This window comes from Microbacterium sp. Bi98, from assembly GCF_918698045.1.
GTDB lineage: Bacteria > Actinomycetota > Actinomycetes > Actinomycetales > Microbacteriaceae > Microbacterium.
The window spans coordinates 1-225661 of sequence record NZ_CAKKLK010000005.1 but is presented as its reverse complement, the minus strand read 5'-3'; the positions used below and the strand labels follow the sequence as shown (position 1 = coordinate 225661).

208 protein-coding genes and 2 pseudogenes (1 of these 210 cut by a window edge) are annotated in these 225661 nt (G+C 69.1%); 86 read left to right on the top strand and 124 right to left on the bottom strand.

Translation table 11 applies throughout. The annotated features are described in order from the left end of the window. The 4 genes from LQZ85_RS10560 to LQZ85_RS10545 form a co-directional block, all read right to left on the bottom strand. Positions 1 to 2017, bottom strand: partial view of an Ig-like domain-containing protein gene (locus LQZ85_RS10560; RefSeq protein ID WP_056276619.1) — the beginning only. It extends 3974 nt beyond the left edge of the window; only the first 2017 of its 5991 coding nucleotides appear in the window; its start codon is at positions 2015 to 2017; the stop codon falls past the left edge of the window. Beyond that, complete coding sequence (locus LQZ85_RS10555) at positions 2017 to 3147, bottom strand: serine/threonine-protein kinase (RefSeq protein WP_230100873.1); 1131 nt, start codon at positions 3145 to 3147, stop codon at positions 2017 to 2019. The genes LQZ85_RS10560 and LQZ85_RS10555 overlap by 1 nt, the downstream gene beginning before the upstream one ends. Before the next feature lie 169 nt (positions 3148 to 3316). Further along, positions 3317 to 3883 (bottom strand): DNA-3-methyladenine glycosylase I, encoded by a 567-nt coding sequence (locus LQZ85_RS10550; protein WP_056276617.1) that lies wholly within the window; start codon positions 3881 to 3883, stop codon positions 3317 to 3319. 58 nt (positions 3884 to 3941) lie between these two features. After that, the gene (locus LQZ85_RS10545) at positions 3942 to 4625 is read right to left on the bottom strand and encodes a GntR family transcriptional regulator (RefSeq protein ID WP_082297970.1); all 684 of its coding nucleotides are present in this window, start codon (positions 4623 to 4625) and stop codon (positions 3942 to 3944) included. 174 nt (positions 4626 to 4799) lie between these two features. On the opposite strand from LQZ85_RS10545, the gene LQZ85_RS10540 reads away from it, so the two are divergent. After that, positions 4800 to 5519, top strand: a complete 720-nt coding sequence (locus LQZ85_RS10540; protein WP_230100872.1) for a GntR family transcriptional regulator — start codon at positions 4800 to 4802, stop codon at positions 5517 to 5519. Next, the gene (locus LQZ85_RS10535) at positions 5519 to 6193 is read left to right on the top strand and encodes a GntR family transcriptional regulator (RefSeq protein WP_056276614.1); all 675 of its coding nucleotides are present in this window, start codon (positions 5519 to 5521) and stop codon (positions 6191 to 6193) included. The genes LQZ85_RS10540 and LQZ85_RS10535 overlap by 1 nt, the downstream gene beginning before the upstream one ends. 149 nt (positions 6194 to 6342) lie before the next feature. On the opposite strand, the gene LQZ85_RS10530 is transcribed toward LQZ85_RS10535, so the two are convergent. From LQZ85_RS10530 to LQZ85_RS10500, 7 genes are all read right to left on the bottom strand, one after another. Continuing rightward, complete coding sequence (locus LQZ85_RS10530; protein ID WP_053098655.1) at positions 6343 to 7389, bottom strand: NAD(P)-dependent alcohol dehydrogenase; 1047 nt, start codon at positions 7387 to 7389, stop codon at positions 6343 to 6345. 132 nt (positions 7390 to 7521) lie between these two features. Then, positions 7522 to 9591, bottom strand: a complete 2070-nt coding sequence (locus LQZ85_RS10525) for an acyl-CoA dehydrogenase (protein WP_056276610.1) — start codon at positions 9589 to 9591, stop codon at positions 7522 to 7524. 150 nt (positions 9592 to 9741) lie between these two features. Beyond that, positions 9742 to 10974, bottom strand: coding sequence for an HTTM domain-containing protein (locus tag LQZ85_RS10520; protein ID WP_056276608.1), 1233 nt, complete (start codon positions 10972 to 10974; stop codon positions 9742 to 9744). Further along, positions 10971 to 11777 (bottom strand): DUF5819 family protein, encoded by an 807-nt coding sequence (locus tag LQZ85_RS10515; RefSeq protein ID WP_230100871.1) that lies wholly within the window; start codon positions 11775 to 11777, stop codon positions 10971 to 10973. The genes LQZ85_RS10520 and LQZ85_RS10515 overlap by 4 nt, the downstream gene beginning before the upstream one ends. A gap of 83 nt (positions 11778 to 11860) precedes the next feature. Next, positions 11861 to 17560, bottom strand: coding sequence for a choice-of-anchor G family protein (locus LQZ85_RS10510; RefSeq protein ID WP_230100870.1), 5700 nt, complete (start codon positions 17558 to 17560; stop codon positions 11861 to 11863). A gap of 331 nt (positions 17561 to 17891) precedes the next feature. Beyond that, positions 17892 to 19652, bottom strand: coding sequence for a glycoside hydrolase family 3 N-terminal domain-containing protein (locus LQZ85_RS10505; RefSeq protein ID WP_056276601.1), 1761 nt, complete (start codon positions 19650 to 19652; stop codon positions 17892 to 17894). A 2-nt stretch (positions 19653 to 19654) separates the two neighbouring features. Beyond that, positions 19655 to 20953, bottom strand: a complete 1299-nt coding sequence (locus tag LQZ85_RS10500) for an MFS transporter (protein ID WP_056276597.1) — start codon at positions 20951 to 20953, stop codon at positions 19655 to 19657. Between the two features lie 137 nt (positions 20954 to 21090). Here LQZ85_RS10500 and LQZ85_RS10495 point away from each other — a divergent pair, with 137 nt between their 5' ends. Beyond that, a complete protein-coding gene (locus tag LQZ85_RS10495; RefSeq protein WP_056276593.1) occupies positions 21091 to 22362 on the top strand; it encodes a TetR/AcrR family transcriptional regulator in 1272 nt (423 codons plus the stop codon). 13 nt (positions 22363 to 22375) lie between these two features. Here the strand turns inward: LQZ85_RS10495 and recQ are convergent, their stop codons facing one another. Beyond that, positions 22376 to 24436 (bottom strand): DNA helicase RecQ, encoded by a 2061-nt coding sequence (recQ, locus tag LQZ85_RS10490; protein WP_056276590.1) that lies wholly within the window; start codon positions 24434 to 24436, stop codon positions 22376 to 22378. Between the two features lie 90 nt (positions 24437 to 24526). Here recQ and LQZ85_RS10485 point away from each other — a divergent pair, with 90 nt between their 5' ends. Beyond that, complete coding sequence (locus LQZ85_RS10485; RefSeq protein ID WP_056276588.1) at positions 24527 to 24844, top strand: GNAT family N-acetyltransferase; 318 nt, start codon at positions 24527 to 24529, stop codon at positions 24842 to 24844. Continuing rightward, positions 24844 to 25761, top strand: coding sequence for a pirin family protein (locus LQZ85_RS10480; RefSeq protein WP_056276585.1), 918 nt, complete (start codon positions 24844 to 24846; stop codon positions 25759 to 25761). The genes LQZ85_RS10485 and LQZ85_RS10480 overlap by 1 nt, the downstream gene beginning before the upstream one ends. A gap of 126 nt (positions 25762 to 25887) precedes the next feature. Here the strand turns inward: LQZ85_RS10480 and LQZ85_RS10475 are convergent, their stop codons facing one another. Further along, complete coding sequence (locus LQZ85_RS10475; RefSeq protein WP_230100869.1) at positions 25888 to 28944, bottom strand: S8 family peptidase; 3057 nt, start codon at positions 28942 to 28944, stop codon at positions 25888 to 25890. 145 nt (positions 28945 to 29089) lie between these two features. Here LQZ85_RS10475 and LQZ85_RS10470 point away from each other — a divergent pair, with 145 nt between their 5' ends. The 5 genes from LQZ85_RS10470 to LQZ85_RS10450 all read left to right on the top strand — a co-directional run bounded on the left by LQZ85_RS10470 (position 29090) and on the right by LQZ85_RS10450 (position 33820). Further along, positions 29090 to 29632 carry an ECF transporter S component gene (locus LQZ85_RS10470; RefSeq protein WP_056276581.1) on the top strand — a complete coding sequence of 181 codons (543 nt, stop codon included), beginning with the start codon at positions 29090 to 29092 and terminating at the stop codon, positions 29630 to 29632. Positions 29633 to 29731: 99 nt separating this feature from the next. After that, the gene (locus LQZ85_RS10465; RefSeq protein ID WP_056276576.1) at positions 29732 to 31483 is read left to right on the top strand and encodes an ABC transporter ATP-binding protein; all 1752 of its coding nucleotides are present in this window, start codon (positions 29732 to 29734) and stop codon (positions 31481 to 31483) included. After that, positions 31480 to 32298, top strand: a complete 819-nt coding sequence (locus tag LQZ85_RS10460) for an energy-coupling factor transporter transmembrane component T (protein ID WP_056276573.1) — start codon at positions 31480 to 31482, stop codon at positions 32296 to 32298. Before LQZ85_RS10465 ends, LQZ85_RS10460 begins: the two co-directional genes overlap by 4 nt. Before the next feature lie 11 nt (positions 32299 to 32309). Then, positions 32310 to 33185: a siderophore-interacting protein gene (locus tag LQZ85_RS10455; protein WP_230100868.1), complete on the top strand. Its 876-nt coding sequence runs from the start codon at positions 32310 to 32312 to the stop codon at positions 33183 to 33185. Then, on the top strand, positions 33182 to 33820 hold the full coding sequence (locus LQZ85_RS10450) for an ECF transporter S component (RefSeq protein ID WP_082586489.1): 639 nt from the start codon (positions 33182 to 33184) through the stop codon (positions 33818 to 33820). Before LQZ85_RS10455 ends, LQZ85_RS10450 begins: the two co-directional genes overlap by 4 nt. Before the next feature lie 118 nt (positions 33821 to 33938). Here LQZ85_RS10450 and LQZ85_RS10445 read toward each other — a convergent pair whose 3' ends face one another. Continuing rightward, a complete protein-coding gene (locus LQZ85_RS10445; protein ID WP_053098639.1) occupies positions 33939 to 35102 on the bottom strand; it encodes an acyl-CoA dehydrogenase family protein in 1164 nt (387 codons plus the stop codon). Between the two features lie 163 nt (positions 35103 to 35265). Next, on the bottom strand, positions 35266 to 36198 hold the full coding sequence (locus tag LQZ85_RS10440; RefSeq protein ID WP_056277687.1) for a M15 family metallopeptidase: 933 nt from the start codon (positions 36196 to 36198) through the stop codon (positions 35266 to 35268). Between the two features lie 83 nt (positions 36199 to 36281). On the opposite strand from LQZ85_RS10440, the gene LQZ85_RS10435 reads away from it, so the two are divergent. Together LQZ85_RS10435 and LQZ85_RS10430 are read left to right on the top strand one after the other, a co-directional pair. Beyond that, entirely contained in the window at positions 36282 to 37343 is a 1062-nt protein-coding gene (locus LQZ85_RS10435) for an Rv2578c family radical SAM protein (protein WP_056277685.1), read from the top strand. Between the two features lie 64 nt (positions 37344 to 37407). Then, a complete protein-coding gene (locus LQZ85_RS10430) occupies positions 37408 to 37947 on the top strand; it encodes a YaeQ family protein (RefSeq protein ID WP_053098637.1) in 540 nt (179 codons plus the stop codon). Between the two features lie 190 nt (positions 37948 to 38137). On the opposite strand, the gene LQZ85_RS10425 is transcribed toward LQZ85_RS10430, so the two are convergent. Continuing rightward, positions 38138 to 40429, bottom strand: a complete 2292-nt coding sequence (locus tag LQZ85_RS10425) for a DEAD/DEAH box helicase (protein ID WP_056276568.1) — start codon at positions 40427 to 40429, stop codon at positions 38138 to 38140. Between the two features lie 292 nt (positions 40430 to 40721). Here LQZ85_RS10425 and LQZ85_RS10420 point away from each other — a divergent pair, with 292 nt between their 5' ends. Further along, positions 40722 to 41618 carry an aldose 1-epimerase family protein gene (locus LQZ85_RS10420; protein WP_056276567.1) on the top strand — a complete coding sequence of 299 codons (897 nt, stop codon included), beginning with the start codon at positions 40722 to 40724 and terminating at the stop codon, positions 41616 to 41618. Between the two features lie 112 nt (positions 41619 to 41730). On the opposite strand, the gene LQZ85_RS10415 is transcribed toward LQZ85_RS10420, so the two are convergent. The 4 genes from LQZ85_RS10415 to LQZ85_RS10400 all read right to left on the bottom strand — a co-directional run bounded on the left by LQZ85_RS10415 (position 41731) and on the right by LQZ85_RS10400 (position 46418). Further along, a complete protein-coding gene (locus LQZ85_RS10415) occupies positions 41731 to 44961 on the bottom strand; it encodes an efflux RND transporter permease subunit (protein ID WP_056276564.1) in 3231 nt (1076 codons plus the stop codon). A gap of 21 nt (positions 44962 to 44982) precedes the next feature. Next, a complete protein-coding gene (locus tag LQZ85_RS10410) occupies positions 44983 to 45573 on the bottom strand; it encodes a TetR family transcriptional regulator (RefSeq protein WP_056276561.1) in 591 nt (196 codons plus the stop codon). 99 nt (positions 45574 to 45672) lie between these two features. Beyond that, positions 45673 to 46032 (bottom strand): CrcB family protein, encoded by a 360-nt coding sequence (locus tag LQZ85_RS10405; RefSeq protein ID WP_056276557.1) that lies wholly within the window; start codon positions 46030 to 46032, stop codon positions 45673 to 45675. Then, on the bottom strand, positions 46029 to 46418 hold the full coding sequence (locus LQZ85_RS10400) for a CrcB family protein (RefSeq protein WP_056276554.1): 390 nt from the start codon (positions 46416 to 46418) through the stop codon (positions 46029 to 46031). Before LQZ85_RS10400 ends, LQZ85_RS10405 begins: the two co-directional genes overlap by 4 nt. A gap of 86 nt (positions 46419 to 46504) precedes the next feature. On the opposite strand from LQZ85_RS10400, the gene LQZ85_RS10395 reads away from it, so the two are divergent. Beyond that, positions 46505 to 48034, top strand: coding sequence for an FAD-dependent oxidoreductase (locus LQZ85_RS10395; protein WP_056276551.1), 1530 nt, complete (start codon positions 46505 to 46507; stop codon positions 48032 to 48034). A 3-nt stretch (positions 48035 to 48037) separates the two neighbouring features. Here the strand turns inward: LQZ85_RS10395 and LQZ85_RS10390 are convergent, their stop codons facing one another. From LQZ85_RS10390 to LQZ85_RS10380, 3 genes are all read right to left on the bottom strand, one after another. Next, on the bottom strand, positions 48038 to 48862 hold the full coding sequence (locus LQZ85_RS10390; protein WP_053098629.1) for a nitroreductase family protein: 825 nt from the start codon (positions 48860 to 48862) through the stop codon (positions 48038 to 48040). Between the two features lie 4 nt (positions 48863 to 48866). After that, positions 48867 to 49241 (bottom strand): hypothetical protein, encoded by a 375-nt coding sequence (locus LQZ85_RS10385; RefSeq protein ID WP_056276548.1) that lies wholly within the window; start codon positions 49239 to 49241, stop codon positions 48867 to 48869. Between the two features lie 162 nt (positions 49242 to 49403). Continuing rightward, positions 49404 to 50192, bottom strand: coding sequence for a MerR family transcriptional regulator (locus LQZ85_RS10380; RefSeq protein ID WP_056276545.1), 789 nt, complete (start codon positions 50190 to 50192; stop codon positions 49404 to 49406). Positions 50193 to 50388: 196 nt separating this feature from the next. Here LQZ85_RS10380 and LQZ85_RS10375 point away from each other — a divergent pair, with 196 nt between their 5' ends. From LQZ85_RS10375 to LQZ85_RS10340, 8 genes are all read left to right on the top strand, one after another. Continuing rightward, positions 50389 to 50598, top strand: a complete 210-nt coding sequence (locus LQZ85_RS10375; protein ID WP_201778466.1) for a hypothetical protein — start codon at positions 50389 to 50391, stop codon at positions 50596 to 50598. Between the two features lie 29 nt (positions 50599 to 50627). Then, the gene (locus tag LQZ85_RS10370) at positions 50628 to 51383 is read left to right on the top strand and encodes an ABC transporter ATP-binding protein (protein WP_230100867.1); all 756 of its coding nucleotides are present in this window, start codon (positions 50628 to 50630) and stop codon (positions 51381 to 51383) included. After that, positions 51380 to 52801, top strand: coding sequence for a hypothetical protein (locus LQZ85_RS10365; protein WP_230100866.1), 1422 nt, complete (start codon positions 51380 to 51382; stop codon positions 52799 to 52801). Before LQZ85_RS10370 ends, LQZ85_RS10365 begins: the two co-directional genes overlap by 4 nt. Next, complete coding sequence (locus LQZ85_RS10360; RefSeq protein ID WP_056276528.1) at positions 52785 to 53099, top strand: hypothetical protein; 315 nt, start codon at positions 52785 to 52787, stop codon at positions 53097 to 53099. The genes LQZ85_RS10365 and LQZ85_RS10360 overlap by 17 nt, the downstream gene beginning before the upstream one ends. A gap of 1 nt (position 53100) precedes the next feature. Next, positions 53101 to 53622, top strand: coding sequence for a hypothetical protein (locus LQZ85_RS10355; RefSeq protein ID WP_056276525.1), 522 nt, complete (start codon positions 53101 to 53103; stop codon positions 53620 to 53622). A gap of 85 nt (positions 53623 to 53707) precedes the next feature. Beyond that, entirely contained in the window at positions 53708 to 56173 is a 2466-nt protein-coding gene (locus LQZ85_RS10350) for a glycogen/starch/alpha-glucan phosphorylase (protein ID WP_056276522.1), read from the top strand. A gap of 272 nt (positions 56174 to 56445) precedes the next feature. Beyond that, positions 56446 to 57285: a DUF4097 family beta strand repeat-containing protein gene (locus LQZ85_RS10345; protein ID WP_053098620.1), complete on the top strand. Its 840-nt coding sequence runs from the start codon at positions 56446 to 56448 to the stop codon at positions 57283 to 57285. Then, positions 57282 to 57908 carry a PadR family transcriptional regulator gene (locus LQZ85_RS10340; protein WP_053098619.1) on the top strand — a complete coding sequence of 209 codons (627 nt, stop codon included), beginning with the start codon at positions 57282 to 57284 and terminating at the stop codon, positions 57906 to 57908. The genes LQZ85_RS10345 and LQZ85_RS10340 overlap by 4 nt, the downstream gene beginning before the upstream one ends. Before the next feature lie 106 nt (positions 57909 to 58014). Here LQZ85_RS10340 and LQZ85_RS10335 read toward each other — a convergent pair whose 3' ends face one another. Next, positions 58015 to 58557: a universal stress protein gene (locus tag LQZ85_RS10335; RefSeq protein ID WP_053098618.1), complete on the bottom strand. Its 543-nt coding sequence runs from the start codon at positions 58555 to 58557 to the stop codon at positions 58015 to 58017. A gap of 149 nt (positions 58558 to 58706) precedes the next feature. Between LQZ85_RS10335 and LQZ85_RS10330 the strand changes: the two genes are divergently transcribed. Together LQZ85_RS10330 and LQZ85_RS10325 are read left to right on the top strand one after the other, a co-directional pair. Then, positions 58707 to 58895, top strand: a complete 189-nt coding sequence (locus LQZ85_RS10330) for a DUF3073 domain-containing protein (protein ID WP_042537993.1) — start codon at positions 58707 to 58709, stop codon at positions 58893 to 58895. Between the two features lie 132 nt (positions 58896 to 59027). Beyond that, a complete protein-coding gene (locus LQZ85_RS10325) occupies positions 59028 to 59849 on the top strand; it encodes an MOSC N-terminal beta barrel domain-containing protein (RefSeq protein ID WP_056276519.1) in 822 nt (273 codons plus the stop codon). 49 nt (positions 59850 to 59898) lie between these two features. Here LQZ85_RS10325 and LQZ85_RS10320 read toward each other — a convergent pair whose 3' ends face one another. Genes LQZ85_RS10320 through purM form a run of 3 tightly spaced genes read right to left on the bottom strand, consistent with a single transcriptional unit; the run spans position 59899 to position 63812 of the window. After that, on the bottom strand, positions 59899 to 61206 hold the full coding sequence (locus tag LQZ85_RS10320) for an MFS transporter (RefSeq protein ID WP_056276518.1): 1308 nt from the start codon (positions 61204 to 61206) through the stop codon (positions 59899 to 59901). Next, on the bottom strand, positions 61203 to 62675 hold the full coding sequence (purF, locus tag LQZ85_RS10315) for an amidophosphoribosyltransferase (RefSeq protein WP_053098615.1): 1473 nt from the start codon (positions 62673 to 62675) through the stop codon (positions 61203 to 61205). The genes LQZ85_RS10320 and purF overlap by 4 nt, the downstream gene beginning before the upstream one ends. 6 nt (positions 62676 to 62681) lie before the next feature. Then, positions 62682 to 63812: a phosphoribosylformylglycinamidine cyclo-ligase gene (gene purM, locus LQZ85_RS10310; protein WP_056276516.1), complete on the bottom strand. Its 1131-nt coding sequence runs from the start codon at positions 63810 to 63812 to the stop codon at positions 62682 to 62684. 62 nt (positions 63813 to 63874) lie between these two features. On the opposite strand from purM, the gene LQZ85_RS10305 reads away from it, so the two are divergent. Then, positions 63875 to 64507, top strand: coding sequence for a hypothetical protein (locus LQZ85_RS10305; RefSeq protein WP_053098613.1), 633 nt, complete (start codon positions 63875 to 63877; stop codon positions 64505 to 64507). Between the two features lie 15 nt (positions 64508 to 64522). Here LQZ85_RS10305 and LQZ85_RS10300 read toward each other — a convergent pair whose 3' ends face one another. Together LQZ85_RS10300 and LQZ85_RS10295 are read right to left on the bottom strand one after the other, a co-directional pair. Beyond that, positions 64523 to 64837 carry a hypothetical protein gene (locus LQZ85_RS10300; RefSeq protein WP_053098612.1) on the bottom strand — a complete coding sequence of 105 codons (315 nt, stop codon included), beginning with the start codon at positions 64835 to 64837 and terminating at the stop codon, positions 64523 to 64525. Positions 64838 to 64902: 65 nt separating this feature from the next. Beyond that, a complete protein-coding gene (locus LQZ85_RS10295; RefSeq protein ID WP_056276513.1) occupies positions 64903 to 65274 on the bottom strand; it encodes a sterol carrier family protein in 372 nt (123 codons plus the stop codon). Positions 65275 to 65471: 197 nt separating this feature from the next. Here LQZ85_RS10295 and LQZ85_RS10290 point away from each other — a divergent pair, with 197 nt between their 5' ends. The 4 genes from LQZ85_RS10290 (at position 65472) to LQZ85_RS10275 (ending at position 69356) form a co-directional block, all read left to right on the top strand. Further along, positions 65472 to 66152: a CoA pyrophosphatase gene (locus LQZ85_RS10290; RefSeq protein WP_056276510.1), complete on the top strand. Its 681-nt coding sequence runs from the start codon at positions 65472 to 65474 to the stop codon at positions 66150 to 66152. Positions 66153 to 66199: 47 nt separating this feature from the next. Then, complete coding sequence (gene purD, locus LQZ85_RS10285) at positions 66200 to 67477, top strand: phosphoribosylamine--glycine ligase (RefSeq protein WP_230100865.1); 1278 nt, start codon at positions 66200 to 66202, stop codon at positions 67475 to 67477. 98 nt (positions 67478 to 67575) lie between these two features. Continuing rightward, on the top strand, positions 67576 to 68040 hold the full coding sequence (locus tag LQZ85_RS10280; RefSeq protein WP_056276503.1) for a helix-turn-helix domain-containing protein: 465 nt from the start codon (positions 67576 to 67578) through the stop codon (positions 68038 to 68040). After that, positions 68037 to 69356 carry an MFS transporter gene (locus LQZ85_RS10275; protein WP_056276500.1) on the top strand — a complete coding sequence of 440 codons (1320 nt, stop codon included), beginning with the start codon at positions 68037 to 68039 and terminating at the stop codon, positions 69354 to 69356. Before LQZ85_RS10280 ends, LQZ85_RS10275 begins: the two co-directional genes overlap by 4 nt. Positions 69357 to 69417: 61 nt before the next feature. Here the strand turns inward: LQZ85_RS10275 and LQZ85_RS10270 are convergent, their stop codons facing one another. From LQZ85_RS10270 to LQZ85_RS10245, 6 genes are all read right to left on the bottom strand, one after another. After that, entirely contained in the window at positions 69418 to 70146 is a 729-nt protein-coding gene (locus LQZ85_RS10270; protein WP_230100864.1) for an amino acid ABC transporter ATP-binding protein, read from the bottom strand. Beyond that, positions 70143 to 71621, bottom strand: a complete 1479-nt coding sequence (locus tag LQZ85_RS10265; RefSeq protein ID WP_072590633.1) for an amino acid ABC transporter substrate-binding protein/permease — start codon at positions 71619 to 71621, stop codon at positions 70143 to 70145. Before LQZ85_RS10265 ends, LQZ85_RS10270 begins: the two co-directional genes overlap by 4 nt. A gap of 119 nt (positions 71622 to 71740) precedes the next feature. Continuing rightward, positions 71741 to 72271, bottom strand: a complete 531-nt coding sequence (locus tag LQZ85_RS10260; protein ID WP_056276495.1) for a GNAT family N-acetyltransferase — start codon at positions 72269 to 72271, stop codon at positions 71741 to 71743. A 96-nt stretch (positions 72272 to 72367) separates the two neighbouring features. Continuing rightward, positions 72368 to 73945 (bottom strand): DHA2 family efflux MFS transporter permease subunit, encoded by a 1578-nt coding sequence (locus LQZ85_RS10255; protein WP_056276494.1) that lies wholly within the window; start codon positions 73943 to 73945, stop codon positions 72368 to 72370. After that, positions 73942 to 74553 (bottom strand): PadR family transcriptional regulator, encoded by a 612-nt coding sequence (locus tag LQZ85_RS10250; RefSeq protein ID WP_053098603.1) that lies wholly within the window; start codon positions 74551 to 74553, stop codon positions 73942 to 73944. The genes LQZ85_RS10255 and LQZ85_RS10250 overlap by 4 nt, the downstream gene beginning before the upstream one ends. 88 nt (positions 74554 to 74641) lie before the next feature. Further along, positions 74642 to 74857 (bottom strand): DUF2945 domain-containing protein, encoded by a 216-nt coding sequence (locus LQZ85_RS10245; protein WP_056276493.1) that lies wholly within the window; start codon positions 74855 to 74857, stop codon positions 74642 to 74644. Positions 74858 to 74956: 99 nt separating this feature from the next. On the opposite strand from LQZ85_RS10245, the gene LQZ85_RS10240 reads away from it, so the two are divergent. Together LQZ85_RS10240 and LQZ85_RS10235 are read left to right on the top strand one after the other, a co-directional pair. After that, complete coding sequence (locus tag LQZ85_RS10240) at positions 74957 to 75835, top strand: phosphoribosylaminoimidazolesuccinocarboxamide synthase (RefSeq protein ID WP_056276492.1); 879 nt, start codon at positions 74957 to 74959, stop codon at positions 75833 to 75835. 222 nt (positions 75836 to 76057) lie between these two features. Next, a complete protein-coding gene (locus LQZ85_RS10235; protein WP_056276489.1) occupies positions 76058 to 77413 on the top strand; it encodes a solute carrier family 23 protein in 1356 nt (451 codons plus the stop codon). A gap of 81 nt (positions 77414 to 77494) precedes the next feature. Here the strand turns inward: LQZ85_RS10235 and LQZ85_RS10230 are convergent, their stop codons facing one another. Genes LQZ85_RS10230 through LQZ85_RS10210 form a run of 5 tightly spaced genes read right to left on the bottom strand, consistent with a single transcriptional unit; the run spans position 77495 to position 83641 of the window. After that, the gene (locus tag LQZ85_RS10230; RefSeq protein ID WP_056276486.1) at positions 77495 to 79207 is read right to left on the bottom strand and encodes a biotin carboxylase N-terminal domain-containing protein; all 1713 of its coding nucleotides are present in this window, start codon (positions 79205 to 79207) and stop codon (positions 77495 to 77497) included. Further along, positions 79204 to 80793, bottom strand: a complete 1590-nt coding sequence (locus LQZ85_RS10225; protein WP_056276483.1) for an urea amidolyase family protein — start codon at positions 80791 to 80793, stop codon at positions 79204 to 79206. Before LQZ85_RS10225 ends, LQZ85_RS10230 begins: the two co-directional genes overlap by 4 nt. Beyond that, positions 80793 to 81593 (bottom strand): putative hydro-lyase, encoded by an 801-nt coding sequence (locus tag LQZ85_RS10220; RefSeq protein WP_056276480.1) that lies wholly within the window; start codon positions 81591 to 81593, stop codon positions 80793 to 80795. The genes LQZ85_RS10225 and LQZ85_RS10220 overlap by 1 nt, the downstream gene beginning before the upstream one ends. A 1-nt stretch (position 81594) precedes the next feature. Then, entirely contained in the window at positions 81595 to 82359 is a 765-nt protein-coding gene (locus LQZ85_RS10215) for a 5-oxoprolinase subunit PxpA (RefSeq protein WP_053098596.1), read from the bottom strand. Positions 82360 to 82363: 4 nt separating this feature from the next. Beyond that, complete coding sequence (locus LQZ85_RS10210; RefSeq protein ID WP_056276475.1) at positions 82364 to 83641, bottom strand: NRAMP family divalent metal transporter; 1278 nt, start codon at positions 83639 to 83641, stop codon at positions 82364 to 82366. Between the two features lie 174 nt (positions 83642 to 83815). Between LQZ85_RS10210 and LQZ85_RS10205 the strand changes: the two genes are divergently transcribed. After that, a complete protein-coding gene (locus LQZ85_RS10205; RefSeq protein ID WP_053098594.1) occupies positions 83816 to 84472 on the top strand; it encodes a GntR family transcriptional regulator in 657 nt (218 codons plus the stop codon). Between the two features lie 34 nt (positions 84473 to 84506). Here the strand turns inward: LQZ85_RS10205 and LQZ85_RS10200 are convergent, their stop codons facing one another. Continuing rightward, positions 84507 to 85172, bottom strand: a complete 666-nt coding sequence (locus LQZ85_RS10200) for a TetR/AcrR family transcriptional regulator (protein ID WP_082297963.1) — start codon at positions 85170 to 85172, stop codon at positions 84507 to 84509. 116 nt (positions 85173 to 85288) lie between these two features. Between LQZ85_RS10200 and LQZ85_RS10195 the strand changes: the two genes are divergently transcribed. Next, positions 85289 to 86092, top strand: a complete 804-nt coding sequence (locus LQZ85_RS10195) for a DUF1266 domain-containing protein (RefSeq protein WP_056276472.1) — start codon at positions 85289 to 85291, stop codon at positions 86090 to 86092. A gap of 97 nt (positions 86093 to 86189) precedes the next feature. Here LQZ85_RS10195 and LQZ85_RS10190 read toward each other — a convergent pair whose 3' ends face one another. From LQZ85_RS10190 to LQZ85_RS10170, 5 genes are all read right to left on the bottom strand, one after another. Beyond that, complete coding sequence (locus tag LQZ85_RS10190) at positions 86190 to 87185, bottom strand: LacI family DNA-binding transcriptional regulator (protein ID WP_056276469.1); 996 nt, start codon at positions 87183 to 87185, stop codon at positions 86190 to 86192. A 56-nt stretch (positions 87186 to 87241) separates the two neighbouring features. After that, on the bottom strand, positions 87242 to 88678 hold the full coding sequence (locus LQZ85_RS10185) for a GH1 family beta-glucosidase (RefSeq protein WP_200955150.1): 1437 nt from the start codon (positions 88676 to 88678) through the stop codon (positions 87242 to 87244). Positions 88679 to 88683: 5 nt separating this feature from the next. After that, the gene (locus tag LQZ85_RS10180; RefSeq protein ID WP_056276462.1) at positions 88684 to 89574 is read right to left on the bottom strand and encodes a carbohydrate ABC transporter permease; all 891 of its coding nucleotides are present in this window, start codon (positions 89572 to 89574) and stop codon (positions 88684 to 88686) included. Then, positions 89571 to 90686 carry a sugar ABC transporter permease gene (locus LQZ85_RS10175; protein ID WP_056276459.1) on the bottom strand — a complete coding sequence of 372 codons (1116 nt, stop codon included), beginning with the start codon at positions 90684 to 90686 and terminating at the stop codon, positions 89571 to 89573. Before LQZ85_RS10175 ends, LQZ85_RS10180 begins: the two co-directional genes overlap by 4 nt. Before the next feature lie 112 nt (positions 90687 to 90798). Beyond that, the gene (locus tag LQZ85_RS10170; protein WP_053098588.1) at positions 90799 to 92106 is read right to left on the bottom strand and encodes an ABC transporter substrate-binding protein; all 1308 of its coding nucleotides are present in this window, start codon (positions 92104 to 92106) and stop codon (positions 90799 to 90801) included. A 181-nt stretch (positions 92107 to 92287) separates the two neighbouring features. On the opposite strand from LQZ85_RS10170, the gene LQZ85_RS10165 reads away from it, so the two are divergent. The 3 genes from LQZ85_RS10165 to purQ all read left to right on the top strand — a co-directional run bounded on the left by LQZ85_RS10165 (position 92288) and on the right by purQ (position 93851). After that, positions 92288 to 92818: an adenine phosphoribosyltransferase gene (locus LQZ85_RS10165; RefSeq protein ID WP_056276456.1), complete on the top strand. Its 531-nt coding sequence runs from the start codon at positions 92288 to 92290 to the stop codon at positions 92816 to 92818. 80 nt (positions 92819 to 92898) lie between these two features. Further along, the gene (gene purS / locus LQZ85_RS10160) at positions 92899 to 93147 is read left to right on the top strand and encodes a phosphoribosylformylglycinamidine synthase subunit PurS (protein ID WP_053098586.1); all 249 of its coding nucleotides are present in this window, start codon (positions 92899 to 92901) and stop codon (positions 93145 to 93147) included. Next, a complete protein-coding gene (purQ, locus tag LQZ85_RS10155; RefSeq protein WP_053098585.1) occupies positions 93144 to 93851 on the top strand; it encodes a phosphoribosylformylglycinamidine synthase subunit PurQ in 708 nt (235 codons plus the stop codon). Before purS ends, purQ begins: the two co-directional genes overlap by 4 nt. Positions 93852 to 94375: 524 nt before the next feature. On the opposite strand, the gene LQZ85_RS10150 is transcribed toward purQ, so the two are convergent. After that, a complete protein-coding gene (locus LQZ85_RS10150) occupies positions 94376 to 95632 on the bottom strand; it encodes a hypothetical protein (RefSeq protein WP_056276453.1) in 1257 nt (418 codons plus the stop codon). A gap of 155 nt (positions 95633 to 95787) precedes the next feature. Here LQZ85_RS10150 and LQZ85_RS10145 point away from each other — a divergent pair, with 155 nt between their 5' ends. Continuing rightward, positions 95788 to 96237 (top strand): VOC family protein, encoded by a 450-nt coding sequence (locus tag LQZ85_RS10145; protein WP_056277679.1) that lies wholly within the window; start codon positions 95788 to 95790, stop codon positions 96235 to 96237. Here the strand turns inward: LQZ85_RS10145 and LQZ85_RS10140 are convergent. Beyond that, positions 96234 to 96662 carry a DUF1761 domain-containing protein gene (locus LQZ85_RS10140; protein WP_053098583.1) on the bottom strand — a complete coding sequence of 143 codons (429 nt, stop codon included), beginning with the start codon at positions 96660 to 96662 and terminating at the stop codon, positions 96234 to 96236. The genes LQZ85_RS10145 and LQZ85_RS10140 overlap by 4 nt on opposite strands. Before the next feature lie 139 nt (positions 96663 to 96801). On the opposite strand from LQZ85_RS10140, the gene LQZ85_RS10135 reads away from it, so the two are divergent. The 3 genes and pseudogenes from LQZ85_RS10135 to LQZ85_RS10125 all read left to right on the top strand — a co-directional run. Further along, complete coding sequence (locus tag LQZ85_RS10135) at positions 96802 to 98463, top strand: glycoside hydrolase family 13 protein (protein ID WP_056276450.1); 1662 nt, start codon at positions 96802 to 96804, stop codon at positions 98461 to 98463. Between the two features lie 90 nt (positions 98464 to 98553). Then, positions 98554 to 99564 carry a LacI family DNA-binding transcriptional regulator gene (locus LQZ85_RS10130; protein WP_056276449.1) on the top strand — a complete coding sequence of 337 codons (1011 nt, stop codon included), beginning with the start codon at positions 98554 to 98556 and terminating at the stop codon, positions 99562 to 99564. A 75-nt stretch (positions 99565 to 99639) separates the two neighbouring features. Then, positions 99640 to 99918, top strand: a pseudogene (locus LQZ85_RS10125) (SUMF1/EgtB/PvdO family nonheme iron enzyme); the annotation flags it as partial. A gap of 246 nt (positions 99919 to 100164) precedes the next feature. Here the strand turns inward: LQZ85_RS10125 and nhaA are convergent. The 3 genes from nhaA to LQZ85_RS10110 form a co-directional block, all read right to left on the bottom strand. Beyond that, a complete protein-coding gene (gene nhaA / locus LQZ85_RS10120) occupies positions 100165 to 101445 on the bottom strand; it encodes a Na+/H+ antiporter NhaA (protein ID WP_056276443.1) in 1281 nt (426 codons plus the stop codon). Positions 101446 to 101509: 64 nt separating this feature from the next. Then, positions 101510 to 101683, bottom strand: coding sequence for a hypothetical protein (locus LQZ85_RS10115; protein WP_200955149.1), 174 nt, complete (start codon positions 101681 to 101683; stop codon positions 101510 to 101512). Between the two features lie 51 nt (positions 101684 to 101734). After that, complete coding sequence (locus tag LQZ85_RS10110; RefSeq protein WP_053098578.1) at positions 101735 to 102076, bottom strand: metalloregulator ArsR/SmtB family transcription factor; 342 nt, start codon at positions 102074 to 102076, stop codon at positions 101735 to 101737. Positions 102077 to 102159: 83 nt separating this feature from the next. Between LQZ85_RS10110 and LQZ85_RS10105 the strand changes: the two genes are divergently transcribed. Continuing rightward, on the top strand, positions 102160 to 103494 hold the full coding sequence (locus LQZ85_RS10105) for an NAD(P)-binding domain-containing protein (protein WP_056276440.1): 1335 nt from the start codon (positions 102160 to 102162) through the stop codon (positions 103492 to 103494). Then, the gene (locus LQZ85_RS10100; protein WP_053098576.1) at positions 103491 to 103895 is read left to right on the top strand and encodes an arsenate reductase ArsC; all 405 of its coding nucleotides are present in this window, start codon (positions 103491 to 103493) and stop codon (positions 103893 to 103895) included. The genes LQZ85_RS10105 and LQZ85_RS10100 overlap by 4 nt, the downstream gene beginning before the upstream one ends. A 173-nt stretch (positions 103896 to 104068) precedes the next feature. Here the strand turns inward: LQZ85_RS10100 and LQZ85_RS10095 are convergent, their stop codons facing one another. The 3 genes from LQZ85_RS10095 to fdxA are packed head-to-tail and all read right to left on the bottom strand — an operon-like array spanning position 104069 to position 105556. Next, entirely contained in the window at positions 104069 to 104698 is a 630-nt protein-coding gene (locus LQZ85_RS10095) for a superoxide dismutase (RefSeq protein ID WP_056276437.1), read from the bottom strand. A 10-nt stretch (positions 104699 to 104708) separates the two neighbouring features. After that, positions 104709 to 105233 carry a flavin reductase family protein gene (locus tag LQZ85_RS10090; RefSeq protein ID WP_053098574.1) on the bottom strand — a complete coding sequence of 175 codons (525 nt, stop codon included), beginning with the start codon at positions 105231 to 105233 and terminating at the stop codon, positions 104709 to 104711. Continuing rightward, complete coding sequence (gene fdxA / locus LQZ85_RS10085) at positions 105230 to 105556, bottom strand: ferredoxin (protein WP_053098573.1); 327 nt, start codon at positions 105554 to 105556, stop codon at positions 105230 to 105232. Before fdxA ends, LQZ85_RS10090 begins: the two co-directional genes overlap by 4 nt. A 79-nt stretch (positions 105557 to 105635) precedes the next feature. Between fdxA and soxR the strand changes: the two genes are divergently transcribed. After that, complete coding sequence (gene soxR, locus LQZ85_RS10080; RefSeq protein ID WP_053098572.1) at positions 105636 to 106112, top strand: redox-sensitive transcriptional activator SoxR; 477 nt, start codon at positions 105636 to 105638, stop codon at positions 106110 to 106112. A gap of 17 nt (positions 106113 to 106129) precedes the next feature. On the opposite strand, the gene LQZ85_RS10075 is transcribed toward soxR, so the two are convergent. From LQZ85_RS10075 to LQZ85_RS10050, 6 genes are all read right to left on the bottom strand, one after another. Next, positions 106130 to 108376, bottom strand: a complete 2247-nt coding sequence (locus LQZ85_RS10075) for a glycoside hydrolase family 3 N-terminal domain-containing protein (protein ID WP_056276434.1) — start codon at positions 108374 to 108376, stop codon at positions 106130 to 106132. Further along, positions 108376 to 109500 (bottom strand): ABC transporter permease, encoded by a 1125-nt coding sequence (locus LQZ85_RS10070; RefSeq protein ID WP_230100863.1) that lies wholly within the window; start codon positions 109498 to 109500, stop codon positions 108376 to 108378. Before LQZ85_RS10070 ends, LQZ85_RS10075 begins: the two co-directional genes overlap by 1 nt. Before the next feature lies 1 nt (position 109501). Then, on the bottom strand, positions 109502 to 110590 hold the full coding sequence (locus LQZ85_RS10065; RefSeq protein WP_053098570.1) for an ABC transporter permease: 1089 nt from the start codon (positions 110588 to 110590) through the stop codon (positions 109502 to 109504). Continuing rightward, complete coding sequence (locus LQZ85_RS10060; RefSeq protein ID WP_056276431.1) at positions 110587 to 111393, bottom strand: ATP-binding cassette domain-containing protein; 807 nt, start codon at positions 111391 to 111393, stop codon at positions 110587 to 110589. Before LQZ85_RS10060 ends, LQZ85_RS10065 begins: the two co-directional genes overlap by 4 nt. Then, positions 111390 to 112214, bottom strand: coding sequence for an ABC transporter ATP-binding protein (locus LQZ85_RS10055; protein WP_053098568.1), 825 nt, complete (start codon positions 112212 to 112214; stop codon positions 111390 to 111392). The genes LQZ85_RS10060 and LQZ85_RS10055 overlap by 4 nt, the downstream gene beginning before the upstream one ends. A gap of 71 nt (positions 112215 to 112285) precedes the next feature. Next, positions 112286 to 113953, bottom strand: a complete 1668-nt coding sequence (locus tag LQZ85_RS10050) for an ABC transporter substrate-binding protein (RefSeq protein ID WP_056276428.1) — start codon at positions 113951 to 113953, stop codon at positions 112286 to 112288. A 166-nt stretch (positions 113954 to 114119) separates the two neighbouring features. Here LQZ85_RS10050 and LQZ85_RS10045 point away from each other — a divergent pair, with 166 nt between their 5' ends. Both LQZ85_RS10045 and LQZ85_RS10040 read left to right on the top strand, forming a co-directional pair. Further along, positions 114120 to 114767, top strand: coding sequence for a TetR/AcrR family transcriptional regulator (locus tag LQZ85_RS10045; RefSeq protein WP_056276425.1), 648 nt, complete (start codon positions 114120 to 114122; stop codon positions 114765 to 114767). Between the two features lie 9 nt (positions 114768 to 114776). Further along, complete coding sequence (locus LQZ85_RS10040; RefSeq protein WP_053098565.1) at positions 114777 to 115991, top strand: amidohydrolase; 1215 nt, start codon at positions 114777 to 114779, stop codon at positions 115989 to 115991. A 117-nt stretch (positions 115992 to 116108) separates the two neighbouring features. Here LQZ85_RS10040 and moaA read toward each other — a convergent pair whose 3' ends face one another. From moaA to LQZ85_RS10015, 5 genes are all read right to left on the bottom strand, one after another. Beyond that, positions 116109 to 117194: a GTP 3',8-cyclase MoaA gene (gene moaA / locus LQZ85_RS10035; protein WP_056276422.1), complete on the bottom strand. Its 1086-nt coding sequence runs from the start codon at positions 117192 to 117194 to the stop codon at positions 116109 to 116111. Between the two features lie 186 nt (positions 117195 to 117380). Beyond that, positions 117381 to 118442: an ABC transporter ATP-binding protein gene (locus LQZ85_RS10030; RefSeq protein ID WP_056276419.1), complete on the bottom strand. Its 1062-nt coding sequence runs from the start codon at positions 118440 to 118442 to the stop codon at positions 117381 to 117383. After that, positions 118439 to 119227, bottom strand: coding sequence for a molybdate ABC transporter permease subunit (gene modB, locus LQZ85_RS10025; RefSeq protein WP_056276416.1), 789 nt, complete (start codon positions 119225 to 119227; stop codon positions 118439 to 118441). The genes LQZ85_RS10030 and modB overlap by 4 nt, the downstream gene beginning before the upstream one ends. Beyond that, positions 119224 to 120003: a molybdate ABC transporter substrate-binding protein gene (gene modA, locus LQZ85_RS10020; protein ID WP_056276413.1), complete on the bottom strand. Its 780-nt coding sequence runs from the start codon at positions 120001 to 120003 to the stop codon at positions 119224 to 119226. Before modA ends, modB begins: the two co-directional genes overlap by 4 nt. Position 120004: 1 nt before the next feature. Further along, entirely contained in the window at positions 120005 to 120397 is a 393-nt protein-coding gene (locus LQZ85_RS10015) for a TOBE domain-containing protein (RefSeq protein ID WP_056276411.1), read from the bottom strand. Positions 120398 to 120547: 150 nt separating this feature from the next. Here LQZ85_RS10015 and LQZ85_RS10010 point away from each other — a divergent pair, with 150 nt between their 5' ends. Genes LQZ85_RS10010 through LQZ85_RS09995 form a run of 4 tightly spaced genes read left to right on the top strand, consistent with a single transcriptional unit; the run spans position 120548 to position 123271 of the window. Beyond that, on the top strand, positions 120548 to 121318 hold the full coding sequence (locus LQZ85_RS10010) for a HesA/MoeB/ThiF family protein (RefSeq protein ID WP_230100862.1): 771 nt from the start codon (positions 120548 to 120550) through the stop codon (positions 121316 to 121318). Beyond that, entirely contained in the window at positions 121315 to 122562 is a 1248-nt protein-coding gene (gene glp / locus LQZ85_RS10005) for a gephyrin-like molybdotransferase Glp (protein ID WP_056276404.1), read from the top strand. The genes LQZ85_RS10010 and glp overlap by 4 nt, the downstream gene beginning before the upstream one ends. Then, complete coding sequence (moaC, locus tag LQZ85_RS10000; protein WP_056276402.1) at positions 122559 to 123038, top strand: cyclic pyranopterin monophosphate synthase MoaC; 480 nt, start codon at positions 122559 to 122561, stop codon at positions 123036 to 123038. Before glp ends, moaC begins: the two co-directional genes overlap by 4 nt. Further along, positions 123035 to 123271 (top strand): MoaD/ThiS family protein, encoded by a 237-nt coding sequence (locus LQZ85_RS09995; RefSeq protein ID WP_056276399.1) that lies wholly within the window; start codon positions 123035 to 123037, stop codon positions 123269 to 123271. The genes moaC and LQZ85_RS09995 overlap by 4 nt, the downstream gene beginning before the upstream one ends. A 125-nt stretch (positions 123272 to 123396) precedes the next feature. Here the strand turns inward: LQZ85_RS09995 and LQZ85_RS09990 are convergent, their stop codons facing one another. The 5 genes from LQZ85_RS09990 to LQZ85_RS09970 all read right to left on the bottom strand — a co-directional run bounded on the left by LQZ85_RS09990 (position 123397) and on the right by LQZ85_RS09970 (position 127140). Further along, positions 123397 to 123837, bottom strand: coding sequence for a molybdenum cofactor biosynthesis protein MoaE (locus LQZ85_RS09990; protein WP_056276396.1), 441 nt, complete (start codon positions 123835 to 123837; stop codon positions 123397 to 123399). Further along, positions 123834 to 124322, bottom strand: a complete 489-nt coding sequence (locus LQZ85_RS09985) for a MogA/MoaB family molybdenum cofactor biosynthesis protein (RefSeq protein ID WP_056276392.1) — start codon at positions 124320 to 124322, stop codon at positions 123834 to 123836. Before LQZ85_RS09985 ends, LQZ85_RS09990 begins: the two co-directional genes overlap by 4 nt. Positions 124323 to 124363: 41 nt before the next feature. Next, entirely contained in the window at positions 124364 to 126004 is a 1641-nt protein-coding gene (locus LQZ85_RS09980; protein WP_056276389.1) for a molybdopterin-dependent oxidoreductase, read from the bottom strand. Positions 126005 to 126088: 84 nt separating this feature from the next. Continuing rightward, positions 126089 to 126358: a hypothetical protein gene (locus tag LQZ85_RS09975; RefSeq protein WP_053098553.1), complete on the bottom strand. Its 270-nt coding sequence runs from the start codon at positions 126356 to 126358 to the stop codon at positions 126089 to 126091. An 83-nt stretch (positions 126359 to 126441) separates the two neighbouring features. Then, complete coding sequence (locus tag LQZ85_RS09970; protein ID WP_053098552.1) at positions 126442 to 127140, bottom strand: GTP pyrophosphokinase family protein; 699 nt, start codon at positions 127138 to 127140, stop codon at positions 126442 to 126444. Between the two features lie 108 nt (positions 127141 to 127248). Between LQZ85_RS09970 and LQZ85_RS09965 the strand changes: the two genes are divergently transcribed. Both LQZ85_RS09965 and LQZ85_RS09960 read left to right on the top strand, forming a co-directional pair. After that, positions 127249 to 127608 carry a nuclear transport factor 2 family protein gene (locus tag LQZ85_RS09965; RefSeq protein WP_056276387.1) on the top strand — a complete coding sequence of 120 codons (360 nt, stop codon included), beginning with the start codon at positions 127249 to 127251 and terminating at the stop codon, positions 127606 to 127608. Between the two features lie 91 nt (positions 127609 to 127699). Beyond that, positions 127700 to 129787, top strand: a complete 2088-nt coding sequence (locus LQZ85_RS09960) for an APC family permease (RefSeq protein ID WP_053098550.1) — start codon at positions 127700 to 127702, stop codon at positions 129785 to 129787. A 6-nt stretch (positions 129788 to 129793) separates the two neighbouring features. On the opposite strand, the gene LQZ85_RS09955 is transcribed toward LQZ85_RS09960, so the two are convergent. Next, a complete protein-coding gene (locus LQZ85_RS09955; protein ID WP_230100861.1) occupies positions 129794 to 131200 on the bottom strand; it encodes a PLP-dependent aminotransferase family protein in 1407 nt (468 codons plus the stop codon). Here LQZ85_RS09955 and LQZ85_RS09950 point away from each other — a divergent pair. Genes LQZ85_RS09950 through LQZ85_RS09940 form a run of 3 tightly spaced genes read left to right on the top strand, consistent with a single transcriptional unit; the run spans position 131199 to position 133390 of the window. Beyond that, entirely contained in the window at positions 131199 to 132146 is a 948-nt protein-coding gene (locus LQZ85_RS09950; protein ID WP_230100860.1) for a DMT family transporter, read from the top strand. The genes LQZ85_RS09955 and LQZ85_RS09950 overlap by 2 nt on opposite strands. Beyond that, positions 132146 to 132757, top strand: a complete 612-nt coding sequence (locus LQZ85_RS09945) for an FMN-binding negative transcriptional regulator (protein ID WP_230100859.1) — start codon at positions 132146 to 132148, stop codon at positions 132755 to 132757. The genes LQZ85_RS09950 and LQZ85_RS09945 overlap by 1 nt, the downstream gene beginning before the upstream one ends. A 9-nt stretch (positions 132758 to 132766) precedes the next feature. Then, positions 132767 to 133390 carry a GNAT family protein gene (locus LQZ85_RS09940; protein ID WP_230100858.1) on the top strand — a complete coding sequence of 208 codons (624 nt, stop codon included), beginning with the start codon at positions 132767 to 132769 and terminating at the stop codon, positions 133388 to 133390. On the opposite strand, the gene LQZ85_RS09935 is transcribed toward LQZ85_RS09940, so the two are convergent. From LQZ85_RS09935 to LQZ85_RS09910, 6 genes and pseudogenes are all read right to left on the bottom strand, one after another. Beyond that, the gene (locus LQZ85_RS09935) at positions 133354 to 134055 is read right to left on the bottom strand and encodes a GntR family transcriptional regulator (RefSeq protein WP_230100857.1); all 702 of its coding nucleotides are present in this window, start codon (positions 134053 to 134055) and stop codon (positions 133354 to 133356) included. The genes LQZ85_RS09940 and LQZ85_RS09935 overlap by 37 nt on opposite strands. Before the next feature lies 1 nt (position 134056). Beyond that, complete coding sequence (locus LQZ85_RS09930) at positions 134057 to 134797, bottom strand: GntR family transcriptional regulator (RefSeq protein ID WP_072590588.1); 741 nt, start codon at positions 134795 to 134797, stop codon at positions 134057 to 134059. Between the two features lie 213 nt (positions 134798 to 135010). Further along, complete coding sequence (locus tag LQZ85_RS09925) at positions 135011 to 136189, bottom strand: SLC13 family permease (protein ID WP_230100856.1); 1179 nt, start codon at positions 136187 to 136189, stop codon at positions 135011 to 135013. Positions 136190 to 136222: 33 nt separating this feature from the next. Further along, positions 136223 to 136756 carry a YciI family protein gene (locus tag LQZ85_RS09920; RefSeq protein WP_230100878.1) on the bottom strand — a complete coding sequence of 178 codons (534 nt, stop codon included), beginning with the start codon at positions 136754 to 136756 and terminating at the stop codon, positions 136223 to 136225. Then, positions 136678 to 136998, bottom strand: a pseudogene (locus tag LQZ85_RS17875) (sigma factor); the annotation flags it as partial. The gene LQZ85_RS09920 and the pseudogene LQZ85_RS17875, both read right to left, overlap by 79 nt. Continuing rightward, complete coding sequence (locus LQZ85_RS09910; RefSeq protein WP_150115145.1) at positions 136995 to 137186, bottom strand: hypothetical protein; 192 nt, start codon at positions 137184 to 137186, stop codon at positions 136995 to 136997. The gene LQZ85_RS09910 and the pseudogene LQZ85_RS17875, both read right to left, overlap by 4 nt. A gap of 283 nt (positions 137187 to 137469) precedes the next feature. Between LQZ85_RS09910 and LQZ85_RS09905 the strand changes: the two genes are divergently transcribed. From LQZ85_RS09905 to LQZ85_RS09880, 6 genes are read left to right on the top strand one after another with little or no spacing between them, the layout of a single operon-like run. Then, positions 137470 to 137559, top strand: a complete 90-nt coding sequence (locus LQZ85_RS09905) for a potassium-transporting ATPase subunit F (RefSeq protein WP_056276367.1) — start codon at positions 137470 to 137472, stop codon at positions 137557 to 137559. Then, complete coding sequence (kdpA, locus tag LQZ85_RS09900; RefSeq protein ID WP_230100855.1) at positions 137559 to 139244, top strand: potassium-transporting ATPase subunit KdpA; 1686 nt, start codon at positions 137559 to 137561, stop codon at positions 139242 to 139244. Before LQZ85_RS09905 ends, kdpA begins: the two co-directional genes overlap by 1 nt. A 1-nt stretch (position 139245) precedes the next feature. After that, complete coding sequence (gene kdpB, locus LQZ85_RS09895) at positions 139246 to 141384, top strand: potassium-transporting ATPase subunit KdpB (protein ID WP_056276359.1); 2139 nt, start codon at positions 139246 to 139248, stop codon at positions 141382 to 141384. A 41-nt stretch (positions 141385 to 141425) separates the two neighbouring features. Continuing rightward, positions 141426 to 142025 (top strand): potassium-transporting ATPase subunit KdpC, encoded by a 600-nt coding sequence (gene kdpC / locus LQZ85_RS09890; RefSeq protein WP_230100854.1) that lies wholly within the window; start codon positions 141426 to 141428, stop codon positions 142023 to 142025. 14 nt (positions 142026 to 142039) lie between these two features. Then, positions 142040 to 144562 carry an ATP-binding protein gene (locus LQZ85_RS09885; protein WP_230100877.1) on the top strand — a complete coding sequence of 841 codons (2523 nt, stop codon included), beginning with the start codon at positions 142040 to 142042 and terminating at the stop codon, positions 144560 to 144562. Further along, positions 144559 to 145230 carry a response regulator gene (locus tag LQZ85_RS09880; protein ID WP_053098537.1) on the top strand — a complete coding sequence of 224 codons (672 nt, stop codon included), beginning with the start codon at positions 144559 to 144561 and terminating at the stop codon, positions 145228 to 145230. Before LQZ85_RS09885 ends, LQZ85_RS09880 begins: the two co-directional genes overlap by 4 nt. A 131-nt stretch (positions 145231 to 145361) precedes the next feature. On the opposite strand, the gene LQZ85_RS09875 is transcribed toward LQZ85_RS09880, so the two are convergent. Together LQZ85_RS09875 and LQZ85_RS09870 are read right to left on the bottom strand one after the other, a co-directional pair. Further along, positions 145362 to 146156, bottom strand: a complete 795-nt coding sequence (locus LQZ85_RS09875) for a TspO/MBR family protein (RefSeq protein WP_230100853.1) — start codon at positions 146154 to 146156, stop codon at positions 145362 to 145364. 97 nt (positions 146157 to 146253) lie between these two features. Then, the gene (locus LQZ85_RS09870; RefSeq protein WP_230100852.1) at positions 146254 to 146817 is read right to left on the bottom strand and encodes a TetR/AcrR family transcriptional regulator; all 564 of its coding nucleotides are present in this window, start codon (positions 146815 to 146817) and stop codon (positions 146254 to 146256) included. Positions 146818 to 146911: 94 nt separating this feature from the next. On the opposite strand from LQZ85_RS09870, the gene LQZ85_RS09865 reads away from it, so the two are divergent. Then, positions 146912 to 147754: an alpha/beta hydrolase gene (locus LQZ85_RS09865; protein ID WP_056276350.1), complete on the top strand. Its 843-nt coding sequence runs from the start codon at positions 146912 to 146914 to the stop codon at positions 147752 to 147754. A gap of 63 nt (positions 147755 to 147817) precedes the next feature. On the opposite strand, the gene LQZ85_RS09860 is transcribed toward LQZ85_RS09865, so the two are convergent. The 5 genes from LQZ85_RS09860 to LQZ85_RS09840 all read right to left on the bottom strand — a co-directional run bounded on the left by LQZ85_RS09860 (position 147818) and on the right by LQZ85_RS09840 (position 156574). Next, positions 147818 to 150592: a glycosyl hydrolase 53 family protein gene (locus LQZ85_RS09860; protein ID WP_230100851.1), complete on the bottom strand. Its 2775-nt coding sequence runs from the start codon at positions 150590 to 150592 to the stop codon at positions 147818 to 147820. A 29-nt stretch (positions 150593 to 150621) separates the two neighbouring features. After that, the gene (locus LQZ85_RS09855) at positions 150622 to 151530 is read right to left on the bottom strand and encodes an ABC transporter permease subunit (RefSeq protein ID WP_056276346.1); all 909 of its coding nucleotides are present in this window, start codon (positions 151528 to 151530) and stop codon (positions 150622 to 150624) included. Beyond that, positions 151530 to 153152, bottom strand: coding sequence for an ABC transporter permease subunit (locus LQZ85_RS09850; protein ID WP_072590577.1), 1623 nt, complete (start codon positions 153150 to 153152; stop codon positions 151530 to 151532). Before LQZ85_RS09850 ends, LQZ85_RS09855 begins: the two co-directional genes overlap by 1 nt. Positions 153153 to 153216: 64 nt before the next feature. Then, positions 153217 to 154443 carry an extracellular solute-binding protein gene (locus tag LQZ85_RS09845; protein ID WP_056276340.1) on the bottom strand — a complete coding sequence of 409 codons (1227 nt, stop codon included), beginning with the start codon at positions 154441 to 154443 and terminating at the stop codon, positions 153217 to 153219. A 124-nt stretch (positions 154444 to 154567) separates the two neighbouring features. After that, positions 154568 to 156574 carry a beta-galactosidase gene (locus tag LQZ85_RS09840; RefSeq protein ID WP_230100850.1) on the bottom strand — a complete coding sequence of 669 codons (2007 nt, stop codon included), beginning with the start codon at positions 156572 to 156574 and terminating at the stop codon, positions 154568 to 154570. Between the two features lie 215 nt (positions 156575 to 156789). Here LQZ85_RS09840 and LQZ85_RS09835 point away from each other — a divergent pair, with 215 nt between their 5' ends. Continuing rightward, entirely contained in the window at positions 156790 to 157797 is a 1008-nt protein-coding gene (locus tag LQZ85_RS09835; protein ID WP_053099357.1) for a LacI family DNA-binding transcriptional regulator, read from the top strand. Between the two features lie 222 nt (positions 157798 to 158019). Here LQZ85_RS09835 and LQZ85_RS09830 read toward each other — a convergent pair whose 3' ends face one another. The 10 genes from LQZ85_RS09830 to LQZ85_RS09785 form a co-directional block, all read right to left on the bottom strand. Further along, on the bottom strand, positions 158020 to 158886 hold the full coding sequence (locus tag LQZ85_RS09830; RefSeq protein ID WP_230100849.1) for an alpha/beta hydrolase: 867 nt from the start codon (positions 158884 to 158886) through the stop codon (positions 158020 to 158022). A gap of 300 nt (positions 158887 to 159186) precedes the next feature. Continuing rightward, entirely contained in the window at positions 159187 to 160143 is a 957-nt protein-coding gene (locus LQZ85_RS09825) for a siderophore-interacting protein (protein WP_230100848.1), read from the bottom strand. Then, complete coding sequence (locus LQZ85_RS09820; protein WP_230100847.1) at positions 160133 to 160933, bottom strand: ABC transporter ATP-binding protein; 801 nt, start codon at positions 160931 to 160933, stop codon at positions 160133 to 160135. The genes LQZ85_RS09825 and LQZ85_RS09820 overlap by 11 nt, the downstream gene beginning before the upstream one ends. Then, positions 160930 to 162003 (bottom strand): iron ABC transporter permease, encoded by a 1074-nt coding sequence (locus LQZ85_RS09815; protein WP_230100876.1) that lies wholly within the window; start codon positions 162001 to 162003, stop codon positions 160930 to 160932. The genes LQZ85_RS09820 and LQZ85_RS09815 overlap by 4 nt, the downstream gene beginning before the upstream one ends. Positions 162004 to 162008: 5 nt before the next feature. Then, on the bottom strand, positions 162009 to 163052 hold the full coding sequence (locus tag LQZ85_RS09810; protein ID WP_072590572.1) for an iron ABC transporter permease: 1044 nt from the start codon (positions 163050 to 163052) through the stop codon (positions 162009 to 162011). Between the two features lie 32 nt (positions 163053 to 163084). Next, positions 163085 to 164119 (bottom strand): iron-siderophore ABC transporter substrate-binding protein, encoded by a 1035-nt coding sequence (locus LQZ85_RS09805; protein WP_053098526.1) that lies wholly within the window; start codon positions 164117 to 164119, stop codon positions 163085 to 163087. Between the two features lie 302 nt (positions 164120 to 164421). Continuing rightward, positions 164422 to 164625 (bottom strand): cold-shock protein, encoded by a 204-nt coding sequence (locus LQZ85_RS09800; protein ID WP_042538190.1) that lies wholly within the window; start codon positions 164623 to 164625, stop codon positions 164422 to 164424. A 77-nt stretch (positions 164626 to 164702) separates the two neighbouring features. Beyond that, positions 164703 to 167615: a LuxR family transcriptional regulator gene (locus LQZ85_RS09795; protein WP_230100846.1), complete on the bottom strand. Its 2913-nt coding sequence runs from the start codon at positions 167613 to 167615 to the stop codon at positions 164703 to 164705. Between the two features lie 68 nt (positions 167616 to 167683). Continuing rightward, positions 167684 to 167935: a hypothetical protein gene (locus tag LQZ85_RS09790; RefSeq protein WP_053098524.1), complete on the bottom strand. Its 252-nt coding sequence runs from the start codon at positions 167933 to 167935 to the stop codon at positions 167684 to 167686. A 184-nt stretch (positions 167936 to 168119) separates the two neighbouring features. After that, positions 168120 to 168575 carry an SRPBCC family protein gene (locus LQZ85_RS09785; RefSeq protein WP_053098523.1) on the bottom strand — a complete coding sequence of 152 codons (456 nt, stop codon included), beginning with the start codon at positions 168573 to 168575 and terminating at the stop codon, positions 168120 to 168122. 117 nt (positions 168576 to 168692) lie between these two features. Here LQZ85_RS09785 and LQZ85_RS09780 point away from each other — a divergent pair, with 117 nt between their 5' ends. Beyond that, complete coding sequence (locus LQZ85_RS09780) at positions 168693 to 169727, top strand: FUSC family protein (protein ID WP_230100845.1); 1035 nt, start codon at positions 168693 to 168695, stop codon at positions 169725 to 169727. A gap of 22 nt (positions 169728 to 169749) precedes the next feature. Here the strand turns inward: LQZ85_RS09780 and LQZ85_RS09775 are convergent, their stop codons facing one another. Then, positions 169750 to 169947 carry a hypothetical protein gene (locus tag LQZ85_RS09775; RefSeq protein ID WP_053098521.1) on the bottom strand — a complete coding sequence of 66 codons (198 nt, stop codon included), beginning with the start codon at positions 169945 to 169947 and terminating at the stop codon, positions 169750 to 169752. 101 nt (positions 169948 to 170048) lie between these two features. Here LQZ85_RS09775 and LQZ85_RS09770 point away from each other — a divergent pair, with 101 nt between their 5' ends. Continuing rightward, a complete protein-coding gene (locus LQZ85_RS09770) occupies positions 170049 to 170717 on the top strand; it encodes a DNA alkylation repair protein (protein WP_230100844.1) in 669 nt (222 codons plus the stop codon). A 71-nt stretch (positions 170718 to 170788) separates the two neighbouring features. On the opposite strand, the gene putP is transcribed toward LQZ85_RS09770, so the two are convergent. Beyond that, the gene (gene putP / locus LQZ85_RS09765; protein ID WP_187248979.1) at positions 170789 to 172300 is read right to left on the bottom strand and encodes a sodium/proline symporter PutP; all 1512 of its coding nucleotides are present in this window, start codon (positions 172298 to 172300) and stop codon (positions 170789 to 170791) included. A gap of 106 nt (positions 172301 to 172406) precedes the next feature. On the opposite strand from putP, the gene deoD reads away from it, so the two are divergent. Continuing rightward, on the top strand, positions 172407 to 173120 hold the full coding sequence (deoD, locus tag LQZ85_RS09760; RefSeq protein ID WP_053098518.1) for a purine-nucleoside phosphorylase: 714 nt from the start codon (positions 172407 to 172409) through the stop codon (positions 173118 to 173120). 206 nt (positions 173121 to 173326) lie between these two features. Beyond that, a complete protein-coding gene (locus tag LQZ85_RS09755; protein ID WP_230100843.1) occupies positions 173327 to 175840 on the top strand; it encodes a DEAD/DEAH box helicase in 2514 nt (837 codons plus the stop codon). Here the strand turns inward: LQZ85_RS09755 and LQZ85_RS09750 are convergent. From LQZ85_RS09750 to LQZ85_RS09740, 3 genes are read right to left on the bottom strand one after another with little or no spacing between them, the layout of a single operon-like run. Next, positions 175837 to 176832, bottom strand: a complete 996-nt coding sequence (locus tag LQZ85_RS09750; protein ID WP_230100842.1) for a D-alanine--D-alanine ligase — start codon at positions 176830 to 176832, stop codon at positions 175837 to 175839. The two genes, LQZ85_RS09755 and LQZ85_RS09750, sit on opposite strands and share 4 nt — an antisense overlap. Next, positions 176829 to 177977, bottom strand: a complete 1149-nt coding sequence (gene alr, locus LQZ85_RS09745; RefSeq protein ID WP_230100841.1) for an alanine racemase — start codon at positions 177975 to 177977, stop codon at positions 176829 to 176831. Before alr (LQZ85_RS09745) ends, LQZ85_RS09750 begins: the two co-directional genes overlap by 4 nt. Continuing rightward, on the bottom strand, positions 177974 to 178582 hold the full coding sequence (locus LQZ85_RS09740) for a M15 family metallopeptidase (protein ID WP_056276300.1): 609 nt from the start codon (positions 178580 to 178582) through the stop codon (positions 177974 to 177976). The genes alr (LQZ85_RS09745) and LQZ85_RS09740 overlap by 4 nt, the downstream gene beginning before the upstream one ends. Positions 178583 to 178684: 102 nt before the next feature. Between LQZ85_RS09740 and LQZ85_RS09735 the strand changes: the two genes are divergently transcribed. Next, positions 178685 to 179356, top strand: a complete 672-nt coding sequence (locus tag LQZ85_RS09735) for a response regulator transcription factor (RefSeq protein ID WP_053098514.1) — start codon at positions 178685 to 178687, stop codon at positions 179354 to 179356. Between the two features lie 28 nt (positions 179357 to 179384). Further along, on the top strand, positions 179385 to 180461 hold the full coding sequence (locus tag LQZ85_RS09730) for a HAMP domain-containing sensor histidine kinase (RefSeq protein ID WP_053098513.1): 1077 nt from the start codon (positions 179385 to 179387) through the stop codon (positions 180459 to 180461). A 199-nt stretch (positions 180462 to 180660) separates the two neighbouring features. Here LQZ85_RS09730 and LQZ85_RS09725 read toward each other — a convergent pair whose 3' ends face one another. Beyond that, positions 180661 to 181317 carry an NAD(P)H-dependent oxidoreductase gene (locus tag LQZ85_RS09725; protein ID WP_072590561.1) on the bottom strand — a complete coding sequence of 219 codons (657 nt, stop codon included), beginning with the start codon at positions 181315 to 181317 and terminating at the stop codon, positions 180661 to 180663. Positions 181318 to 181396: 79 nt separating this feature from the next. Between LQZ85_RS09725 and LQZ85_RS09720 the strand changes: the two genes are divergently transcribed. Further along, positions 181397 to 181735 carry a helix-turn-helix domain-containing protein gene (locus LQZ85_RS09720; RefSeq protein WP_230100840.1) on the top strand — a complete coding sequence of 113 codons (339 nt, stop codon included), beginning with the start codon at positions 181397 to 181399 and terminating at the stop codon, positions 181733 to 181735. A 164-nt stretch (positions 181736 to 181899) separates the two neighbouring features. Here LQZ85_RS09720 and LQZ85_RS09715 read toward each other — a convergent pair whose 3' ends face one another. From LQZ85_RS09715 to LQZ85_RS09705, 3 genes are all read right to left on the bottom strand, one after another. After that, complete coding sequence (locus LQZ85_RS09715) at positions 181900 to 183417, bottom strand: SDR family NAD(P)-dependent oxidoreductase (RefSeq protein WP_053098510.1); 1518 nt, start codon at positions 183415 to 183417, stop codon at positions 181900 to 181902. A 181-nt stretch (positions 183418 to 183598) separates the two neighbouring features. Continuing rightward, entirely contained in the window at positions 183599 to 184804 is a 1206-nt protein-coding gene (locus tag LQZ85_RS09710; RefSeq protein WP_056276295.1) for a hypothetical protein, read from the bottom strand. Between the two features lie 68 nt (positions 184805 to 184872). Next, the gene (locus tag LQZ85_RS09705; RefSeq protein ID WP_056276293.1) at positions 184873 to 186090 is read right to left on the bottom strand and encodes a hypothetical protein; all 1218 of its coding nucleotides are present in this window, start codon (positions 186088 to 186090) and stop codon (positions 184873 to 184875) included. Positions 186091 to 186328: 238 nt separating this feature from the next. Between LQZ85_RS09705 and LQZ85_RS09700 the strand changes: the two genes are divergently transcribed. From LQZ85_RS09700 to LQZ85_RS09685, 4 genes are read left to right on the top strand one after another with little or no spacing between them, the layout of a single operon-like run. Then, entirely contained in the window at positions 186329 to 187393 is a 1065-nt protein-coding gene (locus LQZ85_RS09700) for a M4 family metallopeptidase (RefSeq protein WP_230100839.1), read from the top strand. Further along, on the top strand, positions 187368 to 187673 hold the full coding sequence (locus LQZ85_RS09695; RefSeq protein ID WP_056276288.1) for a protealysin inhibitor emfourin: 306 nt from the start codon (positions 187368 to 187370) through the stop codon (positions 187671 to 187673). Before LQZ85_RS09700 ends, LQZ85_RS09695 begins: the two co-directional genes overlap by 26 nt. 35 nt (positions 187674 to 187708) lie before the next feature. Then, the gene (locus tag LQZ85_RS09690) at positions 187709 to 188047 is read left to right on the top strand and encodes a hypothetical protein (RefSeq protein WP_056276285.1); all 339 of its coding nucleotides are present in this window, start codon (positions 187709 to 187711) and stop codon (positions 188045 to 188047) included. Positions 188048 to 188107: 60 nt separating this feature from the next. Further along, on the top strand, positions 188108 to 188350 hold the full coding sequence (locus LQZ85_RS09685) for a hypothetical protein (RefSeq protein WP_056276283.1): 243 nt from the start codon (positions 188108 to 188110) through the stop codon (positions 188348 to 188350). A gap of 9 nt (positions 188351 to 188359) precedes the next feature. Here the strand turns inward: LQZ85_RS09685 and LQZ85_RS09680 are convergent, their stop codons facing one another. Beyond that, entirely contained in the window at positions 188360 to 189415 is a 1056-nt protein-coding gene (locus tag LQZ85_RS09680; protein ID WP_056276280.1) for a mechanosensitive ion channel family protein, read from the bottom strand. An 85-nt stretch (positions 189416 to 189500) separates the two neighbouring features. Here LQZ85_RS09680 and LQZ85_RS09675 point away from each other — a divergent pair, with 85 nt between their 5' ends. After that, positions 189501 to 190238, top strand: coding sequence for a ribonuclease H (locus LQZ85_RS09675; RefSeq protein ID WP_053098502.1), 738 nt, complete (start codon positions 189501 to 189503; stop codon positions 190236 to 190238). A 38-nt stretch (positions 190239 to 190276) separates the two neighbouring features. After that, on the top strand, positions 190277 to 190699 hold the full coding sequence (locus LQZ85_RS09670) for a DoxX family membrane protein (RefSeq protein ID WP_053098501.1): 423 nt from the start codon (positions 190277 to 190279) through the stop codon (positions 190697 to 190699). Positions 190700 to 190777: 78 nt separating this feature from the next. On the opposite strand, the gene LQZ85_RS09665 is transcribed toward LQZ85_RS09670, so the two are convergent. Continuing rightward, positions 190778 to 191755, bottom strand: a complete 978-nt coding sequence (locus LQZ85_RS09665) for an SRPBCC family protein (protein ID WP_056276277.1) — start codon at positions 191753 to 191755, stop codon at positions 190778 to 190780. A 1-nt stretch (position 191756) separates the two neighbouring features. Next, positions 191757 to 192152 (bottom strand): helix-turn-helix domain-containing protein, encoded by a 396-nt coding sequence (locus LQZ85_RS09660; protein WP_053098499.1) that lies wholly within the window; start codon positions 192150 to 192152, stop codon positions 191757 to 191759. 156 nt (positions 192153 to 192308) lie between these two features. Between LQZ85_RS09660 and LQZ85_RS09655 the strand changes: the two genes are divergently transcribed. Further along, positions 192309 to 193355, top strand: coding sequence for an NAD(P)-dependent alcohol dehydrogenase (locus LQZ85_RS09655; protein ID WP_056276273.1), 1047 nt, complete (start codon positions 192309 to 192311; stop codon positions 193353 to 193355). Between the two features lie 138 nt (positions 193356 to 193493). On the opposite strand, the gene LQZ85_RS09650 is transcribed toward LQZ85_RS09655, so the two are convergent. The 9 genes from LQZ85_RS09650 to LQZ85_RS09610 all read right to left on the bottom strand — a co-directional run bounded on the left by LQZ85_RS09650 (position 193494) and on the right by LQZ85_RS09610 (position 204993). Next, positions 193494 to 195620: a heavy metal translocating P-type ATPase gene (locus tag LQZ85_RS09650; protein WP_056276270.1), complete on the bottom strand. Its 2127-nt coding sequence runs from the start codon at positions 195618 to 195620 to the stop codon at positions 193494 to 193496. A gap of 66 nt (positions 195621 to 195686) precedes the next feature. Then, positions 195687 to 197948 carry a heavy metal translocating P-type ATPase gene (locus tag LQZ85_RS09645; protein WP_230100838.1) on the bottom strand — a complete coding sequence of 754 codons (2262 nt, stop codon included), beginning with the start codon at positions 197946 to 197948 and terminating at the stop codon, positions 195687 to 195689. 258 nt (positions 197949 to 198206) lie between these two features. Next, entirely contained in the window at positions 198207 to 198980 is a 774-nt protein-coding gene (locus LQZ85_RS09640) for a heavy-metal-associated domain-containing protein (protein WP_230100837.1), read from the bottom strand. After that, complete coding sequence (locus tag LQZ85_RS09635) at positions 198977 to 199189, bottom strand: heavy-metal-associated domain-containing protein (RefSeq protein WP_056277661.1); 213 nt, start codon at positions 199187 to 199189, stop codon at positions 198977 to 198979. The genes LQZ85_RS09640 and LQZ85_RS09635 overlap by 4 nt, the downstream gene beginning before the upstream one ends. A gap of 164 nt (positions 199190 to 199353) precedes the next feature. Then, positions 199354 to 200292: a carbohydrate kinase gene (locus LQZ85_RS09630; protein WP_056276263.1), complete on the bottom strand. Its 939-nt coding sequence runs from the start codon at positions 200290 to 200292 to the stop codon at positions 199354 to 199356. Beyond that, positions 200286 to 201794, bottom strand: a complete 1509-nt coding sequence (locus LQZ85_RS09625; protein WP_230100836.1) for a glycoside hydrolase family 32 protein — start codon at positions 201792 to 201794, stop codon at positions 200286 to 200288. Before LQZ85_RS09625 ends, LQZ85_RS09630 begins: the two co-directional genes overlap by 7 nt. A 36-nt stretch (positions 201795 to 201830) precedes the next feature. Beyond that, positions 201831 to 202664, bottom strand: coding sequence for a carbohydrate ABC transporter permease (locus LQZ85_RS09620; protein WP_056276257.1), 834 nt, complete (start codon positions 202662 to 202664; stop codon positions 201831 to 201833). Between the two features lie 8 nt (positions 202665 to 202672). After that, on the bottom strand, positions 202673 to 203611 hold the full coding sequence (locus LQZ85_RS09615) for a sugar ABC transporter permease (RefSeq protein ID WP_200955147.1): 939 nt from the start codon (positions 203609 to 203611) through the stop codon (positions 202673 to 202675). Further along, complete coding sequence (locus tag LQZ85_RS09610) at positions 203611 to 204993, bottom strand: extracellular solute-binding protein (RefSeq protein ID WP_056276254.1); 1383 nt, start codon at positions 204991 to 204993, stop codon at positions 203611 to 203613. Before LQZ85_RS09610 ends, LQZ85_RS09615 begins: the two co-directional genes overlap by 1 nt. Before the next feature lie 195 nt (positions 204994 to 205188). Here LQZ85_RS09610 and LQZ85_RS09605 point away from each other — a divergent pair, with 195 nt between their 5' ends. Together LQZ85_RS09605 and LQZ85_RS09600 are read left to right on the top strand one after the other, a co-directional pair. Further along, on the top strand, positions 205189 to 206214 hold the full coding sequence (locus LQZ85_RS09605) for a LacI family DNA-binding transcriptional regulator (RefSeq protein WP_053098481.1): 1026 nt from the start codon (positions 205189 to 205191) through the stop codon (positions 206212 to 206214). A gap of 22 nt (positions 206215 to 206236) precedes the next feature. Then, positions 206237 to 207028, top strand: coding sequence for an IclR family transcriptional regulator (locus LQZ85_RS09600; RefSeq protein WP_056276251.1), 792 nt, complete (start codon positions 206237 to 206239; stop codon positions 207026 to 207028). Here LQZ85_RS09600 and LQZ85_RS09595 read toward each other — a convergent pair. From LQZ85_RS09595 to LQZ85_RS09585, 3 genes are read right to left on the bottom strand one after another with little or no spacing between them, the layout of a single operon-like run. Further along, positions 207011 to 207781 (bottom strand): IclR family transcriptional regulator C-terminal domain-containing protein, encoded by a 771-nt coding sequence (locus tag LQZ85_RS09595; RefSeq protein ID WP_162253843.1) that lies wholly within the window; start codon positions 207779 to 207781, stop codon positions 207011 to 207013. The two genes, LQZ85_RS09600 and LQZ85_RS09595, sit on opposite strands and share 18 nt — an antisense overlap. 40 nt (positions 207782 to 207821) lie before the next feature. Further along, positions 207822 to 208952, bottom strand: a complete 1131-nt coding sequence (gene alr, locus LQZ85_RS09590; protein WP_056276248.1) for an alanine racemase — start codon at positions 208950 to 208952, stop codon at positions 207822 to 207824. Then, a complete protein-coding gene (locus LQZ85_RS09585) occupies positions 208949 to 210427 on the bottom strand; it encodes an amino acid permease (protein WP_230100835.1) in 1479 nt (492 codons plus the stop codon). The genes alr (LQZ85_RS09590) and LQZ85_RS09585 overlap by 4 nt, the downstream gene beginning before the upstream one ends. A gap of 289 nt (positions 210428 to 210716) precedes the next feature. Between LQZ85_RS09585 and LQZ85_RS09580 the strand changes: the two genes are divergently transcribed. Beyond that, the gene (locus LQZ85_RS09580; RefSeq protein WP_053098477.1) at positions 210717 to 211769 is read left to right on the top strand and encodes a homoserine dehydrogenase; all 1053 of its coding nucleotides are present in this window, start codon (positions 210717 to 210719) and stop codon (positions 211767 to 211769) included. Further along, entirely contained in the window at positions 211769 to 213178 is a 1410-nt protein-coding gene (locus LQZ85_RS09575) for an aldehyde dehydrogenase family protein (protein WP_230100834.1), read from the top strand. Before LQZ85_RS09580 ends, LQZ85_RS09575 begins: the two co-directional genes overlap by 1 nt. 55 nt (positions 213179 to 213233) lie before the next feature. Here the strand turns inward: LQZ85_RS09575 and LQZ85_RS09570 are convergent, their stop codons facing one another. Further along, the gene (locus LQZ85_RS09570) at positions 213234 to 213677 is read right to left on the bottom strand and encodes an Lrp/AsnC family transcriptional regulator (RefSeq protein ID WP_056276242.1); all 444 of its coding nucleotides are present in this window, start codon (positions 213675 to 213677) and stop codon (positions 213234 to 213236) included. 114 nt (positions 213678 to 213791) lie between these two features. On the opposite strand from LQZ85_RS09570, the gene LQZ85_RS09565 reads away from it, so the two are divergent. Then, the gene (locus LQZ85_RS09565) at positions 213792 to 215006 is read left to right on the top strand and encodes an aminotransferase class V-fold PLP-dependent enzyme (RefSeq protein ID WP_053099350.1); all 1215 of its coding nucleotides are present in this window, start codon (positions 213792 to 213794) and stop codon (positions 215004 to 215006) included. Between the two features lie 130 nt (positions 215007 to 215136). Then, the gene (locus tag LQZ85_RS09560) at positions 215137 to 215889 is read left to right on the top strand and encodes an SDR family NAD(P)-dependent oxidoreductase (RefSeq protein ID WP_053098474.1); all 753 of its coding nucleotides are present in this window, start codon (positions 215137 to 215139) and stop codon (positions 215887 to 215889) included. 161 nt (positions 215890 to 216050) lie between these two features. Here LQZ85_RS09560 and hisD (LQZ85_RS09555) read toward each other — a convergent pair whose 3' ends face one another. Continuing rightward, on the bottom strand, positions 216051 to 217367 hold the full coding sequence (hisD, locus tag LQZ85_RS09555; RefSeq protein WP_056276239.1) for a histidinol dehydrogenase: 1317 nt from the start codon (positions 217365 to 217367) through the stop codon (positions 216051 to 216053). 77 nt (positions 217368 to 217444) lie between these two features. On the opposite strand from hisD (LQZ85_RS09555), the gene LQZ85_RS09550 reads away from it, so the two are divergent. Continuing rightward, positions 217445 to 218371: a LysR family transcriptional regulator gene (locus tag LQZ85_RS09550; protein ID WP_056276235.1), complete on the top strand. Its 927-nt coding sequence runs from the start codon at positions 217445 to 217447 to the stop codon at positions 218369 to 218371. 154 nt (positions 218372 to 218525) lie between these two features. Here LQZ85_RS09550 and LQZ85_RS09545 read toward each other — a convergent pair whose 3' ends face one another. The 4 genes from LQZ85_RS09545 to LQZ85_RS09530 all read right to left on the bottom strand — a co-directional run bounded on the left by LQZ85_RS09545 (position 218526) and on the right by LQZ85_RS09530 (position 222704). Beyond that, the gene (locus LQZ85_RS09545; protein WP_082586478.1) at positions 218526 to 219395 is read right to left on the bottom strand and encodes a nitrilase-related carbon-nitrogen hydrolase; all 870 of its coding nucleotides are present in this window, start codon (positions 219393 to 219395) and stop codon (positions 218526 to 218528) included. Beyond that, positions 219388 to 220557 carry a cupin domain-containing protein gene (locus tag LQZ85_RS09540; RefSeq protein ID WP_053098471.1) on the bottom strand — a complete coding sequence of 390 codons (1170 nt, stop codon included), beginning with the start codon at positions 220555 to 220557 and terminating at the stop codon, positions 219388 to 219390. The genes LQZ85_RS09545 and LQZ85_RS09540 overlap by 8 nt, the downstream gene beginning before the upstream one ends. 30 nt (positions 220558 to 220587) lie before the next feature. Continuing rightward, a complete protein-coding gene (locus LQZ85_RS09535; protein ID WP_056276229.1) occupies positions 220588 to 221568 on the bottom strand; it encodes an ester cyclase in 981 nt (326 codons plus the stop codon). A gap of 134 nt (positions 221569 to 221702) precedes the next feature. Next, a complete protein-coding gene (locus tag LQZ85_RS09530; RefSeq protein WP_056276226.1) occupies positions 221703 to 222704 on the bottom strand; it encodes a LacI family DNA-binding transcriptional regulator in 1002 nt (333 codons plus the stop codon). Between the two features lie 99 nt (positions 222705 to 222803). Between LQZ85_RS09530 and hisD (LQZ85_RS09525) the strand changes: the two genes are divergently transcribed. The 3 genes from hisD (LQZ85_RS09525) to LQZ85_RS09515 are packed head-to-tail and all read left to right on the top strand — an operon-like array spanning position 222804 to position 225630. Beyond that, positions 222804 to 224135 carry a histidinol dehydrogenase gene (hisD, locus tag LQZ85_RS09525; RefSeq protein ID WP_053098468.1) on the top strand — a complete coding sequence of 444 codons (1332 nt, stop codon included), beginning with the start codon at positions 222804 to 222806 and terminating at the stop codon, positions 224133 to 224135. Further along, the gene (locus LQZ85_RS09520) at positions 224132 to 224890 is read left to right on the top strand and encodes an SDR family oxidoreductase (protein WP_056276223.1); all 759 of its coding nucleotides are present in this window, start codon (positions 224132 to 224134) and stop codon (positions 224888 to 224890) included. The genes hisD (LQZ85_RS09525) and LQZ85_RS09520 overlap by 4 nt, the downstream gene beginning before the upstream one ends. Then, a complete protein-coding gene (locus tag LQZ85_RS09515; protein ID WP_230100833.1) occupies positions 224887 to 225630 on the top strand; it encodes an aldolase/citrate lyase family protein in 744 nt (247 codons plus the stop codon). The genes LQZ85_RS09520 and LQZ85_RS09515 overlap by 4 nt, the downstream gene beginning before the upstream one ends. Positions 225631 to 225661 lie beyond the last annotated feature (31 nt).

Genomic DNA, 225661 nt, shown 5'->3' with positions numbered 1-225661 from the left:
TGCCGGATGCCGCGTTCGGGTTGACCTCGAGTCCCTGCGCGGTCGCCGCAGTCTGCACGGCGTCGACGAGACGATACGAACCGGAGCCGCCGGACAGATGATCTGAGATGCGCACCGATTGGAGCTCCCCGACACGCGCCGTCAGCGCGACCGGCGAGGCGACGAGAGCCGGGCTCCCTGTGACCTGCACATCGAGGGTCTTCTCGGCGGTCGCGCCGTGCACGTCCTCGACCACCACGGTGACCGAGATCACGGCATCTGCGGCGTTCGGGTCGGTGTGGCGGATGGCCACCCGCCCGTCGGCCATCGGCACGACCATGACGGGCGACGAGGAATCGGTCTCGTAGGCATCGCTGAGCACGAACGGATCGCCCTCGGGATCGACCCAGCCCGACAACGCCGAGACGACCGTGCTGCCGCCCGGAAGGAGCTGGGGCGTCGGCCACTCCTGCTGGCAGGCGTCGACTCCGCACCACACGGGCGCGGAGTTCGCTCCCGGATCGACGACGGTCAGGGTCACGGTCGCCGGAGCCGACACCGCGGCGCCGTCGGTGACCGCATATGTGAAGCTCGCCTGCCCCGAGCCCGCCTTGACGTCGACCACCAGCGACTGCCCGTTCGCGACGAGAGTCAGGTCACCGAACGCCGGGTCGCCGAGCCCGCCCGAGACCGATTCGGGATCGATCGACAGCACGTCCTTCTTGTTCGGATCGTGGTCGTTGAGGAGCACCGGCAGGATCACCTGCTCGCCCGCACGGACACCGAATGCGTCGTCGACGGCGACGGGCGGCATCTGCTCGGCCACGTCCTCGACGATGATCGTGCCCTCCTGCTGCTCGGTGTCGTCTTCGATCGCCCACTGCTCGAGCGGGATGAGCACGCCGTCGGGGGCCGTCCAGATGAGTCCGGTGCCGATCTCGCTCAGCACCGCTCGATCGCCGTTCTCCTGGAAGACCGGTTCGATCGTCGAAGAGTCGAGGGCCTCGTCCGGAACACGCAGCGGAACGGTCTCGCCACCTGCCCACAGAGTGCCCGCACCCGTGTCGAGCCAGGCGGCATAGACCTCGCCGTCGACGACGACCGGCGTCGCCGGCACGCCCGACGCGTCAGCGACCCGCTCCGACTCTCCGGAATCCAGATCGACCGACACGAGTCCGTCGGAGTCGGCGATCGACACGTTCTCGCCCGACTCAGCGCCCTCCTGGAGACGCGCGTCCTCAGCGACGTCCAGCTCCACGGGTTCGTCGCGCCCCTGCAGCCACAGCTCGCCGGTGCCCGCCTGGAGCATCGCCCAGCGGTCGCCCACGACCGTGACGAGGAGGCCCTCTGCGGCATCCGGAGCCTGCGAGACGGACTCGGGATCGCCGAGGAAGCGGTGCTCGTCGATGTCGAACCGGCGGATCGCGCCCTCGTCTGCGGAGAAGAGCACCAGCAGGCCCGCGGGCGACAGCCCGATCGCATCCGCCGTGTACGTCGGAGGGTCCTCGCCCTCCTCGACCTCGACGCCCGCGAACGGGTCGACGAGAGCAGTGGCGGCACCCGCCTCGAGAGTGGTGACCGATACCTGGCCGGTGTCGGTGCGATACGCCACATAGGCACCGGCCGACAGGATCTCCCGCGTGCCCGCCGGCGTCGGCTCGGAAGCGATCGGCGTGCCTTCATCCGACGCGTCGGAGAGCAGGTCGGCGGGATTCGCGGGGTCGAGATCCCACCGCTGCCTGTTGCCCTGGGCGTAGATGACGGCCGCCGAGCCGCTCTGCCAGACGGCCTCGGGATCGTCGACGTTGCGCACGGTGTCGATCTCGGCGAGCTCGGTGTTCACGCGGGCGTACTGGCCGCTGTCGCGCATGACCCAGACGGACGACTCGAGGCGGGGCACCTCCTGCGACTGGTATCCCTGGGCCGTGATGGCGAGCGTGAGCACCACCGCCAGGGCGGCGACACCCGAGATGGCCGCGATCAGGCGTCCGCGCGATCGGGGGTTCGCCTCCGCGCGAGCGCGGTCGCCGATGGCCATCACAGGACCCCGGTCAGGTAGAGCACGCCGACGCCGACGCCACCGAGGACCGCTGCTCCGATCAACGCGCCGATCACGCCGGCGACGAGGGGCGAGCGGGTCTTCGCACGCGCGGCGGGCAGTTCGTCGCGGTCGCGCGGCATCGCCTGCTGCTTCGCGGCGCGCACTGCACGTCGCGAGTCGGGGGCGACGGTGGTGATCACCGGGCCGCGGGCGCTGGAGTCGGAGAAGCTGACGGGCGCTGCTGCGGCCCATTCAGCGGACGCCGCCTCGAAGGCCGTCGGGTGCAGACCCAGCTCGAACTGCGCCCAGCGCAGGCGTTCCGCGAAGTCGGCCATGCTTGCGAACCGTCTGGCCGGATCACGGTGCATCGCGGTCGCGAAGATCTCGTCGATGATCGGCGGGATGCCGGGTATCGGCACCGCGGTATAGCGCGCCTTGATGATGCGCTCGGTGAGCTGGTCGCGGGAGTTGGAGCCTCGGTCGGCGCGTTCGAACGGGCTTCTTCCCGCGAGGAGCGTGTACAGGGTGGCTCCGAGGCTCCAGATCTCGCTCGGGACGGATCCGGAGACGCGCTCCTGCAGCACCTCCGGCGAGCTCCACGGCACCGACATCGCGATGGTCTCTCCGTCGCCCTCGTCGATCACGGCGGCCGCGATGCCGAAGTCGGCCAGCACGGGGGCGCCGAGGGAGTTGATGAGCACGTTGGACGGCTTGATGTCGCGATGCAGGAGTCCGGCCCTGTGCACGGTCTCGAGGGCGCCTGCCATGCGCACGCCCGTGTCGAGCACCTCGGCGAGCGCCAGCGGCGCCTTCTTGTACCGGGCGCTCATGGTGTCGGGGCAGTACTCCATCGCGAAGTACGGCCGACCGTCTGCAGAGATGGACGCCTGATAGATGGTGACGATCGAGGGGTGGGCGCTGAGCCGCGCGGAGATGTCGGCCTCGACGTTGAAGGTGCGGAGAACCTCGCGGTTCACGGCATCCGCCAGCAGCACCTTCACAGCGGCGACGCGTCGCGGCATGTCCTGTTCGTAGAGGAAGACATCTGCGAACCCGCCGGATCCGAGCGGACGCACATAGCTGTACCCCGCCAGCGTCGGCGGTGTCGATGCCATGCGCGTGGCCACCCATGCTCCTCACGGTCGGTCGGGAGACCGCGCTCTGCATGATCCCTGCGCGCCGCGCTGGGCGATCCCCCCGACCACGAGTATATCGAGGGTGTGGACGATCCCGAAGGCGGGCGATCGCCCCGGCACTCGCCCCGACACGGCGGGCGCGCCCAGCACGCCTCGGTGGTCAGGCGCGCCAGCACCCGACGACATGATCGTCGACCATGCCCGCGGACTGCATGAGCGCGTACATCGTCGTCGGACCCACGAATCGGAAGCCGCGACGACGCAGTTCCTTGCTCATCGCCGTCGACTCCGGCGTCACCGCCGGAACATCCGCGAACGATGCGGGCCGCGGTCCCGATGCCGGCGCGAACGACCACATCAGCTCATCCAGCTCGCCGTCTGCCATCGAGCGCACGATTCGGGCGTTGCCGATGGTGGCCTCGATCTTCGCCCGGTTGCGGATGATCCCCGCGTCCGCCATGAGCCGCTCGACGTCGGATCGGTCGAACTCGGCGACCCGCTCGGGCTCGAAGCCGACGAAGACCTCGCGGAACCGGGGGCGCTTGCGCAGGATGGTGATCCACGAGAGCCCCGCCTGAAACCCCTCGAGGGCCATCTTCTCGAACAGCGCCCGGTCGCCGTGGAGCGGGGTGCCCCATTCCTCGTCGTGATACCGGCGGTATTCGGCGTCGTCGCCCACCCACCCGCATCGGTCGCGGAGGTCGGGGCCGGCGATCAGAGACGTCATGAGCCCACGCTAGCCGCCGCCACCGACACGGCGGGTGATCCCGGCTCTCCTGCCGGGACTACGCAGCGGCCTCTGCGGGGCCGGATCCGAGCGCGTCGATGAACGACGTCGAGAACCCGTCGAGAGCTTCGCGCGCCGCGGCAGCATCCTGTCGTTCGATGGCGGCGAGGGCGGCGGAGAGGAGACGGCGGCGGGAGGCCCGATCCGTGTCGAGATCGATGCCGTGGTGGCGGGCCGTCTGCGGATCCACGAACAGCCGCAGCGGGTCGATGTGGTCGCGGGCGAGGCGGGGGCCCAGACGGCCGAGCTCCCGCGAGATGAGGATCTCGGAGAGCTCGAGGTAGCCGAGCAGCTCGCAGGTCTCGTCCGCCAGTCGCGTCGACTGCTGGTGCGTGCGCACGGGCGGGCCGATGCAGCTCTTCTCGACGATCAGGCGACCGACGACGTGGGCGCGCTCGATCATGTCAGCGCGCGACCACTCCGCCACACGAGTTCCGGCGCTCGGAGACACCTGGACGAACCGCATCTCGACAAGCCGTTGCAGCGCCTCGCGCACCGGCGTCCGGGAGACGGCCCACGCGTGGGCGAGCAGATCGAGCCGCAGTCGCTGGCCGGGCGGGATGCGGCCGCTCACGATCTCGGCGAGCAGGCGCTCGTATGCGAGACCGCTGAGAAGCTGCGGGCGCAGTTGGTCCTCGAGGGAGCCCATGGGCATGATCACATCGCTCTCATCAACTAACATATTGGATGATTAGAGGATGACATAAGTTAGCCGTGGACACAAATCATCTGATATTTCAATGCTCGGGCACCCTGCCTGAAGTCGTCGCCTCATCCACCGAGAGACAGGGCATGGGTATATATTGCGGGCGATTGATATATCAGGTACCCAGATGATTCCGACTAGCATTGACCCATGCCTGTGCCCAAGACCCCGGCGCAAATGCCCCGAAAGCTGCTGCGCGACCAGATCTTCGACACGCTTCTGGATGCCATCGTCGCCGGTGACCTGGCCGCAGGAGAGCCGATCTCCGACAAGCAGCTCGAGAGCTGGTTGGGCGCCTCGCGCACGCCGATCCGGGAGGCGGTGAACCGGCTCGCCGGCATGGGGCTGATCGAAGTGCTTCCGCAGCGGGGCACCCGCATCGCACCTCTCGATCCCACGAGGTTCGCAGAGGAGATGGAGATGCTCGGCGTCGTGTACTCGGCGACGGTGCGCGAGGCTGTCCCGCTCCTCACCGACGCGGACCGGACGCAGATCGCCGACCTGCACACGACGCTGAGCCGGACCTCGAACGCCCTCGAACGCGCACGGATCGTGAACAACCTGATGAACGTGTTCGTCGACCGCTACCGCAACACCCTCGTTCAGCGCATCCGCGAGAAGTCGGTGCCGCACGTCACCCGGATGATCACCGCTCGACCCGGCGCACTCGACGCGACCGACACATCGGCCGCGCTCGACGCGCTTGCCTCCGCCGCCGCCACAGGGAACGCGGATGCCGCAGCCGTGGCCGCACAGGCGTACTTCACTGCAGGGGCCGCAAGCGTGCAGGCACGAGATGCGGCCGAATCGAGCCCGCAGGTCGCTGCTGGCGCCGATACAGCTGAGCGGCGCGGAAGCGAGGACGCGTGATGCCCACGAGGGACACACCTCCGCCGCGGCGGCTGCTTCGCGACGAGGTCTACGACACGATCCTCGGGGCGATCCTCGACGGGACGCTGGAACCCGGGGAAGTTCTCCACGACGAGGAGCTCATGACGTGGCTCGGGTCGTCCAGAACCCCGATCCGCGAGGCGCTCAATCGACTCGCCGAGGAGGACGTCGTCGAGTTGGTGCCGCACCGTCACACCCGGGTGGCCCCGGTGAACGTCGCGGCGATCAACGAGAGCCTGTTCGTGATCGGAGTGATCCACGAGCACCTTGCCCGCACCACCACCGCCGACCTCGCGGATGCGCATATCGCCGACCTGCGTCGCGAGCTGGCGCATGTCGAGGATGCGGTGGATGCAGATGACGCGGCCGCTCTCGGACGAGCGATCCGCCGGTATTTCCTCGTCGTCGTCCGCGCCGCGACGAACTCCGTGCTGCGAGCGAAGGCCGAGACCCTGTCGCTGCAGCTGGTGCGCTTCCTCACGCCTCGCGAGAACCTCGTCACGCCTCTCCAGGCGCGCGATTTCATCCGCGCGATCACTGCAGCGGCCGAAGCCCGTGACGGCGAACGAGCCGGAGATCTGATCCACGAGCTGCACGCCGCGACGCGCGTCAACTTCCTCGAGTACTACCGCGAGCCGGATCCCGCGAACTGAGCGCGGCTACGGCTACGGCTACCGCGCCGCCCTGCCGCACAGGCCCAGCACCACCCCGACCCACACCGCCGCACCCACTGCGCGAACGGTCCCAGGGGAGCAACCGACGGGGGTCCCCTGGGGCGTACCCCGAGGACCCCCTCCGGAACTCAGTCGGCGATGGTCGCGGCGTCGATCACGAAGCGATAGCGCACGTCAGAGGCGAGCACGCGCTCGTACGCCTCGTTGATCTGCGATGCGCTGATGATCTCGATCTCGGCTGCGATGCCGTGTTCGGCGCAGAAATCGAGCATCTCCTGGGTCTCCTGGATGCCGCCGATGTTGGACCCCGCGAGCGATCGACGCCCGCCGATCAGAGACGAGACGTTCACTGAGAGCGGTTCTGCGGGGGCTCCCACGCAGACCATCGACCCGCCCACGTCGAGCAGACCGAGGTAGGCGCGGAGGTCGACGACCGCGCTGACCGTGTTGAGGATGACGTCGAACGACCCGCGCAGCGAGCGGAAGGTCTCGGGATCGCTCGTCGCATAGTAGTGATCGGCACCGAGACGGAGGCCGTCATCCTTCTTGCTGAGCGTCTGCGACAGCACGGTGACCTCTGCTCCGAGAGCGTGCGCGATCTGCACGCCCATGTGGCCGAGTCCGCCGAGGCCGACGACCGCCACGCGCGTGCCGGGTCCGACGTTCCAGTGCCGCAGCGGGGAGTACGTGGTGATTCCTGCGCAGAGCAGGGGTGCCGCGACGTCGAGCCCGAGCGCGTCGGGGATGCGCACGGCGAAGGACTCGGTCACCACGACCTGCTCGGAGTATCCGCCCTGAGTGACGCTGCCGTCACGGTCGGTGCTGCCGTAGGTGAAGATCGCACCGTTGGAGCAGAACTGCTCGTCGCCGCGCAGGCAGTTGCGGCATTCTCCGCACGAGTTCACGAGACAGCCGACGCCGACCCGATCGCCGACGGCGTGCTTGGTGACATCCGATCCGATGGCCGCGACGGTTCCGGCGATCTCGTGTCCGGGTGCGAGCGGGTACTGCTGCGGCCCCCAGTCTCCGCGCACCGTGTGGATGTCGGAGTGGCAGATGCCGGCGAACGCGATGTCGATCAGGATGTCGTTCGGGCCGAGCTCGCGACGCTCGATGACGGTCTTCTCGAGCGGTGCGGCCTCGCTGGGTGCGGCATAGGCGGTGACACGGGTCATCTCGGACTCCTCTGATCGGTGCGGATGGGCCAGATCGACACTACTCGCGCCCTCCTCTGCGGCACCTGACCGCCCACGACGAAGGCCGGGACCACTGATCCCGGCCTTCGTCAGCGGAGCGAGGAGGAAACCTCAGCGCTTCGCGTTCTTCTTGAGCGCCTTCTCCAGCACAGGGGCGTCACCGGATGCCGCGAGCGCCGCGTAGTACTCCCGAGCCTCGTCCTGCCGCACGCGCTCGGCGCCGGAGGCGATGGGCGCCCGGACGTGCTCCGGCTCGTAGCCGAACGCGTCGACCAGGTCGAGTGCGTACGGACGGAGCCTGGCGCACAGACGGTCGATGTATCGCGAGACCGCGGCGGCGCGCTGCGTCGAGAGACGCCCGTGGATGAGGTGCCAGGCGAGGTGCTTCTCGATGAGCTGCAGACCGAAGAGGTCGCGCAGCCACGTGAGCACCTTCTTGGTGTCGGCGTCGTCGACGCGGTGGACGGCATCCGTGAACGCCTCCCACTGCAGCAGCTCACCGTGCGCACGGGCCGCCTCGATCAGCTCGGCCTGATTCTCGTTGAACAGCTTCGCGCCGAGGGCCTTGTCCTTGCCCGCCGGACGCAGCCGGCCGGCGATGTCGGCGACCATCTGCTGCACGCGCTCGGCGAGCAGCTGGTGCTGCTGCTCCTCGCGCAGACCGTTCTCGACCGAACGCGAGACCTGACCGAGGTCGACGACCGACTGGCCGAACTGACGAAGGCCTGCGCCGTGGAACAGCTTGCCGGCGGTCATGCCTACGGCGAACTTGGCCAGGGCCGCAGCATCCTTGCCGGTGAACTGCTTGGCGTAGTCGGTGAGCAGCCGCTTGCCGACCAGCTGGAGGAGCACATTGTTGTCGCCCTCGAAAGTGACATAGATGTCGAGGTCGGCGCGAAGTCCCACGAGACGGTTCTCGAACATGAAGCCCGCTCCACCGCAGGCCTCGCGAGCCTCCTGGAGGGTGTCGAGCGCGTGCCAGGTCGACAGCGGCTTGAGGGCTGCCGCCAGGGTCTCGAGGTCCTCACGGTCATCAGGGGTGTCGATGCGGCCGGAGAACACGCCGTCGAACTTCTGCAGGAACTCGTCGTGCGCGAAGATCTGCGCGTAGGTCGTCGCCAGGCGCGGCAGCAGGCGGCGCTGGTGCTTGCCGTAGTCCATGAGCACGACCTCCTGGCCGTCTGCTCCGTCGAACTGGCGGCGCTGCGTCGCGTAGGTGATCGCGATCTTCAGCCCGAGAGCCGAAGCCCACGACGCGGCGCCGTCGAGCGAGACCCGTCCCTGCACCAGCGTGCCGAGCATCGTGAAGAAGCGGCGACCGGGGCTGTCGATCGCGCTCGAGTACGTGCCGTCGGCCGCCACATCGCCGTACTTGTTCAGCAGGTTCGTGCGGGGGATGCGGATGTGGTCGAAGCTGAGGCGGCCGTTGTCGATGCCGTTGAGTCCGCCCTTGAGTCCGTCATCCTCACGACCGATGCCGGGAAGATCGACGCCGTCTTCGCCGCGCAGCGGCACGTAGAAGCAGTGCACCCCGTGGTTCACGCCGTTCGTGATCAGCTGAGCGAACACCGTCGCCGCCACGCCGTGCAGCGCCGCGTTGCCGAGGTACTCCTTCGTCGCGCCGCGGAACGGCGTGTTGATCACGAACTCCTCGGTGCTCGGGTCGTACGTGGCGGTGGTGCCGACCGCTGCCACGTCGGAGCCGTGCCCGATCTCGGTCATCGCGAAGGCGCCGGGGATCGAGAGATCCATGACACCGGGCAGCCACTTCTCGTGGTGCTCGGCGGTGCCGAGCTGCAGGATGGCGGAGCCGAACAGCCCCCACTGCACTCCCGACTTGATCTGCAGACTCGGATCGGCGACGACGAGCTCCTCGAAGCCGGCGATGTTGCCGCCGTTGTTGTCTTCTCCGCCGAGTGCGGTCGGGAATGCCCGGTGCACTGCCTTGTTCTCGACGAGCAGGTGCAGCTGGCTGAGCACACGCTCGCGGTGCTCGTCCTTGCTCAGCGCGTCATCGCGCCAGAACGCCGAATCCTTGATCAGCTCGCGCGCCTCGCGGCGCGTGTCAGCCCAGGTGCCCATCAGCAGATCGGTGACCCGGGCGACATCGAACCTCAGGTTCGCATCTGCGCTGTCGGTGTGCGGGCGAGTCGTCTTCGGACGGACGGCGGCGTCGACCATGAGCGTTCCTCTCAGAGGGAAGTAGGGATACTCCCATGGTAGGTCTGCCACAACCAGGAGCGAACTGCTGTGTGCGCATCCTCCAACAAGCTCCCGGGACGGCGCCCGGTCGGATTGTCGTCAGACCACAGTCTCAGCCCAGCCGCAGTCTCAGGCCTCGACGCGTGCGGGCGTGGGAGGCGCGGTCTGCGCCTGCTCCCACCGCCGTCTCGTCCCTTCGCTCAACCGCGCCCACGTCCGATCGCGGATGAAGATCGAGTCGATCGCGATCATCGTCAGCGAGAACCACGGCAGCCCCATCAGCACGCCGATGCCGATGTGGAAGGAGAGGATGCCGATGAGGCCGATCAGCCGAGTGGGCCGTGTGAGCAGCATCAGCGGGAACGCCACCTGCAGGATGATCGAACCCCAGGTCGCCGCGACCACCATCGGGCCCCAGGTCGTGACCAGGTCACTCAGCACCGGCCACGTGCCGAACCGAGCGGTCTGCAGCGGGTTGTAGACCGCGTAACCCTCTTCCCAGGGCGCGCCTCCCGCCTTGTAGAGAGCACCCGATGCGTACACGAAGCACACCTGCGCGGTCAGCGCCACGAGGGCCAGATTGTGGAAGACCGTTCCCAGGAGGGCGGGCTGGCTTCCCGGAGCGAACCACTCCCCCTTCTTGGCGCGACGTCTGGCATCGATCGACCAGCGAGCGGCCGGGTCGGCGAAGAACAGCAGGAGCAGCGCGATGCGGAACATGTTGTCGCCCTGATCGCCCACCATGTCGTTCGCCTCGATGAACCCGACCCAGAGGCAGAAGAACACCGGGAGGACGATCCGGAAACGCCAGCCGAGGACGAACAGCACCGCCAGCACGCCGAGCAGCAGATAGAGGGCGGTGTAGAGCGCGTCATTGCCCATCGCGGCATGGAACGCGCTGAAGATCCAGATCTTCGGGAACTCGCTGACGGGTTCGGCGAGTTCGCCGTTCCACGCCGACCCCGAGCCGAACGTATAGAGACGAGTGCTGAAGTTCGACGCGAGCAGGCCGATCGCCGTGATGCCGAAGAGGATGCGGGTGACCGCGAGACCGTAGAGGGCCTTCTTGCCGTTGAAGAGCCAGTCCCCCGCGAACGCGGAGATCCGGTCGATCGCCGAGAGGACCATCGACCACAGTCCGCCGATCATCGACGAGGCGAAGCTCAGCAGGCGGGTCACGAAAGACCGGGGAGGCGGGGCGGCAGGCGCGGGCGTGCGCGGCGGCGAAGGCTCGGGCGCAGAGGCGGGCGGAGCGGATGCCGGAGCGGGCGCCGTCACGGTCGACCGCCCGGCAGCATCCTTCTTCCGGTCCCGGTTCGCGGCGCCGTTCGTCTGGGGCGCGGTCTTGGTGGGCGCGCTCACGGCTGGATCCTCTCGAACTGGGCGCGGAAGGTGTTCGCGAAGTTCTCGCGACTCTGCCCTTCCTCTTCTATAGGCAGGCGCCACCCGGTGGTCGAGAACGTGGGGTCGGGGCGCTGCGCGCTCGGATCGTTGCGATCCGCATAGGGCACCACGTTCTGGCGGCTCACTCGGTACTGGACCTTGATGACGGAGTCGGCGCCCCAGATCGCATAGGCCACCTGGGTGGCGTAGGCGGTGGAGAGGTGCTCTTCCGCCATGTACGCGTCGGTCGACGGGTTGTCGCCCTCGAGTTCGTCGAAGGAGCGCACCATCCACTCCTCCCATCCGTCCTCGGCGAAGTCGAGCCCGACGACGGCCTTCTGGTCGTCGTCCAGCTTGTTGTAGGCGTTCATCTGGCCGCTCGCGACCTCGCTCGATTGGATCCCTGCTCGGGGCGGGAAGAGGTTGTAGCGGATCATCGAGAGCTCGACGTCGGTGGCGCTCACCCACCCGGTCTCGATCTCCTCACCGTCCTTCTCGATGACGGCACGCACGTTGAAGTGGTAGTCGCCGTTGATGGGCTCGGGCGCGAAGACGCTCCACGACTGACCGAACATCGGCAGCATGTACCCGGCGAGGACTTCTTGCGTGGGGATCTCGCGGAGCGCCGAGTACGGAGCGATCCACAGGAACGACGCCCCCACGTGCCACAGGGTGAGCAGACAGGCGGCGAACGCGATGAGCTTCACCCACCAGGTCGGGCGCGGTCGAGGGGCGGTCGCGGCGACCGCCGCATCCTGCACTTCGGGTGAGGTCTCAGTCATCGTGCCCATCCACATCCTTCTCACCGCTGAAGGTCGGGGCCGCCGCAGCGACGGCCCCGACCTCTCAGCGTTCCTGCACTGCGTTACTCCGTCCGGACGAGCGGCCGTCTGGAACGCGCGACCCTCGTCATCCCGAGTCCGAGCATCAGCAGCAGAGCCGCCAGCGCGATCCACCCGCCCTGGATCTCACCACCGGTGGTGGCGAGGCCCGTGGCCACGACCTGGAACGAGGCCGACACGCTGCCGGAGGTCGCTCCGGTCAGTGTCACGGCGTGGGTTCCGAGGTCGGTGCCGGAGGGGATCGTCCAGGTGAAGGTGACCGTGCCCTGCGCATCGGCGACCTGGGTGCCCAGTGCGATCGGCTCGGACGTCATCACACCGGTGACGGACTCGCCGGGCTGGAACCCGGTGCCGACCGCCGTCTGCTTCTCTCCGCGCTCCAGAACCGGGACCTTGATCGTGATGGCGATCGGTCCGGTCGGGTCGGCTGCCGCGTCTGCAGACGCCGAGGCCTCAGCAGTCGCCGAGGCGGATGCCTCGGCAGCAGCCTCAGCGGAGGCATCAGCCGCCGCCGACGCGGACGCCGTGGCCGACGACGAGGCGTTGGCCGCCGCGGCCGCCGACGCGGTCGGATCAGCGTCAGCCGAAGCCGATGCGTCAGCCGCACTCGTCGAGGTCGCGTCGTTCTGCGCCGACGCCTGCGCCGCTGCCGCGGAGGCGGCCGACGCGTTCGCATCCGTCGTGGCCGTGGCCGAGGCGTCCGTGGATGCGTCGTCCGTCGCCGCCGCAGACGCGGCCGCATCAGCCGTCACGTCAGCCGCCGCCGAAGCGGAACTCGTCGCATCGGCCAGAGCCGCAGCGACAGCCGCCGCCTGAGCCGCCGCGTTGCTGTCGTCATCAGCCTGAGCCGACGCCGCAGCGGATGCCGAGGCGTTGGTGTCGACCTCAGCCGACGGGTCGGCCGCAGCCGAGGCATCGGCCGTAGCCGCAGCGTCAGCCGTGGTCGCAGCGGATGCCTCGACCTCTGCCTCAGCGGAAGCATCAGCCGCCGCCGACGCGGACGCCGTGGCCGACGACGAGGCGTTGGCCGCGGCGGCCGCCGACGCGGTCGGATCGGCATCTGCCGCCGCGGACGCGTCAGCCGCACTCGTCGAGGTCGCATCGTTCTGCGCCGCCGCCTGAGCGGCCGCTGCAGCAGACGCGTCCACATCCGTCGTGGCCGTGGTCGACGCGTCCGTGGATGCGTCGTCCGTCGCCGCCGCAGACGCGGCCGCATCAGCCGTCACGTCAGCCGCCGCCGAAGCGGAACTCGTCGCATCGGCCAGAGCCGCAGCGACAGCCGCCGCCTGAGCCGCCGCGTTGCTGTCGTCATCAGCCTGAGCCGACGCCGCAGCGGATGCCGAGGCGTTGGTGTCGACCTCAGCCGACGGGTCGGCCGCAGCCGAGGCATCGGCCGTGGCGACTGCATCGGAAGATGCGTCGGTCGATGCACTGGCGATCGCCGCCGCGCTCGAGTTCGATGCTGCGCTCGTCGAGGCGTCCGATGTCGCCGAGGCCTCAGCCGCGGTATCCGTCGTCGCGTCGGCCAGCGCCGCAGCCTGAGCCGCTACCGCCGCACCGGCGTTCGCCTCCGAGGTGGCGTCCGCCGTGGCTGCCGTGGACGATGTCGCCGTCGCCGCCGACTCCGCCGCAGCCTCAGCCGTCGGGTCAGCCGCAGCCGATCCCTCTGCCGTGGCGTCCGCGAATGCCGCCGCCTGCGCGGCCGCTTCAGCGATCGCGTCGGTCGATGCATCGGCGTTCGCCGACGCGGATGCCGACGCCGCCGCGTTCGTGTTGGCCGCAGCCTCGGACGAGGCATCCGTCGACGAGTCGGCGATGGCCGCCGACTCCGACGACGCCGCCGAGTTCGACTCCGCCGCCGTCGATGCATCCGCGTTCACGTCATCCGACGCGTCGGCCTGAGCCGCCGCCTGCGCAGCAACTGCCGCCGAGGCGTTGGCCGTCGACGTGACATCGGTCGTCGCGGCCGACGAGGCATCCGGCGTCGCCGCCGCATCCGCCGCCGAGGTGGCGTCCGAGGTCGCCGCCGCTGAGGCCGCCGACGTCGCGTCTGCGAGGGCCGCGGCCTCAGCCGCCGCCTGCGCCGACGGGTCGCCGTCTGCGGTCGCGTCAGCCGAAGCGGATGCCGATGCAGCCGCGTTGGTGTTGACGTCACCCGGGTCGCCCGCGGTCACCTCGGTGGTGTCCGAGTCGCTGGACGCGCCGGATGTCGCGGTGAGCAGGTAGCCCGCGCCGGGCTCGGCATCAGCCGGAACCGGGTAGTTCTCCGTGAACGCACCGAACTCGTCAGTGGTCGCGATGACCGGGCCTCCGATGTCCGCTCCCCCGCCTGGCGCGGTGAGCTGCAGCGACACGGTGGAGTTCACCGGCCAACCCGTGCCGGTGACGGCGAGGTTGGTGCCTGCCGGAACCGACGAGGCCGCGTCGACGACGACCGGAGCAGCCGTCACCTCGGTCGTGTCGGTGGCTGTCTGCGTGCCCGCGCTCGCGGTGACCGTGTATCCCGTGCCCGCGGGAGTTCCCGCCGGCACCGGATAGTCGATCGCGAAGCCGCCGAGAGCACCGGTCGTCACCGTCTGGGGCGTGCCGATGACCGCACCACCGGGGGCTGTCAGCTGCACGGTGACCTCGGTGTCGGCCGGCCACTCAGCACCGGTGATCGCCAGGTCCGCCCCGGCCTCGACGGTCGCGGCCGCGTCGACGGTCGCCGCTGCGGTCACCTCCGTCGTGTCGGTCGCCGTCTGGGTGCCGACGGTCGCGGTGATCGTGTAGCCCGTGCCCGGCGACGCCGAGGCGGGAACCGGGTAGTCGAGCGTGAACCCGCCGTCGCCATCGGTCGTGACCGTCTCAGGACCGCCGACGGTCGCTCCGCCCGGAGCGGTCAGCTGCACCGAGACCTCGGTGTTCGCCGGCCAGCCGGTGCCGGTGACGGGAAGGCTCGTGCCCGCCTGCACCGTGTCCGCGGCATCCACCGCTGCCGCGGCGGTCACCTCGGTCGTGTCCTCAGCCGTCTGGCCGCCGACCGTCGCGGTCACGGTGTACCCCGTGCCCGGGGTCGCCGACGCGGGAACCGGGTAGTTCAGCGTGAACCCGCCGTCGCCATCGGTCGTGACCGTCTCGGGACCCCCGACGTCAGCGCCGTCCGGGTCCGTCAGCTGCACCTCGACGACGGTGTTGGCCGGCCAGTTCGCACCGGTGATGGGGAGAGAGGTTCCCGCCTGCACCGTGTCGGCCGCATCCACCGCAGCGGCGGCCGTCACCTCGGTGGTGTCGATCGCCGTCTCGGCGCCAGCGGTCGCGGTGACCGTGTAGGCCGTGCCGGGCGTCGCCGATGCGGGCACCGGGTAGGAGAGCGTGAACTCACCGTCGCCGTTCGTCGTGACCGTCTCGGGGCCACCGACATCCGCGCCTCCGCCCGGAGCCGTCAGCTGCACCGAGATCTCGGTGTTCGCCGGCCAGTTGGAGCCGGAGACCGCGAGATCGGTGCCTGCCTGAACGGTCGGCGCCGCATCGATCGAGGCGACCGGAGCGTTCGTCACCTCGGTGGTGTCCGTCGCCGTCTGCGCGCCCAGCGTCGCGGTGACCGTGTAGCCGGTTCCCGCAGGAGTTCCGGCCGGAACGGGGTAGCCGAGCACGAAGGCACCCGACCCGTCCGTCGTGACGAGCTCGGGGCCGCCGATGTTCGCGCCGCCGCCGGGAGCGGTCAGCTGCACCGAGATCTGTGTGTTCGCGGGCCAGTTGGTGCCCGAGACGCCGAGGTCGGTTCCGTCCTGCACGGCAGGTGCCGCATCGATCGCTGCCGCGGCGGTCACCTCGGTGGTGTCCGTCGCCGTGCTGGTGCCGTCGGTCGCCGTGACGATGTAGCCGGTGCCGGGCACGGTCGAGGCCGGGATGAAGACCGTGCCGGTGAAGTTGCCCGACGCGTCGGTGGTCACCGGCGCTGATTCGTTGACCGGAGTTCCGTCCGGTGCTGCCACCTGGATCGTCACCTGGGTGTTGGCCGGCCAGCCGGAGCCGGTGACCGGAAGATCGGTTCCGGCCTGCACGGTGGTTGCGGCGTCGATAGCCGCGACTGCCGCCGCCGCTGCCTTGACGGTCGACGACGCGAGATCGAGTTCGACCCCTCCGCCCACGGCCGGGAGCAGATCGATGGCGAGCGCCCGCACGGTGAAGCTGTCACCGGGGATGTCTCCCGGCTCGGACTGCTCGTTGATCGTGATGGTCGCGATGCCGGACAGCACGCCCTGCAGCACGGGGTCCAGCGTCGAGAGCACGGGGCCGGTGACCGCTGCGAGGGCCGGCTGGACGAGCGGGATGACGCTGGTCAGCGCGGTGTTCACCAGCGGCCCGGTGGTCGTGGTGACCGCCGTGGTCACAGCGCTCACCACCGGGTTGAGCAGCGCACCGATGTTGAGCCCGGCGAGCGAGATGTCAGTGGTCACCGTCGGAACCGGCGTGGCCGTGCCCGCGAACTGAGCGAGCGTGCCGGCGATCGTGACGTCGCCGGAGACCAGGTCGATCCCGGTGAGCGGGTTGGTGAGATCCACCCCGACGGTGAGCGTGACCGCCAGCGAGTCGAGGGTGGAGTCGAGGATGGTCGCGACCTTGCCGTTGAGGCTGTTCGGGTGCGTTCCCGTCAGAGCAGAGGTGATCCCCTGCTGGATGGCGGCGATCGTCGTCGCAGACAGCGCAGGGGTGTTCGCGGGAAGCGAGTTGAGGTCGGCTCCTGCGCCCGTCTCCACGAGGATCTGAGCGAGGTCGACCGAGATCGTCCCGTCGCTCAGGTCGACGAGCACCGAGCCCGTGGTGTTCTCGAGCGGCTCCGTCAGGAGCTCCGTGACGACCGTCGCCCCGACTGTGTCGAGGCCGGCGATAGCGACCGTTCCGCCCGTCGCCTCGAAGGCGGCGACGAGCGGCACATCCGGAATCGCGTTGATCGTGTCGACCACGGTCGTGACGAGCCCGGTGAGCGCTCCGCCGGGACCGGCGAGGTCGCTGACCGGGGTCACCGTGCCCTGGATGGCCGTGCCCAGAGTGGTCGCGAGCCCCGCGACGAGGTTGCTGTGCAGGTCGAGGTCCAGGCCCGCGATGCGGTATTCGGAGCCGGCGACGCCGGCGTTCGACTCCGCCCGCGATGCGAGGGCTCCGATGCCGACCGACGCTTCGTCGAGGACGGCGTCGGTGAGACCGGCGACGCTGAGCTGGTCGAAGAGATCGGTGAGTTCGAGGGTGGCGGGGTTGACGCTTCCGTCGATCGCCCCCGCATCGATCGCACCACCGGAGGTGATCGCGCCGGAGGACGCGATCGACTGGGTCTGCGTGGGTGAGGAGCTGAAGCTCTGCGCGCCCCCCAGATCGCCCAGCTGCAGCAGACCGGGCGACGTGCCGTCGGTCAGCAGCGGCACGTTGAGCGTGCCCACGTCGATGCTGAGCGCCTCGAGCACGTCGAGGTCGAGACCGCCGAGCTCAGGGCCGGCCGCGGCTGGGTTGCTCGTCAGCGTGTGCCCGAGTGCGGCGACGTCCAATCCACCGAGCAGGTCGGCCGGCAACTGGATGATCTGTCCCTGCGCGACCGACGGATCGTTCGGATTCGCGTCATCGAGCGCATTCGCCGCCGTCGGTACCAGTGCACCCGCAAGGATCATCGCGCCGACGGTCACGCCGGCGATGCCTCCCCCGATGGCTCTGCGTCGCCGCAGAGTCTTCCCCTCCAAGAATTCCATTCGCCTCTCCCGTGATGCAGATGTTCCGCGTCACAAGGCCCTCCCCAGGCGTCGACAGGTGCCGACCGAGCGCATGTCCAGACAGTATTGCCGGATCGAGAATGTTATGTCCAGCGATTGTCCAGTGATCTTTCAGGAAACGTCATCCGGTGAGACATTTCGTCATCGGTCATTGAGACCTGCCCACAGGTCTGTTGGCGAGGACGCTTTCGCCAGGACGAATAGGAGGGGTCCAGCGCACTCCGCGCAGGCGCGACACGCACTCCGGCCACACGACGAAACCGCCCCGCAGACCGAGGTCTGCGGGGCGGTTCAGGGCGTGAAGCGAGGGCTACAGAGCGAGCCCGTCGCCGAATCGGAAGAGCGGATCAGCGGTGTCGAACGGCACATCGGGTCGCGAGGCGACGACCGCGGCCATCGACCTCGGCAGGTCGAACGGGAGCCTGCCCTGCGCGCTCGCGACGCCGCTCAGCACATCGAGCAGCGCCGCCCCTGAGACACCCCAGTTGACGGTGACGGCCGCCGCACCGGCCACGATCGGTTCGAGAATGGGCGGTCGATCGGCGAGCACATCGACCACGGTCGGCACGGCTCCGGCGATGGCGGCGACATGCGCGAGCACCTCGTCGGAGAACTCGAGCGACCCCGCATGGAAGAAGTTCTCGAAGGTCGTGTCGCGCTGCTCGAACGGCGCCTGGAGACGGAGGATCGCCAGGTCGGCCTCGTCGACGGTCGCCACGACGTCGCCGTACGCGGCTGCGACGGATGGTTCGATCCCCTCGACGTAGAGCTTGATCCCGGGGGCGAAGGGCAGCGAGCCATCGTTCGTCAGCACGGTCACGGAGGCGCGCTGGGCCGCCTCTCCCGCGGCGCGGAACTCCGCGCTGCCGACGATCTCGTCCGCCGCGTCCTCGTCGACGAACGGGTTCTCGAAGAGCCCGAGCTCGAACTTCTCCCGCAGGATCCGTCGCGCGGAGAGGTCGAGCCTCTCCTCCGAGACCGAGCCCTCGGCGACCAGCCCGAGCAGCAGTTCGGGGCAGTCCTCGCCACCGAACTGATCGACACCCGCATCGAGCACCTTGAGCATCCGCTCTCGCGGCGTCAGATCCTCCACGCCCCAGGCGCGGGCAGGGAACGGCTGGCCGAAGATCTCCGCATCGTTGATCAGACCCCAATCGGTGCACACCAGGCCGTCGAACCCGAATCGCTCGCGCAGCAGCCCGGTGATCACCGACCTGTTGAAGCCGAACCCGACCTCCTCGTACTCGGTGCCGACGGGCATGCCGTAGTACGGCATCATCTGACGCGTGCCGGCGGCCAGTGCATCCTCGAAGGGCTTGAGGTGCAGGTCGAACGCACCCCCGGGATACACCTGCTCCCGCCCGTACGGGAAGTGCGGGTCCTCGCCGTCGAGCTGCGGCCCGCCGCCGGGGAAGTGCTTGGTCATGGTCGAGACCGATCCGGGACCGAACGAGTCGCCCTGGAACCCGCGGATATATGCCGCTCCCAGAATGCCCGTCAATTCGGGGTCCTCTCCGAACGTCGCCGTCTGCCGCGCCCACCTCGGTTCGGTGGCGAGGTCGACCTGCGGGTGAAGGGCGACGCGCAGGCCGACAGCCGTATATTCCTGACGAGCGATATCTGCGAACCGTTCGACCAGCTCGGGGTCACGGGTGGCTGCGAGACCCAGGGTCTCCGGCCACTGCGAGAACGGTCCGGCGAGGATCGACGCCCCGGGATTCTCGCTGAACGAATGCCGCGGGTCGGTCGACAGCGTGACCGGGATGCCGAGCCGGGTCGAGGCCGCCAGCCGCTGCAGCTCGTTCTGCCAGGCGGCTATCTCTCGCCCGGTGGGCGCCGCCCCCAGCAGGTTGAAGTGCGTCATGTTCTTGAGGTCGATGAACTCGCGGGCGCTCGGTGTGCCGAAGATCGGGTTCGCCTCATCGAGGTCTCCGATCGCGATCATCGTGTGGAAGAACAGTCCGGCCTTCTCCTCGACGGTCATCTCGTCGAGGAGGAGCTGCACTCTCTCATCGACCGGCAGGGCCGCGTCGAGCCACGGTCGGGCAGTGGTCACGTCGGTGTCGGTCATGGTCACTTGACTCCCTTGATGCGGTAGACGAGAACGGCGCCGGCGAGTGCGACGAGCGCTCCGAAGAGGTACCAGGTCGTGTAGCCGCCCAGCGGCGTCGCGGCGCCGAGAGCGATGATGCTCGGCGCGATGGCCGGGGCGATCGACTGGGGAAGGGCGTTGGCGATGTTGAGCACGCCGAGGTCCTTCGCCACGTCGTCGGGGTTGGGCAGCACTTCGGTCGCCAGCGCGAGATCGACCGACAGGAACGACCCGGCACCGAGTCCGATGATGGCCTGAGCGACGATGACGACGGCGATCGACGGAGCGATCGCGAGGATCACGAGGCCCACGACCATGATGACGCCGGCGATCGCGACGAACGGCCGGCGCTTGCCGATCTTGTCGGAGAGGAATCCGCCGAGCGGCGCGGAGATAGCCATCGCGGCCATGGAGGCGAGGTTGGCGATCAGGATCGTGCCGACTGCGCCCTGCTCGTCGAGCTGGAACTTGGTCACCAGGTAGAGCGGCAGGAAGGTGGCGATGCCCGCGTAGCCGAACATCACGAAGAACTTCGTGAGCCAGGTCCATCCGAAGTCGGGGTGCTTGCGGGGGTTGAACACGAACGAGCCGAAGAACGTGCCGACCGTGAAGCGCGTGGCGGGCTTCTCGGTGAGACGACGGTCCTTGAGGGTGAGCACGAACACGATGACGAGGATCAGCGCGATGGCACCGGGGACGAAGAAGCGCTCGAAGTCGCCGGGGAGGAAGTTGACGATGAAGCTGCCGGCGAGGATGCCGATGGGGGTCGTGATGCCGATGATGCCCGACACCTTGCCACGGCTCGAGACCGGCACCTGATCGGGCAGGGTCGCGTTGGCCGCCGCGAGCACGGCGTTCATGGATGCCTGCACGAGGCACCACGCGAGAAGAACGACGAGCACCGAGGTCGCGGCGCCGATGATCGCGAAGCCGCCGAGACCGACGATCGCACCGCCGAGGATCCAGGGGCGACGCATGCCCCACCGCGAGGTCGTGCGGTCGGAGAGGCGACCGACGAGGGGATTCGCGACGAGCGCGAAGGCCGCACCGACACCCATCACCAGTCCGAGGCTCGCCTCGGTGTTGGTGGGGTCGAGCCGCTGGATCTTGAAGGCCATCGACACCATCACCGGGGTGAGCAGGGCGAGGTAGACGCCGAAGTTCACGGCGGCGAGTCCGGGGGTGTAGCCACGGGGCGTCTTCAGCGGGGTGGTGCCGGGAACTTTGAAACCGGTCGTTCCTACGGCGGCCGCGGTGGCGGCCGATGACAGCTCTGTCACGGGTGGATCCTTTCGGGCAAGGTGCGCCGGTCATCTGCGACACGACGTGAGGATGACAATACCGGAATATCGACCGATTGGTAAGTGAATGTCTACCGATTGGTAATGAGAGAGAATGAGAGGGAAGGGTGGACGGGATGACGACAGCAGCCACGATGGGCTCGCGCCAGGCGCGCGCCGCGGCCACGCGTCAGCGGATCGTGGACGCGGCCCGAGAGCTCTTCGTCTCGAACGGATACCGTTCGACGTCCCTGCGCGACATCGCCGCCGCGGCATCCGTGAGCCATCCGGGGCTGCTCGGACATTTCGCGTCGAAGGACGACCTGCTCGCCGAGGTCGTCGCCGGTTTCGAGGACGACAACGAACGGGCATTCGACCTGCTCGCTGCGGCATCCGATTCCGGTGAACTGATCTTCGCGGACGTGGCTCGACGCAACGCGCGCACCCCCGGCTACCTCGAGCTCTTCGCCGCGCTCACCGGGGAAGCATCCGCCTCCGGACACCCGGCGCACGAGCGGATGCGCCAGCGGTATGCACGCCTGCACCGCCTCAGCACGGATGTCCTCGAAGATGCGGCGCTGCATGGGACGATCGGCGCCGACCGCGACGTCGCGGACGAGTCCGTGCGTCACAGCGCGGGCTGGGACGGGCTGCAGCTGATCTCTCAGTATCTGCCTGACCGGGTCGACGTCGTGCAGATGCTCGAGGAGCGCGAATCCCTGTGGGCACTGCCCTACGGGTGGCGGGATGCCGACAGCCCCGACCCTTCTCCGACCGCTACCGGCCCCTTGCCGCCGGTGTTCGGAGAGCCCGCCGTCGACGACTCCCCGGGATACGAGGTGGGACGGCGCCGCCGCGCGCAGATCCTCGCCGACGCCTCACGCCTGTTCTCCCAGGACGGCTACGGGGACACCAGTCTTCGGGACATCGCTCAGGCTGTCGGCGTCTCGAAGTCCACTCTGCTCCACCACTACCCGTCGAAGGAACTGCTGCTCAGCGCGGTGCTCTCCGAGCGCGACAGCGCGATCCGTGTGCGCAGCGAGTCCACCCATGCCGAGCGAGCCGCCGACGCGCTGCGCGCGATCCCGCTCGGAGCACGTGTGAGCGCACTCGACGAGCCCGGCCTCATCGAGGTCTACGCGGTGCTCTCCTGCGAAGCGGTGCCGGCCATGCACCCTGCGCACGACTACTTCGCCACGCGGTTCTCCCAGGCGATCGACTACTTCACCGAGCTGTTCCGTCTCGCCCGCATCGACGGCGATCTGCCCGAGCACCGCGACCCCGAGCACGAGGCGATCTGGCTGATCGCCCTGTGGGACGGCCTGCAGTACCAGTGGCTCTACGACCGCGGGGCCGTCGACGTCGGCGCCCACCTGCGCGCGCATCTCGAAGACGTGCTGCCGAGCTGAACGGCGCCCTGCGTCAGCCGGCCGCGATGACGGTGAGCACTCCCTCGCCGTAGGCATCCCGCTTCTTGGCGCCGATCCCCGTGATCCCGTCGAGGTCGGCCAGCGAAGCCGGACGATGCTCGGCGAGCGCACGCAGCGTCGCATCGCCGAAGACGATGTACGCCGGAACGCCCTGCTCGCGCGCCGTCTCGGCGCGCCACGCCCGCAGCGCCTCGAAGAGCGGGCGGTCGGACTGATCGAGCGCGTCCGCCGCACTCGCCTTGCGTGCCCGCGGCGACGAAGCGGGGCGTCCGATCGTGTCCTTGCGCAACGGCACCGGGGTCTCGCCCTTCAGCACGCCGGCCGACTGCTCGCCCGGAGCGAGCGTGCCGTAGTCGCCCTGCGCCACGATGATCCCCCGTGCGAGCAGCTGGCGGACGACGCTGCGCCAGTCCTGGTCGGAGAGGTCGGCGCCGATTCCATAGGTCGCGAGCTTCTCGTGCCCCTGCTGACGGATGCGCTCGGTCGAGGCTCCGCGGAGGATGTCGATCAGATGCCCGGCTCCGAAGGCCTGATTGCGCTCGCGCTTGAGCCGCACGATCGTCGAGAGCAGCTTCTGTGCCGGGATCAGGCCGTCGAAGGTCTCGGTCTCGTCGAGGCACGTGTCGCAGTTGCCGCACGGCTGCGAGTCCTGCCCGAAGTAGCCGAGAAGGTTCTGGCGGCGGCACTCGACCGTCTCGCACAGCGCGAGCATCGCGTCGAGGTGCTGCCCCAGGCGCATCTTGAACGTGCGATCGCCCGGGCTCTGGTCGATCATGCGACGCTGCTGCACCACGTCACCCAGGCCATAAGCCATCCAGGCGATCGACGGCTCGCCGTCACGGCCCGCGCGACCGGTCTCCTGGTAGTAGCCCTCGACGGACTTCGGCAGGTCGATGTGAGCGACGAAGCGCACATCGGGCTTGTCGATTCCCATGCCGAAGGCGATCGTCGCGACCATCACGACGCCGTCCTCGCGCAGGAACCGGGACTGGTTCTTCGCGCGCACCTCGGCCGGAAGACCGGCGTGATACGGCAGCGCGTCGAAGCCCTGAGCGGCGAGATAGGTCGCGGTCTGCTCGACGGACTTCCGGCTCAGCGCGTAGACGATGCCGACTGAGCCCTCCGGCTGCGCGCGGATGAACGAGACGAGCTGCTTGCGCGGATCGACCTTGGGCACGATCCGATACTGGATGTTGGGCCGGTCGAAGCTGGCCACGTAGTGCTGGGCGGCGTCGAGACGCAGTCGCTCGGTGAGCTCCTTGTGCGTCGCCCGGGTGGCGGTGGCCGTGAGCGCCATGCGCGGTACACCGGGGAACCGCTCGCCCAGATCGCCGAGTGCGAGGTAGTCGGGGCGGAAGTCATGACCCCACTGCGACACGCAGTGCGCCTCGTCGATCGCGATGACGCTGAGCGTGCCGCGCTGCAGCAGGGCGGTCGTCTGCGGCGAGGACAGCCGCTCGGGGGCGACGTAGATGAGGTCGAGTTCGCCGGCGACGTACGCCCGTTCGACCTCGCGCCGCTCTTCGATCGCCTGGGTCGAGTTGAGATAGGCGGCGTTGACGCCGTTGGCCCGGAGCGCGTCGACCTGGTCGTGCATGAGAGCGATGAGCGGGCTGATCACGAGGCCGGTGCCCTCGCGCACGAGTGCGGGCACCTGATAGGTGACGCTCTTGCCGCCGCCGGTGGGCATGAGCACGACGGCGTCACCGCCCGAGATGACCTGATCGACGATCGCGGCCTGATCGCCGCGGAACTCGTCGTAGCCGAAGACCGTGTGCAGCGCCTCGGCCGCAGTCGCGTATCGGCTGGGGGCCGCCTGTCGCGCGGCCGTCGCCGTCACCCCGGGAGCAGACGAGCGTGCGGATGACCGCGCGGACGCCGGTCCGACCGGTGTCACGGGGCCCTGGCCCCAGTCGAGCGGCGGCTCGTACCCGGCGCCCTGCGGCTCCCAGTCCATCGGCTCGGGCGGCTCGGAGGGCTCCCACCCTGCGCCGTCCCACGGCTCGTCGGCGTAGGGCAGATCCTCGTACGGGTCACGGGGAGTCTGCGGCATCCCTCCAGCGTAACGACCCCCGCCGACGTCGGCCGCGCCTGTGGACGCTCAGCGGGCGTAGGTTTGTGGCAGACGCCCGAAGGAGCCCCGATGACCGACATCACCGTCACCCGCAACGACGACGCCTCCCGCTACGAGATCCACTCGGATGAGACGCTCGCGGGCTTCGCCGAGTTCGAGCTGCGTCCGAGCGCGATCCGCTTCATCCACACCGAGATCGACCCCGCGTTCCAGGGTCAGGGACTCGCGGGGATCCTCGCTGAGCGCGCCCTGACGGATGCCGCGGCATCCGGCGACGCGATCGTGCCGCTCTGCCCGTACATCGCGAAGTACCTGACGACGCATGAGATCCCGGGCGCCGAGATCCGCTGGCCGAAGCGGCCCGGCGCTGCTCCGACGGAGGCGTGATGATCGGCGAACGACGCATCGTCCTCGAGCCACGCGAGGTGCCGCTCGGCGGGGTGCGCGGGATGAACGTGCTGCGCGTGCTGCCGCATCGCAACCTCCCGACCATCGGGGCGTGGTGCTTCCTCGACCGGTTCGGCCCCGCCGACACCAGGATGCGGGTCGAACCGCATCCGCACATCGGGCTGCAGACCGTGACCTGGCCGCTGGTCGGAGAGATCCGTCACCGGGACTCGGTCGGCAGCGACGCCGACCTCCGCAGGGGCCAGCTGAACCTCATGACCGCCGGCAACGGCATCTCGCATTCGGAGTACTCGATCGGCGATGATCCGATCCCCCTCGACGCCCTGCAGTTCTGGGTGGTGCTGCCCGAGAGCTCACGGCACGGTGCTGCCGGTTTCGAACGGCACACCGAGCTGCCACAGCTGCCGCTCCCTGCCGACGAGGGTCAGGACGCCACCGCCACCGTCGTCCTCGGCGAGTTCGCCGGCACCTCATCGCCGGCCACCGTGCACACTCCGATCGTCGGCGCGGAGATCCGGATCCCCGCGGGCGCTCGTCTGCACCTGCCCCTGCGTTCGGGATGGGAGCACGGCCTCATGCTCGTCGAGGGTGATGCCGTCGTCGCCACGCACGGGATGTCGTCGAACGACATGCTGTACCTCGGCGACTCGAGGGACTCGGTCGAGGTGTCCAGCGCACAGGGAGCGCTGCTGTTCCTCATCGGCGGCGAGCCCTTCGAGGACGAGATCGTGATGTGGTGGAACTTCGCCGGACGCACGCACGAGGAGATCGTCGAGGCTCGCACCGAGTGGGAGGCGGCCTCCGCGCGGTTCGGTGTCGTCGAAGGGCACGATGTCCGCATCCCCGCTCCGCCTCTTCCCGACGTGCGGCTGATGCCGCGCGGCCGCAAGATCTGACGGCTCTGACTGCGACACCGCGCCCCGCGCGCGACGCGACGCGGCCTCGACGCGGCCCCGACGATGCGGCGACCGCACGCGACGGCGCCCCGCGCTCCGAAGAGCACGGGGCGCCGGCGCTGATCGCTACTGCGCGTCGACCGTCACGATCGTGCGCACGGCGGACTCGCCGTACTGCACGAGGCCGAGGTACCGGGTGCCGGCGGTGAGGCCGGTCCAGCTCAGCTCGTAGCTCGTCGCCTGGCCGCGGACGGCCTCGATCGGGTTCGGGGTCGCGGTGAACGCCCCTTCGCCCTCGGGCTGCACGTTGGCGTAGGTCATGTCCCACGTCATCGGGGCCGAGGTCGAGTAGACGTTCGCGACCACCAGGTAGGTGCCCGCCGTCGGAGCCGGGAGTGTGACCTGCTCATCCGCCGAACCGGTCGCCGACTGCCAGCGCTCGTAGTAGCGCAGGTCGTCGGCGCTCACGACCCGGTAGACGGTCAGGTCGAGGTCGCTGCCCGCGTCATCCGACGAGTCGAGGTCGAAGCGCGAGAGCGTCGTGCCCTCCGGCACGTCGACGATCCACGACACGTCCTTGTTCTCATCGCCCGACGCCTCATCGCCCGAGTGTCCGACGACACGGCCGTCGGGGTCCTCCAGCAGGGTGAACGGCGTGAGTCCCGAGAGCCCGAGCGCCAGAGCACCGTCGACGCCGGGGGTGATCTCGACCGTGGTCGCCCCCTCGACCCCGGTGCCCTCGACCTCGGCCGGCGCGTCGGCCGTCACGGGGAAGACCGCGATCGGCGAGCGCACCGAGTTGCTCTTGCTCGTCCAGGTGAGCGACCCGGTCGCCCACTGCTCGACGGGAGCACTCTGGTTGTCGAACGTGACCGTGTAGGTCGCGGTCTGGCCGGGCTTGGTGAACTTCAGCGTCGAGGGCTCGACGGTCACGTCGACGCCGGGCAGATCGACGGATGCCGTGAACGTGCCCTTCTCGGTCGCCGTCACCGTGCGGGTGACGCTCTGCGCGCTCGCGAGCGATCCGATCGAGAACGATGCGATGTTCAGGTCGCTGCCGTCGATCGGCTCGACGCCGTCGAACTCCGCCAGGCCCTTGCCCTCGAGGAACGCGGCCCAGTCGGGCACGTCGTTCAGGTAGAGCAGGCCCGGGTTGAAGTAGCGCTTCGGGTCGACCTGGCCCGCACCCTGCTGGAACGGGTCCTTGTTGGCCGAGCCGTCGGGGTTCACCGTGTCGTAGGCGGTCGTCATCATGGCCGACTTGACCTCAGCCGGCTTCGCGTTGGGACGCTCGCCGAGATACAGCGCCGCGAGACCGGCGATGTGCGGTGACGCCATCGACGTGCCCGACAGGATGCCGAAGGTCGGCGCCTCTCCGGGCCCGTTCTGCGTGGCCGCGAGGATCGCGACGCCGGGGGCTGCGATGTCGGGCTTCATGATGTCGCTGCCGTCGGCGAGCATCGGGCCACGGCTCGAGAAGCCGGCGATCTGCGGCACCGGGGTCACGACACCGGTCGTGTTCTCGCCGACGAGCGTGATCGGGCGATCGGCGCCGCCCTGCACATAGGCGAGCACGGCTGCGCGATGCACGGACGAGAGGTGCACGGTGGGCACCGCGTGGAAGTCGTTGTCGAGCGAGTCCGCACCACCGGGCACGTTCACGAGCACGACGCCCATGCCGCCGGCATCCTTCACGACCTGCGACTTCTCGGCGCGGGCGTTGCCCCCGCGGTCGCAGACCACGATGTGACCCGTGACCTTCGCCGCATCCAGCGTGCCCGGAAGGCACAGCGCGGCATCGGCGGCAGCCTGTCCGGCAGCCGGCGCGTCACCCGCGTAGATCGACGGCCCGGTGACGGTCGTGCCGAACGGCACGCTCACCGATGCGCCGGCCTGGGCGAAGCCGTCGAACTGCACGGTGCCCTCCCACGTCGGGATCGTCGATGCCGCGACCGTGGTGTACCAGGGGGAGGCGTGGTCGGCGGTGACGGAGTCGGGACCGTCGTTGCCGGCGCTCGTGGCGACGAAGACGCCGGCTGCCGCCGCGTTGAAGAACGCGATGTCCTCGGGGGCGAGCACGGTGGATGCCGCTCCGCCGCCGATCGAGTAGTTGATCACGTCGACGCCGTCGGCGACCGCCTGGTCGATGGCGGCGATCAGGTCGCTGCCCGCGCAGATGTCGTCGGTGGTGACGGCCTCATCGGGCCCGACGTAGCAGGCCTTGTAGGCGGCGACCTTGGCTCCGGGGGCGACCCCCGAGATCTTGCCGAAGTCGACGTCCTCGATCGAGGCCTTCACGCCGAAGTTGCCGGCCGCCGTGCTCGCGGTGTGCGAACCGTGGCCGTCACCGTCGCGCGGCGAGAGGTAGTCGTACTGGAAGTCGAATCCGGCCGCCTCGGCACCGGTGTAGAAGTACTGGGCTCCGATGAGCTTCGACGAGTAGTCGCCCTTGTCCCACTCCTGAGCCTCGACCATCGTGCTCTGGAACTGGCCGCCGTCGGACTTGTCGAAGTAGACGAAGGTGCCGTCGGTGTACGGCTGACCGCCCTTGTGGCGCTTGTCGTGCTTCGGCTGCTTCTTGAGCTTCTTGCCCTCGAAGGAGGGGTGCTCGGGAGCGATGCCCGTGTCGATGACACCCACGACCACGCCCTCGCCGGCCTTGTCGACGCCGCCGGTCTGCTGCCAGACGCCGCCACGCCCCTTCTTGTCATCGCCGAGACCGAGGAAGTCCGTCGAGGTCTGCGCGTCGGGGTGACGGATGAAGTCGGGGTAGACGTCGTACACGTCCTTCGACGCCCGCAGCTTGTCGACCTGCGCGCCCGTGAGCTCGGCGCTGAAGCCGTTGAGCACGACCTGGTAGCTGATCTCGGGAGTGACTCCCGCCTCCTGCGCGACCGTCTGCTGCTCGGCCTCGAGGTGCTGCACGTAGCGCTGCGAATCCTGCGACTGCGTCTCGAGCTGCTCGCCTTCGGCGGGCTTGGTGGCCTTGAGCCCGTTGACGTCGCCGGTGTAGCTCGCGAGCGGATCGGACTTCAGCACGACGATGTAGTGACCGGGCGTGCCGTCGACCGGAGTGGGGTTTGTCACCTCCTCCGTGCCTGCGTAGCCTGCGGTTGCCGTCGATGCGATGAACAGCGTTGCCAGGGTGGTGGCCGCTGCCATCCGGAGGGGTGTTCGACCCATGTGCTTCTCCCGATGATCACGGTGCGACTGCGGTGCCGCACCGCCGTTCAAGCTACGCCCGGCTTCCGTCCACACACCAGGGTCGGGGATTATTCCTGGACGAACGGCCAGCCGTGTCGACAATGGTCGACAGTAGGCTGGAGGGGTGGCCCCCTCCCCCGTTCTGACGACCCGCGTGCTGCTGGTCTGCGCCGCGATCGGCGTCGCCACGGGCATCCTCGGGGGGATCGCCGGGCTCATCACGCCGGTCGTCATCGTGGGCGCTCCGTATCTCTACGGACTCGTGCTCGGCTCGCACGTGCTGCCGGGGATCATCGCTCAGGAGGTGCTGCGCCGCCCCTTCGTGGCCCTCGTCACGCACGTGTTCGCCGCCCTCATCTCGAGCGCGTTCAATCCCGCCTGGACGCTGCGCTTCATCGGCACCGCACTGCTGTTCGGGGCGATCCAGGAGGGCATCGCCGCGCTCACCCGCTACCGCTCCTGGGGCCCTTGGCGCTTCTTCATCTCCGCAGCGATCATCGGGGTCATCGTGGCCGTCGTGGTGTTCTTCGCCGTCGACCTCGCGACCTTCCCGCTGTGGGCGGAGATCTCCTACCTCGTGATCGCGGTGCTCGGTCCGATCGCGTGGACCGCAGCAGGACTCGCGATCGGATCTTCTCTCAGCCGCGCAGGCGTCGCTCGGCGCTGATCACGGCGTCCGAACCTTCCGAGCCGTCCGACCTGTGCAGATCAGGTAAGGCTCAGCTAAGTTAGAACGGTACCGATCCGCTGAAACCGGGGTTATGCCGTGCGCTCATCTGCGCCTCTCCTCCGCGTGCGTGACCTCTCGATCACCCACGCCGATGCTGTGCACCCCTCGCCGCGGGACGTCACCTTCGACATCGATGCCGGCGAGGTGGTGCTGCTGCTCGGCCCTTCGGGTTCGGGCAAGTCGACGCTCACGCTCGCGCTCAACGGGCTGATCCCGCACGCCGTGCCCGCGACCATGACGGGATCGGTCGAGGCCGGCGGAGTCAGCACGGCGGATGCCGACACCGCATCGCTGAGCACCCACGTCGCGATGGTCTTCCAGGACCCGGACGCCCAGATCGTCACCGGCACGGTCTACGACGAGGTCGCCTTCGGCCCCGAGAACCTGCTGTTGTCGCTCGACGAGGTGCGCACGAGAACCGAAGACGCACTGCGCCGTGTCGGCCTGTGGGAGCGGCGCGATGAGAACCCCGATCGCCTGTCCGGCGGCGGGCGTCAGCGTCTCGCGATCGCGTGCGCGTTGGCGATGGGGTCGCCCCTGATCGTGCTCGACGAACCGACCGCGAACCTCGATCCGCAGGGCATCGACGACGTCTACGCCGCACTGACCGACGTGATCGCAGCGGGCGACCGCGGCATCCTGCTCGTCGAGCACAATCTCGACGCCGCGATGGGGTTCCTGACCCGCACGATCGTGCTCGACCGCGCAGGGCGGGTCGTCTTCGACGGACCGCCGGCCCGGATCATCCGGGAGCACGCGGCGGAGCTCGTCGAGATGGGTGTCTGGCTGCCTGCGGCGACACTCGCGGCGCTGCGGATGCGGGATGCCGGAACACTGCATCTCGACGACCTTCCATTGACACCCGAGGAGCTCGCCGCGGCACTGGCGGCGGCATCCGCCACTCCTGACCCGTCCGGTGTGCAGGACCACGGCACGGATGCAGGACCGGATACCGCTGTCTCCTCCGGCATCCGTGCGTCGGTCCTGCAGACGCACGAAGGAATGACGGATGCGGCAGACCGTGCAGCCACTCCGATCGTCCGCGCCCGCGGGCTGACGGTTCGTCGTCACCGCACGGAGATCCTGCACGGCATCGACCTCGACATCGAGGCGGGAACCCTGACGGCGATCGTCGGGACCAACGGCGCCGGAAAGACCACCCTTCTGCAGGCGCTCGCCGGTGTCGTCCCGCCGCCCCGGCGGCAGGTCACGGTCGACGGCATGGACCCCGGGTCGGCCTCGCCGCGCGAGCTCTCGAGCCGCATCGGGTTCGTGTTCCAGAACCCGGAGCACCAGTTCATCGCGCACACCGTGTTCGACGAGCTCGCGCACGGACTTCGGCTGCGGCACACCCCGGATGCCGAGACGCGCGAGCGCGTCGACGCCATGCTGATGCGCTTCGGCCTCGAGGCCAAGGCCGATGTGCATCCGTTCCTGCTCTCGGGCGGCGAGAAGCGCCGCCTCTCGGTCGGCACGGCCCTGATCACCCGCCCGCGGGTGCTCGCCCTCGACGAACCGACATTCGGCCAGGATCGTGCACGGGCGTCCGAGCTCCTCACTCTGCTGCACGACCTGCGTGACGAGGGGACGACGATCGTCATCGTGACCCATGACCTGCAGCTCGTCGCCGAGCACACGTCGCACACGGTGATCTTGAAAGACGGTCGCGTGCACGCCGCCGACCGCACCGACGCGCTCTTCGCCGACGAGACGCCGTTCGTCGAGGCGGGGCTCCGCCTTCCGGCGCTGCAGCGCGTGCTCGCCGCAGCGGGACGGGCGATCGCATGACCGCCCACGCCTTCGACCCGTATGCCGCGATGTCGGCATCGTCTCGGCGCCAGTTCCTGTATGCGCTCAATCCGCTGGCGAAGGTCGCGGGAGTCGCCCCGGCCATGGTGCTGCTGATCTTCGTGCGCGACCTCGCCACGCCCGCCGCCTTCCTGGCACTGTCGCTCGCGCTGATCGTCCTCGGATCGCGGGTGACCTGGCGCATCGCCGCGGTGCTGTTCCTCGCACTCCCACTCGGCATGATCGCCATCGGGCTCGGGTTCTCGCTGTGGGTCGACGCCGAGATCGTGCGCGACACCGCTGCCGTGGTGCAGCTCGGCGACTGGACGCTGCGCCAGGGCGCCCTCGCGATCGGCTTCGCCACGGCTCTGCGGCTCGGCGCGATCGTCTCCCTCGCACTCATCGGCGGCCTGACCACCACCGGCCCCGACCTCGTGCGCGCCAGCGTGCAGCAGCTGCGGGTGCCCTACCGCATCGGCTACACGGCCCTGGCCGCGTTCCGCTTCGTGCCGCGCTTCGGGCACGAGCTCGCGGTGATCAGAGCCGCGCATCGCGTGCGAGGGCACCATGGGGGCAGCAGTCCCTTCGCGCGCATCGCTCGCGGCTGGGGATACATCGTTCCGCTGCTCGCGGGTGCGATCCGCCACGCCGAGCGCGTGGCCCTGGCCATGGACTCTCGGGCCTTCGGCGCGCACTCGACGCGCACCGAGAGGCACCTCGTGCCGTTCCGCATCCGAGACACCGTCTTCATCGTCGCCTCGATCGCCGCATCCGCCGCGATCTTCATGCTCTTCTTCCCCTGGCAGCTGCCCTGAAAGGCGCCCGCATGGCATACAGCAGACTGGTCAAGCCCGAGACCGCCGAACTCCTCCATCTCAGCGTGCTGCGCACCGAGCGCCTCTCCGAGCACTGGATGAGGGTCACGCTCGGAGGCGGTGAGATCGAGAAGTTCCGCCCGATGGGCTTCGACCAGTGGTTCCGCCTGTTCCTGCCGATCGGCGGCGATGCGGGGCTCGACCGCGTTCCCGCGAAGGCGAACAAGATGTTCGGATACCTCAGGTTCCTGCGGATCCCCGACGGCGAGCGCCCGGTCATGCGCAACTACAGCGTGCGCGCGTACCGGGGGGCCACCGCCGAGTCGGGCGCCGAGATCGACATCGACTTCGTGCTGCACGGGTCTGCGGCCGACGGCACGGCCGGCCCCGCGTCGCGCTGGGCGGAGACCTGCGAACCCGGCGAGCACGTGCTCATCATCGACGAGGGCCTCACGTTCAACCCGCAGCGCGGAACGGATCGCGTGGTGCTGGTCGGCGATCAGACGGCGCTCCCCGCGATCGCCTCGATCTGCGCGTCACTGCCTGCGGACGCGACGGGAACGGCGATCATCGAGGTGCCGTCCGAGGCCGACGCTCTGGAGTTCCCGCACCCCGCCGGCGTCGAGATCATCTGGCTCGCGCGGCCGCACGAGTTCGACCCGGGGTCGTTCGCCCTCGCCCGGCTGCGCGAGCTGACGCTGCCGGCAGCGCCGTTCCACGCGTACGCCGCGGGCGAGCAGTCGCTGGCCTCGGGTGCACGCAAGCATCTCGTCGGCGAGCGCGGTGTCGACAAGAACGACGTGAGCTTCTGCGGCTACTGGAAGATCGGCGCGGCCTCGCCCACCTCGAAGGCGGCCCGCGAAGCTGCGGCGGAGCCCCTCGCATGAACGGCGCGGATGCTGTGAACGGTGCGGGGTCGGAAACGCACCGCGAATCGGGCTCCGAGGTGCAGAATCGACCCCGCACCGGCGGCGGACGCTCGCGATTCCGCATCCCGACGGCGATCCTGCTGACGTGCGCGGCACTCGGAGTCGCCGGTGGCGCGCTCCTCGCCCCGGCGAACTGGATCTCGACGATCCTCTTCCCCGGCCTGCCCTTCGTGAGCGTGGCGCTGGCCGGCCTCTGGCTGCTCCCCTCGGTGATCGCCCTCCGCCTGCTGCGGCGCCCACTCGTCGGCCTGCTGGTGGGCCTGCTGGCCGGTCTCGTGATCGTGCCGTTCTCGGGCCACGGCTTCAGCAGCGTGGCCACCAACCTCTGGTGGGCGGCGTTCACCGAGCTGCCGTTCCTGTTCGTCCTCTGGCGCTACTGGGGAACCTGGCTGCACTACCTCGGGGCACTGATCGTCGGCATCGTCTACCCGATCCTCGCCTGGGCCTCGTTCGATCTCGGCAGCTTCGGGCTTCCCCTCCAGATCACCTTCTTCGCCGTGACCCTCGGCAGCTGCCTCGGCGCCACCGCACTCGGCATCCTCATCGCCGATCGGCTGCGCAAGGCCGGCGTCGGTGGCCGACTGCCCCGCTGACCCGCGCTGGCTCCTGTCCGCCTGCGCGCCTGCAGGCCCGTTTCCTGCGGGCAGCCGTGCCATCGACAGGAGAAGGGCCCCGGATGCCGGCATCCGAGGCCCTTCTCTGAGAGGTTCGTCAGCGCTTGCCGACGATCTGGCGGCCGACGAGGTCGCGCATGATCTCGTTCGTGCCGCCGTAGATGCGGTGCACACGGGCGTCGGTGAAGGCGCGGGCGATCGGGTACTCCATGATGTAGCCGTAGCCGCCGTGCAGCTGCACACCCGTGTCGAGCACCTCCCACTCGCGCTCGGTCGCCCAGAACTTGACCTTCGCAGCGTCCTCGGCGGTGAGGGTGCTGTTCTTGTAGGCGAGCAGCGCACGGTCGATGTACGCCCACATCGCGTCGGTGGTCGCCGCCATGTCGGCGAGCCGGAAGCGGGTGTTCTGGAAGTCGGCGATGCGCTCACCGAACGCCTCACGGTCCTTCGTGTAGGCGACGGTCCAGTCGAGGGCGGCCTGGGCGGCAGCGGCCGCGGCCACGCCGATCGACAGCCGCTCGAGCGGCAGGTTCAGCATCAGTTGGATGAAGCCCTGCCCCTCCTTGCCGCTGATGAGGTTCTCGTCGGGGATGAACACGTCGGTGAAGCTGAGCTCGGCCGTGTCCCAGCCGTGGAAGCCCATCTTGCTGAGCTTCTTGCCCTGATCGAAGCCCTCCATGCCCTTCTCGACGAGCAGCAGGCTGAACGCGTCGGGACGGTTGCCCTCACCGGTCTTGACGAAGGTCACCACGACGTCGGCCGTCGAGCCCGACGAGATGAACGTCTTGGCGCCGTTGAGGATGTAGCCCCCGTCGACCTTCTTCGCGTTGGTCTTGATGCCGCGCAGGTCAGAGCCCGCGCCGGGATCGGTCATGGCGAGCGCACCGAGCACCTCGCCCGTTGCCATGCGGGGCAGCCACTTCTCCTTCTGCTCCTGCGTGCCCATGTGTACGAGGTAGGGCACGGCGAGGTCGTCCTGGATGCCGAAGGCACCGGCGAGCGACCCTGCTCCGGAAGCGATGACCTCCTCCATGACGATGGTGCGGAAGCGGTAGTCCTGCAGCATGCCGGCACCGCCGAACTCCTCGGGGACGGACAGTCCGATCAGACCGGCCTCGCCTGCGGCCAGCATCGTCGCCCGGTCGATCTCACCCGCGGCATCCCACCGCTCGATGGCCTCGTTGTTCACGTGGCGCTTGACGAAGTCCTTGACGAGGTCGCGGAAGGCCTCGTGATCCTCTTCGTAGATGTCGCGTTCCATTGCGTCCTCCCGAACGTTCGTGCGTCATTGCTCCGGCGATTCTATGCCGGGTCGCCGACACCGCGACAGCTCGTTGTGAGAATGCATCCCACAATCCGTGAGACTCGGTACCGCGATTGTCGGATGCCGCAATGCGGTCGCACACGCGCCGCTGTCACTGCACTCAGTGGGCGTAATCAGGGGCCGCGGGGAGCCCGAAGAACTCCTCCAGCGTGTGATAACCGCCGTGGTGATACGCCGCCGCGAGCTCGCGTCCGAGATATCGCAGGTGCCAGGGCTCGGGCTTGTATCCGGTGATGCCGGAGCCGACCTGCTCGTAGCGCACGATGAAGCCGTACTCCCAGGCGTTCGCCGCGATCCACTGCCCCTGCACCGTCGCGCCGAACGACTCGATGGCTCCGCACGACGAATCGCACGCCACGAGATCGAGCGCCAGCCCCGTCTGATGCTCGCTGTGACCGGCACGCGCCGACGAGGCGTCCGCTCCCGCCTGCCCGCTGTTGCGCACATGCGAGGCGTGGGTCACGACCTGCAGCTCATACGATCGGTAGCCGTTGTTCGCTCCGATGCGCCCCGCGCCCTCGGCGGCCGCCGCATCCGCCATCTCTCCGACCGCCGCGGCGACGTCCGTCCGCGCCTGACCGGAGCGGGTGGTCATCTGCAGCGGAAGGTCGGCGAGCGCCGACGGCGCGAAGGAGACCGGAGCGAGCGGACGCGCCTTGTTGACGACGACCCAGACGTGAGCCGGGTCGTCGAGCGCGATGCAGGGTGCGTTGCCCGCCACGACAGCGGAACGGAAGCTCTCGCCACCCCCGAAGCCGGCGATGATCGCCGCATCGTCGGCGACGGCTATCGCCTCGAGCACGCTCGGCTCCGAACACGGATCGGCAGCGGTGGTCGCACCGACCTCGACCGCCGGCACCTCCTGCACGACGGACGGCTGCGGCATCGCCAGCTCGTCGGTCGTCTCGGCCACCGGCGCACCGGCCAGCGACAGCAGGACGCCGATCGCCGTCGCCGCGAGACCGATGGGCAGTGCGGGTCCGCGGATCGGGGAGCGCGGCGCCGCATGCTGAGGCTGCGGCGGGAAGAACATGCTTCCATTGTCCCTCATGTCCATTCGAACAGAATTCACACGCTCGGTTGACGGAGTATCGTCTTTATGTTCGAATGGAGGACATGCGGTGGCAAGGACAGAAACTCGGTGACGTCGACGCCGCTGCGCTGCCCGGCCTCGAAGATCGCTCCAGCGTGCTCCGCACGGTGACTACGCCGGAGTTCGCAGGCATGACGTTCCATGAGGTGCTGTCGAAGTCGGCCCTCAACCATGTACCCGGCGCATCGCGCATGCCGTTCGCCTGGACCATCAACCCGTACCGCGGGTGCAGCCATGCCTGCGTCTACTGCTTCGCCCGAGGAACGCACGAGTATCTCGATCTCGACGGCGGATCGGACTTCGATTCGCAGATCGTCGTGAAGGTCAACGTCGTCGAGGTGCTGCAGAAGGAGCTGCGTCGCGGCAGCTGGGAGCACGAGACGGTCGCTCTGGGCACGAACACCGATCCGTATCAGCGCGCCGAGGGTCGGTACAAGCTGATGCCGGGGATCATCGATGCCCTCGCGACGTCGGGCACACCGATGTCGATCCTCACCAAAGGCACCCTGATCAGGCGCGACATCCCGCTGCTGGTGCGGGCGGCGCAGCGTGTTCCCGTCGACATCCAGATGTCCATCGCGATGTACGACGACGATCTGCAGAAGGCGATCGAACCCGGGACTCCGACGACCCAGGCACGGCTCGACACGGTACGCGCACTGCGGGATGCCGGCTTCCGCGTCACCGTCTTCCTGATGCCGATCATGCCCCACATGACCGACTCGGTCGAGGCGATCGACACCGCCCTGCGGCGCATCAAGGAGGCCGGAGCGAGCCGCGTGATCTACGGCGCCCTGCACCTGCGCGCCGGAGTGAAGCCCTGGTTCATGCTGTGGCTCGAGGGTTTCCGCCCCGACCTCGTGTCGTCGTATCGCGGGTTGTACCCCGGAGTCTCCGCCGAGGCGCCGAAGGGCTACCGCCAATGGCTCGCGAAGCGCGCACGGCCGCTGATCAGACTGCACGGACTCGATGGGCAGCACGAGGACGACTACCCCGTGCGCGGCATCCGGGCTTCTGCACCGCACGGGAGGCCGGCGCCCGCATTCACGCCAGCGCCCGCCCCCGCACAGCCGATGCTGTTCTGAACGCCGGTCCGGTGGAGCGTCGGAGGTCGGGAAGCCACCCCCGGGGCGCGTAGGCTCGAGCGTTATGGCTACCGGCTCCACGATGCACACGTTCGACGTCCAGTTGGCCGACATGGATCGCGGTGTCTACGACGACTACTCGCTGCGCGTGGCGCGGCATCCGTCCGAGACCGACGCCTACATGCTGACCCGCGTGCTCGCCTATGGACTCGAGTTCACCGAGGGCATCGCATTCGGCGGCGGCATCTCGCAGACCGATGAGCCCGCCGTGCTGGTGCGCGACCTCACCGGGAAGACGACGGCGTGGATCGAAGTCGGCGCCCCCGATGCAGAGCGCCTCCACTACGGCAGCCGCCTCGCCGAGCGCACCGTCGTCTATACGCACCGCGACCCCGCGAAGGTCATGGCGCCGTGGGCCGACAAGCGCATCCACCGCTCCGAGGACCTCCGGGTCTACAGCTTCGACCCCGGCTTCATCGACTCCGCGGCACCGCTCATCGCACGCCGCAACACGATGACGCTCACCGTGACCGAGCAGGTGCTCTACCTCGACCTCAACGGCACGACACTGACCACGGCCATCCACGAGCACCAGCTCGGCTGAGCCGCACGCTCGGAAGGAGATCACGCGCTCCGTAGGAGCGATCCGACGCGTCAGCCCTTCGGAGTGAGAGATCTCCTTCGCAGGACGCGCACCCGACCGCACCGCGCATCCCTGTGCCGCAGATCGGCCGAGCAAACGACGAAGGCCCCGCCGCCGCGAATGCGGGAGCGAGGCCTTCGAACGTGACGGATCAGGCCGTGAGGTCGGCGGCGGTCGGCACGCGACCGGCGATCTCCTCGATCAGGTCGTCGTCGATGCGCGCGTTCTCGAATGGCGCGTCGATCTCCGCACGCTCCAGCAGCTCGGTCATGCGACGCTGGCGCTGACGCGTGATGAGCGTGACGACGCGTCCCGAGCGACCGGCGCGGCCGGTGCGGCCTGAACGGTGCAGGTACGTCTTGTACTCGTCAGGAGCGTCGGCCTGCACGACCAGGTCGATGTCGTCGACGTGGATTCCGCGGGCGGCGACGTCGGTGGCGACGAGCACGTTCACGCGACCCGACGTCAGGCGCTCCAGGTTGCGCGTGCGCTTGGCCTGGTTGAGGTCACCGTGCAGCGAGACCGCGGGGATGCCGGCGTCGTCGAACTGCTCGGCGAGCATGTCGGCGTAGGCGCGGGTGCGGGCGAAGACCAGGGTCTTGCCGTCGCGGTCGACGAGCGAGGTGAGGATCTCGGCCTTGTCGCGGTGCTCGATCACGAGCACACGGTGCTCGATGGTGCTCGAGTCCTGATCTTCACCGGCGACCTCGTAGACGGCCGGGTCGACGAGGAACTCGTCGACGAGTGCCGCGACCTCACGGTCGAGCGTGGCCGAGAAGAGGAGCTTCTGGCTGCCGTCGGCCGTGTGACGCAGGATACGCTGCACGGGCTCGACGAATCCGAGCTCGCACATGTGGTCGGCCTCGTCGAGCACCGCGATGCGGCAGTCGGAGAGGTCGAGCTTGCCCTGGTTGATGAGGTCCTCGACACGACCGGGGGTGCCGATGACGATGTCGACGCCCTTCTTCAGCGCACCCACCTGACGGCCCTGCGGGACGCCACCGTAGATCTGCGTGGTGAACAGGCCGACGCTGCGGGCGATCGGCTGGATGGTCCGGTCGATCTGCAGTGCGAGCTCGCGCGTGGGAGCGAGGATGATCGCGCGCGGCGAGCGGCCGAACTCACGGCGCTTGCCCGCCTGCGACTGCAGCACGCGCTCGACGAGCGGTGCGCCGAAGGCGATGGTCTTGCCTGAGCCGGTGCGGCCACGGGCGAGGACGTCGCGCCCCTCGAGCACGGCCGGGATGCTGGCCGCCTGGATGGGGAACGGAGTCGCCGCTCCCATGCCGACGAGGGTCTCGACGATGTTGGATCCGAGACCCAGGTCGCCGAAGGTCACACCGTCGACCTCGACCGCCGCGACGGACTTGGCCTCGAGGCGCTCGTGCACGACGTCGTCCGTCGGCTCGAACTTCTTGGCGGGTGCCGCGCTCGATGTGGCGTTCCAGTCGTTACGGCTGGGTCGCTCATTGCGCGACGGCCGCCCGCGGGTGTCTGACGTCAGCGGGCGGGGACGATCGGTGCGGTACGCGCCACCGGTCGAGGGACGCGAACGCTCGTCACGCCCACCCTCGATCGACCGCTGCGTGCGGTCGCGGTCGAAGGCACGGCGTGCGCGGTCGGCGTCGTAGGAACGCTCGGCGCCGCGGTCATCGCGACGCGGGCCCGCGCCACGGTCGTCACGACGCGGGCGGTCGTCACGGTCGAAGCGGGGACGCTCGGATGCCGCGCGGTTGAAGCGCGGACGCTCGGATGCGCCGCGGTCGTCGCGCTGCGGGCGCTCGTCACGGGAGAAGCGCTGACCACCGCGATCGTCGCGGAAGCCGCCGGAGCGCTGGTCACGGCCCGGACGTCCGCCATCGCGGTGATCGTTGTCGCGGAAGCCCTGGCGCTGCGTGCCCGCACCGCGGTCGTCGCGGCGCGGACGCTCGTCGCGCTGGCCGCCGCGCTCATCGCGGTACGTACCGGGACCGGTCGGACGCTGGCCGCCGCGGTCATCGCGACGCGGACGGTCGAAGCCCGTGGAGGAACGGTCGTTGTAGCGGGGGCGCTCGGCACGATCGTCGAAGCGCGGACGCTCGGAACCGCCACGGTGCGGTGCCTCGCGGCGACCCGACTCCGCACGGTTGCGGATGCCACGGGCCTCATCGCGACCCGCGCGCTCCTGCGAGGACCAGCGCTGCTTGGGTGCGCCCTCTTCTGCGGGACGGTAGCCGCGGTGGCTGGCGCTGCGGCTGCCGGGACGACGGTCGACGCCGGCCGCCGGGGTGCGCCGCTCGCCGGCATCCGCTCGTCCGCCCCGCACGTCGCGGGAATCGCGGGTGCCGCGAGCGCTGTCGCGCCCACCGGCGTGGCGGTCGTGGAACGAGGTCTTGTTCGCGCCGTAGCGCGGCTCGAAGTTGGCGGAGGGGCGTCCGCCGCGGGGCTTCTTGTTCTTGGGCATGGGTGTGTCCTTCTGAGTTCTCGCACGAGAACAGCGCCGCGCACACGCGCGAGCACCCAGCGCCGGATCGGATGCGATCGGACGGGGTTCCGGACTGTCAGCGGCCGGGGCCATTCATGTGATGGTTGATTAGCGTCGAGCGACGCTCACCATCGGCCCCTGGACTCACACTTCTTACACAAAAACGTCCGCGCCATGCGCGGGTGTCCGAAGCCGACCCATCAAGTGTAGCGGTCGCACCTGAAAAACCGCCCAGCCCCATCGCGGATGCTGCTCGCCATACGATTGCGGAGTGAACTCCGCATCCCCCACCGGCACACAGGTGCACCTCCAGCTCGGCGACGTCAGCGCTCAGATCGCGCAGGTCGGCGCATCCCTCCGCTCGCTCCGCATCGGATCCGTCGATCTGATCGCCCCGTATCCACTCGACTCGCCGACCCCTTCCTGCTCGGGCGTCGTGCTCACGCCCTGGCCGAATCGCGTCAGGGATGGAGTCTGGAACGACGAGGGCACCGAGCGGCAGCTCGCGATCACCGAGCCGAAGTTCATGAACGCCAGCCACGGGCTGCTGCGATTCACGGCCTACGCGATCGAGGAGACGGCGTCGGCGACGACGCTGAGCGCCACGATCGTGCCGCAGACGGGCTACCCCTATCTCGTCGAGACCAGTGTCACCTACGTGCTGCGTGCCGACGGGATCGACGTCACGCACGCGCTGACCAACCGTTCCGCCACTGCGGCACCGGTGGCACTCGGCACGCATCCGTTCGTGACGATCGGCGACGTCGACCCGCACGAGCTCGTGCTGCGGGTGCCGGCGCAGACCGCGTTCGACACCGACGAGCGCATGCTCCCCACGGGCACGCACCCGGCGGATGCCGCGCTGCGCGACGGAGTGCGCATCGGCGATGTGAGCCTCGACACCGGATTCACCGACCTCCACCGTGATGCCGACGGGCTGGTCCGGCACTCGCTGACCGCCCCCGACGGTCGGCGACTCACCCTCTGGCAGGGCGCCGGGTTCGACTTCGTGCAGGTCTACACGACCGACAAGTACCCGGGCCAGTCCCTCGCGGTGGCGATCGAGCCCATGACCGCGCCCGCCGATGCACTGAACAGCGGTGTCGGCCTGCGCCGCCTCGCCCCCGGTGAGACCTGGACCCTCGACTGGGGCATCACGCTCGACTGAGCTCGGCGGCGCCCGCTCCACAACTCCGCCGGAAACGGCTGACGCCCGCCCGGAATGAAGTTCCGGGCGGGCGTCAGACTCCGTCGTGCGGAGGACGGGACGGCGAGGGCGACTACTCGCCGCGCTCGCGCAGCTCCCGGCGCGTCAGCTGATTCGCGTGCGGCAGCGACGAACCCGATTCCGCCGAGCCCGATTCCGACGTGCCCGCGCCGGCCAGCGCCAGATCGCCCGAAGGACGAGGGCCGTCCGAGGGGTCCGAGTCGCCGTTCGGTGCAGAGCCGTCGTCGCCCGACCCCGCCTTGCGGGCGCGTCGCCGCTCCTTCGCACCCTCGACCAGGTTGTAGAGCGTCGGCAGAACGATCAGCGTCAGAACGGTCGATGAGATGAGTCCACCGATCACGACGATGGCGAGCGGCTGCGAGATGAACCCGCCGTGCCCGGTGATGCCGAGTGCCATCGGGGTGAGCGCGAAGATCGTCGCCAGCGCCGTCATGAGGATCGGACGCAGACGCTTCTCGCCACCGGCCTTCACCGCATCGATCGTCGACAGCCCCTTCTCGCGATACTGGTTGACGAGGTCGATGAGCACGATCGCGTTGGTCACGACGATGCCGATGAGCATCAGCACACCGATCAGCGAGGCGACGCCGAGCGGCACACCCGTGACGATCTGCAGCAGGATCGCGCCCGTGGCCGCGAACGGCACAGAGACGAGCAGCAGCAGCGGCTGACGCAGCGACTTGAACGTCGCGACCATCACGACGTAGACGATCAGGATCGCGGCGAGCATGGCGAGCCCGAGCTGCGAGAACGAGTCGGCCTGCTGCGAGGCGACACCGCCCACCTCGGCCGACGCGCCGTCAGGCAGGTCGACCGCGGCCAGCGCCTCGGTGACCGACTGGGTCGCCACGGCGAGGTTGTCGGATGCCGGGGGCACCGTGATCGTGGCGGTGCGGCGTCCCTGCTCGGTGGTGATGGAGGTCGGGCCGTTGCGCTCCTCGACGGTCGCGATGTCCTGCAGCTGCACCACACCGGTGGCACTCGGGATGGTGAGCTCACGAAGCGCCTGCGCGGTGGCGGGCGGCTCGGATGCGGCGAGGTAGATCGTCAGCGCGGTGTCGTCGATCTCGACCGTGCCCACCTGCTGGGGGCGCATCGTGTTCGAGACGATGGATCCGACGGCGACCTCCGACAGTCCACGCTGCGCGGCGGCGTCGCGGTCGACGACCACGGCCAGGTACGGCAGAGCCGCGGCGAGGTTGTCGGTGACCTGTCCGATGCCGTCCCGACCGTCGAGCTCGTCCACCACGGCGGTGGTGGCGGTCTGCAGGTCTTCGGAGTCGGATGCCGAGACGGTGATCTCGATGTCGCTCGAGCCGAGTCCGGCGGAGGCGGCGACCGACACCTCACCGACGTCGGTGAGCCCCTCGATCGCGTCCTGGACATCGGCTCGGAGCTTCTCCTGGTCGGCATCCGCGTCGGTGAGCACCGAGTAGGTCACGCCCGCTCCGCCCGAGAACGCGTCACGCAGGGCGGATCCGCTCGAGCCGATCGAGGCCTGCACGTGGGTGATGCCGTCGATGTCGAGCAGTGCGTCCTCGACGGCGATCGCCGCCTCCGACTTGGTCTCCAGGCTCGCGGTCGGGCCGAGGTCCTGCGTCACCGTCATGGTGTTCTGACCGGAGTCGCTGAGGAAGTTGATCTTCATGAGCGGTGCGGCGGCGAGCGTCGCACCGAGCACCACGACGGCGAGCACGACGGTCAGGCCGGAGTGCTTCAGCGTCCAGCCGAGGATCGGACGGTAGCCCTTCTGCAGTCGCGTCGGCGGAGCGTCCGGGTCCTCCGGGTCGATCTGCACGCCGTTCTCATCGAGCAGCGGCTTGCCCGGGCGGAGGAACCAGTACGCGAGCACCGGCACGATGGTCAGCGAGACCAGCAGTGACGCGACCATCGCGATCGACACGGTCATGGCGAACGGCCGGAACAGCTCGCCGACCATGTCGCCGACGAACACGATGGGCAGGAAGACGGCGACCGTCGTGATGGTCGAGGATGTGACCGCCATCGCCACCTCGCGCACCGCCAGACGGATGGCGTCTCCCTTGTCGGCATCCCCCACGTAATGGCGTTTGATGTTCTCGATCACGACGATCGAGTCGTCGACCACACGGCCGATCGCGATCGTGAGCGCGCCGAGGGTGAGGATGTTCAGCGAGTAGCCGAACGCCTGCAGCCCGATGAAGGTGATGAGCACGCTGGTGGGGATCGAGATCGCCGTGACGAGCGTCGAGCGGATCGACAGCAGGAACACGAGGATGACGATCACGGCGAAGACGAGTCCGAGCAGGCCCTCGGTGGCGAGCGTCTCGATGGACTGCTGGATGAACGGAGCCTGGTCGAAGATGATCGTGAACTCGGCGTCGGGGAAGGCCTCGCCGATCGTGTCGAGCGCGGCGATGACACCCTGCGACACCTCGACGGTGTTCGCGGCCGGCAGCTTGGTGATCGAGATCGAGAGGGCGTCCTTGCCGTCGACGCGCGAGATCGACGAGATGGGGTCGCTCTCCTGCACCACCGTGGCGACGTCGCCGATGCTCTCGGTGGTGCCGACGAGCGGCAGCGCCGCGAGTTCATCGACCGAGGTGATCTTCGCACCGGTCTGGACGGTGAGCGTCTGGCCGTTCTCGGTGATGTCTCCGCCGGGGAACAGCGTGCCGTTCTGCTGCAGCGCCGTGGTGATGGCCTGCGTGCTCTGACCGATCGCCGCCAGCTTCGAGACGTCGGGTGTGATCGTGATGCGCTGGCCGACGCCGCCGATGATCTCCGCGGCGTTGACCCCGTCGACGTCTTCGAGTTCGGGGATCGCGACGCTCTGCAGCTCGGCCTGTGCGTTCTCGGCGTCCTCGAAGCCGGTCACGGCGACCTGGATCACCGGGAAGTCATCGATCGACACCGTCAGCACCTGCGGGCTCACGTCTTCCGGCAGCTGCCCCGAAATGCGGTTGATCGCCTGCTGGATCTTCTGCTCGGCGGTCGCGAGGTTGGTGCCGTAGGCGAAGGTGGCCTGCACGATCGAGGCGTTCGTCGTGCTCGTGGCGGTCGTGCCCTCGAGGCCGGGGACACCCTGGATCGCCGACTCGATGGGGGTCGAGACGTCGTTCTCGACGACCTCGGGCGAGGCGCCGGGGTAGGTCGTCATGACCATCAGGTTGGGCAGCTCGAGCGACGGGATGAGCTCCTGCTTGAGGTTCGTCAGAGCGAGCCCGCCGAACACGGCGGCGACGATCGTGATCAACGCGATCAGTGCGCGGTTCTTCAGACTCAGGACGGCGAGGTTCGACAAGGCGGATTCTCTCTCTGCGGGTCAGGCGGATGCTGCGGCGGTGGGTGCGGAGGTGGACGCCTGAGGAGTGAGGATCCCGGCGAGGGCGTCGCGGATGAGCTCTTCGTCGAGCGGCTCGTCGTGGATCTGAGAGTGCCAGAGTACGCCGTCGATGAAGACGGCTGCGGCCCTCGCTCTGTCGACCCCGTGAACGGGCGCGATGAAGCCGACGATCTCGTCGGACCACAGTCGCGCGAACTGCCGGACGCGCGGGTCATGCACCGCGGCGGTCACGACGGCGCGGTCGGCCTGGACTGCGCGTGCGTCCTCGAGCCCGCGGCGCACGAGGCGCGCGAGCCCCTCTGGCGTCACTCCCTCGATCACGACGGCCCGTCGTGTCGCGTCGATGCGCGCCTCGATCTCGGCGGCCAGCGCTCCGATCGCCGCGTCACGCAGATCGTCGAGCGTGGCGAAGTACTGCGTCGTCGATCCCAGCGGCACTCCGGCCCGGGCTGCGACCTTGCGGTGGGTGAGTGCGTCGACGCCGATCTCGACGATCAGCTCGGCTGCCGCGGTGATGATCTCGCGACGGCGCGCTTCAGGATCGCGGCGGCGGCGCGTGCCATCGCTCATCCTGACCCCCAGCGCGATCATTCCTGTACGGGCGTACATGTACGTTTGTACATTCTGCATCGCCAAGCTGTGGGTTCGCCCGGATCCCGGCGTCGACGGTCAGAGCGTCGACCCGAGCGCCAGCCCGAGACCAGCGGCGATCAGCCCGAGCAGAAGCATCCCGATGGCGTTGACAGCGGATGCTCTGCGCTGACCGTCTCGCCACAGCACCACGGTGTCGAGCATGGCGGTGCTGAACGTCGTGTATCCGCCGAGAAGACCGGCCCCGACCACGAACGACTCGGACGGCAGTGCCGTGGTCAGCAGGCCCAACGCGAACGATCCGGTGAGATTGACGACGAGGATGCCCCAAGGGAGGCGGCGTCCGACGACCTTCGACACACCGAGGTCGATGACGTACCGGAGGAGGGCTCCCACCCCTCCGGCGAGTGCGGCCGCGACGAACAGCAGCGGAGTCATGCCCTCCCTCCCGCAGGGAGCGTCGGTCGACGCGGGCGTCCGAGTCGCAGGCCCGCCGCGGCGGCAGCGAGTCCCAGGACCAGACTGGCGGCCGCATACGCGAATGCGAGCACCGGGGCGTCGCCCCAGAGCGCGACCGTTCCGGTCATGAACGCGCTGTAGGTCGTGAAGCCGCCGAGCACGCCCGTGCCGAGCAGCAGTCTGAGCTCCGTGGCGCCGGGCAGGCGCGCGGCGAGAAGGCCGATCAGCAGCGATCCGAGCACGTTCACGACGATCGTCGCGACAGGCACGCCCCCGACATCCGGCATCAGCAGACCGATCGCGAGCCGAGCGGCGGTGCCGATGCTGCCGCCGACGAAGACGAGGAGCAGGCGGCGAAAGGTCACCCGGCAACTCTATCCGCGCCGTTGCAACGCATCCCTCGAATGTCAACCCGTTGGGCGAAGCCGGTCGGCGGGCGAAGACTGAGGCCATGAAGCCACTGTGGAAGCTCGACCGGACCCCGCCCATCGGCACACCGTTCGACCCCGGCGCACGACACGACGTGATCATCGTGGGTGCGGGCCTCACCGGCCTCAGCACGGCGGTCATGCTCACGCGCGCCGGTCTCGACGTCGCCGTGATCGAGGCGGGATCCGTCGCCGAGCTCGCGACCGGCGGCAACACCGGCAAGCTCACCCTGCTGCAGGGGAAGCGTCTCGCCGAGATCCGCAAGCACCACTCCGCGGCGCTCGTGCAGGCCTACGTCGAGGGAAATCGCGAGGGCATGGACTGGCTGGTCGGCTTCGCCGATCATGCGGGAGTCAGCTACGAGCGACGGATCGACCACTCGTACGCGCAGGACGCCGGCGGCATCGACTCGGTGCGCGAAGTGCACGAGGCGGCGCGGGAGGCGGGCCTCGAGACCAGGATGCTCACGCGAGGAGAGCTGGCCGGTGCGGCCTTCCCCGCAGCGGGAGCCGTGGCGCTCGACGACCAGGTGACCATCGATCCGGCACTCGTCACCCACGCGCTCGCGGACGAGCTTCTCTCCGCCGGAGGAACCCTGCACACCGGCGTCCGGGTCACGGCGACGCATGCGCTGCCCGACCCTCGAGTCGAGACGCTGCTGGGCCCGATGTTCGCCGATCACATCGTGATCGCGACCGGGTACCCGATCCTCGACCGGGGACTCTACTTCGCGAAGATGCGCGCCTTCCGCTCGTACTGCGTCTCGTTCCGCCTCCCCGGCGGCGTGCCGGACAGCACGTTCATCTCGGTCGACAGCCCCACGCGCTCGATCCGCCCGGTGTCGGATGCGGACGGCCCCGGCGGTCCTGCGCGACTGGTGGTCGGCGGAAACGGCCATTCCGTCGGCCGCTCGGACGGCGAGACCGCCGCGATCGACGATCTGGTCGAGTGGACGAGGCGGTACTTCCCGGATGCCGAGGAGACCCACCGCTGGTCCGCCCAGGACTATCAGTCGAACAACCAGATCCCGTTCGTCGGCGCCATGCCCCGGGGTCTCGGCCGCATCCGCTTCGCGACCGGGTACGCCAAGTGGGGCCTGTCGAACGCCCCCGCCGCCGCCCTGCGTCTCACCGCGGAGATCCTCGGTGCGAACTGGCACGACCGACCGTCGTGGATGGTCAAGATCGGCACGAGGCTCACCGTGCCGGCCGATCTGGCCCGCGGGGCCATCGAGGGCGCCAAGGTCGCCGCCGCCGCGACGACCGGGTGGGTCGACGCCGAGCGTCGCCCCGTGCCGGTCCCGAAGCCGGCAGAGGGCGAGGGCGTGGTCGCGAACCGCAGCGGCCGACCCGTGGGCATCTCGACGGTCGACGGCGTCACTCGGGCCGTCTCGGCCGTGTGCCCGCACCTCGGAGGCGTGCTCGACTGGAACGACGCCGAGTGCACGTGGGACTGCCCGCTGCACGCCTCGCGCTTCACGGCGGACGGCACGCGCATCGAGGGGCCGGCGCTGCAGGACCTCAAGCCCCTGCCCCGCAAGGTCGGCGGCTGAGGCTCAGCCCGCCGTCGGCGCTCCGGCGCCCGGCGGCGGCGCGTCCCATCCCTGCTGCGGCTGGTCGCAGTTCTCGCGGAACACATACTGCGAGGCGAGCTTGCGCTGATGGCTCGACCAGTCGATGGCCGGGCGGCGCTGCTCGGGCGGCAGATAGCCGAGGCGGTACACCGCCATGAGCTCGAGGTCGTCCGGCACGCGCAGCAGCTTCACGATCTCGTCCCACTGCCCAGGGACCTCCATCGGGAACGAGATGAACTGGATGCCCATGCCGAGCTCGACCGTGGTGAGCCAGACGTTCTCCATCGCCGCGCCCATGCTGAACACCGAGTAGAACGACGACAGCTGGCCCGGTCGGTACTCGCTGCGATCGAGCATCACGCCCAGCAGCAGCGGCGATCCCGCGACGAGCTTGTGATTCTCCTCCCCGAGGGTCTTCGGCACCCCGAACGTGTTCATCAGCTTCTGGCCGCGCTTGGTGAACACCTGACTCGTGAACGGGCGGAGGGCCGCGGGGAGCTTGTCGAACAGCATCCCGCTGCGCTTCTCCTCCATCTCGGCCTGGCTGAAACGGAAGTACGGCTTGTAGCGTTCGAAGAACGTGCCGTTCGACATCGCCTCGGTCATGCTGTCGCCCGAGATGCGGGCGATCTTGTCGATCGTGTCGCGGTTCTCGACGACCACGAACCGCCACGGCTGGCTGTTCAGCTGCGACGGCGCCCGACCTGCCGCCTCCAGCAGGATGCGCTGATGCTCCTCCGATACCGGGTCGGGCAGGAAGGGCCCGTTCGTGGTCTTGCGGCGGCGGATGGCGTCGAGCAGTTCCATGCGTTCACTTCCGGTCGGTGGCGAGGCGCGAGCAGACGAGGCCCGCGACGATGAAGGGGGCTGCGGCGAGCGCGACGAGCGGATGCCGTCGGCTGTGCGTGCCGAGATACGGGATGGCGGCGAGCGGTGCGGCGGCGGGCGCGAGCGCCAGGGCCGCGCGACGGCTCGCGTGCTTCGGCCGGCCCCAGAGGATCGCCGAGAACGCGGCGGCCGAAGTGGCGCACGTCGCTATGTAGATCGCATGGTGCAGCCAGCGGAAGCTGCTCGTGTCGATGAGTCTCGCGGCGACGGCCGAACCGAGGGCGACGTTCGCGGTGTAGGCGACGGCCGCCGCCGCGAACAGCGGCGCGGCATCCGTGCGTCTGCGTCGGTGGCCCATGCCATGACCCTACGCCCACCTCCGGCATCCGCTCCCGGCCTTGATCCGGTGTCCGCACCTGTGCAATGCCGTGACTCCCGTGCGGGGTCGAGAACACATCGGAATCGGGTGATTCGGATGCGCTCTCGACCCCGCGGCGACCGGCGAAGGCGGTGCAGCGGGTTACAGGTTGCCGTCCGCGTAGATGCGGAGCGCGTCGCGGACGAACTCGGCGCCCTGCGTTCCGCCGGCGGACGTGGCGTAGTTCGCGCCGAAGCGCGGGTCGGCGACGTACATCTCGCCGAGGCCGATGACGTACGCCTTGACGTCGCCGCCGGGCACGGCCGCGGGAGTGCCCGGGATGCCGGTCAGCCACTCGACGTGACGGCGGGCGATGTCCTGAGCCTCGGCGGACGCCGGATCGATGCCGCTCTCGGCGGCAGCTGTCCAGTCCCGGCCGAGGTCGGAGACGCGCTGCTGCCAGTCGGCGCGATCGGCGTCGGTCATCCCGCGCCACCAGCGGTCGCTGTCGGCGTAGGTCTTCCGACCCCAGCGCTGCTCGACCTCCTCCTTGTAACGGGTGTGGTCGAAACCGTCGAACATGTTCTCTGCCATGAGTTCTTCACCTCCTCTCAATGCGTTGATGGTGTTCTCGACCGACGCGATCTGCCGCGCCAGTCGGTTCTGTTCCTCGCGCAGCAGCTCGAGGTGCGTCTCCAGCGCGGATTCCTCGCTCTGCCGTGCGTTCACCGGGTCGAGCACCTCGGCGATCTGCGGCAGACCGAGTCCGAGCTCGCGCAGCAGCAGAATGCGCTGCAGGCGCACGAGCGCCGCCTCGTCGTAGTGCCGGTAGCCGTTGTGCGCGATGCGCGAGGGCGGCAGCAGGCCCACGTCGTCGTAGTGACGCAGCGTTCTGCTCGTGGTGCCCGCGAGACGGGCGATGTCCTGGATCGACCATTCGCGACCGGCCATCTCGTCCTCCTTCCCTGGAACTGATGATGACTCCACGGTAGAAGTTGACGCTGCGTCAATGTCAAGTGAATCCACGCATGTCAGCATTCTGCACTCGAATGACTAGCTTTCGTGGCGCAGCGATGACAGCCTCCGTGTGTAACGACAAAACGGAGGTGGACAGATGTCCCTAATGGCGGCAATGGAGCCGACGCTGATGAAGCGCCGCGCACAGGACGCACTGGATGAGGCGATCATGCGTCTCGATGCCTGGTGGCTGGTGGTGATCGCGGCGATTCTCGTGTTCGGCGTCGCGTTCCTGGCAGCGCTGGCGCTGTGGTGCTTCTTCAAGGCGGGTGGCAGGCGCTTCACCGGCAACTGGCAGTGGGGCAAGAGCGGCGTCTCAGTGTGGATCGAATGCGTCTAACCCCTCGTCGCTTCCGGACATCGACCCCGATGTCCGGAAGCGACGGCTTCGCACCGGACCCGCGCGTCCTCCTCGACGTCTCATCGGTCTCGTTCGCCTACTCGAAGCGCGCTCCGGCGCTCCGTGATGTGTCGTTCGCGATCGAGCGCGGCGAGAAAGTGGGTCTCGTCGGACCCAACGGATCGGGCAAGTCGACGCTCATCCGCCTCACCGCCGATCTGCTGCAGCTCGGCCAGGGGAGCATCCGCATCACCGGGCGCCCTCATCAGGATCGCGCATCGCGCGAGCAGCTGGCTTTCATCGCGAGCAACGACTACCTGCCGCAGTTCCTGACCGGGCGCGAGTACCTCGATCTGATGCTCCGCCTCTATCGCCACCGTGCCGACCCGACCAGGGCCGACGAACTCCTCAGCCGCTATCAGATGGAGGCGCGTCAGTTCGACCTCATCGAGGACTACTCGCACGGCATGCGCAAGAAGATCCAGCTCATCTCGACGCTTCTGCTCGAGCGCCCGCTCACGATCATCGATGAGACGCTCAACGGCGTCGACGTCGATGCGCTCTTCGAATTCGAGACGGATGCATCCCGGATCGGAGGGGCGAAGGGGCTGCTGCTGTGCAGCCATGACTTCCGTCTTCTCGAGGCCGTGTGCGACCGCATCATCGTGCTGCGTCGCGGAGAGATCGCCTTCGACCTCCCACTCCCCCGCATCCTGCGCGAATTCGGCTCGGTCGACTCCCTCGTCAAGACCGCGATCGCGCAGCCGTCGAGGGCGGTGGAATGACTCCCGCCCTGCAGCTCGCCGGCTTCCTCTCGGTGTTCCTCGTGAGGCGCATCGCTCGTCGGGGCGTGCTGCGCCTGCCGTCCGTGCGCTGGACGATCGCTCTCGCCGGTCTCGCCGCTTTCGTCGGCTTCTGCGCGTTCGGGGTGGTGATCCTCCGCCAGCTGATCAGCGAGCCCGAGCAGCTCTCCCCGCTTCTGCGCGTCGTCGGCGTGTCCACCCCGCTGTGGATCCTGACGGTCTTCACGGTCGTGCGCGTGCTCTTCATGAAGGCGAGCGATCTGGTCGAGCTCACGTTCTCGTTCCCCCTGACCAATCGGGCGCGAACGCTGGGATTCATGCTCTTCGAGTCGCTGGTCGTGGGCCTCGGCGTGGTGCTCATGCTCGGCGCATTGGTCACCGGCACGATCTCGATCGGCGGATTCGGGATCCTCGATCAGGTCATCACCTGCCTGGTCATGCCCTCGACCGTCGCCTATCTCGTCGCGAGCGTCTACTACCTGGGCCTCGAGCGACTGCTGCTGCGCCTGCGGCTGGCGAGGCTCCGGGCGTTCATCGTGCCGGTGGTGCTGGCGGCGACCCTCGTCGCCCTCTACCTCGGCGTGTCGACGCAGTCGGAATCCGTGCTCTTCGCGGCGGTCGGCCAGGGCGACGACTACTTCGCGGTGCAGCTGCTCTTCGCCGACATCGCCGCGAGTCACGGGACCATGGCGGCCACGGGCATCTGGCTGGCCATGCTGGCGCTGCTGGTCTGCGCCGTCTTCGCGATCGCGCCGCGACAGTTCGATCCGACCCGTCGCTTCGCGATCGTGCCCCGCCTGTTCGGCCCCACGGAGTTCGGCGCCTACTTCGCCGCCCACATCAGGGGAATCGAGACGGTGACGGTCTGCGGCATCTCCCTCGCAGGCTCCTACGCGCTCTTCCTCGCCGACATCCGACTCCCGCCGATCCTGCTGCTGGCCGTCACCGTGCAGTCCGTGTACGCCTACGTCTCGACGGAGCCCCTGCGGGCGTGCGGTCCTCGCCGCCATGGTCCAGGCATGCGGTATCTGCTCGTGATCGGACCCCAGCTGGCGACCCTCGCGATCATCGCACCGCCGATCAGCATCCTGTCCGCTCTCACCGGGGCGAGGCTCGACGAGATCCTCTCCGTCGTCGGCTTCGCGGTGTCGAACGTCATCGTGCTCACCCTCGCCGGCATCGCCTTCCCGCCCGAGAAGGGCAACCCCTTCTCGGTCATCGCGGGAGCCGCCGTCGCCGGCCTCGTGACGGGCACGATCATGCTCGGCACCAACCTCCTGGGTCTTCCCCCACTGTTCACGGTCGGAGTGATGCTCGCGCTCACCCTGATCGCCGCCGCACTCTCCATCGCAGGGATGGACAGGATAGAAAGGACCTCTCGTCATGAAGTGGTTGTTTAGGGCCGCCATCAGCGTCGTCGGAGCGCTCGTCGTCATCGCAGGATCCGCCGTCACCGCCGCGATCTGGCTGATGTTCACCGGAGGATCCGCCGAGGGTCGACGCCTGGGGTTCTTCGACTCGGTCTTCGTCGACGTCCGGCAGAGCGCCGAGGGCGCGGTCCAGCTCGGCACCGGCGTCAACGATCCCCTTCCGCTGATCCTCGGCGTGATCGTGGTCGCCGTGTTCATCCTCGCCGTGTTCGTCGTGCACGACGGGCTTCTCGAACGGAAGAGGCAGCTCCTCGCCGAGGCCGACTGACATGTGGTCGGTCAGTGCGTCGCGCATCGATGGGGTTCTGGTCTGCCGATGGCTGCTGCTCGCCGCCTGGCCGATGAACACCGTGTTCGCGGTTCTGCTGACCGCGACCGTCGCTCTGGGCGCGATCACCGGGCAGTCCGCGATCGTCGAGGCCGCACTGATGATCGCAGTCCACTACGCCGCCGGCCTCGGCGGGTCGTTCGCGCTGCATGAACTCGGGCACCTCGCCGTGCTGTCCCGGGCGACCGGCGTCACGGCGATCACGCTCGAGCGCTCGCTGTGGAGGACGTCGATCAGTCCGCACGGCCGAGTCGGCGACCGGGACGCCGTGCTCGCCGCCCTCGCGGGTCCTGGCGCGTGCGTCGTCGTCGGAGCCGCCCTGTGGCTGCTCGCGCCGGGACTCCAGCTGCACGGGTGGTACCTGGCGCATGCGGTGTTCCTCATTCCTGTCTTCAACGACGGCCGGATCCTGTGGTCCGTCAGTCGGGCTCGCCGCACCGCCTCCTCGCGGGCGGTCGAGTGACGCCAACCGATATTCTTCATCCGCTCGTCACACGTTGTGGCCCCACCATCGCTACGGTCGACACGTGCCCGAATCACACTCCGCCATGCATCCGCTCGCCCTCGCTCCGGTGATCGCTCCCCCGAGCACCGTCGACGAATTCGTGAAGCGATTTCTGCACAACCTCAATCTCGAGCGCGGCGTCGCACTGTCGGCATCGAGCGCGAACGACCGCTATCTCGCGCTCGCGCACACGGTGCGCGACTACCTGATGGCTCGCTGGCTCGAGGATCTGCGTCACCAGAAGGAGACGCAGGCGAAGGGCGTCTGCTATCTCTCGGCGGAGTACCTGCTCGGTCGCCAGCTCGACAACAATCTGCTCGCGGCCGGCCTCACCGACATCGCCGACGAGGCCCTCGCCGCGTGCGGCGTCTCGCTCGACGACCTGCGCGCGCACGAGGTCGAGCCCGGTCTCGGCAACGGTGGGCTCGGGCGCCTCGCGGCCTGCTTCGTCGACTCGCTCGCCACGATGGGCGTGCCCAGCATCGGATACGGCATCCGCTACGAGTACGGGATCTTCCGACAGACGTTCGTCGACGGCCAGCAGGTCGAACAGCCCGACTCCTGGCTCACGCTCGGTTCGCCGTGGGAGTTCGCCCGTCCCGAAGACGCACAGACCATCGCGTTCGGCGGCCACACCGAGAAGTACGACGACGACGGCATCACGCGCAGCCGCTGGGTGCCGGCGTGGAACGTGCAGGCGGTGCCGTACAACTACATGGTCCCTGGGTTCCGCAACGGGCGGGTCAACACCCTGCGCCTGTGGAGCGCCGTCGCCACCAGCGCGTTCGACCTGCGCATCTTCAACTCCGGCGACTACGAAGAGGCGGTGCGCGCGCAGACCTACGCCGAGACCATCTCGAAGGTGCTCTACCCCGAGGACTCCACGCCGCAGGGCAAGGAACTGCGTCTGCAGCAGCAGTACTTCTTCGTCGCCGCGTCGATCCACGACTTCCTCGACAACATGCTCGCCGACGGCTTCGAGCTCGCGAACCTCCCCGACCGCGTGATCTTCCAGCTCAACGACACGCACCCGGTGATCGCTGTGCCCGAGTTCATGCGGGTGCTCGTCGACGAGAGGCATCTCGAGTGGGATGCCGCGTGGGCCATCACGCAGCAGTGCTTCGCCTACACGTGCCACACACTGCTTCCGGAGGCGCTGGAGGTGTGGCCGGTCGAGCTGCTCGGACGCCTGCTGCCCCGCCACCTCGAGATCATCTATCGCATCAACGACGAGTTCCTCGTCGCGGTGCGCGAGCGGTTCGGCGATGACGAGATGCTCGTGCGCAACATGTCGATCATCGCGGAGCACCCGGTCCGCTCGGTGCGCATGGCATACCTGGCGACCGTCGCGGGCGCCAAGGTCAACGGCGTCGCCGAACTGCACTCGCAGCTGCTGCGCGACAAGGTGCTGAGCGACTTCGATGCGTTCTTCCCCGACAAGTTCACGAACGTGACCAACGGCGTGACGCCGCGGCGCTTCCTCCGCCTCGCCAATCCCGAGCTCTCGTCGCTCATCACCGCGGCGATCGGCGAGGGCTGGACCACCGATCTGGAACGCCTGCGCGAACTCGAGCCCTTCGCCGATGATGCCGAGTTCCGCGCCGCGTTCGCCTCGGTGAAGGCCGCCAACAAGCGCCGCCTGAGCGACGTGCTGCGCGAACGCGACGGTGTCGAGATCAGCGACGGCCACATGCTGGATGTGATGGTCAAGCGCCTGCACGAGTACAAGCGTCAGCTGCTCAAGGTGCTGCACATCGTCACCACCTACGAGGGGGTGATCTCCGGACGCCTCGCAGTGTCGGATGTCGTGCCGCGCACCGCGATCTTCGGGGCGAAGGCGGCTCCCGGCTACGCGATGGCGAAGCGCATCATCCACCTCATCAACGCGGTCGGCGAGGTCGTGAACACCGACCCTCGGCTGGAAGGCCGCCTCACGGTCGTCTTCCCTCCGAACTACAACGTGACGCTAGCCGAGCGGGTCATCCCCGCCGCCGACCTGTCGGAGCAGATCTCGCTCGCAGGCAAGGAGGCGTCGGGCACCGGCAACATGAAGTTCGCGCTGAACGGCGCGCTCACGATCGGGACGGACGACGGGGCGAACGTCGAGATCCGCGAGCTCGTCGGAGACGACCATTTCTATCTGTTCGGCATGAGCGAGCCCGAGGTCGAGGCGCTCAGCATCCGCGGTTACCGGCCGCAGGAGTTCTACCAGCACGACGAGGGACTCCGCCGGGCGATCGACCTGATCGCATCCGGGGCCTTCTCCCGCGGCGACCGCTCGGTGTTCGAGCCGGTCGTCTCGAATCTCCTCTACGAAGACCGCTTCATGGTGCTCGCCGACTATGCGTCGTACATCGAGGCACAGAGCAGAGTGGATGCCGCGTACGCCGACCAGGACGCGTGGAACCGCTCAGCGATCCTCAACGTCGCCCGCACCGGCTTCTTCTCGTCCGACCGTTCGATCCGTGATTACATCGACCGGATCTGGCACACCCCGCCTCTCGTCTGAGGCGTCCTCCCGGGCTGTCTCCTGTGTTTCAGGCCCGGTCGTCCAGACCGTGTGCAGGACCGAATCGTCCAGACCGTGTGCAGGCCGGATCGTCCAGACCGCGTGCAGGACCGAAGCACGTCTGCAGGAACATCCCACACGGATTCTCCTGCAGACGTGCCGCGATCCTGCAGACGGGATGCTCGGACCACCCCCTTGACAGAGTCGAGATATATCGTGTTACTCTGTGCAGACACGATATATCGTGATCCCTCGAACCAGGAGAAGCAGACATGACCGAGAAGTGGCTCATCGCCCCCGGCGAAGAACGCGTCATCGACATCGAGAACGTCACCCGACTGAAGATCGGCCTGGTCGGCGGTCAGGTCGATGTCATCGCACACGACGAACCCGGCATCCGCATCGAGGTGCACGGCGTCACGACCAAGGACCTCCGCATCGAGGCGAACAACGGCGAGGTCGAGATCGACCACCCGCAGCTCGGCTGGGACAACTTCCTCGAGGTGTTCCGCAACTTCGGATCGGGCGGCCCCAAGGCCGAGGTGAGCGTCGCCGTCCCCCGCTCGATCGCCCTCAACCTCGGCGTCGTGAGCGCCGGAGCGCTCGTCTCGGGCATCCGCAACGACGCCCGCCTCAACACCGTCTCGGGCGACCTCATCGTCGACACCCTCATCGGCGACCTGACCGTCAACTCGGTCTCCGGCGACGTGCAGGTGCGCGGACTCACGGGATCGATCAGCGCGAACAGCGTCTCGGGCGATGTCGCAGTCACGGGCACCATCCGTCGCGCGACCGTCGACATCGTCTCGGGCTCGACACTGGTCGACGCCGCAGGCGACGTGAACACGATCAACGTCAACTCGGTCTCGGGCGGCACCACGGTGCGCCTCGACGAGTCGCTCGCTGCGAACTACGTCATCCGCTCGCTGAGCGGGCGACTGCTGATCGACGGCGTCGAACGCGGCTCCTCCGGCATCAACAACTACACCGGCTCGACGGGCGAGCTCGCAGGACGCTTCGTCGATCTGCGCGCCAACTCGGTCTCCGGCGGCGTGACCGTGCTGCGGCGCACGCCCGAGTCGATCACCGACGATGCGGAGTGGGAAGCATGAGCCCCGCAGTCTTCTCGCACGGCGACCTCAGGCTCTACCTGCTCTCGCTGCTCGCCGAGGCACCGCAGCACGGTTACGGGATCATCCAGGCACTGACCGATCGCACGGGCGGCACCTACACGCCGAGCGCCGGCACCATCTACCCTCGGCTCGCCAAGCTCGAGGAAGAGGGGCTGGTCACCAAGACGGTCGACGGTCGCACCACGATCTACGCGATCACGGATGCGGGACGCGCCGAGCTGGCATCTCGCGAGGGCGACCTCGCGGGAATCGAGGCGGGCCTGACCGACTCGGTGCGACTGATCGCCAACGAGGTGCGGCAGAGCGTCAAGGAGGCCATGAAGAGCCTCCGCGCTGACCTCGCCACGGCGGAGAAGGACGACCGCGCCGCATCCAAGTCCCGTCCGCGGACGGCAGGCGACGACGAGCGCATCGTCACCCGTGAAGAGCTGCACCGAGCGGATGCCGTCATCAATGCCTTCCGCGCACGCGTGCGCACCGACCTCCGCACGCATGTGGCGAAGGGCGGCACGCTGCCGGCATCCGTCGTCTCGCAGCTGGAGGACGGCCTGGACGCCGCGGCGCGAGGCATCACCACCGCGCTGGCGTCACTCGGCCGCTGAGCTCAGCGGCTGACGCCTGCCGAGACGCTCGAAGCCCCTCCCGTCACACGACGAGAGGGGCTTCGGCCGTTCGCATCCCCAGGAGCTCAGCGAGGGATGCCGAGACCTACTCGGTCCAGATCTCGGGCTGCTCGTCGGGCACGGGCTCCTGCAGCGGCACGACGAGCACCGACCGGTGCTGGCGGTGCGCGAGGCGGGCAGCGACGGACCCCGTGAAGAACTCGCGGATCGACTCTCCGATGCCGCGCTTGCGTGTGCCGACCACGATCAGCTGGGCGTCGAGCTTGTTCGCCAGCTGTTTGATGGCGAGGGCCGGATCGCCCACGAGCTGCCGGGCCGTCCATGTCAGGCCCGTTCCGTCGAGGGCCGCAGCCGCCTCCGCCTGCACGGCCTCGAACTCGGCCGTGCCGGCATCGAAGTTGATGTCGATGGGCGCCGAGTGCACGTAGCCGTCGGGGTCCTCATAGGTGACGAAGCGCGTGACGTCGACGTGTGCGACCACCAGCGGCACGCGGAGGAGCCGCGCGAATCGCGCCGCCTCTTCGATCACCCGTTTCGGCTGACCCGGCTGCATCCCGACGATCACGGCCTTCTGCAGTGTCGCGTTCTGCGCGGCCTCGTCGGAGGGCGTCGAGGTGTTGTCGGTCATGAGGATCGCTCCCTTCACCAGCTGCCAACGGGCCAGTGCGGTCTGGCCGCGTGCTATTCTGAATGCTACTCTTACCGGCCCTCAGCCGGTGTCGTGAATGACTCGGGCCAGTCGTTGCCCGCAGCTTAACTCGTGAGGGGGTCTCAGGCATGGGCCGTGGCCGTCAAAAGGCGAAACACACCAAGATCGCCCGCGAACTGAAGTCGTTCAGTCCGTCGGTGAACTACTCGGCGCTCGAGCGCGAACTCGCGCACCCGAGCGACGCTGAAGACGCATACGTCGACAAGTGGGCCGACGAGTATGCAGACGAAGACGAGGACGAACTCGAAAAGGCCTGACCGCCTCTTCGCTCGTCATCGATTCCCCCGTGCACCGCACGGGGGTTTCGTCGTGTCCGAAATCCCGGAACTCTCGGCATCCACGCCGGGCTCGTGACGGACGGACACCGCGTGCCCTGAGAGGATCGACCCATGGCCCGCGTCGTCTCCCTCTTCCGTCATCCGATCAAGGGCTTCACGCCCGAGTCGGTCGAGTCCCTCACCGTGCAGCCTGATGGGCGCATCGCCGGCGATCGGGTGCTGGCGTTCCGCTTCGCCGACGCGATCGCGCCGGAGTCTCGTGACGGACTCGACCACTGGCCGAAGGCGAAGGGACTCTCCCTGCAGGACTTCCCGGGCCTCGCGGCGTTGCGCACCGACTACGACGACGATCGGCAGCGCGTGCGGATAGAGCACGAGGGTTCGGTGCTCGTCGAGGCGGGACTCGATGAGTCCGGTCGTGGCGAGCTCGCGGACGCGGTGACCGAGTTCGTGCTCGCGAGCCCGGAAGGCCGGCGGATCCGGCGCCCCGGACGACTGCCGCTCGTACTCGTCGGCGACGGTGTGACGTCGAGGTTCCAGGATCGTGAGCGCGGCTACGTCTCCGTGCACAGTCGTGGCAGTGTCGACGCACTGAGCGACTCTCTCGGCTTCGGCATCGATGACCGCCGGTTCCGCTCCAACGTCGTCATCGACGACGTCGCCCCCTGGTCGGAGCTCGACTGGGCCGGCGAGCTGAGCATCGGCGAGGTGACGTTCCGCACCGCGGGGCCGATCGTGCGCTGCCTCGCGACACACGCCAACCCCGACACCGGCGTTCGCGACGCGAAGGTGCTCACGACCCTCACGAGCGCCCACGGTCAGGACGAGCCGACTCTCGGCCGACTCCTTCTGCCGCCGCAGGACCCGGCCGATGCGTCAGCGCCGTGGGTCGGCGGGACGATCAGCGTCGGCGACGAGGTGCGAGCGCACTGACGGGCCTCGGGCCCACGCCGATCCACCGGCGCCGCTTCACCGCCGCGAGTCACCAGCGACCGTGGCGACGCTCCCAGTCCTCTTCGATGGTGCGACGTCGACCGGCGATCCATCCGGCGGGGATCACCGCGATCAGAACCCCCACGAGCACCCACAGGGGAATCTCCCAGCTGTCGGTCATGTCGTGCAGCAGGCCGATCAGCAGCGGGAACACCGCGGCGACCGCGTAGCCGATGCTCTGCACGAAACCGCTGAGCGCCACCGCGCTCTCGGGCGTGCGGGCCCGGATGCTGAGCAGCACGAGGGCGAGCGGGAAGAGCCCGGGTGCGAGGCCGTAGAAGACCACCCACAGCGGCAGCGCCACCGTGGGCAGGAACAGGAATCCGAACAGCCCGATGAGCCCGCACGCGATCGAGATGAAGAACACAGGACGGGTCGCCTGGAACCGGACGATGAGAATGGGCACGAGCAGAGAGCACGGCAGGCCCATCAGGCCGAACAGCGAGAGCAGCAGCCCCGCGTTCGCCGGCGAGACCCCGCCCACGTCGATCATGATCGACGGCAGCCATGCGAAGGAGACGTAGGCCAGCGTCGACGACGACGCGAACACCAGCGCGATCGACCAGGCCATGGGCAGCCGCCACAGCCGACCGAAGACCCGCGGATTGGCTGGCGTCGTCGCGATCGGTCCGGTCGCCACGGATGCTGCGTCGTAGCCGTCGCGCTCGATCTCGGTCGCGGCGGACTCCGTACGCGCGGGGGCCGAGGCGACGGCATCCGCCCGGCTCGTGACGAGCATCGCCACCCAGGGCACGAGCGCGATCGCGGCGAACACGCCCCACAGCCCCAGCGACACCCGCCACCCGGCCGAGTCGGCGAGCGGCACTGCGACCAGCGGCGGCACGAACGTCGACACCGCCATCGTGGTCGAGTAGACCGTCATCATCAGGCCGAGGCGATCGGGGAAGTACTTCTTCACCAGCGGCGGCAGCAGCACATTGCCCGAGCCGACGCCCGCGAACACCACTGCCGTCGCGGCGAGCAGCGATGTCGAGTCGACGGCGAGGCTGCGCAGCAGCAGCCCGGCGGCGATCAGGGCGATCGCCACGACAGCCACGCGCTCGAGTCCGAATCTCCGCTCGAACAGCGGCGTCAGCAGCCCGAACACCGCGAAGCACACCGGCGGCGCGGCTCCGATCAGGCCGACGACGACCGACGAGACCGGGAAGTCGTCGGCGACGTGGTCGAGCACGGGCGACAGCGACGCCACGGCCGAGCGCAGCGAGAACGCGACCAGCACGATGCCGACCAGCGCGAGCGCACGGCCACGCCAGAGCGGCTGCGCACCCGAGGTCACGAGGTCTGCGACCCCTCCACCCAGGCCAGGTACTCGTCGGAGACCGTGCCGGTGACGTACCGGCCGTCGAAGCAGCTCATGTCGAGGTCGCTCAGCACGGATCCCTCGGTGATCGCAGCCTTGAGGTCTTCGACCTCCTGATAGACCAGGTGATCACAGCCCAGCTCGGCGGCGATCTCGGGGATCGTCCGGCCGTGGGCGATGAGCTCGTGACGCGACGGCATGTTGATGCCGTAGACATGCGGGTGACGCACCGGCGGAGCCGCGGAGGCGAACGTCACAGAGGTGGCACCGGCATCCCGGGCCATCTGGATGATCTCCTTCGACGTGGTCCCGCGCACGATCGAGTCGTCGATCAGCAGCACGTTCTTGCCCTGGAACTCGGTCGACATCGCGTTCAGCTTCTGACGCACGCTCTTCTTGCGCACGGCCTGCCCGGGCATGATGAAGGTGCGGCCGACGTAGCGGTTCTTGTAGAAGCCCTCGCGGTACTCGATGCCCAGCTTGCGGGCGACCTCCATGGCGGCGGGCCGGGAGGAGTCGGGGATCGGCATGACGACGTCGATCTTGTCCATCGGCACGTGCTTCGCGATCGTGTCGGCGAGACGGTCGCCCATGCGCAGGCGCGACTCGTAGACCGAGACGCCGTTCATGACCGAGTCGGGTCGGGCGAGGTAGACGTACTCGAACGCGCAGGGCGCGAGAGTGGTCTCCTTCGCACACTGCCGGCTGTGCAGCTCGCCCTCGTTGGTGATGAAGATCGCCTCACCGGGCTCGACCTCGCGCACGACCTCGTAGTCGGCGTTCTCGAGCACCAGCGACTCGCTCGCCACGACCCATTCGTCGCGGCCCTCTGCGCCGGGGACGGTCGAAGGACGACGGCCGAGGATCAGGGGACGGATGCCGAACGGGTCGCGGAACGCGAGCAGGCCGTAGCCCGCGATCACCGCGATCACGGCGTACGCGCCCTCGATGCGCTCGTGCGTGCGCTCTACGGCCTCGAAGACGCGCTCGGCGTCGAGGTCGACCGTCGACGTCGTGTTCTGCAGCTCGCCGGCGAGGACGTTGAGCAGCAGCTCGGTGTCGCTCGACGAGTTGAGGTGACGGCGGTCGCGCTTGGCCATGTCGGCCGTGAGCTCGCGCGTGTTCGTCAGGTTGCCGTTGTGGATGAGGATGATGCCGTAGGGCGCGTTCACGTAGAACGGCTGCATCTCCTCTTCGTTCGACGCGGTGCCCTTGGTCGCGTAGCGCACATGACCGAGGCCGACGTTGCCGAGGAGTCCGCGCATGTCACGAGTGCGGAACGCCTCGCGGACCATGCCCTGCGCCTTGGCGTTGTGCATCACGCCGTTCGCCTCGGCGGTCGCGATTCCCGTTGCATCCTGACCGCGGTGCTGCAACAGCAGGAGTGCGTCGTAGATGTCCTGATTGACCGGGGCAGAGCCCACCATTCCGACGATGCCGCACATGGACTCTTACTTCGCTCCGTCCGCGTAGGCGCCGACCAGGCGCACCGCTCCACCGTCGACGCCCTTGGCGCCCTGTTCGAACTCTCCTGCCGGCCGCGCGCCGAAGCCCACGGTTCCGACCTGCCACGCGGGCATGCCGTCGGCCGCGAGCGCTGCTATCGCGGCATCCTTCTTGTCGGCTGCGACGATCGCGAGGAACCCGATTCCGAGGTTCCAGGTGCCCTCGGCGGACTCCAGCGTGGACCCGGCGATGTCACTGAGCACGCGGAAGACCGGGCTCGGCGACCAGGTGCTGCGGTCGACCTCGGCCCAGCTGCCCTGCGGGAGCACGCGCGCGAGGTTCGCCGCGATGCCGCCGCCGGTGACGTGGCTGAGCGAGTGGACCCCGCCCGAGCCTGTGCCGCCGCCGAGCTGCTCGATGAGGCGCAGCAGCGGGAGCGTGTAGAGACGAGTCGGCTCGAGCAGCGCCTCGCCCCACGTCTTGCCGAAGTCGGCGGCGTTGTCGCCGTAGCCGATGCCCGCGTTCGTGACGATGTGGCGCACGAGCGAATAGCCGTTGGAGTGCAGTCCGCTGGACTCGACGGCGATGACGACGTCGCCGTCCTGCACGCGGTCGGCCCCGAGGATGCCGTCGGCCTCGACGACTCCGGTCGCGGCTCCTGCGACGTCGTAGTCGCGCGGGCCGAGAAGACCGGGGTGCTCGGCGGTCTCGCCGCCGATGAGCGCGGTCCCCGTCGCGGTGCACGCCTCGGCGATGCCGCGCACGATGTCGGCGATCCGCTGCGGGAAGACCTTGCCGCACGCGATGTAGTCGGTCATGAAGAGCGGCTTGGCGCCCACCACGACGATGTCGTCGACGACCATGCCGACCAGGTCCTGGCCGATCGTGTCGTGCTTGTCGATGGCCTGCGCGATGGCGACCTTCGTGCCGACGCCGTCTGTGCTCGTGGCGAGCAGCGGACGACGGAAGTCGCGCAGCGCACTCGCGTCGAACAGTCCGGCGAATCCGCCGACACCGCCGAGCACTTCAGGGCCGTGCGTCGCGCGCACGGAAGACTTCATCAGCTCGACGGCGAGATCGCCTGCAGCGGTATCGACGCCGGCTTCGGAATAGGGATTGGTGGGGGAGGCAGCCACACCTCCAGCCTACCGCCCGCGGAGACCTCCTCTCCCCTCCCTCCATCTCCTACGATGGGGCCATGGCCGACAAGCCGCAGTGGTTGATCCGCGAGGACGCGAGCGTTCCGGTGCTCGTCGCGCTCGCGCTGCGGCAATCGCTCGGCATCCGCGCACCGGAAGATCTTCCGAGCCTGCGCGATCTGCCCGTCCGGGCACCGGATGCCGCCGAGGTGACGCCCGAGCTCGAGAAGCAGTGGCGCGACTACTGGGACATGACCGTCGAGCCCCGAGCGCATCCGTCCGGCGTGCCGCTCGAGCTCGTCGACGGGTTCGACACGCTGGTGGCGCTGCCGGCGACCGGTGCCGAACAGCTCGCCGAGGCGATCGCGCCGCATGCCGCATCGGCGATGCACTACGCCCGCGTCGCACACGATCGCTACGTGTCGTCGATCCACAGCTCGATCGCCAACCGGTCGGGTGGCGGGACGATCGGGGGCGAGTCGTATCGCGCCTATGCCAGCGCGATCGCCGAGTTCGAGCGTGAGATCGGTCGCCGTGCCCACTCGTTCGAGCTCAACGTGCAGGTGCTGCCGTTCTCGCAGCGGGGGATCTGGTGGATCGGCGCGCTCACCGTCGCGGTGACCGACGGCCTGCGCCGCGACGTGGTCTCGTTCGACGCGGCGATCCGGCCCATCATCGCCGAACTGGCGTGACACCCCGGGACGTGATCAGTCGTTCGCGATGATCGTCTCGTGCTCGACCCTGACGACGTGGTCGTGGCGACGCGCGACGCGTTCGAGGATCAGCGCGACGACGCTCGCGAGGGCGAAGCCGATCGGCACCGTCCACAGCAGCAGGAATCCGAACACCTGCCCTGGCGGGTAGACGACGTTGACCGCTTCGGACGGCTCGTAGCTGCCCATCATCGTCAGGATGCCGGCGGCGATGATGCCGAGCACGACGCCGATGCCCATGAACACGCCGAAGCGCGGCACGCGGCGGACGGTCGCCTCGACCGTCTGGGAGGAATCGTGGGAGGACATGCATCCATTGTCCCACCGTTGGCTGCGGGTCGCTCCCCCTCCTGCGCACTCAGCCGTGCGACGGGTCAGGGGCGCAGTGGCAGGACGTCCGAGAGATCGGCGCGGGTTCCGGAAGCGCTCACGCGCCCCGAGCCCGCCGCATCCGACCAGTGCTCCACGCCCGTCGCGACTGCGATCCAGGTCGCCGGGTCCATCTCGACGACATTCGGAGGGGTGCCGCGGGTGTGACGGGGGCCCTGGATCACCTGCACGGCGCCGAACGGGGGCACCCGCACCTCGACGCTGTTGCCCGGGGCCTTCTCGTCGAGCAGCTGCAGCAGGTAGCGCACGGCGGTCGCGAGGGGAGCGCGTTGCGGCTTCTCACCTGCGGCATCCGCGCGCCTGACCTCGTCGAGGGCGGCGCGTCCGTCGATGATGTCGATCTTCCTGGAGGGCATGGAGAAAGGGTACGCCGAGGCGTGTGTGGCGCAGGCGGGGGTGCCTCGTAGGCGCGGGCGCCTCGGACGGAGATCTGCGCCTCCGAAGGACAGATCACCCGAATCCCTCCTTCGCACGCGGAGATCTCCTTCGCCGGCGACCTGGATCGGACCGATAGTCGCCCGGCGCCCGCGCGCACAGGAATAGGCTCGAGGCGATGAGCCAGAATCCCGATACCCTGCGTGGCGCGCGAGCCGAGCTGATCGCGGCGACGCGGCGCGGTGATGCGTGGGCGAAGCCGTTCCCGGCGGTCGGTGACGGTGCGCATCCGGCATCCGTGCTCGTGCTGTTCGGGCGGTTGGACAGTATCGCGGCCGGGACCGACGAGGCGACTGTCGCCGCCGACCTCGATGTACTGCTGCAGCGTCGGGCAGCGACCCTCTCGTCGCATCCCGGCCAGGTGTCCTTCCCGGGCGGCCGGGCCGAGAACACGGATGCGGATGCCGTCGCCACCGCCCTGCGCGAAGCCGAGGAGGAGACCGGACTCGACCCGGACGGCGTCGAGATCCTCGCGACGCTGCCCGAGCTTCCTCTCGCCGCCAGCAACCACGTCGTCACCCCCGTGCTCGGGTGGTGGCGCACTCCGTCGCGCGTCGCCGCCGTCGATCACGCCGAGACGGTCGAGGTCTTCCGCGTCCCCGTGGCGCAGCTGCTCGACCCCGCCAATCGGCACACGTCGACCATCCACCGCATGGGACGCACGTGGAAGGGGCCCGCGTTCGACATCGACGGCACGATCGTGTGGGGGTTCACGGCGATGGTTCTCGATGCGCTGTTCGATGCAGCCGGGTGGACTCTGCCGTGGGACCCGTCGATCGAGCGGGCGATCGACGTCTGACCGGGAACCCGCCGAAACCCGCGCCCCCGCCTCGGTAGTCTGGACGGGTGAAGATTCTCGTCCTCGGTTCCGGTGCCCGTGAGCACGCGATCATCCTCGCTCTGCGAGCAGAGACCGCGGAGCACGAGATCTTCGTCGCCCCCGGCAACGCCGGCATCGCCCAGGATGCGACCCCCGTCGCCCTCGACATGCTCGACGGCGCCGCGGTGACCTCCTTCGCCAACGAGCATGCGGTCGATCTCGTGGTCGTCGGCCCCGAGGCTCCTCTAGTCGCCGGAGTCGCCGATGTCCTCCGGGCCCACGGAATTCCCGTGTTCGGCCCGGGCAAGGCCGCGGCCCAGCTCGAGGGGTCCAAGTCGTTCGCGAAGCGCATCATGGATGCCGCCGGTGTCCCCACCGGTCGCGCAGTGCGCGCCACCACCACCGCAGAGGTCGAGGCCGCGTTCGACGACCTCGGCGCCCCGCACGTCGTGAAGGCCGACGGCCTCGCTGCCGGCAAGGGTGTCATCGTGACATCCGATCGTGCCGAGGCTCTCGCTCATGCCGAGCACTACCTGCCGTCCGGTCCCGTGCTGATCGAGGAGTTCCTCTCGGGCCCCGAGGTCTCGCTGTTCTTCCTGAGCGACGGCGACACCGTCCGAGCGCTCAGCCCGGCCCAGGACTTCAAGCGCGCGCTCGACGGCGACGAAGGCCCCAACACCGGCGGCATGGGCGCCTACTCGCCGCTGCCCTGGCTCGCCGACCAGTTCGGCAGCGAGCAGGCCTTCGTCGAGGAGGTCACCCGCGACGTCGCCCTGCCCGTGATCCGTCAGCTCGACGAAGAGGGCACGCCGTTCATCGGCCTGCTGTACGCCGGCCTCATCCTTACTCCCGCAGGCGTGCGCGTCATCGAGTTCAACGCCCGCTTCGGCGACCCCGAGACCCAGATCGTGCTGCCGCGTCTCGTGACCCCGCTGTCGGAGCTGCTGCTCGCCGCGGCATCGGGCACGCTCGAGGACCAGCCCGAGCCCGTGTTCAGCGACGACGTCGCGATCACCGTGGTGCTCGCGAGCGAGGGCTACCCCGAGGCTCCGCAGACCGGCCGCCCGATCGAGGGCCTCTCCGATGCGGCCGCGGTCGAGGGCGTGCGTCTCGTGCACGCGGCGACCGCGAGCCCCGACGCACCCGACGGATCGCTGATCGCCACCGGCGGCCGCGTGCTCACTGTCGTCGCCGTGGGATCGGACTTCCGCACCGCGCGTGACCGGGCATACGAGGCCATCGGTCTCATCACCCTCGAGGGCTCGCACTTCCGCACGGACATCGCTGCCCGCGTCGCGGAGTAGTCCGACCCGTCGTCGCTTTCCTGCCGATTCGCGCAGGTACTCCGCCAACTCGGCCGAGAACTGTTGACACCACCAGCTTTCTTCAAGAAAGTTGGCGGATGCCGCTCCGCTCCGACTGGTCGACAGCCACCTGCCCGATCGCCCGCTCCGCCGATGTGCTCGCCGACCCGTGGGTCCTCCTGATCCTGCGGGAGCTCTTCTCCGGCCGCTCGCGCTTCGACGAGCTGCGCGATGCGACCGGCGCCGCCGACTCCGTGCTCGCCCGGCGCCTCGCCTCGATGGGCGAGGCGGGTCTCGTCGCACACGGTGACCCCGGCTATCGGCTCACGGATGCCGGACGCGAGACCCTCCCGATCCTGCACGCCTACGCGCGCTTCACGAGCACGACCGATCCTGACGGGTCCTGGGGCCTGACCGTCAGCTGCGGTCGCTGCGGCGAGGCGACGGCATCCGCCGACTGGTGCGCGACCTGCGCCGCCCCACTCGACGCCGACAGCACGCGATGGACCCGCCGCAGCATGGGCGGCGAGCCGTTCGCCCTGACGTCGGGCGACGCAGCGTGACCGAAGACTCGGTCGAGGAGCCGACCGGCACCCCGACACCCGCACTCCGGCAGCGCCGCATCCATCCCGCCTGGATCGTCGCACTCGTGGCCCTGATCGCCCTGATCGGAGCCGCCGGATTCCGCGCCGCGCCCGGGGTGCTGATGCTGCCCCTGCAGGACGAGTTCGGCTGGACCACCGCAGAGCTCTCCCTCGCCGTCACGGTCAACCTGCTGCTGTTCGGCCTCACCGCTCCCTTCGCCGCCGCGCTGATGCAGCGCTTCGGCATCCGCGCGGTGACCGTGACCGCTCTGTTCGTGATCGGCGCCGGCGCCGCGCTGAGCGTCTTCGTCGCCACCCCGGCGCAGCTCATACTCACGTGGGGTGTGCTGATCGGACTCGGCACCGGGTCCATGGCGCTGGTCTTCGCTGCGACGATCACCGACACCTGGTTCGCGACCAGACGCGGGCTGGTCTCGGGTGTGCTCACCGCCGGCAGCGCGACCGGACAGCTCATCTTCCTGCCCGTGATCGCCGCGGCGGCCGAGTACATCGGATGGCGCGGAGCATCTCTCATCATCGCCGGCGGCGCTCTCGCGGTCGTCCCCCTGGTCTGGATCTTCGTGCGCAACCGACCGAGCGACCTCGGCGTCACCCGCTACGGCGACACCGGCCCCGTCACCGTGGCCGCGCGGCCGAAGGGCAACGCGTGGGGCGCCGCTCGCCTCGCCCTCACCACGTTGCGCGACGCCGCCCGCACCAAGACGTTCTGGGCCCTCGCGATCGGGTTCGCGATCTGCGGCGCCACGACCAACGGCCTGATCGGCACCCACTTCATCCCCAGCGCGCACGACCACGGGATGCCGACGACGACCGCGGCCGGACTGCTCGCCGTCGTCGGGATCTTCGACATCGCCGGCACCGTGTTCTCCGGGTGGCTGACCGACCGGGTGAACCCCCGCATCCTGCTGGCCGCTTACTACGCGCTGCGCGGCGTGAGCCTGCTCTTCCTGCCGAGCCTGCTGTCGGCCGAGGTGCAGCCGAGCATCATCGTCTTCATCGTGATCTACGGCCTCGACTGGGTGGCGACTGTTCCGCCGACCATCGCGCTGTGCCGCGAGGTCTTCGGAGACCGAGGGCCTCTGGTGTTCGGCTGGGTGTTCGCCGCGCACCAGATCGGCGCCGGCATCGCCTCGCTCCTCGCGGGCATGGTGCGCGACCACACCGGCCAGTACACGTTCGCCTGGTTCGCCGCCGCCGGGCTCTGCGCGGTCGCGGCGCTGGTCAGCGCGACGATCCGCCGGCATCCGGCGCCGACGCCGACTCCGACGCCCTGACCCGACACGAACGAAGGCCCCCGTCCGGAACCGGATGGGGGCCTTCGTCACGGAGTGCCGCTCAGAGGACCTTCGAGAGGAAGTCCTTCAGCCGCTCGTTCTTCGGCGCGGCGAACAGCTCGGCGGGCGGCGCCTCCTCGACGACGACTCCGGCGTCCATGAACACCGTGCGGCCCGAGACCTCGCGGGCGAAGCCCATCTCGTGCGTCACGAGCACCATCGTCATCCCGCCGGACGCCAGGTCGCGGATGACCTGCAGCACCTCGCCCACCATCTCGGGGTCGAGGGCGCTGGTCGCCTCGTCGAACAGCATGATCTCGGGGTCCATCGCGAGCGCGCGGGCGATCGCCACGCGCTGCTTCTGACCGCCCGACAGGGATGCCGGCTTGGCATCGGCCTTCTCGGCCAGGCCCACTCGGTCGAGCAGAGCCAGAGCGCGCTCCTTCGCCTGGGCCTTCGAGAGCTTGCCGAGCTCGACGGGAGCGAGGGTGATGTTCTCGAGCACCGTCATGTGCGGGAACAGGTTGAAGTGCTGGAACACCATGCCGATGCGCTGGCGCACCTCGTCGAGCTTGACGCTCTTGTCGGTCAGGTCGACGCCGTCGACGATGACATGGCCCGACGTGGGCTCCTCGAGCTTGTTGAGGCAGCGCAGCAGGGTCGACTTCCCCGACCCCGACGGGCCGATGACCGCGACGACTTCGCCGTCCTCGACCGTGAGGTCGATGCCCTTGAGCACGTGGTTGTCGCCGAAGGACTTGTGCAGGTCTCTGACCTCGATCTTGCTCATGCGGTGAACTTCCTCTCCAGGCGGTTCGCGAGCAGCGTCAGAAGCGTGATCACGACGAAGTAGATGATGGCGACGATCGTCAGCACCTGCGCCGACAAGTACGTCGAGGCGATGATCTGACGCGACACGAAGGTCAGCTCTGCGAGGCCGATGACGCTGATGAGCGACGTGTCCTTGAGGGTGATGATGCCCTGGTTGACGAACGAGGGGACCATGATGCGGAACGCCTGAGGCAGCACGACCTTCTGCATCGTCTTCCAGTGTCCGAGACCGAGCGAACGCGACGCTTCGGCCTGGCCCGGATCGACGGCCTGGATGCCACCGCGGATGATCTCCGTCATGTACGCGCCCGTGTTGAGCGAGAGCGTGATGGCTCCGGCGACGAAGGGGTTGAACGTGAGCCCGGGAAAGAGCTGCGGGATGGCGAAGAACACGAAGAACGCCTGCACGAGGATCGGTGTGCCGCGGAAGACGTAGACGTAGGCCGTGGCCACCCAGCGGAACGGCGCGAAGGCCGAGACGCGGCCGAAGCCGAAGATGAGGCCGAGGATGAACGCGGCCACGATCGCGACGAGCGTCGCGAGGATCGTGAGCCAGAGGCCCTCCATGAGAGCGGGCCAGTACTTCACGGCGACGGAGAAGATGTCGGTCGCCTGCGTGGTCTCCTCGCCGCCGGCGAGGTAGCTGTCGACGATCTCGTCGTACTCTCCGGAGGCCTGGAGATTCGCGAGACCCTCGTTGAACATCTCGATCAGCTCGGGGTTCTGCCCCTTGTTGACGGCGAACCCGTACTCGCCGCCGAGCTCGGGCTCACCGATCAGGCGGAAGCCCGACCCCTGCTGGATCCCGTAGGCGAGCACCGGGAAGTCCTCGAAGTAGCCGACGGCCTGGCCTGCCTTGACAGCGTCGACCATGTCGGTGGTGTCCTGGTAGGGCGTGATGCGGAAGCCGTACTCGTCCTGGTTCTCCTCCGCGAAGGTCTGGCCCTGCGTGCCGGTCTTGACCGCCACGGCCTCGCCGTCGAGGTCGTCGAGCGACTGGATGTCGCTCGACTCGAGCACTCCGAGCTGGATGCCGCTGGTGAAGTACGGCTCGCTGAAGTCGAACGTCTCCTGGCGCTCCTCGGTGATCGACATCCCGGCCATGACCGCGTCGACCTGGTTCGCCTGCAAGGCCTGCACGGCGGCGTCGAATCCGAGCTGACGGATCTCGACCTCGAAGCCCTGGTCCTTCGCGATCGCACGCAGCAGGTCCATGTCGATGCCGACGAGCTCACCGTCGGGAGAGGTGAACTCGAACGGCGCGAACGTGGTGTCCGTGCCGATGACGTAGGTCTCGGAGTCATCGGCCGCAGTCGCGGCGGAGGCTCCGCCGAGCAGGGCTCCGACGGCGACGAACGCCGTGAGCGCCATCGCCCCGGCGGTGCGTCCGAGCGCGCGCAGGCGCGCGGAAGCAGAGGTGGGATTTCGGATCACGACGGATGCTCCTCAGAGGGGACGGGCGGCAGGATGCTGCCACCGGGATGGTCGTCGACCATCAACCCTAACCGGCGACGACCGGCACCCCTGTCCCGGAGGCGCTTCGCGGATCGGCGTCAGAGCGTGATCCAGTAGCGCCGGAGCAGGGCGTGTCCACGCTCCGACTGGTCGCTGACGTCCTGCAGCACGCCACCGGAGCCCTCGATCGTTCGGTAGGAGCCGACGTTGTCGTCGTCGCACGTGACCAGCACGCGCTCGAGTCCGATCTCGCGGGCACGCTCGAGTCCGAGCCGCAGCGCGGCCGATGCGTAGCCCTGGCGACGACGGGAGGCGCGCACCGAGTAGCCGATGTGACCGCCCGCCTCACGCAGCCATTCGTTGAGCTCGTGCCGGAAGGACAGGAACCCGACGACCTCGCCGTCATCCACGATCCAGTACAGATCGTTGTGCACGGCATCCTCGGGCAGCTGCGCGGAGGTGTCGGAGAGAACCGCCGACTTCTCGATCAGCGCGTCCAGCGTCGCCCGATCCGGGGTGACCGGCGCCTGCAGACCCGACCCGTCGACGTGCCCGTCACCGAACTCGGCGACCGCAGCCGCCCAGGAGTCGAACAGGTCGGTGGTGGGCCTCGTGAGCTGGATCGTCATCGCCCGATGAGATCACATCCGCGGTCACGGCCGCAAACCGGGAGAGCCGGGCCCGCTGCACGATCGCGCAGTCGACCCGGCTCGCCGACGGACCGGTCACGCTGCGGGGGCGGGCGCCTCCGCGGGGGCGGATGCCGCGGCATCCGCCTTGTCGTAGCGACCGAGGAAGAGCGACGCCACGAGAGCGATGACCATCACGCACGCCGGCAGCAGGATCGCCTGCGACATGCCGGCGGCGAATCCCTCGGCGACCTGCGGAGGAAGCGATCCTCCGCCTTCGATCCCCGCGGGTGCGTCGGCGAGACCCGGCAGGTTCGCTTCGAGACGCGACTGCATGAACGCGGCGATGGATGCCGAGCCGATGACCGATCCGATGGTGCGGGTCGTGTTGTAGATGCCCGCGCCGGCACCGGCCTGGCGGGGAGGCAGCTTGCGCGTCGCGGTGGTGGCGAGCGGTCCCCACATTCCGGCGTTGCCGACGCCCATGAGCGCCGAGGGCAGCAGGAACATCCAGATCTCGGTATCCATGTTGATCAGGGCCGAGTACCAGACGAGCGCGACGACCACGCAGAGCAGACCGGGGATGAGGATGATCCGCGGGTCGATGCGGTCGAGCAGCTTGCCGGCGAACGGGGCGAGCACGCCCGACAGCACGGCCATCGGGATCAGCAGCAGCGCGGCCTGCGTCGGGGTGAGCCCTCGCGCCGTCTGCAGGAAGAACATCATCGGCAGCGACATGCTCGTCACGGTGAAGCCGACCGCGGCGATCGCGACGTTCGCCCCCGAGAAGTTGCGGTCGCGGAACAGTGCGAGAGGCACCAGGGCCTCGCTGCGCGTGCGCGCCTGCTGCACGATGAAGAGCGCGAGCACGACGAGGCCGGTGATGATGATGCTCCACACCGAGATCGGTCCCCAGATCACGCCCCAGTCGAACTTCTCGCCCTCCTGGAGTCCGAAGACGATGAGGAACAGCGCCACCGCGCTGAGGATGACGCCCAGGATGTCGAACCGGTGCGCACTGGTCTGCAGCTTCGGGACGAGCCTCCACGCGAGCACGAAGGCGACGATCCCGACGGGGATGTTCACGAAGAAGATCCACTCCCAGCCGAAGCCATCGACGAGCAGGCCCCCGACGAGCGGTCCCACGAGGGTCGCGACGCCGGCCGTCGCACCCCACAGCCCCATGGCGGCGCCGCGGCGCTCGGGCGGGAACGTGCGGGTGATCACGGCCATGGTCTGCGGCGTCATGAAGGCGGCGCCGAGCCCCTGCACGGCGCGAGCGGCGATCAGCATCTCGAGCGAGTTCGACAGCCCGCACCAGAGCGAGGCGAGCGTGAAGATCGCGAGGCCGATGAGGTAGATGTTCTTCGGGCCGAACCGATCGCCGAGACGGCCCGTGATCAGCAGCGGCACCGCGTAGGCGAGCAGGTAGGCGCTGGTGACCCACACGACGTTGTCGAGGTTGTTGGTGGTCGGGTCGAGCGCCGCCTTGATCGCGGGGTTCGCGACCGAGACGATCGTCGTGTCGACGAGGATCATGAAGAAGCCGATGACGAGCGCCCAGAGCGCGGGCCAGGGGCTCGCGGGTCGATGCCCGGCGGCGAAGGTGCCGGTCGAGGGACCGGATGACCCGGATGCCGTGGGCCGGCCTCCGGTCGAAGGGGAATCGGTCATTGCTGTGCAGCCTTTCGCTGAGCGAGGTAGCGGTCGGTGTTCTCGAAAGCCGTGGGCCCCCAGGGGAACTCCTCGGCCTCGAGACGATCGAGGAGCGAGTCGAGCCAGCGCAGCTCGGCGTCGAGCAGCACCTCCTGGCGCTCGAACTCGACGAGCACCTGCTCGGGGGCGCCCCTTCTGCGAGCGCCGACCAGCCCGTCACGGTGCAGCGCGTGGCCTTCGGCGAGCGCGGAGCGGCGCTCGCGGAGGCGGTCGATGACGTCGGGACGCTCGAGATTGTGAGCCTCGGCGAGTGCGATGCGGAACTCGGCCGGGCGCTCGATGATCGACAGCTCGCGACGCAGCCAGGCGATCAGCGCGTCCCGTCCGGCATCCGTGAGCGTGTAGGTGGTGCGCTCGGGGCGGTTGCCCTCTCGGTCGATGCCCACCTCGTCGATGAGACCGGCCCGCTGGAGTCGGCCGACCGTGTGATAGAGCGTCCCGTTCGTGACGGCGAGCAGCCGTTCGTCGCGGCGCACGCGCATCAGGCGCACCATCTCGTAGGGGTGCATGTCGCCTTCGCGCAGCAGCGCCAGCACCATGACGCCCATCGGGGTCAATCGCTGCATCGGCCCCTCCCCAGATGGTTCCGCTTGAAATAGTCCATGTGGACTATACGCCTGGCACGCGTCATCGACAAGACGGCGCCCGCGAGCATCAGCTGCTCAGCTTGCGCAGAGCCGATCCCTTGTGCGCCGCGGTGTCGCCGCTCTTCTCCGACTTCACGATGTAGGCGGGATCATCGTCGGAGGCGGTGAAGCTCTGCCCGGCGAACCGGAAGTCCTTCGTCCGCTTCTCCTCGACGGTGCCGTGCGTGCGCCCCTCCGACGTGTTCCAGCTCACCCGGTCCCCCGTGGAGAGATCCTTCGTCATGACTCCTCCGTTCGTCTTCCGTCGAGCCTCGCCGATGCATCGGAGGTCGCACCAGGGCTTGACACGACACCGGCGACGTCGACCCGGGATAATGGGCGGGTGAGCACACCTTCGGACAGCAACGCGCAGACCATCCCCGGCTGGCGCCACATCTACTCGGGCAAGGTCCGTGACCTGTACGCCTCGGATGACGCCGCCGACACCCGCATCCTCGTGGTCGCGTCCGATCGCGTGAGCGCGTTCGACTTCGTGCTCTCGCCCGGCATCCCCGAGAAGGGCGCGCTGCTCACGCGTCTCAGCCGCTGGTGGTTCAGCGAGCTCGACGATGTGCCCAACCACCTCGCCGAGGGTGAGATCCCCGCGAGCGTCGCCGACCGCGCCATGCTCGCGCAGTCGCTGGAGATGCTTCCGGTCGAATGCGTCGTGCGCGGCTACATCACCGGATCCGGATGGGCCGAGTACACCGAGAGCGGCACCGTCTGCGGCATCCCGCTGCCCGCCGGCCTGCAGAACGGCGACCGCCTGCCCGAACCGCTGTTCACCCCGGCCTACAAGGCGCCCATGGGCGAGCACGACGAGAACATCACCTTCGAGCAGACCGTCGAGCTCGTCGGAGCAGAGCGCGCGGCCGAGCTGCGCGACGTCTCGATCTCGCTCTACACACGGGCCGCCGCGATCGCCGAGGAGAAGGGCCTGATCCTCGCCGACACCAAGTTCGAGTTCGGGACGGATGCCGACGGCGTCCTGCACCTGGCCGACGAGGTGCTCACGAGCGACTCGTCCCGGTACTGGGATGCCGAGGCCTGGCGCACCGGAACCACGCCGAGCGAGCGCATGGCGAGCTTCGACAAGCAGATCGTGCGCGACTGGCTGGCCGCGAACTGGGACAAGCAGGGTGAACCGCCCGTGCTGCCCGACGACATCGTCGAGCGCACCGCCGCCCGGTATCGCGAGCTCATCGAGCGCCTCGGGGCCTGAGGCCCGGTACCGCCCCCGTCCCTCACTCCATTTCCCACTCGCTGCTAAGGAGATCTCACCCAGCGAAGGGGCGATCTGCGGATGCGGCCCTTCATTGCGCGAGTTCTCCTTCGTAGCGCGCGGCGACCCCGCCGCTCCTCCGTCCCCGCGCACCCAGCCAACACTCAGGAATCGGTAGTGTTGCTCCAGCACTCCCACTCCCCCCGATCCTGAGGAGCCCGCATGCCCCTGTGGAAGACCCACGGAAACGGACGCACCGTCGAACCCGGTGCCGTCGTCAAGCCCGAAGAGCGCCTGAACTGGCCGGCCACGATCGCGATCGGTGCCCAGCACGTCGTCGCCATGTTCGGAGCCACGTTCCTGGTGCCGACGCTGACCGGCTTCCCGGTCTCGACGACGCTGCTGTTCAGCGGCCTCGGCACCCTGATCTTCCTGCTGATCACGAAGAACCAGCTGCCCAGCTACCTCGGCTCGTCGTTCGCGTTCATCGCGCCGATCACCGCCGCGGTCGCAGCCGGCGGCACCGGATCCGCCCTCGCGGGCGTGGTCGCGGTCGGCATCCTGCTCACGGTCGTCGGCCTGGTCGTGCAGTTCGCCGGCCTCCGCTGGGTCGACGCTCTGATGCCCCCGGTGGTCGCCGGCGCGATCGTCGCCCTGATCGGCTTCAACCTCGCCCCCACCGCGTGGAACAACTTCCGGATCGACCCCGTGACCGCGACCATCACGCTCGTCGCGATCATCCTGTTCGCGGTGCTGTTCCGCGGATTCCTCGGACGCATCTCGATCTTCCTCGGCGTCGCCGTCGGCTTCATCTACGCCGCCTTCACGGGCTCGTTCGAGGTCCCCAACGCGCTGCGCGGAGGCAAGACGCCGGCGGAGCTCATCGCCGACGCCCCCTGGGTCGGTCTGCCCGAGTTCCAGCTTCCCGACTTCGTCGCTCCCGGCACCTGGTCGACCATCGCGATGTTCCTGCCGGTCGTCCTGGTGCTCGTCGCTGAGAACGTCGGGCACGTGCGCGGCGTCGCGACGATGACCGAAGACCCCGCGATCAACAAGCACACCGGTCGCGCGCTGATCGCCGACGGGGTCGCCACGACCATCGCCGGTGGTTTCGGCGGCTCGGGCACGACGACGTACGGCGAGAACATCGGCGTCATGGCCGCGACCCGCGTCTACTCGACCGCCGTCTACTGGGTCGCCGGTCTCTTCGCCATCCTGCTGGCGTTCTCCCCGAAGGTCGGCGAGGTCTTCAACTCGATCCCCGCCGGTGTGCTCGGCGGTGCGACCACCGCGCTCTACGGTCTCATCGGCATCATCGGCATCAAGATCTGGGTCGACAGCAAGGTCGACTTCTCACGACCGGTCAACCAGTACACCGCGGCCGTCTCGCTCGTGATCGGCGTCGCCGGCTTCTCGATGCAGCTCGGCGACTTCGCCTTCGGCGGCATCGTGCTCGGCACGGTCGCGGCTCTGCTGATCTACCACGTGGGCAACCTCATCGCCCGCGCCCGCAAGACCGGCGCCGACGACCCTCGCCCCCTCGAGGCCGTGGGGCCGCTGGGCGGAGACCCCGCGTAATCACACTCGACTCGCGAACGCGAAGATCCCGGATGCCGCTGCGGCGGCATTCGGGATCTCTGTGTCAGGGCGCGGTAGCTCTCAGGCGATGACGGCGAGCACCGCGTCGGGCGCGACCGAGGCCGAGAGCTCCACGCGGTGCGACAGCGTGCCGGCACGATGGGCGGTGACCGTGGTCTCCATCTTCATGGCGTCGAGCACCGCGATCGGATCGCCCTCGGCGACGCTCGCCCCGTCGTCTGCGAGCCACCGCACAAGCGTTCCCGGTGCCGGAGCACGCAGCTCGGTCGGATCGGATGCGGGCGGCGCACCTCCGGCATCCGCCAGGCCGCCGAGCCCCGCGAGCAGCGCCATCGGGAGCCCGAGCACGACACGGCGCCCGTCGATCTCGACGGGGAAGCGCTGGAGAGCGGCGTCCGGTGCGGGGGCGGGACGCAGTTGCGGCTCGAGGCGCGGCAGCAGGGTGCTCTCGATCCACTGGGTGTGCACCGCGAAGGTCTCGGTGGCGAACGCCTCGTCGTCGAGCGCGAGCAGATCGAACGGGATGACCGTGGCCGGCCCCTCGACGACCAGCTCGCGCAGCGCCCGACGCGCCCGCACGAGGGCCGCGTCGCGGTCGTCGGCATGCACGACGAGCTTCGCGATCATCGAGTCGAAGGCGGGCTGAACGACGTCGCCCGCCTCGATGCCGCTGTCCCAGCGCACACCGGGCCCGCCGGGGATCCGCAGTACCTCGACACGACCGGGGCTGGGCAGGAATCCGCGACCCGGGTCTTCGGCGTTGATGCGGAACTCGAAGGCGTGCCCGGTCGGCACGGGCGTCTCGGTGAACGAGATCCCCTCGCCGAAGGCGATGCGGAACTGCTCGCGCACGAGATCCGTGCCGGTGACCTCCTCGGTGACGGGGTGCTCCACCTGGAGTCGGGTGTTCACCTCGAGGAAGGAGATCGTGCCGTCGGCAGCGAGGAGGAACTCGACGGTCCCTGCGCCGCGGTACTGCACCTCGGCGCAGATCGCCCTGGCCGCGTCGTGGAACCGCGTGCGCTGATCCCTCGACAGGCCCGGCGCGGGTGCCTCTTCGATGAGCTTCTGGTTGCGTCGCTGCATCGAGCAGTCTCGATCGCCGACGACCACGACGCCGCCGAGTCCGTCACCGAGCACCTGGACCTCGATGTGGCGCGGGCTCTCGAGGAAGCGCTCGACGAAGCACTCCCCCCGCCCGAAGGCGGCGATGGCCTCGCGCGTCGCGGCCTCGAAGGCATCCGCGACCTCCGACAGCTCATGCACCACCTTCAGCCCCCGGCCGCCTCCGCCGAACGCCGCCTTGATCGCGATCGGAAGCCCGTGCTCCTCGGCGAAGGCCACGGCCTCCTCGGGGCCGGCGAGCGGCTGATCGGTGCCGGCGGCCAGGGGGGCCCCGACGCGCTGCGCGATCCGGCGCGCGGTCATCTTGTCGCCGAGCGCATCGATGCTGTCGGGCGACGGGCCGATCCAGATGAGGCCCGCACCCTCGACGGCCCGCGCGAACTCCGCGCTCTCCGAGAGGAATCCGTAGCCCGGGTGCACGGCATCCGCTCCGCTCGTGCGGGCGGCGTCCAGCAGCGCATCGATCGAGAGATAGGTCGTCGCAGCGGTGTCTCCCCCCAGTCCGACGGCCTCATCGGCGAGCCGCACGTGCAGAGCATCGGCATCCTGGTCGGCGTAGACCGCGATCGACGTGTACCCGGCTTCGGCGCAGGCGCGGATGACGCGCACGGCGATCTCTCCGCGATTCGCGATCAGCACCTTGGTCATGAGGTCTCCTTGACGATGAAACGGATGCGCACGCCGGGCGGCAGCTGCGCGGCGAGGTCGAGACTGCGATCGGTGAGGGCGCCGATGATCGGATACCCGCCGGTGAGCGGGTGATCCGGGAGGAACAGCACGGGCTGACCGTCAGGCGGCACCTGGATCGCCCCGGTGACCGCCCCTTCGCTGGGCAGCTCGCCCCCGACGGAGCGTGCGAGGGGCCTGTCGCCCTCGAGCCGGATGCCGACGCGGTCGGACCGCGGGGTCACGGTCCACTCCTGGCCGGCGAGCGTCGAGAGCGCTGCGGAGGTGAACCAGTCGTCCCGAGGGCCGAGGGTGATCTCGAGGTCGACGACGTCACCGGATGCCGGCAGCGTCCGCGGGGTGACATCCGGCTCGACCGGATGCCGTGCGGAATCGCCGACGCGCAGCACGTCGCCGGCAGCCAGCGGAGCAGGTCCGAGCCCGGCGAGGGTGTCGCTCGCGCGGCTGTCGAGCGCCGTGTCGACGGCCACTCCGCCACGGACCGCGATGACGTAGCGCAGCCCGCTGGTCGGATGCCCCAGCGTGAGCTCGTCGCCCTCGACGGTGGCGAAGGGCGCGCCATGGGCGATGCGACGCGCCACACCGTCCGCGTCGATCAAGTCGAGCGCCCCGACAGCGCCCGTGACAGCGGCGACCCCGGCGCCCCGGAATCGCAGCACGGCACCGCCGACGCTCTCGAGCACCGCCGCGCCGCTCGCATTGCCCACTGCGCGGTTCGCCTCGCGCATGGCGCGGCGATCGGCGACACCGGACGCCGAGACACCGAGCGCCGCGAATCCCGGACGACCGGCATCCTGCACCAGCAGCTGCATCGACGGACGCACGACCTCGACGGCCGGGGACGCCGGAGAACCCGGGTCCGTCGCGCTCGCCGCGGCGTCTCGCTCGGTGACGCGCCGCGCGTCGGCACGATCGTCTGCGTTGTCCGACATCACGGCCTGCGCCCGCACCTGCTCGAACCGCACCGTCGTGCCGGGCGACAGCAGCGCAGGAGGGTCGCGATCGATGTCCCACATCAGGGCATCCGTGCGTCCGATGAGCTGCCATCCGCCGGGGCTCTCGCGCGGGTACACGCCGGTGAACGGGCCGGCCAGGGCCACGGATCCGGCCGGCACACGGGTGCGGGGCGACGAGCGGCGGGGCACATCGAACAGCGGATCACTGCTCACCACATACCCGAAGCCGGGGGCGAAGCCGGAGAAGGCGACCGTCCACTCGGCGGCGAGGTGGCGGTTCACGAGCTCGGATGCCGAGACGCCCAGCAGGGATGCCGCCTCGTCGAGGTCTTCCCCGTCGTACCGCACCGGAACAGTGACCTCGCCGGTGGCCGGCAGATGAGCGGTGTCGATCTCGGTCGCGGCGAGCGCGCGGGCGAGATCGGCGGCCGACACCGCCAGCGGATCGAACCGCACGAGCACCGTGCGAGCGCCGGGGATGCGCTCGACCACGCCGTGCACGCCGTCCCACGCGAGGTTCAGACGCATCGCCTCGTCGAGGTCGGCCGCCTCGACGAGAAGCGCGTGGTCGGATGCCGTGAGGATGCGCATCAGACCAGGTACTCCGCATCGGGGACATCGGTGATGAACATGTAGCCGGGCGCGTGGGTGATGGCGAACGGCGGCTTCGAGGCCATGATGGCGGCCTGCGGCGTGACGCCGCACGCCCAGAACACCGGCACCTCGCCCTCGCGCACCTCAGGGGCATCGCCGAAGTCCGGGCGGGCGAGGTCTGCGATGCCGAGCGATACGGGGTCGCCGATGTGCACCGGGGCTCCGTGCACGGCGGGGGTGCGGCCGGAGATCTGCACGGCATCGGCCACGCGGTCCGCGGGGATCGGTCGCATCGACACGACCATCTCGCCGCTCAGCCTGCCCGCGGGGGTGCAGGGCACTGCGGTGCGGTACATCGAAACGTTGCGTCCGAGTTCCTGATGGCGGATCGGGATGCCCGCCTGCACGAGCCCGGACTCGAACGTGAAGCTGCATCCGATCAGGAACGAGACGAGGTCGGGTTGCTCCTCCCACGCCTCGGTCGCATCGGAGACCTCGTCGACCAGTTCGCCGTCGCGCCAGACGCGGTACCGGCCGATGTCCGTGCGGATGTCGCTGCCCGGGGCGAGCCGCGATTCCACCTCGCCCTGTTCGATGACCTCGAGCACGGGGCACGGCTTCGGGTTGCGCTGCGCGAAGAGCAGCGTCTCGAAGGCCCAGTCCGCGGGCACCGAGATGAGGTTCGCCTGCGTCAGTCCGACGGCGACGCCGCTGGTCGGCGCGGCGTGCCCCGCCCGGATGGCGGCTCGCGCTGCCCGCGCGGCGGCGAGCTGGTCGGGGGTGGCGAGAACGGTCATCTCAGACTCCCGCGAACGGTGCGATCGTGATGCCGGCGTCCTGCAGCATCCGCTTGGTCTCGGCGGCCATGGCCACCGAGCCGGGGCTGTCGCCGTGCACGCAGATCGACTGCGCGCTGACGGGCACGTCGGTGCCGTCGATCGCGCGGATCACTCCTTCGCCGGCGAGGCGCACCATGCGCTCGGCGACCGCGACGGGGTCGTGCAGCACCGAGCCCGCCTCGGTTCGTGAGACGAGCTGGCCGTCGGGCTGATACGCCCGATCGGCGAAGGCCTCGGCCGCGATCTGCAGGCCCGCACGCTCGGCGACGTCGAGCACGACGCCTCCGGCCAGACCCAGCAGCACGAGGTTCGGGTCGATCGCGCGGATCGCCGCCACCACGTCCTTCGACTGCCGCTCGTCGCGGGCGATCGTGTTGTAGAGCGCTCCGTGCGGCTTGACGTAGGCGACCGTGCCACCGACGGCTGCGGCAAGACCGATCAGGGCACCGAGCTGGTACTCGACGTGCGCCTGCAGGGTGGCCGAGTCGATCTCGACCTTCGTGCGGCCGAAGTTCTCGTAGTCGCGGTAGCCGGGGTGCGCGCCGATCACGACGCCTCCGGCCACGGCGCTCTCGAGAGTCGATCGGATGCCCTCGGGGCTGCCCGCGTGGAACCCGCACGCCACGTTCGCGCTCGTCACGAGGCGCAGCATGCTCTCGTCGTCGCTGACCACCCGGTCGGGGACGTTCTCGCCGAGGTCGGAGTTCAGGTCGATCGATGTCATGGGGTCACGCTCCGATTCCGAGGAAGGCGAAGATGGGGCCGACCGAGACGATGCCCATGTACCAGGTCAGCAGCGTCACGAGCGTGCCGGCGATGAGCAGCCACAGCGGGTACTTCTTCGAGCCGAGCAGGTCACGGCGGAACCAGCCGATGTACATGAACACCGTGAGGCCGATGGGGAGGATGAGCCCGTTGAAGCCGCCGACGAAGACGAGGATCGCGGCCGGCGCGGTGCCGATCGAGAGGTAGACGATCAGCGACACGACGATGAAGGCGACGGTGGCCAGCTGCAGCGGCCATCCGCCCCGGAGCTTCTTCGTGAAGGTCGAGAGGAAGGTCGCTGACGTGTATGCCGCGCCGATCACCGAGCTGATCGCGGCGGCCCAGAAGATCGCGCCGAAGATGCGGAGTCCCGCGTCGCCGAGCACGGCGCCGAAGGCCTGTCCCGCGGGGTTCGCGGCCTGGCTCGACAGGTCGAGCGAGACGCCCGAGGCGACCACGCCGAGGACCGCGAGGAACAGCACGTAGCGCATGATGCCGGTGACGAGGATGCCGTTCGCCGCGGCGCGCATGACAGGACCCGCCTGCTCGGGACCGGTGTGACCCGAGTCGAGGTAGCGGTGGGCACCCGAGTAGGTGATGTATCCGCCGACCGTTCCGCCGACGATCGTGGTGATCGTGGCGAAGTTGAGCTCGTCCGGCGCGAACGTCTGGCGCAGCGCCTCGCCGATGGGCGGCTGGGCGATCACCGCGACGATCACGGTCATCACGATCATGCCGATGCCGAGCACGACGAGCACGATGTCCATCACCGGACCGGCCTTCTTGATGAGGAAGATGATGATCGCGAGGGCGGCGGTCAGCGCTCCGCCGAGCTTGGGATCGATGCCGAGCAGCGCGTTCATGCCCAGGCCGCCACCCGCGATGTTGCCGATGTTGAACGCGAGGCCGCCGATGACGACGAGCACGGCGATCACGTGCCCGGAGAACGGGATTGCCCTGTTGGCGAGTTCCCCGGCGCGCATGCCGGAGGAGGTGATCATGCGCCACACGTTCAGCTGCACGGCGATGTCGACGAGGATCGAGACCAGGATCGCGAACGCGAAGGCCGCCCCCATCGTCGCGGTGAAGGTGGCCGTCTGGGTGATGAACCCGGGACCGATGGCGCTGGTGGCCATCAGGAAGATGGCGCCGATCACGGCGCTGCGGCCGGCGCGTCTCTTGGCGGCGGAGAGCCGGACTTCGTCTTCGGCGGACAGCGGGGCTGCGGTGTTCTCTGACATTGCGGGGGGATTCCCATCGTCGTTGGTGGGTGTCGAGTGACACCCAGTGTAGAACGGATCGAGCAATATTGTTCAACAACTTTGTTTCCGCTGTGCTACGGCGGAGTTGCATTCGCGTGATGGCGGAGACGCTTCCTCGAACGATCCGCTCCGGCCGCCGCCTACGATGAAGGCATGAACCAGCAGGGCATGCTCGCCGATGCGCTCCGACAGCAGATCATCGACGGCGCCTTCGCACCCGGTTCCCGACTGTCGGAATCGGCCATCGCGGAGCACTTCGGCGTGGCACGCAACACGCTGCGCGAGGCGTTCCGCGCCCTCTCCGAGCAGGGTCTGCTCGAGCACGTGCCGCACCGGGGCGTCTCCGTCGCCTCGCCGTCGATCGCCGACGTGATCGACATCTATCGCGCACGTCGCATCATCGAGTGCACCGCGCTCCTGCACTCCGAGCCGGAGCATCCGGCGGTCCAGCAGATGCAGGAGGCCGTGCTCGCCGCCGAGGCCGCGGCGCACGACGCACTCCTCGACGACGCCGAGACGTGGCGCGCGGTGGGCAGCGCCAACATGGCGTTCCATGTCGCCCTGGTGTCGCTCGCGGACAGCCCCCGCCTGGCCCGCACCTACCGTGACCTCGCGGCAGAGCTGAGACTCGCGTTCCTGAAGATCGACGATCCTCGCTCGCTGCACGAGCCGTTCGTGCGCAAGAACCGCGCGGTGCTCGACACCTTCCTCGCCCGCGGTGCGGCGGCCGGCGCGGCCGAGCTCGAGCGCTACCTCGTGCAGTCCGAGCGCGTGGTGCTCGGGGCCTTCGCCCGGATGCAGCTGGGCTGACGCCGTCCGCGGTGGAGGGTCGGCCGCAGCTCGGTCACTCCTCGTCCCGCAGAGCCCCCGCCGCCCTGGTCCTCGCGTCCGGATCCCGGGGCGCGAGTTGCAGCGGAAGCGGCGCCTCGGGCTCGGGCAGGCCGTAGAGACGCCGCACCCAGCGTCGGGCGTCTTCGAGCGGGTAGGTGTCGCCGTAGACGGCGTACTTCATGAAGACGCCCTCGAGGGTGGTGCGCAGCATGATCTCCTCGAGCGGAGGATCGGCGGCACCCCTCTCGCGGAAGATCTCGCGGACGGCGTTCTCCGATGCGATCGCCTGCTCCGCGAACCGGGTCTCGGCCTCGGCGAACATGCGGTGGGTGCTGGGCTGCTGCTGCATCGCGAACACCGCTCGCTGCACCGGGAGGGCGAAACCCGTGGCGGCGAGAGCACCGTCGATGATCCCGGCGAGCCGGACGTCGGCGGGCCCCTCGACCTGCGGGATCGCGAAGAGCGCCTCGTACCAGCGGTCGATCACGGCGGCCACGAGCTGGTCCTTGCCGCCGAAGTGGTAGCTCACGAGTCCCTGCGCGACCCCGGCGCGGCGGGTGATCTCGGCGATGCTCGCGCCGGAGACGCCTCGTTCGGCGAACAGGATGATGGCCGATTCGAGAATGGCTTCGCGGGCGCGCTCCCGCGCGGCCCGGTTGTGTTCGTCTGAACGTGCCATCGGTGTCCCGCTCCCCAGCATCGGACGACTTCGGATTTCCCCCCGGAGGCTATATATTAGCGACTGAATAGCTGTTCAAGCTATGAGCGGCCCCAGGCCCCACCCTCAGGAGTGTGATGAGCCCGACATCATGGTTCACGCGTCCCCAGAGGCTCGCGCCATCCGAGCGGTTCTCCACCACCGACACCGAGGCGAACGAGATCGCGCTGGGCCTGCTGCAGATCAGCTCCCTCCCGTCCGGGCCCTGGAACGACCCGACGGCCCCCTCTCTGGGACCTGACGACAGGGCGCTCGTCGCCGAGACGTGGGGCATCCGCTCCCGTGACGACTGGCTCGGCATGATCGACCATCTCAGCACCGTGCGACGTCGACGTCAGGCCTGGATGCTCCGTCTGGCGGTCCGCAACGACCTGGACACCGCCCTCGGGCGTGTGCCGACCACGCGGGAGTGGCTCGCGGGAATCGTCGCCGAAGGCGGAGACGCGCGCGACGCGTTGCCGTTCGTGGCCGGCATCGAGCGCATCGAGCGCGAGGTGCGCAGACGAGTCGGAAAAGATGTCGTGACGCCCGATGTCTATGTGCGCACTCTCGACGCGTATGCGCTCGGTCAGGCCGTGGCGATGACGACGTGGGGTGTTGCGCTCGGATACGCCGACGTCGCAGAGGCCCGACGCATCATCCACCGGATCAACGTCGACACCCGCCCGTCGTTAGTGTCATGGGTCGATTTCGGCCTGAGCTACATCGCCGGACGGGTCATGCACTGGAGCGACGGGAACCTCGACGCGGAGTCGTTCGAGAAGTACGGCGAGGTGTGGACGGATTTCGCGACGGCAGTGATGCCCAAGCGCAACGGCCCGTGGGCGACACTGCGGTGGCCCGCGACGATCGATCAGCGGTCACGAGACCGGATCGGCTGATCGCCCGAAGACCCACGGATGCGGACCGACCTGGAGGGGCGTATGGTCCGCATCCGTGTTCTTCGGTCGCCCCCGTTCGATCCCGGCCCGCGCGAGGTCACGACGAGGCGCGCACCACCAGTTCCGTCGGCAGGATCGTCGTGTGCGCCGGGTCGCGTCCGGCCAGGCGCGAGAGCAGCACTCCGGCCATGGCCTCGCCCTGCGCGTACATGGGCTGCCGCATGGTGGTCAGCGGCGGGTCTGTGCTCAGCGCGACCGACGAGTCGTCGAACCCGACGAGCGCCACGTCCTCGGGAACACGGATGCCGGCCGAGCGCAGCGCCGTGAGCGCGCCACGGGCCATGAGGTCGCTGGCGACGAAGATCGCATCCGGACGCCCCGCAGCGAGGATGCGGCGCGCCGCATCCGCTCCGCTGGCTTCGCTGTAGTCACCGGCCTCCTCGGCGAACGGCGAGAGCCCTGCATCGGCCAGTGCCCCGCGGAAGCCCTGCACGCGGTCGACGGACGAGACCATCGTGATGGGCCCCGAGATCGTGGCGATCCGCGTACGACCGGTCTCGATCAGGTGCTGGGTGGCGGTGCGGGCGCCGGCGACGTTGTCGACGTCGACCACGTAGTCGCCCTCGCGGATGCGCACCGGCCTGCCGCCCCAGACCACGGGCACGGCATCGGCGACCCGGTCGATGAACGCGTCGCTCGTGTGGTGCGAGACGATGAGCGCGCCGTCCACACCGCCGTTGCGCACGAAGCTCGTCATCTTGTCGCCGGGGTCGTCGCTCGCGATCAGCAGGTTGAGCAGGTAGTCCGAGCCCCGGAGCGCCCCCGTGATGCCCGCGACGATCGCCGCGAAGAAGGGATCTCCGAAGAACCGCGTGGTGTCCTCGGGGACGATCAGGGCGATCGCGTGGGTCTGTCGGGACGCGAGTGAGCGAGCCGCGCGGTTGGGCACGTAGCTGAGCTCCTCGATGGCCCGCTTCACCGACTCGAGGGCTTCAGGACTCACCGCCGTCGACCCGTTGACGACGCGTGACACCGTCGACCGTGAGACTCCGGCGGCCGATGCCACCTCTTCGATGGTCGCTCGTGACGACACGACTCTCCCTCCGTCCGGCAGCGAGGCCGGATGCTCCCTGGTGACGCCGCCCGGCGTCAGAGAGCGCGAGCGGCGATGATGCGAGCGTACTCCCGACCGGAGTCCTTCAGACTCCGCTCCTGGGTGTCGTAGTCGACGCGCACGATGCCGAACCGCTTGTCGTAGCCCCAGGCCCACTCGAAGTTGTCGAACATCGACCAGTAGAAGTAGCCGCGCACGTCGACGCCGGCATCCGCCGCATCGAGCACGGCGGCCAGGTGCAGGCGCAGGAACTCGGTGCGGTCCTCGTCGTGCACGCGGGTCTCACCGTCTTCGACGACCGCGACGTCGTCATAGGCGGCACCGTTCTCGGTCATGTACAGCACGGTTCCGGCGGGCTCGGCGTACTCGGTCCACACGCGCTGCAGCAGACGGGTGAGCCCCTCGGGCTGCACCTCCCAGTTCTGCGCCGTGCGGGGCAGTCCGCGTTCGACGGGGTGGATGCCCTCGCTCGACGGATACGGGCTTCGACCGACCCGGTCGGTCGCGGGGCCGCCGCTGAGCGGGGTCCGCTCAGGGGTGGGAGCCGTGCCCGAGACGAAGTCGCCGTGGTAGTAGTTGACGCCCTGCGTGTCGATGCGCTGAGAGATGACGTCGAGGTCGCCGTCGTGCACGGCATCCGTGAAGCGGGCGACGGCATCGGCATCCACCGACCGGATGTCCCGGATGATGTCGTCCGGGTACACGCCCCGGTAGATCGGGTCGAGGAACCAGCGGTTGAACTGGCCGTCGACGCGACGCGCGGCGTCGATGTCTGCGGGGTTGGTCGGATCGGCGGGGTCTGCGACCGTGTGGTTCAGCGTGATGCCGAGATTCAGGCTCGCATCCCGGCCACGCAGCTCGCGGACCGTCTCGCCGTGGGCGAGCAGCAGGTGGTGCGCCGAGAGCAGACCCTCGGCGACGCTCGTGTGACCCGGAGCGTGCTCGCCGCCGGTATAAGAGAGGAACGACGAGCACCACGGCTCGTTCAGGGTCGTCCACACGTTCACCCGATCGCCCAGGGCGTCGTGCATCGTGCCGGCGTACTCGAGGAAGCGTCCGACGGTGTCACGGTTGGTCCACCCGCCGGTCTCCTGCAGCGCCTGCGGCATGTCCCAGTGATAGAGCGTCAGCCAGGGCAGGATGTCGTTCGCGAGCAGCTCGTCGACCAGGCGCTCGTAGAAGTCGACGCCCTTCGCGTTGACCGCGCCGCCGTCGGGCTGGACGCGCGACCACGAGGTCGAGAAGCGGTAGGTCTGCAGCCCGAGCTTCTTCATGAGAGCGACGTCCTGCGGATAGCGGTGGTAGTGGTCGCACGCCACATCGCCGTTGTCGCCGCCGATCACGGCGCCGGGCTCCCTGCTGAAGGCATCCCAGATCGACGCGGTGCGCCCGTCTTCGAAAGCCGCCCCTTCGATCTGGTACGCCGCTGTCGCGGCGCCGAACAGGAAGTTCTCGGGAAAGGCACGGGTCATAGGGGTCATCCTTTCACCGCGCCCGCCATGATGCCACTGACCAGCTGCCGGCCCGCCACGACGAACAGGACGAGCAGCGGAAGGGTCGCGAGCACCGCACCGGCGAGCACGATGGAGTAGTCGATGTAATAGCCGGACTGCAGCTGGCTGAGGGCCGTCTGCAGTGTCGGGTTCTGCGGGGAGAGCACGATCAGCGGCCAGAGGTAGTCGGTCCACGCCGTCATGAAGGTGAAGAGGCCGAGGATCGCCATGGCAGGGCGAGCGGCCGGGATGCCGACGGTGAGGAACGTGCGGAACTGGTTCGCGCCGTCCATCCGCGCCGCCTCGATCAGCTCGTCCGGGATCACGTCGACCAGGTACTGCCGCATGAAGAAGACGCCGAAGGCGGTGACCAGTGTCGGCACGATGACCGCGCCGATCGATCCGGTCCAGCCGAGCTCCCGCATCAGCATGAACAGCGGGATGATGCCGAGCTGCGTCGGGATCGCCATGGTCGCGATCACGAAGATCATCAGTCCGTCGCGGCCCGTGAAGCGCAGCTTGGCGAAGGCATAGCCGGCCAGCGTCGAGAACGTGACGACCGAGACCGTGATGATCGCCGAGATGAGGAACGAGTTGCCCAGAGCGAGCCAGAACGGGATCGCGTCGAACACCTTGGCGGCGTTGGTGAAGAAGTTGCCGCCGGGGATCAGCGGCAGGGTTTCGCCACGCGTGGCGTTCGTGCCGCTCGCCACGACGACCGACCACCACAGCGGGTAGACGCTGCCGATGATGAACGCGGCGAGCAGGCCGTAGGTGAGGAAGCCGGGGCGGCTGCCGATCCCGGCGTTGCCGCCCACGGCGCCTCGACGGCGGCGGATCTTCTCGGGGACGCTCAGCGCCTGGGTGGCGGTCATCGCGCATTCTCCTCGGTCGTGGTGGCGATCGTCGTGCCGGCGGCGGCCGTCGCGGCTGCGGCGGCAGCGGCGGCAGCGGCGGTGCGGGCTCGTCGGCGCGCGGCGCGGCTCTTCGGAGCATCCCCGGTCGAGATGCGTCGGGAGATCAGGAAGTTGATGACGCCGATGCCGACGATGAGCAGGAACAGCAGGATGGCGACGGCGGATGCTTCGCCGAGGTCCCGGCGGAAGAAGGCGAGCTCCCACAGGAACAGCACGGTTGTCTGGAACTGCCGGTCGCTGCCGCCGATGCCGCCCGCGGTCGAGACGTCGAACAGCCGGGGCTCGGCGAAGATCTGCAGACCGCCGATCGTCGCCGTGATGATCACGAAGATCAGCGTCGGGCGGATCGTGGGGATCGTGATCGAGAAGAACCGGCGAGCAGCGCCGGCTCCGTCGAGGGCTGCCGACTCGTAGAGATCGCGCGGCACCGCCTGCATGGCGGCGAGGAGGATGAGGGCGTTGTAGCCGGTCCAGCGGAAGTTCACCATCACGGCGATCGCGAGGTGCGACAGCGCCGTGTTGTGCTTCCACTCCTGGTCGGCGATGCCGATCAGATTGAGCAGGTTGTTGGCGAGGCCGTCGGCCTCGTTGAAGATGCTCGAGAAGATGATGGCGACGGCGACGGGGGTCACGACGAACGGGATGAGAACGCTCATGCGCCAGAACGTCGGGGCACGCAGGCCGCGGTCGAGGAGGTAGGCGATCACCAGGGCGACCGCGAGCTGCGGGATCGCCGACAGCAGGAAGATGCTCAGGGTGTTGAAGATCGAGTTCCAGAACATCGGGTCGCCGAGGATCTCGACGAAGTTCCCGGCGCCGATGAACTCGCCCTGCCCCTTGAGCAGGTCCCACTCGTGCACGGCCACCCACACCGTGTAGAGCAGCGGGAAGAGTCCGACCAGCCCGAAGAGCAGGAAGAACGGCGAGATGTAGAAGTACGGGGAGGCGTTCTGGTCGAACCGCGAGATGCGGTGCCGCCAGGGACGCCGAGCCGCGGCATCCGTCTTCGGGCTCTTCGCGTCGTTCGACGACGCGGATGCCGTCTCCGAGCGCTCATGCGTGAGGGTCATGACTCTTCCTTGGTCCTGTTCCGGGCTTCCGTGGTGCTCCGGTCGCAGCCCGTGCCGCCCCGGTGAAGGCGGCGCGGCACGAACTGCGACCGGAACGGATGCGGTGGCTGGGTCAGTCGACCAGCTCGTTCAGGAGCTCGACCGCGGCATCCCAGGCGCCCTGGGTGTCGGTCTCGCCACGGTCGAGGCCGCTGAGGGCCGGACCGAAGACGTTCTCCTGGATCACCGAGTCATCGGCGCCCTTGAACTGGGCGACGACGCCCTTGGCACGCTCGGCGAGGATGGCACCGGTGGGTGCGTCGTTGAAGAACGCGTTCGGAGTCGCCTCGGACGAGAGCGTCTCCTGCGCCTTGATCGTCGACGGGAAGTTGCCCGCGGCGGCGGACTGCTTGACCTGCTGCTCGGGCTGCGTCAGCCAGTTTGCGAGGTCGGCCGCGGCCTCCTTGTGCTGCGAGCTCTCGGGGATCGACAGGAACGCGCCGCCCCAGTTGGCTGCGCCGCCGGGGAAGACGTCGGCGAAGTCCCAGCCGGTGGAGGCGTCGCCGCCGCCGGCCTCGACCTGGCCCTGCACGACGCCGAGCATCCAGCCCGGGCAGACGAACGTGGCGAAGGTGCCGTCGACGAACGACTTGCCGCCGTTCCAGTCCCACGCGGTCTGTGCAGCGGACTGACCGCCTTCGGTCGCGGCCCCGAGCAGCTCGAAGCGCTCCTTCAGCTCGGCGTTGTCCTCGACGTTCAGCTCGCCGTCAGAGGTGTAGTACCCCTCGTCGAGCTGGTTGACCATGGCGTTCCAGACGAAGCCGGAGTGGTCGTACCAGGCCTTGCCGGTCTTGGCCGTGTACTCGGCGCCGACCGCGAAGTAGTTCTCCCAGTCGCCGTTCAGCAGCTCGGCGACGGACTCGCGGTCGCTGGGCAGGCCGGCCGCCTCGAAGGCGGCGCCGTTGTAGCAGATGCCGCTCGGGCCGATGTCGGTGCCGTAGCCGATCACGCGGCCCTCGGCGTCGGTCGCCTGTCCGTACTTCCAGTCGACCCAGTCGGACTTGCGGTCTTCGATGCCGTAGTCGCGCAGGTCGACGAAGGTGTCGGAGACGTCCATGATCGCGCCGAGCCACCCCTCCTCGATCGCGACGACGTCGCTGAGACCCGAGCCGGCTGCGATCTTCGTGAACGCGTCGGTGCGGGCGTTGCCGCCGGTGTCGATGTTGGTCGCCTCGATCGTGACGTTCGGGTTCGCCTTCTCGTACTCGTCGTAGAGGTCGTCGTATCCGAAGGTGCCGAAGGTGGTGACGGTCAGTGTGACCTTCTCGTCACCGGAAGCGCTGTCGCCGGCATCGGCGGAGGCGCAGCCGGCGAGGGCCAGGGCGGAGACGGATGCGACGGCTGCTGTCGTCAGGATCCGCTTGCGGGCACGTGTGTTCACAGTTCACTCCTTTGTGGTGGGTCGTGCAGTGGTGGTGCGGGTGGTGCTCGGGGTCGTGCGGGGGCTTTCCGTGATGGCTTCCCGTGAGGATTCCTGTGGGAGCGCTCCCATGCACTGTCCAGTGACTCTATGGGAGCGCTCCCACGGTGTCAAGCCCGAGCCTTTCGCGTAGCCTTGACCGGTGCCCGACACCGATCTCTCCCCCGCCCTCGTCCGCGCCGAATCCCTGATCCGCAGCATCCCCGACTATCCCGAGGCGGGGATCATCTTCCGCGACATCACCCCGCTGCTCGCCGACGCCGAGGCCCTGCAGGCGACCACCGACGCGATCATCGCGCCGTTCGCCGGACAGTTCGACGTCGTGGCGGGCATCGAGGCACGCGGCTTCATCCTCGCCGGAGCGGCCGCGATCGCCGCAGGCGTCGGCCTCATCCCGATCCGCAAGGCCGGCAAGCTGCCCCGCCCCGCGGCATCCGTCGACTACGCCCTCGAATACGGCACCGCGACGATCGAGATGCACGACGATCTGCCCGTCGGGTCCCGCGTGCTGCTCATCGACGACGTGCTCGCCACCGGGGGCACGCTCGCCGCCGGACGCGAACTGGTCGAGCGCCTGGGCAGCCACGTCGTCGGCATCTCCGTGCTGTTCGAGATCGACGGCCTCGGCGGCCGCGAGGCGATCGGCGACCTGCACACCGTCTTCCACGCCTGAGCCCCGTCACCCGGGAATCGGGCGAGTCCCGAGCCGGTAGACTGGACACGCCCGTCCGCCCGCGACTTCCGGAGCCGTTCATGCCCACCATCGTCGTCGACGTCATGCCCAAGCCCGAACTGCTCGACCCGCAGGGGAAGGCCGTGTCCGGCGCATTCTCCCGTCTGGGCGTCGAGGGCTTCTCCGATGTCCGCATCGGCAAGCGCTTCGAGCTCACCGTCGAAGGCGAGGTCACCGACGAGATCCTCGCCGAGGCCCGCCGCATCGCCGATGAGGTGCTCTCCAACTCCGTGATCGAGGACGTCGTCGGCATCGAGGTCGCCGAGTGACCACGCGCATCGGCGTCATCACCTTCCCGGGCTCGCTCGACGACCGCGACGCCCAGCGCGCCGTGCGCATCGCCGGCGCCGAGCCGGTCGCCCTCTGGCACGGTTCGCACGATCTCGAGGGCGTCGACGCCCTCGTGCTGCCCGGCGGCTTCAGCTACGGCGACTACCTGCGCGCCGGTGCGATCGCCGCGCTCTCGCCGATCATGGCGGAGGTCAAGGACGCCGCGGCCAAGGGCATGCCGATCCTCGGCATCTGCAACGGCTTCCAGATGCTGGTCGAGGCGCACCTGCTGCCCGGCGGGCTGATCCGCAACGACCACCAGCACTTCGTGCGGCGCGATCAGAAGCTGATCGTCGAGAACTCCGACACCGCGTGGACCAACCGCTTCCGCACGGGCCAGGAGATCACGATCCCGCTGAAGAACGCCGACGGCGGGTACATCGCCGACGAGGAGACGCTCGACCGTCTCGAGGGCGAGAACCTCGTGGCATTCCGCTATGCGGGCGTGAACCCGAACGGCTCCCTGCGCGACATCGCCGGACTCACCAACGAGGCGGGCAACGTCGTGGGGCTCATGCCGCACCCCGAGCACGCGACCGAGGCCGGCTTCGGCCCCGACACCTCGGCCGCCATGCGCTCGGGCATCGACGGCGTCGACTTCTTCACCAGCGCGATCGCCGCCGTCGCCCGCGTCGCCGCGTAAGCGGTAGGCGCCCGCAGCCGCGGCCAGTTCCGCACCGCGCGCACAGCCGGGGCCAGTTCCGCACCCGCGCGCACAGCCGGGGCCAGTTCTGCACCCCGCCCGCAGCCGGGGCCAGTTCTGCACCCGCGCGCACAGCCGGGGCCAGTTCTGCACCCGAATCGCCGGTTTCGGATGCGTTATTGGCCCCGCATCAGCGGAGGATGCGCTTTTGGCCCCGCACCGGGGCGATGACGCCGGCCCCAGCACCGAGGGGGTCGGTTCCGCACCCGCTCGCGCAGCCGGGGCCAGTTCCGATCCCGCTCGCGCAGCCGGGGCCAGTTCCGCATCCGCGCCCGCAGCCGGGGCCAGTTCCGCACCCGCGCCCGCAGCCGGGGCCAGTTCCGCACCCGAAACTGGCGATTCCGGTGCAATAGTGACCACGCACCGCGCCGGAGGTGCAATGGTGACCCCGCACCGCGCCGCCGGTGCAAAAGTGACCCCGCACCGCGCCCGACGTGGCGGCAGTGGTGACGGCGCGCGACGGGTCAGTCGACGGGCAGCGCGAAGGGATTGTCGCCCGCGGCGGCGAGCAGGTACCAGGCCGTCGCACCGGTGTGCAGGCTGGCGTAGTAGAGGTCGCCGAAGCCCGAGTCGAGGCCGTCGGTCGACGTCGCCACGATCCCCTTGCCGTCGCCGTTGGGCGCATCGCGCTGACCGAGGCGGATGCTGCTCAGCAGCGACTCCACGCGTTCGGCGTCACCGGGCGCATCGCGCAGCGTGAGAGCGAGCGCCAGGTGGCCGGATCCCTCGAACCACACCTTCGACACGTCGGCGTCGCTGATCGACGCGCCCTGATACTGCCCGTCCGTCGCGATGAGGTGGGTCAGCGTCCAGTCCAGCGAGGTGTCGTAGCGGGGGTCGCGCGTGGCGAGCGAGCTCCAGGTCTGCGCGTCGAGGGGAATGGGGCGGGTGTTGACCGTCGACCCGTCCAGCAGGGTGCCCGTGTCGACATGGCCGTCGGCGCTCTGCATCGCGGCCACGAAGGCCGACGCGACGCCCGCCCGATCCGCCCAGACGGAGTCGCCGGTGAGCTGTGCGAGCTGCGTGAAGAAGCCGGCGATATCGCTGTTGTGCTCGGTGGACTTCCACTCCAGCGACGAGCCGTTCTCGAGCTGACCGCCGGTGTAGCCGAAGGGCGCTCGCACCATGTCGGCGGTGTTGTTCTGGATCCATTCGGCGATCTGCACCGCCCCGGCGAGGTACGTCGAGTCGCCGGTCGCGTGGAAGAGACGCGCGAGCGCCATACCGGTCCAGGCCTGGTTGCCGGTGAACGTGCCGGGGCCGGTGATCTCGACCCTCCCCTGACGGATGCCGTGCGGCTCGTACGAGGTGCGCACTCGGCCGTCGCCGATCGGGTCGTTCGCCTGCACGAAGAGCAGGGTGTCGCCGATGGTCCGCGCCCGACGGATGTCGTCGGGGAGCCCGCGTGCCGTGTACGCGATCACGACGAGGGCGTCGTCGTAGACGAACGACGGGGTGAAGTCCCAGGTCGGCAGGTCGGTGAAGAAGCCTCCCTGATAGCTGCGGGGAAGGCAGTGCCCCGCGCCGTCGCAGAACTCGTCGACGCGCGCATCGAGGAACTCGTAGGCGAGGGCGACCGACAGAGTCGGATCCGGTGCGGCGGTCGGGTCGTCGGCGGGGGCATCACCGGAGGCCGCGGTGGTCACGCCCGCGACCATCGCGGCGGCGATGAGTGCGGCGGCGATCATCCATGGCGCTGAACGGCGCGATGAACCCGACATGAAGACCCCCTCGGTCTGAACCGCAGTCGGCGACCGCAGGCGACCAGGAGGTCACGTGCAAAATGCTGGCATACCAGGAAGTCTCGGCGGAAGTGGCGAAGGTCTAGTCTTTCGAGGCGCCCGGCGTGTCGCGCCCCGCGAGTAGCATGCGAGCCATGCCCATCACACTGGAGAACGTCGGCATCGCCGTGCGCGACCTCGAGGCGACGATCGCCTTCTTCACCGATCTCGGCCTCACCGTGCTCGGTCGGGACGAGGTCAGCGGCGAATGGGCCGACACCGCCGTCGGCCTCGACGGCAACCACGCGAAGATCGCCGTGCTGCAGACACCCGACGGCCACGGTCAGCTCGAGCTGTTCGAATACATCCATCCCGACGCGATCGAGACCGAGCCGACCCTGCCGAACGAGATCGGGATGCACCGGGTGGCGTTCTCCGTCGACGACATCGACGAGTCCCTGGCGATTGCTGCCCGGCACGGATATCACCCGCTGCGAGGAGTCGCGAACTACCAGGGCGTCTACCGGCTCACCTATCTGCGCGGCCCGAGCGGGATCCTCGTCATGTTCGCGCAGGACCTCACGACGGATGCCGCGGCGAGCTAGCCGAGAGCCGGCGGCCAGACGCCGATGATCACGGCCATGACCACGATCGTGACGATCTCGTGTGCGATGTTCATGGTGGTCAACGCCGTCGGGCGGCCCTCGAAGGCGTCGTGCGTGATGAACCGCGCGGCCGTGAACCCGGCCCACAGCAGCACGCCGGTGACGACGGCGGCCCAGAAGAACGATCCGTCGTAGAAGTGCCAGGCGATCGCGGATGCTCCGGCGAGCACCCACGCCGTCGCGAAGCTCACGATCACGGTGGTGATGATCGCCATCGTCGCGCTCGCCCCCGGACGGTCCATGTCGACGTTCGCGAGCTTCGACCAGCGGGTGCCGAACACCTTCGGCGCGTACCAGATCGAGCCGACGATCATGCTCGAGGCGGTCGCGAGCAGAACGGCCCAGTAGTTGATCTCGGGAACCATGACAGCCTCCTGTGGTCGGATGCCCGAAGCATACTCCCGGGCCTGCAAGCGGCTGCGGACCGGCGCAGAATATCGGCTCACCGAATCGATTCGATGCTCGCTCTGGCAATCATGTAAGCGTTTGCACTAATCTGTTGCCATGGCACAGCTTGAGCAGATCGCAGCCCCCGGTTCCGAGTGGTGGCGCAGCGCGGTCATCTACCAGATCTACCCCCGTTCGTTCGCCGACGCCTCGGGCGACGGCATCGGCGACCTGCCCGGCATCACCAGCCGGCTCGACTCGCTGAAGGAGCTCGGCGTCGACGCGATCTGGCTGAGCCCGTTCATGACGAGCCCGCAGCGGGACGCCGGCTACGACGTCGCCGACTACCGCGACGTCGACCCGCTGTTCGGCACCCTCGACGACTTCGACACGATGCTGAACGAGGCGCATGCCCGCGGCATCCGCGTCGTCGTCGACCTGGTCCCCAACCACTCGTCGGCGCAGCACGCCTGGTTCCAGGAGGCCCTCAAGGCTGCTCCCGGCAGCCCCGAGCGCGCGCGGTACATCTTCCGCGACGGCAAGGGCAAGAACGGCGAGCTGCCCCCGAACAACTGGGAGTCCGTCTTCGGCGGCGGCATGTGGGAGCGCGTGACCGAGGCCGACGGCACGCCGGGCCAGTGGTACCTGCACATCTTCGACCCGACGCAGCCCGACTTCGACTGGAACAACGAAGAGGTGCGCGAGGAGTTCCGCTCGATCCTGCGCTTCTGGCTCGACCGCGGCGTCGACGGCTTCCGGGTCGACGTGGCCCACGGCATGATCAAGGCCGACGGCCTGCCCGACTACACGCCCCCGGCAGACGCCGACTCGATGGGCGGCGGCGAGGCGAACGTGCCGTACTGGGGCCAGGACGGCGTGCACGACATCTACCGCGACTGGCACAAGGTGCTGGCCGAGTACGACGGCGACCGCGCGCTGTGCGGTGAGGCCTGGATGCCGACGCTCAAGCAGACCGCCCTGTGGGTGCGCCCCGACGAGATGCACCAGACCTTCAACTTCCCCTACCTCATGACCGAGTGGGACGCGAAGGCTCTGGGGTCTGTCATCCGCGAATCCCTCGACGCGTTCGGCGAGGTCGGCGCACCCAGCACCTGGGTGCTGTCGAACCACGACGTCGTGCGCCACGCGTCGCGACTCGCGCTCACGGCCGAGAACCCGCAGGGCGAGGGCATCGGCCCGAACACCCCGCACAAGCCCGACACCGCCATCGGACTCGCGCGCGCTCGCGCGGCGACGACCGTGATGCTCGCGCTTCCGGGTTCGGCATACCTCTACCAGGGCGAGGAGCTGGGCCTGCCCGAGGCGATGGAGATCCCCGACGCCTTCCGTCAGGACCCGACGTGGTTCCGCACCAACGGCGAGCGCTACGGTCGCGACGGATGCCGTGTGCCGCTGCCGTGGGAGGCGGATGCTCCGGCGTTCGGCTTCAACGAGACCGGTGCGTCGTGGCTGCCCCAGCCCGCCGACTGGGCGTCGTACTCGCGCGACGTCGAAGAGGTCGACCCCGCCTCGACGCTGGCGCTCTACAAGCGCCTGCTCGCCGGACGGCGTGAGCACGGCTTCGGCAGCGGATCGCTCGTCTGGGAAGACGCCGGCGCAGATGCGGTGGCGTTCCGCCGCGGCGACGTGCACGTGCTCGCGAACCTCGGCACCGCGCCGCTGCCGCTGCCGACCGACGCGTTCGTGATCCTGCAGAGCCAGCCGTTCGACGGTGGCGCCGTGCCGGTCGACACCGCGGTCTGGTACACCACGGCGTAAGCCGCACGACGTTCCGGTCGCAGTTCGCGCCGCCCCCGGCTCCGCCCGACGGCACGAACTGCGACCGGAACGGCTCAGAGAGGATCCCCCATGGCGAGCATCGATGAGGTCGCCCGGCTCGCCGGCGTCTCGACCGCGACGGTCTCGCGCGCGCTGAGCGGCCGAGGCCATGTGTCGGAGTCGGCCCGCCTGCGCGTGCAGGAGGCGGCATCGGCGCTCGGCTACGTCGTGTCCTCCCGCGCGTCGAGCCTGGCATCGGGCCGCACCCGCAACATCGGGGTCGTGGTGCCCTTCCTCGACCGATGGTTCTTCAGCACCGTGCTGTCGGGGGTATCGTCCGCGCTGATGCGCGAGGGCTACGACATCACCCTCTACAACATCACCGCCGACAAGGACGTGCGCCGCCACGTGTTCGACACCTTCCTGCGGCGGCAGCGAGTGGATGCGGTGATCGCGGTGTCGATCGAGCTCGACGACGACGAGACGCAGTACCTGCTCGACCTCGGCCTGCCGGTGATCGCGATCGGCGGGCCGAACCCCAAGCTCGACACCCTCACCGTCGACGACGTCGCCGTGGCCCAGCTGGCGACCGAGCACCTGATCGGTCTCGGACACCGCGACATCGCCCACATCGGCGCGAACCCCGAGTTCGACATCGACTTCCACATCCCGACGAATCGTCGCCTGGGCTTCGAGAAGGCACTGGCGAAGGCCGGCATCCCTCTGAATCCGGCCTTCCTCGAGCCCGCCGACTTCACGGTCGAGGGCGGATACCGCGCGGCGAAGCAGCTGCTCGGACGCCCCGGCCCGCGACCCACCGCCGTGTTCGCGGCATCCGACGAGATGGCGATCGGGGCGATCCTCGCCGCCCGCGACCTCGGATTCGCCGTGCCGGACGACCTCTCGATCGTCGGCATCGACGGTCACGAGCTCGGCGAGTTCTTCCGACTCAGCACCGTCGACCAGTTCCCCCTCGGGCAGGGCGAGCGTGCGGCGGATGCCGTGCTCGCGAAGCTCGCCGACGGCGAAGCCGCGGGAATACCGGCCGAGCTCCCCTACGAGCTGAACGTCCGAGGCACGACCGCGCGCCTGGTCGGCTAGCCCCACGCGGGCGAGCATCCTGCCCCGCGCGACGACCCGGACGCTACGCTGACGCGGGTGACGAACATTCGCGACATGGTGCTGATCCCCGGCGGAACCTTCCGGATGGGGTCCGGGGACTTCTACCCCGACGAGCGCCCGGTGCACGAGCGCGAGGTCGCCTCGTTCGAGATCGACCGCTACCAGGTGACCAACGCGCAGTACGCGGAATTCGTCGATGCCACGGGATATATCACCGTGGCCGAGCGGCCTCTCGACCCGGCTGCCTTTCCGGATGCGGATCCGAAAGACCTCGTGCCCGGTTCCACGGTCTTCACGCCGACCGCCGGCCCGACCGACCTGCGCAACTGGCGCAAGCTGCGGTTCCCGAAGCTCTTCAATCTGCGCACCGATCCGTTCGAGCGCGCCGACATCACCTCGAACACCTACTGGGACTGGGTGCTCGACCACATCTTCCTGTTCATCCCGGCCCAGGCGTATGTGGCGAACATGCTGCACACCCTTGCCGAGTTCCCCGCTCGCCAGGAATCGGCATCGTTCACGATCACCCAGGTGATGGCGAAGCTGCAGTCGACGGTCGGCAGCTCCTGACCGTCGCCCTCAGGCGTCGAGCAGCGATCGGCGGGCGAGAGCGTTGCGCCTCGCGAGCATCAGCCCGCCGATCACCGCGGCGATCAGGGAGCCGAGGAGCACGCCGATCTTGACGTGCTCGTCGGCGACCGAACTCGACCCGTAGGCCAGCTCTCCGACGAGCAGCGAGACGGTGAATCCGATTCCCGCGAGGAATGCCATGCCGGCGAGGTCGGGCCAGCGCAGCGACTCGTCGAGACGCAGAGCGGGCACCCGGCTGAGCAGGAACGTGGTCGCGAGGATCCCGATCGGCTTGCCCAGGACGAGGCCGACGATGATGCCGATCGCGATCGGATCGGTCAGCGCCGACGCGAGCCCCGCGAGTCCGCCGATCGTGACGCCCGCCGCGAAGAAGGCGAACACGGGCACGGCGAACAGCGTCGCCACGACACCCCACCGGTCGGCGAAGTGCGGGGCGAGGCCGTCGTAGAGGGGCTCGCCGTCGGCATCCGTCCCCCGCGGCACCCGAGCGCGCTCGGTCGGGATGACAGGAACGACGAAACCGAGGAGGACTCCGGCGACGGTCGCGTGGATGCCGGCGGCATGGATGCAGACCCACACGGCGATCGCGAGAGGCATCAGGATCCACCACGCCCGCACGCCCTTCTGCACGAGCAGCGCGAATCCTGCGAGGGGCAGCAGCGCGAGAGTCAGCCAGGGGAAGCTGATCGAGTCGGTGTAGAAGGTCGCGATGATCGTGATGGCGATCAGGTCGTCGATGATCGCGAGTGTGAGCAGGAAGACACGGAGCGCCGGTGGGAGGAACTTCCCGACCACGGCGATCACGGCGACCGCGAACGCGATGTCCGTGGCGGTCGGGATGGCCCAGCCGCGCAGGGCGTCGCCGTCGCCCGCGTTGATCAGGGCGAAGATGATCGCCGGCACGATCACCCCGCCGACGGCTGCGGCGATCGGCAGCGCCGCCTGACGCGGATCGCGCAGTCGGCCGGTGACGAACTCCTCCTTCAGCTCGAGACCCACGACGAAGAAGAAGATCGCGAGCAGGCCGTCCGCGGCCCAGGCCCCGATGCTCAGATCGAGATGCAGCTCGGGGATGCCGAACGTGAAGTCGCGCACCGACTCGTACCACGACACGGCGGGGGTGTTGGCGAGGATCAGCGCGGCGACGGTGGCGGCGAGCAACAGCGAACCCCCGAGCACCTCGCTGCGGGCGTTGGAGCGGATGCCTCGCCACAGCTCATGGGGAGCCAGGCGGAGACGGGGACGGGTGCGGACAGGAGAAGCAGACATGACGAGACCTCACGCGAGAGAAGGGGTGAACGACGCGGAAGACCGCACCCCACAGAGGCGCGGTCTAGTCGCGTGGCGGCGGGCAGCCCGCGATCTCGCCGTGCGAGAGAGTGCCCCAGACGCTGGTCCACCCGTTCGTGCCCGGGTGGAGCACGACGCGCATCCATTCCTTCATCGGAGTCGCCGAGCGCAGCTCATGCGGAGCGCGCGCCAAACCGGCGATCGAGAGGAGGGCCATGGAATCAGCCTATCGGGATGACCGCACGCCGACCTGAGGAGCGCAGCAGGATCAGACGGCTCGCAGCGCGTCGCCGGCGGCGTCGAGAGCGCCCTCGGCGAGGGAGAAGTACGCCCACTTGCCGCGCTGCTCACGCGTGACGAGTCCGGCGTCCGCCAGCAGCTTCATGTGATGCGAGACCGTGCCCTGCGACAGACCGACCGGATCGGTGAGGTCGCAGATGCAGGCTTCGCCACCCGCGGCCGACGAGATCAGCGAGAGCAGGCGGATGCGCGTCGGGTCGCCGAGCGCCTTGAACAGGCGGGCGATCCGTTCAGCCTCGGCGAGCGGAAGAGCGGATGCCGCGCGCGGCGTGCAGCAGCCCGTCTGCTCGATCGTCACCGGAAGCGTCATACGCTCATCCTCTCACGTATTGACAATCTTCGATACGTGGGCGACGCTTCTCATATTGAAGTGTTTCGATCTGAGGAGATGTCGTGTCCGAGCTTCCCATCGTCGTCATCGGCGCGGGGCCGCAGGGTCTCGCCGCGGCGGCGCATCTCGTCGAACGCCGCGAAGACGTCGTCGTCCTCGAACGCGGGCGCGGCCCTGCCGCCGCGGTCTCCGAATGGGGCCACGTGCGCCTGTTCTCGGCGTGGCCCGAGCTGACGGATGCCGCCGCGCGTCACCTGCTCGAGCCGACCGGGTGGACCGCACCGACCGCGGGCTGTCCGACCGGGGCGGAATGGGTGAGCGACTACCTGGCGCCTCTCGCGGGCGCACTCGGTGAGCGGATCCGGTACGGCACCGCCGTCACAGGCGTCGCTCGCCAGGGTCGCGACAAGGTCGTCGAGTCCGGACGCAGGAACCAGCCGTTCGTCGTGCACACCCTCGACACGGACGGCACCGAGTCGCGGATCCTCGCCCGGGCGGTCATCGACGCGAGCGGCACCTGGGGTCTCCCCCACCCTGCGGGCGCAGACGGCTTCCCCGCCGTGGGCGAGGCCGCGGCATCCGATCTGATCTCCTACCGCATCCCCGACGACGTGTCCGGGCTCGCCGGCTCGCATGTGGTCGTCGTCGGAGCGGGACACTCCGCCACGCACGCCGTGCTGCGCCTGAGCGAACTGGCCCGCCGGTCGCCGGGGACCCGCGTCACCTGGCTGCTCCGCCGAGGGAGCGCCGCGAACGTTCTCGGGGGCGGCGCCGGAGATCAGCTGCCCGAACGCGCAGCGCTCGGCTCTCGGGTGTCGAAGGTGGTCCATGACGGTGTCGTCGAGGTGGTGACAGGATTCCGAGTCGCCGAGTTCCGGCGGGACGGGAGGGGCCTGGTGATCGTCGCCGAAGACGGACGCGAGATGGCAGAGATCGCGCACGTGTTCGCGCTCACCGGATTCCGGCCGGACACCGGCATCCTGCGCGAACTCCGAATCGATCTCGACCCCGCTCTCGATGCGGTCGCCGGCATCGCCTCCGAGATCGACCCCAACATCCACTCCTGCGGTTCGGTGGGCGCGACCGGTGCCCGACAGCTCACGCAGCCGGAGGAGGGCCTCTTCATCGTCGGCGCGAAGTCCTACGGTCGAGCTCCGACCTTCCTCGCCCTCACCGGTTACGAGCAGGTGCGCAGCGTCGCGGCCCACCTCGCCGGCGATCACGAGGGCGCGGCCCGCAACGAACTCACCCTGCCCGCGACCGGGGTATGCGGGGGGTCCGGTGACTTCGATGACAACGCGGGCAGCTGCTGCGCGGCTCCGGCGGTGCTGCAGATCGGCAGGACACCGTTGACGACCCTCGACCCCGCACGCTCGCCTACCCTGGAGACATCATGACCACCACCAAGCCCTCCGTCCTCTTCGTGTGCGTGCACAACGCCGGACGCTCGCAGATGGCCGCAGGTTTTCTGCGAGAGGTCGCCGGGGACCGCATCGAGGTGCGCTCCGCCGGATCCATGCCCGCCGACCAGATCAACCCGATCGCGGTCGAGGCCATGAGCGAACTCGGCATCGACATCACCGCCGAGCAGCCCAAGGTGCTCACGACCGAGGCCGTGCAGGCTTCTGATGTCGTGATCACGATGGGATGCGGCGACGCCTGCCCGTTCTTCCCCGGCAAGCGCTACGAGGACTGGGAGCTCGACGACCCGGCCGGGCAGGGCATCGACTCCGTACGCCCGATCCGCGACGACATCCGCCGTCGCATCGAGGCGCTCGCGGGCGAACTGCTCGCCTGACGCTCGCTCAATCGGGAGGAGATCTGCGATCCGGAGGGCGGATGCCGCGGCATCCTCCTCCGGATCGCGGATCTCCTCCCGATGCGGCGCGTTGGCCGCAATGCGGCGGGCTGGCGGCAATGCGGCGCGAATCTCCTCCCGACGCGCTGGCGCCGGGAGGAGATCCGTGAGATTCAGCGGGCGACGATGAGGCCCGCGGCCTTCTCCTGCACGGCCTGGAACCGGCGCTGCACGTCGGACCAGTTGACGAGCTCCCAGAACGCCTTGACGTAGTCGGCGCGCACGTTGAGGTAGTCGAGGTAGTAGGCGTGCTCCCAGACGTCGAGCTGCAGCAGCGGCGTGACGCCGAGCGGGGCATTGCCCTGCTGGTCGAACAGCTGGAAGATGACCGGACGCGCACCGACGCTGTCCCACGCGAGCACAGCCCAGCCCGAACCCTGCACACCGAGCGCGGTGGCGGTGAAGTGGGCGCGGAAGGCGTCGATCGAACCGAACGCGTCGGTCAGCGCGGCCTCCAGCTCGCCCTCGGGGTTGCCGCCGCCGTCGGGCGACAGGTTCTCCCAGAACACCGAGTGGTTGATGTGACCGCCGAGGTTGAACGCGAGGTCCTTCTCGAGCTTGTTCACGGCGGCGAAGTCGCCGGACTCGCGGGCCGCGCCGAGCTGCTCGAGCGCCGTGTTGGCACCGGTGACGTAGGCCTGGTGGTGCTTCGAGTGGTGCAGCTCCATGATCTTGCCGGAGATGTGCGGGGCGAGCGCCGAGTAGTCGTACGGTAGCTCGGGAAGGGTGTACGGAGTGGGCATGCTGTTCCTTTCAGTCGTTCTGATCGGTGGGGAGTGAGTGGAATCGGCGGTCGAGGTAGACGAGCGGTCGGCCCGCCCGCCCGAGCAGCACCTCGTCGATCTCGGCGACCACGACGGTCGATGAGCCGACCGCGACCGTCGACATCGTGTGACCGCGCATCGCGGCGCGCGCCTCGGCGAGGTACGGCTCACCGGTCGGAAGGGTGCCCCACCCCTGCTCGGGGGTGAAGCGGTCGGCGCCGCTCACCGCGAAGCTCTGCGCCAGGGCCGAGTGCTCGTCGTCGATCAGGTGCACGACGAACGACTCGGCGTTGAGGATCGAGCCCGCGCTGCCGGTGGCCCTGGTGACCGAGAACACGATCGCCGCGGGGTCGACCGCGACGGATGCGACGCTCGACGCCGTGAGACCGACGGGACCGGCAGGGGTCATCGCCGTGATGATCGCGACCCCTGCCGGATGCGCGCGGAACGCGGCCTTGAGCCCTTCACCGACCTCGGACGGAACCGGCGCGGCGGGGTGCTGCTGACTGCTCATTCGGGTGCCTCCTGGGGCGGAAGTGCGGCGATGATCGGGTGGTCGCGCTCGATGATGCCGAGCTTCGCGGCGCCACCGGGCGACCCGAGCTCATCGAAGAACTCCACGTTGGCCTTGTAGTAGTCCTGCCACTCGTCGGGCAGGTCGTCTTCGTAGTAGATCGCCTCGACCGGGCAGACGGGTTCGCACGCGCCGCAGTCGACGCATTCGTCGGGGTGGATGTACAGCGAGCGTTCGCCCTCATAGATGCAGTCAACAGGGCATTCGTCGATGCACGCACGGTCCTTGACATCGACGCAGGGCAGGGCGATCACGTAGGTCATCGGGTGGCGGTCTCCGTTCGGGTCACGGTTGCCACCGTATGACCTCAAGTACACTTGAGGTCAAATCGAGGAGGCCGCGATGAGCACCGATCCGGACCGGATTGCGCACGGACCCGACGAGCCGCTGACGATCGGCGAGATGAGCAGGCGCACCGGCGTCGCCCCGTCCGCCCTGCATTTCTACGAGAGCCTCGGTCTCATCGCGTCGACGCGCACCGCCGGCAATCAGCGCCGCTACGCCCGACACATGCTGCGCCGGGTCTCGCTCATCACCGTGGCGAAGCGCCTCGGCATCCCGCTGTCGGATGTGCAGGACGCGTTCGCCGACGTCCCGCTCACGCAGACCCCGAGTCACGCCGACTGGCAGCGGGCGTCACGGCGCTGGAAGCGCGAACTCGAGAAGCGCCGCGAGGGCATCGAGCGACTCGAACGAGAGCTGACGGGATGCATCGGCTGCGGATGCCTGTCGATGAAGGCGTGCGGTCTGCTCAACCCCGACGATGCCCTGGGAAGTCAGGGCGCGGGGCCGCAGCGCCTCCGCGACGAGGACGCCTGAGCGCCCTCGTCGCAGACTCATGCCACGGTGAACGCAGCACTCCGCAGGGCTTCTTCGCGTGAGCTCGGACCGACCAGCAGTTCGAACGCGCCGGATTCGACGCGACGGTTGCCGGCCGCATCCACGATCGAGCACTCGGCGACCGGCACCTCGAGCCGCACGCGCGCCGACTCTCCGGGCGCGACGTCGACCTGGCGGTAGGTCTTGAGCTCCTTGTCGGCCCAGCTCACGCTCGTGACGGAGTCGCGGACGTAGACCTGAACCGTCTCGCGCACCGGGCGCGAACCGGTGTTCGTCACCGTCACCTCGGCGACGATCGTGTCGGCGAGACCGAGCCGGTCGGTGTCGAGCGAGAGCTCGCCGTACGAGACCGTCGAGTACGACAGCCCCTCGCCGAACGCCCACGCGGGAGACTGCGTGAGGTCCGCGTAGCGGTCGCCGTGCTGGCCGCGGATCTGGTTGTAGTACGTCGGCTGCTGCCCGACGTGGCGCGCGAACGAGATCGGCAGGCGCCCCGACGGCTCGACCGCACCAGAGATGATCTCGGCGAGCGCGCGGCCGCCCTGCATGCCGGGGTTCGCCGCCCAGATCACGGCGGCGGCCTTCGATGCGGATGCCGGCAGCACGAGCGGCTTCGAGGCCAGGAGCACCACGACGACGGGCTTCCCCGTCGCGATGAGCGCGTCGAGCAGCGCGTTCTGTCCGCCGATCAGCTCGAGCGTCGCCGTCGAGCGGCCCTCGCCCACGAGCTCGATACGGTCGCCGACGACGGCGACCACGACATCGGACGCCTCGGCCGCAGCGACGGCCTCGGCGATCATCGTGTCGTCGGGTGCGCTCGGGACGACGACCGAGGGCCGGGGCTGCCCGTCGGGGAACTTCGTGCCCCGCGGATCGTCGTCGAGCGTGAGGATCTCGGCGCCGCGCGTGTGCGTCACCGACCATCCGTCGGTACCGGCGAGACCGTCGAGCACGGTGGTGATCATCTCGCGCGGCTGTCCGTCGAGCCATCCGGCCTGACCCGATCCGCCGGCCCAGTCGCCGAGCTGCGTCTGGGCGTCGTCGGCGAGGGGCCCGACGACCGCGACCGTCAGCGGCGCCGACGCGTCGAGCGGCAGCACGCCGTCGTTCTCGAGCAGCACGATCGAACGGCGGGCCGTCTCGAGGTTGAGCTCGGCGTGGGCGGCGCTGCCGACCACGGCATCCAGGTCCGCCTGCGGAAGTCGCGGGTCTTCGAACAGCCCCAGCTCGAACTTGAGCGTGAGGATGCGCGCCACGGCGTCATCGAAGGCGTCCTCCGCGAGCAGGCCGTTCGACACCGCCTCGAGAGCTCCGGCGAAGAAGCCCGGAGTGTTCATCACCATGTCGTTGCCCGCGCTCACCGCCGCGGCCGAGGCGTGCGCGTAGTCGGGCTGCACATGCTGCTCCCAGACCATGCGTCCGACGTTGTCCCAGTCGGTGATGAGCGTGCCGGTGTAACCCCACTCGCCGCGCAGCACATCGCTGAGCAGCCAGTCGTTCACCGTGATCGGCACCCCGTCGGTGGTCTGGTAGCCGAGCATGAACGTGCGGCATCCTTCACGGGCCACCCGCTCGAACGGCGGCAGGAACCACGACCGCAGCTTGCGCCGCGAGATGTCGGCCTCGCTGGCGTCGCGCCCGCCCTGCGTCTCGGAGTAGCCGGCGAAGTGCTTCGCCGTCGCGAGGATCGCGGTGGGGTCGTCGAGGCCCTCGCCCTGGTATCCGCGCACCATGGCGGAGGCGAGCTCGCCGATGAGGAACGGGTCTTCGCCGAACGTCTCGTCGATGCGGCCCCAGCGCAGGTCGCGTGCGATGCAGAGCACCGGGGAGAAGGTCCAGTGGATGCCGGTCGCCGCGACCTCGACCGCGGTGGCCCTCGCCACCTTCTCGACCAGCTCGGCGTCCCACGTGGCGGCCATGCCGAGCTGCGTCGGATAGATCGTCGCTCCCGGCCAGAAGGAGTGGCCGTGGATGCAGTCCTCGGCGACGAGCAGCGGGATGCGCAGTCGCGTCTGGGCGGTCAGCTCGTTCGCCCGGATGATGCGCTCCGGCGAGGTGTGCAGGATCGAGCCGACGTGCTTGCCCAGCACGTGATCGTCGAGGTCGTCGCGAGCGTCGAGCTGCAGCATCTGCCCGATCTTCTCCTCGACCGTCATGCGGTCGAGGAGGTCGGCGACGCGCGCGGCGATCGGCAGTTCTGGGTCGAGGTAGGGCAGGGATTCGGTCAGGGTCTGAGAGGTCATCACTCGGCGTTCTGTGTCTTCTTGTCGGTCTTCGTATGGGTCGTCGTCGCTGTCGCCGCGCTCTGCACGGTACCCGAGTCGGTCGTCGGCGCGCTGCGCACCGCCGTCACCGGATCGTTCACGTCGAGCCCCTTCTTCTTCATCGCGCGGGCACGCTCACCGGCCGACCGCAGCCTCGGGTTGACGTACTCGTCGATGCCGAAGTTGATGAGCGACAGGGCGACGCCGATGATCGCGATGCAGAGTCCTGCGGGCACGTACCACCACCACAGCCTCGGGAAGGCGCCGTTCTGCTGCGCCCAGAACAGGATGGTGCCCCAGTTGAGGTTGCTCACCGGGATCACCCCGATGAAGGCGAGGGTCGTCAGACCGAGGATGGCGGCGGTGACGGTGCCGACGAAGCTCGACGCGATCAGCGCCATGAGGTTCGGCAGCATCTCGACGGTGATGATGCGGTGCAGCGGTTCGCCGTTGGCGCGCGCCGCCTGGATGAAGTCGCGGTTGCGCAGTGACATGGTCTGCGCGCGCAGCACGCGCGCGCCCCATGCCCAGCCCGTGAGGCCCAGCACTGCGGCGATCACGATCAGCGGCGGGTTCTCGAACTGCGACGCCACGATGATGATCAGCGGGATGCCGGGGATCACCAGGAACACGTTCGTGAGCGCCGACAGCGACTCGCTCTTCCACCCGCGCACGTATCCGGCGATGACGCCGATCGTGATCGCGATGACGGTGGCGATGATCGCCGACAGGAATCCGACCACGACGACACCGCGCGTGCCGAAGATGAGCTGGCTGAGCACGTCTTCGCCCATGTGGGTGGTGCCGAGCCAGTGGTCGAACGAGGGCGGCTGACGCAGCGCGGTGCGGTCCTTCTGCGTGGCCCCGTAGGGCGCGAGAAGCGGGGCGAAGATCGCGATCAGCACGAACACCCCGAGGATGATCAGGCCGGCGATCGACTTGGGGTTGCGGAACATCGCGAACGATTGTGCGAGCTGCGACCAGAACGTCTTGCGGCTCGGCTGGTCGCCGCGGGCCGTGCGGAACGTGGCAGTCTCCGGCATCCCGGTGGGGATCGTGGTGCCGTCGGGCGCGGTCGTGTCGGTCGAGGTGGGAACGCTCATGTCAGGCCTCCGTCTGGCGCGTGCGCGGGTCGAGGTATGCGTAGACGATGTCCGCCAGGATGTTGGCGACCAGCACCGACAGCGTGATCACGAGGAACACGCCCTGCATGAGGGCGAAGTCCTTCGCGTTCGTGGCGTCGAGCAGCAGCTTGCCGACGCCCGGGTAGCTGAAGACCATCTCCATGACGATCGTGCCGCCGACGATGAACCCGATCGAGAGGGCGAAGCTCTGGATCTGCGGCAGCACCGCGTTGCGAGCGGCATACGCCCACAGCACCCGCCTGTTCGGCATGCCCTTGGCCTGGGCGACGGTGATGTAGTCCTCGTCGAGCACCGTGAGCATCATGTTGCGCATGCCCAGCATCCATCCGCCGAGCGAGGCGATGATGATCGTGACCGCCGGCAGGGTGCCGTGCACGATGACCTGGCCGATGAAGTCGAGGCTCCATTCGGGTGACTGCCCCTTGTCATAGGCGTGCGACGACGGGAACCACTTGAGGGTCGACGAGAAGATCGCGATCGCGATGAGACCGAGCCAGAAGTACGGGATCGTGTTGAAGAACGTCGTGATCGGGATGAGGGCGTCGAGCCTGCTGCCGCGCTTCCAGCCGACGATCGCGCCGCCGACCGTGCCGAGCGCGAACGAGATGATCGTGGCGAGACCGACGAGGCCGAGCGTCCACGGGAGAGCGGATGCCAGCACCTCGCTCACCGGACGCAGGCCGTGCAGTGTCGAGATGCCGAGGTCGCCGCGGAACAGCATCGCCCAGTACTCGATGTACTGCTGCCACATCGACTTGTCGGTGTCGATGCCGAGCAGCGCCCGCAGCGAGTCCGCCGCCTCGGGACTGATGTTGCGGTTGCGCGCGAGGTACGAGCTGACCGCGTCGCCCTTCATGAACCGCGGGAGGAAGAAGTTGATCGTGATGGCCGCCCACAGCGTGAACAGGTAGAAGCCGGCCCGACCGGCGAAGAACCGCCAGGGCACGACGGCTCGCCCCTTCTGCGCGACGGTCGCGGTGGTGCCGACCTCGAGCGCGTCGCGGTTCTCCTGGTCGATCTGACCCAGATCGGGGGATGCGGTGGTCACAGTGCACCTCCGTGCGAGCCTGTCGTCGCGAAGTGCTTGTCGGGGTCGGGCGACGCCGCCCGCAGCTCGCGCGTGTAGGGGTCCTGCGGGGTGAGGATCACGTCGTCGGCGTCGCCGTACTCGACGACCCGACCCTGGTTCAGCACCATGATCTTGTCGCTGAAGTGACGGGCGGTGGCGAGATCGTGGGTGATGTAGAGCACGCCGAGGCCCTCCTCGCGCTGGAGATCGGCGAGCAGGTTCAGCACTCCGAGACGGATCGACACGTCGAGCATCGACACCGGCTCATCGGCGACGAGCAGCGACGGCCGCGAGGCGAGCGCACGGGCGATGGCGACGCGCTGACGTTGGCCGCCCGACAGCTCATGAGGGCGGCGGTCGATCACGGCATCCGCGTCGAGGCGCACACGCTCGAGCAGTCGGCGCACCTCGGCCTCGGTGTCCTTCTTGGGGACGACGTCGTCGAGACGGATCGGGCGCTCGAGGTGATAGCGGATCGAGTGGTACGGGTTGAGCGAGGCGAACGGGTCCTGGAACACCATCCGCAGCTGCTGGCGGTACTTCCGCAGTCCCCTGCCGTGCCGCGGGATGGGTGCGCCGTCGAGCCGCACCTCGCCGGACGTGGGCGTCTCGAGCTGGGTGAGGATCTTCGCGATGGTCGACTTGCCGCTGCCCGACTGGCCGACGAGACCGATGGTCTGGCCGGAGTTCAGGGTGAAGCTGATGTCGTCGAGCGCCTTGAGCTGGCCGGCTCCGCGGACGTTGTAGATCTTGCTGACGTGGGCGAACTCGAGAGTGGTCATCGGGTCAGCACTCCTCTCGCACCGGTGAGTCGGGGGAACGACGACAGCAGGGTCTTCGTGTAGTCGTTCTGCGGGTCGGTCCAGATCTGCTCGGCGGAGGCCAGCTCGACGATCTCGCCCTCGCGCATGATGGCGATGCGGTCGCTGATCTCGAGCAGCAGCGGAAGGTCGTGGGTGATGAAGATCACCGAGAAGCCGAACTCGTGCCGCAGCTGCGAGATCTGCTTGAGGATCTCCCGCTGCACGAGCACGTCGAGCGCCGTGGTCGGCTCGTCCATGACCATCAGCTGCGGGCGCAGCGCCAGGGCCATCGCGATCATGACACGCTGGCGCATGCCGCCGGAGAGCTCGTGCGGGAACGACCGGGTGCGCTGACGCCCGACCTTGACGATCTCGAGCAGTTCCTCGGCCTCGGCCCTGCGCTGCCGTCGCGTCATGTCAGGGCGGTGGATCTCGAACACGTCCTCGAGCTGCGAGCCGATCGTCGCCACCGGGTTCAGTGCGTTCATCGCACCCTGGAACACCATCGAGACCTTGTCCCAGCGGAACTTCTGCATCGCCTCGACGTCGAGCGCGTTGATGTCGACGTCGACACCGGATGCATCGTGGAAGGTCACGCTGCCGCCCGCGATCACCGCAGGGGCCCGGAGCAGACGCTGCACGCCGTAGGCGAGCGTGGTCTTGCCGCATCCGCTCTCCCCGGCGAGACCGAGGATCTCGCCTCTCTGCAGTTCGAGCGTGACGTTCTTCACCGCCTCTACGGGAGGGTCGACGTCGTACACGACCGAGAAGTCGCGCACGCTGAGCAGTGGTTCTGACATGAGGGGTCCTTCGTCGGTCGGGAGGTCGGTGGGAGGGGCGGATGCCGCTGCATCCGCCCCTCCGGGACTGCTTACTCGGCCGGCTTCAGCTTCGTGAGGATCTGCACGATGTTCTGCTGCGTCGGGTCGCCCGAGGCGTACGGGTCGTCCTCCGAGGGCCACCCGACGTAGTTGCGGGTGTTGTACTCGCCGAGAAGCGGGTGCGCGCCCAGCGGGATCGCCGGGACCTGCTCGACGAAGATCTGCTCGAGGGTGGTGATCGCCGCAGTGCGCTCCTCATCGGACGACGCGTTCGCGTAGGTGTTGAGCGCCTCGGTGGCCGTGGGGTCTTCGAAGCGTCCGAAGTTGAACCCGGCGATGCCCTCGGGCGAGATCCAGCGCGGGTCCATCGTCGACGTGTACAGGCCGTAGGCCGTGCCGCTGTCTTCCAGCCAGTGGATGATGGCCGAGAACGAGCCGTCGTCGCGGGGGCCTGCCCAGCCGCCCCAGTCGGGCATGTCGATCTTGACCTCGGCGCCGATGGCCTCGGTGACGTCTTCGGCGATGAGCTCCTGCGCGGTGTTCCAGTCGCTCCAGCCCGAGGGCACCGAGAGCGTGAACGAGACGGGCGTGCCGTCGGGGTCGATCAGCGCGTCGTCCTTCCACGTGTATCCGGCGCTCTCGAGCAGGTCGCGCGCCTTCTCGGCGTCGACCGAGTACTCCTCGCCCTGGAACTCGGGCTGGATCTCGTCCTCGAGGATCGACGACAGACCGGTCACCGACCAGACCGGCTCGCTCGCGCCCTCACGGGCGATGTCGACGTAGGCGTCGCGGTCGATGACCCAGGCGAGCGCCTGGCGGAACGCCACATCGTCGAACGGCTTCTGCTGCAGGTTCATGAACAGCGTCGCCGAACCCGTGGTCGGCGCGACGAAGAACTTGTTGTGCTCGGGGTCGGCGTCGAGGAACTGCTCCTGGATCTGCGGGATGAACGCCTGCGCCCAGTCGGCCTCGCCCTGCGCGAGAGCCGTCGTCAGAGCGGTGTTGTCGCCGTACGAGACGTAGTGCAGCTCGGGAACCGCGAGATCGCCGCCCCAGTAGTCGTCGCGGGCCTCGAGCGTGACCGACTCGGTCGACCAGTTCGACAGGGCGTAGGGGCCGGTGCCGACCAGGTCGTCGCCCTTGACGGGGTCGGTGGCCGGCTCGTCGAGGTTCTCCCAGATGTGCTTCGGCACGATCGGCACGTGCAGGACGCGCGCCTGGTTCACGTACTTCGATTCGCCGAAGTTCAGGGTGACGGCGTCGCCCTCGACGGTCGCCCCCTCGAACTTGAGGCCGGCGGTGTCGAGCTCGGGGGTCGACACGAGCTCGTAGGTGAAGACGATGTCGTCGGCGGTGAACGGCTCGCCGTCGCTCCAGGTGACGTCCTTGCGGGGCACGACGGTGAGGGCCGTGTAGTCGTCGTTCCACTCGATGCTCTCGGCGAGCCAGGGGGTGACCTCGCGGTCGCCGGTCTGGTTGACGAGACCGAGGGTCTCGAAGATGACCTTGCCGTAGCCGTACTTCGACGCCGACGAGTCGCCGACGTAGGGGTTGTTCGACTCGGTGGTGATCGCGCCGTCGGGCTTGGCGATCGTCAGTGCTGCGCCGCCTGATCCGGCGTCACCGTCGTTCGATCCGCCGGCTGCGCAGCCGGCGAGGGCCGAGACGCCGAGGGCGGAGATCGCCGCGACGACGATCATGGACTTTCTGAGCTTCATTGCTTCTCCTTGGGCACGGGTCGTTGTGCTGTGTGGCTGTCGGTGCCCGGGCATCCGACTGCATTCGCTTACTGGCGAGAAAGTAAGCTGGTGCGAGGTTACTCGTTGGTAAGTAGAGTTGGCAAGTACGATCCAGTGCAGGATTCCGTGCAGAAGAGGATGGACCATGTCGAAGGATGCTGTCGCCCACACGTCCGTCCGGCCTGCCACCCGCGAGAAGCGCGAGCAGATCCTCAAAGCCGCCGTCGAGATCTTCGGCAACAAAGGATCGACCAACGGCACCCTCGCCGATGTCGCCGAGCAGGTGGGCATCACCCACGCCGGCGTGCTGCACCATTTCGGGTCGAAGCAGAAGCTGCTGCTCGAGGTGCTCGCCTACCGCGACCAGGCCGACGTCGCCGAGCTCGCCGAGAAGCACATCCCCGGCGGACCCGAGCTCTTCCTGCACCTCGTGCGCACCGCCATCGCCAACGAGCGGCGCCCCGGGATCGTTCAGGCGTACACCGTGCTCTCATCGGAGTCCGTGACCGACAACCACCCCGGCCGCGAGTACTTCGAAGAGCGATACACGACGCTGCGACGCGAGGTGACGGAGGCCTTCCACGCCCTGTGCGCGCAGGAGGGAGTGACCGAGCCCTCGACGATCACGACGGCCGCCGCCAGCATCCTCGCCGTGATGGACGGCCTGCAGCTGCAATGGCTGCTGCATCGCGACGTGTTCGACCTCGGCGAGGCGAGCGAGTTCGCGATCCGGTCGATCGTCAACGGCGTACTGCATCCAGGACCGGCACTGGAGTCGTACCGCCGCGACTAGGCTCGGGCCATGACGATCGACCTCGAAGCGCTCTACACCGACCTGCACCAGCATCCCGAGCTCTCGTTCCAGGAGACGCGCACCGCCGGCATCGCCGCGGGCCACCTGCGGGATCTCGGCCTCGAGGTGCACGAGGGAATCGGCGTCACCGGCGTGGTCGGCATCCTGCGCAACGGCGACGGCCCGGTCGTGTGGGCGCGCGCCGACATGGACGCGCTGCCCGTCGGCGAGGAGACCGGGCTGGCGTACGCGAGCACCGCGACCGGCATCGATCCGGCCGGCAACACCGTGCCCGTCATGCACGCCTGCGGCCACGACATGCACGTCACCGCGATGATCGGCGCCGTCGAGAAGCTCGTCGCCGAGAAGGCCGACTGGTCGGGAACCGTGGTCGTGCTCATTCAGCCCGCCGAGGAGTACGGCGCCGGATCCCGTGCCATGCTCGACGCCGGACTGCGCGATCTCGTGCCGCACCCCGACGTCGTGCTCGGCCAGCACGTCACTCCCCTGCCCGCCGGAACCATCGGCGTGCGCCCCGGCACGCAGATGGCGGCATCCGACGGACTCACCGTCGTGCTGCACGGACGCGGCGGCCACGGCTCACGCCCGCACTCCACGATCGACCCGGTCGTCATGGCCGCGGCGACCGTCATGCGCCTCCAGACCATCGCATCGCGCGAGGTCGACCCGCGCGATGTCGCGGTGGTGACGGTCGGCTCGATCCATGCGGGCCTCAAGAACAACATCATCCCGGCCGAGGCCAAGCTCGAGCTCAGCCTGCGCTATCCGAACGACGAGATGCGCGACAAGGTGCTCGCGAGCGTCGAGCGCATCGTGCGGGCCGAGGCGGCGGCATCCGGAGCCGAGCGCGAGCCCGAGATCCGCACTGACCACACCCTGCCGCCGACGATCAACGACGCCGATGCCACCGCGCGCGTCACCTCCGCCCTGCAGCGCGCGCTCGGCGAGGCGTCGGTCGTCGACCCCGGGATGTTCACCGGCAGCGAGGACGTGTCGTGGTTCGCCCGCGACACCGGCGCGCCGCTGGTCTTCTGGTTCTGGGGCGGCATCGATGCGGCGAAGTTCGCGGCATCCGCCGCCGCCGGCACGCTCGACAAGGACATCCCGACCAACCACTCGCCGTTCTTCGCGCCCGAGATCCACCCGACGATCGAGGTCGGCGTCACCGCACTGTCGGCCGCCGCGCGGGAGTTCCTCGACTGACGCGGCGCTGTCGCCGTTCACAATTCAGCATGAACGGTCGGGATCGGGCCGGATTCAGGCCCTGAGCACGCGGAACGCACGTTCTCTGCTGAATTGTGAACGCGAAGCGGGGCTGACTCAGCCGCCGATGGCGTTCATGCCTCGGGCGGGCTGCAGGAATGACGGGTCGTTGATCGCGTGCCCCGGCAGCTTGCCGTGCACGCAGGAGCGCAGCATGTCGGCGATCCCGCCAGCACGCCGGGCGGAGTCGGATGCTCCGTCGCCACGCAGCACGCCGATCAGGTCGTACTCGGCATTCGAGAAGAGGCAGTTGCGCAGCTGTCCGTCGGCGGTCAGTCGAAGTCGGTCGCACGCGCCACAGAAGGGGGCGGTGACCGAGGCGATGACGCCGACCTCGTGCGGTCCGCCGTCGATGCGCCACTTCTCCGCCGGCGCACCGCCGCGGCCGGGAACCGGTTCCAGATCCCACCGCGCGCTGAGCTTCTCGAGGATCTCCTCGCGCGTGACCATCGAATCGCGATCCCAGGTGTGCCCGGCGTCGAGCGGCATCTGCTCGATGAAGCGCAGCTGCGCACCGACCTCCATCGCGAACGCGACCAGGTCGGGCAACTCGTCGTCGTTCACGCCGCGCATCGCGACCGTGTTGAGTTTGAGCGGGCGCAGTTCGGATGCCGCCGCTGCCGCGATGCCCTCGAACACGTCGTCGATGCGGTCTCGACGCGTGAGGTCGGCGAAGCGCTGACGATCGACCGTGTCGATGCTGATGTTCAGTCGCGTGAGGCCGGCGTCGATCAGGTCGGGCAGGTGCTTCGCGAGCGTGATGCCGTTCGTCGTCATGGCGACCTCGACAGGGCCTTCGTCCCCCTCGATCGCCGAGACACGTCGCACGACGTCGACGATGTCGGCACGCAGCAGCGGCTCACCGCCGGTGAGCCGGAAGGTGCGGATGCCGAGCGATGCGGCGACCTGCGCCACTTCGACGATCTCGTCGGTCGACAGGATGCTGGTGCGCGCGAGCCATTCGTTTCCCTGCTCGGGCATGCAGTAGGTGCAGCGCAGCGAGCAGCGGTCGGTCAGCGAGATGCGCAGGTCGCGGTGCACGCGACCGTGGGTGTCGATGAGGCCCTGCGACGCGGGCGCGGGGTCTGTGGCGACCACGGGATGCGGCGAGCGCACACCGATCACGACCGGCACGGCCGTCATCGCAGTTTCCCTCTCCCCGACATGTTCCGAGACTACCCGCGCCCCGCGTCGCGCGGCCCATGCGGGCGCGACGACCGGCATATTGCCAGGTCCTCTCGGGACGCGCGGCGCTCGCCCAGGCCACCTGGCTGGAGATTCAGCCGGGAGTTCACCAGTCATCGGGCGAGCTCAGCGCACGGCTGCAGCTCACGGAACTGCGACGAACCGCACCAGCGCCGGGTCCACCCGCAACCGAACCCGGTCGCCGACCGCCACGCCTCCGGCAGCATCCAGCGACAGGTCGATCGCGCCTGCATCGGTGTGCACGCGCACGCCACCCAGCGTGGGCTCGATGCGCGCCACCACAGCGGTCCACGACCCCGGGCCTGCCTCGGCGACCCGCGCATCGCCCGGGCGGAAGACCGCGGCGAGCGCAACGCCGTCGGTCGCGGCGAGAGCACGCGACGCAGGCTGGGCGCTGGTCAACCGTGCGTCGCCGCAGCTCCACGATCCCCCGCGTGCGACGCCGACCAGGCGATTGACCCCGGCGATCGACGCGACGAAACCGGATGCCGGGGCGGCGAGCACCTCGCGCACCGGCCCCGACTGTGTGACGCGGCCTGCCTCGACGACGATCAGCCGGTCGGCGAGCGCGACGGCGTCCGCCGCATCGTGCGTGACCGCGACGGTCGTGGTCGAGATGAGCTGGTCGCGCAGCATCCGCCGGATGTCGCCGGCCGTCTCGGGGTCGAGGGCGACGAGCGGTTCATCGAGCAGCACGACGCGAGGGGATGCCGCGAGCGCGCGAGCGACCGCGACCCGTTGCTGCTCACCGCCGGAGAGCTCGTGCGGCATCCGTTCACCGGAGCCGGGGAGTCCGACCCGTGCGAGCCAATCGTCGGCCCCCGCCCGCGCCGCGCGGGCGTCAGTGCCCGCCGCCCGTGGCCCGAACGCCACGTTCTCGCGCGCCGAGAGATGAGGGAACAGCCGCGGTTTCTGCCCGAGCAGCACGACCCCGCGGCGCATCGGCTCGGTCCTCATCCGAGGCTTCGCTAACCGGTCGACGACCCGACCCTCGACGGCGATCTCGCCCCCGCCCAGCGGCTCGAGTCCGGCGAGCGCCTGCAGCAGCGTCGACTTGCCCGCTCCGCTGGGTCCCATCACGGCGACCGTCTCGCCGGTCTCGACCTGCAGCGAGACATCGACGGTGAAGTGCTCTCGCGGCACGACCACGCGGGCGCGCAGCCCGGCGACAGTAGGCGCGCTCATCGAGCGGCACCCGGCCGCCAGCCGCGCACGAGCAGCAGCACGAGGATCGCCGTGACGAGCAGCAGGAGCGCGAGGGCGACCGCGGCCCCCTGGGTGACGCCTGCGCCGTTGAAGGCCGTGTAGATCGCCAGGGGCATGGTCTGCGTGACGCCGGGGCGGTTGCCCGCGAAGAGTGCCGTCGCGCCGAACTCGCCGATGGCCCGGGCGAAGCACAGCACCACGCCCGCGACGATCCCGGGCGCCGCGAGCGGCAGCGTGATGCGGCGCAGGATCGTCCAGCGGCCGGCTCCGAGCGCGGCGGCGGTCCGCTCGTACTCGACGCCGGAGGTGCGCACAGCCCCTTCGACCGCCAGCACGAGGAACGGCAGCGCCACAAAAGTCTGCGCGAGCACGACGGCCGGCGTACTGAAGGAGATCCCGAGACCGCCGAACCACCCCGCCCGCCCGAACAGGTAGAGCAGGGCGACACCGCCGACCATCGGCGGCAGCACGAGCGGCACCGTGACAGCGGCCCGCAGCACGGCGGCCAGGCGGGGCCCGGAGCGGGCGATCGTCAACGCCAGCGGCACACCGATCACGATGCACAGAAGAGTGGCGACGAGCCCGGTGCCGAGCGACAGGAGCAGAGCCGAGCGCGCGGCCTCCGACGTCACGTCGGCGATGAAGGTCGACCACTCGACACGGGCGACGAGCGCCGCGAGCGGGAGGATGAGGAACGCGAGACCGATCAGGGCCGGGATGGCCAGGGCACGCGGCGCGTATCCGTGTGAAGCGGCCGCAGTCACGGCGCTCCGAAGCCGAAGTCGGCCAGGATGCTCTGGCCATCATCCGACAGCACGAACGCGACGAACGCGTCGGCGGCCGCAGAGTTCGATGCCTCCGACAGCGTCGCGATCGGATAGTGGTTGACGACCTCGTCGGCACCGTCGGGCACGATCACCTCGACATCGTCGCGACCGACGACGTCGGTGGCGTAGACGAGGCCCGCATCCGCCTCACCGGCTGCGACCTTGGTGAGCACGGCGGTGACGTTCTGCTCGAGGCTCGCGGCGTCGACCACGACGCCGGCGTTCGAGAGCAGCGTCGCCGAGGCGGCGCCGCACGGCACCTCGGGGGCGCACAGCACGGTGGTGACGTCGGCCAGATCGGCGAGGGTCTCGACGCGAACCGGATTGCCCGAGGGAACGGCGATCACGAGCGTGTTGGAGGCGAACAGGGTCGGGTCGACCGCGGCATCCTCGAGCTTGTCCATGTTCGCCTCGTCGGCCGAGGCGAAGACGTCGGCCGGAGCGCCCTCGCGCAGCTGGGTGACCAGCGTCGACGATCCGTCGTAGACGCCGCTGAACGTCACATCGGGGTTCTCGTCGGTGAAGGCCGCACCGATCTCGTCGAAGGCGCCCGACAGCGACGCGGCGGCGTACACCGTGAGCTCGCCGCTGACGGCACTCTCCGGTGCATCTCCCGAGCTGGCAGGGGCCGGGGCTTCGGCGGTGCACCCTGTGAGGGCGAGAGCGGCGGCGGCCAGGACGACCGCGACGGTGCGACGCAGGGCGCGATTCATGTCAGCCCTTCGGCACTTCGACGACGACGTTGGTCGCCTTGACGGATGCGGTGGCGAGCGAGCCGACCTCCAGGTTCAGCTCGCGGGCGGCCTCGGCCGACATGAGCGAGACGACGCGGTGGGGTCCGGACTGCAGATCTACCTGTGCCATGACTCCGTCGATCTGCACGCGCGTCACGATGCCGACGAAGCGGTTGCGGGCGCTCGAGAGAGCATGATCCGACGCCTGCGCCTCCTCGGCGAGCTCCACAGCGCGGGCGGCGAGAGCGTCACCGGGGATCTCGGCAGGGACGGCATCCGTCGTCGGCAGCAGGCCCTGATCGATCCAGCGCCGCACCGTGTCATCGCTCACTCCGAGCAGCTGTGCTGCGCGGGCGATCCGAAAGCTCTGCATGGGGGCACACTACCGCAGACGCGGATGCTGACACAGTAAATCACCGCATTCGCGGAAGCAACGCGCTCGCGCGGCATCCGTCCGCGGCGAACTCCGGACGAATACCCTCGCGCCCGCCGCAATCGCTCACCCCGGGCATAGCCTGGTGCCATGCAGCCGCTCGTCGCTCCCGCGCCCGCCCTCGACCCGGCCGAACTCGTCCGCACCGCCAGGCACGCGGTACTCACGGGCATCGGAGAGAAGGGGCAGCGCCGTCTCGCCGCGGCCCACGTCACCGTGGTCGGCGCCGGCGGCATCGGCTCCCCCGTGCTCCTCGCACTGGCCGCGGCAGGAATCGGCAGCATCACGGTGATCGACGACGACATCGTGGAGCTGACCAATCTGCAGCGCCAGCTCGCCCACCGTGTCGAGGACATCGGCCGCCCCAAGACCGTTTCGGCGGCGCGCGCGATCAGCGCACTGTCACCGGGGGCGGAGGTCATGACGGCCTCCGAGCGACTCGACTCCGAGAACGCCGAGCGCCTGTTCGCCGGGGCCGACATCGTGGTCGACACGAGCGACTCCTTCGCGACCCGCCGCGACGTCGCCGCTGCGACCGAGACCCTCGGCATCCCGCTCGTGTGGGGTGCCGTGCAGGAGTGGCACGCGCAGGCCACCGTGTTCTGGTCGAATCCCCCCGAAGGCCACACGCCCGTGGTGCTCACCGATCTCTTCCCGCTCGGCACCGAGGGCGAGCCGCCCAGCTGCGCGCAGGTCGGCGTGCTCGGGGCCCTGTGCGTGCAGGTGGGCGGGATGCTGGCGGGCGAGGTCGTGAAGCTCATCACCGGGGCGGGCGAGCCGCTGCTCGGCCGGCTCGCGATGATCGACTCCCTCACCTCGAGACAGCACGAGATCGCCATCCGTTCGGCGGTGTCGGCATGAGCGCCGCGGACGGCGGCCGCCGATCCGTCGAGGATCAGCTCGCGCGGGTGCTGGATGCCGTACGCGCACTGCCCGCCGAGACACGGGCGATCCGGGACGCGGCCCAGCGCACGCTCGCAGAGCCTGCGACGGCGGCGCACGACATCCCGCTCTTCGACAACTCCGCGATGGACGGCTTCGCCGTGCGAGCGGCGGATGTCGCCTCGGCATCCGACGAGAACCCTGTCGTGCTCCGCGTCGTCGCAGATCTGCCCGCCGGGGTGTCGGACGACCCGGCACTCGGAGCCGGCGAGGCGGCACGCATCATGACCGGCTCACCCGCCCCGACGGCGGCGGACGCGATCGTGCCTTTCGAGGACACCGTCGGCGGTCTCGCCGATTCGCTCGGCGAGGTGCGGGTGCTGCGCGCACCGTCGACCGCAGGAGCGTTCATCCGCCGTCGCGGCGCCGACCTGCGCGCCGGTGACGCAGTGGTGCTCGCCGGCGAGCGCCTCGGAGCGTTCCAGCTGTCCGCCGCCGTCGCCGCCGGGGTCGAGAGCGCGACGGTGACACGCGCACCCCGGGTGGCCGTCGTATCGACCGGCAGCGAGCTGCTCGAGCCGGGCGAGCCCGCAGCGCGCGGCCGCATCCCCGATTCCAACGGTCCGCTGCTCGAGCTCCTCGTCGCCGATGCCGACGCCGAGGTCGTGCTCGTCGCCCGCGTCGCGGATGACGCCGATGCCGTGCGCACCGTCACGGCGACCGCCGTAGAACGCGGCGCTGACGTGATCGTGTTCACCGGCGGCGTGAGCGCCGGTGCGTACGAACCCGTGCGCGGCGCGTTCGACGGACAGGGCGAGGTCGAGTTCGCGAGCGTCGCGATGCAGCCGGGCAAGCCGCAGGCGTTCGGCGTGCTCGACGCCGGCACTCTGGTGTTCGGTCTTCCCGGAAACCCCGTGAGCGTGGCGGTGTCGTTCGAGGTGTTCGTGCGCCCCGCGCTGCTGGCGCTGCAGGGTCGCTCCGAGATCCACCGCCCGCGCGCATCCTTCACCGCGGATGCCGCGTGGACCACCCCGCCGGGACGCCGTCAGTACCTGCCCGCCGTCGTCGACCTCGTGAACAGGACCGTGCGCCCGGCGACCTCGGGCGGCTCGGGATCGCACCTGGCCGGCGGACTCGCCCGCGCCCACGCGTTCGCCGTCGTGCCCGCTGAGGTCGAGGCCGTCGCCGTGGGCGATGCGATCGATGTCATGCTGGTCGGATGAGCTTCACGCATCTCGATTCGGCCGGCCACGCCCACATGGTCGATGTGACCGGCAAGCAGCCGACGGTCCGCACCGCCACCGCGCGCGGATTCGTGCGCTGCGGCACCGAAGTCATCGCTGCCCTGCGCGACGGCACCGCACCCAAGGGCGACGTGCTCGCGGTCGCCCGCATCGCCGGCATCCAGGCGGCCAAGTCGACACCCGCTCTGCTGCCCCTCGCCCACGTGATCGGCGTGCACCGCGCGTCGGTCGAGCTCGACATCGTCGACGACGGCGTGCACGTCGAGGCGACCGTGGGCACCGCCGACCGCACCGGCGTCGAGATGGAGGCCCTCACAGCGGTCTCGGTGAGCGCCCTCGCGATCGTCGACATGGTCAAGGGCCTCGACCGCTCGGTCGTGATCGAAGACGTGCGCATCGTCGCGAAGTCGGGCGGGCGCTCGGGCGACTGGGTGCGCGAGGGAGAGACGCAGTGACCACCCGCGTCCGCTATTTCGCTGCGGCCGCCGAGGCCGCGGGCACCGACGCCGAGGACCGCGGCGAGCACTCGCTCGAGCAGCTGCGCGCCGCCGTCGTCGCCGACCATCCGGCGCTCGCCGACATCCTTCCGCGGTGCGCGGTCATGGTCGACGGTGTGCGCAGCGATGACGACCGTCCGCTCGACGACGCCCAGCTGATCGACGTGCTTCCCCCGTTCGCCGGGGGATAGGCCGCGGGCGAAGCGATGCCCGCGGGGCGTGCGCTTCGTGCGGCGATCTGCGCGTCAGAAGGACGCGGATGCCGAAAACGGCCTTCGGAAGCGCGAATGGCCGCGTGAAGCAGCCGCGACTCGGCTCAGCCGCCGATGCCCTTCCACGAGGTCGAGCCGTCCGACTCGACCTGGCGCTTCCACACCGGCAGCGACGTCTTGATGTCCTCGATGACCGCGCGGCACACCTCGAAGGCCTCAGCACGATGCTCTGCCGCGACCGCGATGACCACAGCCGCATCCCCGACGTCGAGGCGACCGATGCGGTGGCTCACGGCGACCACGACCCTGGCGTCGCCGACGGCATCCGCTGCCGCCTCCTCGGCGATGCGTCGCAGCGTCGGCTCCGCATCGGGGTGCGAGCTGTATTCGAGCCCGACCACCGGGGTCGCCGCATCGGGGTCGTTGTCGCGCACGCGCCCGATGAAGGTCGTGACCCCGCCCAGGGCCGGGTCGTCCACCGCAGCGAGATGCGCGTCGACGTCGAGCTTCTCCTCCGAGATCGCTGCGATCCGCACCTCGTTCACGAGTGATCACCGCCCTCGACCTGGTCGACGACGTGTCTGGCGACGGTGAGCACGACGGGAACACCGGATGCCACGGCCCGGGGCGACCCGGGAAGATTCACCACGAGCGATCCGGCCGGGTCGACGATGCCCGCCACGCCACGAGAGAGCACGGACAGCGGGGTGTCGGCGAGGCCGCTGCGGCGCAGTTCCTCGGCGATGCCGGGCACCTCGCGGGTGATCACCCGACGGGTGCCCTCCGGCGTCTCATCGCGCGGACTGACGCCGGTCCCCCCGGTCGTCACGATCAGCCTCACGCCGCGGGCCACCGCTCGGCGCAGCGCATCCGCGACCGAGGTGGCGCCGTCGGCGATGACCTCGGCATCCGGGCAGTGCCACCCGGCATCCCGCAGCAGCCCGACCGCGATCGGCCCTCCCCTGTCTTCGCGTTCACCCGTGAAGGATCGATCCGAGACAGTGATCACGCAGGCGGGGAGCGACGTCATGGCTCCCACACTAGGGCGAGACCCGGGGTCACGCACCGGCATCAGGCGACTCGGATCAGCGACCGCTGCCACCCCGACGAACCGTTCGGCGCGATCGGCGCCCGCTCTTCGATCTGCAGGTCGCCGTTCTTGTTGATGGCTCGCACGGCCACGTAGTGCGTGCCCGGCGTGGCATCCCACTCCATGAACCACTGCACCCAGGTGTCCTCGTTGATCGGTGCCGACAGCGTCGCCGGCATCCAGTCGCCCTCGTCGATGCGCACCTCGACCCGCTCGATGCCGACCGACTGCGCCCACGCGACGCCCGCGATCGGGATGCGGCCGGCCTTGACCGCCTCGCCGACCTTGGGAGTGTCGACGCGCGAGGCGAACTTGATCGGCGCCTCGGCGCTGTATCCACGCGGGGTCCAGTAGGCCTCGTCCTTGTCGAACGTCGTCACCTTGAGCTCGGTCAGCCACTTCGTCGCCGAGACGTAGCCGTAGAGACCGGGAACGACCATGCGCACCGGGAACCCGTGCTCGAGCGGCAGCGGCTCGCCGTTCATGCCCACCGCGAGGATCGCATCGAGGTTGTCGTCGGTCAGCGCCGACAGCGGCGTGCTCGCGGTGTATCCGTCGACGCTCTTCGACAGCACCATGTCGGCTCCGGACTTCACCCCTGCCTTCTTGAGAACATCGCGCAGCGGGACGCCGAGCCACTTCGCATTGCCGACGAGGTCGCCGCCCACCTCGTTCGAGACGCAGGTGAGGGTGATCGCATACTCGTCGAGCCCCATGTCGAGGAGGTCCTGGAAGCTCATCTCGACGCGCTGATCGACCATGCCGTCGATCACGAGACGCCAGGTGCTGGGGTCGATCGTGGGCACGGTCAGCGCGGTGTCGACGCGGTAGAAGTCCTTGTTCGGGGTGAACAGCTTGCTCAGGCCCGGGATGTCGAGCTCGGCGCCCTTCGGCACCGTGACCGTCGACTTCGGCGCCGGGAGCTTCAGCGCCTCCCGGATCGACGCCACGGAGGCGACCGTCATGCTCACCGTGCGCGACGCGATGCCGACGACGACCGCCGAGACGCTCGCGATCCCGGCGAGGATGAAGAACTGCCGACGCCCCAGATCCTTCGGCGGCTGCGCGGCATCCTGGCCCACCGTCCCGGTGCCGGTCGCGGCGAGACCCTCACCCTTGCGGTCGGTCATCACGGCGGGAACCGCCGAGGCCTTCCACGTCTTCAGACGGCGGATCAGGAGCACCATCAGGATCGACCCTGCGATGGTGCCGAGCACGGGTGGCAGGAAGGCGAGGGGCGTGACTCCCGCCCTCGTCACGATCGCCGCGGTGGAGAGCGCGCCCGCGACCACCAGGGCGATCACGCCGAGCGGGGGACGGAGCAGCTGAAGGATTCCGGCGATCGCCGACGCGATCACCACCGCGAGACCGAGACCGACCAGCAGCGCGATCTTGTCGTACTCGCCGAAGGTCGCGATCGCGAATTCCTTGAAGGGCTGCGGCACGATGTCGATCACGAAACCGCCGACCGCGAGGATCGGGCTCGCTGAGCGCGCGAAGATCAGCGCGAACAGCTCTGCGGTGGCGAGGAAGACGGCACCGCTGATCACACCCGAGAGTGCTGCCCAGAGGATGAATCGTCTGCCCTTGCTGCGCTGTGGGTCTTTGCTGCGCTGTGCCATGATCTGCTCCTTCGCACCGCCGACGGTGTGGTCAGCGGTTGTTCGGAGCGAAGGCGCGAACGGATGGTCGCGAGCGCCGGTGCGTCAGAGACGCCGCGCGGTGATGGTGTCGCGGTCCTGCAGCTGGCGCAGAGTGCGCAGGCACCGGGAGCACAGGATCTCGACGCGACGCGGGTGGTTCTCCCCGCAGACGCAGTCGACCGTGACGCGCCACTTGGCCTTGCGTCCGCAGGCGGCATAGGCCTCGTCGTCGCCGTGGTCGCACTCGCACAGCTGGCGTCCGCGGTCGAGACCGGGGAGCTCGACGAGGGTGCGCTCGAGGTCGGCGACCGGGGGCTGCTGCGTCTTCACCACCTGCCCATGCTCCCGGAGCCCGCCGCCGCGCGCAACACCGCGCCGCTCGCGTGCGCCGCGCACCGGAGACGACGAGCGTCGGGTCAGACCTGCACGACGTGCGGCGGGGGCGGCGGCGCGAGCTGGCGCTGCGGCACTCCGTGCGCCTCGCGATGCAGACGCTCCATGCGGCTGTCGAGCTCGGCGGCGGCCTCGGCCGCATCGGTCAGGCTGTCGACGAGGTGCGAGGGCACCTGGTTCGAGAACTTGTAATAGATCTTGTGCTCGAGGCTGGCCCAGAAGTCCATCGCGATGGTCCGGAACTGCACCTCGACCGGCACCGCGAGCGCCCCGGTCGACAGGAACACCGGCACCTCGATGATCGCGTGCAGGCTCTTGTAGCCGTTCTCCTTCGGCGTGGCGATGTAGTCCTTGACGGTGCGCACGGTGACGTCGTCCTGCGCGGTGAGCAGGTCGAACAGGCGGTACACATCGGCGACGAAGCTGCACGTGACTCGCACGCCGGCGATGTCGGTGATCTCGGAGCGGATGCGTTCGAAGTCCGGCTCGACGATGCCCTTGCGGGCGATCTTCTCGACGATGCTGTCGGGGGTCTTCAACCGGCTCTTGACGTGCTCGATCGGGTTGTACGCGTGGTGATGGGTGAACTCGTCACGCAGGATCGAGATCTTCGTCTCCACCTCCCGCATCCCGAACTCGTACTCGCGCAGGAAGCGCTGGAACTCATCGCGGAGCTCCCGAGTCTGCTGGATCGCATCGTCGGTGAGCTGAAGGGACGTCATGCATCCGACGTTACGCGTTCGTGATCGGCGCAGGCTGTGCATCGCCGATGAGAAATTCGGTCCGGCGCGGTCTTGACGATGTCGGAGGCCGGGTCTACAACGGACGACATGGCTACCGCAGGCGAGAAGTGGACAGAGGCGTACGTCGAGGCGTGGCGATCGAACGACCCGCAGCAGATCGCGGCGCTCTTCAGCGAAGACGCGATCTACCTCACGAGCCCCGACGCCGAGCCGCGGGTCGGTCGGGCCGACATCGTCGCCGGCTGGCTCGAGGACCTCGACGATCCGGGCACGTGGTCGTTCGAGTGGTGGATAGTCCGCGAGGATGACGACTTCGTGGCGATCGAGGGGCGCACGCAGTACCCGTCTGAAAGGGACTATCTCAATCTCTGGATCGTCCGACTGGATGCCGAGGGTCGGGCGACCGCGTTCACCGAGTGGTACATGCCGCGCCCTCATTCCGAGTGACCGCCTCGGCCGCGTAAGGATTCCGTTAGGGACACCGGGGCACCCGTAGGGATTCCGTGAGGAACGCGTGAGGAAGCCGTTCGCGGGCGTAATGTCGCCCGACGTGTCAGATGAAACCCGGGACAACCTCGACGCTCCTCCTCGCGTGAAGCGCATCCTCATCGGCGACCCGCTGACGAGCGCACAGGTCGACGATCAGCTGCTCCCGAAGAAGATGGCGTTGCCGATCTTCGCGTCGGACGCCCTGAGCTCGGTCGCCTACGCGCCGCAGGAGCTCGTGATGATCCTCCTCATCGGCGGACTGACGTTCCTGTCGTTCACCCCGCTCGTCGCGGTCGCGGTCGTCGTGCTGCTGATCGTCGTCGTGCTCAGCTACCGGCAGCTCATCAAGGCCTACCCCTCGGGCGGCGGCGACTACGAGGTCGCCTCGAAGAACCTCGGCGAGATCCCCGGCGTCATCGTCGCGGCCGCGCTGCTGGTCGACTACGTGCTGACGGTCGCCGTGTCGGTGGCATCCGGCGTCGACAACATCATCTCGGCGGTGCCGGGCCTCGATCCGCTGCGCGTCGAGCTGGCGGTCGGATTCGTGATCCTCATCATCCTGGTGAACCTGCGAGGAGTGCGCGAGGCCTCGCTCGTCTTCGCGATCCCGACCTACGTGTTCATCGCCTCCGTCGGCTTCATGATCGTGACCGGGCTGTTCCGCACCTTCCTCGGCGATGCGCCGGTCGCCTCGAGCGCCGAGTTCGCCGTGCACTCCGAAGACCTCGGCCAGGCCGCGGTGATCCTTCTGATCCTGCGGGCGTTCTCGAGCGGATGCTCGGCCCTCACCGGCGTCGAGGCGGTGTCGAACGGCGTGCCCGCCTTCCGCACCCCGAAGGTCCGCAACGCCCAGACCACGCTCGTGCTGATGGGTTCCATCGCCGCGTGCCTGTTCGCCGGGCTCACCGCCCTGGCCCTGATCACCGGCGTGCACTACGCCGAGAACCCGTGCGACCTGATCGGCTTCGACTGCTCGAACCCGCAGCCGAGCCTGATGGCGCAGATCGCGTCTGCGACGTTCGGCGGCGGCAGCATCCTGTTCTTCATCATCCAGGCGGCGACCGCCTGCGTGCTGCTGCTGGCGGCCAACACCGCCTTCAACGGATTCCCGCTGCTCGGCTCGGTGCTCGCCCGTGACGGCTACGCCCCCAAGTCGCTGAACACCCGCGGCGACCGCCTCGTGTTCTCGAACGGCATGATCGTGCTGGGGATCGCGGCGATCATCGTGCTCGTGGTGTTCCAGGCGAAGCTCACCACGCTGATCCAGCTCTACATCATCGGCGTCTTCGTGTCGTTCTCGCTCGGGCAGATCGGCATGGTCCGGCACTGGCGCCGCGTGCTGCGCGGGCCGCTCGAGACGACTCCCGGGTCGGGCGTCGACGGCGCCTCGGCATCCGACCGCCGCTCGGCGAAGATCGGGCTGGTCATCAACTCGGTGGGCGCCGCGATGACGGTGGCGGTGCTGCTGATCGTGACGATCACGAAGTTCACGCACGGCGCCTACCTGGTGTTCTTCGCGATCCCGGTACTGGCGTTCCTGATGATGGGCGTGAAGCGGTACTACCGCGACGTCGAGCATGAGATCGCGATCGACGACACGACGAAGTTCGGCGCGACCGGCGACCTGGCGATCGTGCTCGTCAACCGCCTGCAGAAGCCCGTGATCAAGGCCATCGACTACGCGATCGCCGCCAAGCACGGCAAGACTCTGGCGGTGCACGTCGCCGTCGCATCCGACGATGCCGCGCAGCTGCAGAAGGACTGGGCAGACCACCTGGTGCCGATCCCGCTGGTGATCGTCGAGTCGCCCTTCCGGTCGTTCGCACAGCCGGTGACGCAGTTCATCAAGCAGTACCGCGAGAAGCACGGCTCGTCCGTGGTCACGGTCTATCTGCCGCAGTACATCGTGGGGCACTGGTGGGAGACGTTCCTGCACAACCGCCGCTCACGCCGCCTGGCCAACCAGCTGATGCTCGTGCACGGGGTCTCGATCACGCTCGTGCCGTGGCTGCTCGACTCGTCGGAGCTGATCTACGGCCGACGCTCACGCCCGCTGCCGGGGCAGGAGCGCGCAGGGCGACCGGTCGTCGTGAACGGCCGCCGCGCGCACCGCCCCGAGGGTCCGCCCGAGAGCTGACGCCGGTCAGGATGCCGCGAGCACACCGCCGAGGATCTCCGCCGCCTCGGGGAATCGCGTCGGGTCGGCGTTCGCGTAGTTGAGTCGCACATAGGCTCCGGAGGGCTCCGCGGGGAACCATTCGGATCCGGGAGAGATGATGAGGCCGCGGGTCTCGCATCCTCGGACCACGCCGACGACATCGGTGCCCTCCGGAAGCCGCACCCAGAGGTTGAGGCCACCGGCCGGCACCGTCTCGACCGTCGCGGTCGGGGCGTGCTCGGCGAGGCTCGCGAGCAGCAGATCGCGTCGCGCCCTCAAGTGGTCGCGGAAGCCACGCAGGTGGCTCTTCCACGCCGGCTGGGTCACGACGTCGAGCGCGGCAGCCTGCAGCAGCCCGCTCACGTACATCGACTCGGCGGCACGGTCGGCGAGGATGCGCTCGCGCGCCGGGCCCCGCACGATCACCGCGGCGATCCGCAGTGCGGGCGAGACGCTCTTGGTCAGCGAACGGAGATAGACGACATGGCCGTCATCGTCCATCGCCGCGATCGGACGCGGATCGCCGTCGATGGCCAGATCGTGCGCCCAGTCGTCTTCGATGAGGAAGGCACCGTGCCGCCGCACGCTCTCGAGAACGGCGAGGCCGGTCGACGCGGGCCACCTGGCGCCCGTCGGGTTGGCGAATGTGGGCTGCGCGTAGAACGCACGAGCGCCGGTCTCGACGAACGCCCGCTCGACGGCATCCGGATCGGGCCCGTCCGGCCCCGACGGGATCGGCACCAGCACCACCCCGGCCTGCTCGGCGGCGAGAAGAGCGCCCCAGTAGGTGGGCGACTCGATCAGCAGAGGCTGACCGGCCCCGACCACGGCACGGAAGATGGAGCTCAGCCCGCTCTGGCTGCCCGCGATCACGAGCGCATCCCTGGCGGATGCCGGAGTGACGTCTGCGGGGGCGGATGCCGCGAGCTCGGCCGCGAACCAGGCCTGCAGCTCCGGCAGCCCGGCCGCGGGCGAGCGAGTGAGCGCTGACGAGGTGCGTGCCGCACGGGTGATCGCCTGACGGACCAGCCGCTCGGGAAGCAGGTCGACCGCCGGATACCCCGAATGCATGCCGATCGCGTCGGGAGCGACAGTCCGCTGCGTCGAGGTGAGCCCGGCGAGTCGCGCGGGAGGAGCACCGAGCGCAGATGTCTGCCAGCCGTAGTCGGCGGGGCGCGGCGTCTTCTGCGCGCGCACGAACGTCCCCGCGCCTGGTCGAGATTCGATCAGGCCCAGCCGGGCGAGGCGTCCCATCGCCTTCTGCACCGTCACAGGGCTCGCTCCGTACTGCGCGACGAGCGCTCGATTCGAGGGAACCCGAGACCCCGGAGGCGCCGCCTCGATCCACCGACGCAGTTCTCCTACGATCCGGTCACTGCTATCCTGACTCATGAAAGAACAGAGTAGCGTTATCGCCCCTGCTCGCACAGCGCTATCCCGTGCGGGCCTCTGGTGGGGGCTTCTCGGCGTCGCCGCCTTCTCGTTCACCCTCCCCTTCACCCGCATCGCGGTCGGCGGCCTCTCGCCTCTGTTCATCGGATCCGGTCGCGCGGTCATCGCCGCAGCGCTCGCTGCCATCGCTCTGGCGGCCACCCGGCAGCATCCGCCGACCAGGGTGCAATGGTGGCGACTCGCGATCGTCGCCGGCGGCGTGGTCGCGGGGTTCCCCCTCTTGACGTCGTTCGCCATGACCGCCGCACCGGCGAGCCACGGCGCCGTGGTGATCGGCCTGCTCCCCGCAGCGACGGCCGTCATCGTCGTGCTCCGCACGCGCGAACGGCCGGGACGTGCGTTCTGGTGGTTCGCCGCACTCGGCGCCATCACGGCGGTGGTCTTCGCGTCACTGCAGAACGGGGATCTCGGCGCACTCCACTGGGCCGATCTGCTGCTGTTCGCCGCGGTGCTCGCTGCGGCTGTCGGCTATGCGGAGGGCGGCCTGCTGGCTCGGGAGCTCGGAGCTTGGCAGACCGTGTCGTGGGCGCTCGTGCTCGCCGCGCCGCTGATGCTCGTGCTGACCCTGGCCTCGGCGGTCGCCGACCCGCCGACGGCATCGCCGGTGCAGTGGCTCGCCTTCGCCTACCTCGCCGTGGTGAGCATGTTCCTCGGATTCTTCGCCTGGTACCGCGGGCTCGCGATCGGGCCCATGGCCCCGGTGAGCCAGATCCAACTGGTCCAACCCGTGATGAGCATCGCGTGGGCCGCGCTGCTTCTTCATGAGCAGATCGGATGGCCCACCGCGCTCGGCGGCCTGGCCGTCATCGTGTGCGCCGCGCTCGCGGTGCGCACCCGACTGATCCATCCCCGACCCACCACCCGCCCCCTGAACGAGGAGTTCTGATGCGCCACACACCCCGTTACCTGATGACCGACCCGCTCGAGGTGAAGCGCCTGATCCGCGGCAACCCGTGGGCGACCTTCGTGTCCCCCGCGAGCACAGGGCTGGTCGCTTCGCATTACCCCGCGCTGCTGATCGAAGACGAACACGAGATCGTGATCGCGAGCCACTTCGGTCGCCGCGACGAGCAGCTGCATGAACTGGGCGCGCACGAGGTGCTCGTGATCATCCAGGGCCCCCACGACTACGTGTCGCCCAGCCTCTATGCGCCCGGCGACCTCGTGCCCACCTGGAACCACGTGACCGCTCATCTCTACGGCACTCCCGAGATCCTCACCGAGGAGGAGAACTACGCCATGCTCGCGCAGCTGACCGACCACTTCGAGAAGGGAACGCCGCACGGGCGCAGCCTGTCGGAGGACGAGGCCGGCACCCGGCGAGCGGCGAAGGGAACCGTCGGGCTGAGGATGCGTGTCGACCGGTTCGACGCGCGCGCCAAGCTGAGCCAGAACAAGTCTCCCGAGGTGCGAGACACCATCACCGGGCGGTTCGACGAGACGAACGCGGCACTCGCGGCCGAGATGCGTCGAGTGTCCGGCCACGCCCCTCAATAGGCTGGGGCGATGACCGATTCGCCGCACACCGACGTCTGGCCTGTCCGTACCGAGCGGCTGCAGATCCGGCCGATGACGGCACCCGACGTCGACGCCATGTGGGAGTGGCGTCGACGGCCGGAGGTGAACCGGTGGCTCGGACTCGCGCCGGCCACACTCGAGGAGTTCCGCGAGCGGTATCTCGACCCCGGCCGGCTCACGTCGATGTACCTCGTCGAGCTGATCACGGAGAACGACGGGCCCACGCCGATCGGCGACATCATGATCAGGATCGGTGACGGCTGGGCGCAGCTCGAGGTCGCCGATCAGGCGAGGGGCGTCGAGGCGGAGCTCGGCTGGGTGCTCGACCCCGCGCACACCGGTCGCGGCTATGCGACCGAGGCCATCCGCGCCGTGATCGACGTCTGCTTCGGTCCGCTGGGGCTGCGCCGGGTGCATGCCGGATGCTTCGCCGACAACGAGCCCTCGTGGCGTCTGATGGAGCGGCTCGGCATGCGCCGGGAGGAGTTCAGCCGCAAGACCGCTCTGCACCGGTCGGGCGAGTGGCTCGACGGGCTCAACTATGGCATCCTCGCGGAGGAGTGGACACCGACGCGTCAGAGTTCTGTGACCCCGTCGACCACGAACGTGTAGAGGTCTCTCACCAGATCCGTCGCTTCGAGGCGGTCGCGATCGCGCGCTGCGGCGACGAGCGCGTCGACGACCGATCGGAGCATGGCGGGGTTGCGGGGCCGGCTGAGCGAGCGGATGCCGAGCACCAGCGCCGTGCGCTTCGACGCGTGCAGGGCGCTGAGGTGTCGGTTGCGCGAGAACACCGCGAGCAGGTCGAGCAGTTCCCACAGCCCCTCTGCTCCGATGACCTGATCGCTCTCGTCCGACGCCCAGAGTTCGCGGACGGTCGCCGCCCGCTCGGCGAGATCGGCGATCTGCGCCTCGGTCGCCTCCGCGATGCCGAGGTCGGCCGCCGCGATCGACAGGCCGGAGCATTCAGCGGCGATAGCGACGAACCACGCGGGGGTCGGCGTCACGACGACCGATGCCCTGTTCAGACGGTGCTCGATCAGATGCATCGCTTCAAGGGTGCCGAGGGCTGATCGCACGGTCGCCGCGGCGACGGTGAGCCGCTGTGCGAGGGCGGTGACCGATAAGGGATCGCCGGGCGCCAGTTCGCCCGACTCGATCGAGTGCGCGAGCGAGTCGACGACGGCATCCGCGCGGGAGGTGATGACGGGCGGTGGCTGCTCGATCCCTCCCAGCAGTCGCGTGGAGTTCAGCCTGTCGATCCGCCGGTCGGGCATGTCAGTCCCCGGGTAAGAGGACGGCGGGCGTCGAGCCGGCGGAGACGGAGGCGGATGCCGCGGCGAGCGCCGCCGCCGCGCGGAGAGGTTCGATCGTCGATCTCAGGAACAGCGGTTCGATGAGGTCGCGTACCCCGACGCCGTCGCGCCGATCGAGCAGGGCACGCAGCTGATCGAGGGCCGCGCGCATGTAGTCGACGAGTTCGTCGGGCACGCGTTGCGCGGGCACTGTTCGGGTGAGGTGCAGCACCAGCTGACCGTCGAGGATGTCGATCATCGTCTGGTTGTGGGCGTTGAGCACGATCTCGCCCCACAGCGCGTACCAGAGGCTGAGCCCCTCGCGACTCGAGGTTCCTGCGAGCTCGGCGACCAGGAGTCCGTCGATCCTCTCGTGCAGAGAGGCGACCTGCTCGTCGGTGTAGGTCGGCACTGCTCTGACGGCGCAGTATCCGATCATGGCGACGGCGGTCTCGACACGTTCCGCCTGTGCCTCGAGGTCGACCGGCGCAACGCGTGTGAACCGGTTGGTGCTGACCTCGATGAGTCCGAGGTCGGCGAGACGGTTGAGAGCCTCGCGGATGGGCGTGCGGGAGACGCCGTATTCGGCCTGCAAGTCCTGGTCGCGAATCTCTTCGAGGGGTTGCATGCGGCCGGAGATGATCTCTTCGGCGAGCGTGGCGAAGACCTGGTCGCGGATCAGCTGCCGCGGCCGGATCGGCAGAGATGCGCTGATGTCGCCCACGGGCACACTTTATGCCGCTGTCATGCCGACGCACCATACATCAGGCACTGAAGTTTCACCGGATCCGACGGCATGTGCGTAGCGTTGTGGAGTAGGGCAGCGACCCTCACCCGGCACACACTCCCCATGTCGTGCCGCGGACCTCCCCCAGATCCCGTGACGCGAGTCGCTGCCCTTTTCCCTCCCCTGCGGCCGGGATCGGGATGCCGGATCTCAGCCTGCGACCAAGGCGAGCACGAGCGTGGCGACCAGCACCGTCGGCACGGCGACGATCGCTCCCCAGAGCATCAGGCTGCCCCAGCGGATCTCGACACCCAGCGACACCACCCTGTGATGCCAGAGAAGGGTGGCGAGCGATGCCCACGGGGTGATCAGGGGGCCGAGGTTCACGCCGATCAGCAGCGCCATGAGCGCGACCGGATCGCCGGCTGTGGGTTCGAGGATCAGGTAGGCGGGCAGGTTGTTGACCCCGTTCGCGGCGAGCGCGCCCGCCGCAGAGAGACGCAGCAGTTCTGCGGGCGCGTGGCCACTGGTCGCGAGGACCGACAGGAAGTCGAGGATGCCGTTCGCGTGCGCGGTCTCGACCACGACGAACAGGGCCGCCGCCAGGCCGATCGCCTGCCATGGCACGAGCGAGAGTCGCAGCACATGGCGACGCCGGATGCCGAACACGACGATGAGCACGAGCGCTGCGACCGTCGCGGGGATCCACACGTCATGGGTCAGTGCGAGCAGCGGCATCAGGAGCAGCAGGATGGCGGACGCCGCCCAGAAGAGCATCCGGTCGGAAGGGGCACCGCCTGTAGGAGTGCGATACCCGCCGAAGAGCGTGCGCCGGTGTCGCAGCGTGAGGATCACGACGGGCACGAGCACCCCGACGAGTGTCGGCGCCCAGCTCAGCGCGAGGAACGCGAGCGGGTCGTCACCGATCGACCGTGCCGCGAGCAGGTTCGTGAGGTTCGACACGGGCAGGGCGAGGGACGCCGTGTTCGCCAGCCACACGGTGACGAGGGCAAACGGCAGTGGAGGGATGCCGACGCTCTGCGCGAGCACGACCACGACCGGCGTCACGATCACCGCCGTCGTGTCGAGCGACAGGAACACCGTGCTGATGACGGCGAGCACCACGACGGACAACCAGAGCAGGATGACGCGCCCCTGCCCCCACCGAGCCAGACGCTGTGCGACGACGTCGAACACCGCAGCATCCCGGGCCAGCTCGGCGACGATCGTGATCGCGATGACGAACCCGAGCACCGGCGCGATGCGGGCGCCGAGCGCCCCGGCATCCGAAGGCGGGAGGACGCCCGTGATGATGCAGACGAGTGCCACGGCGATGAGCGCCAGGACGATGATCGTCCCCGCTCCCAGCCGCCGTCGCGTCGCACTCACTCGCTGAGTGTAGATCCGGTGGGGGTGTGGCCCTCAGTCCTCGTCCCAGGGGAGTTTCACCACCGGCAGGATATACACCCGCCCCATCACTGCGGTCGGATGCTTCGCCATGAAGCTTGCCGCCTCGTCGATCGACTCGGCGGTCAAGATGTCGTAGCCGGCGAACCATTCCTTGAACTCCGGGAACGGGCCGTCGGTGACGAGCACCTTGCCGTCTCGCACCGCCACCGACTTGGCTTGGTCCGCCCCCGCGACGGGTGCGCCCTCGCCCAGGCTGCCGGCCGCCCTGCCCTCATCCGCCCAGTCTTCGAGAAGGCGCTGATCCGCAGGGTCAGGGCAACGCGCGCTTCGAGCGACAGCGCCGGGTGGCAGCAGGTGAACAGCAGACGGAGGCGATCGTCGTCGATGACGCCCGTCGGCTCCGGTGGTTCGGGATCGTGCAGCATGAGAGCCTCCCGCTGCTTGGCGTCGCGGAACGACTCCCGGCGGAGCCGATCGATGGCCTTGCGGTAGGCCGTGGTGGTGATCCAGCCAGCAGGGTTGGGCGGCACTCCCTCGTCCGGCCACCGCTCAGCGGCCGAGGCGAACGCCTCAGCAGCCATCTCCTCGGCGAGGTCGAGATCACCGCACCGTCGGGTGAGTCCTCCCACGATGCGCGCCCACTCGTCGCGATAGACCTGCGTGACGTGCGCACCGGCGTCGGCGTTCACCGAGGCTCCTCGATTCGATTCCGGCGCTGCATCACTCAGACTCTCTCCGTCCGCTCGATCGAGCAGGTTCCGCTCCGATCCTGCCGTCAGGACGATCATCCCGGTTCCCCGCTTCCGCCGGAAGAGATGCGCGCCCAGAGGCGGCGAGCGCGCACACGGAGGGAAGGGCGCCGGATCAGACCAGGATGCTCGAGCGCCGTCCGACGTCGCACGATCTGCTCCTCGGCGTGCTCAGCCTCGAGCCGGTAGACGAGGTTCGCCACCATCGGGTCGTTGTACACAGTCACCACCGCACCTCTCGCGTCTGAGGCCCCCCGATCGGGGACCTCCTACCCGAACCACGAACGACGAACGACGGATGCGACAACGCGTCGCGAGAAAGTCGGATCGACCCCGAGATGTGAGCAAGTCGCATGCATCCCGCACGGCCCCGTAGGCAAAGCGTGAGGATCGCCATATGCCGGTCCGCACGGGAGTTGTATCGAGTCTCGTGCTCGACATCATCTACATCGCGCTGACTCTCGCGCTGTTCGCCCTCGTCTCTCTTGTCGCGAAGGGGGTGGAACGACTGTGATCGTCTTCGAGATCATCGCCGCCGCCCTCGCCGTGGCCGCCGTCGTCTACCTCGTGGTGGCTCTCGTCGCCCCGGAGAAGTTCTGATGGGCGCGGGTGCCGACATCTGGTTCGGCGTCCTGCAGGCCGCCGTCCTCATCATCGCCCTCGTGCTGCTGTACCGCCCGGTGGGCGACTACATGGCCCACGTCTTCAGCACCCCGCGCGACCTGAAGGCCGAGCGCGGCCTGTACCGACTGATGGGCGTCGACCCGGCATCCGAGCAGACCTGGCGGGCCTATGCCCGCAGCGTGCTCGCGTTCTCGGTCGTCGGCCTGCTGCTCGTCTACGGGCTGCAGAGACTGCAGAGCTTCCTGCCCCAGTCGCTCGGACTCCCGGCCGTGCCCGAAGGGCTCGCGTTCAACACCGCGGCGTCATTCGTCGCGAACACCAACTGGCAGTCGTACTCGCCCGAGCAGACCATGGGCTACACCGTGCAGCTCGCCGGCCTCACGGTGCAGAACTTCGTCTCGGCCGCCGTCGGTCTGGCCGTCGCGGTCGCGCTGATCCGCGGCCTCGCGCGCCGCGGCTCGACCACGATCGGCAACTTCTGGGTCGACCTGATCCGCGGGCTCGGACGCATCCTGCTGCCGATCGCTCTGATCGCCGCCATCGCCCTGATCGCGGGCGGCGTGGTGCAGAACTTCGCCGGCTTCACCGATGTGACCACGGTCTCGGGCGGCACGCAGACCATTCCCGGCGGACCCGTCGCCTCACAGGAGGCCATCAAGCTGCTCGGCACGAACGGCGGCGGCTTCTTCAACGCCAACTCGGCGCATCCGTTCGAGAACCCGACCGGCTGGACCAGTCTGCTGCAGATCCTGCTGATCCTCGTGATCCCGTTCTCACTCCCCCGCACGTTCGGTCGCATGATCGGCGACAACCGCCAGGGCTACGCGATCGCCGCCGTGATGGGAACGATCTTCCTGATCTCGACCTTCGCGCTCTCGGCCCTCGAGCTGGCCGGCCGCGGCAGCGCTCCGGAACTCGCGGGTGCGGCGATGGAGGGCAAGGAGGTGCGCTTCGGCATCCTCGGCTCGACCCTGTTCGGCAGCGCCAGCACCCTGACGTCGACCGGCGCCGTCAACTCGATGCACGACTCGTACACGGCACTCGGCGGCATGATGCCGATGCTCAACATGATGCTCGGCGAGGTCGCCCCCGGCGGCGTCGGCTCCGGTCTCTACGGCATGCTCGTGCTCGCGATCATCGCGGTGTTCGTCGGCGGACTGCTCGTCGGCCGCACCCCCGAGTACCTCGGCAAGCGCATCGGCCCGAAGGAGATCAAGCTCGCGAGCCTCTACATCCTCGTGACGCCCACCCTCGTTCTTGTCGGCACGGCCCTGAGCTTCGCGATCCCCGGCATCCGCGCCGACGTCGAGGCGACCAGCATCCTCAACCCCGGCGTGCACGGCATGAGCGAGGTGCTCTACGCCTTCACCTCGGCGTCGAACAACAACGGCTCCGCCTTCGCCGGCCTCACCGCGAACACCCCGTGGTTCAACACCGCACTGGGCATCGCGATGCTGCTCGGCCGGTTCCTTCCGATCGTCCTCGTGCTGGCCCTGGCCGGATCCTTCGCCGCACAGCAGCGCGTGCCGGAGAACACCGGAACCCTGCCCACGCACCGACCGCAGTTCGTCGGCCTCCTCACCGCCGTCACGGTCATCATCACGGCACTCACCTACTTCCCCGTGCTCGCACTGGGACCCCTCGCTGAAGGACTCGTCTGACATGACCCTCACCACCACGCCCTCGGAACAGCAGGATGCTCCGGCATCCGCCCCGACCGCACCGCCCCGCTCATTCGGCTGGGCACAGCTGACGCAGGCCCTGCCCGGCGCCCTGCGCAAGCTCAACCCCGCGTCGCTCGTGCGCAACCCCGTGATGCTCCTCGTCTGGGTCGGTGCCGCATTCACGACCGTGCTCGCGATCGCCGAGCCGTTCCTCGGCGGCCCGGCCGACTCCGGCGGAACACCCGTGCCCGCACCCTTCACCTGGGGCATCGCGATCTGGCTGTGGCTGACCGTGCTGTTCGCCAACGTCGCCGAGTCCGTGGCCGAGGGCCGCGGCAAGGCCCAGGCCGCGAGTCTGCGCAAGACCCGCACCAGCACGATGGCCCGCAAGGTCGTCCGCTATGACTCGGCGACGGATGCCACGGCCGAGCGCACCGAGGCGGTCGACGTCTCATCGGCCGAGCTGCAGCGCGACGACATCGTGATCGTCACGGCGGGCGAGCTGATCCCCGGTGACGGCGACATCGTCGCGGGAATCGCGACCGTCGACGAGTCGGCGATCACGGGCGAGAGCGCACCGGTCATCCGCGAGTCCGGTGGCGACCGCAGCGCCGTCACCGGTGGCACGCGCGTGCTGTCGGACCGCATCGTCGTGCGCATCACCTCGAAGCCCGGCGAGACGTTCGTCGACCGCATGATCGCGCTCGTCGAGGGCGCCAGCCGTCAGCGCACACCCAACGAGATCGCGCTCAACATCCTGCTCGCGAGCCTGTCGATCGTGTTCGTCGTAGTGGTTCTCGCGCTCAACCCGATCGCCTCGTATGCGGCCTCGCCCGTCAGCATCCCGGTGCTGATCGCCCTGCTCGTGTGCCTGATCCCGACCACGATCGGCGCCCTGCTCTCGGCCATCGGCATCGCCGGCATGGACCGTCTCGTGCAGCGCAACGTGCTCGCGATGTCGGGCCGCGCCGTCGAGGCCGCAGGCGACGTCACGACGCTGCTGCTCGACAAGACCGGCACCATCACCTACGGCAACCGCCGCGCCCACGAGGTGCTTCGCCTCGGCGGCGTCGACCCCGACGAGCTGCTTCGTGTCGCTGCCCTCTCATCCCTCGCCGACCCCACGCCCGAGGGCGCCTCGATCGTCGAGCTGGCGCTGAGCCGCGGCATCCGGGTCGACGAGCCGGCGGATGCCGTGGTCGTGCCGTTCACCGCGCAGACCCGCATGTCGGGACTTGACCTCGCCGACGGGACGCAGATCCGCAAGGGCGCAGGGTCGGCGATCGACGCCTGGCTCGGGCTCGACACGGATGCCGAACTCGCCGGCCTCGTCGACGGCGTGGCCTCGAGCGGCGGCACCCCGCTGGTGGTCGCCGTGAAGCGTCCGGCGGGATCCGGCGAGGTGCTCGGCGTCGTGCACCTCAAGGACATCGTGAAAGACGGCCTGCGCGAGCGGTTCGAGGAGCTGCGCAGCATGGGCATCCGCACGGTCATGATCACGGGCGACAACCCGCTGACCGCCGCCGCGATCGCGAAGGAGGCGGGCGTCGACGACTTCCTCGCCGAGGCGACACCCGAGCAGAAGCTCGAGCTGATCAAGCGTGAGCAGGAGGGCGGGCGACTCGTCGCCATGACGGGCGACGGCACGAACGACGCCCCCGCTCTCGCCCAGGCCGACGTCGGCGTCGCGATGAACACGGGCACGTCGGCCGCGAAGGAGGCCGGCAACATGGTCGACCTCGACTCGGACCCGACCAAGCTCATCGACATCGTGCGCATCGGCAAGCAGCTGCTCATCACTCGCGGCGCGCTCACGACCTTCTCGCTCGCGAACGACATCGCCAAGTACTTCGCCATCATCCCGGCGATGTTCATGGGGGTGTTCCCGGGCCTCGCGGCGCTCAACATCATGCAGCTGCACTCGCCGGCGTCCGCGGTCACCAGCGCGATCATCTTCAACGCGATCGTGATCGTCTTCCTCATCCCGCTCGCGCTGCGCGGAGTGAAGTACCGGCCGGCGAGCGCCTCGCAGATCCTGCAGCGCAACCTGCTCGTCTACGGCCTCGGCGGAGTGATCGCACCGTTCATCGGCATCAAGCTGATCGACCTCGTCATCACCCTCATCCCCGGCTTCTGACCGGCGTCCGTCTTCGTCCTTCTCGCATCGAAAGGCACTCCATGTCCTCCTCCCGCACCGTCGCCCGCACCACCGGCGTCGCCATCCGCGCGATGCTCGTGCTCACCCTCGTGCTCGGCGTCGGCTACACGCTCGTCGTCACCGGCATCGGTCAGCTGCTCCTGCCGTTCCAGGCGAACGGCTCGCCGCTGGGCGACGACAAGGGCAGCTCGCTGATCGGTCAGTCCTTCACGGATGCCGACGGCGACGCGCTGCCCGAGTACTTCCAGTCGCGTCCGTCGGCCGCCGGTGACGGCTACGACGGGGCCGCGTCCAGCGGCAGCAACCTGGGCCCCGAGAACCCCGACCTCGTCGCGGCGATCGACGAGCGCCAGGCGGCCATCGCCGAGCGCGAGGGCGTGAGCACGGATGCCGTGCCGGCCGACGCTGTGACGGCATCCGGATCCGGCCTCGACCCGCACATCAGCGTCGCGTACGCGCTGCTGCAGGTGCCGCGGGTGGCGGCGGAGCGCGACCTGCCCGCGCAGCAGGTGCGCGACCTCGTGGAGTCTAGGATTCAAGGGCGGGATCTGGGATTCCTCGGCGAAGAACGCATCAACGTCGCCGAACTCAATCTCGCGCTCGATGAGCAGGAGGGCTGATGACGGCAGAGCGGATGCCGCGGCGCGGCCGACTCCGCGTGCTGCTCGGCGCAGCCCCCGGTGTCGGCAAGACCTTCGAGATGCTGGTCGAAGGGCGCCGGCTGCTCGACGAGGGCCGCGACGTCGTGATCGCGATCGTCGAGACGCATGAGCGCGCGGCGACCGCCGCGCAGACCATCGGCATCCCCGAGGTCCCCCGTCGCACCGATCTGCACCGGGGCGTGCCGCTCAGCGAGATGGACCTGGATGCGGTGCTCGCACGTCGACCCGAGATCGCGCTGGTCGACGAACTCGCGCACACCAACACCCCCGGCTCGCAGAACCCGAAGCGCTGGCAGGACGTCGGTGCGCTGCTCGACGCGGGCATCGACGTCGTCACGACGGTGAACGTGCAGCACATCGAGTCGCTGAACGCGGTGGTCGAGAAGATCACCGGCATCGCGCAGCAGGAGACGATCCCGGATGCCGTGGTGCGCGCCGCCGACGAGATCGAGGTCGTCGACCTGGCGCCGCAGTCGCTGCGCGACCGTCTCTCCGCCGGACTCGTCTACCCGGCGGAGCGGATCGACGCGGCCCTGTCCAACTACTTCCGTCTGGGCAACCTCACGGCTCTGCGTGAACTCGCGCTGCTGTGGCTCGCCGACGAGGTCGACAGCGCGCTGCGCAGCTACCGGGCCGACCACGGCATCGAGGGCACCTGGCAGGCGCGCGAGCGCGTGGTCGTCGCCCTCACCGGCGGACCCGAGGGCGAGACGCTGCTGCGCCGAGGGGCCCGCATCGCCGCACGCTCGGCCGGCGGCGAACTGCTCGCCGTACATGTGGCTGCGCAGGACGGGCTGCGCGATGAGACCCCCGGCGCCCTCGCCGCGCAGCGGTCGCTCGTCGAATCTCTCGGCGGCAGCTTCCACCAGATCATCGGCGACGACATCCCCGGCACGCTCGTCGAGTTCGCCCACGGGGCGGATGCCACTCAGCTCGTGATCGGTGTCAGCCGGCGTGGGCGTCTCGCGGCGGCGCTGACGGGACCGGGCATCGGCTCGGAGGTCATCCGCCGCTCCGGCGACATCGACGTGCACATCGTCACCCACGCCGCCGCGGGCGGCCGCGTCGCACTCCCCCGCATCACCGGCGGCGCCCTCGGCTGGCGACGTCAAGCGCTCGGGTTCGCACTGGCGCTCGTCGTCGGCCCGCTGCTCTCGTGGGCGATGTTCGCGTTCCGCAGCCCCGAGTCGATCACGGTCGAAGTGCTCGCCTTCCAGCTGCTCGTCGTGATCGTGGCCCTGGTGGGAGGCGTGCGGCCTGCCGTCTTCGCGGCGGTGCTGTCGGGCATCACCCTCGACTTCCTGTTCGTCGCCCCGCTCTTCACCATCACGATCGCGCACCCGCTGCACGTGCTCGCCCTCGCGCTGTATGTGACCATCGCCATCCTCGTCAGCATCATCGTCGACCAGGCCGCCCGGCGAGCCCGCACTGCCCAGCGCGCCGCCGCGGAAGCAGAGCTGCTCGCGGCCGTGGCCGGCAACGTGCTGCGCGGCGACAACGCGGTGCTCGCCCTCGTCAGCCGCACGCGCGAGGCGTTCGGACTCACCGGCGTCCGCCTGCTCACCGCCGACGGCGAGGTGCTCGCCAGCGACGGCGAACCCGTGCCCGACGGACGCGCCACGACCATCCCGGTCGGTGCCGGAGGATCGGCACCCGCCGTGCTCGAGCTGCACGGCGAACCCCTCGACACCCCCGCCCGACGCCTGCTCGACGCGATCGTCGCGCAGCTGGCGGCGGCCATCGAGCACACCGACCTGCGTGCCACGGCGCGCGAGGTCGCTGCCCTCGCCGAGACCGACCAGGTGCGCAGCGCCCTGCTCTCGGCGGTCAGCCACGACCTGCGCCGCCCTCTGGCCTCGGCCGTCGCCGCGATCGGCGGACTCCGCGGGGCGCACGCGCTGTCGGCATCCGATCGGGAAGAGCTGCTCGCGACCGCCGACGAGAGCCTCGCGACCCTGTCGTCGCTCGTGACCGACCTGCTCGACGTCAGCCGGGTGCAGGCCGGAGTGCTCGCCGTCTCGACCATGCGGCTCGATGTCGCCGGCCCCGTGCTCGCGGCCGTCGACGAGCTCGGCCTCGGGCCGTCGGATGTCGAGCTCGCGCTCGATGCCCGGCTGCCCGCCGTGTCGGCCGACCCGGTGCTGCTGCAGCGAGTGCTCGTCAACGTCATCGCGAACGCCCACCGTCACGCGCCCGCCGAAAGCCGGGTGATCGTCTCGACGAGCACGATCGGCGACCACGCCGAGATCCGCATCATCGACCGCGGTGCCGGCGTTCCCGCCGAGAAGCGCGACGAGATCTTCCAGCCGTTCCAGCGCCTCGGCGACACCGACAACACCACCGGCCTCGGCCTCGGCCTCGCCCTCTCGCGCGGATTCGCCGAGGGCATGGGCGGTACCCTGACACCCGAGGACACCCCCGGCGGTGGACTCACCATGGTCATCTCGCTGCCCCTCGCAGCAGAGCCCGACATCATGCAGGAGGAGACGGAGTGAAGCTCCTCATCGCCGACGACGACCCGCAGATGGTGCGCGCACTGCGCATCACCCTCGCCGCCCACGGGTACGAGGTGGTGGTCGCCCCCGACGGCGCGGCCGCCGTGGCCGTCGCCGCACAGACTCACCCCGACCTCATCATGCTCGACCTCGGCATGCCGCGGCTCGACGGCATCGAGGTGATCCAGGCGCTGCGCGGCTGGACGACCGTGCCGATCATCGTCGTGTCGGGTCGCACCGGGTCCGCCGACAAGGTCGAGGCCCTGGATGCCGGAGCCGACGACTTCGTCACCAAGCCCTTCCAGGTCGACGAGCTGCTCGCGCGGCTGCGGGCGCTGTCTCGTCGGGCGGTGCCCGCGGGCGGGGAATCCACCGTCGGATTCGGCGATGTGGTGGTCGACCTCGCGACGAAGACGGTCACCCGGGCGGGTGCGCGCGTGCACCTGACACCGACCGAATGGCGCATGCTCGAGCACCTCGCCCGGCATCCCGGAGCCCTGGTCACCCGGCAGGATCTGCTCAAGGAGATCTGGGGCAGCGAACAGGTGTCCGACTCGGGCTACCTGCGGCTGTACATGTCGCAGTTGCGCAAGAAGCTCGAGGCCGAGCCGAGCGCACCGGTGCACCTGCTCACCGAGTCGGGCATGGGCTACCGGCTCGTCCTCTGAGCCACCTCTGCCATTCTCGTCATTCTCGGTTCACAACTCAGCATGAGCTGCTGTCAACCGACGGAATCGGCGGGTTCACCTCGTCGCACGCACGATCTGTGCTGAGTTGTGAACGCCGACCGAGCGCAGAGTCAGAGGGCGATGTCGGCGCGAGGGCGGCGCAGCACTCCCCAGACACCCGCGGCGACGAGGGCGACCGCGACGATGATCGCGGCGATCGCGGTCACGGTGCTCTCGGGTTCGCCGGTCAGACGACCGACGGCGAGCCATCCGAGACCCCATGCGGTCGCGAGGGCAGGGGCGATGCGCTTGGTGACGAGGGCGCTGGCAACCCCGAGTACGAGCACGACGGCGAGCACGGCGACCGCCCAGATCTCGGCCTGATCAGCCCAGCTCTCGGGTGCGATCTGCGTGAGCCAGGCCGTGGTGTTCGCGACGGTCGCGATGGTGACCCAGCCGAAGTGCAGGCCGTTCGCGCCGTCGACGACGATGCGCTCGGGCCAGGTGCGGGCACGGCTGCGGCCGAGGATCACGATGACGCGGGCGAGGGTCGCGAGCAGCAGGGCGATCACGATGACCGTCAGCGGCAGCGACAGGAACTGCGCCGTCACGAGCCAGAGCCCGTTGAGGATCATCGACGCGGCGATCCATCCGCCGACAGCTCGCTGGCGCTCATCCGCCCTCTGCGCCGGAAGCGCCTGCCACACCGTGTAGGCGATGAGGCCGATGTAGATCAGCGACCAGATCGAGAAGGCGGGGCCGGCCGGCGCGAGGTATGAGCCCTGCGCCGAGAGCGCTCCATCCTGCAGCTCGCTGACCGAGGTGCCACCGAAGGCACCGGATCCGACGGCCGCTGCGATGAGCATGAAGGTGGCCGAGGCGATGATGATCGTCTGGCGGGCGATGTCCTGCGTCCGGGAGTCCATGATCGCAACATACGCGCGCGAGGGCGCAAACGCACCAGCCTTGACACCGGGATTCATAAACGCTAGCCAAGCTAGCTAAACTGCTCTCCCGTTGCGGTCAGGCGGCGACGGCGGCGTCGATCAGCACTTCGGCGGCGTTGCGCGCCTGCACGGCGACCTGCGGGTCGGCGGCGATCGCCGCGGTGCTCTGCGCACCCTCGGCGAGGATCGACAGCTGCGCGGCGAGGGATGCCGGTGCTCCGGCCGCCACGACGAGGTCGGCCATGTACGCCTGGAACGACGCCTTGTGATCGTGCACGATCTCGGCCACCTCGGGGTTCGTGCCACCGAGCTCGCCGAACGCGTTGATGAACGCGCAGCCGCGGAAGTCGTCAGTGCAGAACCAGTCCTCGAGGTACCCGTAGACGGCGAGCAGGCGTTCGCGGGGGTCTGCCCCGGCATCCGCCACGGCTCCCGTGAGTCCCGACTCCCACTCCCGATGCTTGCGCGCGAGGACGGCCGTGACGATGTCGGTCTTGGATGGGAACAGGGCATAGAGGCGACGCAGCGACACGCCGGCCGCAGCCCGCAGCTCATCCATGCCGACGGCCGCGTATCCCTTGCGGTAGTAGAGCTCGTCGGCCGCCGCGAGGATCTGTTCACGCACTGTGTCGTCGGTCATCACCCCAGTGTACTTGACATGAGAACGAGCGTTCTCTACAGTGAAGACATCAGCGAGAACGACCGTTCTCACCGGACCGAAAAGGATCAGGACCATGGGCTACATCACCGTCGGAAACGAGAACAGCACCCCGATCGAGCTCTACTACGAAGACCAGGGATCGGGTCAGCCCGTCGTCCTGATCCACGGGTACCCGCTGAACGGCCACAGCTGGGAGCGCCAGACCCGTGAGCTGCTCGCTCAGGGCTACCGCGTCATCACCTACGACCGCCGCGGTTTCGGCCAGTCCTCGAAGGTCGGCACCGGATACGACTACGACACCTTCGCCGCAGACCTCAACACCGTGCTCGAGACCCTCGACCTGCGCGACGTCGTGCTCGTCGGCTTCTCGATGGGCACCGGAGAGCTCGCCCGCTATGTCGGCACCTACGGTCACGAGCGGGTCGCCAAGCTCGCCTTCCTCGCCTCGCTCGAGCCGTTCCTCGTGCAGCGCGATGACAACCCCGAGGGCGTGCCGCAGGAGGTCTTCGACGGCATCGAGGCTGCAGCCAAGGGCGACCGCTACGCGTGGTTCACCGACTTCTACAACAACTTCTACAACCTCGACGAGAACCTCGGCAGCCGCATCAGCCAGCAGGTCGTCGACGCCAACTGGAACCTCTCGGTCACCAGCGCCCCGGTCGCGGCCTACGCGGTCGTCCCGAGCTGGATCGAGGACTTCCGCGGCGACGTCGACGCCGTGCGCGACGCCGGCAAGCCCACCCTGATCCTGCACGGCACGAAGGACAACATCCTTCCGATCGACGCCACCGCCCGCCGGTTCCACCAGGCCGTGCCCGCCGCGACCTACGTCGAGGTCGAGGGCGCACCCCACGGTCTGCTCTGGACCCACGCCGACGAGGTCAACGCCGCGCTGAAGGACTTCCTCAGCAAGTAGTCCGCGAACGGTTCGAGAGCCCGGCATCCGCCTCAGGATGTCGGGCTCTCGGGCGTGTTGACGTCAGCGCTTGACCGCCACCGTGAGCGTCTTGCTCCGGGTGCTCCCGGCGGCGTTCACGAACTCGACGCGGTAGGTGTGCTTCCCCACCGCGCGATCAACGACCGGCACCGTCACCCGTTGCGCGGCGGGGCTGTTCGCGACCATGTCGCCCTCGGAGATCAGCATGCCGTCCTCATACAGGCGATACGAGGTCGCATTGGTGCCCCACCACATGTCGGCGGTGAGAGTGTATGAGCCGTCGCCGTCCCAGTTGTCGGCCGAGAGCACGGGCGTGCCGGGCGCGGCATCCGTCACCGTCACCGTCACGGGCTTCACCGCCGTCACGCCGCGCGAATTGACCAGTTCGCCACTGTAGACGTACGAGCCATTCGCCTTGCCGGTCACGGCGATCTGCGCGCTCTGCGCGGAGGTTCCCCCGAAGGTGAGCGGCACGGTCTTGACCAGCACACCGTTCTCGAACACCCGCAGCTTCGTGGCGTTCTGCCCCCACCACAGGTTCATGGTGAGCGTGAAGTCGCCGTCGAGCAGCCCCGTATCGTGACCGTTGTCGTGCGACAGCACTCCGCGAGAGGGCGCGGCGGTCGCCGCATCCTGAAGCAGGAGCGCGTCGACTGCGGCAGCCAGTGCGTCCAGCGCCCCCGTGACCGCTGACGCACTCGGACTCGCGGCAGCCAGCACGATGTCGGCGCGAGCGATCGCTCCGGGCAGCGCGACCGTCGACGACGCGACATAGGCATCGAGGTCGAGAGCCGCGGCCGCATCGCGCCGCTCTCGCAGCTGCGAGGTGTCGGCACCGGGCACCGGTGCGCGCACGAGTTCGAGATCGTCGATCGTCCCCCACGCCCCCGCCGGAAGCGCCGCGGAGACCCGCACGACAGCCGTGCCGTCAGCGCCCACCTGCAGCGCTTCGGTCGTCGGCGTCGACCACACGCGCCAGCCGTCGAAGCCGAACGCCGCAGCGGCGCCGGCGACCGACGCAGACGACAGCGACAGCGACGCACGCCCGTCGGCACCCTCCCCGTCGCCCTGCAGCGATGCCCGTGCGACATACGACCCCGCGGGCAGTCCGGAGACCGTCTGCGAGAGGTCGAACGAGTACCCGGTACCCGCATAGAAGTGCGCCGAGTGCGTGCCGCTCCGAGGGTCGTCCCACGCGCGCAGCGTGAGTCCCGATCCGGTGACGCTCCACATGCTCGTGTCCGCGTCCTCGAATCCGGGGTTGCGCAGGTAGTTGCGCGCCGAGACGGTGACGGTGGCCGACGCCGCGAGGCCGGCATCCGTCGCGCCCGAGATCACGTACTCGCCGGCGCCCTCGATGAATCCGGCCGCCGATGACCAGGTGACGGGCTGCTGCTCCGACGACCCGTCGTTGTAGAGCACCGTGACCTCGTCGGGCAGCTCGACGGCATCGCCCTCGGTCACCTGCAGCGCGACCGCCTGCACCGACTCGACGGCCCGCGGGGCCTGGGCGCCGGTGCGCACGTACGAGAAGATGTTCAGCGCATCGGATGCCGTGCCGTCGAAGCCGAACAGCGCCTGGTTGTCCCACGCGGATCCGCCGAACCAGTGCCCCGCGTCCTCGGGCTCGTACTCGCCGGCGAAGCTCGACGCCCAGCCCGATCCGTCGCGCTCCCACAGCGTTCTGTTCTGCTCGAGCTGTGCGGGCGGACCCACCGGCAGCCATGCGGGCTCCCAGTAGTAGACGCCGAGTCCCGCCTCACCCACGTCGGCGACGGCCTGCACGACCGCGCGCACGGCATCGGCCTGACCCTGCACGCTCACCGGGTACTGCGTCGCCTCGGACGCCAGGTCGACGACGTTGCCGTGACCGTCTCCGTCGTCGAGCGTGAACGCCCACGAGGTCTCGGCGACCATGACCTTCTTGCCGTAGGTCTCGGCGACGTGCGAGAGCACGGCCGTGAGGTTCTCGGGAGTCCCGTGCCAGAACGGGTAGTACGACGACGCGAACACGTCGTAGTCGACGTCGCGGCGATCGAGCTGCGCGGCGACGTCGGCGTAGAACCCGGCGCGCTCGGGGTTGGTGAAGTGCAGGGCGACGAGCGTGTCCGGCGCCTCGGCCCGCACGGCGGCGGAACCGGCCGAGAACACCTTCGCCATGTCATCCCAGCCGCGCACTCCGGCGACTCCGCCGTTCGTCTCATTGCCGACCTGCACCATGCGGAGGTCGACACCCGCATCGACCAGGCGACGCACCGCATCGCGCGTGAAGGCACCCACCTCGGTCGCCACCTGGTCGGCGGTCATCCCCTCCCACGCCTTGGGCGCCTGCTGCTTCGCGGGGTCGGCCCAGAAGTCGGAGTAGTGGAAGTCGACGAGCACGCCGAGGCCGGCATCCGTCGCTCGCTGCGAGATCTCGATCGCCCGATCGACGTCGACATCGCCCCCGCCGTAGCCGTTGCCGTTCGCGTCGAACGGGTCGTTCCAGACGCGCACGCGGACGTCGGTGACCCCGGCGTCCGCGAGGATCTCGAACAGGTCGCCCGGCGCGCCCTGGGCGTCGCGGAACACCACGCCCGACTCCTCGAGCGACAGCACCGACGAGACGTCGACGCCGCCGATGAAGTCGTCCGGCAGGTTCTCGACCCGGGGGACGGTGATGGCGGCATCCACCGGCCCGTCGACCGAGACAGCCGCAGGAGCGAGAGCGGATGCCGCCGGCGAGGCGGCCGACGCCGGCAGCGCGACGCCGATCAGGGCGACGGCGGCGACCGTGGCCAGGGCGGTGGAGAGAAGGGAACGCGTGCGACGGTGCATGACGGCCTTTCGAGCGGTGGAGGTGCGGATCAGCCCTTGACGGATCCCTGGGTGAGCCCGCCCACGATGTACTTCTGCAGCGAGAAGAACAGCGCGAGCACGGGCACGGCGGCGACCACGACGCCGGCGGCGAAGAGCCCCCAGCGTGAGGTCAGCTGGTTCGAGACCCACTGGTACATGCCGACGGCGAGGGTCCAGTTGTCCTCGGACGTGAGGATGATCTTCGACAGGATGAAGTCGCCGAACGCCGCGAGGAACGCGAGCAGGGCGACGACCGCGAGGATCGGCACGACCAGCGGCATGATGAGCCGCCAGAAGATCTGCGCGTGGCTGGCCCCGTCGATCTTCGCCGACTCGTCGATCTCGACGGGGATCGTGTTGAAGAACCCGTACATCAGGAAGGTGTTCGCGCCGAGCGCGCCACCGAGGTACACGCAGATCAGGGCGATCTTCGAGTTGATGCCGAGCGCCGGCACGACGTCGCCGATCGTCTGCAGCATCAGGAAGATCGCGATGAACGCGAGCGCCTGCGGGAACATCTGCAGCACGAGCAGGGTGGTGAGGCTGGCGCGTCGTCCGCTGAACCGGAACCGGGAGAACGCGTACGCCCCGCAGGCGCCCATGAGCACCGAGCCGACTGCGGTGACACCGCCGATCAGCAGGGTGTTGCCGAACCAGACCCAGTAGCGGGATTCACCCAGAGCGATGTAGTTCGCCGGGTCGAACGCGCTGAACAGCGCACTGGATGCCGCAAGGCTGCCGTTCGGGTTGAGCGAGGCCGAGAGGACGTAGACGAGCGGGAACGCGGCGAAGAACAGCACGCCGGCGGCGAGGATGTACTTCCAGCCGACCTCGCCCCACCAGCGACGCCGACGTGCACCCGCGCGCGCGGCCTCGGCCTTCGATGAACCGGTCACGATGACTCTGGTCTCACTCATCACTGGTACTCCTCGAGCTTGCGGGTCTGTCGGAAGCTCAGCGCTGAGATGAGACCGACCACGATGAAGGCGATGATCGACAGCGCACTCGCGAGGCCGTAGTCGGCCGCACCACCCGAGACGCCTGAGACGTCGTAGATGGCCGAGACGAGGATGTCGGTCGAACCCAGTGCGTAGGGCGCTCCGGCGATCGCCGGCCCGCCGTTGTTGAAGGTGTAGATCACGGTGAAGTTGTTGAACGCCACCGCGAACGAGGCGATCAGCAGCGGAGCGGTCGAGACGAGCAGCAGCGGCAGCACGATGGCGCGGAAGCGCTGCAGCTTGTTTGCCCCGTCGATCTCGGCGGCCTCGAGCGTCTCACCGGGGAGCGACTGCAGGGCTCCGGTGCAGACGAGGAACCAGTAGGGGTAGCTCAGCCAGACGTTGACGAAGATCACCGCCGCCCGGGTCAGCCACGGGTCGCCGAGCCAGTTGATCTGCGACCCGAAGAAGAACAGGTCGTTGATGACGCCGAACTCGGCGTTGAACATGCCGCGGAACAGCAACGCGGCCATGAACGCGGGGAACGCGTAGGGCAGGATGAACAGCGCTCGCAGGAACCGGCGACCCTTGACCCGCGGGTCGTTGTAGACGATCGCGAGGCCGAGCCCCACGGCGAAGCTGAGGACGACCGACAGGATCGCGAACGCGAAGGTCCAGACGGTCACGCTCAGCAGAGTGCCCGCGAGATTCGCGTCGGTGAAGAGCTTCAGGAAGTTGGCGAAGCCGACGTTGACCGACCAGCCCGTCGGCAGCGCCGTGCCGTCCTCGGCCACGAACGCGCCGAGTTCTGTGGCGGTGTAGACCGTGCCCGACTGCGTGTCCGTGATGGTCTGCGCCTCGGCATCCCACACCAGCGTCGGTTCGTACACCGAGCCGGTCGAGCCCTCCCGTGTGCGGATGGAGCCGTCGTTCGGGTCGTCCGACACGGGCACCCTGAGGTCCTTGATGGTCGCGCCGAGTGCCGGATCGGTCAGCACGGTCGCCCTCGGGACGACCTCCCACCCGGGCACCTCGCTGGGGGCGCCGGTCGCGCCGATCTCGGCACCGGATGCGGTGGTCAGCGGCTCGGTGGCCGAGCCGACCTGCACGTCGCCGTCGTCATCGACGATCGCGAAGCCGAGCTCTGCGCCGCGCTGCACGATCGACAGCGGGTAGTCGGACGAGCCCTCGATGCGGCGCTCGCCCTGGATCAGTGCGGCCTCGACCGCCTGCTCCTGGGTGCCGACGTGACCGGTGCCGTAGTTCGTGAAGGCGATGTAGGCCGTGTAGCCGAAGATGAAGATCTGGAAGACGAGCAGGAAGATCAGCCCGGGCAGCAGGTACTTCAACGGCAGCGCCCTGCGGGTGAAGTACACCCAGTCGGCGATGATCACCAGCAGCACGACGACGCCGAGCACGATCCACGACTCGGCGCTCCAGGCCGAGATGGCCGTCATGATGCCGAAGGCGTTGACCAGCGCCATGAGCGCGAGCTTGATGAGGAAGCCCCAGCCGAGGCCGCGGAAGCGGCGGGCATGGGACTCGCGCGAGGGCTTCACCACGGGAGTGGGCGCCTCGGCGGGCGGTGCCTGGATCGTCATGTGTGCGTCCTGTCTGAGGATCGCAGGACGGGGAGGGGTTCGGGCTCCTCCCCGTCCGGCGGGGTCAGCCGGCGAGGGTCGTCTCGAGGTCGGCGACCATGGTGTTCCACGTCGACACCGGGTCGGCGCCGTTGATGATCTGCGCCTGCGCGGCGTTCCACAGGTCCCAGACGGAGCCCATCTCGGGGATCGACGGCATCGGGACGCCGGTCTGCGCCGAGGCCACGAATCCGGCCGTGATCGGGTCGGACGACACCTCTTCGGCGAGCGTGGTCCACGCCGGGATGCGCGGGTCGGCCTCGTACAGCGCGCGCTGCGCGTCTTCGGTGCCGAGGTAGTTCACGAGGAACTCCTGCGCGAGCAGCGCGTTCTTGCTCTTGCTCGAGAGGTAGAAGCCCTGCACGCCGACGAACGGCGCAGCGGTCTCGCCACCCGCAGACGGGATCGGGTTCACGGCGACGTTGACGCCCTCGAACGCGCTGATGGCCCACGGGCCCTGGATCGTGTACGGGGCCTTGCCCGACGCGAACAGCTCGTTGTTGATGTCGTAGTCGACCGTGGTCGAGATGTAGCCGGTGCCGTTCGAGCCGTTGGCTCCGAGCCACGTGGCGAACGCCTCGCCGGGCGCGCCGCCCATGCCGACCTCACTCGTGTACGAGCCGGTGTCGTCCTGCACGAAGACGGGGGCGCCGAACGAGGTCTGCAGTCCGTACATCGTGTATCCGTCGCCGGTCTCGCCACCCGTGTTGATGACGAACGGGCGCTCGGTGCCGGCGGCGACGCCCTTGGCGATCATGTCGTCCCAGCTGGCGGGAGCCTCCGCGCCGACCAGGTCGACGTTCTGCACGAGGGCGATGGTCTCGAGCGAGTACGGCATCGCATACAGCTGACCGTCGTACGTCATGGCGTCGAGCGCGACCTGCTCGAACTCCGACGCCTTGTCGCCCAGGTCGATCGTGTCGACGACACCGGCCGCGACGAGCGCGCCGAGCCAGTCGTGGGCGCCGACCGTGATGTCGGGGCCCTCGCCGGTCGGGACCTGTGCGATGAAGTCGTTGCGGAGGTCCTCGAAGTTCTTCTGCACGAGGGTGACCTTCGCGCCGGTCTCCTCCTCGAACGCCTCTGCGGCGGCGGTGATCGCGGCTTCGCGCTCGGCGTCCGTCCAGATGACGAGTTCCGCGCCGTCGCCGGATGCGGCGTCGTCGCCGCCTTCGGGTGCGCCGGCGGAGCAGCCCGCGAGGACCACGGCCGCGGCCAGAGCGAGTGCGCCGACTCCGATGTGCTTGCGCATGCGTTTTCCTATCTGTCGTGGCCGACGATGCGCTGCGCGTCATCGCGACCGGTGAGTGGGTGGTGCTGGGTGAAGCGGGTGGTGCGGGGTGAAGCGGTTCGTGCGGTTCGTGCGGTTCGTGCGGTCAGTGGGAGGTGCGGATGACGGCGACGCCGCCCGCCGCGATCGCCAGGGCGCCCGAGATCTCGGCGCCGCTGAGGAGCTCGACGCCTGTGGCCTCGAGTTCGACGTCGTCGTCACGGTGGTTCACCGCGATGCGGTAGACCGCGTCGGCGCTGTGACGGGTGATGACCTCGAGGCCGTCGGCGACGCCCGACGGCGTGACGTCGGCATCCGCGTAGACCTCGTGCAGGAGTGCGCGCATCCCCGCCGCGTCCAGTCGGGTTCCGACGTACCAGCCGGTGCCCGCTCCGTGGCGGTGACGCGTGATCGCCGGCTCGCCCTCGCCGGGTCCGCCCGAGAAGTTCGCGACGACCTCGGCGCCTTCGAGCGCGATGTCCTCCTGCCAGACGTCGGCGACGATGCCCTCGTGGTCGACCCAGTCGAGGCCGTGGCTCTCGCCCTCGCGCAGCGGCAGGAACTCCTCGACCGTGAGGCCGAGCGCCTCGCGCAACGGCGCGACGAAGCCACCGGCGTGCACGGCGTCGTTCTCGTCGACGATCGCCGAGAAGAACGACACGAGCAGGGTGCCGCCGTCGTTGACGTAGGCGGTGAGGTTGGCGGCATCCGCCGTGCTCAGCAGGTACTGCGCCGGAGCGACGACCAGGCGGTAGCCCGAGAGGTCCTGGCCGGGCAGGGCGAAGTCGACCGTGATGCCGTCACGCCAGAGCTGCTCGTAGAAGCGGCGCACCTGGGCGGCGTGCGTGACGTCTTCGGACGGGCGCCACTCGAGGTCCTGCGCCCAGAACGATTCGAAGTCCCAGAGGATCGCGACGTCGGCCTTCACGACGCTGCCCTGCACCTCGTCGAGGCGGCCGAGTGCTGCACCCAGATCGACGACCTCGCGGAAGACCCGCGACTCGGTGCCGGCGTGCGGCAGCATCGCCGAGTGGAACTTCTCCGCGCCGGAGCGCCCGGCGCGCCACTGGAAGAACAGGATGCCGTCGGCCCCGCGACCGAGGTGCGTGAGCGAGTTGCGCTTCATCTCTCCCCGGCGCTTCGCGATGTTGCGCGGCTGCCAGTTCACGGCCGAGGTCGAGTGCTCCATGAGGATCCACGGCTTGCCGCCGCCCACCGAGCGGCTGAGGTCGGCGGCGATCGCCAGGCCGATGTGAGCGTCTTCATCGGCGGCCCACAGGTAGTGGTCGTCCGAGACGATGTCGACCTCGCGGCCCCACGCCCAGAGGTCCGTGGTCCAGCTCTGGTTCGCCATGAAGTTGGTCGTGATCGGCTGGTCGGCGTGCGCGCGGATCGCGTCGCGCTCGGCGATGAAGCACGCGCGCAGCTGGTGATCGGTGAAGCGCGCGAAGTCCAGGCGCTGGGCGGGGTTCACGACGCTCGGGGCGATGGCCGGGGCGCCGACGTGCTCCCATGCCGAGTAGTGCTGGCCCCAGAAGGCGGTGCCCCACGCGCTGTTCAGTGCGTCGAGCGAGCCGTACTTCTCCTGGAGCCAGAGCCGGAAGGCGGCGACCGCGTTGGGCGAATAGTCCTCGCCGACGGGAACGCCGTACTCGTTGTGCACGTGCCACAGCACGACGGAAGGATGCTGTGCGTAACGCGCCGCGAGAGCATCCGCGATCCGCACGATCGCCTCGCGGTAGGCCGGCGACGAGTGCGAGGCCATGCCGCGCGAGCCGAAGCCCATCGTGCGGCCCTCGCGGTCGATGACGTGCGCGTCGGGGTTGTGCGCGAAGAACCAGGCGGGCGGCGAGGCCGTCGGGGTGCCGAGGTCGACCCTGATGTCGTTCTCGTGCAGGAGGTCGAGCAGCTCGTCGAGCCAGGCGAAGTCGAACTCGCCCTCGGAGACCTCGATGAGCGCCCACGAGAAGATGCCGACACTGACCAGGTTCACCCCGGCCTCGCGCATCAGGATGACGTCTTCGCGCCACGTCTCAGGCGACCACTGCTCGGGGTTGTAGTCGCCGCCGTAGGCGATTCCGCGCAGGTCGGGCCAGGCGTGGGGCGAGGTCATCGGCACTCCATCGGGTCGGTGTGGTCGTGGTGCGGGTCCCGACGTGCTGTCGCTCATTCGACTGGGACCGGTCTCAGGTTGTCACGGGGACATGACTGGGACCGGTCTCAGTTCTACCCCAGGTTCGGCGCCGACCACAACCGCTGTTACCGAACTGAGACCGGTCCCAGGTTGGACTACCGCTGGACGGGATGCTGTGGGTAGAGTCACAGGCGATGAGTGATGTCAGCGCGAAGCGCAAGCCGACGATCCGCCAGATCGCGGCGCAGGCGGGGGTGTCCCGCAGCACGGTCTCGCGAGTGATCAACGGCGGGCACTGGGTGTCCCCCGATGCCAGGCAGGCCGTCGAAGAGGCGATCCTCGCCACCGGCTACACCGCCAACCACCATGCCCGCAGCCTCGCCACCGGCCGCGCCGGATCGCTCGCCTTCCTCCTGACCGAGCCGCAGCAGCTGCTGTTCGACGATCCGACCTTCGCGCTGCTGCTGCGCGGGGCCGCCGAAGCACTCGCCCAGCGGGCCATGACCCTCGTGCTGCTCGTCGCCGGGACCCCCGCCGAGCGCGAGAGCGTCGCCCAGTTCCTCAGCGCGGGACACGTCGACGGCGTCATGCTGATCTCGTCGCACGAGTCCGACCCGCTGCTCGATCAGCTGATCGAGGTCGGCATCCCGACTGTGTGCTGCGGCGTGCCGCTCGGGCACGAACGCGAGCTCTCGACGATCTCCGTCGACGAGATCGCCTCCGCCCGCACCATGGCCGCGCACCTCGTGACCCAGGGACACCGCCGCATCGGCATGATCGCCGGCCCCGACGACACCCCCGGTGGTCGCTATCGCCTGGTCGGCTTCCGCGAAGAGCTCGGCGACCTCTACGACGAATCGCTGGTCGAGCGCGGCGACTACTCGTACGAGTCAGGACTCGCCGCCATGACGCGGATGCTCGAGCACGACGTCGACGCGGTGTTCGCGGCATCCGACCGGATGGCGGCCGGAGCCATCGCCGCCGCCCGCCGCGCAGGGCGCCGCGTGCCCGAGGACATCGCGATCGCCGGCTTCGACGACTCAGGCCTCGCCGCCACCCATGAGCCCCCCATCACGACCATGCGCCAGCCGTGGGATCAGATCAGCGCGAAGATGGTCGCCGTGCTGCTCGAGGTCATCGCCGGGGCATCCCCCCGCTCGGTCATCCTCGATACCGAACTCGTGGTGCGCGCGACCGCGTAGGCGGCATTCGCTCCGCTCCCGCTACCGCTCCCGCTCCCGCTCCCGCTACCGCTCCCGCTCCCGCTCGCGCTCCCGCTGCCGCCCCCGCTCGTGCGCGCGCTGCGAAGGTGATCTCCCGCAGCGAAGGGCCGAAGGCCGCGTGAGGCCCTTCGCAGCGCGAGATCTCCTTCGGTGCGTGCGACGGCTGACGACAGGACGCGTCGACGAGGTCTCGCTCGCCGCCTACGGCCGGTCGAGCACCTCGCGGAGCGTGGCGGCGAAGGCCTCGGGCTGCCCGGCATAGCCGAACTCGCCACCCATGAAGCCGCCGTGGTGACTGGGGAAGACCGTCGCCTGCTGTCCGAGCTTCTCGGCCAGGGCGAGCGCGGTGCGGCCGGTGTAGCCCTTCAGCGACTCCTCCCCGACAGCGACGACGATCCGAGTCGGGGATGCCTTCAGCGCTTCGAGATCCGGCTCGTAGAGCGGCACCGCCCACGAGAGTTCGGACAGCAGTGGATCATTCCGCGAGCCGTCGTCCTCCGTCGGCATCCCGAATGCCGCGGGGTCGGGGGCCGGCTGGGCGAGGAACTCCTCGGTGACCTCTCCCTCCCACGACGTCATCGCGACGAACGCCGCCATTCCGGCACCCCATCCTCGCTCCTGATATGCCCGGGTATAAGCGATTCGCGCTCGATGCACCGCTTCGGCATCAGGCAGCACGCTGTCGATCGGCGGCTCGTGGGCGACCAGAGTCACCACGTCCTGAGGGTGCGCAGTGACCAGAGCGAGTGCGCTCACGGCTCCACCGCTGCTCGCGAACATGTCGACAGGGCCTGCACCGAGCGCCTCGATGATCGCGTGGACATCCTCGGCCTGGACATCGGGCTCGTTCGTGACTCCGCCGTCCTTGCGCACGCTGCGGCCCAACCCTCGTGGGTCGTAGGTCACGACGGTGCGATCGCCGAACAGCTTCACCTGCGCCTGGAAGCCGCTCGCATCCATCGGCTGGCCGATCATCATCAACGGAGGGCGGCCATCCTTCGTCGGGAGTGGCCCATGCACGTCGTAGACGAGGTCGACGTCCGGGAGCTCGAGGGTGTGCTGCGTCATCGGGTGGCCTCCTCGGCGTCGAACGATTCCACTGGGATGCTACGGCGCGGCATCCGCTGGCGCCAGCGCTTCGACACTTCTTCGTGACAGCCGACCGCACCCCGTCTCAGCCGACCGCATCCCGTCTCAGCCGACCGCCTCCCGTGTCAGCCGACCGCATCCCGTGAAGGAGATCTCGCTCGGCGAAGGATCGGATGCCGGATCCGCTCCTTCGTTGCGTGAGATCTCCTGCGATGCGCGAACGCGAGCGCCAACGCGAGCGCGAACGAGAGCGAGAGCGGCCCCCCGAACCGACCGGCGTCAGCCGCGCATGGCGACGCCGCGTCGCCAATAGCCCATGAAGGCGACCTGCGAGCGGTCGATGCCGAGATCCTTGACCAGGTGGCGGCGCAGTGTCGTGACGACGCCGCTTTCGCCGGCGATCCAGAAGTAGCGCTCCGCGGGAGCATCCGCCTCCGCGATCTCCTCGCCGAGACCCGAGTAGTCGGGGGTCTCCCAGAGCAGGGCCTCCGTGTCGATGTCCTTCACGTCGATCTCGTCGGCGGCATCCGCATCTCCGAGGTACTCGAGCACGGCGGGAATCAGCCGCACACCGTGGGGCTCACCCGCATCGCGAGGCAGCCAGTGCACCTCGACCCCGGCAGGCGCGTCGATGCGCAGGACGTCGGCCGGCGACGGCACCTCGATGAACGCGCAGCCTCGAAGGTCGCTGGGGGCGTCTTCGAGGATGCGAGCGATCGCGGGAGCCGCCGTCTCGTCACCGGCGAGGACGACCGACGTCGCGGTGCCCGGCTCGTACTCGGCACCGCCGTGCGCGGCCGCGGCGACGCCTCGACGTGGTCCGACGATGAAGAGCTCCTTGCCGACCGCGGCCGCATCGGCCCAGCGCGACGCCGGGCCCGTGAGTCCGGGCGCCAGGTGCAGCACGAAATCGACATCGAGCTCGGTGCCCGCATCTGTCACCCGCAGGTCACGCACCGAGTAGGTGCGCATGGATCCGCGGTCCTCCTCGGGGACGGCGAGGAAGGAACCCCACCAGTCGTCGGTCTCACGATCGAGATCGGGGAGGATGCCGGATGCCGGCGGGAACACGATCTTGATCCGGGAGTCGAAGACGTCACCCGGCGTTGCGAACTCGAGAAGATCGTCGCCGCCGAACGTGATCCGCACGAAGTTCGGCGACACCCGTTCGACCCCGCGCACCTCGGCGCGAGCGAGCACGTAGGTGGGGCGTTCGGTCGTGGTCTCAGCGGACATGATGCCTTCCGATCGGGGTGACCATCGGCTTCCCGGAGACCGGGTCGATGGTGATCTGGTTCGCGAGGTCGAAGACCTCTTCGACGAGCTGGGCGGTCACGACATCCTGCGGAGCGCCGGTGGCGTGCACCCTGCCCTCCTTGATCGCGACGAGCTCGTCGGAATACCTCGCGGCGAGGTTGAGGTCATGCAGCACCATCACGATCGTGGTGCCGCGCGAGACGCTGAGGTCGGTGAGCAGATCGAGGACCTCGACCTGGTGAGCGACGTCGAGGAACGTGGTCGGCTCATCGAGCAGCAGGATGTCGGTCTCCTGCGCGAGCGCCATGGCGATCCACACGCGCTGACGCTGGCCGCCCGAGAGCTCGTCGACGCTGCGGTCGGCGAGCTCGGTGGTGCCGGTGGCGGCCAGAGCATCCGCGACGACCTCGTAGTCGTGGGCGCTCCAGCGAGCCAGCATCTTCTGATGCGGATGCCGACCGCGGCCGACGAGATCCGCGACGGCGATGCCCTCGGGAGCGACGGGCGACTGCGGCAGCAGGCCGAGGATGCGCGCGACCTCCTTGGTGGGGCGCGCGTGCACCGACTTGCCGTCGAGCACGACCTGACCCGCCGTCGGCGAGAGCAGACGCGCGAGCGAACGCAGCAGGGTCGACTTGCCGCATCCGTTCGCGCCGACGATCGTGGTGATCTTGCCCGGCGCGATCGCGAGGTCGAGGCCGTCGATGATCGTCCGGTCGCCGTAGGCGAGAGTGACGGACTCTGCCGTCAGAGTGTGCGCCTCGGTCACAGGGAGCCTCCCGAGCGGTTCGTGCGGATGAGCAGGTAGATGAGGTACGGAGCGCCGAGCACGCCGGTGATCACGCCGACCGGGTAGCGCTCGCCGAACGCGAACTGACCGATCAGGTCGCCTCCGAGCACGAGCACAGCGCCGATGAATGCGCTGGGGACGAGCAGGTTCGCTCCGGGCCCCGTGATGCGGGCCGCGATCGGACCCGCCATGAACGCCACGAACGCGATGGGGCCGGTCGCGGCGGTGGCGAACGCCAGCAGTGCGACTGCGCCGAGGATGAAGAGCAGACGAGTCGTGTTGACCCGCACCCCGAGACCGGATGCCGAATCGTCGCCGAGCTGCATCGCCCCGAGCGCCCTGCCCTGCAGGAGCATCAGCGGCACGATGATGACGGCGGCGATCGCGAGCGGCATCACGCGTTCCCACGAGGCGTTGTTCAGGCTTCCGGTGAGCCACTGCATCGCGGTCTGGATGTCCCAGTTCGCCGCCCTCGACAGCATGTACGAGATGATGCTCTGCAGCATCGCCGCGACACCGATGCCGATCAGGATCAGTCGAGTGCCCGCGAAGCCGTTCTTGATCGACAGCAGGTAGATGACTCCTGCCGTGACGATCGCACCGCCGAGCGCGAGCAGCGAGACGATCGGCCCGTTGAGCGACAGCACGATGATGCCGAACACCGCTGCGGCGCCGGCGCCGTTCGAGATGCCGATGATGTCGGGCGAGGCGAGCGGGTTGCGCAGCAGCGTCTGGAACGAGACGCCGGCGATGCCGAACGCGAAACCCGCGAGGATCGCGAGCACCGCGCGGGGCAGGCGCAGCTCGCCGACGGTGAACGACGCCCCCGGCACGGTCTCGCCGAGGATCACGCGGATCACCTCGTCGAGCGGATAGAACGTGTTGCCGATCATGAGCGCCACGGCGAACAGCACGAGCAGCAGCGCACCGAGCACGATCGTGGCCGTGGCGTGGCGGCGGTGGCGCGAACGGCGGCCCGCGACGAGCGCGGCGACCTCGTCGCGGGTGCGGTCGGATGCTGCGGGAGTGTGGGCGGCAGCGCGGTCGATGGTGCTCACAGTTCACGCACCTTCTGACGACGGACGATCCAGATGAAGAACGGGGCGCCGATGATGGCGGTGATGATGCCGACCTGGATCTCCTCCGAGGTCGGCGCGATGACACGGCCGACGATGTCACTCGCGAGCAGCAGGGCGGCGCCGGCCATGGCCGAGAACGGCAGCAGCCAGCGGTGGTCGGTGCCGATCAGCATCCGGCAGACATGCGGGATCACGAGACCGACGAATCCGATGGGCCCGGCGATCGCGGTGGCTGCTCCGGCGAGGATCACGGCGCCGACCGCCGACATGAGGCGCGTGCGGAAGACGTGCTCGCCGAGTCCCTTCGCCATGTCGTCGCCGAGAGCGAGGGAGTTCATGCCCCGGGCGCTGGCGAAGCAGATCAGTGCGCCGAGCGCGAGCACCGGGGCGGTGATCGCGATGCGCGGCCACTCGGCACCGCCCACTCCGCCGATCTGCCACGACTGGAACGCCTGCAGCAGGTCGACGCGCGGCAGCATGACGGCGCTGATGAGCGAGGCGAAGGCGGCCGAGGTGGCGGCACCGGCGAGCGCGAGCTTGAGGGGCGTGGCACCGCCGCGTCCGAGCGAGCCGACGGTGTAGACGAACGCCGCGGCCAGGGCGGCGCCGATGATCGCGAGCGCCATCTGGCTGTAAGCGTCGGTGAGACCGAGGAAGGCGAGACCGAACACGACGGCGAGCGAAGCGCCGTTCGAGACGCCGAGGATGCCAGGGTCGGCGATCGGGTTGCGGGTGACCGCCTGCATCGTCGCGCCGGAGAGTGCGAGCGCTGCACCGACGAGGATCGCGAGCACCGTGCGCGGAAGGCGCTTGATGATCGCCGCCTGGGCGAGGGTGTCATCCTGCCCGGCGAGGGCGGCGAAGATGTCGTCGATGCTCACGGAGCGCACGCCGAAGCAGATCGACAGGATGCAGAGCACGAACAGCACTCCCAGGCCGACGAGCAGCCAGAGCGTGCGCGCCCATGCCGGGCGTCGCAGATCTGCGACGCCCGGCAGGGGAACGGTGACAGCGGTCACGGGAATTCAGTGTGCGAAGGTGACGCCGACGGTCACTTCGCGGCGAGCGGTGCTGCCAGCAGGCCGAGGTAGTCGGACAGGCCCCACTGGATCGACAGCGGCGACGGGTTCGCCGAGGCCGCGATCGGGGTGGAGTCGGGCAGGATCACGATGTTGCCGGCGGCGATCGCGGGGATCTTCGACAGCAGCGGGTCGGCCTGCATGGTGGCGATGAGCGAGTCGTCGCCGTAGGTCACGAAGACATCGACGTCGTCGAAGGTGTCAGCCTCTTCGGAGCTCACCGAGAGGTAGAACTCCTTGCTGTCCGCGTTCTCCTCGACGATCGACGGAAGCGGAAGACCCAGGTCGTCGTGCAGGTAGCCGGGGCGCGTGTCGATCGCGGTGTAGTAGCCGACCTGGCTCAGGTCGCTCGGGTCGACGTACGCGAACAGCACCTTCTTGTCCTTGAGGGCGCTGTTCTCCTCGAGGGCGGCCTCGGCGTCGGCGTGTAGCTCTTCGATGAGGGCGTCGCCCTCCTCCTCGAGGCCGAGCGCCTTCGAGTTCATCTCGATCATGTCGTCGACCGGGGTGCCCCAGGCGACCTCGGGGTAGGCGACGACCGGTGCGATCTTCGAGAGCTGGTCGTACTCCTCCTGCGTCAGACCCGAGTACGCCGCGAGGATGACGTCGGGCTGGGTGTCGGCGACGGCCTCGTAGTCGATGCCGTCGGACTCGTCGAACAGCACGGGCTCTTCGCCGCCGAGCTCGTCGAGCTTGTCCTCGACCCAGGGCAGGATGCCGTTGTCGTCGTCGTCGCCCCACGTGGCCTTGCTCATGCCGACCGGGACGATGCCGAGAGCGAGGGGAACCTCGTGGTTCGCCCAGGCGATCGTCGCGACGCGCTCGGGCTTCTCCTCGATCGTGGTCTCGCCGAACACGTGCTCGATCGTGACGGGGAAGGCACCGTCATCGGCGGGGTTGCCGCCGGCGGAGTCGGAGTTCGAGTCGGTCGATGACGTCGCGCAGGCCGTGAGGCCGACGGCCAGAGCCGCGGCGACACCGGCGGCGATGAGACGAGAGGTGCGCACAGGCGTTCCCTTCGGGTTGGGATGAGGGGGTGCGGCGCGGAGGGGCGCCAAGGCTTTGGTAAGCCTGGCCTAATCTAACAGAAAGTTAGGCAAGCCTCATCTTGGGTCCCTAGCCCGGGCGGCATCCTCGCCTCTCGTGCGGGGTCGACATCGCACCGCATCCGCCCGATGTGGAGGGGCACGGGCACGGGCACGGGCACGGGCACGGGCACGGGCACGGGCACGGGCAGAAAGTACCCGGACATGCAGAAAGCCGGCCGGATCCGTGAGGATCCGACCGGCTTCAGGAAGCCTATGCGCGCTCAGAGAGCGCGGATGTTCGCAGCCTGCATGCCCTTGGGGCCACGCTCAGCGTCGAATTCGACCTTCTGGTTCTCACGAAGCTCCTTGAAACCGGAGCCGGTGATTGCCGAGTAGTGGGCGAAGAGGTCGTCCGTGCCGTCATCGGGAGCGATGAAGCCGAAGCCCTTTTCCGCGTTGAACCATTTCACAGTGCCAGTGGCCATGTGTTTTCTACTTTCTGTTTTCAAACGGCCGCTTGCGCGGCCCGCGCCGTGACGGAACGTCCGACATACGCGCCTGCTCAACGTACCACGGCAGGCTGACCGGTGTCCCGGAAGTTCGGATTCTTCTGAAGAACAGCCGCCTCGGTGCGGGTGCTCACCCCGAGTTTGCGCAGCACGGCCGACACGTGGACGCTCACCGTCTTGACGCTGATGAAGAGCCGCTCCCCGATCTGGCGGTTGCTCAGACCCTCGGCGATCAGCTCGAGCACCTGCCGCTCGCGGGCGGTGAGCGGGTCGACATCCGGTTCGACGCCGGCGGTGCCGGATGCCGCAGTGCCGGATGCGGTGCCGGATGCTGCGGCGAGGCCAGCCGCCGCTTGGAAACCACCGACGATCCGCCCCAGGGGAACGTGGCCGAGGCGCTCCGCCTGGCGCATCGCGGCCGAGAGCACGGCGCTCGCCTCCCCTCGGTCTCCTGCGTCGACGAGTGCGCGAGCGAGAGCGAGACGCGTGGTCACCGCGAACGTCACGGGCACATCGCGGTCGTCTGCGTGCTCGACCGCCTGGCGCAGGGCTGCGACGGACGGGAAGAGGAATGCCTCGAGGATCGTCTCCCACCTGTCGCCTCGCAGCTGCGAAGGTTGGGCGCGCCACGCGTCGCGCACGTCTGCGACCGCCGCCTCTACCTCGACGCCGGATGCCCGCAGCTCGGCGATGAACCATGCCGCCTCGAGCAGCAGTCGACGCTGATGCAGGGACACCGGCCCCTGATCGGCGAGCATCGCCCTGACCTCACCGAGAGCACCCGCGAGGTCGCCCCGCCCCTCGGCGACGGCCACGCGCATCATGACCTCGTCGTACCAGATCTGACGTTCGACCCGACCGGTCTCCTCGAACGCGGGGTGCCACTCGCGAAGGATCTCGGCCGCCTCCTCGTGTCTGCCTCGCCAGGAGAGCACCCGCACGCGCGTCATCGTGGAGTACATGTGCGAGATGCGCAGGGTCCGCTGAGCGAGCTCGCGCGCCAGCATCCCCTCGACCCGTTCGATCTCGCCCATCTCGAGCAGTGGCACGGCCATGTTCTGCGTCATCAGCGCGCCCGTGGTGCGCTCGACGCCGAAAGCGCGCGCGGGCGCGAGCCCCTCTTCGGCGACCCTGACGGCATCGCGATAGCGCCCCAGCAGGCCGAGCAGATCCGAGTAGTTGACCCGGTATCTCATCTCGGCGTTCGTGCCTTTGGCGAGCTGCAGGGCGAGCGCGTACTCGCGGTGCCCCGCGTCGAGGTCGCCGAGGTGCGCGCGGGCTCCGCCCCGGACGTTCGCGGCGATCGATGCCTCGTCGTCCGACCCGGCGCGCGCGGCCCGCTCGCCCGCCTCCGCGGCCAACGCGATCGCCTCGTCGAGTCGCCCCGAGATCATGTAGCGACTGGCGAGCTGGTTCAGCACCGAGGCGCGCAGCCGGTCGTCATCGACGCCCGCCTCGAGGATCTCGAGCGCCTGCTGCAGCAGCGGGACCGCGCCGGCGCGGCCGAGATTCATCGTGTAGTACGCCTTGTCGCGCAGCAGCCGGGCGTGCATGCGGGGGTCGACCGTCGTCGGATCGACCTCGGCGAGCGCGAGGTCGACCACGGCGAGCGCCCGTTCTCCGTCTCCCGCGTTGCGCAGCACGGAACCGAGAGTGCGCAGCACCTCGAGGCGCGCCACACCCACGACGGCCTCGGCATCCGGCACCTGGATCCACAGGTCGAGGGCGAGCTCGCCGAAGCGGGCAGCGCTCGCGAAGGCGAACCGCGACTTGGCGTCGGCCATCGCGGTGACGGCCGCGGCGAGCGCTCGCCGGTCGTCTTGCGCGAGCTGCCAGTGATAGGCGAGCGCGGCGGAGTCGGCGGTTTCGGCCCCTGAGCAGTTCTCCTCGAGCACCTCGGCATACGCCCGATGCAGCCGCGCTCTCTCGCCCGGGAGCAGATCGTCGTGCACGGCTTCGCGCAGCAGCGCATGCCGGAACCGGTAGTCGTCGTCGACCACGACGAGGATGCCGCTGAGCGTCGCCTCGCGGATCGCCTCGTCGAGGCGGGCTTCGGGCAGACCCGCGAGGCGGGTGACGAGCGGGTGGGTCAGCGGACGCTCGGCTCCCGAGACGACCTGCACCACCCGCCGGGCGTCATCGCTGAGACGGTCGAATCGGGCGAGCAGCAGGTCGCGCAGACTGCCGGGCAGGGGACCGGTCGAGCACCCGGCGAGCTCTTCGACGAAGAAGGGCACGCCCTCGGCTCGATCGTGGATGCGATCGAGCGCCGCGTCTGTCACGGGCTGCCCGGTGAGCGATTCGACGAGCGCACGGACAGCCGAGGTGTCGAGCCGATCGATCGCGACCCTCTCGAGCAGACGCGCGCGGGTGGACTCGCCGATGAAGCGGCTCACGGCATCGCCGCGTCGCACGTCGTCGGAGCGGCAGGTCAGGATCAGGAGGATGCGGCCGTGCGCGAGGGTGCGCAGCAGGAAGGAGAGCAGCGCCAGGGTCGACTCGTCAGCCCAGTGCAGGTCTTCGACGACGAGCACCTGCGGCGCGTGTTCGGCGGCCGCCTCGATGAGCGCCGCGATCGCATCGCGCAGGCGGTCAGGGCTGGTCTGCGATCGCTCGGTGGGGTTGAGCTCGGGCAGCAGCATGCCGAGCGCCTCGACGCCGACGCCGATCTCCTCCCGCACCCGGTCGGCGCCCATGCTCGCGACGATCGACCGGAGGATGCCGGCGAGCGGTCCGAAGGGCGTGCGCGACGCCCCGAGATCGAGGCACCAACCGACATGCACGTCTGCGCGGTTCGCCACCTGGGCGCTGAACTCGCGCAGCAGTCGCGACTTGCCGATGCCCGCCTCGCCCGCGATGAGCGCGGCCACCGGGACCCCGTCGACCGCTCGCCGGAACAGCTCGCGGATGGTCGCGAGCTCGGTCTCTCGGCCGACCATCGCGGCGCTGGGGGCGGACGGGGGCATGAATTCATCGTGCCACTCCCCTCCGACATCCGGCGTCGCGCTGCCGTCTGCCCGCAGCGGAGCGACGATCACCGGGCGGGTGCCGGTTCGCGGCCCGCGGATGCGCGGCGCTCGGGCTGCCGTGCAGCATCCGTCGCCGCGTCGCGCGATGCGTCGGTCGTGTGCAGCAGCCGGCCGGCCAGACGCCGGACCGGGCCGGGCTGTCTGCGGACCAGCTGATCGCTGCGCTCCTCGATGACGCGACGGCGTTCTGCCGCGCGAGCGAGCTGCTCCTGGTCGAACTCGGTCGATCTGTAGGCGAGATACGGGTGCTCGAACATGACATCTCCTCGGTGTGCGATGTCCTCAGAATCCGCTCTGAGTCACCCCGACGACATCGGGAGGATGCCCTATCTTCCGTTCGTGAGTTCCCTAGTCGACGCCGGGCGTGCCGTCCTCCGGGCAGCGAAAGAGGTCCGAGCGGTGATGGGGGCACCACCGCTCGGACCTCAGCTCAGGGGTCGATCAGGCGTCGACGTCGCCGCGCCACGCACCGGTCTCGGTGCCGCGCTTCTCCATGAACTCCTTGAAGTTCTGGAGATCCTTCTTCACCGCGTGCGAGCCCGCGCCCACGAGCGAGCCGACCTTCTCGAGAAGCCCCTCGGGCTCCCAGTCGATCTGCACGGTCACGCGGGTCGTGAGGTCTTCGAGCTTGTGGAACGTCACGACGCCCGCATGCTCGGTCTCACCGCCGATGCTGTTCCACGCGACTCGCTCGTCGGGGTGCTGCTCGGTGATCTCCGCGTCGAACTCGCGCGTCGCGCCGCCCACGTTCACCTTCCAGCGGGTGTGCGTGTCGTCCAGCTGGACGATCGACTCCACCTCGTCGAGGAACTGCGGGAAGCTCTCGAACTGCGTCCACTGGTTGTACGCCACGTCGATGGGAACGTGTACGTCGATGGTCTCGATGATCTGCACCATGTGATGATCCTCACTGTTCGTCGGTCGTGTCATCCCATTCAGCGGCGTTCGACGACTCTTGGCGACGGGGTTGACATCTCCCCTGACGGCACTCGCTAGCCGAGTAGCGTTGCAGGCATGCGCATCCACGCCGCGATCCGCGCCTCGAAGCGCTCACCCCTGCTGCAGGTGGTGAAGTCCGCCGCGGCGACGATCGCCGCATGGATGCTCGCGGGATGGGTGGTTCCGGGACAGCTCCCCGTCTTCGCCGCGATCGCCGCTCTGCTCGTCGTGCAGCCCAGCGTCAACCAGTCGCTGTCGAAGGCGCTCGAACGCAGCATCGGCGTGATCGTCGGCGTGGTGATCGCGGTCGCCCTGGGCCTTCTCCTGGGGTCACCGAGCTGGATCGTGCTGCTCGCCATCGTGGTGGCCATGCTCGTCGCGTGGGCCTTCCGGGCGACGCCCGGCACCGGCAACCAGGTGGCCATCTCGGCGATGCTCGTGCTCGCGCTGGGCTCGACTCCCGACTATGCGATCGCGCGCATCTTCGAGACCCTGATCGGCGTGGTCATCGGCATCGTCGTGAACGCCCTGATCGTGCCGCCCGTGCTGGTCGCCCCGGCCCGACGCGATCTCGGGCTGCTGGGCAGCGAGCTCGCCTCGAGCCTCGACCGACTCGCCGATGCTCTACCCGAACCCCAGACTCCCGCCACGCTGCATCAGCTCATGCTCGAAGCCAGACTGCTGCGCCCGATGAAGGACGCGGCGGAGGCATCCATCGCTGCGGGTGAGGAATCCCTCACTCTGAACCCGCGCCGGTCGACGCACCGTGAAGAGCTCGTCGAGATGCGCGCACTGCTCGAACGGCTGACGCCCATCGTGACGCAGACCATCGGGATGACGCGCGCCTACTTCGACCACTACGACGACTCCATCGGCGAGGAGCCGGCCGTCACGGCCATCGCGGAGCAGCTGCGGCGTGCAGGACACGATGTGCGACTGGCTGTGCAGATCGCCGACGTGTCCCCGGAGCCCGAGGCCCTGACCTCGGCGATCCCGGCACTGACCGCACCTCTCGTCATCCGGCCACCCTCGTCGACGCACTGGATCCTCATCGGGTCGCTGATGGAGGACCTCAGGCGCATCCGCGCGGAGCTCGTCGACGAGGAATGACAGGGCGACGCGGCGGCGCCGGTCAGTCCTGCTCGGGGTCGTCGGCGAGCACGTCGCCGTCGTCGTCGTCGCTCTCGTCGCCCGAGCCGGAGGGGACGACCGTCGGCGGCTCTCCCTTGTTGTCCTCGGCGCCGAGGTTGTCGTTCTCCTCGGGGCCGGGCGACGGCTCCGTGCTGATGTCGTTGCGGTCGGTGCTGATGTCGTCGCTGTCGCGAGTCATGGCATTTTCCCTTCGTCGGAGTTCGATCTCCTGCGAGGTTAGGGCCGCATGCCCGCAGAAAGCCCGGGCCTTGACAAGCGCTCCGGGCCTACCCTGGTGACATGTCCGACATGACCGTTCCCGAGGCTCTGGCCGAGCTCGCCGCCCTCGAGGATCCGAGGATGCGCGCCGCGAACGAGAAGCGCGGCGACGACCACGGCATCAATCTCAGCCGCATGCGCACCCTCGCGAAGCGCATCAAGACAGACCAGCCCCTGGCGAAAGACCTGTGGGCGACAGGGGACACCGCCGCCCGGCTGCTGGCGCTGCTGATCTGCACGCCGCGCGCGTTCACCGCCGACGAGCTCGACGCGATGCTGCGACAGACTCAGGCCCCCAAGGTCAACGACTGGTTCGTGAACTACGTCGCGAAGAAGACCCCCCTCGCGGAGGAGCTGCGGCTGCGCTGGTTCGACGACTCCGACCCGACCGTCGCCGCGGCCGCATGGTCGCTCACGACGGTGCGCGTCGCGAAGGATGCCGAGGGCCTCGACCTCGATCACCTGCTCGATCTGATCGAGCGCGATCTGCAGAACGCGCCCTCGCGGTTGCAGTGGGCGATGAACGAGACGCTCGCCAACATCGGCATCTTCCACCCGGAGCTGCGGTCCAGGGCGCTCGAGATCGGTGAGCGCCTGCAGGTGCTCGCCGACTACCCCACCGCGCCCGGCTGCACCTCGCCGTTCGCGCCGATCTGGATCGGCGAGATCGTGCGGCGGCGCGAGGGCTGAGACCCGACGCGAGGGCTGATCCCCGCATCCGGCGACTCAGCCCTGCGTCCCGCGACTCAGCCCTGCGTCCGTCAGCGAGCGCTGCCGACTGCGGCCCGCGGTGCCGTCAGCATCGCTTCGGCGTCGGTGAACTCCTTCTCGATGTCGTCGTTGCGCGTGTAGGTGACGAGGCTCACCACGACGGCCGCGACGAACGCGAACACGAACGCGGGGAGCAGCTCGTACAGGTCGGTGTCGAGGGCCTTCCAGACGAACACCGTGACCGCTCCGACGAACATGCCCGCGAGAGCACCCCAGTTCGTGAGCTTGCGCCAGAACAGGCTGAGCAGGATGATCGGGCCGAACGCGGCACCGAATCCTGCCCAGGCGAACGACACGAGCCCGAGGATCGAGTCGTTCGGCGTGATCGCGAGGATGATCGCGATGATCGCGACGACGAGCACCGCCAGGCGGCCCAGCAGCACCAGCCGCTTGTCGGACGGCGGGGTCTTGCGCACCACCTTGTAGAGGTCCTCGACCAGCGCAGACGAGCACACGACCAGCTGGCTCGACACGGTGCTCATGATCGCCGCGAGCACGGCCGCCAGCACGAGTCCGGCGACGAACGGATGCAGCAGCGTCTGCGACATCAGCAGCACCACGGTCTCGGGGTTGTCGAGGGTGATGCCCTGCTGCGCCATGTAGGCGATGCCGACGAGGCCCGAGATGATCGCGCCGAACATCGAGACGACCATCCAGGAGATGCCGATGCGACGCGCGCTCTTCGCCTCCTGCGGCGAGCGCAGCGCCATGAAGCGCACGATGATGTGCGGCTGCCCGAAGTACCCGAGGCCCCACGCCAGGGCCGAGGCGATGGCGAGGAAGGTGCCGCCGGTGACGGCCCCTCCGCCGAGCAGCGACAGGAATCCCTCTCCGGCGTTCTCGGTGATGAGCGTCGACGTCTCCTCGAGTCCGCCGATCGCGATGACGGCGGCGACCGGCACGACGATCAGCGCGATCACCATCATCAGCCCCTGCACGACGTCGGTGAGGGAGGCCCCGAGGAATCCGCCGAAGAGCGTGTACAGCAGCGTGATGCCGCCGACCAGCAGCATCCCGAACAGGTAGTCGCCGTTGAACGAGCTCTCGAAGAAGACGCCGGCGGCGACCATGCCCGACGAGATGTACAGCGTGAAGAACACCAGGATGATGAGCCCCGAGACGATGCGCAGCGACCGGCTGGTGTCGCGGAGCCGGTTCTCGAAGAAGCTCGGGATCGTGATCGAGTTGCGCGACACCTCGGTGTAGGCGCGAAGCCGTGGGGCCACCAGCAGCCAGTTGAGGTAAGCGCCGATCGTCAGCCCGATCGCGATCCAGGCCTCGATCAGTCCAGCGGCGTAGATCGCGCCGGGAAGACCCATCACGAGCCAGCCCGACATGTCGGCCGCACCGGCGCTGATCGCGGCGACCCACGACGGCAGGTTGCGTCCGCCGAGCATGTAGTCCTCGTGGTCGGAGGTGCGCTTGTAGGCGAAGTATCCGATGAGCAGCATGCCGGCGAAGTACAGCCCGAGTGCCCCGTACAAGAAGATCTGATCGGACATCGTCGTCCCTTTTCCGCGGTGCCGATCACCGCTCGGTACCGATGATCCCAAGGCGGACGCTGTGGTCCGGGCGCGCCACGCAGAGACCGCTGGTTACGCTGAAGCCATGAGCACGCACATCGCCGCACAGCCCGGTCAGATCGCCCCCGTCGTCCTGTTCCCCGGCGATCCGCTGCGGGCGAAGTGGATCGCCGAGACCTTCCTCGACGACGCCGAGCTGTACTCCGAGACCCGCGGGATGCTGGGCTTCACCGGCACCTGGGAGGGCCACCGCGTCTCGGTGCAGGGTTCGGGCATGGGTCAGCCCTCGATGGCCATCTATGCGACCGAGCTGTTCGAGGAGTACGACGTGCAGACGATCGTGCGCGTCGGCTCGTGCGGGGCGCTGACCGAGAAGCTGCAGGTGCGGGACATCATCATCGCGAACGGCGCCTGCACCGATTCGGGCATCAACAGGGTGCGCTTCCACGGACTCGACTACGCACCTGTCGCGGACTTCGGACTGCTGCGCGCGGCGGTCGAGGCGAGCGAGGCCGAGCCCCTGGACTCGGCCGTCCACGTCGGTCTGCTGTTCTCGAGCGACCAGTTCTACAGCACCCGACCCGAGCTGACCGAGCCGTTCGTGCAGCACGGCGCCCTCGGAGTGGAGATGGAGGCCGCGGGGCTGTACACCCTCGCCGCGTACCACGGGCGTCGCGCTCTGGCCATCTGCACGGTGTCGGATCACATCGTCACCGGCGAGCAGACCACCGCTCAGGAGCGCGAGCAGACCTTCGGCGACATGATCCGCATCGCGCTGCGCGCCGCGACGTCCGTCTGAGTCGTTGCGGGCCGGCCGGCGCGCTCGCTCGCTCGCTGGCTCCCTCGCAGGCTCCCTTGCAGGCTCGCTCGCTTGCAGGCTCGCTCGCTCCCTTGCAGCGAAGGAGATCTCACGCTGCGAAGGACCGCATCCAGCATCCGCTCCTGCACAGCATGTGTTCCCCTTCGCAGGAGGTGCCCCGCCGGAGGTGGGATGATCGACAGACCATGCCTGCGATCCTCGACCACACGACGCTGACCGACGGATCCGATGCGGATGCCGTCTACACGGCGTTCGTCGAATGGGCCGAGTCGACCGGCATCAGCCTCTACCCCGCCCAGGACGAGGCGGTCATCGAGATCGTCTCCGGCAACAACCTGATCCTGTCGACGCCCACCGGCACCGGCAAGTCGCTCGTCGCGGTCGGCGCGCATTTCGCCGCGCTGGTCGAGGGGCGCCGCTCGTTCTACACCGCCCCGATCAAGGCGCTCGTGAGCGAGAAGTTCTTCTCCCTCGTCGACGTCTTCGGCGCCTCGAACGTCGGCATGATCACGGGCGACTCCTCGGTCAACCCGGATGCCCCGATCATCTGCTGCACGGCCGAGATCCTCGCGAACCTCGCACTGCGCCAGGGCACGGATGCCGCGGTGCATCAGGTCGTCATGGACGAGTTCCATTTCTATGCCGACCCCGACCGCGGATGGGCCTGGCAGGTGCCGCTGCTCGAGCTGCCGCAGGCGCAGTTCATCCTCATGTCGGCCACCCTGGGCGACGTGTCGCAGCTGTCGAGCGACCTCACCCGCAGGACGGGCCGTGACACGGCATCCGTCACCGGCGTCGAGCGCCCGGTTCCGCTGCACTACTTCTATGAGACGACGCCGATCCACGAGACGATCGACGACCTGCTGGGCACGGGCCAGGCGCCGATCTACGTCGTGCACTTCTCGCAGGCCGCTGCGATGGAGCGGGCCCAGGCGCTGTCGAGCACGAAGGTCGCCACGCGTGAGCAGCGCGACGAGATCGCGGCCCTGATCGGCGGTTTCCGCTTCACGACCGCCTTCGGCAAGACCCTCTCCCGGTTCCTCCGCGCCGGCATCGGCGTGCACCATGCCGGGATGCTCCCGAAGTACCGACGCCTGGTCGAGCAGCTCGCCCAGCGAGGTCTGCTGCGCGTGATCTGCGGCACCGACACGCTCGGCGTCGGCATAAACGTCCCGATCCGCACGGTGCTGCTGACCGCTCTGACCAAGTTCGACGGCACCCGGATGCGGCAGCTCAGCGCCCGCGAGTTCCACCAGATCGCCGGGCGGGCGGGCCGCGCGGGCTTCGACACGGCCGGCACCGTCGTCGCCCAGGCTCCGGAGCACGAGAGCGAGAACGTCGCCGCGATCAAGAAGGCCGGCGACGACCCGAAGAAGAAGCGCAAGATCGTGCGCAAGAAGGCTCCCGATGGCTTCGTCTCGTGGGGCGAGCCGTCGTTCCGCAAGCTGATCGACGCCGAGCCCGAGACCCTCACCTCGCACATGCAGATCACGAGCGCCATGATGCTCAACGTGATCGGGCGCGGCGGCGACGTCTTCGGCAACATGCGTGCACTCGTCTACGACAACCACGAACCTCGCAAACGACAGCGCGAACTCGCTCTGCGCGCCATCGGCATCTACCGCACGCTGCTCGAATCGGGCGTCGTCGAGCAGACGGCCGACGGCGAGATCCGCCTGACCGTCGATCTGCAGCCGAACTTCGCCCTGAACCAGCCGCTGTCTCCGTTCGCTCTCGCCGCCTTCGAACTGCTCGACCGCGACCCGGCTGCCGGCACCGGAACCGGGTCGTACGCCCTGGACATGATCTCGATCGTCGAGTCGACGCTCGATGATCCGCGGGCGATCCTCGGACAGCAGGAGTTCCTGGCACGGGGCGAGGCCGTCGCCGTCATGAAGCGCGAGGGCATCGAGTACGACGAGCGCATGGAGCTGCTCGAGGAGATCACATATCCGAAGCCTCTCGACGAGCTGCTGACCGCCGCGTTCGAGACGTTCAGCGCCGCGCAGCCGTGGATCCGCGACTTCGAGCTGCATCCGAAATCCGTCGTCCGCGACATGTACGAGCGAGCCATGTCGTTCGGGGAATATGTCGCGTACTACAAGATCGCGCGGTCGGAGGGCGTCGTGCTGCGCTACCTCTCCGACGCCTATCGGGCGGCCTCGCAGACCATCCCCGAAGAGGAGAAGGACGAGGATCTCCGCGACCTGATCGAGTGGTTGGGCGAGCTGGTGCGCCAGGTGGACTCGAGCCTGCTCGACGAGTGGGAGGAGCTGGTCAACGGCGTGCTCCACGGCCCGGACGACGAGCCGATCGTTCCGCCGGCGCCGAAGAGACTGACATCGAACGTCCGCGCCTTCCGCACTCTCGTGCGCAACGAGCTGTTCCGTCGGGTGCAGCTGGCCGCCCGCGAGGACGTCGCCGCCCTCGCCGAACTCGACCCGACCTTCGGTGCCGACGCCTGGTCGGATGCGCTCGACGGATACTTCGCCGATCACGACGAGATCCTCACGGGTGCGAACGCCCGCAGTTCTCAGCTGCTGCTCCTGACCGAGGGTGCGACGGAGTGGACCGTCCGTCAGATCCTCGACGACCCGGCAGGCGACCACGACTGGGGCATCTCGGCCACCGTCGACCTCGCAGCCTCCGACGAAGAGGGCGCGGCCGTGGTCACGGTGACGGGCGTCGACCGCCTCTAGGCGACCCGCTCGAGGCCGGCGCTCCGGCGCGCACCGTCACCGCCTGGCACCTCAGCGGCTCGCACGAGGCGCGACACGAGGTCGACGTACGACACATCGGCCGCCGCGAACATGCGCGGCGCCTGCGAGGCCGCGGTGAGCCCCGGCATCGTGTTGACCTCGTTCAGCACCGGGCCCTCGGCGGAGAGGAAGAAGTCCATCCTGGCGACCCCGGCGCATCCGAGGGCGTCGAACATGGTCAGTGCCGCACGCGTGAGCGAGGTCGTCTCGGCCGTCGACAGCTGCGCGGGCACGGTGAATCGCGCGCTGCCGTCGTACTTCGTGGCGGTGTCGAAGAGGCCGGCGGCGTGGATCTCGAGCGGCGGCGCCGCCCAGCGCACGCCACCGGCTTCGCGCAGGACGGCGACATCGATCTCCCTCCCCTGCACGACCTCTTCGATGAGGATGCGGCGGTCGAACCGCGCCGCCTCGCGGAGCGCCGGCCCCAGTTCATGCTCTCCTCGCACGAGCGAGACGCCGTAGCTCGAACCGGCCGACAACGGCTTCACCACCACGGGCCCCTCGAACTCGGCATCGCCGCAGTCCGCCGCATCGACGACGCGTCCCCGTGCCGTGCGCAGCCCTGCCGCTTCGGCGACGAGCTTGGTGGCCCACTTGTCCATGCAGATGGCGCCGGCCCGCGGACCCGATCCGACCACGCGCACCCCTGCGAGACCGCACAGTGCCGCGAGTGCTCCGTCCTCCCCCAGGGGTCCATGCACGGCGGGGAATACGACGTCGCAGTCGGCGAGGAGCGGCATCGCGAGAGCGAGGGATCCGGCGGCGGTGGCACCCTCCGAGACGCCCGCCACCTCCCACACGCCCTGCCGCGAGATCGTCACCGTGCTCACGTCGTATCCCCCGAGCCGCAGGGCCTCTGCGACCGCTGCCGCTGAGGCGAGCGACACCTCGTGCTCGGCGTTCTGCCCTCCCCCGATCACCAGCACTCTCATGCGATGGCCCTCTCGACGCGGGAGCCGATGCCCGTCACGACGGTGTGCGGGATGCTCCCCGCCCACCGCGCCCACTCCTGCATACTCGGCACCGCGCCCCCCTCGGGTCCGAAGACCACGGCCGTGGTGCCCCTCGGCATCGAGAGGTCACCCGTGTCGATCACGATCTGATCCATCGACACGCGACCGACGATCGGGCACCGGATGCCGTCGACCGCCACCCCTGCGCCCGCACCGAGCTCGCGCGGGATGCCGTCGGCATACCCGACCCCGATCACGCTCAGATGGGAGGTGCGCGTCGTCACGTATGCGCCGCCGTAGCCGATCGCGGTGCCCGCCGGCACGACACTGCTGTGCACGACCGATGCCGTCAACCGCGCCGCCCCCTGCAGCGGCACAGTCTCCGACGGATCGATGCCGACCAGCCCGGCGCCGACCCTGACCATGCCGAAGTGCGTGGCGGCATCCGTCAGCGTCCCGGACGTCGCCGCGAGATGCACGAGCAGAGGACCGAATCCGGCACGCAGCACGGCATCCCTCGCCTGTCGCATCCGGAGCACGGCGGGCGCGTTCTTCGCCGGGTCGGCGGCGTCGGCGTCTGGCAGGTGCCCCATCACCCCGACGACGTCGATGCGTGCACGACCCCAGTCGCGGCCCGTGCGAGCCACCCGCAGCAGCTCGGCCCAGTCCTCGAGCGGTACGCCGCCCCGCGACATGCCCGTGTCCATGTGCAGATGCACGCGAACGCACCCGTTCGGCAGTGCCGACGCATCCGCGATCAGCTGCCGCAGCTCCTCGACCGAGCCGACAGCCAGATCGACGCGATCCGCGACGACCTGCGCGACGTCGACCCCGGCGGGGTTGAGCCAGGCGAGGATCGGCACCTCGATCCCCGCGGCACGCAGCGGGGCGGCATCCTCGGCATCCGTGATCCCGAGCCACTCGGCTCCGGCCCCGATCGCCGCGAGAGCGACGGTCACGGCGCCGAGGCCGTAGCCGTCGGCCTTGACGACCGCCATGATGCGGGCATCCGTGGCCGATCGGATCCGCTCGACGTTCGCTCCGATCGCGTCAGGGATCGTGTGCAATGTCGGCGGGTGAACGCGCGAGAGGGTGAGGCGTGGAGTGGTGAGCGCCGTGGTCATCGCTGCGTCCTGGGATCGGTGGTCGGGTCGTCGTACATCAGCGGGCACCCGTTCGCCGGGGCCGCCGGCCGCAGCTCGAAGTGCCAGCGCTCATTCGCGTAGATCTGGCAGAGGCCGAAGTCCGCGCCGTGGCGTGCCAGCCAGTCCTGAGCGGCGAGAGGGCCGAGGTCGACCGCGTCTCCCGATACATGCTCGGAGTTCTCGGGGGTGGCGACCCAGCGCGCGGCCTCCTCTTCGGAGCCGTACTCGACGACCGCATCCTGACGCAGCACCTGCTGGTAGTCGGCCGACCGCCAGCCGCTGTTCACATGCATCCGCACGCCGTCGTGCTCGGCAGCGGATGCGGCAGCGCGCACGGCGGCGAGCAGGTCGGAGTCGAGATTCGTCACGGCGGGCGTGTCGTCGAACACCGAGACGGCGCCCTCCTCGCGGATCATCCCGTCCGCCTCGCTGAGGGACGACGGCGCGACGGTCGGCACGACGGATGCCGACGCCAGAGACTGCTGACCGATCAGCACGACCGAGACCGTGAGAGCGACGGCGAGCAGGGCGGCACCGACGATCGCGGTGAGGCGTCGCCGTGAGGAGGTGGAGCGAGTGTTCATGTCCTCAGTCAAGAAGGAGGCGTGTTGCGACGACGTATGCGATTTCTCATATGCTCCCGATATGTCCGGGTGCGTAAGCTCTGAGCACATGGGAGCTGTGTCGTGCGTGTGCTGATCGTCGAGGACGAGCCCTATCTCGCGGAGGCTGTGCGAGACGGCCTGAGGCTCGAGGCGATCGCGGCGGACATCGCCGGCGACGGCGACACGGCCCTCGAGCTGCTCAGCATCAACTCCTACGATCTCGCGGTACTCGACCGCGACATCCCCGGTCCGTCGGGAGACGATGTGGCGAGGTCGATCGTGGCCTCGGGCAGCGGCATCCCGATCCTCATGCTCACCGCGGCCGATCGCCTCGACGACAAGGAGTCGGGTTTCGAGATCGGCGCCGACGACTATCTCACCAAGCCCTTCGAGCTGCGCGAGCTCGTGCTGCGCCTGCGGGCGCTCGACCGTCGTCGCCACCGCGCCAGGCCGCCCGTGCTCGAAGTCGCAGGGCTGCGTCTCGACCCGTTCCGCCGCGAGGTCTTCCGCGACGGCAAGTACGTGGCCCTGACGCGCAAGCAGTTCGCGGTGCTCGAGGTGCTCGTCGATGCGGGCGGCGGAGTCGTGAGCGCCGAGCAGCTGCTCGAGCGCGCGTGGGATGAGAACGCCGACCCGTTCACGAACGCCGTGCGCATCACGGTCTCGTCGCTGCGCAAGCGACTGGGCGAGCCGTGGCTGATCCTCACCGTCCCCGGCGTCGGCTACCGCATCGGAACGGATGCCGATGGCTGATCCCGTTCGGCCCGTGAGGCGCCGAGGCATGAGCGCCCGCTGGAAGCTCACGCTGAGCTATGCGGGCGTCGTGGTCGTGTCAGGCATCGGTCTGCTCGCGGCCGTCGCCGTATACCTGCTGCGGTATGTACCGGATGCCGCGATCATCGCCGACCGCTTCGTGCCGAACCGCTCGGACCTGATCCGCGCATTCATTCCGGCTGCGATCGTGATGATGCTCGTGCTGCTCGCGATCGGAATCGGCGGCGGATGGATCATCGCCGGACGGATGCTGGCCCCCCTCGACCGCATCGGACGGGCAGCGCAGCTCGCCGCGCAGGGGTCGCTGTCGCACCGGGTCGCCCTCGAGGGACCGCGCGACGAGTTCCGTGATCTGGCCGATGTCTTCGACTCGATGCTCGAGCAGCTCGAGGCGCACATGGGCGAGCAGCAGCGGTTCGCCGCCAACGCCTCGCACGAGCTGCGTACCCCGCTCGCGATCTCGCAGGCGATGCTGGAGGTCGCCCGCAACGACCCCGACCGCGACGTCGACGCGCTGATCGACCGACTGCACGAGGTCAATGCGCGCGCGATCGAGCTGACCGAGGCCCTGCTGATGCTGAGCCGTGCCGAGCGCCGCGCGTTCACCCGCGAGCCGGTCGACCTGTCACTGCTCGCCGAGGAGTCGACCGAGACGCTTCTGCCGTCGGCCGAGCGACGTGGTGTGTCCATCGACGTCGGCGGTGACACCGCGAACGTGCTCGGATCCCCCGCCCTGCTCCAGCAGCTGATCACGAACCTGGTGCACAACGCGATCGTTCACAACCTGCCCGCAGGCGGCACGGTCATCGTGCGGACGCATGTTCTGCCGCAGGCGGTGGCGTTGGTGGTCGAGAACACGGGCGACGTGCTGCCCGCCCATCTCGTCGCCACGCTCGCGGAACCGTTCCAGAGAGGTGCCGACCGCACGCGCGGCGAGGATCACGGCGGTGTCGGCCTGGGCCTCGCCATCGTGCAGCGCATCGCCCAGGCGCATGACGGATCCCTCGTGCTCACCGCTCGGCACGGCGGGGGTCTGAACGTGACGGTGTGGCTGCCGCATCCGTTCCCCCGGCCGCTCGCCTGAGGCGGCGGTCGGTCGTCCGGAGGTCCGGGGCCTGCCCGGAGGTCCGGGTCCTTGTGTCGTCTGCAGGACCGAGGCACGGATGCAGGACCAGAAACCGTGTTCTGACCCCGCATCCGTGCCCTGATCCTGCAGACGGGATGCCTGGAGGGGCGGGACCAGACGGGATGCCTGGAGGGGCGGGACCGCTCAGGATGCCGGGTCAGGCGACCTGGTCGCCCCGCAGTGCGGCGAGCTCGCGGCCGTACGTGCGCGCCGACTCCTCGGCGTTCTCCTTGAGCTCGCGGGCGGTGTCTGCGAAGGCGTCGAGAGCGGGGTTCACGCCGACCAGGGTGAACGGACGCTCGACGATGCGCAGGTCGAGGCCCCAGACGTCCTCGAGCACGCGGCGCAGCCATCCGGTGGAGTGGTCCCAGCCCTCCTTGGGCGTTCCGGGGGCGTAGTTGCCGCCGAGCACGGTGACGAGGGTCGCCGGCTTGCCGCGCAATGCGGTGCCCTGCGGGTCGATGCGCGGGTCGGTGTAGGCCAGGTCGAACCAGGTCTTGAAGTGCTGCGAGACGCCGTAGTTGTAGAGCGGCACGGCGAAGAGCAGCGCGTCGGCGCCGATCAGCTCGTCGGCGAAGGTGGTGGCGAGGGCGCGCGCTGCGCGCTGAGCGTCGGTGCGCTCGGCGTCGTCGACGAATCCGCCGGTCACGGCATCCGCCCACGCCGTCGCGGGCACGGGGTCGGCGGCGAGGTCGCGGCGGGTGACCGTGGAGTCCGGGTGCGAGGCGGTCCACTCGGCTTCGACGAGGTCGGCGAGCGAACGGCTGGCGGACGACGCGGGCAGGATGCTGGCATCCAGGCGGAACAGGGACATGAGAGGTGCCTTTCGTTTTTCGTAGTCACTCTGTTTTTCTTAGCGACTCGCGTTAACGTAGCACAGGTATGATGGGCGCATGGCCGAGATCAACGAAGAGCGTCACGTCTGCGACGCCGCCGTCACACTGGCCTTCAGCGTGCTCGGCAAGCGCTGGAACGGCATGATCGTCTCGTCGCTCGGCGGCGGTCCGTCGACGTTCGTCGCGCTGCGCCGCGGGGTGTCAGGCATCAGCGACACCGTGCTCTCCGACCGGCTGGCAGAGCTCGCCGAGGCCGGGCTCGTGGCCCGCGCGGTCGACGCCGGTCCGCCTGTCACGGTCTCGTACTCACTGACCGACAGCGGACGTGGGCTGCTGCCCATCCTCGATCAGCTCGGCACCTGGGCGTCCGAGAACCTCGAGATCCGCGCGCACTGACCGTCGCGCGCGGCCCAGGGTGGCGACCAGCACACCGTTCGCAGGACCGAAGCCCGGACGCAGGACCAGATTCCCCGTCCCCTCCTGCAGACGGGATCTCACCCTGCAGACGGCACAGGTCCGGCGGTGCAGTCACGGCAGCCCGCAGCTCAGAGGCCGCCGACTCACCAGGGGCTGGGCTCGTAGTCCTTCAGGAACACGCCGTGGATGTCTTCGCCGGCCTCGCCGCGCACGATCGGGTCGTACACGCGGGCCGCTCCGTCGACGAGGTCGAGCGGGGCGTGGAAGCCCTCCTCGGCCAGGCGCACCTTGGTGAAGTGGGGACGCTCGTCGGTGATCCAACCGGTGTCGACGGCGGTCATGAGGATGCCGTCGGTCTCGAGCATCTCGCCGGCGCTCGTGCGCGTCAGCATGTTCAGCGCCGCCTTGGCCATGTTCGTGTGCGGGTGACCGGGACCCTTGTACCGGCGCGAGAACTGCCCCTCCATCGCCGAGACGTTGACCACGTACTTGCGGTTCGCCGACGAGGCCGCCATCGAGGCGCGCAGGCGACTGATCAACAGGAACGGCGCCGTCGTGTTGGCCAGCTGCACCTCGAGCATCTCGAGCGGATCGACCTGGTCGATCGACTGCACCCAGCTGTTCGTGCGGTTGACGTCGGGCACGAGTCCGCCGGCGTCGATGGCGGTGCCGTCGGCGTGCTTCTCGAGCGACGACGAACCGGGGGCCATCGCGAGGCGTGCGAGGTCTTCGGCCGTCAGCGCCTGGCCGCCCTGCTCGGCGACCGTGCCCCCGAGCGCCGCGACGGACAGCAGCGGATGCGCATCGACCGAAGCCTGCAGCGCCTGCGGATGCGGATCGGCGGTGTGCCCGAACGTCTCCATCTCGGGCAGCGGTCCGTCGGGAAGCGGCTGCAGCTCGGCATCCGCCAGGAGAGAGTATGACCCCGGTGAGCGGCGCACGGTCTGCGCGGCGTTGTTGATCAGGATGTCGAGCGGTCCCTGAGCCGCGACCGAGTCGGCGAGCCCGATGACCTGAGCGGGGTCGCGCAGGTCGATGCCGACCACGCGCAGGCGGTGCAGCCAGTCGGCCGAGTCGGGCAGCGCCGAGAACCGACGAACCGCATCGCGGGGGAATCGTGTGGTGATCGTCGTGTGCGCGCCGTCGCGCAGCAGTCGCAGGGCGATGTGCATGCCGATCTTCGCGCGGCCGCCGGTGAGAAGCGCGCGCTTGCCGGTCAGATCGGTGCGGGCGTTTCGCTTGCCGTGACTGAAGCGGGCGCAGTCCGGGCAGAGCTGGTGATAGAACGCGTCGACCACCGTGTAGGGCTGCTTGCAGATGTAGCAGTTGCGCGGCTTGAGCAGCTCGCCGGCGATCGGGGCGTCGACGACGCTGGTCGCGAGGTCGTGCCCGCGGGTCTCGTCGTCGATGCGGTCGGGAGCGCCGGTCGCCGTGCGGGCGACGACCGCCTTGTCGGCGTCGGCGATCGCGTCGCGGATCTCCTTGCGACGCACGCGCTTGACCGCCTTGAACATCGCCGCCGTCGCATGACGCACGGCCACGAAGTCGGGGTGCTCGTTGTCGATCTGGTGCAGTTCCGACAGGACTCGCAGGGTGGTGGCGAGATCCTCGGGGTCGATACCGGCACCCAGGTCGGAGGCGGCGTCGGGTGCATCGGTCATTGTGCCGATTTTACGCGACTTCTCGGGGTGTCTTCCTGGGAGCGCGGGCGGGGCGCCGGGGCTCGACCTCCACAACTCCGGAGACGCGCGCACCACCGGGGTCGCGCTCCCCGGAACGGCGCACAACGGGGAACGAGAGCCACGTGGATCTCCGGAGTTGTGGAGCGGTACCTCGCGCCGGTCAGTGGCCGGCGGCGCCGACCACGACGAACTCGCCGGGCACGACGTCGAGCGTCGCCTCGGCCGCGACCTCGCCGGTGTGCAGATCGACGGCGACGATGCGGTTCTCTGCCGGCTCGGTCACGTAGGCGACGTCGCCGACCACGCGGAGTCCCGGGTGCGGCTGCTGCCATTCGTCGGGGCTCTCCCACGGCTCGATGACATCCCACGAGTCGACCACCGCGCCGGTCTCGTCGAGCACGTTCAGGGTGCCGTCGGATGCGAGCACGATGATGTTGTCGTGCCCGTCGCGGCCGACTCCGCGCCACGTGTACTCGACGCCCTCCGGGAGGTCGACCACCGACAGGCTCTGCGCGTCGGTGTCGACGAGCGCGAGCTGCGACAGCAGGTAGCCCTCCTGATCGGGGTCGGACTTGTAGTCCAGGGCGGCGATCGCACTCGTCTCGGTCACGTACGCGTTGCCCGAGCGACCGAAGTCGTCAGGCGCCTCGAGCTTGGTGAACGCTCCGTCGGCGAACACCAGCACGCCGTCTTCGCAGCCGAACACGATGGTCTCGCCCTTGAGCGCGCCTTCGCCGTGCACCCCGGGGCACTGCTCGTTGCGGGCGAGCTCGCCGCCGTCCTCCGCGAGCAGGCGGGCGCCGCTGCGCGACTCCGACGTGCCGATGGTCGACAGCAGCGTGCCGTCAGACAGCTCGATCGCGACTCCGTGATGAGCGGCCTCCGATGCGACCGTCCGCGAGTCCGGCAGGGTGCCGGTGCCGACGGCATCCGTGTCGAAGAGCGTCACGTCTCCGGTGCCGTCGTCGAACAGAGCGGTGCGCCCGGCATGCGGGGTGGCGTGGCCCGGGGTGACGGCGTCGAAGATCTCGCCGGTGAACTCCACGGTGTCCGAGGCGAGGCCGGTGTCGAGCACGTGGAATCCGTCGGCCGCGGTGACGAAGAGATGTCCGTCGTGGTCGCCGGCCGGGTTGACGCGCAGGAAGCCGTCCAGCTCGGCGGAGTCGACGGTCTCGAGGGTCTCGCCGTCGAGCACGGTGATGCCGCCGTCATAGGCGATCGCGACTCTGGTGTCGCCTTCGTGGTCCGACGACGACTCGGGCTCTCCGGATGCCGAGGGCGCGGCGGTCGCGCATCCGGCGAGCGCGACCACGGCGAGCGTGGCGATCGCGCCGGCCGCGAGGCGGCTGCGGGCGGGTCGATGCATGGGTGTCTCCTTCTTCTGGGGGGGTGCGCGGGTGCGCGTGACGACGGATGCCGCCGATGAGTCCGGTGTCAGCCGACGAGCTGGAGGTACTGCGGATCGAGGCCGTCGAAAGTGCGGGTGAGGGTGCCGTCGCCGTGGTCGATCTCGTGCACCGCGCCTGTGGCCGGGTCGGAGACGTACGCGTGATCGGCGTCGATGACGAGGTGCACGAGTTCGCGCAGGGCAGGGTCCGCGACGGATGCGGCGAGCAGGGCGCTCGTGCGCACGAGTTCCGAGCCGTCGGCGGCCAGCACCCGCACGGTGCCGTCCGCCGCGATCACGACGGTGCGGCTGTCGTCGTCGCCGATGGCCGCGGCGCGCAGGAGCGGGGTGTCCGTGGCGAGCAGCATCCATTCGCGGGCCCGGGAGTCGAGCAGCCAGGCACCTCTGTCGCCGTCGACGCCTGCGAGATCCGGTCGGTCCGCGCGTCCGGCGAGAACCGGTGCCGCGACGGCGCCCGCGGGGTAGGGGATGGACTCGGCGACGAGCGCACCGCCGACTTGGCGGGTCACGAGCACGGCACCGGCGTCGCACGCGAAGACGGCGCCGACACGGGTGAGGTCGACGTCGGTCGCGTTCGTGCAGGGCACGGTGATGCCGGTCGCGGTGCCTTCCGCGTCGAGGATCTCGATCGTCTCGTCGGTGGCGGCGAGGAGGTGCCCGGAGAACGGGATGACGGGTCCGGCCGGGTCGACGGGGAGTGTGAGGTGAGGCGCGTCGTCGAGATCGGCGAGCTTCTCGTGGTCGATGAGGGCGACGTCGCTGCCGAAGCGGATGGCGGTCGCACTGTCACCGACTCGGATGTCTGCCTCGCCGCTTCCCTCGACCGTGGCGAGCAGCCCGGGTTCTCCGAGGAAGGAGTGCGAGTGGTCGCCGTGGGGAACCGTCCAGCGGCCGGAGTCGATCACGTCGACGACCGTGCGGTCTCCCTCGACATGGGTCACGTGGGCGAAGCGGCCGACGCCGAGCACGGCATCCGCATCCGCGCCCCCCTCTACGAGGGTCGACCGTTCTTCGGTCTCGAGGTCGAGCAGGGTCAGCTCGCCGTCCGCGTCGGCGACGACGAGCGCGAGAGCCGGCGATGCGACCTCGGCCGCTCCCCCGCCGTCGACCCCGTCGTTCGGCGGAATGCTCGCGCTCGATGCAGGAGCCGGGGCATCGGATGCTGCGCACGAGGTCACCGTCAGGGTGGCCGCGAGCAATGACACGAACAGGAGAGTGCGGCCGACGCGGGGAGAGGAGGTCACAGGAGCCCACTTTATTGATAACGATTCTCAGTATCAAGTCGGGCCCATTTCCGGTCATCGTCGTGTCGTTCCGACATCGTTCGTGTGCGCCGGCTCGGCGGCACATGCTTTCCTCGGCCAGAGGCCCGGAATCCGGCCGATGCAGGCGCATCCGGCCGACCGAGGCGCACGTGCGGCGACTCCGCACGGCCCCGCCAGCCCTCGCCCGAACGTCGGACCCCCGGCGTAGGGTCTGAACATGAGCAGCCACACCGAGATCCCCGGAGTCGTCCCGTCCTACCTGCTCGCGCGCCTGGCCGAGTCGGGCCGCTATCCCCGTGCGGCCGCCGCCGCACGGCAGACGCTGACGGCGGGCAGACCGCCGTTCCGTGCGCGCATCGATCTGTCGATCGACGAGAACGGAGACCTGGTCGCCGAGCTGTCGGACGCGCCGAACCGCACGATCAGCGACGCCGGCAACACCCAGAACCTCCCCGGGGCGATCGTCCGCTCCGAAGACGACGAGCCGGTGGCCGACCCGTCGGTCAACGAGGCGTTCGACGGACTCGGGGCGACGTTCGAGATGCTGCTCTCCGCCTTCGGGCGCAACTCGCTCAACGTCGCCGGCGCCCCTCTCGACGCCACCGTGCACTACGGCATCGACTACGACAACGCCTTCTGGGACGGCGAGCGCATGGTGTTCGGCGACGGCGACGGCGAGGTGTTCGTCGGCTTCACCTCATCGACCACGGTGATCGGCCACGAACTCGCGCACGGTGTGGTGCAGTACACCGCGAACCTCGAGTACCAGGGTCAGCCCGGCGCGCTGAACGAGTCGATCGCCGATGTCTTCGGCGCGCTCACCGAGCAGTACCTCCTCGGGCAGACCGCCGCAGATGCCACCTGGCTCATCGGGGCGGAGATCTTCACGGACGCCGTGCAGGGCAGTGCACTGCGGTCGATGATCGCCCCGGGCACGGCCTACGACGACGACGAGCTCGGCAAAGACCCGCAGCCCGATCACATGAGCGGATTCGTACGCACGACAGAAGACAACGGCGGCGTGCACATCAACTCGGGCATCCCCAACCGGGCCTTCGCCCTCTTCGCGATCGACCTCGGCGGCAACGCCTGGGAGACCGCCGGAACGGTCTGGTACCGCGCGCTCACCGGCGGCCTGTCGAGCACCGCGAGTTTCACGGAGTTCGCCGACGCGACCCTCGCCGCGGCATCCGCCATCGACGACGCGACCGCCGCAGCCGCTCGACGTGCGTGGGCGACCGTGGGAGTCTATGAGGATGAGCGAGTCCCCAGAGTCGAGTGACGCGCCGGTCGTCATCGCGGTGGTGCGGACGGGCGGCATCGCCGGCATCCGTCGCAAGTGGCGGGTGGAACCAGACCCGACCGAGACGCACCACTGGATCGCGATGATCGACAGCTGCCCGTGGGATGCCGACAGCGATGCCGATCCTGGCGCAGACCGCTTCGTGTGGCTGATCCGCGTGCGCACACCGTCGGAGGAACGCGAACGCGAGCTCCCCGACTCCGCACTCGACGGGCCGTGGCGAGAACTCGTCGATGCGGTGCGCGAGGCCGCGGCCTGACCGAACGATCCACAGACGACGAGAGGCACAACCCCGTGACGACCGAAGAGGCCGCCCGACTGCTGCAGCTGGCCCGAGACGCCTACGACCGCGGTGACGCGCTGCTGCACCTCAACGTCGAGGTCAGCCGACTCACCGGCGAGGCCTCGACCTGGGGATCTGCGCAGAACGGATTCATGAGCGATGACAGCATCGGCTATTTCCTGAGCGAGGTCGAACGCGTGGGCTGGCGGCTCGATCACACGGGGTACACGTTCGTCGAGTCCGGGGCGACCACCTCGGCGCGCATGCTCAGCACCGGCACCGGCGTCGTCAATCACGGCGCTGTCGAGGGGTACTTCACTTTCCGCCGCCGCCAGCCGGCTGAGGCCTGACCCGATCAATCCGGTGTGAATCCGACCGCCCCTTCGCGAGGCGGGTCGAGAATGGGACCCATGGGACTTTTCCAGCAGCGCGCCGATGACGAAGAGAATCAGTGGACTCTGCCCTCCGAGCCGCTCGAGCGGTCGGAGACCGAGGTGCTCGACGCCGCGCCGGCGGTCGACCCGCTGGCCATCGGACTCGGTCTCGGTGCCGGCGCATCGATCAGCTCCGTCGCCTTCCCCGTCGCCCCGCCCGCTCCCGCGGCGTTCTCGATCGAAGATCGCGAGCCCGAAGACCGCGAGCCCGAAGGCTGACCCGCCTTCTCAGTCCGCGAGCTGCGGGGCACCCAGGTCGACTCGCGTCCGGGGAAGTGCCTCGGGATGCTCACGCTGCAGCCAGCCGATCATCTTCTCCCGTACCTCGCAGCGCAGTGTCCACTGATCGCCCGAGTCCTTGGCCGACATCACCAGGCGCACCGTGACGTAACCGCCCTGTGCCTCCGTCACCGCGGAGTCGTAGGAACGGCCGTCCCAGGCGGGTGACGCCTCGACGATGCGCTGGAACTCCTGGCGCAGCTCATCCATCGGCACTCGCCAGTCGAGATCGAGGTAGACCGTGCCGAGGATCTTGTCGGAACGTCGCGTCCAGGTCTCGATCGGTGTCGTCGTGAAGTAGCTGCACGGAATGACCAGGCGGCGCTCGTCCCAGATGTAGACGACCACGTAGGACAGGTTGATCTCGCCGACCCGCCCCCATTCGCCTTCGACGACGACCACGTCGCCGACTCGGATCGCATCGGTGAAAGCGACCTGCACCCCTGCGATGAGGTTGCCGAGGATCGACTGCGCAGCGAGTCCGGCGATGATGCTGACGATGCCGGCCGAGGCCAGCAGGCTGGTGCCGACGGCCCTCATCTCGGGGAAGCTGAAGAGCACGGCCCCCAGAGACAGCACGGCGATCGTGACCAGAACGAGCCGGTGGATGACGAGCAGCTGCGTGCGACGGCGGCGGGCTTCCGGACCGACGAGCAGCGTCTCCTCTCTGGCCATCAATCGCTCGAAGCCGAATGAGATCGATGCGCCGAGCAACCACGAGCCGGTGAGGATCGTGGCGATCAGGAACAGCCGGGACACCACCGGCCACCATTCCTGTGTCGCCGGCTCTGAGATCGCACCCGCGATCCAGATCGCGACCACAGCGGTCGTCGCGATCATCGCGTTGCGCACGCGTCTGGCGAGATCGCGCACCCATGGCACGCGACGGCTGATCAGCGAGGCGGCGAGCGCCAGCACCGCGAGTGCGGCGGCAGAGATCACCGTGAGGATGGCGATCGACGCGGCGGTGCCGACCCAGGAATCCCAGGAGAAGTCGGTAGGCATCGATCCACACTATGTCCCGCGGCGGGCGGAGGCGAACGCACGTAGCCGCGCAAGGAGTGTCGCCGCGCGCGGCTACGGTTGAGGAATGACGATCACCGCCGCCGCAGACGGCTCCGCCCTGGGCAACCCCGGCCCGAACGGCTGGGCCTGGTACATCGACGACGCCAACTGGGCCGCGGGCGGCTCCCCGCACGGCACGAACAACCAGGGTGAGCTGCGGGCCGTGCTCGAACTGCTGCAGGCGACGGCCGGCATCTCCGAGAAGCTGATGATCGAGTGCGACAGCCGCTACGTGATCGATTCGGTGACCAAGTGGATGCCGGGATGGAAGCGCAAGGGCTGGCGCAAGTCGGACGGCGGGCCCGTGCTCAACCGCGACCTGCTCGAGGGCATCGACGAGGCGATCCGCGGGCGCGACGTCGAGTTCTCGTGGGTCAAGGGCCACGCCGGCCACCCCCTGAACGAGGCGGCCGACGAGCGCGCGAACGCCGCGGCGAAGGCCTACCAGGCACAGCAGGAGCCGCGCCGCGGGCCCGGGTTCACCATGGCGACGGATGCCGGGGCCGCTGCCGCAGCATCCGCCCCGATCGCCGCCGCAGCGACACGCGGCGAGCAGGATGCTGCGGCATCCCCGGCCGTCGCGACGTCTCTCGCCGAACCCCTGTGGGCCGAGCCATCCGACCTGCTCGACAGCCTCTATGCCCCCGTCGACGATCCGATCGAGGTGCGACTCGCGCTGTCGAGCGACGAGCACGCCCGCCTGCGCGATCGCGCCGAGGCACAGGGCGTCACGCTCGAAGAGGCGCTCCGCCGCCTGATCTGACGGCCCTCACCCCTGAGGGCCACGCGTACACTCGCACCATGGCGAAGAATGTCGCACGCACCATCGGCCGGGTCTTCCTGGGTTCCTCGCTCGTCTTCGCGGGCGTCTCGCATCTGACGTTCGCGCGCGAGGAGTTCCAGGCGCAGGTGCCGGAGTGGGTGCCCATCGACCCGGACGTGACCGTGCTCGCCTCCGGTGTCGTCGAGATCGGACTCGGCACCGCGCTGCTCGTCGCGCGCAAGCACCGCGGACTGGTCGGCGTGATCACCGCACTGTTCTTCGTCGCGGTCTTCCCCGGCAACATCGCGCAGTGGACGCATCACCGCGACGGCTTCGGCCTCGACACCGACATGAAGCGATTCGTGCGCCTGTTCTTCCAGCCCGTGCTGATCGCCCTGGCCATCTGGTCTACGCGCCGCCCGCGCCGCGACGCGGCCGGCTCCGCTCCCGCCGCTCCATAACTCCGAAGCTCTGCACCGGAACGGCGGAAGACCGGCCGTTCCCCGCGGGATGCGACCGGCCTTCCGGAGTCGTGGAGCTCAGACCGCGAGCAGCTCCCGCTCGAGGCGGGCGTACGAGGTCTCCATGCCGTCGGCCATGCCGGTGGCGAGGATCATGTCGCGCGTCTCCTTGTCGGGGTACTCGATGTAGAGCGTGATGAGCGTCGCCCCGTCCTCTTCGTAGAGGTTCAGGTCGTTCAGCGTCTCGACCGGCATCCCGATCATCCGCTCGGTCTGCACCGACCGCCGCGGTGCGTCGATCAGCAGCGCCTCGCCCTCGAATCCGAACGGCTGCCCCTCGGTGTCGCCCACGGGCGCCCACGAGTTGCGATAGGTCTGACCGACCTCGGTGGCAACCACGCACTCGGTCATCTCCCACCCGTCGGGTCCGAGCAGCCACTGCTTCATGAGCTCGGGGTCGTTGTGCGCACGCCAGACCAGTTCGCGCGGTCCCTCGACGAGACGCGTGATGCGCACGTGGGTGTCGTCGAGCAGCTCGACCTGCGTGCCCTTGCCCTGCGCGTAGTCGCGCAGATCCTGCAGCACGGCGTCGAGCTGGCTCATCGCCAGCTTCAGACCCTCGATCTGGCCCATCTCGACGACCTGCTCGATCGCCTCGACCGAGTCGAAGTGACTGGTCGTGACCATGCGGGTGCCGCCTGGGGTGGACTCGAAGGCGAACGACATCCGCTGCGCGGGGAAGCCGTCGAGAGGGTTGCCCTCATCGTCGACGAACGAGTCGAGCACCTCGAAGCTGTGCGGGGCATCGATCGAGAGGAACTCCCACGACCCCGACGACTTCTCGCCGCGCGGCCCGCTCATCGAGTACTGCGCACGTCCGCCGACCGTGTGGTCCCAGGCGGTGAAGGTGGCCGGCCATCCGGGAGGGCCCCAGAAGCGCTCGAGCTGGCGCGGGTCGCTGTATGCGGCCCAGACCCGCTCGATCGGCGCCGCGAAATCGGCGACGACGGTCATGGTGAGGTTGTCGGCATCGGTGGTGACATCCGTGACGGGCATGTCAGTCTCCTTCTTCGGTTCGTGGAACATCGGTGGTGTCTGTCGTATCGGTGCGGGATGCCGGCGTCTCGGCCAGCAGCTCGTCGAGCCGGGCGATGCGCGAACGCCACAGCTCTTCGTATCGGGCGAGGAGCGCCCGGGCGCGGGCGATCATCTCGGGGTTCGCGCGGACGAGCCGCTCGCGTCCCTCGGCGCGCTTGACGATGAGATTCGCCGCTTCGAGCACGGCCACGTGCTTCTGCACCGCGGCGAACGACATCTCGTATTCGGAGGCGAGGGTCGAGACGGACTGCTCCCGCTCGATCGTCCGACGCAGGATGTCGCGTCGGGTCGACGTCGCCAATGCGTGGAACACACGGTCGACCTCCGCTTCGCTCAGTTCTCTTTGTGCAACCATTTGGTTGTACGTTAGACCCGAGAGAGAGCGGATGTCAAGGGTTCTGCCGCAACAGCCACCGCTCACGCCTCGAGCGGATACTGGAAGAGACGGCCTCGAGCGCCCACGCCTCCGCACCGCGCGGCAGACCGCTCGGGCGCCAGGAAGAAGAAGCACATGAAAGCTCTCCGTTACGTCGAGATCGGCAAGCCCCCTGTCGTCGTCGACATCCCGATTCCTCAGCCCGGCCCCGGTCAGGTTCTGCTCAAGATCACTGCGGGCGGCGTCTGCCATTCCGACGACTACGTCATGGGCCTTCCTGAGAAGGACTACCTCGAGCAGAGCTATCCGCTGCCCCTGACGCTCGGCCATGAGGGCGCAGGCATCGTGCACGAGATCGGAGAGGGCGTCGACTCGACGCTGAAGGTCGGCGACGCCGTGGCGGTCTACGGTCCGTGGGGCTGTGGCCGCTGCCACAACTGCTCACAGGGCATGGAGAACTACTGCACCAACGCCGCGGCTGAGGGCATCCGCCCTCCCGGCCTCGGCAGCCAGGGTTCGATGGCCGAGTACATGATCGTCGATGATGCCCGCCACCTCGTGCCGCTCGGCGACCTCGACCCCGTGCAGAACGTCTCGCTGACCGACGCCGGCCTCACCCCGTACCACGCGATCAAGCGCTCACTCCCCAAGCTCGGCGCCGGCACCTTCGCCGTCGTCATCGGCACCGGCGGGCTCGGCCATGTCGGCATCCAGATCCTGAAGGCGATCTCTGGCGCCACCGTCATCGCCCTCGACGTGAACGACACGAAGCTCGAGCTCGCCACCGAAGTGGGCGCAGACCACGTCCTGATCAGCGATGCATCCGCCGCCGACAAGATCCGCGAGATCACCGGCGGTCTGGGCGCCAACGCCGTGTTCGACTTCGTGGGCGCGAACCCGACGATGGCCCTGGCGCAGAGTGTCGCCGCACTCGATTCCGACGTGACGATCGTCGGCATCGGCGGCGGAACCATGTCGCTCGGCTTCGGCGCGATCGCCTACGACGCCGCCGTGCGAATCCCCTACTGGGGATCGCGCTCGGAACTGATCGAGGTGCTCGATCTCGCGCGCGTGGGAAAGATCCACGTGCAGACCGAGACGTACTCGCTCGACGACGGCCCGAAGGCGTACGAGGATCTCGCCTCGAACAGCATCCGCGGCCGCGCAGTCATCGTCCCGTAGACGGCGCTTTCGCACAGCGGCCGCTCCGTCTCACAGGCGGGGCGGCCGCTGCTGTCTGCACCGCCGATCGAGCACCGTCACCGCGCTGAAGCGCCGGTGAGATCTCGGTGTTCGCGGGATCACCGAGGCGATCCCGCGTCAGGCCCGCTCGAGCACACCCCGCACACTGGCCTCGGGCGACAGGTCGATGCGCCGGAGCAGCTGCGCATTGAGCGCGACGACGATCGTCGAGAGCGACATCAGCACCGCTCCGACCGACATCGGCAGGACGAATCCCACGGGTGCCAGGATGCCGGCGGCGAGCGGCACCGACAGCAGGTTGTATCCGGCCGCCCACCACAGGTTCTGCCGCATCTTGCGGTATGCGGCGCGGGAGAGCTCGATGACCGAGATCACCGACCGCGGGTCGGAGCTCGCGAGGATCACCCCGGCCGAGGCGATGGCGACATCGGTCCCGGCGCCGATCGCGATGCCGACGTCGGCCTGAGCGAGGGCGGGGGCGTCGTTGACGCCGTCGCCGACCATCGCGACCTTCTTGCCCTCTGCCTGCAGCTCCTTCACCTTGGCTGACTTGTCTTCGGGACGCACCCCGGCGAACACCCGGTCGATGCCGAGCCGGGCTGCGACGGAATCGGCCACGGCCTGGGCGTCGCCGGTGATCATGACGACCTCGACGCCGAGGCGGTGGAGCGCGTCGACCGCCTGCTGAGACTCCGGTCGCACCTCGTCGGCGAGCTTCAGACCGCCGGCCACCTGTCCATCGACGGTCACGTGCAGGATGATGGCACCCTCGTCTCGCCACCCGTCTGCGGCGGAGATCTCTCGGCCGCCCACCTCGTCGAGGAGCTTCGGCCCGCCCACGCGCACCTCTCTGCCGTCGACCGTGGCGGTCACGCCCACGGCAGGCGACGACGTGAACCCGGAGGCCTTCGAGAGCGTCAGCCCTCTCTCCTCCGCCGCGCGCACGATCGCGCGAGCGAGCGGATGCTCACTGTCGGCCTCAGCCGAGGCGGCGAGCGCCAGCAGACGATCGGCGTCGATCTCACCGGTCGGCTCGACGGCGGTCACGGTCGGCGCGCCCTTCGTCAGCGTGCCCGTCTTGTCGAACAGCACGGCGTCGACGGTGCGCATGCTCTCGAGCGCGAGGCGATCCTTGACGAGCACCCCGCCCCGGGCTGCGCGCTCGGTCGCGATCGACACGACCAGCGGGATCGCGAGGCCGAGCGCGTGCGGGCAGGCGATGACGAGCACGGTGATGCTGCGCACGACCGCGGCATCCGGATCCCCGACGAGAGTCCACACCAGCGCGGTCAGAGCGGCCGAGAGCAGCGCGAACCAGAACAGCAGGGCGGCTGCGCGGTCGGCGATGCGCTGCGCCCGCGACGAGGAGTTCTGTGCATCGGTCACCAGCCGCTGGATGCCGGCGAGCGCGGTGTCATCCCCGGTGGCGGTGATCTCGACCCGCAGACCTGAGTCGGTCGCGACCGTGCCCGCGGTCACCGTGTCACCGGTCGCACGGGTGACCGGGCGGGACTCGCCTGTCACCATGGACTCGTCCATGGCGGCTGTGCCGTCGATGATGCGACCATCGGCCGGAATGCTCGCCCCGGGACGGATGACGACCACGTCGCCGACGACGAGATCGGCGGGTGCGACCGTGACGATCTCGTCGCCCTCGACCCGTTCGGCCTCGTCGGGCAACAGCGCCGCGAGGGAGTCGAGCGCCGACGTCGTCTGCGCGAGGGACCTCATCTCGATCCAGTGGCCCAGCAGCATGATGACGATGAGCAGTGCGAGCTCCCACCAGAACTCGAGCTCGTGATGGAGGATGCCGAGCGTCGCGCCCCATGAGGCGAAGAACGCGACCGTGATCGCGAGGGCGATCAGCAGCATCATCCCGGGCTTGCGGGCCTTCAGCTCGCTGATCGCCCCGGTGAGGAACGGCCATCCGCCCCAGACATACATGACGGTGCCGAGCACGGGCGAGATGAACCGGGCACCTCCGGCGACGTCGTAGCCGAAGATCATCGCGAACATCGGCGAGAACGCCACCACCGGCACGGCGAGCAGGAGATTGACCCAGAACAGGCGACGGAACTGACCGACGTGGTCACCGTGCCCACCATGCCCGCCGCGCCCACCATGTCCACCGTGCCCGCCGTGGTCCGCGTGCTCGCTGTGAGCCGCGTCCGCGTCCCGAGCGTGATCGTCGTGCGAGACCTGGTGGCCTCCCCCGGGGGTTCCGTGCGCGTCGTGTGCAGTCATGGGTCCCGTCCTCCCGTACCGGGTGTCGTTCTCAGTGTGTCTCGGCGGTCGCCGAGAGCCTAGGGGTCACCGCGTCGCGATGCTGCGGAACCCGCGCAGACGCAGGCTGTTGCCCACGACGAAGACGCTCGACAGCGCCATCGCCGCACCGGCCAGCATCGGGTTGAGCATTCCCAGCGCCGCGACCGGGATGGCCGCCACGTTGTAGGCGAAGGCCCAGAACAGGTTGGTCTTGATGGTCGAGAGCGTCGCCCGCGAGAGCCGGATCGCGTCGACCGCGCTGCGCAGATCACCGCGCACCAGGGTGATGTCGGACGCCTCGATCGCGACATCCGCTCCGGTGCCCATGGCCAGGCCGAGGTCGGCCTGGGCGAGGGCGGGTGCGTCGTTGACGCCGTCGCCGATCATCGCGACCGTCTTCCCCTCACCCTGCAGGCGGGTGATGACCGCGACCTTGTCTGCCGGGAGGACTTCGGCGATGACCTCGTCGATGCCGACCTCCGCGGCGATCCGCCGGGCGACGGCCTCGTTGTCTCCGGTGAGCAGGATGGGCGTCAGCCCGATCGCCCTGAACCGGGCGATCGCCTCGGCACTGCTCGGCTTCACGGTGTCGGCGACGACCAGGATGCCGCGAGCCAGGCCGTCCCATCCGACCGCGACGACCGTCTTGCCCTCGCCCTCGGCGCGGGCCTTCGTGGCGGCGAGCTCGGGGCTCAGCGCCTGCGCCCACTCGGCGAGGAGCGAATCCCGGCCGACGATGACGGTGTGGCCGTCGACGACGCCCTGCACGCCCTTGCCCTCGATGTTCGCGAAGTCCTCTGGTGCGGGCAGTGCGCCTATCTCCTGGGTCGCGCCCTTGGCGATCGCCTGCGCGATCGGGTGCTCGGAGGCATCCTCCAGCGCACCGGCCAGCCGCAGGAGATCCGAACGGTCGGTGCCCGGCTCGACGAACACGTCGACGAGCGTCATCCTGCCGGTGGTGACGGTTCCCGTCTTGTCGAGCACCACGGTGTCGACCGTGCGAGTGGACTCCAGGACCTCCGGCCCCTTGATGAGCACTCCCATCTGCGCTCCGCGGCCCGTGCCGACGAGCAGCGCGGTGGGCGTCGCGAGGCCGAGCGCGCAGGGGCACGCGATCACGAGCACGGCGACCGCCGCGGTGAACGCCGCCGTCATGGGGAACCCGGCGCCGAGCCAGCCACCCAGCGTGACGACGGCGATCACGATCACGATCGGCACGAAGACACCCGAGATGCGGTCGGCGAGGCGCTGCACCTCCGCCTTCCCCGTCTGGGCGTCCTCGACGAGCTGGGCCATCTGCGCCAATTGCGTGTCGGAACCGATCCGGGTGGCGCGAACCACGAGCCGCCCACCGACGTTCGCCGTGGCGCCCGTGACGGCGTCGCCCTCGGCGACCTCGACCGGCACGGCCTCGCCCGTGAGCATCGACGCGTCGACGGCCGACGTGCCCGACACCACGATGCCGTCGGTCGCGATCTTCTCACCGGGCCGCACGACGAATTCGTCTCCCACCTGCAGGTCCTCGACCGGGATCTTGGCCTCGACCCCACCGCGCAGCACGGCGACGTCCTTCGCGCCGAGCTCGAGCAGCGCACGCAGCGCCGCGCCGGCCTGCTTCTTCGACCGCTTCTCGAAATAGCGCCCGGCGAGGATGAACATCGTGACACCGGCACCCACCTCGAGGTAGATGTTCGCCGCTCCATCGGACGGAGCGAGCGCGAACTCGAAGGGATGGGTCATGCCCGGCGTGCCGGCCGAGCCGAAGAACAGCGCGTACAACGACCAGAGGAAGGCGGCCGATGTGCCCAGGGAGATGAGCGTGTCCATCGTCGCAGTGCCGTGGCGGAGGTTCATCCAGGCCGCCCGGTGGAACGGCCAGGCCGCCCAGAGGATCACGGGAGCGGCCAGTGCGAGCGACGCCCACTGCCAGTACGTGAACTGCAGCGCGGGGATCATCGCCATGGCGATCACCGGCACGGTCAGCACGACCGCACCGATCAGGCGAGTGCGCAGCGAGCGAAGCTCCGGGTCCTCGGCGTCGAGATCTCCGGCGTCACGCACCACCCCCTTCGGGGCAGGCAGCGACGCCGAGTAGCCGGTCTTCTCGACCTCGGCGATCAGCGCGGCCGGGTCGTACCCCTCGGGAACGGTGACCTTCGCCTTCTCGGTCGCGTAGTTGACGGTCGCCACGACGCCCTCGAGCCTGTTCAGCTTCTTCTCGATCCGCATCGCGCAGGACGCGCAGGTCATCCCGCCGATCTCCAGCTCGAGACCTGTCCCCGTGGTCGGGGGTGCTGACGTGGTCATGTTCGTTCCTTCTGTGCGATGTCGTTGTGGGTCGCAGCGGGCAGCCGCGGTGGGGGCGATGAGCGACGGTCAGTGCGCGTCGTCGTGCGAGTCGCCGTCGGATTCGGGCGCGCCGTCAGCCGGAGCGGCATCGAGCACGAACGCGGCGGTGTGCACGGCGCCGTCGACCTGGAAGTCCAGGTACAGCAGGTAGCGCCCGGCAGTCGGAGCCTCGGCGGCGAACGCGATCTCCGGCCCCGACGTCTCGCCCGGTGCGGGTTAAGCGCCCGCGGCGTGCACGTGCAGGTAGGCGAGGTCTCCGTCCCGGAGTGCCACGAGATGCCCGAACGCCCCGAGATACGGCTGCAGAGCGGTGACCGGCCGGCCGTCGCGGGTCACGGTGAACGTCAGGTCGCTCACCGCCCCGGCCTCGAGAGCCCCGTCGACCGAGACCGTATAGCCGGCGACCTCGGCGACCTGCGTCGGCTGCGGCGCGACGGGTGCGAACTCGCCCGCCACCTCGACGGTGCGCGCGAGAGTGAGCGACGGCGCATCGGCGCCCGCCGGCGTGAAGTCCGCGAAGACGCGGTATGCGCCGGCATCCGTCCACTCCCACGGCAGCGACCAGGTGCCGGTCGACTCATCGAGCACCGGATGCACGTGGCGGTACTGGCTTCCGTCGGAGCGCACGACGATCAGGTGGAGCTGCTTCTCGTGCGCGGTGGCATACGCCGTCACCGGGATGCCGTCTGCGTCGTCGATCCGGAACGCCAGCTCACCGGGTTCTCCCGTCGATGTCGGGGCCTCGACCGGCGACATCGTGTAGCCGTCGAGCCCGAGGGAGAGCCCCTTCAGGTCGTCCGCCGGAGCACTCTCGCCCTCGCCGGAACCGGCGGCACTCGCATCGTGAGTGTCGTGTTCGTCCATCTCCGCACCCTTCGTCCAGTCACTCACGGCACTCGCGGGGACGATGACGCCGGCGAGGCCGAAGGCCGCGCCGAACGCCACCACCAGGCCGGCCCCGAAGAGGCCGAGCCGTGCGCCGGAGTTCATGACGTCCGCACCGCCGAATAGCCCGCCTCGGCGACGGCTGCGAGGATCCGCGTCTCGTCGATCGGGGCGGATCCGGTGACGACGAGCGTGCCGTTCTGAGCGCTCACCTGGACGTCTTCGACGCCGGGAACTTCGGAGACCTCTTCGCGGACCGACATCTCGCAGTGGCCGCACGTCATGCCCGTCACCTGGAACTCGTTCTTCGTCATCATGTCTCCTTGTCTTCGTTCTAGTACCCCAGGGGGGTATTAGACACAAGCGTATACCCTCTCCGGGTATTCCACGATGGGCGCACGAAAATCGCACCGCACGAACCGGCCGTGCGGTGCGTGCGGTGCGTGCGGTGCGTGCGGTGCGTGGGAGTGCGGGCGCGTCAGCGCGAGGAGATCGCCAGCTCACTCAGGCGCGGCGGGTTCGCGCCGCGCCGGGACACGGTGACGGCCGCGCCGGCGAGCGCGGCCTCGGTCACGCGTTCGAACTGCGTCAGATCGCGAGCGTCGGGATGGAACGCGTCGCCGGCGAGCGCCGGCACCAGACCGTCGGAGACCACGCCGTGGATGAGGCCGGACATGAAGGAATCGCCCGCACCGATCGTGTCGACCACCTGGACCGGCGGCGCCTCTCTCTCGACCGGCCCCGCTCCTCCCTCGATGAGCGAGACGCACCCGTCACCTCCCCGGGTGACGACGGCGAGCCGCGCACCCAGCGCGATCACCCGCGCGAGCACGTCATCGATCGGGCATCCGGGATACAGCCACTCGGCATCCTCATCGCTGAGCTTCACGATGTGCGACGCCGCCATGATCGCCTCGACACGCTCGGTCGCGGCCGCGCGCGGCCCGAGAAGCTCGCCCCGGATGTTGGGATCGTAGGTGCGCAGAATGCCGTCGGGCACCGCGTCGATCATCGCGCGGACGACATCCGCTCCGGGGTCGAGCACCGCGCCGAGCGAGCCGACATGCACCACGTCGACGCCGGCGGCCTCTGCGATCGCGACCTCCGCTGACACATCCCACTCGATGTCGAAGTCGTAGGCCGCAGCCCCGTCGGCCCCGATCACGGCGACGGCGCGGGACGTGCGCTCCCCTGCTCTCATGCTCGTCGGCACGACGGCGACCCCCTCCCGGGCGAGGTGCTCGCCCAGCATCCGTCCGTGCGGGTCGTCACCGATCCGCGTGAGCAGTCTCGTCGCGAGCCCGAGACGAGAGAGCCCCACCGCCACGTTCATCGGCGATCCGCCGGGGTGGGGCACACCGCCGACGACGTCGACGAGCGCCTCCCCCACGACGAGGCACCGTGCAGTCGTCAGCACGTCAGCTCGGCGACGGCGGCACGGGCGTCGAGGAGCGCTCCCCCCGAGGCCTCCAGCACGCATGAGCGATGCGCAGCGGCAGGGATCAGCGCCGTGAGCACCCGAACGCCGTCCTCCGCGAAGAGCTCGAGAGACGACACCCTGTCGTTCAGCCGATCGATCCAGATCTCCCAGTCGATCTCGTCCGGGCGAGTGGCGGGCATCGACATCGACCCGCCGACCCCGGCGGGAGGGATCAGCTCGGGGCGGACGACGTCGATGCGCCCGCTCGCGCGGTCCTGACGGATCACGACCCCACCCGCATCCACGCCCTCGAGGCGCAGTTCGACTCCTCGCGCGTCTCCGAACGCCGCCGAGACCCTAATCCGCGCGGCATCCGGCAGCTGCTCGGACACCGTGGTCGGGCCCGTCATCGAGCCGAGCTCGGTGAACTCGACGGGTGCGGCGTCGACCGCCGGCGCCTGGCGCAGACGCACCACGCCACTGCGGTCGCGGGTGAGCGAGAGCCGTCGAGGGAGAGTCATCGCGGTGCGGTACTCGGACGAGTCGTCCTGGGGGATGCGGCCGGCGTACTCCCAGTTGTCCATCCACGCGATCAGCGTCCGCTCGCTCTCGGCGAGGCCGTCGAAGGTGACACCGGCGTAGCAGTCCGGGCCGAAGTCGATCCAGCCGTACGCCTCGAGCTCGTCTCGTGATTGGCTGCGGTCGACCATCAGCCGCCGCGAGGGAGTCGGATGCGGTGCGCTCGCGCGGAACGTCGTGCCGTCGAACTCCCCCACGACGTAGTGGGTTCCCGATCCCCCCGCGATGCCCCCGGGGTTGAGGCTGATGAGCAGCACCCACCGCGAGTCGGTCTCATCGCCGTCGACGGCGAGCCGGAACATGTCGGGGCACTCCCAGACCCCGCCGACGGGTCCCGCGGGGCCGTACGACGAGAGATACGTCCAGGTCGTGAGATCGTCGGACCGGTGGAACAGCACCTGCCGGTCGTGGGCTTCGACCGCGACCATGACCCAGTACCCGCCGTCGGCGTCGTCGTAGCGGAACACCTTGGGGTCGCGGAAGTCGCTGGTGCCACGGTCGAGCACCGGGTTGCCCTCGTACTTCGTCCAGACGTATCCGCCGTCGGTGCTGTACGCGAGGGCCTGGGCCTGATGCCCTGCAGCGGCCGCCGTGTAGAGGGCGACCAGGGCCGGCTCCTCGGCGGTGCCGAATCCCGAGGTGTTGCCGTGATCGACCACGACGGAGCCGGAGTAGATCTGCGCCGCGTCGTCCGAGAGGATGGCCGGCTCGTGCTCGGTCCATCGCGCGAGATCCGTGCTCGTCGCATGCCCCCAGCTCACGTTCGAGTGCGAGATCCCGTGCGGGTTGCACTGGAAGTACAGGTGGTGGATGCCGTCGTGGAAGACGAGTCCGTTCGGATCGTTCATCCAGTTGTTCCGCGGCGCGAAGTGCGTGCGCGGGCTCGTGGTGCGGACCGGAGGAGAGTCAGTGGGGGTCACCGGGGTAGTCGTCTTTCTCTGTGGTGGGGGCGTGCGTCACTTGCCGACGCCGGCGGTGAGTCCTTCGCGCAGCGGCTTCTGCCCGAAGAAGAACACCAGGAGTGCGGGGATCATCGAGAGGATCACTCCGGCGAGCACCGTCGACACGCTGCCCGTGCCGAGGTTGCCCTGCAGTGTGACCAGACCGAGCGGCAACGTGAAGTTCTGCTCGCTGATCGTCATGATCAGCGGACGGAAGAACTCGTTCCAGTGGTAGTTGAAGGCGAGGATACCGACGATCGCGAGACCCGGGGTCGCGAGCGGCAGGTAGACGCCGAAGAACGTGCGCCAGGGGCCCGCTCCGTCGAGCTGGGCGGCCTCTCCCAGCTCGGTCGGGATGCCCATGAAGTACTGCCGCATCAGGAAAGTGCCGAATGCCGTCGGGAGCGCGGGGACGATGAGCGCGAGCAGCGTGTCGGCGAGGCCCATGCCCCTCACGAGCATGAACACGGGGACGATCGTCACCTGCAGCGGCACCATCATCGTCGCGAGGATCAGGGCGAACAGCAGCTTCTTGCTGCGGAACTCGAACTTCGCGAACACATACCCGGCCATCGCGGCCGAGAGCATCTGACCGGCGGCGACCAGCACCACCACCAGGGCGCTGTTCCATGCGTAGAGCCAGATCGGGATCTTGGCGAAGACGTCGGCGAACGCATCGAACCCGACGCTGACCTCCTGGGTCACGGGGTCGGTCGGCGAGAGCGCCGTGATCAGGGTCCAGACGACGGGACCGATGGTCAGCAGGGCGGCGAGCCCGAGAAGGGCGAACTTTCCGCCGGTGCCGAGGGTGTAGAGCCAGGAACGCTTCGAAGACACTGTCGTGGTCATGATGGGCCTCACCCGTAGAAGACGAATCGGCGGCTCAGCCGGAACTGGATGGCCGTGACGAGCATGATGAGAAGGGTCAGCACGATGCCGATGGCCGATGCGCCGCCGAAGTCGAGCTGTCGGAACGCGGACTCGTAGATCACCATCACCGCGGTGCGGGTCTCGTCGCCGGGACCCCCTCGGGTCAGCACCCACGGCTGGTCGAAGATCTGCAGCGCGTTGATGATCGCCATCACGGATGCGACGAGCAGGGTCGGGCTCACCAAGGGCAGCGTGATCATGCGGAACTGGGTCCACCCGGCCGCGCCGTCGAGGGAGGACGCCTCGTAGACCTCACTCGGGATCGCCGCGAGACCTCCGATGAAGAGCAGGAACGTGAACCCGAAGTTCTGCCACACGTAGACCAGCAGCACCACGACCTTGGCACCGAGGCCGGTCGTCAACCAGCCGACGTCCGCGATGCCGATCAGGTTGAGCGTCTGATTGACGAGCCCGAACTCCTGATTGAACAGGTACGCCATGATCAGCGAGACGGATGCCGCCGACAGGATCAGCGGGAAGAACAGCGCCGACCGGAAGAACGTGCGCAGCCAGTTCGGCATCCTGGACTGGACCAGCACCGCCAGCACCAGAGCCACCGACAGCTGCAGGATGACAGCGATGACGACGAAGCCGATGGTGTTCAGGAACGAGACGCTCACGGTCGGGTTCGCGGCGAGGTCGACGAAGTTGTCGAACCCGACGAACACCGGGTCGGAGATGATGTCCCAGCGGAAGAACGCCAGGACGAACGATCCGATGATCGGCACGAAGTTGAACAGGCCGAGCCCGATCAGCGTCGGCGCGAGGAAGACCCAGGTGAAGACGCGCCCCGATCGGGCGACCGTGCCGGTCTCGCGACGCAGCTTCGTGGGCACCGTGACGGTGCGGGTGCTGCTCTCGGACATCAGTTGCCCCCCAATGCGAGCTCGAGATCTCGCTGCATGGTCTCGAGTCCTCGGCGGACGCCGGACGGACCGTTCGTGATGGTCGACACCACGTTCTTCAGCAGGGCGGATTCGACGGCCGCCTGCTGGGGCGGTGCCGGCATCGGACCCGTGTCGGGGAACTTGTCGAGCGTGTCGTAGAAGACGTCCCAGTGCGCCGGCCCGACTCCCGCGCCGTAGAGCTTGGCGTTGAGTGAGCGACGGGGGAGCGACGAGTCGGGTTTCGAGTGCGCGATCGTCATGCCCTCGACCGAGACGCAGTACTTGAGCCACTCCCACGCCTCGTCCTTGCGCGGCGAGGTCTCCATGATCGCGTAGCCGCCCGCGCCGAACTGGTGCCGCTGCCCCGCCATCCTCGGGAAGTAGGTGACGTCGTAGGCGTCGTTCGCGACGCCGGCCTCCTCGAGGCCGCGCACCCAGAAGCCGCCGGCCGGGGTCATCCCGACGGAGCCGGTGGAGAACAGGGAGACCAGCTCGTTGCCGCCGCCCTGCGCCGGGTTCGCCGCGAGCCCTTCCGAGACCATGCGCTCGAGCACCGAGAAGCTCTCGACCGCATGCTCGTTGAGCGCGTCGGCCTGCTTCCACACGTAGCCTCCGCTGCGGGCCGGCTGATCCGGATAGAAGCGGTCCCAGAGCCAGTCGCCGCCGGTCGCCTTCTCCTCATGCAGGAAGCTGGTGTTGTTCACATACAGCCAGGGCACCACTCCGCCCCACAGCCGGTTGTTCCAGAAGTACGGCAGGAACTGCCCCGAGGCGCTCTTCTTCATCGCGCGGGCGGTGCCGAGGAAGTCCTCCAGCGTCCAGTTGTCCGCGGGACGCTCCAGCCCCGCGCGCTCCATGGCCGTCGTGCTGTAGAACACGTTGGCGGCGTTGAAGTTGTCGGGCATCTGGAAGAGGCTGCCCTGATACATGAACGCCTCGATGAGGGTGGGGTTCACGTCATCGAAGTACTCCTGCATCTCGGACGCGTCACGACGCACGAAGTCGTCGAGCGGGTGCGCGAGGCGCGAGGCGAAGAGCTGCGCCCCCTCGGTCGCGACGGTGACGACATCGGGTGGCGTGCCCGCGGCGATCATCGTGAGGATCTTCGCGAAGTACTCGCTCCAGTCCTGACCCTGGATGGCGACGATGCGCACCTCGACGCCGGGGTGCTTGCGCTGGAAGCCGTCGATCAGCGACTGACGAGCCAGCGCATCCTGCGCGGTGCCGAAGAGGGCGACCGTCAGAGTGTCCTTGCCGCGCCCGGGGATGTCCGATCCGGTGAGCCTCGGCCACGAGACGACGGTGCCGACGATGCCCAGTCCGATCGCGCCGAACAGAGCCCTGCGAGTGAGATCAACCACGATGTTCTCTCCTGTGTGATGACTTCGCGGCACGGATCGAGAGTCCCGGGCTGCGATGCTAAATTGATTCAGCATCGCCGAGAGTAGCATCGTCGAATCGCGGTCGCAACGATTTTGCTAAATCAATTCAACACGGGTGGTTTCGGGGCTCGGCATCCACTGCCTATGCTGGATCGCAGCGACTGGAGGACGCCGATGCCGAAGAGAGTGGATCGCAGACCGACGCTCGCCGACGTCGCGGCGCTCTCGGGCATGTCGAAGGCCTCGGTGAGCATGATCCTCAACGATCGACCGGGGTCGCGACTCTCCGTCGACGCGGCGCGACGGGTCAAGGCCGCCGCCGAGGAGCTGGGCTATCGCCCGAATCCCGCGGCTCAGAGCCTGCGCCTGGGCAAGACGAAGACGCTGGGTTTCATCTCCGACCAGATCACCGTCACCCGCTACGCCTCCGAGATGATCCGCGGCCTGCTGTCGGCGGCGAAGGAGCACGGCCACACCGTCCTCATCGCCGAGACCGAGGGCGACGACGCGACCATCGCCGACGAGATCCAGGCGATGATCGACCGCCGGGTCGACGGCATCCTGATCGGCCTCCTCGGCGCCCGCATGATCGAGGTGCCCGAGACGCCCGCAGACGTCCCCGTCGTGATCGTCAACGGCACGTCGACGACGGGTCACCCCTCGGTCCTGCCCGACGAGCGCGTGGCGGGCCACGCGATGGCGCGCCTGCTCACCGATGCCGGGCATCGCCGTGTCGGCGTGATCGGCAACAATCCCCGTGCGGTCTCGTCCCCCGTGTACTCGGTGACCATCGGCTCGCGATTCGACGGCATCCGCGCCGCGTTCGCCGAGGCGGGCGTCGATCCGCTCATCATCGACGTCCCCGAGTGGAACCCCGACATCGGATACACGCGGACCCTGCAGATGCTCGACGCGCACCCTGACCTCACGGCGATCCTGGCGGGCAACGACGGCGTGGCGTTCGGCACGTACCAGGCGATCGCCGAGCGAGGGCTGAGGGTGCCGGACGACATCTCGGTCGCCTCCTTCGACGACGAGGAGCTCGCCAGCTTCCAGCGGCCGGGGCTCACGACCGCCCGGCTCCCGTACGACGTGATGGGTCGCACAGCGGTCGAGATGCTGCTCGGCGAGCGGCCGCTCGACGCCGTGCTGATCCCCATGCCGGTCATCGAGCGGGCGTCGATCCGCCGTGTGAGCTGACGCACAGCGGTAACCTCGTTCCATGCCCCCCGCGACGTCGAGTGTCCCCTCGTCGAGCAGCATGGGCCGAGGACTCGATGTGCTCTCCTCCGTCGCGACTCTCACCCGCGACCTCCGACCGGCCACGGTCAGCGTCATCGCGGATTCTCTCGGTCGCGAGCGCTCGCAGGTGTCGCGCACGCTGGCGAGCCTGGAACGCTCGGGCCTCGTGACCAGAGCGGCGGACCGTTCATTCGCCCTCGCGTGGGGATGGTACGCCGCCGCCCAGGAGCTGAGTGCACAGCGGCTGCGCACGCACGGCCTGGTGGTGCTCGAGGACCTGTCGTCGCACCTCGGCGAAGCCGCCTTCCTCAGTGTGCTGCAGGGCGACACGACGCTCACCATGCTCGAGAGCCTTCCCGCGGACTCACGCATGATCGGGTCGTGGATCGGACGCGCCTACCCCGCCTATTGCAGCGACGCAGGCCGTGCCACATTGTGGGACGCGCCGGCCGACGAGATCCGCGCGGTGTTCCGCGCCACCGAGTTCTCACCTCAGGGGCCGAACACCCCCACCTCGATCGACGACTTCCTCGCACGGCTCGACGACGATCGGCGCCGAGGGTTCGCGATCGTCGACCAGGAGGCCGAGCCTGGTCTCTACTCCGTCGCCGCTCCTGTGTGGGACCACCGCGGCGAGGTCGTCGCCGCGGTCCAGGTGATCGGCACGCGCGACGTGATGGCGGAGCGCACGGCGACGTGCGGCGAGGCGTGCGCCCGCGCTGCCGCCGAGCTCTCCCGAGAACTCGGTGCCCCTTCAGCCGTTCTCGCGTGAGGGCTGATCCGCGCCCGCTGCGGCGCTGAGCTCGCCGGCGAACTGCATGAGCAGGGCCCGCGTATCCCGCGTGATCCCCTTCGGCCGATGCCTGCCGCGCACAGCCAGGGAGGCGATGACCTCACCCCTGCTGCGGATGGGGAGAGCGAACTCGTCGATGCCCTCGTCGTATTCCTCCGCCGCCGCGATGAGCGAGTCCGCGCGGTCCCGCTCGAGCAGCGCCCACACGTCGCGCGTCGAACGAGCGGCCGTCGGTCCACCGACCCCGACGAACTGGACGTCCTCGAGCAGCGCCTCGAGCTGCTCGAGCGTGTGATCCCAGAGCAGCGCTCGACCCGCGCCGGTGCACCAGATCGGCGTGACGAGCCCCTCACGGATGGAGCGATCGAACCCGTCGGCCGACCTCTCGCAGCGCAGCAGCACACCGCGCGCGCCGTCGGCGATCGTGATCAGGGCGTTGACACCGCGCTGCGAGGCGAGCGCCCGCAGAGCGGCTCGCGAGGCCCGCAGCCACGTCGTGTTGAGCACGGCGGCGGTGCCGAAGAACTCGGGCCCCGCCGAGAACAGCGCATCGTCGTCTCGACTGAGGAACTGTCGCGCACGCAGCTCCTGTGTGAGCCTCGACACACGACTGCGCTCGATCCCGGTGTGCTCCGCAAGACGCGACGCGTTGAGACCCGGCCGCGCGCGGCGCTCCTGCGAGACGGCGGCGTCGAGGAGCTTCAGTCCCTGCACCAGAGACGAGGAAGCCACCACCGGTCCTCCTTCGCTGCGGGTCGAGATCACCGCAATCCTACCCGTCGCCGACCACGCGACGACGAGGGAGAAGGCGTCCCCACGCGACGTAGAGGTCGGCGGCGATGTGACCGTGGGCGCCCTCGACATCAGCCGAAGCGATCGTCTGGTCACCCTGACGGCCGAACAGCACGGCCTCGTCGCCGGCCACTGCGTCGTCTATTCGGGTGACGTCGACGAGAAAGCTGTTCATGGCGATCCGATCGACGATCGGTGCACGTCTCCCCCGCACGAGCACCTCGCCGGTGCCGCTGAGGCTGCGATGGATTCCGTCGGCATACCCCAGGGGGATCACGGCCAGACGCGCATCGTGGTCGAGACGGTGCCAGCGTTCGTACCCGACGGTGCTTCCGCGACGGTAGGGGTTGATCGCTGCGATCCGGGACGCGACCCGCATGGCCGGTCGCAACACGCCGCCCACGGCATCGGTGTCCCCGTACAACCCGGCTCCGATGCGCACGAGATCGAACCGGGATGCGGGCACCCTGAGCGCCGCGAACGTGGTCGCGCAGTGACGCACGATCCGATCACCCGCACCCGCCCGCACGCACACCGCGCGCGTCTCCGCGTCGAAGCGGGATGCACCCTCGACCACGTCGGTGATGTCTTCGCAGGGAAAGTGGGAGCACAGGCCGACGACGTCCAGGTTCGGGTCTGCGAGAACGCCGGTCACGGCATCCATCGCCGTGGCCTCGCCGAGGTCGATGCCGTCGCGACCGAGCCCGGTCGAGTTCAGCGAGAGATGGACGCGCATCCTGACCCCCTGCGCTGCCGCGACGGCTCCCACGATTCCCGCGTGCGCGGCACCGCCGATCCACTCCTCCACGCCGAAGCGGATGCCGTCGCCGATCTCGTCGCGTCCGCCGGGGCGCACTCGCATCAGTCGCCCCGTGAAGCCCGCCCGCCGCACGGCGGCCGCGTCGTCGTTGGACGCGACGCCGATGATCGTGACCCCCTGCGCGGCGAGCACCGGCGCGACGATGTCGATCCCGTGTCCGTAGGCGTCGGCCTTCACGACCGCGCAGAACTCGACGTTCTCGCCGAGTTCTGCGCGGATCGTGCGGACGTTGTGGGCGATGGCGCTCTCATCGATCTCCACCCACCCGGCCGCGGACACGGGGGTCGTCACGCCTCGACGGATTCAGCCTCGTGATCCTGCACGACATCTCGCGCGCCCTTGCGACCGTGACGCCACCAGAAGTACAGGTAGCACGCCCCGACGAACGGGATGCCGAAGTAGAGCGCGGCGACCTGATTCGGGTCGAATGCGATCGCGATGATCGAGATGAGCAGCAGCGAGAAGGCGACGATGGGCAGCGCCGGGTAGAGCGGCGTGCGGTAGGCGAGATCCTGCACGCGTCCCCCCTCGCGGAGGAACCTGCGCCGGTGGAAGAACTGCGAGGCGACGATCGACATCCACACCGCGACCACGGCGAATCCGGCGATCGACACCAGCACCAGGTACACCGTGCCCGCCGCGACCACGCTCGTGAGCAGTGAGACGAGGCCGATCAGAATGCTGACGCTCAGCGCGATGAGCGGCACACCACGCCGGGTGAGGCGGGTGAACGCCTTCGGCGCGTGGCCCTCCCCGGCGAGCGAGAACAGCATCCGTGCGCACGAGAAGAGTCCGCTGTTGCCGGCGGAGAGGAGCGCGGTGATGATGACGAAGTTCATGATGTCTGCGGCGTACGGGACTCCGACGTACTGGAAGACGTCGACGAACGGGCTGCTGGTGACGCTGGCCTGGTCGTACGGCAGGATCGCGGCGATGACCGCGATCGCCCCGACGAAGAGCACAACGAGTCGCAGCACCGTCGAGCGCAGGGCACGAGGGATGTTCTTCGCCGGATCCTTGGTCTCGCCCGCGGCGACACCGATGAGCTCCGAGCCGCTGAACGCGTAGAAGACGGCGAGGGCGGTGACGATCACGCCACTGAACCCGTTCGGGAACAGGCCGCCGGGAGTCTCGAAGTTGCTGAAGAGGAGTGCGGGCGGGTGCTCGGGCGAGAGGGGCGTGAACCCGAAGATCGCCGCCCCGCCGAGCACGATCAGGCCGACGATCGCCACGACCTTGACCAGCGAGAACCAGAACTCCGCCTCGCCGAACACACGTGCCGAGATCGCGTTGAGCAGGAACAGCACTGCGGCGAAGATCAGGCACCACACCCACACCGGCACCCCGGGGAACCAGCGCTGCATGAGGATGCCGGATGCCGTGAACTCGGACCCGAGCGCGACGACCCAGCACAGCCAGTAGAGCCAGGCCGTGGTGAAGCCGGTCGCTGGGCCGATCGACCGGGAGGCATAGATGTGGAAGGCACCCGAGACCGGATAGGCGACTGCGAGCTCGCCCAGGCACGCCATGACGAGGTAGACGACGAACGCCCCGATCAGGTACGCGATGATCGCGCCGAGGGGGCCCGCCTGCGAGATGGTGTAGCCGGAGCTGAGGAACAGCCCGGAACCGATCACACCGCCGAGCGCGATCATGATCAGGTGCCGGGCATCCATGGTGCGCTGCAGCCGACGCAGCGGCACCTGAGTGGCCGTCGTGTTCGGCAGGACGTTGGGGAGGGGCTTCTCGCCGGGAAGAGGCGTCATCGGAACTCTCAATCGGGTTGTATGTGCATCATATTCACATCTATGTGCCAATGACGCATCTTGTTGATGATCTGCGGGGACACTATCCGCTGCGTCATCGGGTGCGCAAGAGCACGACCATGGATTGCCGCCTGCAGTCGCCACCGCCGACATTCCGCGCGGGAAGCTGCCGATCCGTCACCTCACGCTGCCGTTCTGACAGGCGCGTACGGACACCACCGGCGCTGAGGATGGAGCCATGTCAGCACGGCGACGCCGGCGACAGCCCACGTAGAGAAGGAGAACTCCCGTGACTCACCACGACCTCGCCCTCATCGGCTTCGGAGGCGTCAACCGCGCCCTCGCCGAGATCATCCGCGACCGCGGTACGGAGCTCGCGTCCGACCTCGGCTTCACCCTGCGGGTCGTCGCGATCACGGATCTGCGGTTCGGCTCCCTCATGCAGAGCGACGGCATCGACCTCGCTGCGGTGCTCGCGATGACAGGGGATGACTCGTTCGCCGGTATGCCCGGCGGCGACGTCGACCCTCGCAACGACCACGTCATCCGCACCACGACAGCGGGCATCATCGTCGAGGCGACCTACACGAACCCGATCGACGGCGAACCCGCGATCTCGCATGTCCGTGCTGCCCTTGAGAGCGGCAAGAGCGTCACGACCACCAACAAGGGACCCGTCGCGCTCGCAAGTGCCGAGCTCAACCGGCTCGCCGAGCAGAACGGGGCCCGATTCGAGTACGAGGGCTCGGTGATGAGCGGCACGCCCGTGCTGCGGCTGGCGCAGCAGACGCTCAAGGGGCTCCGCATCAGCCGCATCCAGGGGATCCTCAACGGCACGAGCAACTTCGTGCTCGGGCAGATGGAGTCGGGCAAGTCGCTCGACGATGCCGTGGCGGAGGCTCAGGCGCTCGGTTACGCCGAGGCCGACCCCACCGCCGACATCGAAGGGTCGGACGTCCAGCTGAAGGTCGTGATCCTCGCCAATGAGCTGCTCGGCGCCGAGATCACGACGGCCGATGTCTCACGCGTCGGCATCAGCGGGATCACCGCGACCGATGTCGTCGCGGCAGCGGCGGCCGGCGAGCACTGGAAGCTCCTCGGAACGATCTCGCGCGACGAGTCCGGCGCCGTGACGGCATCCGTCCAGCCCCTCTCGCTGGCCGCCGACCACCCTCTCGCGGGCATCTCGGGAGCGACCAACGCGATCGCGTTCACGACCGATCTGCTCGGCACCGTCACGATGTCGGGCCCCGGTGCCGGACGCCTCGAGACGGCCTACGCTCTGCTGTCGGACATCATCGCGATCGATGCGCAGCAGGCGTCGCTCGTAGGAGCGGCGTGATGAGCGCGCCCTCCGTCGAAGCTCCCGTGGCGCACGCGTCACTTCTCGAAGTGCTCGATCCCTACAACGGAGAGGTGATCGCCCGACTCGCCCAGCACTCGGTCGACGACGTCGACGAGATCATGTCGCGGGCGCGGCTCGGTGCCACGCTCTCGCGCGATCTGTCGAGGTTCGCGCGGCATCGGATCCTGGACCGTGCCGCGCGGATCCTCGAAGGCCGCGCCGAAGAGGCTGCCACGCTCATCGTGCGCGAGGCAGGCAAGACGATCACTCAGGCGCGCAAAGAGGTGCAGCGCGCGGTGACCACGATCTCGCTCTCGGCGGAGACCTCCCGCGCCTTCGACGGCGAGGTCATCCCCTTCGATGCCTACGAGGGCTCCGCGAATCGTCGTGGCTGGTACACGCGGGAGCCGCTCGGGGTGATCCTCGCGATCACGCCGTACAACGACGCCCTCAACCTCGTCGCGCACAAGATCGGACCGGCGATCGCCGGTGGCAACGCCGTGATCCTCAAGCCGTCGCAGTTCACCCCGCTGACCGCGCGGTTCCTCGTCGAGGTGCTGCTGGAGGCAGGACTCCCCGATGAGATCCTCACCGTCGTGCACGGAGACCGTCATGTGGCGCAGGCGCTCGTCGCCGTGCGCGACATCCGGATGGTGTCGTTCACCGGGGGATTCGCGACGGGCGAGGCGATCGCCCGCGCCGCGGGCCTCAAGAAGCTGGCGATGGAACTCGGCGGCAACGCCCCCGTGCTGGTGTTCGCGGATGCCGACATCTCGGCCGCCGTCGAGGCCTGCGTATCCGGCGCGTTCTGGGCGGCGGGGCAGAACTGCGTCGGCGCCCAGCGCATTCTCATCGAGCGCTCCGTGTATGCCGAGTTCCGTGACCGATTCGCGGCCCGCACTTCGACGTTGCGCGCAGGCGACCCGGTGAACCAGTCGACAGATGTCGGCCCGATGATCTCGGTGGCCGCGGCGACGAACGCGGAGCGTGTGGTCGACGACGCCGTGCGGTCGGGGGCACGCGTGCTCGCCGGACACCGCCGGGAGGGCTCGGTGTACTGGCCGACCGCTCTCGAGAACGTCTCTGCCCATTGCGAAGCGTGGAGCGAGGAGGCCTTCGCCCCCATCGTGGTCTTGACGCCGTTCGACACCGAAGACGAGGCGGTGGCGGCGGCGAACAGCATCGACTACGCGCTGCATGCCGCGGCATTCACCTCCGACATCACCCGCACGCTGCGAGTCGCCGAAGCGCTCGACGCCGGCGGCGTGATGATCAACGACTCCTCCGACTACCGCGTCGACAGCATGCCGTTCGGTGGATCGAAGTACGGGAGCATGGGGCGCGAAGGCGTGCGCTTCGCGTACGAGGAGATGACCCAGCCGAAGGTCACCTGCATCACCACCTGAGATCTCCTCGCAGAGGGGGAGGGGTCCGCGGGGGATGCCCTGCCCCTCTGCGAGGTCATGACCGATCGACCACCCGGGTCAACGACACCGCCGTCACGGTGTTCGCGACTCCGGGCAGCGCGGCGAGGATCTCCCAGATCTCGCCGATGCGATCCATCGACTCCGCCTCCAGCGTCACCAGCAGGTCGAAGTCGCCCGAGAGCACATCACACCGACGCACTTCGGGAATCTGCGCGATCTGCGAGACGACACCGCCGCCGCGCATTCGATCACTGCGGTAGACGAGCACGATGGCCGAGACCGGCGAAGCGCCGGCGCGTCCGGGGACGACGCTGTAGCCGCCGATCACGCCCTGCCGCTCCATCCGCTCGATGCGCTGCTTGACCGCGTTGCGCGACAGATGCACCCGAGAGGCGAGAGTGACCAAGGGGATGCGGGCGTCGTCGGTGAGCGCCGTGAGAATCTGGCGATCGATCTGATCGAGATGAAGCCGCTCCATCGGGACCTCCTGGTTCAGTCCGCAAACTGTGCAGTATTGGCAATTGCGTGTGTCTATTATGCACCTTAGGGTGGAAGATGGCACTGGAAGACGGTGCAGAACGAAGGAGTCACGATGAGCGCTCGACCCGACCGCAAGGATCTGCACACGCTGTCCGACCTGAGCTTGGCCGTGCACGGGGGCAATCAGCTCGATTCGACCCTGGCGCTGCGCACGCCCCTCGTGATGGCCAACTCGTACCAGCTGCCCGACGACCCGAGCGAGATCAGCTGGTCGGCGACTGCGCCGGGGCTCTACACCCGCAACACCGGAGTCAATCAGGCCGCACTCGAGCAGAAGCTCGCCGCGCTCGATGGAGCCGAGGACGCGGTCGCCCTCGCTTCCGGAGTCGCCGCCCTGCACGCAGTGTTCTTCACTCATGTGCGCGCCGGCGACCACGTCGTCGTGAGCGACGTGGTCTATGAGGCCACGTGGCGCCTGTGGACAGAGCTGCTGCCCCAGCGCTACGGGCTCGACGCCAGCTTCGTCGACATCAGCGACCTCGACGCGGTGCGGGCGGCCATGCGCCCCGAGACGCGTCTCGTGTGCATCGAGGCCATCGCGAATCCGACCACCAAGGTCGCCGATGTGAGCGCGGTCGCCGAGATCGCCCACTCCGCCGGCGCCATCCTCATGGTCGACTCGACGTTCTCGCCGCCGCCGTTCTACCGACCGATCCACGACGGCGCCGACCTGGTGGTGCACTCCCTCACCAAGTACCTCAACGGCCACGGCGACGCCATGGGGGGCTCGGTCTCCGGCCGGCGCGATCTCATCCAGGCGATCAAAGCCGACGCCATGGTCGACGTCGGCGGCATCATCTCGCCCTTCAACGCGTGGCAGATCCAGCGCGGCACCGTCACCCTGCCGCTGCGCCTGCGCCAGCACTTCTCGTCGGCGCTGCAGATCGCGCAGATGCTCGAAGCCGACACGCGGGTCGAGTACATCTACTACCCGGGTCTCGAATCGCATCCGGACCACGCCCTCGCCGTGCGGCAGTTCGGCGGACGCGGCTTCGGAGGCATGATGGCCTTCGCCGTCACGGGCTCCCCCGACGTGCAGAACCGCTTCGTCGCGAACCTGCGACTCATCACCTCCGGGTTCTCACTCGGCCACGACGACTCGCTCATCGTGCACACGGGCACCGAGGGCGGCCGTGTCGCCACCTATCCGGCACCCTTCCGAGAGTTCGGACACCTGCGTCTGTCCGTCGGCCTCGAAGATGCCGACGACCTCCTCGCCGACCTCTCCGCCGCTCTCGATCTCACCTTCGGCAGCGCTTCGCGGTAGACAGCGCATGCGACGGCACGGATCCATTCACGTGCATCCATCTCCCTGAGACAGGCGTAGGCTGGAGACCTAGGACGGACCGTCCGAGAAGATCTCCCGGCACCGTGACCGTCCGGAAGAGGAGTCACTCGTGGCTCAGTACGACGTCTCGAACCGCTCGGCGATCGTGACGGGAGCAGGCAGCGGAATCGGACGCTCGACCGCTCTGCTGCTCGCCCAGAACGGCGCCTCCGTCGTGGTCAACGACCTGAACGCGGACAACGCGAACGCGGTCGTCGAGGAGATCCGCGCCGCCGGCGGCATCGCCGAGGCATCCGTCGGAGACGCGACGGACACCGACTGGATCGCCAGCTCGGTCGAGCTCGCGAACACGCTCGCCCCGCTGCGCATCGGCGTGAACAACGCCGGCATCGGCGGCGCATCCGCTCCTACCGCCGAGTACGACGACGCCGCGTGGGACAAGGTCATCTCGATCAACCTCAACGCCGTGTTCCGCAACATGAAGGCGCAGATCCCCTCGATCCTCGCGAACGGCGGCGGCTCCGTCGTCAACATCGCGTCGATCCTCGGCAGCGTCGGCTTCGCGAACTCCCCCGCCTACGTCGCCGCCAAGCACGCCGTCGTGGGCATGACCAAGTCGGCTGCCCTCGAGTACTCCGCCCAGGGCGTGCGCGTGAACTCGGTCGGCCCCGGCTTCATCGACACCCCCCTGCTCGCCACCATGGGCGACGAGGCCAAGGCGTTCCTCGTGAGCAAGCACCCGATCGGTCGCCTCGGCCAGCCCGACGAGGTCGCGAACCTCATCGCCTTCCTCGCCAGCGACGCCGCCAGCTTCATCACCGGCAGCTACCACCTCGTCGACGGCGGCTACACCGCCCCCTGAGGCTCGGTCGCCACGCGCCGCTGTCCGCGCCGCGCCGTTTGCAGGACGAAAACACGGATGCAGGGCGAGATCGACCATCTCGCCCTGCATCCGCGCTTCTGTCCTGCATCCGGCACCGACCTACCCGTCGGCACCGGATCAGGCCACCCGACGCCCCTCCGTCACCCGAGACGGTCCAACCGCAGGGTCGCCGTGGCGCTGTGCGCGGCCATGCCCTCGGAGTCCGAGATCACCTGCACGGCGTGCGCGAGCTCGGGCGTGGCCGCACGGCTGATGCGCTGATACGTGAGCGGCTTGAGGAAGCGCGACACCGAGAGCCCGGCGCTGTGCTTGGCCCCGCCGGCCGTGGGCAGCACGTGGTTCGTGCCCGCCATGCCCTTGTCGGAGTATGCGACCGTGCTCCAGGGCCCGAGGAAGATCGAGCCGTAGTTGCGCAGATTCTCGTGGTACCAGTCGTCGTCGGCCGTGAGCAGTTCGAGATGCTCGGGGGCTAGGTCGTCCATCAGAGCGACCGCCGTGTCGCGGTCTTTCACGACGGTGACGACGCCGTAGTCACGCCAGGCGGCGCCGGCGATGTCGACCGTCGCCAGCGTCTCGAGCTGTCGTTCGATCTCGGCGATCACGGCATGACCATGCTCGTCGGAGGTCGTGATGAGCGCCGCAGGCGAGTTCGGCCCGTGCTCGGCCTGCCCGAGCAGGTCAGCGGCGACGAGCACGGGGTCGGCCGTCTCATCCGAGATCACGGCGACCTCGCTCGGGCCTGCGAGCAGATCGATCGCGACCGTGCCGAACAGCTGGCGCTTGGCCTCGGCGACGTAGGCGTTGCCCGCGCCGACGAGCATGTCGACGGGCAGGTCGCCGAGCAGTCCGAACGCCATGGCTGCGAGCGCCTGCACCCCGCCGATCACGAACACCCGGTCGACACCCGACAGGTGCGCGGCGTAGACGACGGCGTCGTTCGCTCCGCCGTCGGGCTGCGGGGGCGTGCACGCGATGACGGTCGGCACGCCGGCCGCCTTGGCCACGCCCACGGTCATGAACGCGCTGGCCGTGAGCGGGAAGCGTCCGGCTGGCAGGTATGCGCCGACACGCGACACGGGGATGTACTTCGCGCCGGTCACGACGCCCGGAACGAACTCGGTCTCGAAGTCGGTCAGGTGCTCGCGGGAGGCGCGGGCGAACGCCTGCGTCCGCTCGGCGCCGAGCTCGATGGCCGCCCGCAGGTCGGGGGCGAGGCGTTCTCCGCTGCTCGCGATCTGCTCGGGGGTGAGCTCGATGTCGGTCCCCTGGTAGTTGTCGAGCTTTCGCGCGTAGTCGAGCACGGCGTCAAGGCCGCGCTCGCGGATGTCGGCGAGCATGGCCGTGACCGTCTCGATCACGGCGGGGTCGCGCTGCGCGGCGGGTGCGTCGATGAGCGGGGTCTTGAGGTGGTGGAAGTCGCCGTCGAAGCGGGCGAGCACTGCAGAGGAGTAACGCATGCAGGAAGGCTAGATCCGCTCGCAACCACGAGACAAGCCTGATGATCCTGCACGATCCATCGGGTTTACCATTGGGTGTGACCATCACCCAGCTCACCGCCTTCCTCGCCGCACTCGACGACGGATCCTTCACGGCGGCGGCGAAGACCCTCGGGATGACGCAGGCCTCGGTCTCGGAGCTGGTCGCGCGCCTCGAACGGGAACTCGGCATCACGCTGTTCGCCCGAGGCAGCAGACGCCTCGTCCCGACGGCCGCGGCGCTCGAACTGCGGCCGCACGCCGCGCAGGCGGTCAGCGCGGTGCAGAACGGCATCGACACGATCCAGGCGCTGGCCTCGCTCGAGCGGGGCACATGCACCTTCGGCGTGCTGCGCAACGCGGCCTATTACGCGCTCGCCGATCTGGCCGAGACATTCCATCACCGGCATCCCAATGTGCGGTTGCGCCTGGTCGGCATCAACTCGGCGCACGTCGCCCGGTCGATCGCGGCGGGCGAACTCGAGGCCGGACTGCTCGTGCTGCCGGTCGATGAAGACGGCCTCGAAGTGCGCCCGCTCTTCCGCGACGAGGTGCTCTACGCCTCCGCCACGCGGGCGCCGGAAGCCGGCCCGGTCACGATCGAGGAGGCCGCCGACGCCAAGCTCGTGCTCTACGACGCCTTCGCCGGGTGGGACGACCCGACCCGACGCCAGCTGCTCGAACGCGCACGGCTGCGGGGCCTGACCATCGAGCCGGCGGTCGAGGTCGAGCACGTCGAGACGGCCCTCAGCCTGGTCGCCGCAGGCACGGCCGACACGATCGTGTCACGTTCGATCGCCGAGTCCGACGCCTTCCCCTCCGGCATCCGCACGTTCCCCTTCGCCGAGCCGATGCACGACACGATCGCCCTGGTGCAGCGAGCGGGCGTGCTGCTCTCACCCGCGACGCAGAAGCTCGCCGAGCTCGCCGAGCGGATGCTGCGCGAACGCCTGCCGGAGCATCAGGGTCGCACGGCACTGAGCTGAGGCCGACTCCGGGTGGGCGGGCGGCGCCACCTCGCCACCCCACCGCGCGCCGTTTGCAGGACGAGAGCACGGATGCAGGACCAGATCGGCGATCCCGCCCCGCATCCGTGCTCAGGTCCTGCATCCGGCACGGAGCCGGACGTCACCCACCCACTCAGTACAGGTCGGCGCGCCGATCGGCGAACAGGTCGTTGTGCGGCGGCAGCGCCTTGCCGCGGGCGGCGTCGAGCGACAGCACGGCCGTCGCCCCCATCACTGCGCGGAACGCGACGATCCAGCCCTGCTCGTCGATGATCGCCGTGCCGTCGGTCCAGTCGACGCCGCGCTCGGACCCCCATCGATCGGCGATCACGACGGGCAGTCGCGACGACCGCGCCGACGCCATCGCCTGGATCAGCTCGGGTGCATGTTCGCCGTCCGGCCGGGGCACGAGCGGCCAGTTGACCGGCAGCGCGAGCACATCCGCGCCCGCGAGCGCGAGACGGCGCGGCACCTCAGGGAACTCGTTGTCGTAGCAGAGCGCCACGCCGAGACGACCGAACGAGGCGTCCACGACGAGTCCGGCCTCGGACCCGCTGTCGAAGACGAGCTTCTCGGCACCCCACAGATGCGACTTGCGGTAGTCGGCCAGGCGCGCGTCGCGAGTGAGCACGGCGGCGGTGTTGAAGAGCCGCTCCCCGTCTGCTTCGGCGTACCCGACCACGACGACGGCATCCGCGGGGATCGCCTCCTGCAGCGTCGACCACCGCGGGTCGTCGGCGGTGAGAGCGGCGCTGTGCGCCTCCTCGCGATCCGCGAACACGTAGCCGCTGGTCGCGAGTTCCGGCAGTACGATCAGCTGCGCCTGCCGACGAGCAGCGGCAGAGATCGCCGAGCGGATGCGTTCGAGATTGCCGTCGACGTCGCCGAGCACGATCTCGGGCGACAGCGCCGCGACGCGCAGCTCAGCGGCATCCGACCCCGTCACGGACGCGCCGGGGCGCGAGAGGACAGTACCCCCTCGCGCCCCGTCGTTCTCAGTCATCTTCCGTGGCGGTGACCATCACTCCCAGCGGGGCCAGGTAGCCGTTGGGATCGATGGTCCAGTCGGCGGCGGCCGCCGCTTCGACGACCTCCGGAGCCCACTCGAGGTAGACGCGGTCGTCGCCACCGTTGATCACGAGCACCGTGCCGGTGCCGGACTCGTCGCCCTCGACGCAGACGTACGAGCGCCAGCTGCCCTCCGGAACCGAGAAGGTGTCTCCGGCGCCCAGCGTGACGGCCGTCGACGGGTCGCCGTTGAGGGTGACCTCCCAGCGGCCGGTCTTGAACAGCAGCGCCTGCGTCTTGTCGTGACGGTGGCGCAGCACGCCCTGACCCGCTTCGGCCCGTACCCACGCGAGGTTGAACGAGTGGGGTTCCGTGACGTTCGGCACCTGGCGACGGTTCTCGCTCATGCCGTATCCGATGGCGGTGGCGAGCTCGACGTGCCCGCCGTCGACCGCCGCGCACAGCAGCGCCGCCGACGAGTACTTGCGGTCGCCGGGCTGGATGACCCGCGAGCGCATGTCCTCGACCGTGTAGGTCGTGAGCTCGTCGATGTAGTGCTGCTTCATCGGGGTGATCAGCGGCACGTCGTCGGGCAGCACGTCACCGGCGACCGTGTCGATGAGCTTGTTGTCGGCCGTGAGGTGAAGGCCGTAGGACTCCGCCTCACGCAGCACCGACGGACCCCAGATGATGCCGCCGTTGTCGTCGCGGCCGAGCACCGTGTAGAGGATGCCGTCATCCGGCCCCTCGTTCGTGAATCCGCGGAAGATCCACGTGGGGATCGTCACGATGTCTCCGTCGTGACTGATGTATTCGCCCTGCTTGCCGTCGACACCCCAGCGGAGGCGGAACTCGCCGCCGAGGTTGATGAAGACCTCCGCAGTGAAGTGCAGATGCAGGTTGTTCGAGATGCCGTTCGGCATCCCCGCGGCTCCGGTGTTGAAGCCGTGATTCACCTCGAGGTTCACGTACTGGCTCGCGTTCTGCGAGACGCCGGCGCCGATGAAGGAGTAGTTCTCCTTGCGGTCGGATCCCGGAGTGCGGCAGTCGATGAAAGCGGAGTTGCACGGCACCCAGTCGGTGCGGCGGATGGTGCGGCGTGCGATCTCGTCCGCGGGGACGATGACGTCGACCTGGTCGACGATGGCGTTGCTCATTTCTTCTTCTCCTTGTCGATCAGTCGATGATCAGTAGATGTTGCTGAAGGCTGCCGGCTCGTCGCCGCGGGTACCCGCGATCTGGGCGCGCAGAGCGATGTCGTCCCACAGGCGCACCTCCTTGACGAGGGCTCCCTGGTGGAAGGTGAACTGCGAGATGCCGAGCACATCGACGGGCTTGCCGGTGAGGCTGCCGTAGTTCGGGGCTCCGTTGTAGTCGCCGACGAACTTCCAGGTGACCGCGACGCGCAGTCCCGCATAGCGGACTTCGTAGTTGGTCTGGATGTCACGGATCTCGAACTGCCCGGCGGGGAACGACTCGAGGAATCGCAGCAGTGCGCGGCGGTAGCCCTCAGGCCGGATGACGACGCGGTTGCCGACCGTGAGCAGCACGAGGTCGCGGTGGAAGAACTTCTCGACCTTCTGCAGGTCGCGGTCGTTCCACACCGTCTGGATCATGTCGATGACGGTCTCGACCTCGGAGCGGTGGTCGTCGGGACGCACGCCCGAATCGCCCTTCGCGATCGGATCGGCGGGCGCCGGCTCGGTCCACGACCCCGTGTAGCCGCGGAAAGCCTGGGCGCGGGCGAGCTCGTCGAGGTCGTCGCCGCGTTCGAGTGCGCCGGCGAGCGAATCGCGCACGACCCACTCCTCGACCATGCGGCCCTTGCGGTACAGGCAGTTGGCGATGGTGCGGCTGTGCGAGGAGGTCTGCAGGTGCCCCGACAGCACGAGGTGCGAGCTGAGGAACGCATCGTCGCCGCGAGCCTCCCAGATCACGTCTTCGGCCTGGCCGGTGCGATCGGGTGTCGCCGAGATGCGCATGAGCGTTCCTTCGATGACCTCCTGTCGCGTCGTCGAGGTGCCGTAGGCGCCGTGCACGATCGAGTCGGGCTCGTAGTTGTCGCGGATGAAGCTGATCGACCGATCGACCCAGATCAGATCGGTGACCTCACGGATGAAGTCGTCGGGGTCTTGGTAGGGCAGATAGGCAACCGGGTCGAGAGACACGCGTTTCACTCCTTCGAGATGCGAAGCTGCGGTTCATCGGTGATCGCTGGCTTCTTCCTCGTCAGTGTATGCGTATGCACAAAGCAACGCAAGAGACGATCCTGCGCACACGGTGATCATCGCCGAGAGGCGGGTCAGTCGGCGCGTGCGGCCGCGAGAGTGCGCCTCGGCACGAAGACGGACTCGAAGCGCGTCTTCTCGAGCTCGGCGCTCGGATCCTCGATGCGGCGCACGATGAGGTCGGCGGCCGTGCGCGCCATGCCGGCGATGTCGTAGCCGATCGTGGCGAGGTCGATGATCGGCCAGGCCGCTTCGGGAAGGTCGTCGAAACCGAGGATCGAGAGGTCGTCAGGCACCCGCAGACCGGCGCGGTGCGCGGCATTGAGCGCACCGTATGCCACCACATCGTTGCCGCAGAACAGCAGGGTCGGGCGATCCGACCCTTCGAGGAGCTCGGATGCCGCAGCCTCGCCCTCGGCAGCTCCGTAGGGCACCCGGCGCACGTGACTCTCGGGCAGCGTCACACCCTCGGCGACGAGCGCCTCCCGCAGAGCGGCCTCGCGGCTCTGCGCCGTGCTCGTGTTGCTCGGTCCGAGCACCGCGCCGACCCTGGTGTGCCCGAGTGCGACAGCACGCTGAACCGCCTCGCGATAACCGGGAGCCGGGTCGACGACCGTGGCGTCCGCCTCGACGAACGAGCCGGTGCGGTTGAAGTACACGAAGGGCAGCCCGCGATCCTTGAGGCGCAGCGGCGCGACGGAGTCCACGGTGGTGGTCGCGAGGATCACGCCGTCGAGGCCGTTGGCCAGCAGTCGCTCGACGATGGTGTCGTTGTCGGCCGACTCGGTGTGCAGCATCAGCTGATACCCGAGCGTCTCGAGCTCTCGGTGCACCGGGGCGATGATGTGCGAATAGAACTGGTTGTCGAGATCGGTCAGCAGCAGGCCGATGCGCCGCGTGCGCCCGGACGACAGAGCACGCCCCGCCTCGCTCGGCACGTAGCCCAGCAGCTGGGCCGCCTCGCGCACCCGGAGCTTCGTCGCCTCGGACACCCGCGCGTCGTCGCGCAGTGCCCGAGACACCGTCGGCTGCGAGACTCCCGCCAAGCGGGCCACATCACGACTCGTGACGACCATCTGGCGCCTCCCCCTCGATCTCAGGATTCTACCGCCCTTGACGCCCGAATGCATACGCGGTCATAATCAGCACATACGTATGCAACGGAAGGAAGGGCCATGCCCCTGCATCTCAAGACCGCGCCGACGAAGACGTTCGCGGACACCGCTCAGCAGGACGTCGCCGAGCGGGTGAGGGGAATCATCGGCGACATCCGCGAGAACGGCGACGTCGCCGTGCGGCGGTACGCCGAGCAATTCGACAACTGGAGTCGCGACTCGTATCGGCTCTCCGATGACGAGATCACCGAGATCATCGGCACGCTCGACGCCCAGGTGATCACCGACATCGAGTTCGTGCAGAGCCAGGTGCGCCGCTTCGCTCAGGCCCAGCGCGACTCGCTGGTCGACATCGAGGTGGAGACGCTGCCCGGGGTGTTCCTCGGACAGAAGCATGTTCCGGTTCAGGCGGCCGGTGCGTACATCCCGGGAGGGAAGTACCCGCTGACGGCATCCGCTCACATGACGATCATCACCGCCAAGGTCGCCGGCGTGCCCCGCGTCGTCGCGTGCACTCCGCCCATCCGAGGCGAGATCCCCGCCGCGACCGTGGCCGCGATGAAGATGGCCGGCGCCGACGAGATCTACATCCTCGGCGGAGTGCAGGCGGTGGCGGCGATGGCCGTGGGCACCGACTCGATCGAACCGGTCAACATGATCGCCGGCCCCGGCAACGCCTACGTCGCCGAGGCCAAGCGCCAGCTGTTCGGCGAGGTCGGCATCGACCTCTTCGCCGGCCCGACCGAGATCCTCATCGTCGCCGACGAGCACGCCGATCCCTTCTTCACCGCCGTCGACCTGCTCTCCCAGGCAGAGCACGGCCCCGACTCCCCCGCCGTGCTCGTCACGACCTCGCAGGCGCTGGCGGAGGAGGTCATGGACTGGATCGAGAAGATCCTGCCCGGCATGCCCACTCGCGACTACGCCGGCCCGGCCTGGCGCGACTGGGGACAGGTGATCGTCGCGGACGACCTCGACGAGGCCTATCGGATCGCCGACGACTTCGCCTTCGAGCACGTGCAGATCTTCACGCAGAACCCGCGCGAGGCACTGACGCGGATGCACGACTACGGCGCGCTGTTCCTCGGCGAGAACACCTGCGTCTCCTACGGCGACAAGGTGATCGGCACCAACCACGTGCTGCCGACGCTCGGCGCCGCGAGGTACACCGGCGGACTCTGGGTGGGCAAGTACCTGCGCACGGTGACCTATCAGGAGATCCAGAACAGCGAGTCGTCGGCCGAGCTCGGAGCCGTGTGCGGCCGCGCTGCACGAGTCGAGCTCTTCGAAGGTCATGCCCGCTCGGGCGATGCCCGCGCCTGGAGGCACGCCGGCACGGAGTTCGCCTGGATCGACGAGAGTCACGCGGCGGTCGGCGCGGAGTCGCGATGACCGACCTCGCCGGTCGCACGGCCGTGGTCACCGGCGGCGGCAGCGGACTCGGGGCGGCCATCGCCCGGTCCCTGCACGCCGCCGGTGCGCACGTGGTCGTGGTCGGGAGGGACGCCGAGAAGCTCGACCGCGTCGTCGCCGACCTCGGTTCACGGACACGCGGAATGACCTGCGACGTGTCGGATCCGGCATCCGTCGACAGGCTGCGGGAGCAGCTGGCGGACACCGAGGTGTCGATCCTGGTGAACAACGCCGGCATCCCGGGTCCGGTCGCAGCGCTCACCGACATCGAGGTCGACGACTGGGACGAGGTCTTCGCCGTGAACGTGCGCGGCACGTTCCTGCTCTGCAAGGCATTCCTGCCCGGCATGGTCGAACGCGGCGACGGCGACGTCATCAACGTGGCCTCCGTCTCGGGCAAGCGTCCGCTCGCGCACCGCACGCCGTACTGCGCGTCGAAGATGGCCGTGATCGGGCTCACCTCGACGCTCGCGTTCGAGGTCGGACCGGCAGGTGTGCGGGTGAACTCGCTGTCGCCGGGCCCGGTGCAGGGACCGCGCATGGAGCGCAACTTCCGCCTCGAGGCCGCGAGATCGGGCACGAGCATCGACGACGCCGAGCAGGCGTTCGTCTCGCGCGCGGCGCTCGGACGCATGGTCACCGAAGAAGAGGTGGGCGCAGCGGTCATCGCGATGCTCGGGATGCCGGGCATGTGCGGTGCCGACATCGATCTCTCAGCAGGAATGGTCGCATGATGCGGTCGCTGCGAGCCCGAGCGCTCTCCGGCGAGAAGCTGATCGGGGCACTGCTCCGGATGCCGTCGGAAGAGCTGGTCGAGATGCTCGCCGTCGCCGAGTTCGACTTCGTGCTGATCGACTGCGAGCACGGCCCAGCCGACGTCGTCGCGCTGCGGCAGCACATCGCGCTGGCCCAGGTGCACGGCTTGCCGGTGATCGTGCGCGTCGGCGAGGGCGACCGCGGCCAGATCCTGCGGGTGCTCGACCAGGGAGCCCAGGGCATCCTCGCCCCTCACCTCGACACGACAGCGGATGCCGAGGCGCTGGTCTCTGCGGCGATGTACCCGCCGGTCGGGTTGCGCGGATTCGCGACCTACAGCCGGGCCGGACGCTTCGGTCTCGTCGACCCCTCAGAGCACCGCGACTGGTGGCTCGAGAACACTCTCGTGCTCGGGATGATCGAATCGCCCGGCGGGGTCGCAGACGTCGAGGGCATCGCCGCGGTGCCACGGCTCGACGGCATCATGGTCGGCCCCGCCGACCTCGCGGCGTCGAGTGGACCGGATGATCGACCGGTGCCCGAGGCGATCGCTGTGGTGCATTCGGCGCTGGCCAGGGTCGGTTCACTGCGCATGGACATCGTCGGCACGAGGGATGCGGCGAGCGCGGCCTTCGCCGACGGAGCCGACCTCGTCGTCTACAACCTCGCGTCCTCTCTCATGGCGCATCTGCGCGGCCTCGCGGCGCCCGAGCGCTGAGCGCTCGCCGCATCCCGCGCCGCCCGCGCCC

Excerpts from the sequence above, each read along its gene's own strand:
- LQZ85_RS09950 (WP_230100860.1), top strand. The coding sequence starts at position 131,199 with ATGAAAGAACAGAGTAGCGTTATCGCCCCTGCTCGCACAGCGCTATCC.
- LQZ85_RS09685 (WP_056276283.1), top strand. The coding sequence starts at position 188,108 with ATGGGACTTTTCCAGCAGCGCGCCGATGACGAAGAGAATCAGTGGACT.
- LQZ85_RS09655 (WP_056276273.1), top strand. The coding sequence starts at position 192,309 with ATGAAAGCTCTCCGTTACGTCGAGATCGGCAAGCCCCCTGTCGTCGTC.
- LQZ85_RS09775 (WP_053098521.1), bottom strand. The coding sequence starts at position 169,947 with ATGACTCGCGACAGCGACGACATCAGCACCGACCGCAACGACATCAGC.
- kdpB (WP_056276359.1), top strand. The coding sequence starts at position 139,246 with ATGACCCTCACCACCACGCCCTCGGAACAGCAGGATGCTCCGGCATCC.
- LQZ85_RS09530 (WP_056276226.1), bottom strand. The coding sequence starts at position 222,704 with ATGGTCGTCACGAGTCGTGATGTGGCCCGCTTGGCGGGAGTCTCGCAG.
- LQZ85_RS09635 (WP_056277661.1), bottom strand. The coding sequence starts at position 199,189 with ATGACGAAGAACGAGTTCCAGGTGACGGGCATGACGTGCGGCCACTGC.
- LQZ85_RS09640 (WP_230100837.1), bottom strand. The coding sequence starts at position 198,980 with ATGAACTCCGGCGCACGGCTCGGCCTCTTCGGGGCCGGCCTGGTGGTG.
- LQZ85_RS09835 (WP_053099357.1), top strand. The coding sequence starts at position 156,790 with ATGAGTGATGTCAGCGCGAAGCGCAAGCCGACGATCCGCCAGATCGCG.
- LQZ85_RS10535 (WP_056276614.1), top strand. The coding sequence starts at position 5,519 with ATGCCCACGAGGGACACACCTCCGCCGCGGCGGCTGCTTCGCGACGAG.
- LQZ85_RS09665 (WP_056276277.1), bottom strand. The coding sequence starts at position 191,755 with ATGCCCGTCACGGATGTCACCACCGATGCCGACAACCTCACCATGACC.
- LQZ85_RS09565 (WP_053099350.1), top strand. The coding sequence starts at position 213,792 with ATGAGCGCTCGACCCGACCGCAAGGATCTGCACACGCTGTCCGACCTG.
- LQZ85_RS10280 (WP_056276503.1), top strand. The coding sequence starts at position 67,576 with ATGCCGCTCCGCTCCGACTGGTCGACAGCCACCTGCCCGATCGCCCGC.
- LQZ85_RS10245 (WP_056276493.1), bottom strand. The coding sequence starts at position 74,857 with ATGACGAAGGATCTCTCCACGGGGGACCGGGTGAGCTGGAACACGTCG.
- LQZ85_RS10200 (WP_082297963.1), bottom strand. The coding sequence starts at position 85,172 with ATGGCACGTTCAGACGAACACAACCGGGCCGCGCGGGAGCGCGCCCGC.
- LQZ85_RS10225 (WP_056276483.1), bottom strand. The coding sequence starts at position 80,793 with ATGCGCATCCTCACGGCATCCGACCACGCGCTTCTCGTCGAGGCGGCC.
- LQZ85_RS09855 (WP_056276346.1), bottom strand. The coding sequence starts at position 151,530 with ATGAGTGAGACCAGAGTCATCGTGACCGGTTCATCGAAGGCCGAGGCC.
- purS (WP_053098586.1), top strand. The coding sequence starts at position 92,899 with ATGCCCACCATCGTCGTCGACGTCATGCCCAAGCCCGAACTGCTCGAC.
- modA (WP_056276413.1), bottom strand. The coding sequence starts at position 120,003 with ATGAATCGCGCCCTGCGTCGCACCGTCGCGGTCGTCCTGGCCGCCGCC.
- LQZ85_RS09875 (WP_230100853.1), bottom strand. The coding sequence starts at position 146,156 with ATGGACTCCCGGACGCAGGACATCGCCCGCCAGACGATCATCATCGCC.
- LQZ85_RS10040 (WP_053098565.1), top strand. The coding sequence starts at position 114,777 with ATGACGATCGACCTCGAAGCGCTCTACACCGACCTGCACCAGCATCCC.
- alr (WP_230100841.1), bottom strand. The coding sequence starts at position 177,977 with ATGACCACGGCGCTCACCACTCCACGCCTCACCCTCTCGCGCGTTCAC.
- LQZ85_RS10375 (WP_201778466.1), top strand. The coding sequence starts at position 50,389 with ATGAAGCGCCGCGCACAGGACGCACTGGATGAGGCGATCATGCGTCTC.
- LQZ85_RS10355 (WP_056276525.1), top strand. The coding sequence starts at position 53,101 with ATGTGGTCGGTCAGTGCGTCGCGCATCGATGGGGTTCTGGTCTGCCGA.
- LQZ85_RS09675 (WP_053098502.1), top strand. The coding sequence starts at position 189,501 with ATGACGATCACCGCCGCCGCAGACGGCTCCGCCCTGGGCAACCCCGGC.
- LQZ85_RS09750 (WP_230100842.1), bottom strand. The coding sequence starts at position 176,832 with ATGAGAGTGCTGGTGATCGGGGGAGGGCAGAACGCCGAGCACGAGGTG.
- LQZ85_RS10360 (WP_056276528.1), top strand. The coding sequence starts at position 52,785 with ATGAAGTGGTTGTTTAGGGCCGCCATCAGCGTCGTCGGAGCGCTCGTC.
- LQZ85_RS10370 (WP_230100867.1), top strand. The coding sequence starts at position 50,628 with ATGTCCGGAAGCGACGGCTTCGCACCGGACCCGCGCGTCCTCCTCGAC.
- LQZ85_RS10345 (WP_053098620.1), top strand. The coding sequence starts at position 56,446 with ATGACCGAGAAGTGGCTCATCGCCCCCGGCGAAGAACGCGTCATCGAC.
- nhaA (WP_056276443.1), bottom strand. The coding sequence starts at position 101,445 with ATGTCTGCTTCTCCTGTCCGCACCCGTCCCCGTCTCCGCCTGGCTCCC.
- LQZ85_RS09865 (WP_056276350.1), top strand. The coding sequence starts at position 146,912 with ATGGGCTACATCACCGTCGGAAACGAGAACAGCACCCCGATCGAGCTC.
- soxR (WP_053098572.1), top strand. The coding sequence starts at position 105,636 with ATGAGCACCGATCCGGACCGGATTGCGCACGGACCCGACGAGCCGCTG.
- LQZ85_RS10425 (WP_056276568.1), bottom strand. The coding sequence starts at position 40,429 with ATGCCCAAGAACAAGAAGCCCCGCGGCGGACGCCCCTCCGCCAACTTC.
- LQZ85_RS09940 (WP_230100858.1), top strand. The coding sequence starts at position 132,767 with ATGACCGATTCGCCGCACACCGACGTCTGGCCTGTCCGTACCGAGCGG.
- LQZ85_RS09935 (WP_230100857.1), bottom strand. The coding sequence starts at position 134,055 with ATGCCCGACCGGCGGATCGACAGGCTGAACTCCACGCGACTGCTGGGA.
- LQZ85_RS09720 (WP_230100840.1), top strand. The coding sequence starts at position 181,397 with ATGGCCGAGATCAACGAAGAGCGTCACGTCTGCGACGCCGCCGTCACA.
- LQZ85_RS10050 (WP_056276428.1), bottom strand. The coding sequence starts at position 113,953 with ATGAAGCTCAGAAAGTCCATGATCGTCGTCGCGGCGATCTCCGCCCTC.
- LQZ85_RS09600 (WP_056276251.1), top strand. The coding sequence starts at position 206,237 with ATGCCCCCCGCGACGTCGAGTGTCCCCTCGTCGAGCAGCATGGGCCGA.
- LQZ85_RS09540 (WP_053098471.1), bottom strand. The coding sequence starts at position 220,557 with ATGAGCAACGCCATCGTCGACCAGGTCGACGTCATCGTCCCCGCGGAC.
- LQZ85_RS10210 (WP_056276475.1), bottom strand. The coding sequence starts at position 83,641 with ATGTCAGAGAACACCGCAGCCCCGCTGTCCGCCGAAGACGAAGTCCGG.
- LQZ85_RS10270 (WP_230100864.1), bottom strand. The coding sequence starts at position 70,146 with ATGAGCAAGATCGAGGTCAGAGACCTGCACAAGTCCTTCGGCGACAAC.
- glp (WP_056276404.1), top strand. The coding sequence starts at position 121,315 with ATGAGCGCCGCGGACGGCGGCCGCCGATCCGTCGAGGATCAGCTCGCG.
- LQZ85_RS10395 (WP_056276551.1), top strand. The coding sequence starts at position 46,505 with ATGAAGCCACTGTGGAAGCTCGACCGGACCCCGCCCATCGGCACACCG.
- LQZ85_RS09840 (WP_230100850.1), bottom strand. The coding sequence starts at position 156,574 with ATGACCTCGCCCCACGCCTGGCCCGACCTGCGCGGAATCGCCTACGGC.
- LQZ85_RS09785 (WP_053098523.1), bottom strand. The coding sequence starts at position 168,575 with ATGGTGCAGATCATCGAGACCATCGACGTACACGTTCCCATCGACGTG.
- moaA (WP_056276422.1), bottom strand. The coding sequence starts at position 117,194 with ATGACGGCCGTGCCGGTCGTGATCGGTGTGCGCTCGCCGCATCCCGTG.
- LQZ85_RS10205 (WP_053098594.1), top strand. The coding sequence starts at position 83,816 with ATGAACCAGCAGGGCATGCTCGCCGATGCGCTCCGACAGCAGATCATC.
- LQZ85_RS10145 (WP_056277679.1), top strand. The coding sequence starts at position 95,788 with ATGCCCATCACACTGGAGAACGTCGGCATCGCCGTGCGCGACCTCGAG.
- kdpC (WP_230100854.1), top strand. The coding sequence starts at position 141,426 with ATGTCCTCCTCCCGCACCGTCGCCCGCACCACCGGCGTCGCCATCCGC.
- LQZ85_RS10070 (WP_230100863.1), bottom strand. The coding sequence starts at position 109,500 with ATGAGCGTTCCCACCTCGACCGACACGACCGCGCCCGACGGCACCACG.
- LQZ85_RS09965 (WP_056276387.1), top strand. The coding sequence starts at position 127,249 with ATGGCTACCGCAGGCGAGAAGTGGACAGAGGCGTACGTCGAGGCGTGG.
- LQZ85_RS09795 (WP_230100846.1), bottom strand. The coding sequence starts at position 167,615 with ATGCCCCCGTCCGCCCCCAGCGCCGCGATGGTCGGCCGAGAGACCGAG.
- LQZ85_RS10480 (WP_056276585.1), top strand. The coding sequence starts at position 24,844 with ATGATCGGCGAACGACGCATCGTCCTCGAGCCACGCGAGGTGCCGCTC.
- LQZ85_RS10215 (WP_053098596.1), bottom strand. The coding sequence starts at position 82,359 with ATGACATCGATCGACCTGAACTCCGACCTCGGCGAGAACGTCCCCGAC.
- LQZ85_RS10325 (WP_056276519.1), top strand. The coding sequence starts at position 59,028 with ATGGCCCGCGTCGTCTCCCTCTTCCGTCATCCGATCAAGGGCTTCACG.
- LQZ85_RS10100 (WP_053098576.1), top strand. The coding sequence starts at position 103,491 with ATGACCACCACCAAGCCCTCCGTCCTCTTCGTGTGCGTGCACAACGCC.
- LQZ85_RS10435 (WP_056277685.1), top strand. The coding sequence starts at position 36,282 with ATGCGGTGGCAAGGACAGAAACTCGGTGACGTCGACGCCGCTGCGCTG.
- LQZ85_RS10430 (WP_053098637.1), top strand. The coding sequence starts at position 37,408 with ATGGCTACCGGCTCCACGATGCACACGTTCGACGTCCAGTTGGCCGAC.
- LQZ85_RS09660 (WP_053098499.1), bottom strand. The coding sequence starts at position 192,152 with ATGGTTGCACAAAGAGAACTGAGCGAAGCGGAGGTCGACCGTGTGTTC.
- LQZ85_RS09825 (WP_230100848.1), bottom strand. The coding sequence starts at position 160,143 with ATGTCCGCTGAGACCACGACCGAACGCCCCACCTACGTGCTCGCTCGC.
- LQZ85_RS09680 (WP_056276280.1), bottom strand. The coding sequence starts at position 189,415 with ATGCCTACCGACTTCTCCTGGGATTCCTGGGTCGGCACCGCCGCGTCG.
- purF (WP_053098615.1), bottom strand. The coding sequence starts at position 62,675 with ATGTGCGGCATCGTCGGAATGGTGGGCTCTGCCCCGGTCAATCAGGAC.
- LQZ85_RS10545 (WP_082297970.1), bottom strand. The coding sequence starts at position 4,625 with ATGTTAGTTGATGAGAGCGATGTGATCATGCCCATGGGCTCCCTCGAG.
- LQZ85_RS09770 (WP_230100844.1), top strand. The coding sequence starts at position 170,049 with ATGTCCGACATGACCGTTCCCGAGGCTCTGGCCGAGCTCGCCGCCCTC.
- LQZ85_RS10135 (WP_056276450.1), top strand. The coding sequence starts at position 96,802 with ATGGCACAGCTTGAGCAGATCGCAGCCCCCGGTTCCGAGTGGTGGCGC.
- LQZ85_RS10385 (WP_056276548.1), bottom strand. The coding sequence starts at position 49,241 with ATGGGCCACCGACGCAGACGCACGGATGCCGCGCCGCTGTTCGCGGCG.
- LQZ85_RS09615 (WP_200955147.1), bottom strand. The coding sequence starts at position 203,611 with ATGTCCGAGAGCAGCACCCGCACCGTCACGGTGCCCACGAAGCTGCGT.
- LQZ85_RS09605 (WP_053098481.1), top strand. The coding sequence starts at position 205,189 with ATGCCGAAGAGAGTGGATCGCAGACCGACGCTCGCCGACGTCGCGGCG.
- LQZ85_RS10525 (WP_056276610.1), bottom strand. The coding sequence starts at position 9,591 with ATGGTCGACGCCGCCGTCCGTCCGAAGACGACTCGCCCGCACACCGAC.
- LQZ85_RS10530 (WP_053098655.1), bottom strand. The coding sequence starts at position 7,389 with ATGACCCGTGTCACCGCCTATGCCGCACCCAGCGAGGCCGCACCGCTC.
- LQZ85_RS10450 (WP_082586489.1), top strand. The coding sequence starts at position 33,182 with ATGAACGGCGCGGATGCTGTGAACGGTGCGGGGTCGGAAACGCACCGC.
- LQZ85_RS09670 (WP_053098501.1), top strand. The coding sequence starts at position 190,277 with ATGGCGAAGAATGTCGCACGCACCATCGGCCGGGTCTTCCTGGGTTCC.
- LQZ85_RS10540 (WP_230100872.1), top strand. The coding sequence starts at position 4,800 with ATGCCTGTGCCCAAGACCCCGGCGCAAATGCCCCGAAAGCTGCTGCGC.
- LQZ85_RS10055 (WP_053098568.1), bottom strand. The coding sequence starts at position 112,214 with ATGTCAGAACCACTGCTCAGCGTGCGCGACTTCTCGGTCGTGTACGAC.
- LQZ85_RS09885 (WP_230100877.1), top strand. The coding sequence starts at position 142,040 with ATGCCGCGGCGCGGCCGACTCCGCGTGCTGCTCGGCGCAGCCCCCGGT.
- LQZ85_RS10060 (WP_056276431.1), bottom strand. The coding sequence starts at position 111,393 with ATGACCACTCTCGAGTTCGCCCACGTCAGCAAGATCTACAACGTCCGC.
- LQZ85_RS09960 (WP_053098550.1), top strand. The coding sequence starts at position 127,700 with ATGTCGCCCGACGTGTCAGATGAAACCCGGGACAACCTCGACGCTCCT.
- LQZ85_RS09725 (WP_072590561.1), bottom strand. The coding sequence starts at position 181,317 with ATGTCCCTGTTCCGCCTGGATGCCAGCATCCTGCCCGCGTCGTCCGCC.
- LQZ85_RS09645 (WP_230100838.1), bottom strand. The coding sequence starts at position 197,948 with ATGACCACGTCAGCACCCCCGACCACGGGGACAGGTCTCGAGCTGGAG.
- LQZ85_RS10185 (WP_200955150.1), bottom strand. The coding sequence starts at position 88,678 with ATGACCCGTGCCTTTCCCGAGAACTTCCTGTTCGGCGCCGCGACAGCG.
- LQZ85_RS09790 (WP_053098524.1), bottom strand. The coding sequence starts at position 167,935 with ATGTTCGAGCACCCGTATCTCGCCTACAGATCGACCGAGTTCGACCAG.
- LQZ85_RS10460 (WP_056276573.1), top strand. The coding sequence starts at position 31,480 with ATGACCGCCCACGCCTTCGACCCGTATGCCGCGATGTCGGCATCGTCT.
- LQZ85_RS10340 (WP_053098619.1), top strand. The coding sequence starts at position 57,282 with ATGAGCCCCGCAGTCTTCTCGCACGGCGACCTCAGGCTCTACCTGCTC.
- LQZ85_RS09545 (WP_082586478.1), bottom strand. The coding sequence starts at position 219,395 with ATGACTGAGAACGACGGGGCGCGAGGGGGTACTGTCCTCTCGCGCCCC.
- LQZ85_RS10230 (WP_056276486.1), bottom strand. The coding sequence starts at position 79,207 with ATGACCAAGGTGCTGATCGCGAATCGCGGAGAGATCGCCGTGCGCGTC.
- LQZ85_RS09985 (WP_056276392.1), bottom strand. The coding sequence starts at position 124,322 with ATGACGTCGCTCCCCGCCTGCGTGATCACTGTCTCGGATCGATCCTTC.
- LQZ85_RS09570 (WP_056276242.1), bottom strand. The coding sequence starts at position 213,677 with ATGGAGCGGCTTCATCTCGATCAGATCGATCGCCAGATTCTCACGGCG.
- LQZ85_RS10075 (WP_056276434.1), bottom strand. The coding sequence starts at position 108,376 with ATGACCTCTCAGACCCTGACCGAATCCCTGCCCTACCTCGACCCAGAA.
- LQZ85_RS09695 (WP_056276288.1), top strand. The coding sequence starts at position 187,368 with ATGAGCGAGTCCCCAGAGTCGAGTGACGCGCCGGTCGTCATCGCGGTG.
- LQZ85_RS10405 (WP_056276557.1), bottom strand. The coding sequence starts at position 46,032 with ATGACTCCGCTGCTGTTCGTCGCGGCCGCACTCGCCGGAGGGGTGGGA.
- LQZ85_RS10455 (WP_230100868.1), top strand. The coding sequence starts at position 32,310 with ATGGCATACAGCAGACTGGTCAAGCCCGAGACCGCCGAACTCCTCCAT.
- LQZ85_RS10030 (WP_056276419.1), bottom strand. The coding sequence starts at position 118,442 with ATGAGCGCGCCTACTGTCGCCGGGCTGCGCGCCCGCGTGGTCGTGCCG.
- putP (WP_187248979.1), bottom strand. The coding sequence starts at position 172,300 with ATGTCCGATCAGATCTTCTTGTACGGGGCACTCGGGCTGTACTTCGCC.
- LQZ85_RS10090 (WP_053098574.1), bottom strand. The coding sequence starts at position 105,233 with ATGAGCAGTCAGCAGCACCCCGCCGCGCCGGTTCCGTCCGAGGTCGGT.
- moaC (WP_056276402.1), top strand. The coding sequence starts at position 122,559 with ATGAGCTTCACGCATCTCGATTCGGCCGGCCACGCCCACATGGTCGAT.
- LQZ85_RS09830 (WP_230100849.1), bottom strand. The coding sequence starts at position 158,886 with ATGACGCAGCACACCCTCGAGCTCCCGGACGTCGACCTCGTCTACGAC.
- LQZ85_RS09710 (WP_056276295.1), bottom strand. The coding sequence starts at position 184,804 with ATGCATCGACCCGCCCGCAGCCGCCTCGCGGCCGGCGCGATCGCCACG.
- LQZ85_RS09780 (WP_230100845.1), top strand. The coding sequence starts at position 168,693 with ATGCGCATCCACGCCGCGATCCGCGCCTCGAAGCGCTCACCCCTGCTG.
- LQZ85_RS10015 (WP_056276411.1), bottom strand. The coding sequence starts at position 120,397 with ATGCAGAGCTTTCGGATCGCCCGCGCAGCACAGCTGCTCGGAGTGAGC.
- LQZ85_RS09700 (WP_230100839.1), top strand. The coding sequence starts at position 186,329 with ATGAGCAGCCACACCGAGATCCCCGGAGTCGTCCCGTCCTACCTGCTC.
- LQZ85_RS10505 (WP_056276601.1), bottom strand. The coding sequence starts at position 19,652 with ATGACCGACACCGACGTGACCACTGCCCGACCGTGGCTCGACGCGGCC.
- LQZ85_RS09715 (WP_053098510.1), bottom strand. The coding sequence starts at position 183,417 with ATGACCGATGCACCCGACGCCGCCTCCGACCTGGGTGCCGGTATCGAC.
- LQZ85_RS09650 (WP_056276270.1), bottom strand. The coding sequence starts at position 195,620 with ATGACTGCACACGACGCGCACGGAACCCCCGGGGGAGGCCACCAGGTC.
- LQZ85_RS10095 (WP_056276437.1), bottom strand. The coding sequence starts at position 104,698 with ATGCCCACTCCGTACACCCTTCCCGAGCTACCGTACGACTACTCGGCG.
- LQZ85_RS09955 (WP_230100861.1), bottom strand. The coding sequence starts at position 131,200 with ATGAGTCAGGATAGCAGTGACCGGATCGTAGGAGAACTGCGTCGGTGG.
- LQZ85_RS10485 (WP_056276588.1), top strand. The coding sequence starts at position 24,527 with ATGACCGACATCACCGTCACCCGCAACGACGACGCCTCCCGCTACGAG.
- LQZ85_RS10235 (WP_056276489.1), top strand. The coding sequence starts at position 76,058 with ATGCCCCTGTGGAAGACCCACGGAAACGGACGCACCGTCGAACCCGGT.
- LQZ85_RS10255 (WP_056276494.1), bottom strand. The coding sequence starts at position 73,945 with ATGACCGATTCCCCTTCGACCGGAGGCCGGCCCACGGCATCCGGGTCA.
- hisD (WP_053098468.1), top strand. The coding sequence starts at position 222,804 with ATGCCCCTGCATCTCAAGACCGCGCCGACGAAGACGTTCGCGGACACC.
- LQZ85_RS10350 (WP_056276522.1), top strand. The coding sequence starts at position 53,708 with ATGCATCCGCTCGCCCTCGCTCCGGTGATCGCTCCCCCGAGCACCGTC.
- LQZ85_RS10110 (WP_053098578.1), bottom strand. The coding sequence starts at position 102,076 with ATGACGCTTCCGGTGACGATCGAGCAGACGGGCTGCTGCACGCCGCGC.
- LQZ85_RS10305 (WP_053098613.1), top strand. The coding sequence starts at position 63,875 with ATGGCCGACAAGCCGCAGTGGTTGATCCGCGAGGACGCGAGCGTTCCG.
- deoD (WP_053098518.1), top strand. The coding sequence starts at position 172,407 with ATGAGCACGCACATCGCCGCACAGCCCGGTCAGATCGCCCCCGTCGTC.
- LQZ85_RS10515 (WP_230100871.1), bottom strand. The coding sequence starts at position 11,777 with ATGACTGAGACCTCACCCGAAGTGCAGGATGCGGCGGTCGCCGCGACC.
- LQZ85_RS10290 (WP_056276510.1), top strand. The coding sequence starts at position 65,472 with ATGAGCCAGAATCCCGATACCCTGCGTGGCGCGCGAGCCGAGCTGATC.
- LQZ85_RS10475 (WP_230100869.1), bottom strand. The coding sequence starts at position 28,944 with ATGGGTCGAACACCCCTCCGGATGGCAGCGGCCACCACCCTGGCAACG.
- LQZ85_RS10130 (WP_056276449.1), top strand. The coding sequence starts at position 98,554 with ATGGCGAGCATCGATGAGGTCGCCCGGCTCGCCGGCGTCTCGACCGCG.
- fdxA (WP_053098573.1), bottom strand. The coding sequence starts at position 105,556 with ATGACCTACGTGATCGCCCTGCCCTGCGTCGATGTCAAGGACCGTGCG.
- LQZ85_RS10195 (WP_056276472.1), top strand. The coding sequence starts at position 85,289 with ATGAGCCCGACATCATGGTTCACGCGTCCCCAGAGGCTCGCGCCATCC.
- LQZ85_RS09740 (WP_056276300.1), bottom strand. The coding sequence starts at position 178,582 with ATGAACACTCGCTCCACCTCCTCACGGCGACGCCTCACCGCGATCGTC.
- LQZ85_RS09860 (WP_230100851.1), bottom strand. The coding sequence starts at position 150,592 with ATGCACCGTCGCACGCGTTCCCTTCTCTCCACCGCCCTGGCCACGGTC.
- LQZ85_RS10445 (WP_053098639.1), bottom strand. The coding sequence starts at position 35,102 with ATGGAACGCGACATCTACGAAGAGGATCACGAGGCCTTCCGCGACCTC.
- LQZ85_RS10365 (WP_230100866.1), top strand. The coding sequence starts at position 51,380 with ATGACTCCCGCCCTGCAGCTCGCCGGCTTCCTCTCGGTGTTCCTCGTG.
- LQZ85_RS09980 (WP_056276389.1), bottom strand. The coding sequence starts at position 126,004 with ATGGCACAGCGCAGCAAAGACCCACAGCGCAGCAAGGGCAGACGATTC.
- LQZ85_RS10180 (WP_056276462.1), bottom strand. The coding sequence starts at position 89,574 with ATGACCGCCACCCAGGCGCTGAGCGTCCCCGAGAAGATCCGCCGCCGT.
- LQZ85_RS10335 (WP_053098618.1), bottom strand. The coding sequence starts at position 58,557 with ATGACCGACAACACCTCGACGCCCTCCGACGAGGCCGCGCAGAACGCG.
- LQZ85_RS09520 (WP_056276223.1), top strand. The coding sequence starts at position 224,132 with ATGACCGACCTCGCCGGTCGCACGGCCGTGGTCACCGGCGGCGGCAGC.
- LQZ85_RS10495 (WP_056276593.1), top strand. The coding sequence starts at position 21,091 with ATGACGACAGCAGCCACGATGGGCTCGCGCCAGGCGCGCGCCGCGGCC.
- LQZ85_RS10380 (WP_056276545.1), bottom strand. The coding sequence starts at position 50,192 with ATGGCCGGTCGCGAATGGTCGATCCAGGACATCGCCCGTCTCGCGGGC.
- LQZ85_RS10115 (WP_200955149.1), bottom strand. The coding sequence starts at position 101,683 with ATGGCCCTCCTCTCGATCGCCGGTTTGGCGCGCGCTCCGCATGAGCTG.
- LQZ85_RS09620 (WP_056276257.1), bottom strand. The coding sequence starts at position 202,664 with ATGACCACGACAGTGTCTTCGAAGCGTTCCTGGCTCTACACCCTCGGC.
- LQZ85_RS10175 (WP_056276459.1), bottom strand. The coding sequence starts at position 90,686 with ATGACCCTCACGCATGAGCGCTCGGAGACGGCATCCGCGTCGTCGAAC.
- LQZ85_RS09845 (WP_056276340.1), bottom strand. The coding sequence starts at position 154,443 with ATGCGCAAGCACATCGGAGTCGGCGCACTCGCTCTGGCCGCGGCCGTG.
- LQZ85_RS10295 (WP_056276513.1), bottom strand. The coding sequence starts at position 65,274 with ATGCCCTCCAGGAAGATCGACATCATCGACGGACGCGCCGCCCTCGAC.
- LQZ85_RS09800 (WP_042538190.1), bottom strand. The coding sequence starts at position 164,625 with ATGGCCACTGGCACTGTGAAATGGTTCAACGCGGAAAAGGGCTTCGGC.
- LQZ85_RS10410 (WP_056276561.1), bottom strand. The coding sequence starts at position 45,573 with ATGAGCGATGGCACGCGCCGCCGCCGCGATCCTGAAGCGCGCCGTCGC.
- recQ (WP_056276590.1), bottom strand. The coding sequence starts at position 24,436 with ATGCCGCAGACTCCCCGTGACCCGTACGAGGATCTGCCCTACGCCGAC.
- LQZ85_RS10300 (WP_053098612.1), bottom strand. The coding sequence starts at position 64,837 with ATGTCCTCCCACGATTCCTCCCAGACGGTCGAGGCGACCGTCCGCCGC.
- LQZ85_RS09575 (WP_230100834.1), top strand. The coding sequence starts at position 211,769 with ATGAGCGCGCCCTCCGTCGAAGCTCCCGTGGCGCACGCGTCACTTCTC.
- LQZ85_RS10390 (WP_053098629.1), bottom strand. The coding sequence starts at position 48,862 with ATGGAACTGCTCGACGCCATCCGCCGCCGCAAGACCACGAACGGGCCC.
- kdpA (WP_230100855.1), top strand. The coding sequence starts at position 137,559 with ATGGGCGCGGGTGCCGACATCTGGTTCGGCGTCCTGCAGGCCGCCGTC.
- LQZ85_RS10250 (WP_053098603.1), bottom strand. The coding sequence starts at position 74,553 with ATGCAGCGATTGACCCCGATGGGCGTCATGGTGCTGGCGCTGCTGCGC.
- LQZ85_RS10220 (WP_056276480.1), bottom strand. The coding sequence starts at position 81,593 with ATGACCGTTCTCGCCACCCCCGACCAGCTCGCCGCCGCGCGGGCAGCG.
- LQZ85_RS10150 (WP_056276453.1), bottom strand. The coding sequence starts at position 95,632 with ATGTCGGGTTCATCGCGCCGTTCAGCGCCATGGATGATCGCCGCCGCA.
- LQZ85_RS10510 (WP_230100870.1), bottom strand. The coding sequence starts at position 17,560 with ATGGAATTCTTGGAGGGGAAGACTCTGCGGCGACGCAGAGCCATCGGG.
- LQZ85_RS09850 (WP_072590577.1), bottom strand. The coding sequence starts at position 153,152 with ATGACGATCCAGGCACCGCCCGCCGAGGCGCCCACTCCCGTGGTGAAG.
- hisD (WP_056276239.1), bottom strand. The coding sequence starts at position 217,367 with ATGCGTTACTCCTCTGCAGTGCTCGCCCGCTTCGACGGCGACTTCCAC.
- LQZ85_RS10550 (WP_056276617.1), bottom strand. The coding sequence starts at position 3,883 with ATGACGTCTCTGATCGCCGGCCCCGACCTCCGCGACCGATGCGGGTGG.
- LQZ85_RS10045 (WP_056276425.1), top strand. The coding sequence starts at position 114,120 with ATGTCGAAGGATGCTGTCGCCCACACGTCCGTCCGGCCTGCCACCCGC.
- LQZ85_RS09755 (WP_230100843.1), top strand. The coding sequence starts at position 173,327 with ATGCCTGCGATCCTCGACCACACGACGCTGACCGACGGATCCGATGCG.
- LQZ85_RS10010 (WP_230100862.1), top strand. The coding sequence starts at position 120,548 with ATGCAGCCGCTCGTCGCTCCCGCGCCCGCCCTCGACCCGGCCGAACTC.
- LQZ85_RS10260 (WP_056276495.1), bottom strand. The coding sequence starts at position 72,271 with ATGACGATCCAGCTCACGAGGCCCACCACCGACCTGTTCGACTCCTGG.
- LQZ85_RS09870 (WP_230100852.1), bottom strand. The coding sequence starts at position 146,817 with ATGACCGACGACACAGTGCGTGAACAGATCCTCGCGGCGGCCGACGAG.
- LQZ85_RS09515 (WP_230100833.1), top strand. The coding sequence starts at position 224,887 with ATGATGCGGTCGCTGCGAGCCCGAGCGCTCTCCGGCGAGAAGCTGATC.
- LQZ85_RS10140 (WP_053098583.1), bottom strand. The coding sequence starts at position 96,662 with ATGGTTCCCGAGATCAACTACTGGGCCGTTCTGCTCGCGACCGCCTCG.
- LQZ85_RS09945 (WP_230100859.1), top strand. The coding sequence starts at position 132,146 with ATGCGCCACACACCCCGTTACCTGATGACCGACCCGCTCGAGGTGAAG.
- LQZ85_RS10330 (WP_042537993.1), top strand. The coding sequence starts at position 58,707 with ATGGGCCGTGGCCGTCAAAAGGCGAAACACACCAAGATCGCCCGCGAA.
- LQZ85_RS09585 (WP_230100835.1), bottom strand. The coding sequence starts at position 210,427 with ATGACGCCTCTTCCCGGCGAGAAGCCCCTCCCCAACGTCCTGCCGAAC.
- LQZ85_RS09970 (WP_053098552.1), bottom strand. The coding sequence starts at position 127,140 with ATGACGTCCCTTCAGCTCACCGACGATGCGATCCAGCAGACTCGGGAG.
- LQZ85_RS10440 (WP_056277687.1), bottom strand. The coding sequence starts at position 36,198 with ATGTTCTTCCCGCCGCAGCCTCAGCATGCGGCGCCGCGCTCCCCGATC.
- LQZ85_RS09730 (WP_053098513.1), top strand. The coding sequence starts at position 179,385 with ATGAGCGCCCGCTGGAAGCTCACGCTGAGCTATGCGGGCGTCGTGGTC.